We start from the raw sequence: 170928 nt of genomic DNA on the forward strand, positions 1-170928 counted from the left end.
CAGCGCGATAGAGCGCTTGGCGGGCGGGTAGTTGTTCAGGAGCAGACTTTGCGACAGCGGGATCAGCGGCCCGGCAACAATCCCCTGGATCACGCGGAAGAAGATCAGCATGGTCAGACTGCTGGACATCCCACATGCCCAGGAGGCCAGCACGAAGGCGATGGTTGACCAGAGGAACAGTTTCACTTCCCCGACGCGCTTTGCCAGCCAGCCGGTGATCGGAATGGAGATGGCGTTCGCCACCCCGAACGAGGTGATCACCCAGGTCCCCTGGCTCAGGGATGAGCCAAGGTTTCCGGCGATAGTCGGGATCGCCACGTTCGCGATGGTGGAGTCCAGCACCTGCATGAATGTCGCCAGCGAAAGCGCAATGGTCATGATGACCAGCTGCGCCCCTTCCAACGGTTTTTGCGGTTTTTGCTGTTGCATAACGCTCACCTTCGGATTAACCGGCGTTCGCCTTCACGATCTCATCGATCAGCTTATTCACCGGCTCAAGGCTGATCTCGCGGGCATTACTTTCGTAGGCCGGGTTCGAACGTGCCTGGTTTGCCAGCATCTGGCCGTCGCGGTTCGAGGTGTCGACCGTGACCAGCGTGGAGAGGCCAATACGCAGCGGATGGTCCGCCAGCTGCTTCTCATCCAGCTCGATACGTACCGGCAGACGCTGAACCACTTTGATCCAGTTCCCGGTGGCGTTCTGTGCAGGCAGCAGGGAGAAGGCGCTGCCGGTCCCCATATCCAGCCCGACAACTTTGCCGGTGTACTTCACGTCGTCCCCGTAGATATCACTGACGACCGTCGCGGTCTGGCCGATACGCATATGCGCCAGCTGCGTCTCTTTGAAGTTAGCATCCACCCACAGGTTGGTTGCCGGCACCACCGCCATCAGCGGGGTAGAGGAGGTGATCTGCGCGCCAGGTTGTACGGAACGACGGGAAACGTAGCCGGTCATCGGGCTGACGATTTTGGTTCGCTCCAGCGCCAGCCAGGCGTTGCGCACTTCGGTCGCCGCCTGTTTCACCGCCGGTTGTTGATCGAGGGTGGTATTCAACACCATCGCCTGGTTGGCGTTGAATTGCTGAATAGCGACGTCCAGCTGGGCCTGGGCGCTGGCAACCGCGTCTCGGGCGTGTTGCAGCTCTTCGCGGCCAATCAGGTTAGCACTGCCCAGGGGAACACGACGATTAAGATCGCTCTGAGCCTGCGCCAGGGCGGTTTTCTGCACGTCGATACTGGCCTGCAGTTGTTTGCTGTTGATCATTTGCTGACGGGTCTGACGCACGCTTGACGCCAGCTCAGTCTGCGCTTTTTCAAACGCCTGCTGGGCATCGGTCGGATCCAGCGTCACCAGCACGTCGCCTTTTTGCACAAAGTCGGTATTGTCAGCCCAGACTTTCGTCACGCTGCCCGACACCTGCGCCATAATCTGAACCTGGTTCCCTGCCACATACGCGTCATCCGTCTCTTCACTATGACGCAGTACTAAAAACCAATAGATCCCATATGCCACGGCAATGATAATAAAGAGCAAAGTCAGCAGCAGAAGGGCGCGCTTGCGTTTGCCTTTCTTGTTGACCGGTTGCTGCGGGGTAGTGTTCTCCGCATTTGCGCTCATGTTTTTCTCCACGATCTTATTATTTCACATCGGCTGAGCCGACCTGTTATCAGAAAGGCCAGCAGTATGACGTGCTGGCCTGTCGGTTTTCTTATTTAATCTGGATTTTTGGAGCGTGTCGTCGCGTTAGCGCAGCGCCTCAAGAACAGCGCCATCTTCATCCATCTGATCCAGACGGGTGAGCAGCTTGCGGGTGATATGCTCGAGCTGATCTTTCTCGGCGTTACTTAAAGACGACCAGAGTTGATGCAGGCAGTTGTGCTGAGGTGGAAGCACCTCACGCAGGAATTCGTGACCTTTCTCGGTCAGTTGCAGATGCAGGCAACGGCGGTCGTTGTCGCTTTCGCGGCGTTCAATCCAGCCACGTTTTTCCAGCTCATCGGCAATACGGGTGGCATTAGTACGGGACGAACCCAGCGCGCAGCTCAGTTCTGAAGGCTGAATGCTGTGATTTTCCTGAGACTCCAGCGTAATCAACGCCATAAACAACGTCTCGTTAATCCCTTGAGCTTTCAGCATTTTATTGCGATTTTCCAGCAGCTTACCCTGCATGTGCATGCAGAGGCGCGTTAACAGGATCTCCTGATAAGGGAAATCTGCATAGCGACTGGCGCGAAACTTAAGCATTTGTTCAATGGGCGTAAACGAACTATCCATTTGGGCATAACCTCATTAATTACAGCCGATATAGTAACGACAGTGACAAATAATGTAAATGAATTATTTGTGCGGCTAAAATCCACAAGACAAATTTCACCGTCATCAAGAGCCGGGTTGATCCGTGACCCGGTAAGCACAGAAAAGAGGGGATGGCACTGGCAAAACGGGGATGGGTCTTCGGGCATACGCTATTCATGCGGTACTCTAATATGTTACCCACACAAAAATTTCCGGTATAAATGATTCCGTACCTTAACAGACTGAGGGGCTCCTTAACACCCTGAGAAGCCCCAACTTATGTAAACGTTACTGAATGGCTTCCTGAAGGTGGTAGCCGCGCCACCACACCAGCAGGTTAAGCACCGCCATCACTGCCCCTACCGCACACACGCCCGCCCAGCCGCCATGCTGCCACGCCGAGGCCGAGATGAGCGACCCGGCGGCACCACCAATAAAGTAGCTGGTCATGTACCCGGCCGTCAGGCGGTTACGGGCGTCCGGCTTGACGCGGTAAATCACGGTCTGGTTGGTGATATGCACCCCCTGGACGGTGAGGTCGAGCACCAGAATGCCGACAATCAGCGCCAGCACTGAGACATGCCCGTACCAGATCGCCGCCCAGGAGAGCAGCAGCATCACCAGCCCGACGGTGGTGGTCAGGTGAGATTTGCCTTTATCCGCCAGACCACCCGCAGGACGTGCGCCCAGCGCGCCCGCAGCGCCCGCCAGACCAAACAGGCCAATCATCCCTTCGGAATAGTTAAACGGCGGCGAGGCCAGCAGGAAGGCCATTGAGGTCCAGAGAATGCTGAAGTTCGCGAAGGTGAAGCAGCCCAGCAGCGCCCGGGTGCGCAGCAGTTTGTCCTTAATGAAGAGGCTGAACACGGAGCCCAGCAGCTGCGGATAGTTGAGATGGGTTTCTGACTTCACCTTCGGCAGGCCGCGCCACAGCGCCAGCGCCATCACCACCATCAGCACCGAGGCCACCCAGTAAACGGTGCGCCAGCCGCCGATGCCCGCCAGCAATCCGGCAACCGTACGCGCCAGTAAAATCCCCAGCAGCAGGCCGCTCATGATGGTGCCAACCACTTTGCCGCGCTTTTCCGGCGAGGCGAGGGTGGCGGCGAGCGGGACCAGGATCTGCGCTACAACCGAGAACAGCCCGGTCAGTGCCGTACCGAGGATCATCATGCTCAGCGACTGGCTGGAGGCGGTGATCAGCATCCCGCCTGCGGCCAGCAGCGTCATAGAGACAATCATCGCCCGACGTTCGAACATATCTCCCAGCGGCACAAGGAACAGCAGGCCAACCGCATACCCCAGCTGAGCGGCGGTGACGATAAAGCCGGCCGAGCTTGCGGTGAGCGAGAAGTTGCGGGCGATGGTTTCCAGAAGCGGTTGAGCGTAATAGTTGCTGGCCACAGTCAGACCGGTTGCCACTGACATCAGCAGGATAAGTGCGGGGCTAAGCCCTTGAGTTGTTTTTGTCATTTGGTTTCGAAATCATTAGTTAAGTGATTATTTTTTCGTAAACCATAATAACGGATGAATGAAGGAGGCGGGGAGTTGTTGAGTGATGGATTGTGCGGTTTGTCCCCTCACCCTAACCCTCTCCCCATAGGGGAGAGGGAACAGTCCGGCGCGGGGTTTTAGATTGTGCTCGATCTGCTTTACACCCTCTCCCCTATGGGGAGAGGGCTGGGGTGAGGGGAAACGCGAGCACTTACTTCTGCGCAGCCAGCGCCTCATTTACCCATGCATCAAACTGCTGCTGGTGGGCTTTGATCCAGCCGTCGACGTGACCCTGAACATCGGCTTCAGAGGATTTGCCCGCATGCATCATCGCGTTCTGCGCGTTGATATCCGCCAGCGGCAATTTCATTACCGAGAACAGCTTCGCCGCCGCCGGGTTTTTCTCAGCCCAGGCTTTGTTGGCCACGATGTGCATGGTGTTCACCGGGAAGCCGTAGTTCATGCCGTTCGGCAGTTTGGTGTCGATATCCTTCTGCTCGCCCGGCAGGGAGGAGAACGGCACCTGCAGCCAGACCACATCTTTACCCGGCTTCAGCACGTCGCTCACCCAGTACGGCGTCCAGGTGTAATAGATGACCGGTTTGCCCTCTTTGAAGCGGGCGATGGTGTCGGCCATCATCGCGGAGTAGTTGCCGTGGCTCACATCCACCGTTTTCGCCAGGTCGAAGGCTTTATTCTGGTGATTAATCACCGCTTCGCAGCCCCAGCCCGGCGAGCAGCCCATCATGTCGGCTTTGCCATCGCCGTTGGTATCGAACAGTTTGGCAATCTTCGGATCTTTCAGCTGTTCAATATTGGTGATGTGGTACTGGTCGGCGGTTTTCTTGTCGATCAGGTAGCCCTGGGCCGCACCGGTGACAAAGGTCCCTTCGCGGTAGAACTTTTTGTCGCCGCCCGCAGCGCTGTACATATCGTCATGCAGCGGCTGCCAGTTGACGGCGGTAAAGGTGGCATCACCAGAGGCAATCGAGGTATAGCCCACGTTGTAATCCACTTCGCTTGGCTTATTGACCGTATAGCCCAGCTTCTCCAGCGCCCGGCTGACCAGCCCGGTCTGGAACGACTCTTCGGAGATGGTGCTCTGTACCGGTTGCACGGTAATGCCTTTGCCCGGCAGATCGGCAGCAAACACGCTGGTGGAGGCAAGGGTGGCAAACGCTGTGGCAAAAATTACGCTATGTCGCATCGTTGTTCCTTATTTTATGAATGGGCGGGTGATTAACCCGACTGGGCCGGTGGTGTACCAGCGACGGTTGCCGCGACTGCGTGAATCACGACCGACAGCCTGAGTCAGGCGGTCAAGGATAATGGCGAGGATCACGATCCCGACGCCGCCGACGGTTGCCAGCCCCATATCGAGACGGCCAATGCCGCGCAGCACCATCTGACCGAGACCGCCCACGGCGATCATCGAGGCGATCACCACCATCGACAGGGCCAGCATCAGGGTCTGGTTCACACCCGCCATAATGGTGGGCATCGCCAGCGGGAGCTGAACTTTAAACAGCATCTGGCGCGGGCTGGCGCCAAACGAGCGTGAGGCCTCGATAAGGTCCGCCGGCACCTGGTTGATGCCAAGAATGGTCAGACGCACAATCGGCGGCAGGGCGAAGATGATGGTCACCACCACGCCCGGCACGTTACCGATGCCGAACAGCATCACGATAGGCACCAGGTAGACAAACGCCGGGGTGGTCTGCATCGCATCCAGCAGCGGGCGAATAATTTTCGCCGCCCGCGGACTGCGCGCCAGCCAGATCCCCATCGGCAGGCCGATCACCACGCAGAAGAGCAGGGCGGTCAGCACCAGCGCCAGGGTGATCATCGCCTGGGACCACGCCCCGATCGCGCCGATCAGGATCAACGAGATTAATGTCGCCACGCCCATCCCCGCGCTGCCAAACTGCCAGGCAATCAGCGAGAAGAGGACGATAGCCACTGGAGCAGGCATCCCCAGCATCAGCTGCTGGAAGCCGTTGAGGATGTAATCCACCGGGACGCGAATGCCCTGGAACACCGGACGGAAATGGGTCACCACCCAGTCGATCCCCTCGGTCACCCAGCTGTCGAGCGGGATCAGGGTCTTATGGAACGGATCCATAATATTGAAATGTTCCGGCGCGGGGGCTGGGGCGCTGGTCAGCCAGTCGGCCCCGCCGCCGTCAGTGGGTGCGGGCGTGGAAGAACCCCACGCGTCTGCGGATTGCGCCGCGCTGTCCGCCGCTTCTGTGGTACCCCACGGGTTAGATTGATCAGCCATTGTTTGCCCCCTCGCGATCTAAAGCCTGCAGCAACATGCGTTTTGAGATGATGCCGACGTACTGTTGTTCCTCTCCGACCACCGGTACCGCGCACGGTGCCTGGCCTACGTGGGAGAGCAACTCGCTGAGCGGCGTTTCGGCGTCCACGGCAAGCGGTGCGTCGATTAACGCCGCATCGATTCCCAGATTTTCGCCGAGGGCGGTTTTCAGGGAGTCGATGGAGACAACGCCGACAAATTTATTGCCGCGTTCAACCAGATAGCCGTATTCACGGTCTTCGTCCTGCAGCAGCTTCAGCGCCGAGCGTGGGCCGAAACCTGGCGTTTTACGGATAATGCCGTTAGGCGTTCTGCGGGCAATATCTTTGGCGCTGAACACCTGGCTAATATCCACGCCGCGGAAGAAGGTGCGCACATAATCATTCGCCGGATTATTGAGAATTTCATCCGGGGTGCCCACCTGAACCACTTCGCCGTTTTGCATAATGGCAATACGATCGCCAATTCGCATGGCTTCATCGAGGTCATGGGAAATAAAGACAATGGTACGCTGATGCCGGGACTGCAGTTTTACCAGCTCATCCTGCATCTCGGTACGAATTAATGGATCGAGCGCCGAGAAGGCTTCATCCATTAATAATATATCGGGATTGATCGCTAATGCGCGGGCTAATCCCACACGCTGACGCATGCCGCCGGAGAGTTCATCCGGATAAGCATGAGCGTAATTTTCCAGCCCTACCTGACGCAGCGCATCCAGGGCTTTTTCCTGGCGCTCGCTGGCGGGAATACCCGCTAATTCCATACCGAAGGCGGTGTTATTTAGCACCGTCATATGCGGCATCAGAGCGAATGACTGAAACACCATCGCGATCTTTTTTCTGCGCACCTCGCGGAGCTCGGCGTCCGATATTCTGGCGATATCCACGCCGTCAATCAGCACCTGTCCGCGGGTGGGTTCAATCAGGCGATTGAGAAGGCGAACCATAGTGGATTTACCCGAACCGGATAACCCCATGATGACGAAAATCTCGCCTTCTTCAATGGCCAGACTGGCGTCTTTAACGCCAAGCGACAGCCCGGTTTTTTCCAGAATTTGTTCTTTTGACAGACCTTTTTCAATATATTTGAAAGCCCTCTGCGGGTGCTCGCCAAATACTTTATAGAGATTTTTCACTTCTAATTTAATTGCCATGCAATAGAGAATGTCCCGTTATTTATTTAAGTCGATAGAATTACCAGTGAAATAATAAGCAGGCCATACCCTAACATACTCAGAATCTGAGACAACCCTTGCGCCGCGTGTGGCACGAATTTTGCCGCGGTTTGCATGCGGATAATATCGCTGAATTTCCCATGAGATAAGGGCTGAGCGGGAAATGAATTTTTTTGAGATTTTTATGACGCAGCCGGGGAATTTCGCCTGGATCACAAGGATTCAGGCGAATATGACCGCAGAATTACAGCGTAGAACACAGAGAAATATTTGTCAGGCAATAACCTAATATATCGTAAATTAACGATCGTTATATTTCGCTTAAAAATCCCAGTCTTCGTCTTCAGTTTCTACCGCTTTGCCCATCACATACGACGAACCCGACCCCGAGAAAAAGTCGTGGTTTTCGTCGGCATTCGGCGAGAGCGCGGCAAGGATCGCCGGGTTCACCTGGGCCATTTCCGGCGGGAACAGCGCCTCGTAACCGAGGTTCATCAGCGCCTTGTTGGCGTTGTAGCAGAGGAACGCCTTCACGTCCTCCTCCCAGCCGGTTCCGGCGTACAGTTCGTCGGTATAGCTCAGCTCGTTGTCGTACAGATCCATCAGCAGATCCAGCGCAAAACCCTTTAACCGCTCGCGCTCGGACTCGCTGACTTTCTCCAGTCCTTTCTGATACTTATAGCCAATATAGTAGCCATGTACCGCTTCATCACGGATGATCAGCCGAATCAGATCCGCGGTGTTGGTTAGCTTGCCCCGGCTGGACCAGTACATCGGCAGCCAGAAGCCGGAATAGAAGAGGAACGACTCCAGAAACACGCTGGCAATTTTCTTCTTCAGCGGCTCATCGGCGCGATAATGTTCCAGCACCCGCTGGGCTTTACGTTGCAGAGAGTCGCTCTCTTCGCTCCAGCGGTACGCGGCGTCCACGTCTTTGGTCTGACAGAGGGTCGAGAAAATAGAGCTGTAGGAGCGGGCATGCACCGCCTCCATAAAGCTGATGTTCGACATGACCGCCTCTTCGTGGGGCGTCAGCGCGTCGGCGATAAGCGCAGGCGCGCCCACCGTATTCTGCACCGTGTCGAGCAGCGTCAGGCCGGTAAAAACGCGGATGGTGAGCTGCTGCTCGGCGTGGCTTAGCGTCTCCCACGCCGGAACGTCGTTCGACAGCGGCACCTTTTCCGGCAGCCAGAAGTTGCTGGTCAGGCGGTTCCACACCTCCAGATCTTTATCATCTTCAATTTTGTTCCAGTTAACGGCGTGCACCCGTGACAGTTTCATGCTCTCTCCTTACAGCGCGCAGGACACGCAGCCTTCTGTTTCGGTGCCTTCCAGCGCAAGCTGGCGCAGGCGAATGTAATACAAAGTCTTGATCCCTTTCTTCCAGGCGTAGATCTGCGCTTTGTTGATGTCGCGGGTGGTGGCGGTATCCGGGAAGAAGAGCGTCAGCGACAGCCCCTGATCGACATGTTTTGTCGCCTCGGCGTAGGTATCGATAATCTTCTCCGGGCCGATGTCATAGGCGTCCTGATACAGGGCCAGATTCTCGTTGGTCATAAAGGGGGCAGGGTAGTAGACGCGCCCGGTTTTGCCCTCTTTGCGGATCTCAATCTTCGACACAATGGGGTGAATGCTCGAGGTGGCATGATTGATGTAGGAGATCGACCCGGTCGGCGGCACCGCCTGCAGATTCTGGTTATAGATGCCGTAGCGCATCACGTCGTCGCGCAGTTGCTGCCACATCGCCCGCGTCGGCAGGCTGACCCCGGCGCGGGCAAACAGCGCGCGCACTTTTTCCGTTTTCGGCTGCCAGTCGTCGCGAAGGTACTGGGTAAAGTACTCTCCGCTGGCATAGCGGGACTGCTCAAAGCCCGCAAACCGCTGCCCCTTTTCCCGCGCCAGCATCATCGAGGTATTCAGGGCGTGCCAGGTGATGGTGTAGAAGTAGAGGTTGGTGAAGTCCAGCCCCTCGGGGCTGCCGTAGGCAATGCCCTCCCGGGCCAGATAGCCGTGCAGGTTCATCTGCCCGAGGCCGATGGCGTGGGAGGCGGCATTCCCGGCCTCCACCGACGGCACGCTGCGAATGTGACTCATGTCCGATACCGCCGACAGGCCGCGCACCGCGGTTTCGACGGTGCGGCCAAAGTCCGGCGAGTCCATGGTGTGGGCGATATTCAGCGAGCCCAGATTGCAGGAGATATCATGCCCGGTGCGGGCGTAGTCCAGATTCTCGTCATAGGTCGAGGGGCTGTTGACCTGCAAAATCTCCGAGCACAGGTTGCTCATGTTGATGCGCCCGGCTATGGGGTTGGCGCGATTCACCGTGTCCTCATACATGATGTAGGGATAGCCGGACTCAAACTGGATCTCGGCCAGCCGCTGGAAGAAGTCGCGGGCATTCAGGTATTTTTTACGGATCCGCGGATCCGCCACCATCTCGTCGTACAGCTCGCTCACCGCCACATCGCCAAACGGCTTGCCGTAGATGCGCTCTACGTCATAAGGCGAGAACAGCGCCATCTCGGCGTTCTCTTTTGCCAGCCGGAAGGTGATATCCGGGATCACTACCCCCAGAGAAAGGGTTTTGATGCGGATTTTTTCGTCGGCGTTTTCGCGTTTGGTATCGAGGAAGCGCAGGATATCCGGGTGATGGGCATGGAGATAAACCGCTCCCGCCCCCTGACGCGCCCCGAGCTGGTTGGCGTAGGAGAAAGCATCTTCCAGCATCTTCATCACCGGGATCACCCCGGAGGACTGGTTCTCGATGCGCTTGATGGGCGCGCCCGCTTCCCGCAGGTTCGAGAGTAAAAAGGCCACCCCGCCGCCGCGCTTGGAGAGTTGCAGGGCGGAGTTCACCGCCCGGCCAATCGACTCCATGTTGTCTTCAATGCGCAGCAGGAAGCAGGAGACCAGCTCCCCGCGCTGCGCCTTGCCGCAGTTGAGGAAGGTGGGCGTGGCGGGCTGAAAACGCCCGGCGAGGATCTCGTCCGTCAGCTGGCGGGCCAGGGTTTCATCCCCCTGAGCCAGGGTCAGGGCGACCATCACCACCCGATCCTCGAAGCTCTCGAGATAGCGCTTCCCGTCGAAGGTTTTCAGCGTATAGCTGGTGTAAAACTTCCACGCGCCGAGGAAGGTCTGGAAACGAAAACCGCTGGCGTGGGCGTGGTCAAAAAGACCCAGCACAAAGCTGCTGTCGAAGCGCGCCAGCACGCGGGGGTCGTAGTAGCCCTCGCTGACCAGGTAGTCAAGACGCGCCTGCGTGCTGGCGAAGGTCACGCTGTTGGGGCGCACGTGGGCGTTAAAAAAGGCGTCCACCGCCTCACCGTCTTTGCTGAACTGGATCTTCCCGTCAGCATCATACAGGTTCAGCATGGCGTTCAGGGCATGGAAATCCTGCGAGCCCTGCATCACGCGTTCTGCGGTTGTCGTTGCCAAAATTCGTTCACTCCTTTACGCACGTTGTCGACGTCCTGCTCCGTCCCCATCAGCTCAAAGCGATAGAGGTACGGCACGCCGCACTTTTGTGAGATGACATCCCCGGCGCGGCAGAAGGCATCGCCGAAATTACGGTTGCCGGCGGCGATCACCCCGCGGATAAGCGCCCGGTTATGCGGGTCGTTGAGAAAGCGGATCGCCTGGCGCGGTACCGCCCCGGCCGTACCGCCGCCGCCATAGCTCGGCACCACCAGAATAAAAGGCTCGTCCACCTGGATCCGCTCCCGCTCGTTCAGCGGAATACGCACGGCGGGCAGCCCGAGGCGCCCGATAAAGCGGTGCGTGTTTTCCGAGCTGCTGGAGAAGTAGACGAGCAGGCTCATGCCCGGACGGCCTGCGCAGGCTGTTGCAGACGATTAATCAGGTCCGGACGAAACCCCGACCAGCTGGTCTCCCCGGCGATTACTACGGGAAGCTGGCGGAACCCCAGGTTACGCAGCGTCTCTGCCGCGTCCGGCTCCAGGTCTACATTCACCATTTCGAAGCTCACACCGCGGCTCTCCATGGCGCGTTTGGTGGCATGGCACTGGACACAGTCGTTACGAGTGTAAATAATAATGCGCATGATTCGTATTTCCATCTAGAATAGGTGTCCGACGCGATTCAACGCGTCACCAGGAGTCTGTCTTGCTAAAAGGAATACTAGATGTAGTTATCTAAAGTTTCAACCACACAAGATATGGGAAAATCAGATAGGTTTGCTGCCGGTGATGAGCTCAACGGGAGAGGGATTGCTATGGGCTTAAAAAAGAAAAACCCCAACACCGCAGGGCATTGGGGTCACAGGGGACAGGTCAGAGACGGGCGTTACTTACGCAGGGCGAGCAGCGCGCCGATGAAGATGCTGACCGCCGCAACGGTACCTACTGCACACATCGGGCGTTCACGGATAAAGGTGTTAGCGCAGCCGATGGCATCGCAGGCGGCCTGCTTGCCGGTAGAGCGGCCCTGGAGGCGCGCACGGGTTTCTCGCAGCAGCGATTTGGCCTTACGTCTGGCGTCGTCCGCTTCGCCCTTCGCATCCGATCCCCAGGATTTCAAAACGCTTTCCAGCGAATCCGCTAATTTCCTCACATCGTCTTGGATATCCTGAACATTGTCATCAACGTCATTTCGGTTTGATCGGCTAAACATAAAGTTCTCCCTTGAATTTGCGGTAATTAACAGTTTAGACCACCTTTTTAATATCTGAAGCCGGTCACGGCTTATCAGGCCGTTTATGGATTTTTCTGAAAGCACTGCTAATGCTGAATACGGTAAGGTTGCCCGGCAGGAAATGATAACGAGGAAAGAATATGTATTTACGACCCGATGAGGTTGCGCGCGAACTGGAAAAAGCGGGATTTACCGTGGATGTGGTAACACAAAAAGCATACGGTTATCGTCGCGGCGATAATTATGTTTATGTGAACCGTGAAGCCCGCATGGGGCGCACTGCGCTGATCATTCATCCGACGTTGAAAGAGAGAAGTCTTTCCTTCGCGGAGCCTGCTTCAGAGATGAAAACCAGCGACCATTACCAGCAGTTCCCGCTCTATTTAGGGGGCAATAATCAGGAACATTATGGTATTCCGCATGGATTCAGTTCCCGCATGGCGCTGGAACGCTTTCTTAAAGGCCTGTTTGGCGACTCGCAATAACGACGCGACTGGCTTTCGCCAGTCGCCGTGCCTTACGCCTTGACCTGATGGTACTGGCTCACTTTAAACAGACGTCGGCAGTAATCGAGGAAATAGCCGTACACCGCGCCCATCATCATCGACACCACAATATTTGAGCTTACCGCAGCGGCGATCTGGTGCCAGTCTGCCCCCACCGTTAATAAAATCGCGACATATACCGGTGACTGAAAAGTGACGTACGCCACCACGTCGGCCAGATTTTTCATCCAGCCGGTGGATGAGTAGCGGCGGGCAAAACGCATCACTGCATCACGGTAGAAACCGTACGGCCATGCAATAAGAATGTTCACCGGGACGGCCACCAGGCGCGAGGAAAGTGATTGCTCGAAGGTCATTCCGGAGAGGAATATTTCAATCAGCATGTTCACCACCGAACAGTAGACCACCATTGCAAATGTGTCCGCTACAGCGTGGCGCAGGCGAGACTGCCGTGAGAACATGTTCTGACTCCTGAAGATGATACGATGAAGAGGCTAAAGCGCTGCTGAATAGTGCTTTAGTTTGCTTTATTTTTCGTGTATAGCGTATCTCTCTACATTAAAACTCTCAATTAGCGATAAATTTTTATTTACTGGCGTTTTTTCCGTAAAATTCTCTAAACGAACCGGTTTTAACAGCACTGCGTTATTTTCTTTTTGTTTTTCATTTTTTGTGTTAATAAACAATTAGTTAAGTTTTATTTTTATCGCGCACCGCATGACCTGCCTTCCGGTGAGCAGAATTCGGCGATTTTGTTGCGGGTTATGTTGCTAAATGGATGTTATCCAGCGTAATGCTCTGGATTTGGTTGATGTTTTCTATGCAGTTTATATGAATGGGTATTCATTGTGGGTGAGAGGGGAACTGCCTCAGGCGGCGGTTATATCACAGTAAAAATAAATAATGCTTAAACGCTTATTCTGAATAAATCATACAAAGTGAAAATAATCGTCATTATATATTGTTAATTCCCCCACCTTTGACCTGTATTATATTTTCGTGCGGTTTCGTCTGGATGTTCATAAACAAATGAATTACCATGGCCGGGAATTGATTATTTAAACGACTTTGAAAAGGTTTTCATATTATATGACTTCGACATTACAGAATCTTAATAATATTCGTACACTCCGTGCGATGGCGCGTGAATTCTCACTGGACATACTGGAAGATATGCTGGAAAAGCTGCGCATTGTCACAGAAGAAAAACGTAATGAACAGTCTGAACTGGAGCAGGAGCGTGCCGAACAGCAGCAGAAAATTAGCGCCCTGCTGGAAATGATGAAAGCCGACGGTATTTCTGCTGAAGACCTGTTGGGCTCTGAGCTGCTGAACACCAGCGCGCAGCCTAAAAAACGTAAACCGCGTGCCGCAAAATATCGCTATACCGATGCCGACGGCAGCGAAAAAACCTGGACCGGCCAGGGTCGTACGCCGAAGCCAATCGCCACTGCACTGGCAGAGGGAAAATCGCTGGATGATTTCCTGATTTAATCCGTGCAGACCGGGCGGCGTTATTCCGCCCGGTAGCGGCTGCTCTCAGCAGACGCCAAAATCGCCATCTTCTTTATACAGCGTCACATCCGCTGCCTTCAGGGTGTATTTATCCCCGTCTTCGTTGCTTGCCTGCACCGCCACAATCTGATCTTCATGCACTTCGATCACTTTAAGTTTTGGTCCGCCCATACGCGGCTGAACCAGATCGCCAACAGAAAACATAGTTACCTCCTTATGATGGATGAGCTCCGAGCTTAGCCCAGGCGCAGGCCGCGGTACAGGGTTGCAGGGGGAATACCCCTTAATCGTCTGCCTAAACCTGTGTAAAGAGGGTAAAAGAGGGTAAAACTTCGCGCCAGCGCTGGCAGCCGTGCGTAGACTCGCTACGCTTAAAGAGAAAATCTCTTTTTTTACAATGACCTGACTGCTTGTATGGAGAATTTATGGGTTTCTGGCGTATCGTAATTACTATCCTGCTTCCCCCGCTTGGCGTCCTGCTGGGCAAAGGGTTTGGCTGGGCGTTTATCCTCAACGTCATCCTGACGCTGCTGGGCTACATCCCCGGTCTTATCCACGCGTTCTGGGTGCAGAGCCGCGGCTAATCCCGCCACAGCAAATCGCTGTAGATCCCGGTCAACACCCCCTGGGGCGCAAACTGCTGTTTGATCCAGCGGGTGACCAGGCCGGTTGCCGCATGCTGCGTGGCGAGCAGCATGCGCGAGTCCTGGCGCGGGTTATTGATGCGCCGCGTCACCAGCAGCCCTGCGTCTACGGCCTCTCTGGCCATATGCTCCGGTAAAAAACCGATCCCTTCCCCCAGGATCTGGCACTGGCACTTGGTATTAAAATCCGGGACCAGGATCGCCTCCTGGCCGTGCAGCAGCCAGCCCACTTTCTTGTTAATGGTGTGCGCCGTGTCCTCGACCATGATGTTGGGATACAGACGCAGCTGGCTCTCGGCCAGCGGCTCCGGGGCCAGCGCCAGGGGATGATCCGGGGCGATGGCGAACACCCAGCGAATAGCGCCAATCTCGGTGTAATCGATCCCGCCGCCATCCAGCAGGGTATCCGGCGCGCCAATGGCGATATTCGCCTGGTTATTGATGATCGAATCCCAGACCCCGTTATACACCTCGGTGGTCACCGTAATCTGGCAGGTGGGAAACTGTTTCTTCAGCACCTGCAGCAGGCGGGCGGTGTGGCGCGGGGTGTAGAGCAGCTGGTTAATGCAGATCCGCACCCGCGTTTCGATCCCCTGAGAGATGGTATCTATCCCGCGCTTGATGGCGTGGAAATCGTTCAGCAGATCTACCGCTTTGCGGTAGAAGTAGAAGCCCGACTCGGTGAGCTCGATGCTGCGGGTGTTGCGCACAAACAGCACCACGTCGAGGCCGGTCTCCATGCGCTTGATGGTGTAGCTGATGGCCGAGGTGGTCACCCCCAGTTCGGTGGCGGCCTTGCTGAAGCTACCAAAGCGTGCCGCAGTGGTGAACGCCAGCAGGTTCTCTTCGGTAAAGATGGAATTCATATTATCGCTCCCGGCACCCATCAGTTTTGAACATATTTTAACAAAGTAGTTACAACGCATTTGAAGCCGATCACAGTTCTGCCAAATAGCTGAGAGCCGCGTCGGACAAGGTCTGCGTAAACATAAGCAGAATGCAGCCTGCGAGGCTAAATAGCGGCAAAACATAAGGAAAAGATTGCACAGACGCACATTTTGACCTGACTGTTAAATTTATCTCAACAATGAATTGCCTGTCGATGAATCATTTTTAAGCGGATTCTTTTCTGACCAGGCCGTTGCTATGCTCAGTCCATCAGAAAGGAAAACCAGGAGTGTGGAAATGTCCAACAATGAACTCGTTACCGAATTTCTGTTAGCTGCCGAACAGGGTAATGCCGACGCGTTAAAAGCCTGTCTGGAGAAAGGGGTGGATATTAACGCCACCAACCGGCAGAAAAGAACCGCCGTTATTATCGCCAGCCTGAATAAACACTATTCCTGCGTGGAGCTGCTGATTGCCGCCGGCGCCAATATCGACCAGCAGGATCAGACCTGTTTCAACCCGTTTCTGATTAGCTGCCTCACCAACGATCTCACCCTGCTGCGCCTGGTGCTGCCGGCCAAACCGGACCTCGACAGGCTGACCCGTTTTGGCGGCGTGGGGATCACCCCGGCCAGCGAGAAAGGCCATCTGGAGGTGGTGCAGGAGCTGCTGGCCCACACCGACATCAACGTCAACCACACCAACTTTGTTGGCTGGACGCCGCTGCTGGAGGCCATAGTGCTAAACGACGGCGGCCCTCGCCAGCAGGCGATTATTAAGCTGCTGCTCGACCACGGCGCCAACCCGCACATGACCGATAAATACGGCAAATCCCCCCTCGAACTGGCGCGGGAAAAAGGCTTCAGCGACATTGCCGACCTGCTGATCGCCGCCGGCGCGTAAACCCTGTGGCCAGTCGTTTCGCGCTGGCCTGAAATAAAAATAGCCTTTCCCCATCATGCCTTCCGGCGTGATGTGGCCCCCTTTTGCCCGCATTCAGGAGGACGTAATGCCCACTAAAATCGTCATAAAAAAGAACACATATTTTGATTCTGTTTCGCTGATGTCGGTTTCCACCAAAGCCAATAAACTGCCCGGCGTCGAGCAGGCTTTCGTGGCGATGGCCACCGAAATGAATAAAGGCGTCTTAAAAAATCTCGGCCTGCTGACGCCGGAATTAGAGGACGCTAAAAACGGCGACTTGATGATCGTCATTAAAGGCGAGGCCGCGAACGACGAAACCCTGGCCGCCATCGAGGCGCTGTTCACCCGCAAAGAGAGCGCAGGCTCACACGAATCGCGCTACGCCACGCTCGCCAGCGCTAAAACCCATCGTCCGGAGAGTAATCTGGCGGTGATCTCGGTCAACGGCACCTTCGCCGCCCGCGAGGCGCGTCAGGCGCTGGAGAACGATCTTAACGTGATGCTGTTCTCGGATAACGTCTCCCTCGACGACGAACTGGCGCTGAAACAACTGGCTCACGAGAAAGGGCTGCTGATGATGGGGCCGGACTGCGGCACCGCCATTATTAACGGTGCCGGGCTGTGCTTCGCCAACGCGGTGCGCCGCGGCCCGATTGGGATTGTGGGTGCCTCCGGCACCGGTAGCCAGGAGCTGAGCGCACGCATCCACGAGTTCGGCGGCGGCATCTCCCAGCTGATAGGCACTGGCGGTCGCGATCTCAGCGAAAAGATCGGCGGCCTGATGATGCTCGACGCCATCGCGATGCTGGAGGCGGACGACGCCACCCAGGTCATCGCACTCATCTCCAAACCCCCTGCGCCTGCGGTGGCCGAGAAAGTGCTGGCCCGCGCCCGCGCCTGCCGCAAACCGGTCATTGTTTGTTTCCTCGGCCGCAACCAACCCCCGGCCGATGAAGAGGGGCTGCAGTTTGCCCGCGGCACCAAAGAGGCGGCGCTGAAAGCGGTTCTGCTCACCGGGATCAAAAAAGAGTCGCTGGATCTGCATCCGCTCAACTGGCCGCTGATCGAAGAGGTGCGCGCCCGCCTGACCCCGCAGCAGAAGTACATTCGCGGCCTGTTCTGCGGCGGCACCCTGTGCGACGAAGCGATGTTCGCCGCGCTGGAAAAATACGATGACGTCTACAGCAACATCCAGCCGGATCCGGCCAGGCGCCTTGCGGATATCAACGTCAGCCAGGCCCACACCTTCCTCGATTTTGGCGATGACGACTTCACCAACGGCAAGCCGCACCCGATGATCGACCCGACCAACCGCATCAGCCGCCTGCTGCAGGAGGCGCGGGATCCAGAAGTGGGCGTGATCGTGATGGATTTCGTCCTCGGTTTCGGATCCCACGAGGTTCCGGTAGGGGTGATGATCGAGGCGATCAAGGAGGCGCAGGCGATCGCCAAAGCCGATAACCGCCCGCTGGAGATCCTCGGCTACGTGCTCGGCACCGACCAGGATACCCCGTCCCTGAGCCAGCAGTGCCAGCTCCTGACCGACGCAGGCGTGATCTGGGCCAGCAGCAGCACCAACACCGGATTACTGGCACGTGAATTTGTCTTCAAAGGAGAGAAAGCCTGATGACCACCTTATTTAACCAGCCGCTGAACGTCATTAACGTGGGTATCGCGATGTTCAGCGACGATCTGAAGAAGCAGCACGTTCCGGTTACCCATCTCGACTGGACCCCGCCGGGGCAGGGCAATATGCAGGTGGTGGAAGCCCTGGATCAGCTGGCGGATAAACCGCTGGCGGAAAAAATTGCCGCCGCCAACAAACTCGCCCTGGAGCGCATTATTCATTCCCACCCGGTGCTGGTGGGCTTCGATCAGGCGATCAACGTTGTGCCGGGCATGACCCGCACCACCATCCTGCACGCCGGTCCGCCGGTGGCCTGGGAGAACATGTGCGGCGCGATGAAGGGCGCGGTGACCGGGGCGCTGGTGTTTGAAGGGCTGGCAACCGATCTGGATGACGCGGCGCGGCTGGCGGCCTCCGGGAAGATCACCTTCTCGCCGTGCCACGAGCACGACTGCGTGGGCTCGATGGCGGGGGTCACTTCGGCGTCGATGTTTATGCATATCGTCGAGAACAAAACCTACGGCAACCGCGCCTTCACCAACCTCAGCGAGCAGATGGCGAAGATCCTGCGCATGGGGGCCAACGATCAGAGCGTCATCGACCGTCTGAACTGGATGCGCGACGTGCTCGGCCCGATGCTGCGCGATGCGATGAAAATCATCGGCGAAATCGACCTGCGCCTGATGCTGGCTCAGGCCCTGCACATGGGCGACGAGTGCCACAACCGCAACAACGCGGGCACCACGCTGCTGATTCAGGCCCTGACGCCGGGGCTGATCCAGGCTGGCTACCCGGTGGAGCAGCAGCGCCAGGTGTTTGAGTTTGTCGCCAGCAGCGACTACTTCTCCGGCCCGACGTGGATGGCAATGTGTAAAGCCGCGCTGGATGCCGCCCACGGCATCGAGTACAGCACCGTGGTCACCACCATGGCGCGTAACGGCTACGAGTTTGGCCTGCGCGTCTCCGGCATGCCGGGGCAGTGGTTCACCGGCCCGGCGCAGCAGGTGATTGGCCCGATGTTCGCGGGCTACAAGCCGGAGGACTCCGGCCTGGATATCGGCGACAGCGCCATCACCGAAACCTACGGCATCGGCGGCTTTGCCATGGCGACGGCCCCGGCGATTGTGGCCCTGGTCGGCGGCACGGTGGAAGAAGCCATCGACTTCTCCCGCCAGATGCGCGAAATCACCCTGGGCGAAAACCCGAACGTCACCATTCCGCTGCTCTCGTTTATGGGTATTCCTACCGCCATCGACATCACCAGAGTCGCGGGCAGCGGCATCCTGCCGGTGATCAACACCGCCATCGCCCACAAAGATGCGGGCATCGGCATGATTGGGGCGGGCATCGTTCACCCGCCGTTTAGCTGTTTTGAAAAGGCGCTGTTGACCTTCCGCGATCGCTACTTCTTATAAGGTAAGCATCCATGAAAAGCATGAAACTGGAGTGGAAAAGAGGTGACTGGGCGGCGTACTTCGGGTTGATGACCAACAACCTGACGAACCTGCTGACCATGATGGGGCTGCTCATTTTTGTCGTCGGCATCCCGAAAGAGATTGTTTATGGACGTATTGCGCCGGCCTTCGGGCTGGCGGTACTGGTGGCGAGCATCTGCTATGCGTGGTTTGGCCTGCAGATGGCGCGCCAGACCGGGCGTAGCGACGTCACCGCGCTGCCGTCGGGGCCCAGCGCGCCGTCGATTTTCACCGTCACCTTTCTGGTGCTGATGCCGGTCTATCAGCAGACCGGCGACGCCGACTTTGCCATCCAGATTGGCCTGGTGTGGTGCTTTGTGGAGGCGATGATCCTCGCGGGCGGTTCGTTTTTAGGGGAAACCATCCGCAAGATGATCCCGCGTACCGTGCTGCTGTCGTGCCTGTCCGGTCTGGGCCTGCTGCTGCTGGCGATGAACCCGATGCTGCAGGCGTTCGAAGCGCCGACGGTCTCCTTCATCGTGCTGCTGCTGATCTTCATCAACTGGTTTGGCAAAAAGCCGATCTTCGCCCGCATCCCTACCGGCCTGCTGCTGCTGATCGCCGGTACCGCCCTGGCGTGGATCTCCGGCCTGCAAAGCCCGGAAGCGATTAAGGCCTCGATGTCCTCCTTCGGCTTTAACCCGCCGGAAGTGCATATCGACAGCTTTATGCAGGGTCTGCCGCACGCGCTGCCGTACCTGGCCTCTGCCGTTCCGCTGGGGCTGGCGAACTACATCTTTGACCTCGAGAACATCGAGAGCGCCCACGCGGCGGGGGACGAGTACCCGACCCGCAAGGTGATGCTGGCTAACGGTCTCTCCTCGATGCTCGGCTGCCTGATGGGCAACCCGTTCCCGGTGACGGTCTACGTCGGCCACGCGGGCTGGAAAGCGATGGGGGCAAGCATTGGTTACACCCTGGCGTCCGGCGTCACCATGTTTATCGTGCCGCTATTCGGGCTGGGGGCCTTTATGCTCGCCATCATCCCGATGACCGCCATCGTGCCGATTCTGGTCTTTATCGGCGTGGTCACCGCCAACCAGGTGGTGAGGGAAACGCCCAAAGTGGAGGTGCCCGTCATCTTTATCTGTCTGTTCCCGTGGATCGCCAACTGGGCGCTGACCATGATGAACAGCGTGATGGGGGCGGCGGGAACCAGCGCGGCGAAGATCGGCACCGACGTCCTGCACAGCAAAGGGATTTACTACGAAGGGCTGATGCATCTGGGGAACGGCGCGCCGCTCGCCAGCATGCTGTGGGGCTGTATCGCCATCTTCGCCATCGTCAACAAACCGCTGCGCGGAGCCGTTGCCGCCGCCGTCGGCGCGCTGCTGGCGCTGTTCGGGGTGATCCACGCCCCGGTAGTGGGCTTCGCGGAAGGCAGCTCGCTGACCTTTGTGCTGGCCTACCTGATGATGAGCGGCATGTTTGTGGTGAAGCATGTCCTGGATAGCCGGGAAGAGGCGCGAGCCGCTACGCCGATCTCTGAAGCCTGATTTGTCCCCTTACCATCTCCCTCTCCCCTATGGGGAGAGGGCCGGGGTGAGGGGCCCAGACCGCACTTTTCCCAAAGGAAAACACATGAAAGAACTCATGGTCGTTGCCATCGGCGGCAACAGCATTATCAAAGATAACGCCAGCCAGTCGATTGAACATCAGGCCCAGGCGGTAAAAGCGGTCGCGGAGTCGGTGCTGGAGATGCTGGCCTCGGACTATGACATCGTCCTCACCCACGGCAACGGCCCCCAGGTGGGGCTGGATCTGCGCCGGGCCGAGATTGCGCACGAGCGGGAAGGGCTGCCGCTCACCCCGCTGGCAAACTGCGTGGCCGATACCCAGGGCGGCATCGGCTATCTGATCCAGCAGGCGCTGAATAACCGTCTTGCCGCCCGCGGCGAGCAAAAGGCGGTGACGGTGGTCACGCAGGTGGAGGTGGATAAAAACGACCCCGGCTTTACCCATCCCACCAAACCCATTGGGGCGTTCTTCAGCGAGGCCCAGCGGGACGAGCTGCAACTGGCGCATCCCGACTGGCACTTCGTCGAGGATTCCGGGCGCGGCTACCGCCGGGTGGTGGCCTCGCCGCAGCCGGTACGCATTGTCGAAGCCGATGCCATCAAGGCCCTGACGCAAAAAGGCTTTGTGGTGATCGGTGCGGGCGGTGGCGGCATTCCGGTGGTGCGCACTGCCGGGGGCGACTACCAGAGCGTGGACGCGGTGATCGACAAAGATCTCTCCACCGCACTGCTGGCCCGGGAGATCCGCGCCGACGTGCTGGTGATCACCACCGGGGTGGAGAAAGTGTGCATTAACTTCGGCAAGCCGAACCAGCAGGCGCTGGAGACGGTCAACGTGGCGCAGATGACGCGCTACAGGGAAGAGGGCCACTTCCCGGCGGGCAGCATGCTGCCGAAAATTGATGCCAGCCTGGAATTCCTGCGCCACGGCGGCAAGCGGGTGATCATCACCTCGCCGGACTGCCTGCCCGCCGCGCTGCGCGGGGAAACCGGGACACACATCGTGGCCTAACCCCGGCGGGCTTCCAGCCCGTCGGGTACGAATACTTGAGTAAAAGGAAGAGACAATGACAGAGAATAAAAGCCGCCGGGAGTTTCTCAGCCAGAGCGGCAAAATCGCCACCGCAGCCACCGCCTGCGCGTTGTTTGGCGCGACCGGCTCCGTCGCGTATGCTGCTGACACAGCCAAACCGACCTGCGAGACCGGCAAACCGATGAACATCACCGCGACTCACTACTATCTGGACAACGTGCTGCTGGAGGCCGGGTTTAACTTCGACGGCAACGTAGCCGTCAGCACCCGTACCGAGCTGAAAACGCTGGAGATCAAGGACGGAAAGATCGCCGCGCTGCTCGACAATAAAAGCCACGCCGACGCCACCCTGCCGCACTACGATGCCGGCGGCAAACTGCTGCTTCCGGCGATGCGCGACATGCACATCCATCTGGATAAAACCTTCTACGGCGGCCCGTGGCGTTCGCTCAATCGTCCGGCGGGGACCACCATTCAGGACATGATCCGCCTGGAGCAAAAGCTGCTCCCGGAGTTACAGCCCCACACCCAGGAGCGGACGGAAAAGCTGATCGACCTCATCCAGTCGAAGGGCTCCACCATCGCCCGCAGCCACTGCAATATCGAACCGGTCTCCGGGCTGAAAAATCTGGAAAATTTACAGGCGGTTCTGGCGCGGCGACGCGCAGGTTTCGACTGCGAGATCGTGGCCTTCCCGCAGCACGGTTTACTGCTCTCTAATTCTGAAAAGCTGATGCGCGAGGCAATGCAGGCCGGGGCGCACTACGTCGGCGGCCTGGATCCGACCAGCGTCGACGGGGCGATGGAGAAATCCCTCGACACCATGTTCCAGATTGCGCTGGATTACGACAAAGGGGTGGACATTCACCTGCACGAAACCAGCCCGGCGGGCGTGGCGGCGGTGAACTACATGGTGCAGACCGTGGAGAAAACCCCGGCGTTGAAGGGCAAGCTGACCATCAGCCACGCCTTTGCCCTGGCGACGATGAACGAGCAGCAGGTGGATGAGATCGCCACCCGCATGGCGGCGCAGCAGGTGACTATCGCCTCCACGGTGCCGATTGGCACCCTGCATATGCCGCTCAAACAGCTGCGTGATAAGGGCGTATTTGTCATGACCGGCACCGACAGCGTGATCGACCACTGGTCGCCGTATGGACTCGGCGACATGCTGGAAAAAGCCAACCTTTACGCCCAGCTCTACATCCGCCCGAACGAGCAGACGCTGTCGCGCGCATTAGGTATCGCCACCGGCGACGTGCTGCCGCTGAACGACAACGGCGAGCGCGTGTGGCCGAAAGCGCAGGATGCCGCCAGCTTTGTGCTGGTGGATGCCTCCTGCTCCGCCGAAGCGGTGGCGCGCATCTCCCCGCGCACCGCCACCTTCCATAACGGGAACCTGGTGTGGGGTACGGTGGGTTGAGGACTCGGACGATCCCCTCTCCCTTGAGGGAGAGGGTTAGGGTGAGGGGGAACATACTGGCACCTGTGGTGGTTCCGTTCACTTTACCTTCCTTGCTACTCTGAAATGACCGAACCGGTGAACGTGCCATGGCGGCTCAATCGCCGCCGCCCTGGCAACCCGGGCTCCCGGCAAGAAAATCGTCGCTACGCGATACCTTCGGCTTATTCCTTCCGGCTTCGGGTCGGGCGCGATCCTGCATCCATGCAGGTCACGCCCTCTCGGCGCATCCATGCGCCTCGTCCCGGCCTTCAGGAAACGCCTCAGCGATTTACAGCCGGACCAGGGCGTGGCTGTAACATATTAATTTCCATTAATTACGTCATCGCGGCAGCCTTTGTAGGCCGGGCAAGCGAAGCGCCCCCGGCAACCACAAGCGACTCAATACCCCACCTTATAGACCCGCCCGCTCTGCACCCCTTCGACGCTGCGGCGATAGGCGAGCGCCACGCTAGCAGCGGGCACGCTTTCGAAGCCCGGGAAGAAACCATCATAGGCTTCAGCGGATTCGGTCAGTACCGTCGGGCTAATCAGGTTGATGCGGATCCCGCGCGGCAGCTCGCAGGCGGCGGCGCGGACAAACCCTTCCAGCGCGGCGTTCACCGTGGTGGCGTTCACCCCCTGGGCAATAGGCTCGTGGGCAACGATGCCGCTGATTAAGGTGATCGACCCGCCTTCGTTCAGATAGTGCTGGCCGGTGAGCGCCAGCCGCACCTGGCCCAGCAGCTTGTCCTGTAGCCCCTGGTTAAACTCGCCATCGGTCATGGTAGAGAGTGGGCCAAAATGCAGCCCGCCGCTGGCGGAGACAATGGCATCCACCGGACCGATCTTTTCGAACAGCGCCTGGACGCTGGCCTGGGAGGTGATATCCACCTGCTCGTCGCCTTTAGTGCGACCCACGCGAATGACTTCATGACGACGACTCAACTCCTCTGTGACTGCGCGACCCACCGTACCGCTGGCACCAATAATGACGATTTTCATAGCCGACTCCTTCATGTTGTGAGTCCTCATTGTTTAACAAACCTGCAGCCGGATAAACTGGGCTAAAGTTAGAACATCACTAACCAGAGGTTTGTAATATGGATAAGTTTCGCGGCATGGAGACCTTTATCGCGGTAGTGGAGAGCGGCAGCTTTACCGGTGCCGCTGCGCGGCTGTCGGTTTCGGCGGTGATGGTGGGCAAGTCCATCGCCCAGCTGGAGAGCCAGCTCGGTACCCGTCTGCTGGAGCGCAACACGCGCCGCCAGAGCCTGACCGATGCCGGGCGCGTCTACTTTGACGAGGCGAAGCGGGCGCTGGAGCAGGTTGCTATCGCCGAAAGTGCGGTGGAGCGCTTACGCACGGCGCCTGCGGGCACGCTGCGGGTGACCGCGCCCACGTCGTTCGGTGGATGCGTGATCGCCCCGCTGACCGCCACTTTTTTGCAGCGCTTCCCGGAGGTGCGTGTCGAGCTGGATCTGACGAACCGGATGGTGGATCTGGTGGAGGAGGGGGTAGACCTGGCGATCCGCATTGGCGACATCCATAACGACGATCTGGTGGCGAAATATCTCTGCCCGTACCGGATGGTGATCTGCGCTGCGCCGGACTATTTAGCCCGCCACGGCACGCCGCAAACGCCGATTGATCTGGTGGATCACCTCTGTCTGTCCCACACCGTCTGGACCGCGCGCAACGAGTGGCGACTGCCGGGCGTGGAAGGGGAGGTGCGCTGGAAGCGCGACGCGATTTTGCGCTGTAACGACGGATATGGGCTGCGAATGGCGGCGATTGCCGGGGCAGGGTTATTGTTACAACCGGAGGTGCTGGTGGCGGACGAGCTGGCGAGTGGTCGGCTGATTCGTGTTTTAGAAAATTACACACCACAGCCCCGACCGGTGCATCTTTTATGGCGTCAGGATTTACGCCCGTTGCCGAAGTTGACCCAATTTATCGCCCACATCATGAAGCATGCACAGACTGTCCCCTCTCCCTTCCAGGGAGAGGGTTAGGGTGAGGGTTAAAAACGGTAACCCACGCCCAGGTTCCAGCCGTTGATCCCGTAATCATCGCCCAGGTCGGCCGTGGTGCCTTCGTAACCAACGTGGATTGCCAGCTCAGGCGTCGGGTTAAACTGCACGCCCGCACCGTAGGCAAACGAGGTGGATTTCTCATCGATGCCGTCGCGCTGGGTGTAGTTGTCACCGCCGTTTACCCAGGTGGTATGGCCGTCGGCTTTCACGCGAGCCACACCGCCCAGCGCGTACAGGGAAACGAAATCATTAATGCGATACGCCGGGCCTGCCAGCAGGGAGTAATATTTCACTTCGACGTGGTTTTTAACGGAGTCAGAGAACAGATAATAATGCTCGTCCTGATCCCCGCTCATATAGGTAAATGCACCCATCAGGCTGAGCGGGGAATCCCACTCGTAGCGATATTGAACGTTCACACCGCGGATATTTTTAAAGTCTTCCACTTTACTCTGCGCATAACCCACAGAGACCGTGTGATTATCTGCCAGCGCAGCGCCACTTGTCAGACTTGCCGCAACCCATACCGCCAGAGTTATTTTTTTCACTTTCCGTAATCCTTGTCGCCATTTTTTGTGTGTTTTATTGGATATATTCTTCCGTGAGGCCGAAGATATTCCACTGCAAATAAAGCGATAAAATTGTTGGATTTTTTAGCGGGTGATGAAATAGGGAATAATCTTAAAGGCCGGAATAGTCCTGGAATTTGCCTCCCCTATTTTGGTAGGGCAATATAACTATTCATCATATTTAAGGTTGATGATGATTTTCTCTGCGGGTATTTCAACGATCATTTCGCAACCTGTCCATAGTGCATTGCCATTGGTCATATTATTTTGCATATAATAATCCCGCATCGTAACTAACAAGAGCCTCAGTTGGTAACTGACTAACTTATCCGGAATGAACCAGTTTTCGTTATCCTGTTGATCAACATAATCATATTCATACTCACATGACTCCCCATCCAGGGCTAATTTTGCGCGTACAATGATTTTCTTCGCATCAGCAGGACCGGCATCAACTAATGTTTGCGCTATTTTATTATGCAAATGGTCTAATTCTTCCATTTATTTTCCATTAATTTAATTTAGTGCGAACATATTAGCTGTTAATCCGCACAGGTAAAGTCTATCCTGGCTGGTCATATTAATTAGGGCAAAGTCCGGTCGGCGCTTTAAGTGGGCCGCACGCATCGTAACCGTAAACCTTATAGCCTTTACTTTTCATGCAGCCTGAGATTTTATCATTCCTGGCAACGATCTCCTGAAGCGTTTGCTCCGGGCGAGCGCTGCCGCCGTTCCAGCTGCCATCATCGAGATTGGCGTATTTGGGTACACCACAGCTGTAGAGATCTTTTTTACGCTGTTCATTATCGGTGTAACCGCCGGGAGCTGGCTTCTGAAAAGTTTGCGCATAGCGAACATATTGGTAGTCGGTTGAGTCCATATTGCCGACAACACAGCCGCTGAGCATGAAACAGAACAAGATTGGGAAGGTTTTCATTTGCGTCGCCTTAAGATAAGAAGCTCAAATATATCAGGTGGTTAATTGCATTTCCCGGTTGGCGCTTTCGCGGCTTCTCATGGTCTTAACGAATGCTAAAAATCCAGAACACCATCCCCACTGGTATACCTAAGAAACTGATTTTTAGGATAGTCATAATTTCTTTTTTTCCGAAAGGAAAGGGCTTCTCAAAGTCCCAAATCAACCAGCCTTTCAGAAGATAAGAAAACGTTCCAATCATCATCAAAGCAATGCACATTAAAAAGCATATGCCCAAAAGTACCCAGATGGATTTTCTGGATTTATTTAGCTGCATGTTCACAACCTGATTCTTTTATCTGCAACGCATCTCCGGTGACGCCTGAAATATACCTATCCCCGCCGGAAGGGGCGGGGTGATTAACAATGCTCTCTTCCCTGAGCTTTTTACCGGTGATAAAAAAACCAGATAACCACACCCGCAGGCAGTCCCAGCCAGGTTAGCTCAAGACATATCAGCACGTCCCGGAAAGAGAAGGGAAAACCCTCCTTCACATTCCACGCTAACGCTGCGCCAACCAAACGGCCAAGGAGCGTCAGGATAAACACGGCCAGACCTATCGCACAGCACAGGTAAACAAGGTTAATAAATGATTTAGTGCTGTTTTTCATTCTTACTATCGCTCTCTTTCAGCTTGTCTGAAACCATACCCGACATTGCAGAGTCCCCTGCGTTACCCAGTATTGAAGGTAACGGGTGTTGTGGTACAGGCTTGGTGATTGTCCAGACGCCTGTTGGAACCCACTCGTACTGTTTTGATACCGGATTGAAGATTTTATCAAACGGCACTTTGATCAAGTTCCCTGTAGCAAAACCTGCAGAGGCACCCGCTTTACTCAGTAAAGCCGCGAGCATAGGATCGTCGCCATTGATTTTAGCCTGATAGTAACCACCTGCTGCGTTCCATGTCACGGTTGGGTTGTAGCCTTTACCCGCAGTGATCGCCCCGATAATGCCGGACCCAATGAGATCGGCAAGTTTGACTTCACCCGTTGTCTTGTACTGAATACCCGCGCCTAAACCGACACCCACGCCCACAGCGATAAGCTGCTCTTTGCTGTTGTTTACGGCGTTGGTCAGAATTGCCCGACCGCCCATGACGATCACCGGCCAGGAGGTAGGATCCATAACCACAGACAGAACGCGATCTCCCGTGGTGATATTGTCCTGCAGGAATTTCAGGTCCGCGCCGTTCAGATAATTCACCAGTGCTGCCGCCGTCGGATCTTTGAGTTTTTCATCCAGGCGGAACTGGCCCGGCTGCGGATCGTTGGCCACGTTAGTCGAGGCCTGGATCAGCTCCTGCCAGGTGACACAGGTCACTCCTCCGCCAGTACAGGCGTCCACAAGTTCTTTACTTTTCTCATTACTGATTGCCAGGTACTTCTCAACCACTTTCATGCAGTCACCGCCGGAGGCTTTACACTCCAGCAGCTCTTTATCCAACTGGCGAGCTTCCGCCGTACTCAAATAGTTATTCTCAACCGTCGTTTTACCCGCCTGCGCTCCCGCCACAGCAGAGGCAGAGCTGTCGCCCACCAGCCCGCCGGACAAGCCCGCCGCCAGCGTTGCCAGCGCAGAGACCGTCTGCTTCTCGGTTTCGTCCAGCTCGTCGGCAGATTTGCCGTACATCTCGGTGGCGATCATCCCCACCAGCTCGCCCGTGGCGGCACCGGCGGCTCCCGCCAGCGCGTCCTGACCCTGGGCGGCGGCCAGCGCGGCGTTGACCACCGCGTGGGCCGCGACTTTGCCCGCGTCGTTCAGACCGCTATAGTGACCAATCACCTCCGCCACGTACGGCGCGGCACCGCCCGCGAGGGCCGCACTGAGATCGCTCCCGGCCAGCCCCTGAACCGCCGCCGTCGCCGCCTGGATCGCCTGCTGATACTGCCCGCCGGTGCCAAAGCCGGAGGCGCTGAGCGCGTCGTTATAGGTGGTCTGATAGATCTGGCCGTTGATGTCTTCAAGAGTCGCGGTTTTGCCCGGATTGGCTTTTTCCCACGCCGCTTTCGCCTCCTGCAGATCCTGGGCGTTGACGTTTTTCAGCTTCTCTTTCGCCGCGTTGGTGGCGCGGATGCTCCCCTCGGTGCGGGCAATATCCGCCACCTGATTGCCAATCTCGCCGATGAGCTGCGCCTGCTGGAGTCGCTCCTGCTCTTTCTCTTTATCGAAGATAGGGGAGAGCGTCTGGTTGGCGTGCTCCACGTCGCGGCTGAGCTGATTCACATCCTGAACCTGACGATCCTGATTGCGGATAATCAGGGTGCCGTCAGATACCGCCGCGTGGGTGGTGCTGCTGTCGTGCCCGTCGCGGTTAGCGCCCACCAGCAGGCCGTTAGCCATATTCCCGGCAAACTGGCTGCCGATGCTCCCCCCGGTGCTCATGCCCGCGCTCTGGTGTTCCACTTCGAAATCGGCGCGGTTCTCAATATCGCTAAAGCCAATGGTGCCGGTATCGAGACGGTTTTTATCGGCGGTCGCCGTGGAGCCAATCACCGCCCCGTTGAGTTGGGTATGTTCGCTCACGGTCACGTCGTAGCCGCCTTTCCCGGCGAAGATCCCGGTCTGTTCCACGACAGAGTCGTAGTTGCTGTGCATCTTGTCGCGGCTGAGGTTGACGCTGGCCGAGCCGGTCATAGAGCCGATGCTGAAGCTGCCCCCCGCGCTGGCGTTCTGCTGTTTTGAATCGTAGCGATCGCTGTCCTGCTCGGAGGTGAGCGTCAGGTTGCGGCCGATGTCCGCTTTCACCGTCTCGCCGCTCACCTGCGCGCCGGTCAGGGTGGCGTCGCGTCCGGTGAGGATATTCACCTGGCGGCCCGCGTCCACGGTGGTTTCGCTGTGGGTGGTGCCGTTGCCGCTCTCATTGCCTTTGCCACGGTTGACGCTGGCGGAGATGTTCAGGCCAAAGCCGCCGGAGCCCACGCCGATGCCGACCCCCACGCTGCCGCCCTTGCTCTCGTTTTTGCCGTCCAGCAGCTGGGTGTTTTGCGCCGAGCGCAGATAGAGATCGCGGTTGGCGGCGAGAGTCAGGTCGTTGCCCGCTTTCAACTGGCTGCCTTCCACGGTCAGATCCCCGTCCACGCCGCGCTCGCCGCTGCCTGTGGCGATCACGCTGAGATCGCGCCCGGCGTTCAGGGTGCTGCCCTGCGCGGTGTTCTGCTCGCTTGTCTGGGTCGATTTCGACGACTGGCTGCCGTAAGAGAGGCTGATACCCACGGTGTTGGTGTTGCCAGCGTCCGCGCCCTGGGCCTGATCCATCCGTGCGGCCTGCGCGGCCTGCACGCCGGAGAGCGCCGCCTTCACGCCCTGCAACGCCTGCAGACGGCCGCTGCCGGAGGATTTCGCCTGCTGGGAGGCCTCGACGGCGCTGTTCAGCGCGCTGCCGACGGTGCCGGAGAGCGCCAGGGTCAGGCCGGAGGTTTTCTGTTCCACCTCGTGAGTTTGCTGGCTGCGGTTGTTCACCGCCGTAATATCGACATTTTTGCCGCTGAGGGTCATATCCTGACCGGCCACCAGATCCGAGCCGCTCACCGTCAGGCGATCCCCCGCCTGCAGGGTCAGATCGCCGTTGACGCTGCCTACGGTGCTGCCCGCCTGGGTCGCGTCCGCCCCGGTGTCGGTGGTTTTGATGCTCTGGGTGCCGACGCTAAAGCCGATCCCGCCCGAGCTCAGCAGCCCCGATTTTTTCTCCTGCTTCTGATGCAGTTCGTTATTGCGTTCGGCCTGGGTCTCTACGCTCAGGTTGTTGCCTGCCAGCAGGGCGACATCGCCGGTACCGGCCACGTTGCTGCCGCGCACGGTGAGATCGTTTCCGGCGGTGAGGTTTACCCTGTCGCCGTTCAGCTCGCTGCTCTGCACCGTCTGACGCGCGATCTGGTCGCGGGTGGTGGTGGTGGTTTTCGACAGGAAGCCGTTACCGCCCACCACTTTGTGCCGCTCGTCCAGCTCCTGGGTATTCTCACCCGCCGCGAGGGTCAGGTTATTCCCGGCGCTGACGTTCAGCGCCTGCCCGGCGGAGAGGGCAGCGGCGCGGGCGTTGAGGTCGTTGCCCGCCGCCAGGGTCACGTCGCCTTTGCCGGTCACTTCGCTGCCGACGGTTTGGGTCTGCCCCTGCTTCAGGCTGTTGTCGGCATCCCACACCAGGTTATCGCGGCTGGCGGTCTGCACCGTGCTGAGGTTCATGTCGCGCCCGGCCACCAGCTGGGCGTTACCGTTCTCGCCGCTGGCGATCACCTGCGCGCCGGTCAGGTTAATATCCCGCCCGGACTGCAGCGCCAGTTTGCCGTCGTCACCCTGGACGTAAATGCCCGACACGCTGTCGATGGTGGTGCGGGCGAAGCTGTTCTCACCGTTGACGCTGGACGCGCTGGTGGTGGTGCTGGTGAGGTTGATGTCGCGCCCGGCGCTCGCCAGCAGGCTGCTGTCGCCCACCATCGCGCCGCCGAGGTTGTTGATATCGGTGCGGGCGTTGAGGTTAACGTCCGCCCCCTGAATGGTGCCGGTCTGGTTGGTGATGTTGTCGGCGTCGATCTGCAGCACTTTGCGCCCGGCAATCGTCCCACGGTTAAAGAGGTCGCCGTTGAGCTTGATCGAGACGTTGTTCCCGGCAATCAGCGCCCCGGAGCCGTCAATATCGCCCGCTTTCACTTTGGCGTAGACCTGCGGCACCAGCACGTTCTCCATCGAACCGTCCGGCATTTTCACCCGGGTGTTCACCAGCCAGACGATATCCCCGGTCAGCAGCGCCATCTGCGCTGGCGTCAGCGCCACGCCGATCTTCAGGTCGTACTGCTTGCCGAAGGTGATGCCGCGATCCATCAGGGCCTTGTACTGCTCTTCGTCATTGTTGTAGCCGTCCAGATAGCGCTGGCCGGTGATGCCGATCACCTGCTCGCGGATCAGGCGCTGCTCGTAGTAGCCATCCCCCAGCCGTTTCTGGGTCATGTCGCCATCGGTGGTAAAGGCGTCCTGCATATAGTCGCTGCCGAGCCACTGGCGCTCGTTGGTGAAGCGCGGATCGGTCTCCACCAGATACGGCACCTCCGCCGACGGGTTCACCTTAAACAGGCTGTTGTCCGGCAGGGTGGTATTCGGGCCGATAATGCGGATCGCGCCGTCGGCCGGGGTCACTTCAAACTGCTGACCGGCAGGCGGCGTCACCGGCTCGCCCGGCGAGACGGTCTGCTGCGGCGCAGGGGTAACGCCCGCGGCCTGACCAATCGCCACGTCCGTACCCGGCAGTACCAGCGGGGTGATGCTGAGGTTGCTGCCCTCGACACTGCCGTTGCTGACCAGCTGGCCCGGCTTCAGGGAGATGCTCTGAATGGTGGTCGGCGGAGTATAGGCGGTGCGATCGCGCCCCTGCTCATCGTCGCCTTTGTGACGAATGCGGTAGTAGTGGGTGACGGTGCCCTCATCGGTGGTAAAGCGCTGGCCGGTCACGTCATCGTTCTGCACGCTGCCCAACTGGTCAATCGCCAGGGTGCCGCCGGCGATCACCTGGCTCTTGTCGTTAAACAGCTTGTCGCCGGTCAGGAGCAGGTTGCCCCCGGCGAGGATCTTCGCCGGGTCGCTCTCTTTGATGCGCGTTTCGTCAATCGTGCGGGTGTAGTCGTACTGGTTGAAATTGTCGTTGCCGTGGCCGGAGCGCTCCGGGGTGTTGAGGTTTTTCAGGCCGTCAGACGAGTTGTCATCCACCCAGACGCCGTTCTCCGTCGAGCTCCAGCGGTTGGTTGACCCGGAGTGCTGATAATCCGTCAGCTCCTCCTCGGAGACCCGCACCACCTCGGTGGAGAAGCGATCGTTGATGTTGTTGATCTGCCCGGCGGCAATCGCCATATCCCCGGCAGATTCGATGGTCGAGCTGTGGTTATTGATCGTGCCCGCGCGGCCGGTGACGGCGCCGTTGTCGTCCAGCGCGCCGCCGATGCTCATGCTGCCCGCGCTGTAGATCAGGGCGTGGTCGGCGTTGTTCAGGGTCTGCACGCCCAGGCTCACGTGCTCGCGTCCGGCCAGCGTTGCGGCGGTGCCGTTTTCGGCGAGGTTGTTAAAGGTATCCACATTGATCCCCACCGCATCGCCGTAGATCCGCCCGGTGCCGGTGTTGGTCAGGGTGTTGGCGTTGATGCGGGTGGCGATCCCGTCGATCAGGCCCCGGTTAACCAGGGTGCCTGCGGTATTCAGGGTGGTGCTTCCGGCGTTGATTTCACCGCTGGCGAGGTTATTCAGGTTCTCGCTCTGCACGTTAAGGGCGCTGCCCGCCATCAGCTGGCCGCTGTTGGTGAGATCGCCGTCGATGGTGAAGCTCAGGTTGCCGTTGGCAAGGGTGGTGCCACTGTTGTTCACGCCGCTGGTGCTGTGAAGGGTCATATCCCCCAGCGACAGCAGCTGGCCGCTGGCGTCCAGCGACGCCGCCTCCACGCTCAGGTTCTCACCCGCCTTGAGGGTACCCCCGGCGTTGATCAGCTTCAGCCCGTCACCGCTCAGGCTCAGGGTTTCGCCTGACGCCAGCGCCCCGGCGCTGTTGTTCAGCACGCCGCGGGTGTGAATGTTCAGCGCGTGATTAGCCAGGATGCTGCCGCTCTGGTTATCCAGCGTGTCGGTGTTGAGGGTCAGGCTCTGCCCCTCCAGCCCCTGATTGCTACCGAGGGTGGTGTGGTTAACAAAGTTCAGGGCATTCAGGGTCACGCTTTTGCCGCTGCGGATAAGCCCGGAGACGTTATCCACGGTTCCCCGGGCGCTGTCGAGGAGCAGATCGCCCACCGACTGGATTTGCCCGCCGCCGTTTTGCAGGTTGGTGGTGTGCAGGTCGGTATCGGTCTCGCCAATGATGCGCCCGCCGTTGCGGTTATCGAGTTCGGTGGCCGCGATATCCGCCGCGCCGCTCGCCGCCAGGGTGCCCGCCTGGTTATCGAGCCTGTCCGCCGAGAGGTTCAGCGCCCCCAGGCTGTTGAGGGTGCCAGAGGCATTATCCAGCGAGCCGGTGGTGACGTTGATCCCATCGCCCTGCAGCACGCCGCGCGCGTTGATGAGCTGCGAGGTGCCCAGCGACAGGCTGTCTGTCGCCGCCAGCTGCCCGGCGGCGTTATTCAGCGTGCCGCCGTTGAAACTGAGGCTGTCGCCGGAGAAGGTGGTGCCGTGGCGGTTGTCCAGCAGGCCGCCGGACAGGGTCATGGCCCCGACCGATTTCAGCGCGCCGCCGTCGTTGCTCAGGGCGTCGAAGCTGGCGCTTAAGCTCTGGTTAGCGCCGATCTGACCGTCGGTGTTGTCGATGTTCCCGGCGCGCAGGCTAAAGTCGCCGTCGCTCGCCAGGAAACCGCTCTGGTTATTCAGGGCACCGCTCTCCACGCTCAGCCCGCCCTGAGAGAGCAGGGAGCCGGAACGGTTATCAAACTCGCCGCCGTTGAGGGCCAGGGTTGCGCCGTCGGCGACAATCACCCCCTGCTGGTTGTTCAGGCTCCCGGCGCTGATGCGCTGGGTTTTCGCCGCCTCGATGCGGCCTCTGGCGTTGTTGACGGCCTGCTGGCTGGTAATCTCACCGTCACCCGCCGCGGCGGAGATCAGCCCCTGCTGGTTGTTGAGCGTGTCGGCGTTGAGACGGGTAGTGCCCGCCACCGCCACGATCTGCCCGGCGGTGTTGTCGAGCGTCGCCGCCTTCAGCTGCACGCCGTTTGCTGCGCCAATCTGCCCCTGCTGGTTATCGAGATTGCCCGGCAGATCCACCCGCAGGGCGTCGCTGCCGCGCTGGACGATTTTGCCCTTCTGGTTGTTGAGGTCGTGAGCGCTGACGTTAATCGTCTCCGCGCTCAGGCTACCGCCGCTGTTGTTGAGCAACTTCCCGCTGCGGATAGTCAGTTCGCTGGCGTTCACCTTCGCGCTGGCGGTGTTCACATCCCCCGCGCCGCCGTCCAGCAGCAGGCGTTTGCCCTGGGCCTGGCCGCCGCTGACGTCCACTCCCTGACCGCTGGCGCTGAGATTGCCTCCCGCCAGGGTTTGCCCGTGCGCGCTCAGCTGGCCGCTGGTGCTCAGCTCCAGATCGCCCGCATCGGCGAAGGTGCCGTCGCTCTTCACCCCGGCGGCGAGCACGCTCTGCTGGCTGCCGGTGAGGCTGGCCGCGTTCGCCCGGACGTTACTGGCGGCGGTGATTACGCCGCTGTTGTTGAGTTCGCCTGCGGTTTGCAGGCTGGCGCTCTCTGCCGCCCGCACGGTGCCGCTGTTCTCGATGCGCCCGTCGGCGGAGATGGTCACGCTGCCCGCCTGAGCGCCGATGGCTCCGGCGTTACGCACCCCGACGCCGCGCTCGGTGCCCACCATGCGGATCTTGCCCGCATACATGCCGCCGAGGCTGGCCACGTCCACCGCCAGCTGCGGGCGGGTGGCCGGATCGTCGCTGCCTTTTTCGATGACCTCGTGGGCGGCATCTACCTTGTTGCGCCCGGTAGTCACCTTCAGGTCGTTGGCCCACAGTCCGGCATTCACCTTCACCGAGCGGGCGATGATGTCGGTGTAGTCCGCGCCGGAGGTATCCATCCCCGCGCCGTCGACCACCACTTCGCCGCGCTCGACGTTAAACCCGGTCAGCGCGCCGTCTTTCATCTGCGGCTGGCCGGTGGTGAGGGTGGCGCGGTTGGCGTTAATAAAGCCGCAGCCGCTACAGGTGATGCCCGACGGGTTGGCGATCACCACCTGGGCTTTTTTACCCGCCACTTCGATCATGCCGTTCAGCTTGCTCGGGTCGCGGGAGCTCACCTCGTTGAGGATCACCTTGGCTTCGCCTTTCGCCAGCCACGGGTTGCCCGCCACCATGCCGCCGAGGTTGGTCTGCACGTTTTTATGCGAGTTGTTGAGGATCGCCCCTTTCTGATCTACGTCGAACTGGGTGTAGTTGTTGCGCGACACCCCGGCGCTGGACGGGGTCTGGATATTGACCTGCGGCGTGCCGTTGGCGCTGTTAATTACCATCGGCTGCTGGTTTTTGGGCGCACCGGCGTCGGCCACGATATTGGCCTGCGCCGTCTGCACCGCCCCCATCGCCAGCCACAGGCTGAAGCTCAGGGCGCTCACCTTGCCGATAAGCTGGCTGTGGGTATGACCGATGCCGGAAGAACGGGACGAACCGGCGCGGCCGGAGCGGGCAATATCTGCCACCACCATCAGCATGCCGCGCGCTTTGTTAAAGACAATTCGGTACAGGTTCTTATTCATGGTTCGTTCCTTTAAACGCTTCCGGCAGGCGCACAGCTAGCGGGTGATTCTGTTGCCACTCTCTGGCATGTTGAGGGCTGACGTGACTGCCGTGGAACAGCATCACGCGCTTGCCACGCTCCGCGCCCCGGTGATACAGGGCACGACAGACGTGGTCGGGGAAGATGTCGCGGCGCATCAGGTTATACATCGCGGCGGTGTGGCCGAAGGGGGCGATCCAGTCGCAGAACCAGATCCGATCCCCGCTGTCCCAGTCCGCTTCTTTCATTTCGATAGCGGGGCGGGTGAGGTAGCGGGCTTCCGCCTCCTCGTTCAGCCAGGCCCAGCTGAGGAAAAAGATCGGCCGGCCGTTTTCGCTCACCAGCACGTACTGGCGGCGCTTGATGATCGGCAGCAGCAGGGTGGGCAGGGCGTGCAGGGGCGCATCCCGGTGCATCGGGGAGTGCATCCACAGCCAGACGGTAGCGCCCAGCACCTCGGCCTCGCTCTCTTCTCCGCCGAGGATCAGCGGCGCTTTGATATCCAGATTGCCGACGCGCATCACCAGCTCCAGTTGAGGTTAAAGCCGAGCGTCAGATCGCTGGTTTCAAAGCCGTCCGGCTTAGAGAACGGCGTGCCGGCGAACAGGTCGTAGCCGGTGTTAAAGGCATTGCCGCGCAGGCCCGCCACGCCGCCCGCCAGGTGTCTACCCACCTGCAGATCGGAGCTGTAACCGCCCACTTCGCCGTAGTCGGCACCCAGGTAGAACTCCTGGTTCGGCAGCGGCGTGCGCCAGGCGATATCGTTACGCACGTACCAGCCGTGGCTGGCGCTCAGGGTGCGCTCGCCGTCAAAACCGCGCACCGTCCAGCGGTTGCCGATGGCGAACTGATCCTGCGGCGTCAGCGGCGTGTTGCTGATCTGGCGCAGGTACTGCACGTTATAGCGGAAGTTTTGCGTGCCGATGGCAAACGGCAGGTCGAGCTGGGCGCTCAACAGGGTAATTTTGCTGAGCGCCGTGGCATCGCCCCAGTACTCTTCCGGTGCAGGCTGTGCGCCGAACCAGCGGGTGCCGCGCTGATAGCTGATGCCCGCGTCCAGGGTCGCCTGGCCGATGTAGTGGCGATGATCCAGCCCGATGCGCCAGGCCGCGGTCTGACGGCGCTGGACGCCCACTTCGGTATCGTCGATATAGTTGCGGGTTTCTCGCGCCAGCACGTCCCAGGTAAAGGTGGTCTTTTGCGAGCCGCTGCGGTGCAGCACCCGGCTGAGCTGAACGTCGAGATTTTTACTTTTACCGCTGTAGCGATAGTCCTCGTTCAGGCCGGCGACGGTCTGGTGGTAGTCGTAGTCGCTGCCGGTGACGCCCAGCAGCCAGTAGCCAAAGGGCACCGAGTAGTGGGCGGTGACGTTTTTGCTGCCTTTGCCGCCCTTGTCATTCAGATCGTGGCTGGCGGAGACATAGAGCAGATCGCTCAGGGAGAAGGGGTTATCCAGCGACAGGGTCACGCCGCCCTGGTAACGCCCGGTGGTTTCGGTTCCGGCGTCGTCCAGCGACAGGCCGATGCGCCACATTTTGCTCTGCTTACGGGTGATGACCACATCGGTCTCGCCCGGGTTTTCGCCAGGCACCAGCTCCATATTGGCCTCGACCGTCGGCAGGCGCTGCAGGTTTTCCAGCCCCTGTTCAATATCGCGCAGATCCAGCAGCTCCCCTTCATGCGCCGGGAAGGCGCTGTACAGCTGGATATAGTCGTCGCTCTCTGGCGTCAGTTTTACCTGGCGGACGGTGCCCGGCACGATGGCAAGCTTCAGGGTGCCGCTTTTCAGATCCTGAGACGGGGCCAGCACGCGGGTGGTGATCCAGCCGTGGTCGACGATGCGGTTCTGCATCGTGCTCATCAGCAGATTAATCCCTTTGCCGCCCAGACAGCGCCCCCGGGCCTGATCCGCGATACGCTGCAGCGGCACCCAGTGGGGCAGGGCCTCCTGACCGCTCAGCTCGACGCGGTTGATCGGGAAGCAGGGGGTTTCGGTCAGAAAGGCAATTCTGCCAAAGCCGGAGGCGGGCTCAGAAAGACGCACGTCCGGCACCGGCGGGGTTAATTGCTGCTCCAGGGCTCTCTGGCGCTGTTGCTGAATAATGAATTGATTATCCGGCGGCGCGGCATGGGCAGGGAGAATTAAAGGCAGGCCAGCGGCTGTCGCTATTATTATGGCGATATTGTGTCGGGCGATCATCGGCGAATCCGTGCTGTGTAAGCAAAGTGAATACAATGTGAATTTGTGTAAAATTGTTTAAGTATTAGGGCGGGAATGAAAGGGGGATTAATCCTAAAGCCCGGAATTATCCGAGTTTGAGGCTCCTTAAATCTGGTAGGTTCAGGCGTGGAGAATATATAACGCAGGTTTCTCGTGGATATCGGGAAATATCCACGGGAAACTTAAGTGAAATTTATGGCTATTTCTGAATGCGGTCGACGCGAACCACCGGAGGCGAAGATTTTTTGTCCAGGCTGCCGTTAATGCTGATCATATTATCGGGCTGGACCTTGCGGCCATCAAATACCGCCTGGGGAATAATGGTATCAATGGTGCCGGTTTTATCGCGGAATTTAAATTTGTCGCCGCCGGAGCCGTCAATAAGATTACCGCGCAGGGAAATGGTTGCCCCGTCGTGCATCTCTTTTGCCTGCTCTACGGTCATGGTTCGGGCATCCTCGGTGCCGCGGTAACCGTCATCCAGCGCGTGCGGTGGAGGAGGGGCAGTATCTTTCTTCAGTCCACCGTTATCATCGGCATAGGCTGCCGGAATTATTAGACAACACAATAAGGGTGCGACGGATAATTTCATACGACCTCCTTGGTTTAGCCTGCTTGACAGATTAAGCCTGGTTGCTATTTTTTATTTTGCAAACAGGAACTGTCTTAATCAAATTTATCGATAAAAATCATCTGGCTGCATAATATTAATTAACGAGACGGTGAGGTGATATATGGCAAAAGCAAAAGAAAATCCCCCCGCTTTGCCCGGCGTGAAACAAAGCCATGCCGCCCTGCAGTTTGAATACGATGCCCACCGCTTCGGTTTTGTTCTGTTATTACTCATTATTGCCGCTGCGCTGCTGGGGCTTTTTTCCGGCGGCTATTTTAGCGAGGCGACAAAAAGCAGCGCTGAAAATAGCCTGCAGGTGGAATATCAGCGTTTTGGCCGATTGCAAACCCCCGTCGAGTTAAAAATTACCGTTCCGGGCGCGGATCCTGCCCCGCTGACGCTGCGCATTGGCGGCGACTATATGGCGCGTATTCAGACCGATAATATCTGGCCGCAGCCCGACGCAATGTACATCGAGGGCGGGGAGATGGTGCTGGTTTATCAGAAGCCGCGCCGGGATTTTACCGTCTGGCTTTACACCACGCCGCATCGCCCCGGTAAAACCAATACCTCTGTGACGGTCAATAATCAACCGGCTCTCTCTTTCTGGCAATTTATCTATCCCTAAGGCAACAGTATGGAAATGATACTCAGGGCGGTGGCGATTTATCTGATTTTGCTGGTGGTATTTAAAATTGCCGGGAGACGGGCGCTGCTGCAAATGACCAGCTTCGATCTTATTCTGTTGTTAATTATCAGCGAAGCCACCCAGCAGGCGCTGCTGGGAGACGATTTTTCCGTCACCGGCGCCATGCTCACCATTATTACGCTGGTGGTGGTGGATATGCTTTTCGGCATGGTGAAAAAATATATTTCCGGTGCGGAATCGGTGCTCGATGGCTCCCCGGTTATTCTGGTGGTTCACGGTGAATTGCAAAACGAAAAATTAAAAAAGGTCGATGTTTCCTGCGACGATATTCTGGTCTCTGCCCGTCAGAATCATGGCATAACGGAACTGAAAAAAATTAAATACGCCATACTTGAACGTAATGGTCATATTTCGATTGTTCCTGAAGAGAGTGCATCATGAAAGACAATATCTGGAACCAGGCTAAAACCACCAAGGAGCTCACAAGCCAGGTTGCCACCGTTCTGATCGACCTGGGCTGGCTGCTTACCACGGCGGAGTCCTGCACCGGCGGCAATCTGGCTTCGGCGCTGTGCGCAGAAGAGGATACCGCCTCGTTCTTTGGTACCGGCGTGGTCACCTTTAACAATGAAGCCAAGCACAAGGTGCTGGGCGTCAGTAACGCCACCCTTGAAAAATACACCGCCGTCAGCAGCCAGACGGTGGGCGAGATGGCCGAAGGGGCGCTGAAGCTTGCCGACGCCGATATCAGCATTGCCATCAGCGGTTATGCCGGACCGGACGGCGGTGAGGATGGTACTCCGGCAGGCACCGTCTGGTTTGGCTGGTGTTTTCACGGCGAAGTCACCACCGCCGTACAGCACTTCACCGGCGAGTGTGAAGACGTAATTGAGAAAGCGGTTCGCTATGCGCTTTCCGAACTGTTGCGGCAGATCCCGCACTGGAAAAAGCAACTGCATTAAGGAGAGCGTGATGAGCGTTGTGGTGATCACCGGAGCGACGGCTGGCGTAGGCAAAGCTACGGCGCTGCGATTTGCAGAGGCGGGTTATGACGTGGGGATTATCGCCCGCGATGACCACAGCCTGGAGGTGGCGCGGGGCGAAATCGAACATTACGGCGTAAAGTGCCACGCGGTAAACGCCGATGTGGCGGACGCGTCGGCTATTATGGCGGCGGCGAACGAATTCGAGCAGCAGCTCGGGGCGATCGACGTGTGGGTCAATAACGCCATGTGCGGGGTACTGGCGCCGTTTCGCACCATGAACGACGACGAGTTTCGTCGGGTCACGGACGTTACCTATCTCGGCTACGTCAACGGCACCCGGGCGGCGCTGGCGGTAATGACCCCGCGGGATACCGGGCAGATTATCCAGGTCGGCTCCGCGCTGGCCTACCGCTCGATTCCGCTCCAGTCGGCCTACTGCGGGGCAAAAGCGGCAATTCGCGGCTTTACCGACGCCGTGCGCACAGAGCTTATCCACGAGAGGATAAACATTCAGCTATCGATGGTGCAGATGCCGGGGCTCAACACGCCGCAGTTTAACTGGGCGCGGAATAAGTTTGCCTTCGCCATGCGCCCGGTCGCGCCGGTCTACGAACCGGAGGTGGCCGCCGAGGCGATTTTCAACGTCACCCGGCGTCCGGTGCGGGAGCTATGGGTTGGGCGCAGCACCGTGCAGGCGATTATCGGCCAGTTCCTGTTCCCCGGTTTTCTCGACCGGCTGATGGTGAAAAAGGCGTGGGAAGGGCAGATGACCAGCGAGCTCAATCCTCCCGGGCGGCAGGATGACCTTTCCGCCCCGGTTAGCGGTATGCATCAGGTGCACGGACGGTTCTCCAGCGAGGCCAGAACCCGCGCCACGGCCATCACCTCCGGCGTGCCGGGGAAAGTGCTGCTGGGTAGCGCCGCGCTGGCGGGGCTGCTGCTGGTCGGCAGGCTTATTACACGGCGGAAATAAATTTGTTCTCTCCTGGTGGGTAAATATTGGCGCGGTCGGCTCCCTCTCCTCTTTGGGGAGAGGGCTGGGGTGAGGGGAACATGCGGATGAGGTGGTGGTTCCGTTCACCTTAGGTTCCTGCCGGTGTGAAATGCCGGGGGCGCTTCGCTTGCCCGGCCTACAAGGTCTAAAGTTTTGTAGGCCGGGTGCGGCCTGATGCCCTCACCCCGGCCCTCTCCCACTGGGAGAGGGTGCAAACACTAAAAACGGCAACTTGAGTTGCCGTTTTGCATTTACCTCCGCCACCCGGCGTTTTATTGCGCGCAATGCCGCTATGCTTAATGATACCCCTCGGTATCCGTCACCTTGCCGCGAAACACGTAATAGCTCCAGGCGGTGTAGACCAGAATCAGCGGGATAATCAGCAGCGTTCCCACCAGCATAAACAGCTGGCTGGACGGCGGTGCGGCGGCGTCCCAGATGGTGATGCGCGGCGGAATAATATTCGGCCACAGGCTGATGCCCAGCCCGCTAAAGCCGAGGAAGATCAGCCCGAGCGTCAGAATAAACGGCCGGGTATGGCTGTGCGGGTTGCGGGTGAGTCGCCAGATCCACAGCCCGAAGAGCCCCACCAGCAGCGGCACCGGCAGGAAGTAAAAGAAGTTTGGCAACGTGAACCAGCGGTCGGCCACGAACTGCCAGCCGAGCGGCGTCCAGATGCTCACCACCGCCACCACGCCCAGCAGCGCCAGCAGCACGCGGCGGGTCAGATCGCGCATATGGTTCTGCAGCGCCCCTTCGCTTTTCATGATGAGCCAGGTCGTGCCCAGCAGGGTGTAGGCCACCATCAGCCCCAGGCCGCAAAAGAGATTAAACGGCGTCAGCCAGTCCAGCGCCGAACCGGCAAAGCGGCGGCCTTCGACGTCAAAGCCGTTAATCATCGCCCCGACCACAATCCCCTGGCTGAAGGTCGCCAGCAGCGAGCCGCCAGCGAAGGAGTAATCCCAGAAGGCGCGGTGCGACGGCGTGGCCTTAAAACGAAACTCGAACGCCACCCCGCGGAAGATCAGGCCGATCAGCATGGCGGTCAGGGGGATCGTCAGGGCATCGATGATCACCGCATAGGCCAGCGGGAAGGCGCCAAACAGCCCTGCGCCCCCCAGCACCAGCCAGGTTTCGTTTCCGTCCCATACCGGAGCGACGCTGTTGACCATCACGTCGCGGGCCTCCGGGTCGCGCTCAAAGTAGAAGAGCATGCCGATACCCAAATCGAAACCATCCATAATGATGTACATCAGGGTGGCGAAAACGATGATCGCAAACCAGATGACTGAGATATCGACGCCCATTACAGTTTCTCCTCTTCCGGTACCGGTTCTGCCGCCGAGAGCGGACGTGCCGGTCTGCCGTCGGTCTTCACTGAGAGGTTGTCGACAGGCTGCGGTCCCTTTTTAATCAACCGCACCAGATAGACGAGCCCCACGCCGAACACCGAGCAGTAGACAACGATAAACGCCAGCAGGCTGATGCTCATTTGTAACGTGCTGTGCAGCGACACCGCGTCAATGGTGCGCAGATAGCCATATACCACCCACGGCTGGCGGCCCACTTCGGTAGTGATCCAGCCCGCCAGGATCGCCAGCACGCCAGCAGGCCCCATGCTGAGGGCAAACCAGTGGAACGGTCGGGAGTGGTACAGTCGGCGACGGCGGCGCAGCCACAGGCTGGTGACCCCCATCAGGATCATCAGCAGCCCCAGGCCCACCATCACGCGGAACGACCAGAAGACGATGAGCGAGTTGGGCCGCTCATCTTTCGGGAAATCCTTCAGGGCCGGAACCTGCTTGTCCAGGCTGTGAGTGAGGATCAGGCTGCCAAGCGCCGGGATCTCCAGCCCGTACTTCGTGCGCTCCTCCTCCATATCCGGCACGCCAAACAGCAGCAGCGGCGTAGCCTCGCCGGGCGGATTTTCCCAGTGGCCCTCGATGGCGGCAATTTTAGCCGGCTGGTGTTCGAGGGTGTTCAGGCCATGCATATCCCCGACAAAGGCCTGGATCGGCGCGACCAGCAGCGCCATCCACAGCGCCATCGAGAACATCTTGCGCACCGCCGGGGTGTCATTGCCGCGCAGCAGGTGCCACGCCCCGGAGGCACCGACAAACAGGGCGCTGCTGAGGAAAGCGGCGATAGACATGTGGATCAGGCGATACGGGAAGGAGGGGTTAAAGATGATGGCGAACCAGTCTTCCGGGATCACCTGACCGTTCTCAATGCTGAAGCCCTGCGGGGTGTGCATCCAGCTGTTGGAGGCGAGGATCCAGAAGGTGGACATCAAGGTGCCCAGCGCCACCATGCAGGTGGCAAAAAAGTGCAGGCCGGGCCCGACCTTGTTCCAGCCAAACAGCATCACGCCGAGGAATCCCGCTTCAAGGAAGAAGGCGGTGAGCACTTCATAGGTGAGCAGCGGGCCGGTGATGCTCCCGGCAAACTGGGAGAAGCCGCTCCAGTTGGTACCAAACTGATAGGCCATCACCAGGCCGGAGACCACGCCCATCCCGAAGTTAACGGCAAAGATTTTTAACCAGAAGTGGTACAGCGAGCGCCAGACGTCGTTTTTGGTCCTCAGCCACATCCCCTCCAGCACCACCAGATAACTGGCAAGGCCGATGGTTAACGCCGGAAAGATAATGTGAAATGAGACTGTGAAGGCGAACTGAAGCCTGGCGAGATGAAACGCATCGAGTTCCAGCATCGTTATCCCCTGTCAGCGAAATGCCCCGTAAGAAACGGGGCATCGTGGTACTGCTTATCGGGCAGGGTTACGGTTTTTTCTTTCCGGCACCCAGCTCAGCGCCAGTGAGTGGATCGGCTTTCGGATCCGACTCGGTGCGTTTCGCCATCGCTTTGAGCAGAGCAGTCTGCTCCTTCGAGAGCTTGACCTGAGCACTGCCGTCTCCACCGTCAACGGCGGGTTGCGGATCGGCAACGTACTCAAAGTTTTCATCGCTATTCCAGCTGCCGCGAAGATCGTCACCTGCAGACATATTGTAGTAGGTGGTCGCATATTGTTCGATTGGCGGCAGTTTCCCCGGTGGGAAATTGTTGCGAATCGATTGCAATGCTTTCTCAAACGAGAGCTGGTGCGCGGCTTCACGGGTCATCAGGAACGCGAGGGCATCTTTTACCCCGACATCGTCGGTGACGTTGATCAGGCGTTCGTAGATGATCTTAGCGCGCGCTTCCGCCGCGATATTCGAGCGTAAATCGGCTGTGGCTTCCCCAATGGTGTCGACGTAAGCTGCGGTCCAGGGTACGCCAGCGGAGTTGGTCAGCGATGGCCCGCCCCCGTACAGCAGGGAGGTAATGTGGCTGTCGTTGCCGTTGGCCGTCAGCGAGCGGTACAGTTCCGCTTCGCTTTCCGTCCCCTCGGCCAGCTCGCCTTTGGCGCCTTTATTCAGCATGCCGACCAGCGTGCCGATGATCTCAAGGTGGCTGAGCTCTTCGGTGGCGATATCCATCAGCATCTCTCTGCGGCCCGGATCGTCATCGCCCAGCCCCTGTGTGAAGTAACGGCAGGCGGCGGCCAGCTCGCCCTGAGGGCCGCCAAACTGCTCAAGCAGCAGGTTTGCCAGGCCTGGATTAGGCTCGGCAACGCGGACGGTGTACTGCAACTGCTTTACGTGTCGAAACATAGGCTCACTCCTGAGTTATTTTTTTGCTTCCACGCCGTCTGCATCTGAACGCAGCAGGAACTGTTCAGTAGTGTCAGGGATATGCTGGATCAGCCAGTCGGCCATGCGCTGCTCTTCCGCGAGGATGGATTCGATGGCAGGGATCGACGCCACGTCCCCGGCTTTTCTCGCCGCGGCCAGCAGGGAGGTGTAGCAGGCAATTTCGAACTGCTCGAAAACGTAGCCGCTGATAGAGCCTTTCACAATTTCATCGGACGTCATCATGCCGCCCATCGACTGACCGAACGCCATCATTTTGCTCATGGAGTCTTTAATAACCGAGCGGGAAATATCGTTACGGTCGAGGATCTCTTCCAGCAGGGTAATCTGATGTTTGGTTTCAGAAATATGTTGCTCAATTCGGGCGCGTACATCAGGGTAATTATCGATGCGGCTCGCCATTGATTCGAGCATAGATTCGGCTTGCTTTTCCATGGCGTGAGCATCGCGTAGCCAGTCATGGTAGTGTTCTACGTGATTCATATTTTCTTCCTCGGGTTCGGTTAATTCAGACTTACTTTTCTGCTTTCTGGTTAATATTACCGACAGCCAGATCGGTGAGTTTAAGATCGGTGGATTTCTCTTCTTCCAGCGTCTCGGCTAATAATTTCACTGCCTGGGTATAGCCTAATTGCTCTGCCAGGGTGGCGAGCGTGCCGTAACTGGCAATTTCGTAGTGTTCGACTTTTTGCGCCGCTGCGATCAAGGCCGCATCGCGCACTTCGTTTTTCTCTGTGCTTTCAATGACTTCATTGGCTTCTTCGATTAAGCCTTCCATCGCCACACACTTCATTCTTTTCAGTTTAAGGTTTGGCGTTTTTTCCACTACCTGATCGATACGTTCAATCTGGCCGTGGGTCTCTTCCAGGTGCGCTTTAAACGCAGCGCTTAATTCAGGGCTGGACGCTTCGCGGGACAATTTAGCCAGCGCGCGGGTAAGCTGTTTTTCTGCACTGTAGGTATCGGATAGTAAATGAATAAAAACATCCTCTATACTTTTCATATTCATAAATTTTCTCCAGTGACGTAAAAATTCTGCGAGCCCGCGGACTCGCAGATTTCCGATTAAAGTGAAGAACAGGCTTTAATAATGAGATTAATTAAGAGTTGTCAGACTTACGTCCGCCGCCATGGCTGTGCTGACCACCCTTTTTACCTGCTTCGGAAGCACGCTGCGGATCGTTTTTGAAATTACCGCCGCTCTGCGGTCCGCTTTTCTTACCCGTATCTGAGGCTCTTTCACGATCCTGCGAAGAATTACCTGAACCACGTTGCTCTGCCATATTATGTTTCCTCGTTTACATCATTTATGTCAGTTAAGATACGTTGGTATTCGTATCCGTTGTCGTTCAGGATTAAATTTAGCCCCTATTTTCGAAGAGTCAAACTGGCTTTTTTAAATAATATCCTTTTCATTTTAAGATTTAACTGAAAATAACGCTTCGTTTGTTTTATAAATATTTACCGCCAAGGTGATGTAAACAAACGACCTTCCGACACTTCTGCTTTTTCGCTTTTTTTATGTTTCGCTGAAACGGGCGAGTCCAGGCGTGACGGGGCTCTTTACGCAAGTTTACAAATGGGTCATCGAGCGTATAGTGCATATTAATTAGATGTACTTGGGAATAATCTTAATTGGTTTTTTATATATTATTAGTCGCCCTGTTGATTGGCTGAAAAATAATCATGCGAAGCGGCGGTGTATATTATGTATGGATTACAGTCACTCATGAAAATGCTACTTCTAAGAGAGTAAACGAAGGGGGAGGAAATAATGGGCCCGCTCACGGATGTGCCACAACGCTACGCCACAGACTGCGCCTTTTTCTTCGCCAGCATCTCTGCACCGGACCGCCTGATTGCCCCATGGCGCTGCGCCTGGAGGGTCAAAAGCCCTTGTAGGCCGGGTAAGGCGCAGCCGCCACCCGGCAATGGCTGGCACAAGGTTACAACCTGAACGTCCCTTCCATGGTGATAACGCAGCTGCCGCCCACGCGTACAACGGCCTTTCCGGATGAGGCATCAAACCCTGAACGGAGCACGCTGGCCCGGCCCATATCCACCCCCTGGTTGACCGCAAGAGAGAGCGTGGTTTTATCCTGATGCAGTGCCAGCAGAGCGGTTACCGCTGCGGTGGCGCTGCCGGTCGCCGGATCTTCCGTCATCCGGGGCGTGAACATCCGCGCCTGAATATCGCCCTGTTCACCGGCATCCTTATCCAGGGTATAGGCATAAATCGAGACTGCGCCATCAAGCGGCAGTATCGCGCGAAATCCCTGTAAATTCGGCACGCAGCGGCGAAGCGCATCCCGTGTCGCAAGCTCGGCCACCAGAAACGGCAGGCCAACCGACGCGACAACCGGGTTATGAACTTCGGTGCGGATATCCTCTGCCGTTAACGACAGGCAGGCGGCGACCTGTTCCGGGCGGACTTCTGAGCGACAGGATAAGGCTTCCGGCACAAGTAACTCCGCGCCCGTCACCGTGCCGTTCTCTTTTAACAGCCTGACGGGAACCAGACCCGCAATCTCCTCGAACAGCAGCGTGTCAGGCAGCGACGGATCACAGGTTGCCAGCACATAAGCCGTACCGACGTTAGGATGGCCCGCGAAAGGAATTTCACGCGAGGGGGTAAAAATCCGCACCCGCGCCGTGTGGGCAGCATCCTCCGGCGGCAGCACAAAGGTCGTTTCGCTGTAGCCAAACTCCACGGCGATCCGCTGCATTTGCTCTGTGCTCAGATCTTCTGCATCTAAAACAACCGCGACGGGATTGCCCAGGAAGGGTTGATCGGTAAATACATCAGCAACGGCATAGCGTCTTTTCATTAGTCAGCCTCAGTCAAACCAGGTCGGGCGATCGCTGGTGGCGATCGCCATACTCACTTCCAGCTCTTCCGCCACAATTCTCGTCAGCGATAAATCGGGCAGTTCATTAATGTCAAAGAACCCGATGCCGGTGGTTTCGTGATTTACCGCCAGGCTGCCGCCGGTCTCTTCACACAAAAAGATGAGCTTGTAGACATGCCATGGCAGGGGCGGATGGCCATGCAGATTGCGGTCCCAGACGCCGAGCAGTTTGGTGGCCTTAACCTCAAGCCCCGTCTCTTCGGCAACCTCCCGGCAGACGGCGGTGGAAGGGGTGTCGCCCACATCCGCCCAGCCGCCGGGCAGGCTCCACAGGCCGTCTTCCGCTTCCCGGACCATCAGCAGCTTGCCGTCACGCAGAATAAAGGCGCGGACATCCGTTTTCGGGGTGGCGTAACCGGACTCGGTGACGTGATGCAGCGTCTCGCCGTCGATCTTAAAGCGCGTCCCGACAAGCTCGGTAGCGATCTGGCGCAGCGCCTCATAGCGCTCCTGGTCAAACACATCTCTGGAATAGGTCAATCCGGTCTGGGCAATGGCGTTCAGTTTCTGAAACAGGGTGTTGATATCGTTATCTTTCAGCGCTTCTGGCATTGTTTTTTACCTGGGTTATGCAGAGGACATCTCACCATATCAGCTAACCCCGTGTTTCAAAAACGCAGATATCAGAACGGACTGGCATTATGAACGTGAACAGCCTTCCCGCTCACCGGATGCGCAAACCGAAGCTCGCTGGCGTGCAGCATCAGGCGCGGCGTGTTTTCTGTACCGGGCATCAGCAAACCGCCGTACAGATCGCAGCCTAAAATCGGGTGGCCCAGCTCCCGGCAGTGAATGCGCAGCTGGTGGGTGCGCCCGGTCTCAGGCGTCAATTCCACCCGCGTCACCGGCACGCCTCCCTGATGATAAAAACGCTCAGTGACCCGATAGCGGGAGCGGGCCGGCTTGCCGTGAAGGGCGCAAATCGACATCAAGGGGAACAGCGCCGGATCTTTGGCAATCGGCGCGTCTATCACCCCTTCGTCGTCAGGCAGATGCCCGCAGAGCAGGGCGGTGTAAATTTTCGTCACGCTGCGCTGGCTGAACTGCTGGCAGAGGGCGGCGTTGATCGCCTTGTTGCGGGCAATCACCATCAGCCCGGAGGTGCCAAAATCGAGGCGATGCACCAGAGTGCAGCCGGGGAAGATCTGTACCAGCCGGTGATGCACCGAATCGAGGTTTTGCGGGTTTTTGCCCGACAGGCTGAGCAGCCCGCTGGGCTTATTGATCAGCACCAGATGCTCGTCCTGCCAGAGTGTTTCTATTTCCTCATGGCAGGGCGGGGCAATAAAATTATCGATAATCACAGGCATCAGGCTGACCGCAGAAACAAAGGGGAGACGGATGATACCCCATTACGTATGCGATTTAATCTGTGACCTGTTGTCGAGCTGTCTGATGGCAGGCACAAGGCTGGCGGCCACGGTGGCAAGAACCACCGCACAGGCCGCAACCAGCAGCACCCTGCTGGTGCCGTACTGCTGCGCCAGCGGCCCGGCGATCAGCTCCCCGAAGGGGATCGCCACAAACGAACCCACCGCATCGTAGGCATACACGCGTGCCAGCTTGTCCTGCGGAATGTGGGTTTGCAGGGAGTGGGCCCAGGCGACGCCAAAGAGGCCAAACGTCACCCCGGCGATAAAGAACGCGGCAATCAGCCAGGGCGTGGAAGGGAGCTGGCTCAGCATGAAAATGGGCAGGGCGCAGAACGACACCAGCAGCACGCCGATGAACAGATCCCGGCGCGGACGCCAGCGCAGGGCAAGCGACGATCCCACGATCAGACCAATGCTCTGGGCCGCAACAATAATCCCCCAGTGCGCCCGGCCAAAAGAGGTATCCGCGATCACCGGCCCGAGCACCATCATCACCCCGCTAAAGGCGGCGTTGATAATGGTGAACTGCACGACAATCGACCACACCCACGCCCGGCTGATGAACTCCTTCCAGCCCTCTTTTAAATCCTGAAGCATGTTGCTTTGAGGGGAATGAGCCTCGATAGCGGTGACGCGGATCAGCAGGTAGAGCGGCGCAGCGGCGGCGAACCCCAGCGCATCAATGGCAAGCCCCCAGCCCGGCCCGACGGAGCCGATCAGCACCCCGCCCAGCGACGCGCCGATCACCGTCCCGCTGTAAACACCGAGCTGAATAAAGGCGTTGGCTTCCCGCAGGCTCTTGCCGGGAACCGTCTGGGGCACAAGGGCGGAGGAGGCTGGCAGGGTGATACCGGCGGCGGCGCCGTTTACCGCGCCGAGGAGGGTCAGACTCATAACCGTGGCGGAACCGTCCAGCACCGACCAGGCCACAACCGCCTGCGAGAGGGCGGCCACCAACGAAGACGAGACCAGCACCCGGCTGCGGGAATAGCGGTCCGCTAATACGCCGCCCAGTAGCAGAAACAGGACGTTAAAAATGGAGCGGGACGCCACGACGATCCCTAAATCAGAGGCCGAGCCGCCGATATCCAGTACCGCAAACGCCAGCGCGATAGGGGCGATACCGTTGCCGAGTACGGTGAGAAAACGAGCCGCAAAAAGATGGCGAAAGGCGGAATAGTGAAAAGCACGCGCGCGTTTATTATCGGTTTTCATGGTGTTAATGGCTGCGGAATGAGGGGAAGTACTATAAATGACCTGAATGGCAAAAACACCTGCCTGCATTTCCCCTCATCGCCGCCTGCTTAACTACGCGTGTCCACCGTGGTCTTCTCTTCCGCTTTTTGCGTGCTGCTGGAGTAGATAAACCACAGCGCAAGTCCCAGACAGACCACGGCCCCCAGGCGGCTCATCGAAAAAGGGATAGCCGCATTGCCCAGCCAGCCAAAATTGTCGATCAGCATGCTCATGGTCAGCTGGCCGAAGATCACCGCCACCGTGGCGACGGCGGTCCCGATCCGCTGCACGGCCAGCACCATAATCACGATATAGGGCACGCCGAGCAGGGCGCCAAGCAACTGCCATTTCGGCACGTCCATCAGCGTGACGGCATGCGGGGTTTCAAAGAAGACGATCAGCAGGGCGGTGATAAGCGCGCCGACGGAAAAGGTCAGGAATGCGCTTTTGAACACGCCCACTTTGCTGCCCAGCTGTCCGTTGATGGCGGCCTGAACGCTCAGCGTGGCGCCGCCAATCACCGCCAGAATAATCATGATAAATGTCATAGTGTTACCCCTGTGCAACCAGAACCAGCGCAGCAATAATAAATATCAGCGCGATGATGCGTCTGGTGTCAATTTTTCGGTGTGGCGTGCCCAGCAGGCCATAGTGGTCGATGATCAGGCTTTTAAACACCTGGCCTGCCAGGATGCCAATCATGGTCATGGCGATCCCGATCGCAGGCGTCGCCACGGTGAGAATAACCACGTAGATTGGCCCGAGGACGCCGCCCAGCAGCTGCCATGCAGGCTGTGCGAAAAACGACGGGCTGTTACGGGGGCTGAAAAACAGCATCAGCAGAAACGTCAGGGCGGCACCGACGCCGAAAATGCTGAACGTTGCCCACAGATCGCCCACTTCACTTCCCAATGGCCCCAGTAAGCCCGCCTCGACGGACAGGCCCATCCCTCCGGCAATAACCAGTAAAATCAATAGATGTCGCATAGTGACTCTTCTCTTGTATCCAGGCCGGGAAGCGTACCCCTGAACATCCGTGAGAAAAATGCCATAATGCACTAAACACTTGTGCAGGAAATGCATCAATGCCAGACACCGCCAATATCAGCATCCGCTGGCTGCTTATCTTTAAAGAGGTCTATGAGTCCCTGAACTTTTCAGTAGTGGCGCGCCGGAAGGGGATGGCCGCGTCGCAGGTTTCGCGGGTTATCCATCAGCTTGAGGACGCGCTCGGCCAGCAGCTTTTCTACCGCAACACGCGGGCGATCATCCCCACCGAAAACGGCCATCTCTTTATCCGCTATGCCCGCCTGATGCTCGGCAATCTTGAAGACGCGCGGCGGGAGCTGGATGAGCGCAAGCAGGAGCCGTCCGGTTTGCTGCGCATCAACGCCCCGGTATTTTTCGGCCAGCGGCATATCGCCCCCGGGCTGGCGGGCCTGGCGGAGCGTTATCCCCGGCTCAGCATTGAGCTGACGCTGACGGACGACTATATCGATCCCCATCGGGATGCCGCCGACCTGATCTTTCGCATCGGCATGCTGACCGACTCCTCTTTTCACGCCCGGGTGTTCGGGCCGCAGTTTTATCACCTCGCCGCCGCGCCTGCGTACCTGCGCAAATACGGTGCGCCTGAGGCGCCGGATGACATTACCCGTCATAAATGCCTTGTCTATCGCGGTTCGTCCGGTCCAAACCGCTGGCTGCTGCGCGAGCCCGGCGGGGAGTGGGTTCACTATCCCGTGTCGCCGCTGTTGTCATCGAATAACGCGGAAACCCTGCTGACCTCGGCGCTGGGCGGGATGGGGATCGTGCTGTTCCCGGACTGGCTCATCGGCGACCGGTTCAGGAGCGGGGAGCTGGTGAAACTGTTGCCGGGCCACGAGGCCGCTATCAATACCGAGCCGCAGAACATCTCGGCGATCTACCCCAATGCGCGGCACCCGCCGTTAAATGTGCGGGCGGTGATTGATTACTACGTGGAATTTTTCGGCACGCCGCTGTACTGGCAATCTGCGGTGAAGAAGTAAAGGCGCGCGGGCGCTTCTAATGAATTCCTATTATTGCTCTAAATCACCCTGCTAATAAGACTGTAACTACGCTAATTATCTTTCAGGGTGATTCACATGTTTGTGTCATGGTGGTTAATCGTTCCGGTCCTTGCAGGCGTCGCCATCCTCTTCCTGATGGTTTCCCGACTCACTAATGAGGTGGATAAGCTTGAAACGGCGCTGGAAGAGAGCCGCGGACAGCTGAAGTCCGCCGGTCAGCACGCCGAGGAGTGCAAGCTGGCGAACCTGCGCATGACGGAAAATTTGATACAGGTGAAAGGGTATACGCAGAACCTGGCGGGCAGCAGCGCCTCTGAACAGGAAAGGCTGCTGTATGAGATGAACTGCGCGCTTAATCTGGCGACGAATCATATTGTTCATCACCCTGATTTTATCGAACCATCCTTTAAAGCAGGGGCACCCCGGGTGCAGAAGCCTGGCGAAACCTTGCCGTTGATGTTTCGGTGATATCCCAGGCGGGATGGGGCACGGTCGGCTCCCTCTCCTCTTTGGGGAGAGGGCTGGGGTGAGGGGAACATGCTGCACTGGAGGTTATTCCGTGCCGGATGCGGCAACGCCCGGCGGCGCTGCGCTTGCCGGGCCTACAGGGTCAAAGTCAGGGTTTTGTAGGCCGGGTAAGGCGTAGCCGCCACCCGGCGGTGCTGCAGCGGTGTGGCCTGATGCCCTCCCGTGGGTAAATATTGGCACGGTCGGCTCCCTCTCCTCTTTGGGGAGAGGGCTGGGGTGAGGGGAGCATGCTGCACTGGAGGTTATTCCGTGCCGGATGCGTCAACGCCCGGCGGCGCTGCGCTTGCCGGGCCTACCAGGTCAAAGGCGGGGTTTCGTAGGCCGGGTAAGGCGAAGCCGCCACCCGGCGATACCGCGGATTGCCCGGCGGCTCGATGCTTGCCGGTCCTGGAAGGTCAAAGGCGGCGCCCCGCTTCCCCAAATGTACAAATGGTTACTTGCGCTTCGTTTACTGCTTATTCATGGCCGTGATACGTTATACGGTAACAATAAGCCACGGTGACGCACACCTTTTGCGTCCGAAAGTAAAACCTCATGCACTCCTCTGCTCGATATTCATTAGCGTCCTCGCAGGCCAGGCTTGCCGCCCGGGTAGTTTTTGGGCTCGGTACAATCATTTTCCTTATGCTCCTCGCCGCGCTGATGGTGCAATTCTTTGCCCCATCTTCGCGCTGGCCTTCGCTGTTGAGCAGCAACGCCGCCGCGCTGACGCTGTTAGCCGTCGCGTGGTATCACACCCAGCGAATTTGCCAGTGGCGCGCGGATATTGTCGACCCGCCGAACCCTGAGAACGCGCTGGAAGACACACCCCCGCCGTCGTGGCTTTATCAGCGCCTCGGTGTCCTGCTAACCAGCGACGGACCTGTACTCGTCATGATGGCCGCCATTGTGATGTTTATCGTGCTGGCAGGGTGGGGCAGTCATTACGTCGCGCTGGATGACGGCAGGCTGCGCTGGATTGCGGTGGGGGTGATTGCCGCTGCGATATTCATCACCCTGGTCGCTGAACGTCATCTGGCAGCCACATCCCGCGAGGCCTGGCCGGAAGCACAGGCTATCGCGCCGGTGCTGCGCCTGGTGATGGCGGTGCAGTGCCTCTCGTTACCGGCGTTCGTTTTCCCGACGCTCAACACGGCGCTGCTGATTAATCTGCCCGCGGTTCTGGTGCTGCTGGTGGCGCTGGAGTTTTTGCTGCGCGGCATGTTCTCGCTGTTTATGCCTCCCAGAGCCGAAGGGGCTGAACCCCTTTATCTGGCTAAAAGCCAGCTTGCCGCACAGCTTGTCTGGCCCCCGCGCCCGCTGCTGTTTTTACAGCACGAGATCCATCAGCGTTTCGGCATCGACCTGCGCCAGCTCTGGGCGCTCAGGGTGCTGAAGCGGGCGTTTATTCCGGTGATGATAGTCATGGCGATCTGCGGCTGGCTGCTGACCGGCTTCCAGCAGGTTGCCACGACCCAACGCGGGATCTACGAACGCTTTGGTAAGCCGGTAGCCGTATTACCCGCCGGGCTGCATTACGGCCTGCCGTGGCCTTTTGGCCGGGTGATGCTGACCGAGAACGGTCAGGTGCATGAGCTGGCCGCCGGAGAAGAGCCGGATACCGCCGCCGAGCCGCTGACCAGCGCCGAAGGTAACGCCCCGCAAAGCGCGGACCGGCTCTGGGATGCGATCCACAGCTTTGATAAAGCCCAGATCATCGCCAGCCAGAGTGATGACCAGCAAAGCCTGCAGATCATCAACAGCGACGTGCGGTTTATGTGGCGCATCGGCTTAAGCGATGACGCCGCGCTGGCCGCCACCTATCGCAGCAACGATCTGCCCGCGCTTATCCGCAGCACCGCCAGCCAGGTGCTGGTGCATCAGTTTTCCTCCATGACGCTGGAACAGCTCCTTGGCGAGCAGCGCAACCTGCTGGCCAGCCAGATTAACCGGGCGGTGCAGCAAAAACTCAACGCCCTGCACAGCGGCGTGGAGCTGCTCTCCACCGTGGTCGAAGCCATTCACCCGCCGGCCGGGGCCGCCGATGCGTTTCACGGCGTGCAGGCGGCACAAATTTCCGCTCAGGCGCTGGTGTCACGCGAGCGCGGGCATGCCGCAGACCTGGCGGCCAGTGCGCAAATCGAGGCGACCACCCGCCAGAATCAGGCGCAGATGAACGCCGCCGATGCCGTCAGCACGGCGCAGGCCACGGCGGTGCGTTTTGCGGCACAAAAGCAGGCCGCCGCGCAATCCGGCCAGGTGTTTATCGACGAATTATGGTTTAGCCAGCTGCGCCAGACGCTCGGCCACAGCCCGCAGCTGATTATCGACAGCCGCATTGGTGCGGCCACGCCACCGACCATCGACCTGCGCGACTTTCCCTCATTGAACGACGCAGCCCGCCGCGATGCGCCTGCAAAACCGACCCAGGAGCCTTCCCGTTGAGCCATTCACATCATCACGGTTGCAGCCACGGCTGTAGCCACAGCCATCACGCTGATACGCCTGCAACGGGCGGCTGGAAGCGCCTTGCCGGAGCCGGTTTGCTGGTGCTGCTGCTTATTGCGGCGGCCAGTCTGGTCCAGGTCCGCTCGGGGGAGTCGCTGATTATCACCCGCTTTGGCAACCCGGTGCGCGTGCTGCTCAACCCGGGCCTGGCGTGGCGTCTGCCCGCGCCGTTTGAAATGGCCACAGCCGTGGATTTACGCATGCGCACCACTTCGAGCGGCCTGCAGGATGTCGGCACGCGCGACGGGCTGCGCATTATCGTCCAGTCTTACGCTATCTGGCAGGTCGATAACACGCCGGAACATGTGCAGCGCTTCCTGCGGGCAGTACAGAACCAGCCCGACGAGGCGGCCCGGCAGATCCGGGCTTATTTGGGATCGGCCCTGGAGACCACCGCCAGCGGTTTTTCCCTGTCGCAGCTGGTGAATACCGACGGTAAACAGGTGCAGCTCGGCCAGTTTGAATCCCATCTGCAGGACCAGATCGGCCAGCCGCTGCTGGAAAGCTACGGAATTCGCCTGGTGCAGGTGGGCACCGAACGCCTGACGCTCCCGGCGGTTACGCTGAGCGCCACCGTGGATCGGATGCGCGCCGAGCGTGAAACCATCGCCACCGAGCGCACCGCCGAAGGCAAACGTGCCGCGGCAGAGATCCGCTCGGCGGCGGAGCGCGATGCGCGCATTCTGCAGGCCCAGGCCCAGGTTCAGGCCGCCGGGATTGAAGCGCAGTCTCAGGCGCAGGCGGCGGACATTTACGGCAAGGCTTACGCCAGCTCGCCAGAGCTTTACAGCCTGTTACGCCAGCTCGATGCCCTGAGCGGAGTGGTGAACTCCAGTACCCGGCTGGTGTTGCGCACCGATGCCGCGCCGTTCCATCTGTTAGTGGATGGCCCGAAACTGGATAAAACCCATGAGTGAGATGCCAACGCCTGCCGGGCCCTGGACGCAATCCATCCGGCTCGCCTTTTATGCCCTGCTCGGGTTGACGCTTCTGGCCGCCGCAAGCTGGCTGTTTTCGAATATCCGCCAGGTGCCCGCTGACAGCCGCGCCGTGGTGCTGCATTTTGGCGCTCTGCAGCGTGTCGCCGAACCCGGCTTACTGCTGAGCTGGCCGAAGCCGGTTGACGAGGTGGTGATGGTCCCGGCCCCCGATCGCGTGATTGAGCATCGCGTTAGCGCCCTGTTGCGCTCCCCCGAGGCGCTGCATGCGGATATGCGTGATGACAACAACAGCGATGCGTTAGCCGGTTCGGGCTATTTACTGACCGGGGATGCGGGGGTGGTGCAGCTGGATATCAGCGTGTTTTACCGCGTCAACAATCCTGAGCAGTATGTGTTGCAGGGGGAACATGTGATCCCCGCCCTCGACCGGCTGGTGGAGCGCGCGGCGGTGGCGGTCTGCGCCGGGCGCGATCTCGATACCATCCTGGTGGCACGCCCGGAAATGGTCAGCAACGAGACCAACCTCGCCGGGCAGCGTGAACGCCTGCGTAGCGACGTGCAGCGTAATATCGAGCAAAATCTGCAGCGCCTCGCCCAGGCGGGCAGTTCACCCGGCATTACCCTGGAGCGCGTCACCGTGCAGTCAACGCTGCCTGCCACCACGGTCGCCGCGTTTAATGCGGTACTCACCGCCAGCCAGAAGGCGTCTCAGGCGATAGCCACCGCCAGTACCGATGCGTCCGTCATCCGGCAAAAAGCCACGCAGCAGGCCGACCAGACGCGCCAGGCCGCCCAGGCGCAGGCGCGAGAAAAGGTCGCCAAAGCCGAGGCCGACACCGCGATGATCACCCGATTAGCCAACGCGCCGCACGACCCGGATCTGCTGGCGCGCGTGTATCGTGAACGCATGGCGGCGATCCTCGCCCAGGCCGCCTCCGTCATTACCGTTTCACCGCAGGATGATGCAAACCTGATCCTGCAGGCGGCCGGGCAAAAGGAACCCTCTTCAAAATGAGCATTGATTCTCTCACGCCGGGTAGTGCGTTAAGCCATCAGGAACAGCGCAACATCGCCCGTCAGCTGGTTCTGGCCCTGTTTGCCAGCGGCACCTTAATTCTCGGCCTGCTGTGGCGCGGGCTGGCGCCGGAACAGATTGCCGTCGCGGATGTGCTGCTGGGGGCCGCCTCGTTGATGGTCGGCATTCCGCTGCTGCGCCACGCCTTTTACAGCCTGCGTCATCCCAGCCTGCACGGCATCACCGATCAGCTGGTGGCGCTGGCCCTGTTGGGCTCGTGGGCGACCGGGGATCTGCTCACCGCCGCGGTGCTGCCGCTGATCATGACCGTCGGGCATATTCTTGAAGAGCGCAGCGTGATGGGTTCGCAGGAGGCGATTGAGGCGCTCAGCAAGCTCACCCGCAGCCGCGCCCGGCGCGTTGATGCCGACGGTAATTTGCAGGATATCGACAATCAGGAGCTGGTGGCGGGGGATATCGTCGAGGTGCGGGCGGGGGACCGTTTGCCCGCCGATGGTCGCGTGCTGGACGGGCAGGCGAGCCTCGACACCGCGCCGATCACCGGGGAATCCGTGCCGCTGGAGGTGAAACCGGGTATGGAGGTCTACGGCGGGGCGATCAGCCTCGACGGGCGGTTGCGCATCGAAGTGACGCGCACCGGTGAAACCTCCACCCTCGGGCGCGTTATCGCCCTGATGCAGAGCGCGGAGCAGGCCAGCCCGCCGATCACCCGCCTGCTGGAACGTCACGCAGCGCGCTACCTGCTGCTGGTGTTGCTGATCGCCGCCAGCACCTGGTTTTTGACCCAGGATAACCAGGCGATGCTCGCCGTGCTGGTTGCTGCCTGCCCCTGCGCGCTGGTGCTCTCGGCGCCTGCGACCTCTGTCGCCGGTCTGACCGTCGCCGCGCGCCACGGTATTTTGATTCGCGGCGCGGCGTTCCTCGAAGAGCTCGCCGAACTCAACGCGGTGATTATCGACAAAACCGGCACGCTCACCCACGGCAAACTGCAGCTTCATGCCCTGCGCCCGCAGGCGGGTGAGTCGCCGGAAGTGCTGGCGGCGCTGGCGGCCAGTCTCGGAGCCACCAGCAGCCACCCGGTCAGCCGGGCGCTGGTTAGCATTGCGCCACAAAGCGCCTGGCCGCCGCTTGAAAACGTGCGCGAGCATCAGGGGCTGGGCGTCTCCGCCACGACAGCGGCGGGGGAGGCCTGTCTCGGCAGGCCTGAATTATTAACCACCCGGGCCGCGGATATCCCACCGGAACCGATCCACGACGGGCCAATCGTGGGCCTGGCGCTGGCGGGGCGTTTTCTGGGCTGGATTTTGCTTGCCGACAGTCTGCGCGACGAGGCGCCCGACGCAATGGCGCAGCTGCGCGACCTGGGGCTTCAGCAGCAGCTGTTGCTGACAGGCGATCGCGAGACGGTGGCGCAGCGCATCGCCAGCAGCGTTGGCATTGAGCAGGTGATTGCCGGGGCGTTGCCCGCTGACAAACTGCATCAGGTGAGAGTCCAGATCGACAACGGCTTTCGCCCGATGGTGGTCGGGGATGGCATCAACGATTCGCTGGCGATAAAAGCGGGCGTGGTCGGCGTAGCGATGGGGGCGGGCGGGTCGGATATCGCCATGGCATCGGCGGATATCGTGCTGATTGGCGGCGACCTGCGTCGCCTCGGCACCTGCGTGCGCTTAAGCCGCCGCTGTCGCCGCACCCTGCAAATCAACGTGATGATAGGCCTCGGCTGGACGCTGGTTATCGTCGTCGCCGCCGCCTTTGGCTGGTTAGGCGCCTCCGGCGCGGTGATCGCCGCGATTTTGCATAATATGAGTACCCTGCTGGTGCTGGGGAATGCGGGACGTTTGTTACGGTTTGAGGAAAGGCTCTAGCTTGGGTGCGGTCTGTTTGCCGGGCGGCGCTTCGCTTGCCCGGCCTACAAGGGCGTGCAGTTTCGTAGGCCGGGTAAGGCGCAGCCGCCACCCGGCGAATGAAGCTGCCGGTTAAATAATCTGTTCATCATTTTGTTATTTAAATTGGTTATGAAGGCGCTTATTTTTATATTTGCGCAATTAATCTATTGTTGTAAATTTATTGAGTGAATGCCTTTATCTCGACAATATCTGATTCTGCTTATCTAAATCATATTTTAATAACAGGCTTGGGTTTATTATTTAAAATAAACTTACCGTTTATTAAAGGATGCTCGACTATGGTAGGGAAACCGAAGCGGTTCAGCAGTAGGCCATCTAAATCGATATTTATTATATATAACTCATAACAAAAACATTATTCCTGATGTTCATTCATTTACAGGAACAGAGGAATTAAGCGAGCCTTCGCTGGACAGAGACTATTATTACAAAATGGAGCTGATGGAATGACGGAGACGAAGACCAGACCCTACGCACCGCGTGTGATTTCTGAGGGCGATATTCCGGTACATAAAAGTCTGGGAGAAGTTGCGCAGACGCGAAGTGTCGGGGTACCGCGCCCGATGCCGGGTATTGTGATTCTGGTTCACGGGGTGAACGACGTGGGTGAAGCCTACCAGAACCAGGAGAAGGGAATTCTTCAGGGACTGGGGAAACGGCTTAACCGGCAGGATTTTTATCCCCATGAATGGAAAGACTACCGAATCGCCGACCCCGGTCGCTCGCCCATCATCCCGTTTTACTGGGGATATAAACCGGTGACATTTGACGACTACCGGGCAGACCAGAAGCGCTACCGGGAAGAGGTCGGCAAGCTGAGTGACAAAGCCCATCTGCCCTATGATGCTTACCAGGAACATAACCCGAAGAATAAAGCGGCGCTGGGTAATGACGGACAAGGGCCGTTTAAGTACCAGAACGATAACTTCAAAAATGTGCTCGATATGCACTTTGCCAAAAATGGCGGGACCTTTGCTAATGCCACCACCACTATCCCGGATATGTTAGGGCCGGGTGCGGGTGGCTTTGGTGTGGCAGCAGCGGGATTTGCTTCTCTGCACTTGAATGGAGGGGACTTTACGCATCCTGTTTATGAAAACCCGCACCGCATTTATCAGTTTTTTGCCGCTCAGCGGCTGGCGGATTTGATTATTCAGATCAGGGTAGAAGATATAACTAAGAATGATGTGATTAATGTGGTTGCTCATAGCTAGGGAACGATCATCACTATGCTGGCAAATATGTTGGTCAAGCAAGCCGGATATGCACCGGTAAACTGTGTCATTCTTAACCATTCCCCGTATTCCCTGGAATCGCGTGTGGCTGAAAATATTCAGCCTGGATATCAACAGACCAACGCCGCAAGACAGAACACCTTCAAAAACTTCTGCAACCTGATGTATACGCAATGGAAAGGGGGTGGAAATATATCGGAGAGTGACATACTGGCGCTTGAAGCCTCCTGTACCCTGCGTAAACCTTCCGATAACCCGCTGCGAACCGATGACCGATATTGCCGGAGCAATGACGGCAAGGTGTACAACTATTTTTGCCCGAACGACGGCGTCGTATCGCTGGAGAATGTGCAGGGGTTTGGCTGGCGGGGCATCCCTCAGAAAATAGCCCGTGATATTCCTAATCTGTATCAGCGAGTCTTTTACCAGCACGGTGAGGTGGGAAAAGCCCCGGACGCAAACCCCTTTAAGTTACCGCCGCAAAAGGAGGGGGATGCAGAATATGCATTCCTGACGAACAGCAGTTACAACTTTCGTGATGTGGTCATTAACGGCGAGGAATTACCGGAGCCGTTTATGTTTAAACTCCAGGGGCAGGATAACCGTCCTGATAACGATCCGAAGACGAGTGACGAACCCTATACCTATTATATCGATCCGGAAAGCCCGGACGCTTACATCTCCTATTCCGCCAAAGCCAGCGCTATTAAGCGCACGGACTGTGCAATGTATATGCTCAACAGCTATCAGCGTATCAACTGGAAACCGGGGCATGTCTTAACGCGCGATGAACTTGAGATTGAAAGTATTGCCCGGAAACACAGAGTCATTGAAGGAAAAGTTACGGGTTCGAAAGAGTACCCGGTGCTGTCTGTTACCTGGTTAAAAACCCGTGAAGAGCTGGAAAAAGAGTGGCAGAAAACGGATCCGGTAGGGTACAGCCAGCACTCTTCCATTGTGATGAGCGAATTTGCGCCGTCTCAGGCGATGGCCTTTGACCTGGCGATTGGGCAGTGCAAATCGTTTGACTATAAGGCCGGGAAATTCTGGGAAGAGTTGTTACATCTGGCGGACTGGCGAGATCCATTGAATAAAAATAGTGAAGTGAAAGAGTACTTTCGGACAGGTAGGTTACCAATAGGTACCACTAAAAACTATATGAATAGACCTGATGAAGTGCTGCCTCAAGGTAATTATGGCGTAGAGAATGATTATGCTGGTATCCGACCTAATGTTCGTAACCCGAAGTATGTCGATATGGGCGTTTTCAAAACAGAAGACTTCCAGGAAAGGAAGTTATTGCAGTGGGAAATGCCAAAACCTAAAAGTGACAGCCAGTTGGCTTAAGGATTAAGCATGAAAGGAATATGTGCTGTTCTCGCAGTGATGACTATTCTACTGACTGCGAAGGGTATCGCGAAAGAGCCGCCGACTCAGGTGGTTTATCGGTTCGATAACCATCGCTATCTGGAACTCAAAGGCTGGGATTGTCAGGGAGAGCTCTGGTATGCCGATACAAAGCGTGGCATTCATTCACAGCCTTACTTTCAGTTTTATCGAATATTCACCCGCAAATTTATTCATCCTTCAGAACGTTATATTTCTATCCCAAACTGGGAAGTGGATGGTTTCCTTGTTTCGAAAGATTATGGCGAAACCTGGAGGGCGGTTGGCTTTGCTCCAGGGCATAATGAACCAAATGGTGATGATTACGCTCCCGCCGAAGACGTATTATCATTTACCGTTGTCAACGATCAGGGATTTTTGCAGACCAAACATCGGCTCTATATGTCGTCAAAGCCGTTTGATGATCCACGCGTTGTCTCCGGTGGTCCAGGTATCACATACACCCTTGAAGATGGAACCGTCCAGTCAATAAGCCCAGACTTTCCCGGTTGGAAATGGGGAATGGTGTACTTCACAAAGGGATGGCTTGAAGGAAAAGTGGTAAGCCATGAACAAAACTATCAGGACCTACCCAATAAAGTTCCAGAAGTGAAGGGCTATACGGGCTGGAATCGGATGCGCTGTGACATGGATGCGGGGCGATAAGTGATGAAAGGACTATGTATAGTTTTCGCAGTGGCCACTATTTTACTGACTGCGAATAGCTTCGCGAAAGAGCCGCCTACACAAGTGGTTTATCGGTTTGATGATCACCGTTACCTGGAGCTTAAGGGCTGGGGTTGTGAAGGGGAACTCTGGTATACCGATACAAAGCGGGGCATTCATTCACAGCCTTACTTTCAGTTTTATCGAATATTCACCCGCAAATTTATCCATCCTTCAGAACGTTATATTTCTATCCCAAACTGGGAGGTAGATGGATTCCTTGTTTCAAAAGATTATGGTCAAACATGGAGGGCGGTTGGCTTTGCTCCCGGACATAATGAACCGAACGGGGATAACAGAGCGCCTGCCGAAGATGCCGTGTCCTTTACCGTTGTCAACGATCAGGGATTTTTGCAGACCAAACATCGGCTCTATATGTCGTCAAAGCCGTTTGATGATCCACGCGTTGTCTCCGGTGGTCCAGGTATCACATACACCCTTGAAGATGGAACCGTCCAGTCAATAAGCCCAGACTTTCCCGGTTGGAAATGGGGAATGGTGTACTTCACAAAGGGATGGCTTGAAGGAAAAGTGGTAAGCCATGAACAAAACTATCAGGGCCTACCCGACAAAGTACCTGAAGTTAAAGGCTACACAGGCTGGGATCGGATGCGCTGTGACATGGATGCGGGGCGATAAGTGATGAAAGGACTATGTATAGTTTTCGCAGTGGCCACTATTTTACTGACTGCGAATAGTTTGGCGAAAGAGCCACCTACGCAGGTGGTTTATCGGTTTGATGATCATCGTTACCTGGAGCTTAAGGGGTGGGGTTGTGAAGGGGAACTCTGGTATACCGATACAAAGCGGGGCATTCATTCACAGCCTTACTTTCAGTTTTATCGAATATTCACCCGTAAATTTATCCATCCTTCAGAACGTTATATTTCTATCCCAAACTGGGAGGTAGATGGATTCCTTGTTTCGAAAGATTATGGCGAAACCTGGAGGGCGGTTGGCTTTGCTCCCGGACATAATGAACCGAACGGGGATAACAGAGCGCCTGCCGAAGATGCCGTATCTTTTACCGTTGTCAACGATCAGGGCTTTTTGCAGACCAAACATCGGCTCTATATGTCGTCAAAGCCGTTTGAAGATCCGCGTATTCTGCCTGGTGGACCTGGGATTAAATATACCGTCGATGACGGTATGGGAAATAATGTACACGGGAAACTGGAACCCCAATCTCCTGGCTGGTCCTGGGGGATGATCTACATGACTAAGCAAGGGCTTGAAGGCAGTTCGCAACAACTTAAAACGAACTGGCAGGATTTACCCGATACAGTCCCCGAAGTGAAAAACTATACCGGCTGGGATCGTATGCGCTGTGACATGGATGTGGGGCGATAAGAGATGAAAGGAATCTTTATCGTCGTCGCGATGGATATCGCCGAAGTAATCCCTCGTTACATGAACAGTAAAGGTCACTTCATTACCGTGGCGCTGTTGGCAAATTTAGAGACGGCACAGTCCACTGCAGGGATCTACAACCCAGGCTAGTGGCCTAAGGCCGGGTAAGGCGTAGCCGCCACCCGGCGGTCGCCACGGTGCTGCCTGATGCCCTCACCCCGGCCCTCTCCCACAGGGAGAGGGAGCAAACACTAAAAACGGCAACCAGGTTGCCGTTTTGCATTTACCTCCGCTACCGCTCCCTTAACGCCTCTTTCGCACGGTTAAACGGCTTGATCATATAATCCATCACCGATTTCTCGCCGGTCTTGATATCCACCGTGGCGATCATCCCCGGCACAATCGAGAAGTGCCTGCCCGCCTTGTTCACCAGATAATCCTGGCTGGTGCGGATAAACACCCGGTAGTAGAACACTTCCGGCTTGGCTTCATCCTGAATGGTGTCCGGGGAGATGGTCTCCACCACGCCGTCCAGCCCGCCGTAGATGGCGTAGTCGTAGGCGGTGATCTTCACCAGCGCCTTCTGGCCGGGGTGGATAAAGGCGATATCGCGCGGCGACAGGCGGGTTTCGATCAGCAGGTGGTCGTCCACCGGCACTATCTCCATCACCTCGCCGTTCGGCGGGATCACGCCGCCGATGGTGGTCACCTTGATGTTCTTCACGATGCCGCGCACCGGGGAGGTCATCGTCAGGCGGGTCACCGAGTCTTCACGGCCTTTCAGCACCGCCGAGAGCATGTCCACTTCGGCGTTCGATTTGGACAGCGCCTCCCGGGCCTGAACGTAATACTGCGAGCGCAGGTCGGTGAGTTTCAGCTCCAGGTCGCTCTTCTGGCGCTGCAGACGCAGGGCCTCGACGTGGCTGGCGGCACCCGTTTTCACTAAACGCTGGGTGATAGCCAGCTCGGCATTCACCAGCTCCAGCGCCTGGCGCAGTTCGCGACGGGAGTCTTCTAACTGCTCGCGTCGGGAGTTGTAGAGCCGGGTTTCAGCCGCGATCAGATCGGGCCATTTCTTCAGCTCCGGCGGGAAGGTCAGGGGGAGATCGTTCACCTCCGCATGCAGACGGGCGCTGGAGGCCAGCGACGCGCGGTAGCGGGCGGCGCTTTCGCCGACGTTGGATTCAGAGCGGGTCGGGTCGAGGCGCGCCAGCACCTGACCGGCCTGCACCTGGTCGCCTTCGTGCACCTTCAGCTCGGCGAGGATCCCGCCATCGAGGGACTGCAACACCTGCTCGCGGGAGCTGGGGATCACCTTGCCGGTGCCGGTGGAGACCTCATCCAGAATGCTGAACCACGCCCACACCCCGGCGGCGACAAACAGCAGCAGGCTGAATAACACAATGCTTCTTGCCCCGGTATAGCCGCTCTCGGAGCCGAGGGCGTTATCCAGGTCGTCCATCGCCGCAACGTCACGCTGATTGGTTTTCATTTTTCCACTCCCGGCCATTCGCCTGCTGTTGCTGCTGCATCCGGCTGTTGCTCAGCGCCTGCGCCTTCGGCGCGTCCATCACCAGCATTCCCTCTTTCAGCACCACCACGCGATCCACCAGCTCCAGCATCGGCACGCGGTGGGTGGCGACGATCAGGGTGCGGTTGCCCAGCCACTGGCCCAGACGCTGGATAAATTCCCGTTCGGTGTGTTCATCCAGCGAGGCGGTCGGTTCGTCGAGCAGGACGACGTTGGGATCGCGCAGGAACATACGCGCCAGCAAAATCGACTGGCGCTGGCCGCCGGAGAGCCCGACGCCGTTCTCCATAATCGGGTGATCCAGCCCCTTCGCCAGCTTCTGCACGAAGCTGGCCGCGCCGCACATCTCCAGCACGGCAAAGATCTCCTCGTCGGTGGCGCGCGGCATGCCGAGGGTAATGTTCTCGCGTAGGGTGCCGTAAAACAGCCGCGCGTTCTGGCTCATCAGGCCGACGTTGCGGCGCACGTCCGCCATGTCGAGATGGGGCAGGCTGAGGTTGTCGAGCCGCAGCTCGCCGCCGATCAGATCCATCCCGCCGACCATCGCCTGCAACAGGGTTGATTTGCCCGCGCCGTTACGGCCCAAAATCGCCACGTGCTCGCCGGGTTTGATCTCCAGACGGTTGATGCGCAGCGCCGGGGTTTGCACCTCACCGGCGTAGGCAAACTGCGCCTGATCGAAGAAGTAGTGGCCGCGCAGCACGTCCTGGCGGATCGGCGTCTCTTCGCGCTGGTTCTCGGTGGGGAGCTGCATAATGTTGTCCAGCCCCTCTTTGGCAGCCTTCACCTGCTGCCAGCGGGCCAGCACGCCGCAGAGGGTCGCCATCGGGGCGATCATCCGCGAGGCCAGCATCGAGGCGGCCACCACCGCACCGGTGGTCATTTCGCCTTCGATCACCATCGGGGCACCCACCACAATCACCGCGGTGTAGACCAGGCTCTGAATGGTCATCCCCCAGCTTATTAAGCCCTGGGTCAGCTCGCGGGTCTTGAGGCCCGACTCGGCGGTGATCTGAATGTAGCTGTTCCACTGTTGCAGGAAGCGGTTCTCCGCCTGCATCAGCTTGATGTCCTCCAGCCCCTGCACGCTCTCCACCAGCACGGCGTTGCGCAGGGTCGATTCATGGGCCGACTGCTTCGCCAGCGCCGCGAGCTTTTTCTGCAGCAGCAGGCCCGGAAGCACCATCAGCACCGCCGCCACCGGGGCGATCCACGCCAGGGACGGGGCGATGATCGCCAGCACAATCACGAACAGGAAGAAGAAGGGCAGGTCGACAATGGTGGAGATGGTCGAGGAGGTGACCATCTCGCGGATCTGCTCCAGCTCGCGCAGCTGGGAGATAAAGCTGCCGGTGGAGCGGGGCACCGCGCTGTTGCGCAGGCGCAGGGCGTGGCCGAACACCCGGTCAGAGACGCGCATGTCGGCGCGTTTGCCCAGCAGATCCATAATGTGGGAGCGGGCAATACGCAAAATAAAACCGAACAGGGTGGCGATCAGCACCCCGATGGTCAGCACGTACAGGGTGGGGTAGGACTGGGCCGGGATCACCCGGTCATAGACCTGCATCGAAAAGAGAATACCCGCCAGCGACAGCAGGTTGATGAACAGCGCCGCCAGCATCACGTAGGTGTACGGGCGCAGGTCGCGCATCACCAGCCGGTAGAGCCAGTCCGGACGGTACTTTGAGATATAGGCATCCACGCGGCTGTCTTTCAGCGCCGCCAGCGGACGCAGGGCCACCACCTGGTGAATGGCCGGTAACATCTTCGCCAGCGAGATGCGGTTGGTCTGCGCCTTGCCGTCGAAGAAGCAGACATCCAGCATATCTTCGCCGTCGAAGTGCTCAATGACGCCGATCTTGCCGTCATCCAGCTCCACCACCACCGGCAGACGCCAGCTGTTGATCGACTCCTGGCCGTTGGTCAGCAGCTGAAAGGAGAGCCCTGCCTCGCGAGCCAGCCCGGTCAGCGCCGGGATTTTGCTTTTACCCTGCAGCCAGGGGGCACCGGCCACCAGCGCACCGGGGGAGCAGGCCACCCGGTAGCGGGTGGCGACATAGCCAAACGCCTGCGCCCAGTGCTCCAGCGCCTCTTGCGTCAGTGTGTCCTCGTAAAGGATATCGTCTCGGATCATGGCTGGATCTCCACTGACTGAATGGTGTGGTTTTCAAGGCCGAACGCATTGCGCATCCGCCCGGTGTTATACAGGCAGTTGATCTGCAGCTGGCGGAGCTGCCCGGCGGTTTGCCACTGGGTAAAGCGGGCCTGGTAGACCTCCTGCTCGGCGTTCAGCACGTCCAGCAGGGGGCGGGAGCCCAGATCCAGATACTGCTGCTGATAGAGCTCGCGGGTGCGCTGGCTGAGCGTCTCCTGGCGGGACTGGATCTGCAGGGTGCTCATCAGGCTCATCACCTGGCTTTTGGACTCCAGCAGCTTTTGCCGCACGTCCAGCCGGGTGCGCTGAATATTGGACTGCGCCGCCTCCACCGCGTGGCTGGCGGCATTGCGTCGCGCGTTCAGGCCGCCGCCCTGGTAGATAGGCATCTCGACGTTTACCGAGACGTTGTACTGGGTTTTGTCCAGCGTGTCGTGGCCGGGGTAGCGGTTGTTCATGTAGTGACGCACCTGCGGCTCAAGGGAGACGGTGGGGGTCATCTGGGCGTTGGCGTAATCCAGGTTCGCCTGCGCCACGTTGGCCTGCGCCCAGGAGGCGAGCACCGCAGGCACCAGCCGGTCGTCCGGCTCTTTGATGTCGCAGCTGCGGGTGAGTTTTTCCGGGAAGGCGTTGCTGACCCCGTTCAGGTTGCTCCAGCCGAGGTTGCTCATCAGCGTCGCGCGGGCGCTGTCGAGGTTGGCCTGATACTGCATCAGCTGCGAGTGCGCCCCTTCGATACGGGCGTCGGTCTGTACTACGTCCGAGAGGGAGGTCGCCCCTTCATCGTTACGCTGGCGGGTCAGGCTGCCGATAGCCCCCAGCGCCTCAAGCTGCTCCTGAGCGGTCTCCACCATCTGCTGCCACATCTGCACCTGCACCAGCGCGGTGGCGGTGTCCCGGGCGATGGTGTCGATGCTCAGCAGAACGTTGGCCTGCTGCTGGACCACGCCCGCGTCTTCGGCGCGCACCTGGCTTGCGACCTTGCCGAAGTCATAGAGCATCTGGGAGAGGGAGACCACCACGGAAGGAGTAAAGCCGGTATCGCTGGAGTTGTTGCTGTAGCCGTTGTCTAACCCGGCGCTGATCTGCGGGTAATATTTCGATTTGGCGACATCCACCTGCTGGATCTGTTCGTAAAGTTTGCCCACCGCTTCGCGAATGGTGGGATGCCAGTTAACGGCGCGGGTCACCGCATCGCCCAGCGTTAAGGTACCGGGTGCGGCCTGGCTGGTCGGGAGGGCGACCCGTCCGTCCAGGGCGGGTAGCTCCCGATCTTCATTTAATTGCCCAAAGCTGATGACCGCAGGCGAGTCGGCGGCCAGGACCTGCGCAGACAACAGGCAGCACCCAAGCCACCAGCAAGGTACTTTGTTCATGGCATTATCCCTAAAAAAACTGAACAACTTTATAATGTTAAGCCCGGGCGACAGGCGCCCGGGTCTTGTTATTAGCGCTATCCGGTGATGATATGATTCTGGTTAACCAGCTCCTCGTAGGTTGTCTGAACGTTATCCAGTGTTACAAGTGTAGTATTCGTGTAAGTATTTGCCGCTCCGTCTCTGTCGACGGAGATCACGGTATTGCCATTGCTGTTGGTGACGTGCAAATAGTTACCCAGCGTCGCGTTATCACCGTTCCAGCCCACCAGCAGATCGCTGATATCGATCTTGTCTCCCTGTGTCAGTGAGAAGTTGGTCCAGTGGTCGTTGCCGCCGTTGCCTGCCGTACCGTTCCCCGCCGTGTTGTTCAGCACTTCGTAAATCAGCGTGTCGCCATAGGCGCTGCCGGTGAAGGTATCGTTATGCTCCGAGCTGACAAATTTCGGTGCCATGTTGATGGTCAGGGTGGCGGTATCGGAGGTGCCGTTATCGCCGGTCAGTTTGTAGGTAAAGGTCTCCTTGCTCGTCATTGATGCCAGCGACACGCCGCTGTTCAGGGCGTAGGTGTAGTTGCCGTCCACCCCAATGGTCAGCACGCCGTAATGCCCCTGAACGGTGGCGGTGGCGGTGGCCGTGGTGTACGGATCCAGCGTTGTGGTGGTGCCGTTATAGCCGGTAATGCTCAGACGGCTGTCCACCGAATGCACCTGATCCAGCACGCCCAGCGAATCGGTACCGTCGAAGATATTGCCGGTGACGGTGTGGCCCGCGGTGGTGAGCTCATTGTTCAGGTACAGGGTGGTACCGGTGACGTAAGGGGTGATGGAGATCTGGCCAACCCCCAGCGGACCCATAGACCCGGTAAAGCTCAGGGTGTAGGTCCCGGCGTTCAGATCCAGATCCGGGAGGTTGATGGTGGCTGTGCCCCCCAGCAGCAGACCGCCGTTGAAGGAACCGCTTCGGGTCACCCCTGCCCCGGTAATGGTCCAGGTCACATTCAGGCCGCCCAGCGACAACAGGGAGGCGACGTTAAAGTGGAGGACGACGTCATGCAGGGCGGTGTTGGCCGCCACCTCAAACGTGCCGCTGCCCCGGCCTGAAGTAGAGGCCAGCAGGGCCGCGTTCCAGGTGGCAACACCCACAGTATCATCGCGATAGGCGGCGACCTGCGGCGTGGCATCCACCACCATCTCACGGCTGACGTCGTTGACCGCATCCAGCGCCACCGGCGTCGGGGTGATGTTGAGTGAAGCGGTGTCCTTATCGCCGTTCGGTGCCGTCACGGTATAGACGAAGGTGTCCGGCGTGCTGATGAGGTCCGCGCCCACCCCGGCACGCAGGGTGTAGGTATATTTCCCGTCGGCGTCGATCAGCAGGGTGCCATACTGTCCGTCAATGCGGGTGGTACCGGTGGCGTTCACGTCCACGCCGTTCACCTGCGTCACATGGGTGCCTGCCGGAACAATGTCACTCTGCAACACGTCCCCGGTGGTGGCGGCAGTGGTGCTGGTCACGGCATAAACGTGGTCCTCAAGCACGTTCAGACGATAGCCGGTCAGGGCGGTGATCCCCGAGACGGTGTTCAACAGGAAGATGTAATCCCCGGCCGGCAGGGTCAGGGTCAGCGGCGCGGAGGAGCCGCCCAGCAGCGGCGCGCGCAGCCAGCCTGCTTCGGTACGCATCCGCTCGTAGCTCTGGGTCGCCGGGTTGAACTTGTAGATATAGAGGTCAAACACCGAGGCCAGAGCAACCCCACCCACCGTACTCTGAATGGTCATGGTGCGGGTGGTGCCCTCCGCCACGCTGTACTTCACGCTCTCGCTGCGATCGTCCAGCAGGTTGAGGTTCAGCACGTTACCCAGGTTGACGCCCACTACGGTAAAGCCGCCCTGGCTCGATGGACCGTAGTCGATGGCGTGGACTTCGGTGCCGAAGGTCAGGGAGGCGGTATCGTCCACCGCTGTCACGCTGTTGCGCACCGTGTTTTCACCCAGGGTGATCACCAGGCGGGCGTCGTCCGTCGCTCCTTTCCCGGCGATGTTGTAGGTGAAGGTGTCGGTCCGGCCCAGCACCGAGGCGCTGGTGTTGGTCAGGGTGTAGGTGTAGCTCCCGTCAGCGTGCAGGGTCAGGGTGCCGTAGAGCCCGTTGATGGTGGTGCCCGCCGCGCCCGCCGCCACGTTGACGGTAACGCCGCTGGCGTTGGTGATGCTGGTGACCACCGTGCCGTTCGGCGCGCTGTCGCTCCCGCTTACCGGATCGGTATCGGTGATGACGTTACCGCTTGTCACCAGCGAGCCGCTCAGGGTGCCTGCCGTAGTCTGGACCACGTCCACGTCGAGGCTGGTGTAGGACCCGGTCGCCAACAGGTTGGAGTTGTAGCTCAGGACGCGGTACTGCCCGCCCTGCATCCCGGTGAGGTTCAGCGTCACGCCACTGGCCCCGAGCGTCAGCAGGTTAGCGAACTGCGGCAGGCCGGTATCCACTTCGGTGGTCCAGGTGGTGCCGTTCCAGCGCTGGACAATGATCTCCATGGTGTTGAGCAGGGAGAGCACGATGCCGGTGGCGCTGGCGTTGATCTCCATATCCGCGCTACCGCCGGTTGGCACGGTGAAGGTCACCTGAGCAGAGTTATCCCCCAGCAGCGACAGCACGTTGCCGACGCCGCCCACCAGCTGCACACCGTAGTCGCTGTACTGGGCGGTGCTGGTGGTGGCGTTGGTGGTCAGGGCCAGACCCACCACGTTGTCACTGGCCGACAGCGGCAGGTTTGGCGCAATCACCGTCCCGGTTGCGGAGGTGTTGCCCGCCGCATCGGTAGCGGAAAGGGTGATCCGCTCCCCTTCGGACTGCTTGTCGAGGAAGGTGTAGCTCCAGCCGCCCTGGGCGTTGGCGGTGGTGGTGACCACGCTGTTATCGCTCAGCAGCAGGGTGATGGTGCTGCCCGCTTCGGCAGTCCCGCTCAGAACGCTGCCGTCGGCGTTGAAGGTTCCCTGCGGCGTGCCCGGCGCAACGGTATCCACAATCACCGTGCTCAGCGGCGTGACCGGACTGGTGCCGACCGCATTGCCCGCGGTGGCGGTAAAGGCGTGGGAGCCATTACCCAGCGGCACGGTTGGGGTGTAGGTCCAGACCCCGGCCGCGTTGGTGGTCACCGTGGCTAACAGCACGTTGTTGTCGTACAGGGTGATGGTGGAGAGCGGCTGCGCGGTCCCGGTCAGCGTTGGGGTGGTGTCGTCGGTGCTCTGGCCGTTAAGCAGATTGCCGATGATGCTGCCCACGTTGTCGTTGACGCTGGTGATGACCGGCGCCGTTGGGATCACCGAGTACGGCATCCGCAGATCCACCGTCAGGCCCGCGTTACCGGCCCGGTCGGTGGCGAAGACGTGCAGCAGCTCGGCGTTAACCTGCGGCGTGGTAAGCGCGATGCTGAAGCGCCCGCTCGCGTCGGCCACGCCGCTTCCCAGCACGGTGACGTTGTCGGTGCCGAGAATGGTGACGGTGCTGCCCGCCTCGGCGGTGCCGTTAACCCGGCCACCGCTCTCCAGCACGCTGAAGCCGCCCGGTGCACCCGGGGCGATGGTGTCGACGGTGATCGCCGTCACCGGTGACGCCGCGCTCAGGTTGCCCGCCGCGTCGGTGGCGGTGGCGGTGAAGTTATGCACCCCGTCGGTGAGGGTGGTGGTGGTCTGCGGCAGGGTCCACTGACCCTGGGCGTTGGCCGTCACCTCGCCCACCAGGGTGGTGCCGTCGTAAATGCGCACCACGCTGTTCGCTTCGGCGGTGCCGTTGAGGGTCAGACGGGTGTCGTTGGTCGGATTGCCGTTGAGCACCGGCCCCTGGATGGTGCCCACGTCGTCCACCACTGAGGTGATGACCGGCGCGGTCGGGGCGGTGGCATCGACGTTAACCGTAAAGCCTGCGGTTGGCAGGCTGACGTTGCCCACCGCGTCGGTGGCGGTCACCGTCAGGCTGTGCAGGCCGTCGGCCAGCGGATTCGCCGGGGTAAAGCTCCAGGCGCTGTTGGCGTCGGCCACCACGCTGCCGAGCAGCAGGGCCCCGTCGTAAATGCTCACCGTCGAGCCCGCTTCCGCCGTGCCGCTGAGGGTCGGTTTCGCGTCGTTGGTCAACTGGCCGCTGGTGAGCGTGGTTACGGTGCCGACGTCATCCACGACCGATACCAGCACCGGCACCGCTGGCGGCAGGGTATCCACCGTCAGGCTGAAGGTGCTGGACGGATCGCTGACGTTGCCCGCCGCATCCGTCGCCACCGCCGTGAAGTTGTGGGTGGCGTTGGTGAGCGGCGTGGTCAGCGGGATCGTCCAGTTGCCGCTGGCATCGGCGGTAGCGGTGCCCAACAGTATGTCGCCTTCAAAGACCTGCACCCGGGCATTCGCTTCGCTGGTCCCGGTGAGCACCGGCAGGGAGTCGTCGGTGCGCTGGCCGCTAATCAGCGATCCGGTCACGGTGCCGACGTCATCCTGCGCCAGGGTAATGACCGGCGCGAGCGGTTTGACGGTATCGACAATCAGGGTGAAGCCCGCCGAGGCTTCGCTCAGGTTGCCTGCCGCGTCGGTGGCGCTGGCGGTGAAGGTGTGGCTGCCGTTGCCGAGGGCGTTCTCAGGGGTAAAGGTCCAGTCCCCTGCGGCGCTGGCCTGCACGGTGCCAAGCAATACGCCGTTGTCATAGAGGGTCACCGTGGCGCTGGCGGCCGCGCGGCCCGTCAGGGTTGGGGTCGCATCGTCCGTCACCTGGCCGGAGACGGTGATTGGCGTCTGGATGCTGCCCACGTTATCGGCCGCCGCCACGATGGTCGGAGCCGTCGGGGCGGTGGTATCCACCGTCAGGGTGAAGGCCGCGCTGGCAGGCCCGGTGTTGCCCGCCGGATCGGTGGCGGTCAGGGTGACGCTGCGCAGCCCCTCGGCGAGGGCGGTGTCCGGGGTGAAGGTCCAGCTTCCCGAGGCGTTAACCACCGCGGTGCCGATCGCCTGGCCGTCAACCAGAATGCTCACGATGGAGCCCGCTTCGCCGGTGCCGTTGAAGGTTGGGCGGGTGTCGTTGGTGACGCCGCCGTTGTTCACCGGGCCGGTGACGGTCCCGACGTCATCCACGACGGTGGCCAGAACCGGTGCCAGCGGGGCGACGGTATCCACGTTCAGGGAGAAGGCCGGGGAGGTGCCCGACAGGTTGCCTGCGGCATCGGTGGCGCTGATGCGCAGCTCGTGCGGGCCCTGGGTCAGATCGCTGGTCGGGGTAAAGCGCCAGTTGCCGGTGCCGTCCACCAGCACGGTGCCGATCTCCTGGCCGTTATCCAGAATGTGCACGGTGCTGCCCGCCACGCCGGTACCGATCAGCTCCGGACGGGCGTCGTTGGTGAGCTGGCCGCTGACCAGCACCCCGGTGTTGCCCGCCACGTCGTCGTTAACGCTCACCAGCACAGGCGTTGCCGGTGGCGTCATGTCGACGGTCAGGGTGTAGGCCCCGGACGCGGTGCTGACGTTGCCCGCCACGTCGGTGGCGATAGCGGTGAAGCTGTGCAAGCCTTCGGCCAGCACCACCGTTGGGGTGAAGCTCCAGATCCCGCTGTCGTTGGCGACCACGGTGCCGAGCAGACGGGTGCCTTCATAAATGGACACGCTGCTGCCCGCTTCCGCGCTGCCGGAGATGGTTGGGGTGTTGTCGTTGGTGACGCCGCCGCTGGCCACGTTGCCGGTCACCGGCCCGACGTCATCGTTAGCCCCGGTGATGACCGGGGTCGCCGTCACGGTATCCACCACCAGCGAGAACGGTGCAGAAGGCGGGCTCTGGTTGCCCGCCGGATCGGTGGCGGTGATGAGCAGGGTATAGGTGCCATCGTCCAGCGCTGCTGGCGGCGTAAAGCTCCACGCCCCGGTGGCGCTCACCGGTACGGTGCCAAGGACGGTGTCACCAGAATAGATGGTGATCACGTCGCCCGGCGTCGCGGTGCCGTTCAGGGTTGGCTGGTTGTCGTTGGTCGGCGTGCCGCTGACCACTGACCCGGTGACGGTGCCGACGTTATCCACCAGACTGCCGAGGGTCGGTGCCGCAGGCGGGGTGAGGTCGATATTCACCGTCGCTCCCGGCGACTGGCCGCTGGTTTCTGCGCCCACGGTGGCGGTGACGCTGAAGCTGTGGTTGCCTTCAGCCAGGGCCGTGGTAATCGGGAACGACCAGGCTCCGGTGGTGGCGTCGGCGCTGACGGTCCCCAGCGGCGTGGTGCTGCCGTCGAGATAGACGCTGACCAGGCTGCCCGGGATCGCCGTACCGGTCAGGGTTGGCGTGGCGTCGTTGGAGCTGAGGCCCTTCACGTTAACCCCGCCGCCGGTGCCGTTGTCATCCACAATGGCGTCGATAACCGGCACGTCCGGCAGGGCTGGCGTGGCCGGAACCTCATAGGACCCCGGCAGGCTGGTGTTGCCCGCCACGTCGCTGGCGGTCAGGCTCAGGGTGACCGCGTCGCTTTGCGGCGGGGTCAGGGCGATGGAGAACTGCCCCTGATCGTTGGTGACGCCGGTGCCCAGCACCGCGCCGCCCGGGCCGGTCACCGTGATGGTGGAGCCCGCTTCGGCGGTACCGTTCAGCGGCGTACCGCCGGAGACAATCCCGGTCACCACCGGCACGCCCGGTGCCTGGGTATCAATAATCACGTTCACCGGCGTGCTCTGGCTGGTGTTGCCCGCCGCATCGCTCGCCACCAGGGTCAAGGTGTGCGGGTTATCGGTGAGCGGCGTACCGGCCGGAACCGGCAGCGTCCACTGGCCCTGGGCGTTGGTCTGTACCTCGCCGATCAGCGTGTTGTCGGCATAGACGCTGATGGTGCTGAGCGGCTCGCCGGTACCGCTCAGGGTTGGCGTGCTGCTGTTGGCGTAGAGCTGCCCGCCCGCCAGGGTGCTGTCAGAGATGTCGAGCAGCTGCGGGATAGCCGGCGGTACGGTGTCGAGGGTAAAGGCGAAGTCACTCCCCGCCTCGCTGCGGTTCCCGGCGGCATCCAGCGCCGCCACGGTCAGGGTGGTTGGGCCATCTCTCAGCGCCGTCGAGGTGATGGTCCAGGTGCCGCCGCTCACCAGGCCGCGTCCCACCTCAATGCCGTTGCTGTAAAGAATGACCGTGGTGCCGTTCTCCCCGGTGCCGGTCACGGTCGGGGTGTTGTCGTTGCTGCTGCCGTTCGCCGTGACGTTGCCGGTAACCGGACCGACGTTGTCATTGACGCTGCTGATAACCGGGATATCCGGCACCTGGCTGTCGACGGTGACGGTCATGGCGCCCGACACCGGCGATTCGTTGCCTGCCGGATCGGTGGCGGTGAGGGTGAAGCTGTGGGAACCCTCGCTCAGCGGCAGATCCGGACGCCATGTCCAGTTGCCGTTGATGTCGACCACCACTTCGCCCACCGCGAGGTTACCGGTTGTGGTCTGGTCATAGATGGTGATGACGTCGTCCGGCGTGCCGGTGCCGCTCAGCACCGGACGGGTGTCGTTGGTGGCACCGTTGTTATCAACCGGGCCGGTAATATCGCTGACGTTATCCGTGACCACCGGCAGTTCCGGCGCATCCGGGGCCTCGGTATCGATGGTGATGCTTATCGGCTGGGATGGCGCACTCTGGTTGCCCGCGCCGTCGCTGTTGGTGACGGTCAGGCTGAGATCGTAGGTGCCGTTCGGCAGCCCGTCCGGCGGCGTCCAGGTCCAGGTCCCGCCCGGCTGGACGGTGGTTTGGCCGATAGGATCGGTGCCGTTGTAAATGGTAACGATATCGCCCTCGTTCCCGGTGCCGCTCAGGGTTGGGGTGGTATCGCGGGTGCTGCCTCCGCCGGTAAGGGTGGTTTCGCCGCCGCCGTCAGGGTTGACGGTGATCGCCGGGATGTCCGGCGTGGCAGGCGGCACGTTATCAATCACCAGGTTGAAGGTGCCGGAGGTGGCGGTGTTGCCCGCCGCATCGGTCACCGTCGCGGTCAGGGCGTGGGTGCCGTTCCCCAGCGGGGTGGCGAGCTGAATGCTCCATGCCCCGGTGGCGCTGGTGGTGGCGGTGCCGAGCAGCGTGGTGCCTTCGTAGAGGTTAATCTGCGAATTCGCCGGGCCGGTACCGCGAATCAGCGGCTGGGTTTCGTCGGTCGGCTGATCGCTGACCACGTCGCCGGTCACGGTGCCGGTGGTGTCTTCCGCCAGGGTGATAACCGGGGCGACAGGCGGCACGGTATCGATGGTGATGTTAAAGGCCACGGACGGCTCACCGGTGTTGCCCGCGGCGTCCTTCGCCACCACGGTGATGACCCGCAGCCCCTCGCCGAGAGGATCCTCAGGCGTAAAGGTCCATTCGCCTCCCGCCCCCACCTGGGTGGTACCCACTTCCACGCCATCCACCCGGATGCTGAGGGTGGTGCCCGCCTCCCCGGTACCGCTCAGGGTTGGCTGGGTGTCGTTGGTGGCGGTGTTGTTACCGATCGCCACCGGGGTGCCGGAGAGATCGTTGATCGCCTGGGTGATGACCGGCGCGTCCGGGGCGGTGGCGTCAACCACGATGCTCCAGCTGTTGGACGGCGCGCTGTTGTTGCCCGCGGCGTCCGCCGACTGCGCGGTCAGGACGTGGCCACCGTCAGGCAGCGGTGCCGTGAGCTGGATCTCCCAGGTACCGCCCGCGCTGACCTGGGTGGTGCCAATCAGTTCCGTGCCGCTGTAGAGCAGGATGGTGGCGTTGGCAACGCCGGTCCCACGCACCAGCGGCGTGTTGTCGTTGGTGGTCTGCCCGTCGTTAACGGTGCCGGTGAAGTCGGTCACGTTGTCCACCACGTCGGTAATCACCGGAACGGCCGGCGGCGTGGTGTCCGGCGCGGTTACCTGACCTTCCGCGCCGGTATTCCCGGCGATATCGGTCGCCGTTACCGTCAGCAGTTCGCCGTTCAGTTTCGGCGTGGTGAGGGTGAGGGAGAAGCTACCGTCGTCATTGACTACCCCGGTACCCACTACGGTGTCGCCGTCACGCACGGTGATGGTGCTGCCCACTTCGCCCCGGCCGGTAAGGGTGTTGCCGTTATTGAGGATAGTGAAGCTGTCCGGTGCCCCCGGGGCGATGGTGTCAACGGTGATGGAGATCACCGGCGACGCCGGGCTGATGTTGCCCGCCGGGTCGGTGGCGGTGGCGGTGAAGTTATGCACCCCGTCGGTGAGGGTGGTGGTGGTCTGGGTCAGGGTCCACTGGCCCTCGCCGTTGGCGATGGTCTCGCCCACCAGCGTGTCGCCGTCGTAAATGCGCACGATGGCACCCGCTTCGGCGGTGCCGTTGAGGGTCGGACGGGTGTCGTTGGTCGGAGCGCCGCTGAGGACTGGCCCCTGTACCGAGCCGGTGTCATCCACAATCGAGACGATGGCTGGGGCAACCGGGGCGGTGGCATCCACGTTGATCACAAATCCGCCGGTCGGCGGGCTGACGTTGCCTGCCGCATCGGTGGTGGTCACCGTCAGGGTATGTTCCCCGTCGCCCAGCGGGCTGAGCGGGGTAAAGATCCAGGCGTTGTCGGCCCCGACAAGGGCGGTGCCCAGCAGGGTGGTGCCGTCATACACGCTCACCGTCGACCCGGCTTCCGCCGTGCCGCGCAGGGTCGGGTTAGCGTCGTTGGTCAGCTGGCCGTTATCGAGCACTACGGTGGTGCCGACGTCATCGGTGACCGACACCAGAACAGGGGCCTCTGGCGTCGCGGTATCCACCGTCAGGGTGAAGGTGGCAGACGGATCGCTGGCGTTGCCTGCCGCATCGATCGCCACCGCCGTGAAGGTATGCTGGTCATCGCTGAGCGCTTCGGTGAGCGGGATGGACCAGTTGCCGCTGGCATCGGCCACGCCTTCGGCGAGCAGGGTATCGCCTTCAAAGATCTGCACCCGGGCGTTCGGTTCGCTGGTGCCGGTGAGCACCGGCAGGTTGTCGTTGGTGCTGCTGCCGCTGGTCAGGGAGCCGGTCACCGGGCCGACGTCGTCCTGGGCCAGCGCGATGGTTGGCGCAACCGGCTTCAGGGTATCGACAATCAGGGTGAAGCCCGGCGAGAGCTCGCTGAGGTTGCCCGCCGCGTCGGTGGCGCGGGTGGTAAAGGTGTGGCTGCCGCTGCTGAGGGCCTCGGCTGGGGTGTACGTCCAGTCGCCCGCTTCGTTAGCCTGCACGGTATCTAGCGCAACGCCATTGTCGTAGATCGTGACCGTGGCGTTGGCTTCGGCGCGGCCGGTCAGGGTCGGCGTGGTGTCGTCGGTGGCCTGGCCGGAGGTGGCGATCGGCGTCTGGATGGGGCCGACGTTATCGCTGATAGAGGTCAGGGTCGGTGCCGCAGGGGCAACGGTGTCCACCGTCAGGATAAACGGCTCGCTGGCCTCACCGGTGTTCCCGGCGGTGTCGGTGGCGGTGAAGCGGATGCTGCGGGTGCCTTCCCCGAGTGGTGCTTCAGGGGTGAAGGTCCAGCTGCCCGCGGCGTTCACCACCGCGGTGCCGATCTCCTGCTCGTCGACAATGATATGGATGGTGGCACCCACTTCGCCGCTGCCGGTGAAGGTTGGGCGGGCGTCGTTGGTGGTATCGCCGCTCGCCAGGGTGCTGGTGGCGGCGCCGACATCATCCACGGCGGTGAGCAGGACCGGTGCCAGCGGGGCGGCGGTATCGATGTTTATGCTAAAGACCGGCGAGGTGCCCGAGACGTTGCCTGCCGCATCGGTGGCGCTGACGCGCAGGTCGTGTGGCCCCGGCGCCAGATCGCTGGCAGGGGTAAAGCTCCAGTTGCCGGTAGAGCTCACCAGCGCGGTGCCGATCTCCAGACCGTTATCCAGAATATGCACGGTGCTGCCCGCCACGCCGGTACCGGTCAGTTCCGGGCGGGTGTCGTTGGTGACCTGGCCGTTGGTCAGCAGGCCGGTACTGCCCTCCACGTCATCGCTAATGCTGACGATCGCCGGGGTGGCCGGTGGGGTCATGTCGACGGTGAGGGTGTAGGTTCCTGATACCGGGGTGACATTGCCCGCGCTGTCGGTGGCGACCGCGGTAAAGACGTGCTGACCTTCCGCCAGCACGCTGGTGGGGGTGAAGGTCCAGGTGCCCTGGGCGCTGGCGGTGACGGTGCCAAGCAGCTTAATGCCATCGTAGATCACCACGCTGCTGCCCGCCTCTGCGGTGCCGGTCAGGGTTGGGGTGTTGTCGTTGGTGCTGCCGCCGTCGGCCACGTTGCCGCTGACCGGATCGACGTTGTCGTTAGCGCCGGTGATCAGCACTTCGCCCGCGGTGGTGTCCACGACCAGCGAGAACGGCGCCGAGCGCGGGCTCTCGTTACCCGCCGGATCGGTGGCGGTGAGGGTCAGGCTGTAGGTGTCGTCGTCCAGCGGCTGGGCGAGGGTGATGCTCCAGGCTCCGGTGTTGCCCACCGTTGCCGTACCGAGCACGGTATCCCCCGAGTAGAGAGTAATGACATCCCCCGGGGTCGCCGTGCCGTTGAAGGTCGGCAGATCATCGTCAGTCGCTCTGCCGCTGACGATAGCGCCCGAAACGGTGCCGACGTCGTCAATGACGGTGCCAAACGCCGGAGCGGTTGGCGCAGTAAGATCGATATTGACCGTGGCCCCCGGCGACTGGCCGCTGGTTTCCGCACCAACGGTGGCGGTGACGGTGAAGCTGTGGTTGCCTGCGCTCAGGGCGGTTTCAATCGGGAATGTCCAGGCCCCGGTTTCGGCGTCGGCGGTGACGGTGCCCAGCGGCGTAGTGCTGCCGTCGAGGTAGATGGTCACCAGGCTGCCCGCAATGGCGGTACCGGTGAGGGTTGGGGTGGTGTCGTTGGAGCTTCCGCCCTTGACGTTAACGTCACCGGCGGTGCCGTTGTCATCCAGGATCTCGTTAATGACCGGAACCGCAGGCAGTGGTGGTGTGGCGGGCACATCAAAGTCCACCGGAGCGCTGACGTTGCCCGCCGGATCGCTGGCGGTCACGCTCAGGGTCACCGCGTCGCTTTGCGGCGGGGTCAGGGCGACGGAGAATTCCCCCTGTTCGTTAGCGACGCCGGTGCCCAGCACCACGCCGCCCGGGCCGGTTACCGTCACGGTGGAGCCCGCTTCGGCGGTGCCGTTCAGCGGGGTGCCGCCGGAGACGATGCCGGTGACCACCGGATCGGCCGGTGGCAGCGTATCCACCACCACGCTGACCGGGGTGCTTTCGCTGGTGTTGCCCGCCGCGTCGCTCGCCACCACGGTGATGGTGTGGTTGTCATTCGCCAGCACGGTGCCCTCAGGCAGCGGCAGCGTCCACTGACCCTCGGCGTTGGCCTGGACCTGGCCCACGGAATTGCCGTCGATAAAGACGGTGATGGTGCTCAGAGGCTCACCGCTGCCGCTCAGGGTTGGGGTGGCGTTGTTCACGTACAGGGTGCCGTCGGCGAGGGTGCTGTTGGAGATCTCCAGCAGCTGCGGGATCCCCGGCGGTACGGTGTCGACGGTGAAGGCAAAATCACTGCCCTGACCGCTGACGTTGCCGGCGGCATCCACCGCCGCCACGGTCAGGGTGGTCGGGCCATCTTTCAGTTCCGGGGTGGTGATGCTCCAGCTGCCGTTGGTGACCAGGCCACGCCCGACCTCCACGCCGTTGCTGTAAAGGATCACGGTGGTGCCGTTTTCGCCGGTGCCGGTCACGGTCGGGGTATTGCCGTTACTGCTGCTCCCCGCCGGGATGTTGCCGGTGACAGGGCCAACGTTGTCATCCACGCTGCCGATAGTCGGGATCGCCGGGATCTGGCTGTCGACGGTCACGGTGACGGTATTAGAGACCACCGAGACGTTACCCGCCTCGTCGGTGGCGGTGACGGTAAAGCTGTGCTGCCCCTGGGCCAGTTCATCGGCAGGACGCCAGCTCCAGTTGCCGTTGACGTCGACCACCGCTTCGCCCACCTTGACGTTGCCCGCCGCGGTCTGGTCATAGATGCTGATGATGTCGTCCGGGGTGCCGGTGCCGCTGATCACCGGGCGGGTGTCGTTGGTCGCGCCGTTGTTGCCCACCGGGCCGGTGATTTCGCTGACGTTATCGGTGATGACCGGGGCGTCAGGCTGGTCCGGGGCCTCGGTATCAATGGTGATGCTCACCGACTGCGACGGGGCGCTCTCGTTGCCCGCGCCGTCTTTGTTGGTCACGGTCAGGCTGAGATCGTAGGTGCCATTCGGCAGCCCGTCCGGCGGGGTCCAGGTCCAGGTGCCGTCCGGCTGCACGGTGGTTTCGCCAATAGGGGTGGTGCCGTTGTAGATGGTGACGACATCCCCTTCAGTGCCGGTACCGCTCAGGGTTGGGGTGGTGTCGCGGGTGCTGCCGCCGGGGGAGAGAGGCTGCTGCTCGCCGCCGTCAGGGTTGACGGTGATCGTCGGCAACGCCGGGGTGCCCGGGGCCAGGGTATCCACCACCAGGTTAAAGCTCTCCGAGGTGGAGGTATTGCCCACCGCATCGGTGACGGTGGCGACGATCGCGTGGGTGCCATTTACCAGCGGAGTGGCCAGCTGCAGGCTCCAGACGCCGTCGCCATTGGTGGTAACGGTGCCGAGCAGGGTGGTGCCTTCATAGAGGCTGATCTGCGAGTTTGCCGGGCCGGTGCCGTGGATCACCGGACGGGTTTCGTCGGTCGGCACGTTGTTGGTCACATCGCCCTGCACGCTGCCGGTGTTATCTTCCACCCGGGTAATGACCGGCACCTCAGGGGCGGTGGTATCCACGGTTAACGTAAAGGCACCGGATTCGGCGCTGCTGTTACCGGCGGCATCTTTCGCCACCACCGTGATGTCGTGCGGACCATCCTCAAGGGCGGTGGCAGGGGTGAAGCTCCACTCGCCGCCGTTGCCTACCTGCGCGGTGCCGACCTCCACGCCGTCCACGCGAATGCTGATGGTTGACCCGGCCTCACCGGTGCCGTACAGGGTTGGGCGGTTGTCGTTGGTGGTGCTGTTGTTGGTAATCACGCCAGCGGAGTCAGGCAGATCGTTAATCACCTGGGTAATGGCCGGGGCGTCCGGCGCGGTGGCATCGACAATGATGCTCCAGGTGTTGGACGGCTGGCTGTGGTTGTTGTAACGGTCAACCGCTTCCGCCCGCAGGACGTAGCCGCCGTCGTCGACCAGCAGCAGCTCGGTAGACCAGTTGCCCTCGGCGTCCACTTCGGCGAAACCAACCTGATCCTCGCCGCTGTAGATGTAAATGGTGGTGCCCGGTTCACCGGTGCCGCTGATGACCGGATGGGTGTCGTTGGTGACCTGTCCGTCGAGAACCACACCGGTGATGTCATCCTCGTTATCCACTACGCTTGTGATAACCGGGGCCTCAGGCGGGGTGACGTCCGGGGCGGTCACGTTGGCCTGCGGCCCGGTATTGCCCGCCGCATCGGTGGCGGTGACCGCCAGCTCTTCGCCGTTCAGTCTTGGGGTGGAGAGGATGATATCGAAGTTACCGTCGGCATCAGCCACGCCTCTGCCGATCACGTCATCGCCGTCGCGAATGGTGACGGTGCTGCCCGCTTCGGCCCTGCCGGTGACGCTGGAGCCGTCCCCGGAGATTGCAAGGTCGGTCGGGGCGAGAGGCGGGGTAACATCGCCCACCACTACGTTAGCGGGCTGGCTCGCGTTCCCGGCGGCATCGGTGGCCACCACGTTGAGGGTATTCCCCTCGGTTTGCGCTTCGCTGAGCTCAACCCGGAATTCGCCGTTGGCATCGGTCAGGCCGGTGCCAATGGTCTCCCCGGAACCGTTGGTGATGGTGATGGTGCTGCCTGGCTCGGCGTTACCGATGACCTCGGTGCCGCCAGGGATCAGGCTGATGGTCGGCAGGGCCGGAGGCGTGCGGTCGATGGTGAAGGCGAACGGCTCGGAGGCGGCGCTGGTGTTGCCCGCCAGATCGGTCTCCGTCAGGGTGATGGCGTGCGGCCCGTCGGCAAGCGGGTTATCCGGCGTGAAGCTCCATTTGCCGTCCTCGCCCACGATGGCCTGGCCTACCAGCTGACCGTTGTCATAAATCCTGATGGTGCTGCCCGCCTCGCCGGTGCCGTTGAGGGAAGGGCGGTTGGCGTCGGTACTCTGCCCGGCGGTAAGTTGCCCCTGCACGCTGCCGGTGGTGTCATTCACCGTCACGCCAGATGGCGCATTCGGCGCGACGGTATCAACGGTAAGGCTGAAGGCCGGGGAGGCCGGTCCGGTGTTGCCCGCGCCGTCGGTGGCCCGGGTGGTAATCTGATGCGCCCCGTCGCTAAGTGCGGTGGCCGGGGTAAACGTCCAGCTGCCGTCGGTGTTCACCTGCGCGGTGCCGATGGCGTTGCCGTTGTCGTAAATCGTGATGGTGGAACCCGGTTCGCCGCTGCCGCTAAAGGTCGGGCGGGCGTCATCGGTGGTCTGGCCGCTGGTGAGCGATCCGGTTACGCTGCCCACGTCATCCGTCACGCTGGCAACGACCGGCGCTGCAGGAGGGGTGGTGTCTGCGGCGGTCACCGGGGTGCCCGGGCCGACGTTGCCTGCCCCGTCGGTCGGCGTGACGGTGACGGTCTCGCCGTTGGTGTAAGGCTTGCCGAGATCGACGGTGAATTCACCGTTGCCGTTGGTCTGGCCACGGCCGATGACGTTGCCGTTGGCATCGGTCACGGTGATGATGCTGTTGGCTTCGGCACTCCCGCTAAGTTTAGTGCCGTCTGCTGAGAATCTGAGGTTGCCTGCCGCGCCCGGAGGGGTAGTGTCGTTCGGGTCGGTGCCCGGCAGGGTTGGGTTACCGCCATTGCCGTTGCCGTTGTCACCGCCACCACCGTTGTTATTGCCGCCGTCACTGTCGCTCCCACCGCCGCCGCCGCCGCCGCCGCCACCTGCGGCCAGGGCAATACCCCCTGCGACCGCCACCCCGCCCAGCGCCCACGGCCAGATCGCCGCGCCTTCGCTTGTTGATGCGGTAGTGCCCGCCAGCAGGGCGTCAATGGAAGCAATCGACTGGTAACTTTCCCCTGCCATCGGGTCGGCAATCCACCACAGCGCGCCGTTATTCTCTTCCAGCACCAGCTGGCTGATGCCCTGATCGCCGCTGACATAGAAATTTTTGACGGTAATGGTTTCGCCATCGACCAGCTTAATAATCAGGTCGTTACCGTTGCGGTTGTACTCGAGAATGTCGGCCCGTTCGGCGTTAATTTTCACGATGGAGGAGTCGTTCAGTGTCACCTGAGACCCGTCGGTTACCGTCTCCACGTGCGTCAGTTTGGAGATGACAGTGATTTTACTCATGTGTGTTACTCCCGGCAGTGTGCAGTGAAATGGCGCGCATTTTTAGCCATTTCTTTTCAGCAGATTGAGCTCCACCCGAAGGGAAAGTGTTTATTTAAAACAGTGACCCAGGGTAATTATTTAAAAGTGATTACGGGCTGCCGATATAGCGATGGTGGCAGCGGTATATAGCCCTAGCTTCTTAATGGGTAATTCGGTTGGGTATATATTTTTGGTGGTAAAATCCTTGTTTTAAATAATGGCGAGAATTCATGATTGACTAACTTTGATATAGCCAGAAAGTACCAGAAGCGCAAATTAAGCCGGGATGAATAAGTGTTTAGCAGGATTGAAAATGTTATTTTTTTACAAAGGGGTAAAGAAGGGGTCAGGCGCGGTGCGGGTTCGCTGGGCGTCTGAACCAAGGCGTGACGGCGGTTTTATTCTGGAAATTTAATAAGATGGGAATGTTATGCATGATGAAATAACCTTGGTGAATATTTCATTGTGGCTGAATTAATAATTAAGCGGTAATGAACTTGATAGTCAGTATGATATATTTTGGAGGGGTAAATTACAGGGGTTGAAATAATAAAGTGTTGTGCTATTTAGATGAGGGTATAAGTTAAGGCAACCAGGGTATTTAGTAGCAATGATATTATTGTGATAAATGTCAGGATATTTATTGATTTAATGGGGGGATATATTTTTAATGTCGTGCGCGGTGTATTGCCCGGCGGCGCTGCAGTGCGGCCTGATGCCCCTCACCCTAACCCTCTCCCCGCAGGGGAGAGGGGATCGTCCGTACTAGCCGGTAATAATGTGATTCTGATTCACCAGTTCCTCATAGGTGGTCTGGACGTCGTCCAGCGTCACCAGCGTGGCCGGAGCATAGCTGGTGCCCGTCCCATCCCGGTCGATGCTGATCACCGTGTTGCCATCGCTGCTGTTGACCTGGAGATATTCCCCCAGCGTGCCGCGATCGCCATTCCACCCCACCAGCAGCTGGCTGATGTCGATTTTATCGCCCTCCGCCAGCGAGAAGTTGCTGACGTGATCGCCGCCGTTGTCGCTGAGCACGTTGTAAATCAGCGTTTCACCCGTGGGCTCTGCGTTCAGGGCAAACGCCGTGGCGGTCGTCGTGGTGGTCGGCGGATTTGGGGCCGCCGGATCAACGTCTATCGTCCAGGTCTCGGAGATCAGGCTGTGATTGCCCCGGCGGTCAACGGCATCGGCGGTCAGGGAGTGGATCCCATCGGTCAGACTGGCGGGCACCTGGAACGACCAGTTGCCCGACGAATCCACCTCCGTCATCCCGATCTGAATGGCCTCGCTGTAGACAAAAATTTTGGTGCCGATCTCACCTGTGCCGGAGATCAGCGGCGTGCGGTCGTCGGTTAAGGTCCCGCTCACCACGGTACCGGTTATGTCCGGCACGTTATCCGCCACGTTGGTGATGATTGGTGTGGCCGGTGGCGTGATGTCATCGGCTTCAACCGTGCTCGGATCGCTTGTGTTGCCCGCGTGATCGGTGGCGGTCAGGCTCATGATCTCGCCGTTCAGCTTGGCGACAGGCAGCGTGAAGGAGAAGCTCCCCGTTTCGCTAACCACCACTTCGCCGAGTTTATTGGTGCCTTCCATGATCACCACGGTGCTGCCCGCTTCCGCAGTGCCGGTGAGCGCCAGGCCATCGTCGGAAACATCCAGTCCGGCAGGCGGGGCCGGCGGCGTGGAGTCATTAGCCGTGGCCTGAGCAGGTGGACTCTGGTTATTGGCGGTGTCGAAGGCGTAGACCGTCAGCACTTCGCCGTTGAGCTGGTTAGGGGAGATGTTGACGCTGAACTTGCCGTCGGCCTCCACGGTGCCGGTACCAATCTCCTGGCCGGTGGCGTCGCGAATCGAGATGCGGGCGTTGGCTTCCGCTTCACCGCTCACGCTGTCGCCCGTTTCGGCGACGACAAGGGCGGTCGGCGCCGCCGGGGCGGTGGTATCCGGTACGATCAGCGGGGCCTCAGGGCCTTCGTTACCCGCCCGGTCGGTGGCAACGGCGCTCAGCGTTTCGCCGTTGGTCTGCGGGGTAGTCAGGGTCAGCGTGAACGCTCCGTTGACGTCGGCGGTGGCGGTGCCGAGGCTTTCGCCCAGGTTATTGGTGACCGTGACCGTCGAGTTGGGCTCGGCGCTGCCGGTGAGGATGGTGCCGGTGGCATTGATCGCGAGGCCACTCGGCGCGGCCGGTGGCGTGCGGTCAACGGTAAATTCAAACGGCGCGGAGGTGGGGCTCAGGTTGCCCGCGACATCCGTCTCCGTCAGGGTGAAGCTGTGCTCCCCTTCAATCAGCGGCTCAACAGGGGTGTAGCTCCAGGAGCCGTTGTCCGGGACGATGATCTCCGCCAGCAGCAGCTCGTTATGGTAGAGGGTAATGGTGCTGCCGGGATCGCCCGTGCCGCTCAGCACCGGCTGGGTGGCATCGGTAAAGCCGCCGGAGGTGACGAACCCCTGGATGTTGCCCACGCTGTCCATCACCTGCAGCACCGGCGCATCTGGCGCAATGGTATCGATGGTGAGGATAAAGTCCTCGGAGTCCGGTCCAGTATTGCCTGCCGGGTCGGTGGCGCTGGCGGTGATCTGATGCAGACCTTCAGCCAGATCGGAGGCAGGTGTAAACGTCCAGCTGCCGTCGCTGTTCACCACCGTGCTGCCGATGTTTTTGCCGTTGTCATAGAGTGTGATGGTCGAACCGGCCTCGCCGCTGCCGCTAAAGACCGGGCGCGGATCGTCGGTGGTCGCGCCGCTGTTCAGCGCTCCGGTGATGCTGCCGACGTCATCGTCAGCAATGATGATCATTGGCGCATCCGGGGCCGTGGTGTCCGCCGCGGTAATGCTGGTTGGCGGGCTGACGTTGCCGGAGCCGTCGGTGGCTTTCGCCGTCAGGGTTTCGCCGTTGGTGTAAGGCGTACCCAGCTCGACGGTGAACTCGCCGTTGCCGTTGGTTTTGGCTTTACCCACCACGTTACCGCTGGCATCGGTGATGGTCACCGTGCTGTTGGCTTCGGCGCTGCCGAGAAGCTGGGTGTTACCGTTGGCGAAGTGCAGGTTGGTCGGCGCGCCGGGTGGCGTGGTATCCAGCACGGCCGGACCCGGATCGATTCGATCGCTACCACCGCCGCCACCGCCGCCGCCACCTCCGCCTGCTGCCAGGGCAATACCGCCCGCTGCGGCCACGCCGCCCAGCACCCACGGCCAGATTGGCGTATCACTTGATGAGTTGCTGACGTTACCCGCAATCAGCGCATCGGTGGAGGGGATCGACTGGTAACGCTCTACCGCCAGCGGATCGTCAATCCACCACAGCGCGCCGTTTTCATCCAGCACCAGCTTGTGGTTGTTGACGTAGTAGTTCTTCAGGGTCACGGTTTCGCCGTTGGTCATTCTGACCAGAAGATCGTTATTGCTGCGGGAATAACTGGCAATATCACCCCTGCCAGCCTGGAGCTTAATGACGGAATCTTCGCCCAGAACGATCTGGTTGCCTTCTGCCACGGTTTCTTGATGCGTCAGTCTGGAGATGACAGTGAATTTACTCATTTGTATTACTCCCACCAGAGTGTAATGACATGCTGTGTGTATAAATTCGTTTTTGGTCAGCAGAATTTAAGCGTCCCGAAGGAGACACTATTTGTTAGAAATAGTGACCTGCTGTAATGTTTTTTGTGCTGCCGGACAGGTTTGTCATCCCTGTTATTAATATTGTTAGCGTCTCATTATTGCTTTAAAAGGATATAGACAGAAAGGACTAAAAGCGCAAATGACGAAGCGGTGAAATAAAGGATAGCCGATCGTTCACCTTTTATGTAGCACAGTTAAGAAGGCGATTTACAGAGGGTGATAAGTCCGCAGGCCTTTCCGGGCGTGGCTTTGCGGTGATTATCTCATAGAAATTTCAGGTTATGGAGATTGCGGTCGATCACAATTTATCGCGATAAAATTGCCGTTTTTATTAATTAAATGCGGAGCAGGGCAGTATTATGTGCATTATATTTATAAAGGCCGGGTGATTCTTATTTGCGGTGTTGACATCTTTTTCAGGTTAGCTAATAGAGTTGCCGCTGAGATTTGTAATACTACAAAAGTATGATTTTTCTTCCTGTAAATAACGTATTTTGTGGGGCGCTCTACGACGTTCGTATTATTTTATCTCTTGCCGCACTTTGTGGTCAGGCAGTATAGAGTAAATATACGGTTTTCGCCGGGTCAATTATTAATAAATATTATCGAATAAAGTGAATATCAGGCCGCGCTGTCATAAGGCGCGGGACGGTTTCGCCTGGATATCAATGGCAATGGCGATGCGATCGTCAACCACCAGCGCAAAGCGATCCATCTTATAGGCCGAACGTGAGATAGCGGTGGTGGCGTGCAGAGCGATCGCCTCACCCGGCAGGGGATCGAGCGTGGCTTCCAGGATCACCGGACGGCTGAGATCCCGCACGGTCAGCGTGCCGAACGCGCGGTAGTGATCTTCTTTGAGCTTCACCACCCGGGTGCTGGAAAAGGTGATGGTCGGATAACGCGCGGCGTCAAAAAACATGTTGCTCTTCAGCTGCCAGGTGAGCAGGTTGTTGGAGGCCTTAAGCGTGGCGACCGGAACCGTCACCTGGATACGATCGTCAAATTCGTTGTCCGGGTTAAGCGTCACCGTCCCCGTCACGCCATTGAGATTCGCCCACGACGGGATCCCGCCGAACGCGCGCCACGACAGTTTGATGGCGGTCTTCTGGGTGTCGATGGTGTATACCAGGGGAGCCGCGTAGAGCGACGGGCAAACGAGCGTGACGACCAGCAGAATAACGAGGCGCAGCATAGGGGCTCTCCCTTTCACAGATAAAAGTTAACGCATCAGGTGGCAGGTTTATTCGGTGTAAGGGGTTGCCCTGCGTGAGATAAGCGTAGAAAGGCGCAAGCGCGTCGGCAAGGGTTTTCAGGGCATTGTCATTTATGCGTTTGTGGTGAGGTCACAGTTCTGGAAAGTTTTTCAACATCTGCCTCTCCCAGTGGATTGAGGGATCCCCACAAAAAAAAGTGGCACGGTCTGCCCCCTCTCCATTCAGGGAGAGGGCCGGGGTGAGGGGGAACATGCGACTCCGTTGTTGGTTCCGTTCACTTTACGTTCTTTGCCTCTCTGTCACACCTGAACCGGTGAACGTGCCAGGGGGGCTCGCCGCCTCCCCCCTGGCTACCCCGGCTCCCGGCAAAGAAAATCGCCGCTTCGCGATGCCTTCGGCTTATTCCCGCAGGCTTAGGGTCGGGCGTGATCCTACATCCCTGTAGGTCACGCCCTCTCGGCGCATCCATGCGCCTCGCCCCGGCCTACGGTCAACGCCTCAGCGATTTTCAGCCGGACCAGGGAGTCGCTGTAAATCATTTATTAGTCTGTAATTATTTCATTGCGTTAAGCATAAGAAAATTACTGGGGATTCCTCAGCCCCATGGAAGATGACCGGGGTGAGGGGATTAGGCCACATTGCATCGCCGGGTGGCGGCTACGCCTTACCCGGCCTACGAAACCAGACCTGTAGGCCGGGCAAGCGAAGCGCCCCCGGCATTTCACCGCGTCAAATCTCCTTAAACGCCAGCTCCAGCCTTGCCATCAGCGGTTTAAACAGGTAGCTCAGGAAAGTGCGCTCTCCGGTTTTTATCGTCACGCTGGCGGGCATCCCGGCTTTGATCTTGTGATCGCGCAGCAGGCGCACCCCTTCCGGGGAGACCTGCACTTCGGCCAGATAGTAGGGCTGCTGGGTCACTTTATCGGTCAGGCGGTCGGCCGAGACCGTCAGCACCCGTGCCGGCACCGTCGGCAGCAGGGCGTGGTTCAGGGCCGGGAACATCACGTCGACGGTCAACCCGGGGGCCATTTTATCAATCGCCTGCACCGGGATTTTGGCGTCGATCTGCAGCGGCTGTCCGGCGGCGACGATATCCATCAGGTGTTCGCCCGGCTGGATCACCCCGCCCACGGTGCTGACTTTGACGTCGAGCACCACCCCGTCAATCGGGGAGCGGATCACGGTGTTATCCAGCTCATGACGGGTGGACTGCAGCTCGTCCTCCAGCATCGCCACCTCTTTTTGCTTCAGGGTTAATTCTGACTCCACCTCCCGCAGGTACTGGTGCTGCACCTGGTAGGCTTTGATCCGCAGTTCGTTCTGCTGGGATTTCAGTTTGGCGATGTTGAGAATATCCTCCGACACGGTACTGGAGATCTCCGCCGCCTCGCGCTCCAGCACCATCAGCTGCGCTTTCGGGTAGTAGTTCTTCTCGCTGAGCGCCCGGATGGCCCCCAGCTCTTTATTGATGAGCGTGAACTGATGCTCGCGGTAGCCTTTAATTTTATTCAGGTTCTCCGTCTGCCCAACCAGACCGTCGAGGGACTCGTCGATCATCGACAGCTCGTCCTGAATGTTCTTGCGCCGCGTCTCGAAAAGTTTGGCCTGCAGCTGCTGGCTCTCGGCCAGGCGTTTATTCCCGGCAAAGTTTTTCAGCAGCCCGTCGCTGAAGGTAATGGTGTCGTCGCCGTTGCGCTCCGCCAGCAGACGGTCCTCGCTGGTTTTCGCCGAAATATACTGGGCGCTTAACGCGCTGTAGCGCATGTCCAGTTGCAGGGTGTCGAGGCGCATCAGAACCTGGTTCTTTTTCACCACTTCGCCCTCTTTCATATAGATGTCGGTCACCCGACCGCCGCTGAGATGCTGAATGGTTTTGCGGTTGCTGGAGACCGTCACCGTGCCGTCGGCCACCACCCCGGCATCGAGCGGGGCTTTTACCGCCCAGAGCAGAAAGCCGCCGACCGCAATGATTATTACCGCAAGACCGCGAATCAACGGCGGCCAGATATTGATATCGACAATCTCGGCGTCTGGCATTGCTGAGCTCTTGTTATCGTTTTTCATGATAATGCCTCACGGGGTGGTTGTTGGGTCTCTGGCTGGCCTTCTGCGGCGGGGGCGACGGGAACCGATTTGAGCATGTTGGCCTGGCGCAGGTTGGCAAAGACCTGTTCGCGCGGGCCGAATGCCTGGACGGCACCTTCATTAATCAGCAGCACTTTATTCACCACCCCGAGCAGGGTCGGGCGATGGGAGATCAGCACCACCGTTTGCCCCCGTTCGCGCAGGACGGTAATCGCTTTGATTAAGGCCATCTCCCCGGCGTCATCGAGGTTGGCGTTGGGCTCATCAAGAACGATAAAGGCCGGGTTGTTGTACACCGCCCGCGCCAGACCGATGCGCTGACGCTGCCCGCCGGAGAGCTGATGGCCGCTGGCGCCAAGCGGGGTGTCGTAGCCCTGCGGCAGACGTAAAATCATCTCGTGGACCCCGGCAAGCTGGGCGGCTGCGACAATCAGTTCGCTGTCGGCGGGCCCAAAGCGGGCGATGTTCTGGGCGATGCTGCCGTCAAACAGCTCCACGTCCTGCGGCAGATAGCCCATCGACGGGCCAAGCAGGTTTTTATCCCACTGGCAGATGTCGGCCCCGTCGAGCCGCACTTTGCCGCTTAGCGGGTGCCACACGCCTACCAGCAGTTTCGCCAGCGAGCTTTTGCCGGAGGCGGACGGCCCGATGATCCCCAGCACTTCGCCCTGTTCCAGCTGGAACGAGACGTTACGCAGGGTGGCGATTTTCTGCCCCGGAGGGGCGGCAAAGATCCCTTCGACGCTGATGATGCCTTTCGGCGTCGGCAGGGTGAGGTTCGCTTTGGGGGCCGGGTACTCCTCCAGCAGCTTCGTCAGCTGTTTCCACGCGCTGCGAAACTGCACAAACTGCTTCCAGCTGCCGATGATCTGCTCCACCGGGCTCAGCACGCGACCGAGGATAATCGAGGCGGCAATCATCAGCCCGGGGGTGATCTCACCTGCGATGACCAGCAGAGCCCCTGCGCCCAGCGAGATGGACTGCAGCAGCACGCGGACAAACCGGCTCAGGCTGCTGTAAACCGCAGATTTATCGGCAATGCGCGTCTGGAGCACCATCACTTTGCTGTGTCCCTCCAGCCAGTGGTTTTTCAGGGTGGCGAGCATCCCCATGGCTTCGATGGTGTCGGAGTTCTGCAGCTGCTTATTGAGGATGATCGAATTGCTGACGCTTAACATATGCGCCTGCTGAATCGGCGTTTTGGTGGAGAGTTCCGTTAAGACAGTCAGGCAGAGCAAAATAAGGATCCCGCCCAGCGATAAATAGCCCAGCAGCGGATGCACCAGGAACGCCACCAGTAAATAGAACGGCGTCCAGGGAATATCGAGCAGGGCAAATAAGCTGTTGCCGGAGAGGATCTGGCGAATCTGGGCCAGCTCGTTCAGCGCCTGCGCCGGGTTATTATCCCCCGTCGCAATTTTGCGCTTAAAGGCGGCATTAAAGACCAGCTGGTTTAATTTGACGTCCAGCCGGTTGCCGAGCCGGGTCATTACGCTGGAACGGGCGAACTCAATCATCCCGATAACCACGTATAACCCGACGATTAGCAGGGTTAACATCAGCAGGGTGGTGGTGTTCTGGCTGGCCAGAACCCGGTCGTACACCTGGAGCATATAAATTGCCGGCGCCAGCATAAGCATATTTATGACGCTGCCAAAAAACAGCAGGGTAATAAATGCAGGCCTGGTTCCCCTCAGGGCATTTTTCAGTTCTGTTGACTTATACTGGCGCGGCATAGGGCACTCCTTATTACATCAATGAGGTCTTGTTATGGGTTTACGCTGTGCGTTAACTGAACTGGAAGTCCGTTGCCGTTATCGCACTCACCGTGGTGTTCATTAAGGTGATCCGCTCCCCGCTGGCGAAGTTCAGGACCGTCGACGTACCGCTGGCCGTTACCGAGATGCTGTTCAGGTAATTGCCCGCCGTCAGGCCTCTTCCCGCCAGGTTAATGAAGTCCTGGCCCCCTGCGGCGTTGCTGTCGAAGTCGGTGATCACGTCCTGCCCGAAGCTGGCGCCAAAGGCAAAGACGTCGTTGCCGCCGTTACCGGTCAGGGTGTCGTTCCCGCCACCGCCGTTGATCCGGTCTACGCCGGTGCCGCCGGTGATGGTGTTCGCCTGGGCGTTACCGGTGGCGTTGAAGCCGCCGATGCCGGTAAAGGAGAGCACTTCCACGTTTTCCGCCAGGGTGTAGGTCGTCAGGGTGGTTCTCACGGCATCGTTGCCGCCGTTTGCCCCCTCAACGACCGTATCGCCCGCGTTGTCCACGGTGTAGGTGTCGTTCCCCAGGCCGCCGGTCATGGCGTCGGCACCCTGGCCGCCGTCAATGCCGTCGTTACCGTTACCGCCAATCAGGGTGTCGTTCCCGGCCAGGCCGAACAGCGTGTCGTCGCCATCCATCCCGTTCAGGGTGTCGTTCCCTCTGCCGCCCGTCATGGTGTTGGCCAGCGCGTTACCGGTGCCGTTGAAGTTGCCTGTCCCGGTGTAGGTCAGGTTTTCCAGGTTATTGCCCATCACGTAGCTGGCGGCGGTCACGTTGACGCTGTCGGTCCCTTCGTTGACGCCCTCGATAATCACGTCACCCGCATTATCCACGTAGTAGGTGTCGTTCCCGACGCCGCCGGTCATCTGGTCGGCACCCGCGCCGCCGTCCAGGGCGTCGTTGCCGGTGCCGCCGATCAGCACGTCGTCGCCCGCCAGCCCGAACAGGGTGTCGTTGCCCGCGCCGCCGTCGATGTAGTCGCTGCCCGCGGTACCGAACAGGGTGTTCGCGCCGTTGGTGCCGACCAGCATGTTGCCGACCGCCTGGGTTGGGGCGGAGGTGAGGGTGACGGACGGGTTGCCTTCATCGTCGGTGACGGTGACGATCACCCGCAGCCGCTGCTCCACCATCGCCTGGGTTGGGGTGTAGGTGGCGGCGGTTGCCCCGGCAATGTTGACGAAGCCCAGACCGAGACTCACCTGCCACTGGTAGCGGAAGTTGTTGCCGTTGGTCAGGCCGTCGCCATCGGTAATGCCCGACACGTCAGCCGTCAGGGCCAGGGTGCGGGTTGGGGTCAGGTCGCTGATCACCGGCACGCCCTGGGTCGGTTGATCGCGAGGGCCTACTGCGCTTGTCACCGCCGATACCAGGGATTCCGCATCGCCCATCCGGTCGGTGAAGCTGGCGGTGACCCGCAGCTGCCGTCCGGCCAGACCGTTGCCCACCCGGAACTCGGTGCCGGTGGCCTGGTCGCGCCACTCTCCGTTAATCAGCGCCTGCCAGGTGTAGGTGATGGGGAGGTTGTCCGCCAGACCGTTGGCATCCAGCAGGTCCACGGTGTTGACCCGCAGCAGATCGCCCACGCCCGGCGCCTGGCTGCTGATGTTGACGTTACCGGTGGCTTTTTCCGCGGCCACTTTCAGCTTCACGCCATCGCCAAACGCCAGCTGCTCGATATTAAGCAGGCGGTCGGTGCCGTCACCCAGCGGCAGGTTGGCTGAAACGGTGGCATGGTTGACCGTCAGGCTGCCGTCGACGTTGCGGGTAAAGTTGTAGTTACCGTTTACGTCGCGGTAGAGCGCCACGTCGGTTTCGCCCTTGTTGCCGTCATAGAGGATCTCACGCACGATATGCAGCTGGCCCGGATTAAGGGTCCCATTCAGCATCTCGGCCTTGAGCTCGTTCATGCTGTCGACGCTTTTAATCACTTTGGTCGGATCCAGTTTGTCTCTGACTTCGATCCGCACGTTCAGCCAGGCGTCGCCATCGATGATGTCATCACCCGCTTTACCCATGATGCGGTCGCTGCCGCCGCCGCCAAGCAGGATGTCCGCCCCGTTGTCCGGGTTCAGCACCACGCCATCCACGGCCCCGTTGATGAGAGTGCTGCCGACCACCTTATCCAGCCCGTTGATGCGGGCGACACCTTCCAGGGTGAGGTTGTTGGAGAGCGGGGTACCCTGCACCGGCGCGGTACCCACAGGCTGGTCGGTGCCGGTGAGCACGTCGTCAAACTTCCAGCCGGAGAGGCCTTCCACCAGGTCGAAGCGATCGCGCAGGATAAACTCCTGCTGGTTAACGAAGATCGGGATGCCGAGATCCGAGTTGGCCCCCACCACGTCGCCCTTGTGGATCGCCCAGTCGAAGCCCGCCATGCCGTTGTTACGCTGGATGCCGGCACCCTGCACCATGATGTCGTCGCCCGCTTCGCCGTCGTAGTCGGTGTCGTTGCCCTGACCGTTCAGCACGTCGTGGCCGACGATGGTGCTGTTAAAGAACAGCTCGGAGTTTTCGCCCGTCAGGGAGTCAAAGCCGTCGCCGCCTTCGATCCAGTCATCGCCTTCGTTGCCCAGCAGCGCGTCGCCGCCGGAACCGCCGAGGATGAAGTCATTATCCAGCCCGCCGAACACCTCCTGCGCATCTTCGCCGACGACAATAAAGTCCTGACCGCTGCCGCCGAAGCTCAGGTCGTTACCGTTGCCCGAGAAGATGACGTCGTTCCCGGCATCGCCGTGCAGGAAGTCAGCGCCGCCCACAGGTGTCCCGGTGTCGGTGATGATGTCGTCCCCGTCGCCGCCGTGAACGGTATCGGCTTCGTCGCCGCCGTCGAGACGGTCGTTGCCACCGTCGCCCCACAGACTGTCGATGCCCAGGCCGCCGATTAAGGTGTCGTTCCCGGCGGAGCCGCCGAGCACCACGTGGCCGGGACCGGAGTATTTGAGGTAGGCCCCGTCCGCTTTGCCGTCGCCGTCAACATCCGCCCCGGCCGCTTTACGTATCACCAGCGGGGTGAGCAGATCCTTGAGCGCGTTACCCCATTTTGGATCGGCGCCGAGCTGCACTCCGGTGTTCACCTCCAGGACATGATCCGGGGTCATGAACAGTCTGGCGTGAACGTGGGACGAGCCTTCGTCGCCGAGGTCGCTGTTACGCATCACCAGCGCGGCAAACGAGTTGGCCTCCAGCTGGTTGAGCATGTTCAGCCCCTGAGTACGGCTCAGGTAGTAGAAGCGGTCGCCGTCCTGCAGCATCTCCATCTGCGTCTCAAAGACGAAGTTGAAGGTGGAGCCGAGCATGCCGCCGAACTCCATTTTCCGTTCCGCCAGGCCGCCAATCCAGAAGTCGACCATGTTCAGGCCGGACTCTTTGGTCGCCCACGCCCCGGTGCTGTTAAAGAAATCAAAAGCATCGGCGCGGGTGGCGTCGTCTGCCGGGCCAAAAAGCAGGAACTCAACCGCAGCCCGTTTTTCGGCGATGGTCGTGGCATTGAGGATCAGCTGATGCTGGCCGTAGGCGGCCATAAAGTTGAGGATCGAGGCGGTGTTTTTCAGGTTCGCGGCGAAATCTGCCCAGCTCTCATAGGGTTTCAGCTCGCTGTTGCCGGTGAGGGTGAAGAACTGTTCCCGGGCCTGGTTGAGGGTCGGCATGAAGGTGTCGCGGCCGCGGGCGATGTTCAGTGCCCCGAGGTCCAGCGGCAGACCGACCAGGTTGTTACGCAGCGCCCCGGTCAGGAACTCGTCGATCTCGTTCCCCACCTGACGGGTCATGCCGCGCACGATGGCCCCGATGGCCGCCTGATTATCCAGCGAGCCGTTGTTATCGAAGGCCAGCGGGTTGAGGAAGGCCTGGATCAGCCCGAGGTCGTCGCTCTGCATGTCAAAGGTGGTGCGATCCACGGTCTCGGTGAGCATCGAGTGGCCGAAGCGGTACACCACGTGGGCGAACTCCGCGAAGATCGCCGGGTTGATGTCGGCGGTGTTCGAGAAGACGAACGGGTCGACCGCCGGCTGCACGGTACGGGCGAACTCTTCGAACACCAGGTGCTGGTATTCCATCTCGGTGGTGAAGCGACCGGCCTGGAACAGGTATTCGCCGTTCCACACCAGGGTGCTGGTATCCGCCGGGATCTCGGTGATCTGATGGTTTGGCATCAGCCACTGGTTGATCACGCTGATATCGCCTGACCCGAGAATAGTGGCTTTGTACTGCTCCACCAGGCGGTTATGTTCGTCGTGGAACACCGAGTGGACGGCGGTCAGGCCGATGTTCTCGTTGCCGCGACCGTCGCCGGTGATGAAGTGGCGATCGAGCAGCTCGTTATCGTAGGTACCCGCTTCCGGTGCGCCGCCAATAACATCATTGGTATCGGCCAGCAGGTTGCCGTTGGCGTCCAGTTTTGGCACCGCGGTATGGGCAATATCATCGAGGAAGGCGTGGCCGGTACGCAGCGTGTCCGGCGGCAGGCGTCCGCCGTCGGCCTCCACCAGCCCGTGAGCGGTAACGATCTGCACCTTGCCGTTGGCGCTGAGCATCAGGTTGCCGTAGCGGTCGGTAGCCAGCAGCGGCACGTTGAAGATATCCGCATCGGTCAGCTGAATGCCGAGGAACTGCAGGGCATGCGCTTTGACTTCACCCCAGGTAGCCATCCCGTGTACGCCATCCAGCAGATGACCGGTTGGCTCCGGTTTGCCATCGATGAAGGTGTATTCGCGCAGGAAGATCTGGTGCGACGGATGGGAGGTGTAGGTCTGGTTCTGGTCGATCCACGGGGTGGTGGTGTTCACGGTGTTGTGGGTGGCGTCCACCTTCGCCCGGGTGAGGAGCATGAAGTTGGTCGGGGAGCCGGGGACATACAGCGGATCGTCAGGCATCAGCGGGATAAACACGATCCCGTTGCCCTCTTTGGGGATCAGATCCAGACCGTGGTCGAAGAACTGGCCGAAGAAGGTCATCCAGCCGTTAAAGGCCGGGGAGAGGCCAACGTCCGGGGAGAGGTTAGGGATCGACAGGCTGCCGTTCTCGCTGGTGCCGCCGCCGGGGGCGTCTTTCAGCCCTTCCGCCGCCTCGACCGCCGCCGGGTTACTGGCGGTCTGGTCGGAGATAATATTACTGATGGTACGCGGGTCGGAGTCCGTCACCATGCTGTTCGGGCCGGAGGCGGTCAGGTATTTAGCCAGCTCGGGGTCGTTTTTAATCGCCTCCAGATCCAGCGGCACCAGCCTTGGCATATTCTGGTCGGCTGAGCCGTACATCTCCTGACCGGGGATCAGGTTGTTCCAGGAGCCGTCGACGGTACGTATGCCGTAGGGGAGAAGCGGGTCGCCCACCGCATCACGCAGCGCGTCGCCGTCGATCGTCCCGTCGGCTTTGGTGGCCGATTCGGAGATCTTGATCTGCTTCAGAATAAATTCGAGGTCATGCAGCGTGACAGTAAAATCATATTGTTCGGCCATAAATAATTACCTCAAGCTTGGATCGCTATCATCATTCGTTTTCGCTGTTTAAAAATTGTGCGAAAAGAATGCGCCGGGTCGTACGGGATTGATTTTTATGTTTGCGATGGCATTAATGTGCTCCGTGTTAAGTCGTTAATGACAATACGCTTTCGCCCAATATTTCTGGGTGGTCGGGAAAGAATTTTGGGTAAGTTTATTTATCCCTCCCGCGGAGAGATAAATAAAATCACTAACGGACTCGGCGCTTCGAATATGCAGACATATTCAAAGGGTTAGGGTCACAGAGATGACAATGTTTTAGCGCGGCTTAACGGATGTGTAAAAGTGTTATCACATGTTACAGTCCCGCTATGGAGATAACTATGGAATGTCTTTATCTTCCGACAATAATACTTTTTTATGAGCGCCTGAAAGTTTGTTTATTATTTTTCTACCCCGTTGTTGCCGTTGTTAAATTTATTTATGAGGCGGCACAGGGGCATTTACATTGCTTCGCCTGCTTATTAAAAAAGCTGTCATGCCCGGCGCGACAACGGGCGTGCGGGTGCGCACCGTTGAAACCGGTTGCGCGGAGTTGTACATCTTTATTCTTGCTGTCTATATTTCAGAAATTCTTTTTTTATTCGGCTTTAAAAAACCTGGGGTTATTTAGCGTGCAAATTTATTTTGAATTTTTCGGTTGGGAAACAATATTACTCTGCGAAGTAATATTTGAACGCCTGGTCAAGTTTAATAATCTTTAAATGGCGAGGGCGATATTTAAAAAGAGTAATATCTGCAATTGAGAATTATTCCGATATTATACCATTGGCAATATTCCTGGGCCCAGCGCTATATAAGTCGATGTCTGCACTACAGTTATCCCCGCCGCCTGCGTAACCCATAACACCTGGCACAAACGCCTGTGGTATGATAAAGAACTCCTTAACTCAACTTCTTACGATGTAACGTCTATGACTCTTTCCAGCGAAAAACAGACAGAAATCTCCTCTGAGACCATTGGGCGCACCTTGCGTCGCCGCCCGCTGGCGCGCAAAAAATTGTCCGAGATGGTGGAAGAAGAGCTGGAGCAGATGATCCGCCGCCGCGAGTTCGCCGAAGGGGAGCAGCTGCCTTCCGAACGCGAACTGATGGCCTTTTTCAACGTCGGGCGGCCTTCGGTGCGCGAGGCGCTGGCGGCGTTAAAGCGTAAAGGGCTGGTGCAGATCCAGAACGGCGAGCGCGCCCGTATTTCGCGTCCGTCTGCGGATACCATCATCAGCGAACTCTCCGGTATGGCGAAAGATTTTCTCGCCCATCCGGGCGGGATTGCCCACTTTGAGCAGCTGCGCCTGTTCTTTGAATCCAGCCTGGTGCGCCACGCCGCCCAGCATGCCAGCGATGAACAGATTGCCCTGCTGGAAAAAGCGCTGGAGCTGAACAGCCAGTCGCTGGATGACAATGCCCTGTTTATCCGCTCCGACGTGGAGTTTCACCGCGTGCTGGCGGAGATCCCCAACAATCCTATTTTTATGTCGATCCACGTGGCGCTGATCGACTGGCTGATCGCCGCCCGTCCTGCCGTACCTGAGCAGGCGCTGCACGAGCACAATAACACCAGCTATCAACAACATATCGCCATCTTTAACGCCATCCGCAGCCGCGATCCCGATGCCGCTGAACAGGCGTTACAGGCCCACCTCACCAGCGTTTTCGCCACCTGGCACGCCTTCGAGCAGGGCAAAAAGCGCCGCAAATAACCTCGATCGTTTAGTGAAGTAGATCGCGTTCCGCGCATTTCGATCGCGCTGTTTTTAATCTGTCTGGTATAACAGGTATAAAGGTCTACCGTTAAAACGTCATCACAACACATTCGAGGTATCTATGTCCGTCACGCTTAAAGGGGTCATGCCCGCACTGCTTACCCCCTTCGATCGCCAGCAGAAGCTGGATACGCAAAGCCTGCGCCAGCTGGTACGGTTCAACATCGCTCAGGGGATAGACGGCCTGTATGTCGGGGGCTCCACCGGCGAAGCCTTTGTGCAGAACAGCGCCGAACGTCAGGAAGTGCTGGAGATCGTCGCCGAAGAGGCCAAAGGCAAAGTGACCCTGATTGCCCATGTCGGCACCGTCAGCACCCATGAGAGCCAGCAGCTGGCCCAGGCCGCCAGCCGCTTTGGCTATGACGCCGTCTCTGCCGTCACGCCGTTCTACTATCCGTTCAGCTTTGAAGAGCATTGCGATCACTACCGGGGAATTATTGATTCGGCGGATGGATTGCCGATGGTGGTGTACAACATTCCGGCCCTGAGCGGGGTCAAACTCTCGCTCGATCAGATCAACACCCTGGTGACCCTGCCGGGCGTCGGCGCGCTGAAACAGACTTCCGGCGATCTTTTCCAGATGGAACAGATCCGCCGGGCGCATCCGGATCTGGTGCTGTACAACGGTTACGATGAGATCTTCGCCTCCGGCCTGCTGGCGGGCGCGGACGGCGGCATCGGCAGCACCTATAACATCATGGGCTGGCGCTATCAGGGGATCGTCAGGGCGCTGAAGGAGGGGGATATCGCCACCGCCAGCGCACTGCAGACAAAATGTAACGAGGTCATCGATCTGCTGATCAAAGTGGGCGTGTTCCGTGGCCTGAAAACGGTGCTGCACTATATGGATGTGATTGATGTTCCGCTGTGCCGCAAGCCGTTTGCCCCTGTGGATGAGAAGTACCTGCCTGAGCTGCGGGCGTTAGCGCAGCTGCTCCAGCAGGAACAAGAACAACAATAAGACAACGCCGGATGCCGGGCATACCCGGCATCACTGAAGCTGTATCCTACAAACAGCGTATGGGTTTACCCATTGCGGAGACTGACATGAATACAATGACACAAAATGTCCCGTGGTATCGTTGCCTTAACCGTCAGCAGTGGCGCGCGTTTTCTGCCGCCTGGGTCGGTTATGTTCTTGATGGTTTTGATTTTGTCCTCATCGCCCTTGTTTTAACCGATATAAAAACCGAATTCGGCCTGACCACCCTGCACGCCGCAAGTCTGATCTCCGCCGCCTTTATCTCCCGCTGGTTCGGCGGCCTGGTACTGGGCGCGATGGGGGATCGCTACGGTCGTCGTCTGGCGATGGTCAGCAGCATTGTTCTCTTTTCCGTCGGGACGCTGGCCTGCGGTCTGGCCCAGGGCTACACCACCATGTTTATCGCCCGGCTGGTGATCGGCATGGGGATGGCGGGGGAGTATGGCTCCAGCGCCACCTATGTCATTGAAAGCTGGCCTAAACACCTGCGTAATAAAGCCAGCGGTTTCCTGATCTCGGGCTTCTCCGTCGGCGCGGTAGTGGCGGCGCAGGTTTACAGCCTGGTGGTGCCGGAGTGGGGCTGGCGGGCGCTGTTCTTCATCGGCATTCTGCCAATCGTCTTTGCCCTCTGGCTGCGAAAAAATATCCCGGAAGCGGAAGACTGGAAAGAGAAGCAGCAGGGCAATACGCCGGTGAAAACCATGGTGGATATTCTCTATCGCGGCGAACACCGGTTTATCAACATCGCCATGACCCTGGTGGCCGCCGTTTCGCTGTGGTTCTGCTTCGCAGGCCAGCTGGAGAGCGCCGCGATTGTGGCCATTCTCGGCCTGCTGTGCGCGGGGATCTTTATCAGCTTTATGGTGCAAAGCAGCGGCAAGCGCTGGCCGACCGGCGTCACCCTGATGGTGGTGGTGCTGTTTGCCTTCTTATACTCCTGGCCGATTCAGGCCCTGCTGCCGACGTATCTGAAAACCGACCTGGCTTACGACCCCGCAACCGTTGCCCAGGTGCTGTTCTTCAGCGGCTTTGGCGCGGCGGCTGGCTGCTGCGCCGGGGGCTTCCTTGGCGACTGGCTGGGCACGCGCAAAGCCTATGTCTGTAGCCTGCTGGCCTCCCAGTTGCTGATCGTTCCGGTCTTCACCATTGGCGGCAGCAGCGTCTGGGTGCTGGGCCTGCTGCTCTTCTTCCAGCAGATGCTTGGCCAGGGTATCTCCGGGATCCTGCCTAAACTGATCGGTGGCTACTTTGATACCGAACAGCGCGCGGCGGGGCTCGGGTTTACCTACAACGTCGGCGCGCTCGGCGGCGCACTGGCCCCGGTTCTGGGGGCGTTTATCGCCCAGCGCCTGGATCTGGGCACCGCGCTCTGCTCGCTGTCGTTTGGCCTGACGTTCGTCGTCATCCTGCTGATTGGCTTTGATATGCCGTCCCGCGTTCAGCGCTGGCTGCACCCTGAAGCCCTGCGTACCCACGATGCCATCGACGGTAAACCGTTCAGCGGCGCCATTATCGCTGGCGACAAAGCCAGCCAGCTTGCCAGACACAAAGGCTGAATTTTAAACGGAGGAGTTATGTCGTTTCTTGATGAACTGGATGCAAATGTTAAGGCCCGGGGCGGGCTGATCGTCTCGTGTCAGCCGGTACCGCACAGCCCGCTGGATAAGCCGGAGATTGTCGCGGCGATGGCGCTGGCGGCAGAGCAGGCGGGTGCCGTGGGGCTGCGCATCGAAGGGATTGAAAACCTGCGGGCGGTACGCGCCGTGGTGAGCGTGCCGGTTATCGGCATCGTGAAGCGCGATCTGACCGACACCCCGGTGCGCATTACGCCGTGGCTGGAGGATGTGGATGCGCTGGCCGAGGCGGGGGCCAGCATCATTGCCTTTGACGGTACGCAGCGCCCGCGCCCTGTACCGGTTGAGGCCCTGCTGGCGCGCATCCGGCACCATCAGCTGATCGCGATGGCAGACTGCGCCTCAGAGCAGGACGGGCTGTATTGCCGCCAGTTGGGGGTTGAGCTGATTGGCACTACGCTTTCGGGCTACACCTCAGACGTCACCCCCGTTGAGCCGGATCTGGCGCTGGTTTCTACCCTGAGTCAGGCCGGTTGCCGGGTGGTGGCCGAAGGGCGCTACAACGCACCGGCGCTGGCGGCGCAGGCCATTGAGCACGGGGCATGGGCCGTGACGGTCGGCTCTGCCATCACCCGGCTGGAGCATATCTGCCAGTGGTATCGCGATGCCCTGCAGGGAGCGACAAAATGATTACGCTGGCGATGGATATCGGCGGGACCAAACTCGCCGCGGCGCTGGTGGACAGCGAGCTGAATATTATTGAGCGCCGGGAGATCCCCACTCCCGCCAGCAAAACCCCGGATGCGCTGGAAGCGGCGCTGAGCGAACTGGTGACGCCGCTTTACCCGCGGGCGCAGCACTTCGCTGTCGCCTCGACCGGGATTATTCAGGAGGGCGTGCTCACCTCGATTAACCCGGCAAACCTCGGCGGGCTGTCGCATTTCCCGCTGGTGAAATATCTGTCGGCTCTGACCGGGCTTCCCGGCGTAGCCCTGAACGATGCCCAGGCTGCGGCGCTGGCTGAGTATCAGCACATGCCGCACGCCGTCCGCGATATGGTGTTTATCACCGTGTCGACCGGCGTGGGGGGCGGGGTTGTCCATAACGGCAAACTGGTGACCGGCTCCGGCGGGCTGACCGGGCACTGCGGCCACACCCTGGCCGACCCGAACGGGCCGCGCTGCGGCTGCGGGCGGATCGGCTGCGTGGAAGCCATCGCCTCGGGCCGGGGCATTGCCGCGGCGGCAGAAGGAGAGCTTTGCGGGCTGGATGCGAAAGCCATTTTTGCCCATGCCGCAGAGGGGCATGCCCAGGCGGTGGCGCTGATTGCGCGCTCTGCCCGTACGCTGGCGCGGTTAATTGCCGATCTGAAAGCCCTGACCGACTGTCAGCGGGTGGTGATTGGCGGCAGTATTGGCCTCGCCGACGGCTATCTGTCGCAGGTGCAGCACTACCTGGCGCAGGAGCCAGGCGTTTATCAGACCGAACTCTGTTCAGCCCGCCATCGCGGCGACGCGGGGCTGCTGGGCGCGGCATTGTGGGCAAAAGGAGCGTGGCAATGATTTTGGGGGATATCAACCGCATGCAGGCTGCCGGTCTGTCGGCGGTGTTCTGTCAGGCGATCGACCAGGCGCTGAGCGCGGGGCTGGCGCAGCTGGCGCCGGGCAGCTATCCGCTGCAGGGTGAAGAGATGTGGGTGAATGTGATGCAGTTTGCGACCCAGCGCGCAGAGGAAAAGCGCGCGGAACTGCACCGCGCGTATATCGATATTCAGATCCTGCTGGAGGGGGAAGAGCACATCTATTTCGGCCTGGCGGGAAGCGACCGGGACTGCGATGAGTGGCACGAGGAGGAGGACTATCAGCTCTGCGACCGCATTGAAAATCAGCAGTCCGTGACGTTGAAACCGGGGATGTTTGCCATTTTTATGCCGGGCGAACCCCATAAGCCGGGCTGTTTTACCACTCACCCCGGGACGGTCAAAAAAGCGGTGATCAAATTACATCATCGGGCGCTGACTGACCTTCACAGCACGCTTTAACCGCCTCATACAATAATCTGACGCCCGCAGACAGCTGTTTGCGGTGCGGACAGATCATATTCAGCGGCACGCTTTCCCCCTCATACCCCTTCATCAAGATCTGCAGCCGACCGGCGCGGAGATCTTCTGCGACGTCCAGCCTGGATTTATAGGCCACGCCCGCCCCGGCGACCGCCAGGCGGCGGATGACCTCGGCATCATCGCTCATCATGGTGCCGCTGACGCTCACGCTGTGGGCTTCGCCGTCGCGGTAAAAGGTCCAGCGATCGTGCAGGCGACCGCGCAGGACAAAGGTGAGGGCGTTGACCTGGCTTAACTCATCGGGGTGCGAGGGCTCACCGTGGCGGGCGACCCACTCGGGAGAGGCCACCAGCACGCGGCGGTTATCCGGCGCGACCGGGAGCGAAATGTACGATGCATCTTCCGGCGTGCCGTAGCGAAAGGCGATATCAACCGGATCTTTAAACACGTCGGCCACCTGGTCGGAGAAAAAGATGCGCAGCCGCAATGCCGGATAGCGCTGGTCGAACGCCTGAAACACCGGCAGCAGAAGATGGCGGCCCAGATCCGACGGGACGGCAATCTGCAGCGTGCCGGAGATCTCCTCTTCGGGCGCGCGAATTTTTTGCATTCCGGCGTGCATTGCGTCCAGTATCTGGCGCGCGTAGGGGAGCCAGGCTTCGCCCTCCGGCGTCAGGCGCAGGCTGCGGGTGGAGCGCGCAAAGAGCCGGATGCCGAGAGACGACTCCAGCCGTTTGATAGCGGAGCTGACCTGCGCCGGCTGGACGCCCGCTTCACGCGCCGCATCGCTGAAGCTGCTCAGGGCCGAGACCCGCACGAACAGTAACAAATCTTCAAGCCGAAACATTTTCATCTCCCGAGTATAAGTCTTGTCTCCGCGAGGCTATTTTTCCCGTCACAGCTTCGCTTTACCATCAAATTATTGCGACTCACACGATAAAACGCCGGAGAGATTATGAAAGCCATTGCCATTACCCGTTCCGCCCCTGACAACATCGCGTACCTGCAGGATATCGAAGTGCCGCAGCCGGTGGCGACAGGTCACGATCTGCTGATTGAAGTAAAAGCCATCTCCGTTAACCCGGTGGATACCAAGGTCCGCGCCGGGTTTAGCGGCGATACCCCACGGGTGCTCGGCTGGGATGCGGTAGGGGTTGTTGCCGCGGTGGGCGAAGCGGTGACACTTTTCACCCCGGGGGATGAAGTCTGGTACGCCGGGGCGCTGGGACGGCCGGGCAGCAACAGCGAGTTCCAGCTGGTGGACGAGCGTATTGTGGCTCTCAAGCCCAAAACCCTGGATAACGCTGCTGCCGCGGCGATGCCGTTAACCGCCATCACCGCGTGGGAAATGCTCTTCGATCGCCTGGGCGTTCAGGAGCAGGGTAACGAAGGCGATACCCTGCTGATCGTCGGTGCCGCAGGCGGGGTGGGGTCGATCCTGGTACAGCTGGCGCGTAAGCTGACGAAAATGACCGTCGTAGGTACGGCGTCACGTCCCGAAAGCCAGAAATGGGTGCAGGAGGCGGGGGCGCATCATGTTATCGATCACAGCAAACCGCTGTCGGAAGCCCTCGCCGCCGCAGGGATCAAAGAGGTGACCCACGTCGCCAGCCTTAACCACACCGCGACGCACTACGCGGAGATCATTAAGGCCCTGGCACCGCAGGGGAAACTGGCGCTGATTGACGATCCCGAGACGCTTGACGCCCGCCCGCTAAAGGCGAAAAGCATCTCCCTGCACTGGGAATTTATGTTCACCCGCTCCATGTTTGAGACCGCCGATATGGTTGCTCAGCACCAGCTGCTGACCCGGGTTGCCGGGCTGATTGACGATAAAATTATCACCACGACGCTGGGTGAACACTACGGGGCGATTTCGGCGGAAAATCTGCAGAAAGCCCATGCTCAGTTAGAGACCGGGCGTGCGGTCGGGAAGATTGTGCTGGAAGGGTTCTGACGCAGACGCCGCCGGCACACTTACATATCCAGACGCAGATCCGCTGACCGGCTGCGCGAGCAGCAAAGGGCAATCTGCTGTGTGCTGGCCGATTTTTCAGCCGCCGACTGAACGGTGTCGCGGTGGTCAATAATCCCCTCCAGCACCGGGGTCAGGCAGGCCCCGCAAATCCCCATCTCGCAGGAGAGGGGAACGTCGATGCCGTTCTCCTGAAGGACCTGGGCGATGGTTTGATGCGGGGGCACTGGCCACCGTTCACCGGATGACGCGAGGGTCACCCAGAAGGTCTCTCCCGCCTGCGCGTCGGCAGGCGTTGCGAGGGGCTGGAAGGCTTCGCTGTGGATCAGCGTCTCCGGCCAGCCCTGTTCCAGCGCGGCGTGACGTGCATGCGCCATAAAGCCAGCGGGTCCACAGAGGTAAATCGGGGTCCCGGATGTTGATTCTGCCAGCGCGGCGGACAGGTGATGGCGGGCGCTGCTCCCCTCACTCGAACAGTGAATCACTACACTCCCGATGTTGAACGCCTGCTGCAGCTCCCTGACAAACGCCCCGTGATGACGGGTTTTCAGATAATAGTGCAGGGTAAAGGGCACCCCCTGCGCCTCCAGCTGTAATGCCATGGCATACAGCGGCGTTATGCCAATCCCGGCCGCCAGCAGCATCACCCGTTCTGCCGACAGTAAAGGGAACAGATTTCGCGGGCGGGAGATAGCCAGCCTCTGGCCGGGGCGCAACTGCTGGTGAATATAGCGGGACCCGCCGCGGGAGCCGCTCTCCAGCGCCACGCAAATCAGATACCCCTCCTGCTCGCGCTGCGCTCCGGTGAGGGAATACTGGCGGATAAGCCCGCAGGGCAGATGCACATCGATATGCGCGCCGGGCTGCCAGACGGGGAGCGGCAAACCGTTTTCGGCCACCAGCCTGACGGCGAGGCTGTGGCTCCCCTGGCGCCAGAGGCCGTCCACAACAACATCGAGTAGTTCGCTCATGATGGTGCTCCTTCAGACAAGGAAAAAGTCGCCGAAACCCATTTTCTTAAGACCACGGCGGTAGGCGATGGAGCTGCGGTCGGCGGGAATGTGGGCCTCAAGGGTTAAATCCAGCGGCAATCTTTCCGGACGCTGCGTCTCCACCATCAGGCGATCCTCCTCAAAGATGCGCAGATTGAAGGCGTGCACCTCTTCCACCGGCACGTGCAGATCGAAATTACGCGCGATGGGCGCAAACATGCGGGTGATCCGCGAGGAGACCGGCGAGGCGGCGTTCATGATCACCAGCCGATCATCGCCGGGGAAATGGATGGTCAGGGTGGCGGTGAAGGGCAGATGCATTTCAAAATGGCGTAACCACTGGAACCCCTCCGGCGCCCGAAAACCGGCGCTCGGGGGATAGTTGCTCACCGAACTCCAGTAATCGGCACTGAAGCCTGACGGTGTCTCCTGGGTGCTGTAGGTCGGCACGACCTGATTATCCGGATCGGCAAAGGTGTCGGTATGGATCCACGCGAAGTGGGCCACATCAAGAAACCCTTCGACCTGACGACCGGCAAAACCCTTGACCTCAAACCCCGGGCAGTTGATTTGCTGAAAGCCTTCATCGTGCCAGTGCGGCATGACCGGCAGCGGCACAGGATCCTGCGGATCGAAGTCCAGGCAGGTCCAGATCAGGCCGTAGCGCTCCTCCACCGCAAATGCGGTGAGATGAAGCTTAGCCGGCACCGGCTGGTCAGGGCTGGAGGGGATGCGGTTGCAGCGGCCCTCTTCGCCGAAGCGCAGCCCGTGATAGGGGCAGACGATCCCCTCTTCATCGTGAAAACCGAGCGTCAGCGGTACGCCGCGATGGGGACAGACATCGCGGGCCACCACCACCTGGCCTTTAATGCGGTAGATCACCAGCTGCTCATCCAGCAGGGTGGCTTTTACCGGCGCGGGGCCGATATCGCAGGCGCGGGCGACCGGGTGCCAGCATTTCGCCAGACGCAGCCAGTCGTCAGGCTCAAAGGTGCAATGGGCGGGGAGCGTGGGTTGCGTTCTGTTCATGGCGTCTTTTCCTGCTCACACAAATAATTGTTTAATTGTTGTGAGTTTATTGTTGCCATATTAGGGTGTTGACATCCATCGCCATTAATTCAGCTATGCGTTGCAAAAAAGAGAACAGGCCAGAATGAGTCCATTTTCGCGTTTTGCTGTCTATTTTACCGAAGTGGCCCGCAGCGGTAGCCTGCGCCGGGCGGCGGAAAAACTGCATATTTCCGCCTCGGCGATTAACCGGCAAATTTTGCAGGCCGAGGAGGCGTTCGGTACGCCGCTGTTTGAGCGTCTGCCCGAAGGGCTGCGTATGACCACGGCTGGCGAGCTGCTGTATGAAAATCTGCTGCGCTGGCAAAAGGAGTTTCAGCTTACGCGGCAGAAATTTGACGAGTTGCAGGGGCTGAAGCGCGGCACCGTCAGCGTCGGCATGGTGCAGGCCCTGGCGGAAGGATGTTTTGCCGCCGCGCTGGCGGAGATTATTGGCAGCTGGCACTGGCTGGAGCTGAACCTGCAGGTGGCGGACAGCCATACCGTCAGCCAGCGGGTGCGGCAGGCGGATCTCGATTTTGGTCTGATCCTCGATCCCGAAGGCCAGGCCGGACTGAGCGTGCTGGCATTTGCCGAGCTGGAGATGGGGGTGGTGATGCGCCCGGATCATCCCCGGGCTCATGCTGCGATGCTCTCACTGGGGGAATTAAGCGACGAGCGGCATATCATTGCCGGGGCACCGCTCATCGTGCATGAGCGGGTGTCGATGCTCTATCGCCATTATGATTTTTCCCCGGCAAATAGCGTGCGCTGCAACGACATCCGGCTGATTAAATCGCTGCTGTTGAAAGGCAGCGGCGTTACCGTCCTTAGCCGACTGGATGTTCTGGATGAGGTGAAGGAGGGGCGTCTGGCATTTATACCGCTGCGTAATAAGCTGCTGCGGCCGCTGACGCTGGCCCTGTGCACGGCCCCCTCGCGCCAGCTTTCCCGCCCGGCGCAGATGGCTATCCAGAAGCTGACCGGGGTTATGGAGATGATGCAGGCTGCGCCCTAACCGGTGTTGTCCACAAAAGCCCGAACAGCCGCCGCGTTTAGCCCAACGGCCCGCCCTGAATGGTTTCACACAGGCCATTGATGATCCGCTCTCCGGTCTCAGCCTTCAGCTCCTGATACCACGCTTCTGTCAGCGCCCTGTCTTTACCGTGGGTGACATCGCACCGTTTGCGCGCCTTCAGCACCAGGTCGCGGACCCGGTCCCGGCGTAGCGTTTCATACTGGCCTAACACCTGTGAAATGTCCTGGCTCTGGCGGAACAGATCCCCCAGCACCACCGCATCCTCCATTGCCGCGCAGCCGCCCTGGCCGATATCCGGTGTGGTGCTGTGCCCCGCATCCCCCAGCAGCGCTACTTTCCCGCGCACCAGTTTATCGAAGGGTTCGATATCATGGATCTCGATCCGGTTTGTGGTCTGCGGGTCGAGAGTGGCGATCAGCTTTTGCACCTGCGGCGCCCATCCGCTGAAGTAGCGGCTAAGGTCAGCGCGCAGGGTACTGCGATCTTCCGGGAGGCCCAGCGGTAGCGGAACGTCGAAGAAAAAGTAAAAGCGGCCGCCGGAGACCGGCATCAGCGAGACGCGTTTTCCCTCGCCGACAAAGGTGGTCCATTGATTGCCGGGGGCGATGGTTTCATCAATATCCACCAGCCCATTCCAGTTGACGTAGCCCGCGTAGCGGCGCGGCGGGGTGTAGCCGAGCACATACGGGCGCAGCGCGGAATGGCTACCGTCGGCGGCAATCAGGAAATCCCCCTGTGCCGTTGAGCCATCGGTGAACCAGATGCTGACGCCGTCGGCATTCTCTTCGCAGCGGGTCACGCGTTTACCGAACTGCACGGCATCGCGTCCCCAGAAGTCGAGCATCTCGCGCTGCAATTCTGCACGGGATATCGGGCTGGGACGTCCGCCGGTGCGCTCCACCAGCGGGGCAAGGCTGAACTGCGTGAGGGTCTCTGCCCGACGATGTTCTTTATAGGCCAGAAAATGCATCGGGCCGCCGTAGCTGTCGATAATTTCGCCCATGCCCAGGTGGCGCATGCATTTTACGCCATTCGGCCAGATGGAGATGGCGGCGCCCACCGGTTTGATCTCTTTTACGGCCTCAAAGACCTCGCACTCGATACCCGCATTTTTCAGCGCCACCGCCGCGCTCAGACCGCCAATTCCGCCCCCAATCACCAGTGCTTTCATATTCTTCTCCTCTTTTGCGTTTAATAGCCTTGAGCAATTTGCGTACCACAATGACGATCGAAGGCATCTGGCGCTTTCCGGCGTCTCTTACGGCGGCATTTGCACAAAAGGAGGGCGTAATGGAGTGAATGTTGCTCTTTTGTGAATCAATAGTTTCCTGAAAGCTAATTAAGAATCTAATGTTTCATGGCGCTGGCGCGGTTCAGACCGCTGGTTATTGACTGAGGAAGCGATTAATTAACTGATATTAAAGGTGTAAACCCAGTAATGACAAAAAGTGAGCAAATCTGGCCTGGTTTATGCAATTGCCACTGCACGCTTATTCGCAACGGGATGAAGACTATGTCAGAGGAAAAGAACGGTGGCTTACTGTACGGCCTTGAGCAGCAGATCCCGCCGGTTCCGGCTATTTTCAGCGCGCTACAGCATGTGCTTGCCGGGCTGGTGGGAATTATTACGCCGCCGCTGATTATCGGGGCTGCATTAGGGTTAGAGCAGTGGCTGCCTTATTTAATCAGCATGTCCCTGCTGGCATCGGGTATCGGCACCTTTTTACAATCTAACCGCCTGTGGGGCGTTGGCGCCGGCATGATCTGTATGCAGGGCACCAGCTTTGCTTTTCTCGGGGTGGCGATCGCGGGCGGCATGTGGGTAAAGGGGCAGGGGGGCACGCCGCAGGATATTATGGCTATGCTGTTTGGCGTCAATTTCGTTGCCGCACTGGTTCCCTGTATCGTCAGCCGCTTTATCGAACCCCTGAAGCGAATTTTTACCCCGATTATTACCGGTAGCGTTATTGCGCTGATTGGCATGAGCCTGATTAAGGTCAGCATCGTCAACTGGAGCGGCGGGGAGCATGCAAAAGAGTTCGCCAGTATGGGCAATATCACGCTCGGCGCCGTAACGCTGGGCACCATCGTCCTGCTCAGCTGCATGAAAAACCGCTGGCTGCGACTTTCGTCGGTGGTGATTGGCATTGCCGTCGGCTGCCTGGCGGCCGCCCTGAGCGGAAGTTTCCAGCTTAAGCCCGTTGGCGACATCTGGTTCCGCCTGCCGCAGCTCTTCCCGTTTGGCTTTGAGTTTAACGGCGCGATCTTTTTGCCCATTGCGCTGGTATCGCTGGTCTGCATTCTGGAAGCCGTCGGCGATCTGACGGCCAACAGCCTGATTTCACAGCAGTCCATCGACGATCGTGCCTTTCGTACGCGTCTGAAAGGCGGCATTCTGGCGGACGGGATCAGCTGTATGGTGGCGGCGATGCTCTGCGCTTTTCCGAACACCACCTTTGCGCAGAACAACGGCGTGATCCAGATGACCGGCGTTGCCAGCCGCTACGTTGGCCGCTATATCGGTGGGATCCTGATTTTGCTGGGGTTGTTCCCACCCTTTGGCGAGCTTCTTCGTCAGATCCCGGCGCCGGTACTGGGCGGCGCGACGATGGTGATGTTTGGTTGCGTGGTCGCGGCGGGGATCCGCATCGTGACCCAGAAACCGCTGACCCGCCGCGATATGCTGATTGTCGGTCTGGCATTTGGCTTTGGGCTGGGTATCGAAGCCGTGCCTGAATTTCTGGCCCATTTCCCGCCGGTGGTTGAGAACCTGTTCGGCTCAGCGGCCACCAGCGGTGGTCTGGTAGCGATTATCCTCAATCTGATTATCCCGGAAGAGACATCAACCGCCGCGGCGGTAACAAGGAGCGCTGATGATCACGCTGAATCACTTTAACCGCCTGAGCGTCGCAGAGGCCACTTCCCTGCTGGCTCCCTGCGTCGCCGTTCCCGGCTGGGCGACGGCGCTGGCTGAGGGGCGCCCCTGGCGCTCCCGTGAGGCAATGCTGCATGCCGCGCAGCAGCTGATGGCCTCCTGGGGAGAAGTTGAGCTGAACCAGGCCCTGAGCGCCCATCCGCGCATCGGCGAAAAGCCCACGGGTGAGCAGCAGCACGCGGCGCTGTCGCGTCAGGAACAGGCCAGCGTAAACGATGGCGATGCCGCCCTGGCCCGGGCCCTCAGGGAGGGCAATGCCCGCTACGAGGCGCGATTTGGGCGGGTCTTTCTGATCCGCGCGAAAGGGCGCAGCGGGGAGGATATTCTACAGGCGCTGTCGCGCCGTTTAGACAACAGCGACAGTGCAGAGGTGCAGGATGCGTTAGCGCAGCTGCGCGAAATTACGTTATTACGACTGGAAGGAGCCATTGGCGAATGAGTACCTTAAGCACCCATATTCTGGATATCTCTACCGGCCGACCGGCGCAGGGGGTGAAGGTGACGCTGGAGCGGGAAGGCGCGCAGATTGCCGCAGGCGTGACGGACGAGAACGGGCGAATCGGCGAGCTCGGCGCCGGGCAACTGGCGGCAGGGCGCTACCGCCTGACGGCGGCGACTGGAGAGTGGTTTGCCGCCGGTGGCCGGGAGACGATCTTTCTGAGCGCGCAGATTGATTTTGCCATCCGGGAGACGGCGGGCGATCGCTACCATCTGCCGTTTTTGATTGCCCCTGGCGGCTGGTCTACCTATCGCGGAAGTTAACCCAGTCTTTTACCGGCGTCATGTCAGACGCCGGTACCCTCGTTACTCCCTCTCTGCTTCCCCCCAGACGCATTTGCCGTTCACCCAGGTCTCGCTGATATTGCGCTCATCCCCCAGGGTCATCAACACGAACAGCTGCTCATAGATATCTTTGCAGCGTCCGCTGCGTAAGCGTTGCAGCGGCGTGACTGCCGGGTCGATGACCACAAAATCGGCCTCTTTACCCGGCTGGAAATTACCAATCCTGTCATCAAGACGCAGGGCGTGCGCACCGCCGAGGGTGGCATGGTAGAAGGCTTCGCTGGCGCGCAGGCGATAGCTTTGCAGCTGGCCCACTTTATAAGCCTCCCCCAGCGTTCGCAGCATGCTGAACGTGGTGCCTGCGCCAACGTCGCTGCCGATCCCCATTCGCACCTTTTTCTGCCAGCAGGTGGGCAAACGGAACAGCCCGCTGCCGAGAAACAGGTTAGAGGTGGGGCAAAAGGCCACGGCGGAACCGGTATCGTGCAGGCATTGCCACTCTGCGTCCGCCAGATGGATGCCGTGGGCAAAAACGCTGCGCTCGCCGGTCAGTTGGTAGTGGTGGTAGACATCAAGATAGTGTTCATGCTCCGGCCACAGGCTTTTTACCCATGCGACTTCGCTGAGGTTTTCGCTCAGATGGGTATGCAGCCAGGTGTCGGGGAACTCCTCCCGCAGCTGTTGCACCGCAGCCAGCAGCGCTGGCGTGGAGGTGGGGGCGAAGCGGGGGGTAATGGCGTAACCAAGGCGCCCGCGCTGATGCCAGCGCTGAATCAACTCCCGGGTTTGCCGGTAGCTCTGCTCCGCGCTTTCGCTGAGATAGTCCGGTGCATGACGGTCCATCATCACCTTACCGGCAAGCAGGCGCATATTCAGCTTCAGCGCTTCGCTGAAAAGGGCGTCCACCGATTCAGGATGCAGGGTACAAAATACCAGCGCGGTGGTGGTGCCATGGCTCAGGAGCTGGCTGATAAAGAACTGTGCGATCTCCGTGGCGTAACCGGCGTCGGAAAACTGACCCTCCACCGGAAACGTATAGGTCGTGAGCCACTCCAGCAGCTGCTCGCCAAAAGCACCAATCATTTCGGTTTGCGGATAGTGGACGTGGGCATCGACAAAACCGGGGAGTAACAGTTTCCCGCTCAGATCGCGATAGCCTTTCAGTGGCTGCAGGTACTGCTCCCCCTCCAGCCAGGGGAGGAGCGCCACAATGCACCCGTCCCGGATAAAAAGTAAGCCATCCTCCACGTAGCGTGCGTGACGGGCGATATCGTCAGGGCAATCGGCAACGGTACCGATGTCGAAAAAGGCGCCGCGAAGGGCGATATGGTAGTCCATCAGTCTCTGCCTTGTGGCTAAACGAAAGGGTAAACAGAGCGAGCAAAATTGATGCCAGTTTATCCGGAAGGAGGGCGCGCCGCGGCGGAGTGCCGCGGCGAGGCTGAATTACTCTTTCTGGGCAAGGGCGCCAAAACGGGCAGGCGCAGCGGCGCGCTCCTCCCGCGCTATCCATCGGTAGGCGGCAGCGCTCACAAAGACGCCGATAAACCAGCTAAAGTTAGCCACTTCATGCAGGGCCGGAATAAAGCTGATGACCAGACCAATGGCGACGGAGGGAACCAGCGCGGCGATGGCCTTTGGGTTGAAGCCGTTGCGATACCAGTATTTTCCTTTTGGCGTATCGTCGAACAGGTCGTTAACTGAAACCTGACCGCGCTTAATCACGTAGAAATCCACCAGCAGAATGCCGAACAGCGGGCCGATAAACGCCCCCAGCACGTCGAGGGTGTAGTGGATAAGCTCCGGGGAGTTAAACAGGTTCCATGGCGTCAGCAGGACCGAGCCGACGGCGGCAATCATTCCGCCGGTGCGGAAGCTGATCTTCTGCGGCGAACAGTTTGAGAAATCGAACGCCGGGGAGACAAAGTTCGCCACGATATTGATCCCGATGGTGGCGGTGATCATGGTCAGCAGGCCGATGGCGACGGCCAGGTCGTTGCCTACGCGGCTGACGGTTTCAATCGGATCGGTAATCATCCGGCCAAACAGGGACTGAGTACCGGAGACAATAACCACCGTAACGACAGAGAACAGCAGGAAGTTGAACGGCAGACCCCAGCGGTTGCCGCGGCGGATCTCGCCCATGCTTTTGCCGTAGCGCGAGAAGTCGCCAAAGTTGAGCAGCGGGCCGGAGAAGTAGGAGACCACCAGCGCGATGGCCGTGATCATCTGCCAGGTTTGCTCCCCGGTGGTGAGGGATTTACTGGCGAGGGTAAAGGAGATCCCGTCGAGCCCGGTTTTGTATACAATCCAGCCCGCCAGCGCCAGCATCACCACATAAACCGCCGGTCCGGCAATATCAATAAAGCGTTTAATCGCGCTCATTCCGTGCCAGAACACCATCGCCTGCAGCAGCCACATGGTAGCAAAGCAGAGCCAGCCGAGATGGGACAGACCCAGGAAGCTGGCTGAGGTAAGCGCCGACAGCGATGGCCAGAATTTCAGTAATACCAGCATCAGCGCATTGGCCGCCAGCCAGGTCTGGATGCCATACCACGCGAAGGCGATAAGCCCGCGGATCACCGCCGGGATGTTAGCGCCAAAGACGCCAAACGCCTGGCGGGAGATCACCGCATAGGGAACGCCCGCCATCTGGCTGGGCTTCGCCACGAGGTTAGCGCACAGCTGGACGATACAAATTCCCACCAGCAGGCACAGCAGAACCTGCCAGCTCGCCAGGCCGAGGGTAAAGAAGCTCGCGGCCACCACGTAGCCTCCCATGCTGTGCACATCTGACATCCAGAACGAAAAGATGTTGTACCAGCTCCAGTTTTGATCGCGTGTCGGGGCCAGATCTTCATTGCAGAGCCGTGGGCTGTAACCCGCGTGAGGATCGGCGTCATTAACCTGATGCGTGTTTTGTCTGTTTGGCATGAAATCTGCTCCTGTAAGTGAAACCCGTTTTAAGTGGCTTACTGAGGCGTTGCAGGATCCAGGCCAGAAATCGTTCATTTTGTATACAATAATTTAATCGTATGTATACAAGATGCTATCTAAAAGTAAAAGCTGGGGTAATGAATGAGCAACCAACATCGTCTGCAGGCCGCGCCAGAGCTGCATGATAAGGACGAATCCATCTACCAGGCGCTGATGACGGCCATTGTCGAGCATCTGCTCCCCCCGGGAAGCAGACTGCCGGAAGAGGCGCTGTCGGAGGTATTTGGCGTAAGCCGGACGGGGATCAGAAAAGTGCTTCAGCGACTCGCAACGGTGCAAATGGTCACGCTGGCACCCAAACGTGGTGCACAGGTCGCCAGCCCGACGGTTGAAGAGGCGCAGGCGATCTTTCGTACCCGTACCCTGCTGGAGGTCGCGAATTTGCCTGATGTGCTGGCCCGCTGCCAGCCAACCCACCTGGCAGGGCTGGAGGCGATTGTCCGCCAGGAGCAGCAGGCCCATGAACGCTACGACGGTCCGGCGGCGCTCCGCTACTCCGCCGGGTTTCATATTCAGCTGCAGGCGATCTCCGGCAATCAGGTGCTCACGGAAATGGTGACCCATCTGAGTCAGCGCTCCTCCTTAGTGATTGCGACCTGGGGATCGCCATGGCGTCAGGGCTGCCGCTGCAACGATCACGACCGGCTTATTCAGCTGCTGCGGGAGAAAGCGCTACAGCCCCTCAGCGATGCATTGACGCACCATTTTGAACATATCGCCGCCAGCCTCTGTTTTGAGCGCTCTGGCGTCACTCTGCCTGATTTCGCCCGGCTGTTTGCCGGTTTTAAGGAGCAATAATGGCCGCTATTTGTATACAAGTGATCAATCCCAATACCAGCCCGGGCATGACGGAAACCATCGGCGCTGCCGCGAGAGCGGTTGCCGCGCCGGGCACCCGGATACTGGCGGTCTGTCCCGAAGACGGGGTGGCATCCATTGAGGGCCATTTTGATGAAGCTATCGCCGCGGTCGGCGTGCTGGAGCAGATCAAAGCCGGTCGGGAGCAGGGTGTGGATGGCCACGTGATTGCCTGCTTTGGCGATCCCGGCCTGCTGGCGGCGCGCGAACTGGCGCAGGGGCCGGTGATAGGCATTGCCGAAGCGGCAATGCATCTGGCGACCCTGGTGGCGACCCGTTTTTCAATTGTGACCACGCTGCCGAGAACCTTGATTATCGCCCGCCATCTTCTGCGTCAGTACGGCTTTGAACACCACTGTGCCGCTCTTCACGCCATCGATCTCCCGGTTCTGGCGCTGGAGGATGGCAGCGGGCTGGCGCAGGAGAAAGTGCGCGCCCGCTGTATCCAGGCGCTGAAGGAGGATGGCTGCGGGGCGATTGTGCTGGGCTGTGGCGGAATGGCGACGCTGGCCCAGGCGTTGACCCGTGAACTGCGCGTGCCGGTGATCGACGGCGTCAGCGCGGCGGTAAAGATGGTGGAGTCGCTGGTGGCGCTCGGGCTGTCCACCAGCAAGCAGGGCGATTTAGCTTTTCCGGAGGCCAAGACGTTAAGCGGCAAATTTCAGACATTAAATTCATTCTGACGAGAAGAGGTGGGAGATGGCATTTTTGGCAGACGATTACCCGCGCGACCTGCGCGGTTACGCAGGGGAGCCGCCGCACGCGCAGTGGCCGAACAACGCACGGATTGCCGTGCAGTTTGTGCTTAATTATGAAGAAGGCTCCGAAAACCATGTGCTGCACGGCGATGCCGGTTCAGAACAGTTTTTGTCCGATATTATCGGTGCCGCCAGCTACCCTGACCGGCATATGTCGATGGATTCATTATATGAGTATGGCAGCCGCGCCGGTTTCTGGCGCATCCACCGGGAGTTCAGCCGTCGTGGATTGCCGCTAACGGTGTTCGGTGTGGCAATGGCGCTGGCGCGTCATCCGGATGTGGTGGAGGCGATCAAAGCGGCCAATTATGACGTGGTCAGCCACGGCTGGCGCTGGATCCATTACCAGAACATGCCCATTGAGCAGGAGCGCGAGCATCTGAATAAAGCGGTGCAGGTCTTCACCGATCTCTTTGGCAAGCCCCCCACAGGCTGGTACACCGGCCGCGACAGCCCCAATACCCGCCAGCTGGTGGTGGAGCACGGCGGCTTTGATTACGACAGCGATTATTATGGCGATGATTTGCCGTTCTGGAGCGAGGTGGCGTGCAGTGACGGCACGCGCAAACCGCATCTGATTGTGCCTTACACGCTTGATGCGAACGACATGCGGTTTGCCACCGCCCAGGGCTTTAATACCGCCGAGCAGTTTTACACATACCTGAAAGACAGCTTTGATGTGCTGTATGAGGAGGGCGAGTCTGCGCCGAAAATGATGTCCATTGGGATGCACTGCCGCCTGCTTGGACGGCCGGGCCGCTTTCGGGCGCTACAGCGCTTTCTTGATTATGTGCAGCAGCATGACAACGTCTGGATCTGTACCCGTCAGCAGATTGCCGATCGCTGGCGTGACTTTCATCCCTACCAGGCGTCACAAAATCAATAGCCCTGTCTTCACCCTCTCCCGTCCAGGAAGAGGGTATTTCCAGCACATTAGATCATCAGGCTTACCTGGGCGGCGACAATTCGCCAGCCAGAGGGAAAGCGTACCCACGTCTGCTGCTGACGGCCAATACGCTCGCTGCCCTCGCGGGTAAACTCGGTGCTGCACACCGCGTAATCCTCGCCGAAGGTGGTGATGGTGGTATGCCGCAGCTCGCGCTGCAGGCCAACGGCAGGGCGGGCGGCACGAAACGCGCGGATTTCGTCGATACCGTACAGGTTTTCCCCGGCCCCCAGCCTTACCGTGCGGGCGTCGTGCCAGAAAAGTTCATCCAGCACGGCAATATCATTGCTGACCAGCGCCTCTTCGTAGCGATAAAACGCCGCCGTCACCTCGGCAAGCACCTGCGGGCGGTTAATCTCTTCTCCGGTCATCATGCTGCCACCTCCGCCGGGCTGGCATCGGTGATACCCATCTCTTCCAGTACCCGGGCCACGCGCAGGCAGGCCTGCTCGTTAAACGGCGCGGCAATTAACTGCAGGCCAATCGGCTGCCCGCCCGCCGTGCGAAGCGGAACCGTGGTGACCGGCAAACCGATAAAGGAGATGGGCTGCGTCAGCATTCCCATACTGGCGCGGATCGGCAGGGGCTGGCCGTTGATCTCCATGGTCTGCGCCCCGACAGGCGTAGCGGCACAGGGGGTAGCGGGGGCGATCAGCACCTCAGCATGGGCGAACAGGGCGTTAAACGCCTGCCGGGCATGGTTGCGAAAGCGCTGGGCCTGGATATACCAGCTGGCGGGGATCATCGCTCCCGCCAGCAGGCGCTCGCGGGAGTTGGGCTCAAAACGCTCCGGCTCGCGGCGTAGCGCTGGAAGATACTGATTTCCCCCCTCGGAGGCGCTGATAATAAAGGCTGCGGAGCGGGCCAGCTCCGCTTCCGGGAAAATGAGCTCCTCCTGAACGCCCAGCGCCCGGGCGACGCGGGCGACAGCCGCACGGGCGTCGTTATCGCACCAGGTGGAGAAATAGCCGCCAAGCGTGGCGCAGCGCAGGCCCTCCAGCCCACGGCAGAGCCGGTTCGCCGTGGGCTCGCTGGCCCTGTCGGCCTGAAAACTGTCCGCGGGATCCTGGCCCTGCAGCACATCGTATACCGTCGAGAGATCGCTGACACGGCGGGCAAACGGGCCGATGTGGTCAAGGCTGGCGACAAAGGGGTGGCTGCCGGCGCGGGACAAACGACCGAAGGTCGGCTTCAGGCCAAAGATGCCGCACAGCGAAGCCGGAACGCGTATCGATCCGTTGGTATCGCTACCCAGCGAGAAGTGGACCAGCCCGGCCGCTACCGCAGCTGCCGACCCGCCGGAAGAGCCGCCAGCGATCCGGGAAAGATCGTGCGGATTGCGCGTGGCCCCGTAGTGGCTGTTTTCGGTGGTGAAACCGTAGGCGTAGGCATCCATGTTCAGCATCCCGGACAGCAGCGCTCCCGCGCTTTGCAGCTGACGCACCGCCCGGCTGTCGGCGACGGCGGGGGGGCGTTTGCTGAACAATTCTGCTCCGGCAAGGGTGGTGTGTCCGGCGACATCGAACAGATTTTTTACCGCAAAGGGAACAGCCGCCAGCGCGGGCAGGGGGCGCTTGTCCCGGCGCAGGCTATCAATCTGCTCCGCCTCAGCCAGCATCCGCTTTTCGCTGATGTGGGTCCAGGCGTTGATATGCGGATTGACGCGGGCGATATTCTCCAGGGTGTGGCGGGCAATCTCCACGGCGCTCAGCTCGCCGCAGGTTAACGCACGCCGTATCTCTTCGATCGTCATCTCAGGTAGCTTCATGCTTTATAGACTCCGGCGATTTCGACGCGGTCGTCGAGGGAAAAAGCCAGCAACGGCTCAGCCATCGCCGCAATGCGGGTAAACTGCACGCTGAGCTCGGCGCGACGCGCGTCGTCCAGCTCCAGTGCCAGCAAGTGTTCCATTTGGGCGAGATAAGCATCCCATTCGGTTTGTGGTGTCGTCATGTTGAACTCCTAATATCCGGCTGCGGAGCCGTTGCTGCGCGGATCGCTGGCTCCCTCTAAAAGACCATCAGGGTGGCGGACAATCGCCCCTGCATGGCCCATGGCTTCGCTGAAATCTGCCAGCACGTCAACCTCATGCCCCAGCTGTCGCAGATGGGCGATGCTCTCTGCGCTGAAGCGCCCTTCCAGCTTGAGTGAATCGGATGTCTGTCCCCAGGTGCGTCCCAGCAGCCAGCGTGGGCGGGAGATACTCTCCTGCAGCGGCATATTTTGCATGACGTAGCGGGTGAAGAGAGCAGCCTGGGTTTGCGGCTGTCCGTCGCCTCCCATTGAGCCATATACCATCACCCGGCCATCGTTCAGGCGTGCCGCGGCGGGGTTTAACGTGTGAAACGGCTGTTTGCCCGGGGCCAGCGCCAGAAGATGCGCCGGGTCGAGGCTGAACGAGGCTCCGCGGTTTTGCCAGACCAGCCCGGTGTCCGGCAGGACCACGCCGCTGCCAAATTCATGGTAAAGGCTCTGAATAAAGGAGACCGCCAGACCGTTTTTATCGATAACGCCCATCCACACGGTATCGCCCGGTCCTTTGCCTGCTCCCCAGGGGGCCGCGCGTTGATCGTCTATTTTCTCTGCCAGCGGCTGCAGCGCCGCAGGGGTAAGCAGACTCTGGATATCAACATCAAGATGACGTGGGTCGGTGATGTGGGCGTCGCGCAGGCCAAAGGCCAGCTTGGTGGCTTCAACAATGCGGTGGATGGTCAGCGCATCGTCAGCATCGGCCATCCCGAGACGATCGGTTATCCCGAGGATCGCCAGGGAGACCAGCCCCTGGGTCGGCGGCGCCAGATTCCACAGTTCGCCGTGCTGATGATCGAGCCTGAGCGGAAGCGGGCGGCGGGCACGATGCTGATGCAGATCGCTGAGGGTAACCGGCATGCCGCACCTTTCCATGCCGCGGGCCAGATGCCCGGCCAGCGGCCCGCGGTAGAAACTGTCTAATCCTTCCTCCGTTAACCGGCGCAGGGTGTTTGCCAGCGCCGGTTGCAAAAAGCGGCTACCCGCCTCGGGTGGCTGTCCGTTGACCAGAAAGGTATCGGCGAATCCGGGCTGGTGGCGCAGTTCGTCCAGTTTGCTTGCGGTGGCCCTGGCCTGAGAGGCGGTAACCGGAATGCCGTGAGTGGCGTAGCCGATAGCATCCTCAAGAAGGCGGGTCAGGGGCAGGTGGCTCCGGCAGAGATCGTGGGAAATCGAGAGTGCTTCTTCCCAGCCGCTGACGGTACCGGCCACGGTAAGCGCAGCCTGCGGGCCGCGATGGGGAATGTGCGCCATCCCCTCATAGGCCTGCGGGGTTGCCCGCGCCCCCGCCGCACCGCTGGCATCGATGGCGATGGGATCGCCATCAGGAGGGACGATCAGCCAGAAACCATCGCCCCCCAGGCCGTTCATGTGCGGATACACCACCGCAATGGTTGATGCGGCGGCGACCATTGCCTCAATGGCACTGCCTCCTTCACGCAGAATCGCCAGCGCGCTTTGGCTGGCCAGGTGATGGGGAGTAACTGCCATCCCCTGGGTGGCAACATGACTTTGCATGGCGTGTCCTCTGATAACCGTTTATGTGCGAAGCGTTGCAAAAGCTGTTCCATTTTTGAACGTAAAGTTTCATTCGCTGCAGGATAAGGGCATTTTGCGGAACTGGCATGCATTATGAAGGGGGTTAACGGTATAGTGCAGTGAAACAAAAGTTACAGAGGCCTTATGCAACAGCTTGATGAACGCCTGAAAGAGCAGTATGCGTCTTTATCGCCACAGGAGCAGCGGGTGGCGGACTTTATCTTCGATCATTTTGACGATCTCATCAGCTATAACAGCGCCGAACTGGCGCAGCTGAGCGGCGTCTCTAAAGCGACGGTCAGCCGCCTGTTTAAGCGACTGGGCTATGAAAAATATAAAGAGATGCGGGATGAACTGCGGACCCTGCGCCAGAGCGGAATGCCGATTACCGACAATCGCGACGCGGTGCAGGGCAACACGCTGCTGGCAAGACATTATAAACAGGAAATGGCAAATTTGACCCAGTGGGTCAACGCGCTGGATGTGCAGCAGTTTGCCGGTGCGCTTCAGGCTATGGTCGCCGCCCGGCGCATCTTTATTGTCGGCATGCGCAACTCCTGGCCTGCGGCGCTGCATCTGCGTCAGCAGCTCCTGCAGGCGCGGGGACAGGTGCTGGTGTTGCCTCAGCCGGGGCAGAGCCTGAGTGAAGAGCTGGTTGATTTAACCGCTGAGGATCTGGTGGTGGTGATGGCGTTCCGCCGTCGTCCGCGCATTATCCGCCCGCTGTTACAGCAGCTACAGAGCAAGGGTATTCCGGTCCTGCTGATGTGCGAGCCGCAGGCACATGGCCTCTTTCCGCTTGCGCGCTGGCAGCTTTGCGCCCCGCTGGATAGCGTATCGGCTTACGATAGCTACGCCTCGGTCAATAGCTTGATCAATCTGCTGGCGAACGCCTTCCTGCATGAAATTCTCGATAAAGGCCGACCGCGGATCCACGACATCGCCACGCTTTACCAGCAACTGGATGAACTCGAACACCGATAATGGGGCGCCAGCATGGTGCCTTGCATCTTGTTGGTGCGAAAATAGTGCGAGGAATGCCTGCGGTCTTTCCTCCTTTTTGGTCGCTTCCCTCTGTTCTCACTGCATTTAATCCCATTGATACCCCTTGCGTCAGGTTGAATTCTTTTTGGCACATTAGTTGCAAAACTGATTCATAAGAATCTTTTGTTTCATGCTAACGTAAAGGGGAACCCTCATGAAGAAATTGCTTATTGCCCTGGTTGGGGCTGCCAGCCTGTTAACCCACCTTTCGGCGGCACAGGCTGACCAGCTGCAGGATATTGAAAAACGCGGTGTGATCCGCATTGCGGTACCGCAGGATTTCCCGCCGTTTGGATCGGTGGGTACTGATCTTCAACCGCAGGGCTATGACATTGATACGGCCCGCTATCTGGCTAAGGCGATGAAACTCAAACTACAGCTGGTGCCGGTGACCAGCGCCAACCGGGTGCCCTATCTGCAAACCGATAAAGTCGACCTGGTGATTTCAAGCCTGGGTAAAAACGCCGAACGCGAAAAGGTGATTGATTTTAGCCGCGCCTACGCGCCGTTTTTCCTGGGGGTGTTCGGTCCTGCCGGGGCAGAGCTGAAAGATCCGGCGGCGCTCAGCGGCAAAAGCGTTGGCGTGACGCGCGGCGCGGTGGAGGACATGGTGCTGAGCAGCGTAGCGCCGAAAGAGGCGCAGATTAAGCGCTATGAAGACAACAACACCACGCTGTCGGCCTATCTTTCCGGCCAGGTGCAGTACGTGGCGACCGGTAATCTGGTGGTCGCGGCCATTTCCCGGCAGAACGCCGACAAAGCCCCGGTGCCGAGCTTTATGCTCAAGGACTCACCCTGCTTTATCGGCCTGAAAAAGAACGAACCAGCGCTCAAGGCGAAGGTGGATGCGCTGATTGAACAGGGAGTGAAAGACGGCACCCTTAACGCGCTGTCTGAGAAGTGGCTGAAAGCCCCGCTGCCTGCCAGCCTCGGCGTATAAGGCTGGTGCATGACGGAGCAACTTGATTTTTCTGCGCTCTGGCCTCTGTGGCCGGAGCTGCTGGCGGGACTGTGGGTCACCGTTCAGCTGACCGTACTGGCGACAGCTGGCGGTCTGCTGACAGGGATTGTCGGCGCTGCCATTCGTAGCGGGCCCCCCACGTGGCTAAGCCGGATTTGGGGCGGGTATGTGGAGATGATCCGCAACACGCCATTTGTGGTTCAGCTCTTTTTTATCGTCTTTGGCTTGCCGAATCTGGGCCTGAAGATGACCGCCGGCGAAGCCGCGCTGCTGGCGATGATCGTGAACCTCGGGGCTTACAGTACCGAAATTGTCCGCGCCGGTATTCAGGTGACGCCAAAAGGGCAGTGGGAGGCGGGGCGTGTACTGGGGCTGAGCCGGATGCAGACGTTTATCCAGATTGTTCTGCCGCCTGCGTTACAGCGCATTTATCCCGCCCTGGTCAGCCAGTGCATTATCGTGATGCTTGGATCGTCGGTAGTGTCACAGGTCTCTTATGAAGAGCTGACCTTCGCTGCCAACCTGATTCAGTCGCGCACATTCCTCAGTTTTGAGGTTTATCTGGTCACGACGGGCATTTATCTGGTGCTGTCGATAACGATGCGTCAGCTGCTGATGGCGGCGGGGCGAAAATGGCTGGGGGTACAGGCATGATGACAACCTTTACCGACTGGGACATTGTCCGCAATTTACTGCTGGCCGGGCGCTGGACGGTGCTGCTCTCTCTGGTGGCCTTTGCGGGCGGCGGGCTGGTCACATTGCCGCTTTTACTGCTGCGTCTGACCGGAGGACGTCAGCTGAAACGCCTGATCCGCGGCTATGTTGAGCTGTTTCAGGGGACGCCGCTGCTCATGCAGTTGTTCCTCGCCTTTTTCGGCGTTGCGCTGTTTGGTATTGACGTTTCAGCCTGGACCGCAGCGTCAATGGCGCTGACGTTTTACACCAGCGCCTTTCTGCTTGATATCTGGTTTGGCAGCATTCGTGCCCTGCCAAAAGGGCAGTGGGAAGCGTCCCGCTGCCTGGGCCTGAGCTTTGGTCAGACGCTTTGTCGGGTGGTTGCGCCCCAGGCGATGCGCATCGCTATCGCCCCAACGGTAGGTTTTGCCGTTCAGGTGATCAAGGGAACGGCGCTGGCGTCAATCATCGGTTTTATCGAACTGACGAAGGCCGGGACGATGCTGACCAATGTTACGTATCAGCCGTTTAAAGTCTTTGCGCTGGTGGCGCTGGGCTACTTCATTCTGTGTTACCCGCTGTCCCGCTACAGCCGCTATCTGGAGAATAAATTCAATGCCTCTCATCACCATTAACCAGATGCAGAAGTATTACGGCGATAACCACGTGCTCAAGGGCGTCGATCTGGATATCGATATGGGTGAAGTTATCTCGATTATTGGCCGCAGCGGGTCAGGTAAAAGCACGCTGCTGCGCTGCATCAACGGCCTGGAGGGTTATCAGGACGGCAGTATCAAGCTCGGCGGGATGACCATTACCGACCGCGATTCCCAGGCGCGGGAAATCAGCCGTTCAATTGGGATGGTATTCCAGAACTTCAACCTGTTCCCGCATATGACGGCGCTGGAGAACGTGATGCTGGCCCCGCGTCGGGTGCTAAAAAAAAGCGCCGCCGAGTGCCGTGACCTGGCCCGACGTATGCTGGAGAAGGTCGGTCTCGGTGACCGGCTGGATTACTATCCCTCCAGCCTTTCCGGTGGCCAGCAGCAGCGGGTGGCGATTGCCCGCGCCCTGGCAATGTCGCCAAAAGTTTTACTCTGTGACGAGATCACCTCAGCGCTGGATCCTGAGCTCGTGGGCGAAGTACTCAAGGTGCTGGAGCAGCTGGCGGCGGAGGGTATGACCCTGATTCTCGTGACCCATGAAATGAATTTTGCCCGCGAAGTGGGCGACCGCGTGGTGTTTATGCATCAGGGGCGCGTCTGGGAGCAGGGTGACAGCAAAACGCTGTTCGCCAGTCCGCAGACCAGCGAACTGAAGCAGTTTATCTCCTCCGTGCGCGGTCTCAATTAATTTAAGGATTTTCAGATGGATATCTCTCAGTTTTCGCAAATCAACCCGCCGTCGCGGCTGCTAATGGGCCCTGGCCCAATTAATGCCGATCCTCGTGTACTGCGTGCCATGTCAAGCCAGCTTATCGGTCAGTATGATCCGGCGATGACGCACTATATGAACGAGGTGATGGCGCTTTACCGTGGCGTATTTCGCACTGAAAACCGCTGGACGATGCTGGTGGACGGCACCTCGCGGGCGGGGATTGAAGCGATCCTGATTTCAGCGATCCGTCCCGGGGATAAAGTGCTGGTGCCAGTGTTTGGCCGCTTCGGCCATCTGTTATGCGAAATTGCCCGCCGCTGCCGGGCGGAGGTGCACACCATCGATGTCCCATGGGGAGAGGTCTTTACCCCGGACCAGATTGAAGACGCGATCAAACGGGTGCGTCCGCGTCTGCTACTGACGGTGCAGGGAGATACCTCCACCACCATGCTGCAGCCGCTGGCGGAGCTGGGAGAAATTTGCCGTCGTTACGATGTGCTGTTTTACACCGATGCCACCGCTTCGCTGGGCGGCAACCCGCTGGAAACCGATGCCTGGCAGCTGGATGCCGTTTCAGCCGGGATGCAGAAGTGCCTTGGCGGTCCGTCGGGTACCTCGCCCATTACGCTCAGCGCACGCATGGAGGAGGTTATTCGCCGCCGCAAATGCGTTGAAGAAGGTATTCGTACCGATGCGCATCTCGATGGTGTTGATGAGATGGTGTACTCCAACTATTTCGATCTTGGGATGATCATGGATTACTGGGGGCCGGAGCGACTCAATCACCATACTGAAGCCACGTCGGCGCTGTTTGCCGCCCGGGAATGTGCGCGTCTGATCCTTCAGGAAGGCCTGGATAACGGTATTGCCCGTCATAAGCAGCACGGTGATGCGCTGGTGAAAGGTATTCAGGGAATGGGGCTGGAGACGTTCGGCGACCTCAAACATAAGATGAATAACGTGCTTGGCGTGGTGATCCCTCAAGGTATCAACGGGGATCAGGTGCGCAAACTGATGCTCGACGATTTCGGTATTGAGATCGGTACGTCGTTCGGACCGCTTCACGGTAAGGTGTGGCGTATTGGCACCATGGGCTATAACGCGCGTAAAGCGTGCGTAATGACGACCCTCAGCGCGCTGGAATCAGTGTTGAACTATCTCAGGTTCCCGACAACCCAGGGCGCCGCGATGCAGGCTGCATGGGATCACTACTGTACTGAGAGCGGGCAATGAGTAAACCAATACGCCAGCAGGCGGAGTGGCAGCAGGCTGCCGCGAGAGTGATGGAGCGTGCCGACGTGCTGGCCGCCATCAGCGAGACGCCAGGGGCATTGACGCGTGTCTATTTATCGCCTCAACACCTTCAGGCCAATCAGCAGGTCGCGCTGTGGATGAGTCAGGCCGGAATGACCGTCTGGCAGGACAGCGTGGGCAATATTTGTGGACGTTACGAAGGTCAGCAGGAGGGCGCGCCGGCCATTCTGCTGGGCTCCCATCTTGATACCGTGCGCAATGCCGGGCGTTACGACGGTATGCTGGGCGTACTCACGGCGATCGAGGTGGTCCACAATCTGCATCAGCAGGGGCGGCATCTGGAGAAAGCTATAGAGATTGTCGGCTTTTGCGATGAAGAGGGAACGCGATTCGGCATTACGCTGCTCGGCAGTCGGGGGCTGACCGGTACCTGGCCTGAAGGCTGGCTGGCGCAGACAGATGCGCAGGGTATTAGCGTGGCGCAGGCGATGGTGCAGGCAGGGTTGGATCCGGCGCGCATCAGCCATGCTGCACGTCGCGCAGAGGAGTTTGCCGCTTATCTCGAACTGCATATCGAGCAGGGCCCTTGTCTGGAGCAGGAAGATCTGGCCCTGGGCGTCGTCGAGGCGATTAACGGTGCGCGTCGCCTGAACTGCTGCTTTACCGGTGAGGCTGGACACGCGGGGACGGTACCGATGAGTCATCGTAAAGATGCGCTGGCCGCCGCCGCCGAATGGATGATGCGCATTGAGACCATGACCGGCGAAAGGGGCGGGAATCTGGTTGCTACGGTGGGCACGCTGCGCCTCGCACCGGGTGCGGTAAACGTCATCCCCGGTGACGTGTCGCTCACGCTCGACATTCGCGGGCCAGCTAACGAGCCGCTTGATTCGCTGTTGAATGCGCTACTGGCTGAGGCGCAGCTGATTGCTGCCCGGCGCCAGTTACAATTTAGCGCCGAGACGTTTTATCGTATTTCCGCTACCGCCTGCGACAGCCGTATACAGCAGGTACTCTGCAATGCTGTGCATGAAGTGCAGGGACGTTCACTGACCTTGCCAAGCGGCGCCGGGCACGACGCCATTGCTATTGCCGGGCGTTGGCCGGTGGGAATGCTCTTTGTGCGCTGTAAAGGGGGAGTCAGTCACCATCCCGCAGAGTCGGTTAACGCTGAAGATGTGGCGCTGGCGCTGGATGCTTTTTCACGTGCGGTCTTTGCGTTAGAGGGGCTGGAATAAGCCTGGTGTCTTGATTTTCCTGGATACAAAAAAGCCCGCAGGCTTGCGCCGGGCGGGCTTTCAGGACTTCGTATCAGGCTCTGGTAACCGTTAACAAAGAATTTTGGTGCTGGCGGAGTCTGCTATTGATCTTTAATTTATTGATTTTTATCGTTAATTTTTATTTTCTTTGTTGGGCGTATACCTAAACGTATACCAATTGCTGATGTTAATCCCCAAAAATTAGAGCATGAATTTCACAACAACTGTCCAGGCTATCTCTTAAAGCCAAAAAATACTTTTTATCTGGATTATGGTTCACAGTGTTCACTCACAGTTTTTGTCTAATAAAATCAGTGTTTTGTTTTGTTACCTCTTTGTGAAGAGTGAACAGTAAAGTCTACATTAATGTACTAAATGAATAAAAAAGCCCGGCGAAGGCCAGGCTGATTGCTTCTATTTTTCTCCAATATCCCCACATTTGGGAAGCCAGTCAGAATTGCTTTCCTCCCTGAGGGCCAGGTTAGTCTGCATTCCCTGATTGGTCCGCCGCTTCTCGTACTGCAGCCCATATTCCTTGAGCATTAACGGCAACCCCTTGCCAAACATGGTCAGACTGAGCGTATTTTTATAGCCGTTGGCCTCCATGTAGACCAGATAGGCATGGTAAAGATATGTACGAGGCTGACGTGGGACAATGTTAGCGTTACCCATAAACATGCCCGTGGTATCAGGCAGGGCTTCAAGGTAGCCGCAAAAATCAAACGCTGAATCAGCATCACGTTTGATGGTGAGCGCTTCAGCAGAGTTCTGCTGCGACTGAAGTAATGTCCTGGCGCTCATTGGGTCGCTGAAACGCAGCATAAGCTGGCGAACAATCACCGCCAGCTCGCCGGCAATTTTCTCTTTGAGCTGAGTATCGCGTTCCTCCGGGGCTATCTGGTCGGGGAAATGCAGGATCACTCTTCGACGTGAAACTCCACCACTACGATCCGTGAAACGCATCGGATTATTGTTCACAGCCAGGATGACCGCCGGGATGTGGGTTGAATAGGCGTTCTGGTATTTGGGATCAACGGATACCGCATCGCCGCCAGTGATGGCTTTTAGTCCGGCCCCGTCACCGCTCCACTTTTCCTGGTCGGGAAGTCGAATCAGTGAAAAACCTATTAACGCAGCTCGCTCTCTTGGCGACTCAAGCATTTCAATGGTTGCCGAGGTAGCGTTATCTTCACCTGCCAGCATGGTTGCTATTTCAGCAAGAATACTCTTTCCACTTCCGCCAGGGCCAGTGACCTCCAGAAACAGCTGCCAGTCATAACGGTTAGCCAGCACCATAAACAATGCAGCCAGAATAATGTCCCGCTTTTCAGGTTTAAAACCTGCGGCACGATCCAGCCAGCGCCAGAATGCCGGGGCATGGGTTTCCAGTGCCTCGCCGTCAACGGGCTGCGTGTAATCCACCTCGCACAGTGTACGTAACCAGTGCTTTTTATTGTGCGGGCTGAACAATCCTGTCCGGGTATCGAGCACACCGTTGCGGAAACCGATCAACTGCCGCGCCGGATTCTGCTGTTGCGGAACGATCAGTTTGAGGGTTTCCACGAGAGACGCAATTTTCGCGGATGAAAAAGGTGCGTCGAGGCGCCGAAACAGCGCAGCGACATCACGGGCAAAATCGGCGTAATAGATAACTTTCCAGGCCCCCGCCTCATAGCGTGAAAGGAGCTGCCCGTTCGGGTCTACTGCCAGTGAGTTTTTATAATGCTCCACTACCCTCTGCGCTTTTTCGCTGACACTCAGAGCGGTAAATTCAGCTTCGCTCATTGTGTCGAAAGGGCTGGCAACAGCTGGTTTTATTGCTTCATAAATTGCGAGCCGGGTGGCTTCTTCGCCGTTTTGCGTGAATGCATCGTTCCAGTCACCAAACACAGGCGGGAGCGCCATTGTGCAATTGCAGGCCCCGGTAACAGCTGCGCCCCTTGTTTGCCCCGCACCGTTGAGATCGCGGTCAGCAGCAATAATTATCTGGTGCGTTGGGTACTCACTGCAGGCAATGCTCGCCAGGGAAAGGAAATTGACGGACGAAAAGGCCACCATGACAGCATCGCCAGTCAGATGGTTGATAGTAAGTGCAGTGGCATAGCCTTCCGCTATCCAGAGTCGTTTGGCTGCTTTGGCAGTACCTTCAACCAGGTAAAAGGCATTCTTAACCTGACCGCCTTTAAGGAAGCATTTGCCCCCATCAGCGTTGATTAACTGCAGATTTACCAGCTCTCCCTCTGCATACAATGGAACGATAAGATCTCCCGCACGGAACGTCGTACCACCGACTTTATGCATGGCGGTTAATTCCCGGCAAGGCAGTGCAGAAAATCCTTTACCCGTCAGATAAGCATTGCCTGTGGTCTGACGTGATTTCTCCAACAAACGGGCAGCCAGCGCGGCTGCGGCTTTTTTCCCGTCCTCTTTTTCAGGAGAACCAGATTCAGGCATTCCCTGAGATACTGGCGGCAGATTCCCGGTAATGACGTTTATTCTGTCTGCCGCTTCACTGATGCCTACATCCAGTACTTTACTTACAAGCGCCAGGCCATCACCTGCCCCGCATTGGTTACAGAACCATGTTCCCCGTCCTTCCTGGTCATCAAATCGAAAGCGGTCTTTCCCGGCACAGACCGGACAGGGCTGGTGTCGATTTTTCAGTACGGTTACACCCAGTGCGGGTAAAATTATTGACCAGTGACCACGAGCTGCTTTCTCTGCCTGGCTAACTTTCATTCCTGACATTGTGCGGCCCTCCTTAGTGCAACGCTGGTTTATTGAGGTGACGGGAGCAAAGTTCATCCATTACCGTCATTCCAAGCAGTGAGAGAACCGGACAGGCCTTAAGAGGCCCCGACTCCATCAGATCCGAAAGCAACGCGCAGGCAATTTCCAGTCCTCTTTGCTGCCCATGCTGGCGCAGATAGAACCCTTCAAGCTCGCGGGCTATGGCATCTTCTAGTTCAGCGAGCGTCAGACCGGAATAACGTTCCTGCTGACAGCTGATAGTCAGCCAGGCACAGGCTACGGCACGGCGATACAGAGCGGCACGAAGTGCCAGATGCGATTCACAGGATTTCATCAGGCCACCTCCGCATTCATCAGGTCGTCATGGCAGCGTTGCACCACTCCATCCAGTTGCTCTGTCATCAGATAGATGAGGGAAACCAGTTGTTCGCACTGGGCACCTGCTGGCTTTTCATAACAGTCCTGAAGGGCTGCCATGCCAGTGACATATTCACCCACATTGCGTAAATGTTTCAGCCTTACAACATCGTCGTAAGAGATTTCAAACTGGTTCATAGCGTCACCTCCCCGGCAGGCAGGCGTGCCGAAAGGGAGAGCACATAATCACGGACCAGCGAAAGGCGCGCGGAACGCTCATCGTAGGCGACAGTGCGAAGCATACAAATGCGGGGTTGAGTGTCAGCACGGCGGATTGCGGCAAACACAAAGACATATTGCGGATATGACGGGGTGAGGATTGTAGCCATGATGGCAGCCTCCAATAAGTAGCGGTTATTGCTACCACCGGAAACGCCAATTTCACTGGTGGCAGCCCGAACGGGGTTGGCGTAACCGGCCTTATTGGAAACCGGCCAGCCCGAAGGCTGCCCCGCCCGGACTGCCATTATCTTGAAAGAACTACGGTGTACACACAAACACCACAGCCCGGAAAATGGGTGTGCCTGAGCTACGACGTAAAAAAAGACGCAAGGCGCGTCAGTTGTCGCCAATAAGTTACACGGAACGCCAATTCCGGCTGCCGATTTTGCGACAGCGGAAAAACTATACCTGGAAATGACGGTAGTAAGCAAGCCAGAAAAAAGGGATTTAATGTATTCAGGTATCATCATGCATCACATCCCCGCCCACGGGCACTGATACGGTCCGCCATCCATGCGCTGACCTCAGACTGTGCCCAGGCAACATTTTTACCGCCAAGCGGGATCTGCTTCGGAAACGCATCGCGACTGATCAGGTCGTAAATGGTCGAACGGGACAACCCGCATAAGTGCATCACCTCAGGCAGGCGTAAAAATCGTTCATGCTGGTTCGGTACAGGAAATAATGGCGCAGCCGGAGCTGGCGCAGACACAGAAATATTACGCATTTATCTACCCTCTTTAATTTCCACAACAGACCTTATGAATTTATCCGGGTTCAGGTAGTTCCTTATTATGTGTATATAAACCGCCTGCGCACGCATTATTTATTTAGCGTCACATATTGATTTTATGGAATTTAAAACCCGATCAAACCATATAAAGCGACATAATAAACACTATGCCTGCGGGCTATAAATACAGGAGCATTAATAGGAACTACCATTCATCCAGGGTTTACTAACTTATGAGTCACTGCACCTGATAGTGCTGACCCCACCGCCAATACAGCAAGGCAGTACAACTTCTACACGAGGCCTTGCATTGCAGGCCCCAATTTCCGGGCATATTTTTGAATCGCATCCAACTTATAAACATTGGGCCTGCATAAAAACCTTGATATTAAATAATTTCACCTTAAATCTTAAAATATATCCGCATGAATCCATAAAGAACCGGACAGTTCTAGTTTTATAAAAATCAGTATGAAATGCAACACCTTGGTCAGAGGCGAAAATGTTATTTCCCGGCAATAACAGGCAGTCTATTTCAGCGCCTGTCGAATACTACTGAATAAGGGTGAATAGTGGTGAGGAGCAAAAATCAAATAGCCATGAGGAATAAAAAACCATCCATTATGAAAAAATACCATAGATAACCTTATCCCCATGTGAACAGTTATGAACAGTCGATGAATACTGCCCCGTCAACCATTCACCATCTAACTTACTGTATTATCTATTTTTTTTACCTAAGTGAATAGTAGTGAACAGTTAATGTAAGTCTGAAACTGACTCAGTTAAACGAGGCCTTTCCTGGCTAGCCAAAAGAGGTCTTTGTCTTGTCGCTCGCACAATGGCGTTCAATGGCGGCTTTGTATGCATCACAGCACAATTGACACCAACACAAACAACAAGGTGCTGACATGACTATCCCAGACCAGAGCAATAAATCGACTGCTGATATTTCTATCCCTGCTGCGACACAACATGCGTTTGAAAAAGTGAATGCTGCCAAATCAGCCTGGACGGAAGCCCGTCGCAAACAAACTGATGCTGCCGCGATGCTCGCAACGATCCGTAAACGCCGTGTAGAAACGGAAACGGAGGCAAAGGCGCAAAATGAAGAATGGCGTCAGATGTTTCATGAAAACCAGGGACAGGTAACGCCGAAAATGAAAAAACTAAGGGCTGAGATTGCCCTGGGGCGTGAAACACTCGACGAGTTTGATGATCTGCTTGCGGCCCATGCCGGAGAGAATGAGTATCTCCCATGGAAAACGGCGGAACTGGCCCGTGGTTACATTCAGGCACATGATAATCTTATCGAAACCCATGTTAACCAGCTTTGGCATGATTTTATGAAGCAGCATGGTCAAACCCTTATCCAGCTTTTAAGCCTTCTCAAAGTGACAAAAGGGAGAAGCGCCAGCTCTGTAATCGGTGTTGTCCATTCTGTGAATGATCCTGAAACGCTATTGCGGGATTTCATTACTTCTTCAATCACTAACCCGGCGTTGAAACAGAATGCCTCTCTGCAGAGTGACCCTTTCCTTAATAAAGTTGGTGTACTTGCAGAAAATACTGCCTATCAGGATATACAAAATGCCCCAAGCCCGGCGGCGCAAATCCGCATACAAAAACAGCGTGAAAAAGCGAAGAAGGGGCAAAGCTGATGGACACCACAATTACCCCTCAGGAAGCGCTGCATCACTACCGGGAAGCTTCTCAGAGCTGGCTATCCCTTCGTAATGAGCAAAGTACAGCCCAACTACGGCTGCAGGCATTGTTGCTGTCTGCAGATAAGCCTTCCAATTATGCCTGGCAGGTGGAAACTCTAAGAGAGAAGCTAGAAGTGCTTGAATGGCAGATCAGCTGTGCGGCAAATGATGGCCTCTACGCGCAGAGAAGTGTCGTGGATGCCTGTGTTGATAATGCCTTGGGTGACTTTATGGCAAATTCGGGCAAGGCGCTGACCTCAGCACTGGCACCTTATCTGAACGGCCCCTTTGGCCTTGATGTTGCTGCACGTGTGCTGCGTTCGGCGCTGGCGCATCATTCGGAACTCAATGCTCCAGAACTGCTTGAGTCCTGCCGTGAAATCCTTGATGAATCAGGCTTATCGCCTGATGCATCAATGCGCATGGATGCATCGAAGAGATTCACTCCGGCGAAGCATAAAACTTTTCAGGACAGGCTAAAGTGCCTGAAACTTGCGGAGGAAGCCTATGGCTTTACAGTGTCCTGAGTGCGGCGCAATCTCACATGCCCGTTCAAGCTTTTATGAGGCCCCATCCATAAAGCGGACCTACTATCAGTGTAAAAACCTGGAGTGCTCATGCACATTCACCGCACTGGAGAGCGTGGACACGATTATTGCCCGGCCTAACAAGGTTGAGACCAAGGATGAAACCGCAAGCGAGCAATCAGAGAAGCCAGCTCATACGCTCGGAAAATATGGTGCGGCGTCCAGACTATCTAACCGCCAGCAAATCCCTGTCTGACGACTGAGGCAATCCTCGAACCGGCTTATATGCCGGTTTTTATGTGCTAACTATTCGGCTTCTACGTTGAAGCTAAGAGTGCATGTCTATGCTGCATGAAAACGCATGAGGCTCATGCATCAATTTTAGTCTCAGCCCCCATGATTCACGGGCTTTGGGGACAAATTGGCAGTGCATGAAAACATATGCGTTAAGTGAAGCGGGCAGGCGGGCGGGGCAGCGCACGTTGTGTATGGTAAAAGTAACTTTTAACTTTCAATGAGTACCTTATTGAAAGAATCTTTTATCACGTTAAAGCGATAACAATGATTTTAAGCATCGAGTGTGTTGTAAGTATCATTGTCGGGTAAAAATGTTGCAAGCCATTGAAATAAGTATATATTGCAGCTAATGAGGAAAATCAAACATGCAAGGACCTACTCATGGATGCACTTCATGTCGCGCTTGAAAATCTGATTAGAGATGATGGTCAAACACTAAATAGTTATTTTAGTGAAGTTAAAATTAATTCATTGATTGAAAATACAAATGCAACTTGTCATTTTCATTGTCTTAATCTTGATGGAAATGGACGCCCTCGGGTAGATGCATTGATCCAATTCTTGAACGACAAAGTAGTAGATTATGCTATTCCAAGGAAAAAAATTAATGAGGCAGTGCAATATTTTAACGAAAATCAATCAACAGCGAAAATAACAAAATTAGCAAGCCAAGCAAAAAGATTATTTACTAGACTTGCAAATAGTGGAGAAGGCGGTGAATTTATTCTTTTTTTATTTGCTGAGCAATTTCTTAGATTTCCACAGATTATGTGCAAAATGAGTCTGAAAACAAGTTCTCAAATGCATTACCATGGTGCAGATGGAATCCATATTGGCGTAGATAAAGATAATAAAAAATTATGTTTATACTGGGGCGAGTCTAAACTCTATTCCAATCTGAGCAAAGGCATTTCTGAGTGTATGGATAGTATAGCTCCATTACTTCAAAGTTCTATGGGAACAGAAGGCGCTGAGACACGTGATATGCAGTTGCTTGAGTCGCACTTAAACGTTGATGATATAGAATTAGAGCAAGCGTTGAAAAGATTCTTAGATCCTGATAGTCCGGATTTTAATAAATTAGAATATAGAGGAATATGCTTAGTTGGGTTTGATCTTAAAGATTACCCACAAGGACCTAGTTCAATTGATATCAGTAAACTAGTTGCTTTGATTAATACTAAAGTCGGGAAATGGTCAACTAGTGTGCAAGGTGGCATAGTTAATAAAAAACTTGATCGCTTTGCTATGCACGTTTTTATTCTTCCTTTTCCTTCAGTAAAAGCATTTAGATCTAGTTTAATTAGAGCATTGGAGAGTTGAAATGTCGTTGCGAGATTTATCAGGGTGGTTGATTAAGAATCAAGGATTCTTAAGAAAATATCAGGCATTAGTTGCTAACTCAATAAAAGATCAATTTCCAGAGTTAAAATCAGATTTAATGCCACAAATTAGTTCTGAGGATGTCGGCTATCTTTTAACATGTGCTAGTTCTTTAGCTTTCTCGAATGATGAGAAATGCCAAGATGCAGCCCTAAGAATTGCACAGTATTGCTTATTAAATGAAAAAAGTGAAGCAAGGAAAGATAGTGCTGCATTAATTCTTGATTCATTATCTAATAATCCAGCAATACAACTTGCAGAAAATAGGGGTTATCTTAATCCTGATTTCGAAGAAAGATTACCTTTAAAGGCTCAATTAGAACTAACTAAAAGAAAAATTCTTTATACAATTGAGATAGATGCTGATAAGCATATTTATGCTAATAGGTTTCAATCAGAGTTTTGGGATGCGGTACAAGAAAACTCATGGGTTAGTGTCTCCGCTCCTACCTCTGTAGGAAAATCATTTATCCTCGAATCTTGGGTAGAGCAGTTTGTAAAAAATAATCAGAATTGCTTGGTTATTTATATCGTACCAACAAGGGCATTAATATCAGAAGTATATTCTGAATTGCAAAAACGTTTAGATCCTAATCTAACGAATACGGTTAACATTCAGACACTACCATTGAGTAATGTATACCAGAGCGAAAAGTCTAATGTCTTCATATTTACACAAGAAAGGCTAAATTTATTCTATAATCATTTTTCACAAATCCCAAAAATAGACGTCTTAGTTGTGGACGAAGCACACAAGATAGGTGATGGTGGAAGAGGCGTTATTCTTCAACATGTAATTGAACTAACTTGTCTAAATAACCCTGATTCAAAAGTTATCTTTGCAAGTCCTTTTACCTTAAATCCTGAAATATTGCTTAATGATGCTCCAATATTAAAAAATAAAAGAACTATAAAAAGTGACTATGTAACTGTTAATCAAAATTTGATATGGGTAGAACAAAAACCACGCAAGACCAAAGATTGGTTGATGTATTATTTTGCAAACGGTGAAAAACGTGAATTAGGGAACTTTTCTTTAGAAAATGCACCATCTCCTGAAAGTAAAAGATTGCCTTTTGTAGCTCTTTGTTTAGGTAAGGGGACTTCTGGTAACGTAGTTTACGTAAATGGAGCCGCTGAAGCGGAATCTACTTCCAAGCTAATATCTGCATGTATAGAAAATGAGACAGAGGATGAAGAGATTTTAGCTCTAGTTGAGCTTAGTGAGACAATTATACATAAAAATTTCGCTTTAAATCGTACTCTAAAAAAGAGAGTCGCTTTTCATTATGGCAACATGCCTTTAATAATAAAGGGCGAGATTGAACGATTGTTTAGTAAAGGTAAAATTGATTTTTTAATTTGTACCTCAACTTTAGTTGAGGGCGTTAACATGGCCTGTAAAAATATTTTTATAAGAGGCCCTAAAAAGGGTAATTCAACCCCAATGCGAGAAGAGGATTTTTGGAATCTTGCTGGCAGAGCTGGTCGTTGGGGAAAAGAATTTCAGGGTAATGTCATCTGCATCGATAGCGATAATGAAAAAATTTGGAATGGAGAGCCTCCAAAAACTAAAAAAAATATATTTATAACTCGCGCCACTGATGCGATTTCACATGACATGGATGAGTTGGTGTCCTATATTTTCTCAGAGCATCACTTTGGTATGTCTGAGCGGAATCCTAATCTCCAAAGTCTATTTAGCTATTTATGTTCATCATTTTATTTTTATAATGGCTTGGATAATAACCCTTACATGGAAAAGTATAATATAAAAAATATCAATATCTTAAATGAAGTAATATTTGATGTTTTTGATTCTTTAACTTTCCCACATGAATTGGTTGTGAGGCATCCTGGTATAAGTCCGCTATTAATGCAAAACCTTTGGGATAGATTTTCACGGGATACAAACAAACCAGTGGAGAGATTATTGCTTTCTGAGCCTGGTAGTAATGATGCGTTAGATTCATATGTATCCGCATTCTCTAGAATTAGTGATACTCTGAGCAAGAAGCTAGGTTATAATTCAAAAGGAGCTTATGTACAGGCCTTATTAGTTTCCAAATGGATAAAAGGTTATCCCCTAGCAAGATTAATCTCGGATAGAATAAGATATAACAAAAAGAGAAATGTTGTTTTCAAAGAAGCAACTTTAATACGAGGGGTTATGAAGGATGTTGAAGAGATCGCTCGCTATCAAGCTCCAAGACTTTTAGGATGTTATAATGATTTATTGAAAAGCTTTTATCTTGCGATAGATCGCACGGACTTAGCAAAGGATGTTGAAGATATCGGTGTATATTTAGAACTTGGTGTAAGTTTAAAAACTCAGATTTCACTAATAGGGCTTGGGTTTTCAAGAACTGCTGCGGTAATGATTTCTGAGCTTATTCCTAATGATAGTTTAGATGAAGAAGAATGTATTAATTGGATTAAGGACAATAAAATTGATATGGAAGAACTGCCGCAATTAGTTCAAAACGAATTACGTAATATATTTCGTGCATTTTGGGTTGAATAGCCTCATTTAGAGACTTTTTTTAACAAATCATTGAGAAGTTTTTGAGTTTTATCATTCTTGTTAATAACAAAAACTTCTCTTTTATTATACTGGTCAGACTATTCCGGAATAGGCTTTGCTTACTTCACTATGCTCTGCGCCGCAACGCCTCAAAATAACAAGACCATGTTGCAATAACGCTTCACTTCGCTCAGGTTCAAACCATTTTCCGTTAAATTTACCTCCGTGAAAAAGATTGTTTCTTACACGGCGGATTAACAAAAACACAAATTTTGCTAAATCTTTTTCTTGCGGTAAAGAATCATCCCAAACTAAAGAGTCATCTTTTATAATTTGTTTTTTAGGTGGGTGCTCTTTAAAGTAAGTGATAGCAGCAATCAGCTCTGGATCAGTTGTGTTATTTATGGTTTCAGAAACTTGCTTTGCATACTCATCCCAGTTCGCTTTAGCATCTTTTATTTTATGATGAAGTCCACATGCCTTAAGGCAATATTCATAACGTGAAAACTCTTTAAAGAATTCATAACATAAATTATCTAGATTATTCTCCATGAACTATATCTCTATGTATAATGAGTTAACTAATATTGATTGCGCTCGGACACTTTTTGGCCCCACCAATTCATAAGTTCTTTCCGTTGCTCAAGGTAAGTTGAACGATTATAAGCTCTGCGCACTTCATTTTTATCACTATGCGCAAGAGCAGCCTCAATTACATCTGCATTAAAACCCGCTTCATTTAATGCGGTGCTGGCAATTGAACGCAATCCATGAGCAACCAATCTACCACCAAATCCAATCCGTTTTAAAGCAGCATTTGCCGTCTGGCTATTCATTGGTTGCTTTGGGTCATTCCGACTAGGGAAAACATGTTCACGATGGGCGCTGATTAGCTTCATCACATCAAGAATCTCTGATGCCTGAGGAGATAGAGGGACTATGTGTTCCCGCTTAGCCTTCATTCGTTCAGCTGGAATAGTCCACAGCTTTGCATCGAGATCGATCTCGGCCCAACGAGCACCAGAGGCCTCAGAAGGGCGCACAAGCGTTAGGAGTTGCCATTCAATCAGGCAGCGAGTCGAAACAGACAGATTCGACATCACTAGAGAACGCATGAGTATTGGCAATTCTTCGGGTCGTAGGGTTGGCATGTTCTGTTTCTTGGGTTTCTCAAATGCCATACCAATACCAGATGCAGGGTTGGCATCAATCAGACCAGTGTTTACGGCATAAATCATTATCTCGTTAATGCGCTGCACCAGTCGACGTACAGTCTCTAGCGCCCCACGTGCTTTAATTGGCTCAAGCGCTTCAACCAGTGTTCGGGCTTTAATTTGCTGGACAGGGATCTCCCCAATGGCTGGGAAAACATCTTTTTCCAGTGAGCGCCATATATCTTTTGCGTAATCATGGGTAACACTTTTGCTTTTAAGCTGGAACCAGTTAGCGGAGACCGTTGAAAAAACACTGTCCAGCGCGATTTGCTGCTGTTCCTCAGCAACTTCGGCCTGAATTTGTGGATCGATTCCGTTGGCTAATAAGGCAAGGTAATCCGCTCTTAACCCTCGGGCATCAGCAAGTGAAAGAGCAGGGAAGGCACCGAGCCCCATCATTGTTCGCTGCTTTGTTGCCGGACGTTGATAACGGAAACGCCAAAGCTTTTTCCCACTGGTTTTCACTATCAGGAAAAGCCCATCGCCATCATGCAGCGTTAGATCCTTCTCTAACGCTTTTGTGCGCAGAACTTCGGTGTTGGTCAGGGGGCGTGTTGTCCGTGCCACTGTGGCCGCTCCTTCATGAATTGGTATACGCTTTTAGGTATACATCCTACCGTATACCTAAGCGTATACCAATAATCACCGGATTTAGCCGGTTGTTCTCGTACAACTACAGACAAAAAAAAGCCCGCAGGGCTTGTGCCATGCGGGCTTTCTGTACATCACCGGACACATCCGGATCATTATTTGGTGGAGCTGGCGGGAGTTGAACCCGCGTCCGAAATTTCTACATCCTCGGTACTACATGCTTAGTCAGTCTTTACATTCGCACGCCAGCTGCGGAATGACACGCCACTAACGAACTAGCCTGATTAGTTTTAACGCTTCAACCCCAGGCAGGATTTCCACGCGATCTCTTTTGGGTTTGACCTCTCTTTGATCCCCGTCTTAAGAGCGGAAGCTAGGGAGAGAGGGCTCTTAGCAGGTTATTAAGCTGCTAAAGCGTAGTTTTCGTCGTTTGCGACTATTTTTTTGCGGCTTTTTACGAGGCAAACCGCCCCTCGGCATGCACCTTGGGTTTCGCAAATCCCGTCGAATCCAGAATCAGCCCCAATAGTGTTACAGCAAGTATACCAGAATTCGCGGCCCGGATACCAGTCCGGAACGCTAACTTATTGAATCGCTCAATAAGTATCCGAAAATTAACGGCCTGCGTGCTTCATGATGCGCGCTTTATCCACCTGCCATTCGCGATCTTTAGCATCGTTACGCTTGTCGTGCTGCTTCTTACCTTTCGCCACGCCGATTTTCACTTTGCACCAGGCGTTCTTCCAGTACAGCGACAGGGCGAGGACAGTGTAACCTTCGCGGTTGATACGCCCGAAGAGCGAATCCAGCTCACGCTTGTTCAGCAGTAGCTTACGGGTGCGGGTCGGATCGCAGACGTAGTGAGAGGAAGCGACGGTCAGCGGCTGAAAGTTTGCGCCGAACAGAAAAGCTTCGCCGTCTTTGAAGATCACGTAGCTGTCACCGATGTTGGCTTTACCCGCACGCAGCGATTTAACTTCCCAGCCCTGCAGCGCAAGGCCAGCTTCGAATTCTTCTTCAATGAAATACTCGTGGCGGGCACGCTTGTTGAGCGCAATGGTTGCCGAGCCTGGTTTATGTGCTTTTTTCTTCGTCATAAGTGTCGTAAAGCCGTAGGTAATCTGATGTCAAAAAGTCACCTCATTGCGTCCTGTGAGGTCTAACGCGCTATATTAGCACGAGATGAGGCTCAGCGTTTTTTTAACAGGTGATAAATGTTATTATTTATAGGTTGTTTGATCAGGAAAAATGCTATGCCTCAGATTAGTCGTACTGCGCTTGTCCCATACAGTGTGGAACAGATGTACCAGTTAGTGAATGACGTTCAGTCATATCCGCAGTTTATTCCGGGTTGTACCGGGAGCCGCGTGCTGGAATCAGGCCCGACGCAAATGACGGCGGCGGTGGATGTTTCCAAAGCCGGGATCAGCAAAACCTTCACCACCCGGAATACGCTGACCGATAACCAGAGTATTCTGATGCATCTGGTGGATGGCCCCTTCAAGAAACTGATGGGTGGATGGAAGTTTGTTCCGCTGAGCGCCGATGCCTGCCGGATCGAATTCCATCTCGACTTCGAGTTTACCAACGCCCTTATCGAGTTGGCGTTTGGTCGCATCTTCAAAGAACTTGCCGCCAATATGGTTCAGGCGTTCACCGTGCGCGCCAAAGAGGTCTACAGTGCAGCCTGAGATCGTGGTGGAAGTGGCCTACGCGCTGCCGGAAAAACAGTATCTGCAGCGCGTCACGCTGGAAGAAGGGGCGACCGTTGAAGAGGCGATCCGGGCTTCTGGCCTGCTGACATTACGTAACGATATCGATCTGGCGAAAAACAAGGTCGGGATTTACAGCCGTCCGGTCAAGCTGGCCGATACGGTTAAGGACGGCGACCGGGTAGAGATTTACCGACCGTTGATTGCCGACCCGAAAGAACTGCGTCGCCAGCGTGCGGAGAAAGCTGCTAAATAAGCGGGGTTTCCCGGTGGCGCTGCGCTTACCGGGGCTACAGGCAGCGCGAGAAAACAAAAAAGGTGCTCATTGAGCACCTTTTTGCATTTCTGAAACCTTACTCTTTGGTGAGCGCCGGTTTGTTGTCGATGTTGGTCAGCACGCCGCTGCTGTTGAAAGTCAGCGTCAGCGTCTGCTGCGACACATCTTCATGACCTGGCTTCTGGCGGAAGACGTAGAACCAGGTGTTAGTGCCGAACGGATCGGACATCATCGGTGTGCCCAGAGCATAGGCAACCTGCTGCTGCGTCATACCGACACGGATTTTAGACACATCGTTAGGAGCGAGATAGTTCCCCTGGTTGATGTCAGGGCGGTAAACCACTTTTTCCAGAGTGGAGCAGCCTGCGGTCATCATCAGAAGAACCGCAGCGGCAGCGGTCAGCGTTTTACAGCGCATAGTGATTTGATTCCTTTTCGGGCCCGGGCAATACGCGACGGCTCATATGTAATATGCCGATGATAATAGACCTTTCACCACATTAAAACCTCTGGCGTCCGGTCTGTCGGCGTTTTTATTGTTCTGTATGACCCTGAGATACCGAAAAAGTTTAGGCTGCCAGCAGTTCTTTCGCGTTTGCCAGGGTATTGCGGGTGACTTCACTGCCGCCCAGCAGACGCGCCAACTCCTGCAGGCGGGCACGTTTGTCCAGCGGCTGCATGTGCGTTTCGGTCATCTCGCCGTCGGTCTCTTTGCTGACGAAGAAATGATGATGCCCGCAGCCGGCAACCTGCGGCAGGTGGGTAACGCACATCACCTGGGTGGACTCGCCAAGCTGACGAAGCAGTTTACCTACCACCGCCGCGGTCGGGCCGCTGATACCGACATCCACTTCATCGAAGATCAGCGCCGGGGTTTCCATTTTCTTCGCGGTGATCACCTGAATCGCCAGGGCGATACGCGACAGCTCACCACCAGACGCGACCCGGGAGATAGCCTGCAGCGGCTGACCGGGGTTAGTGGTCACGCGGAATTCAACGCGGTCCGCGCCGTCAGCCGTCAGGTGGTTAGCTTCGAAATTGACATCGATGGTGAAAACGCCGTGCGGCATCGACAGCAGATGCATGCTCTCGGTAATGTGCTGGCTGAGTTCCTGCGCATAGCGCTGACGAACGTTGTGCAGCTGCGTAGCCGTTTCCAGAGCCTGCTGATGATGCACGCTGACCGCCAGAGAGAGGGTCTCCAGCGAGTCGGCCTGATCGTCAAGCTGATGCTGCTCATCCAGCAGGGACTGGTGGAAGCCAGGCAGCTCCTCGGGTGAAACGTGGTGCTTACGCGCAAGGGAGATCTGGCGCGAAATGCGCTGTTCCAGCTCAAACAGGCGGTTGGGATCGAGATCCAGACGCTCGCAATAGTGGCGCAGCTCGTCACTCGCTTCGGAGATCTGAATCGCCGCCTCTTCCAGCATATCGAGCATGCCGGAGACTTTACTGTCCATGCCTGCCAGTTCGGTGACTAACTGACGCACGCTATAAAGCTGGCTTTGCAGATTCACCTCTTCGCCGTCGGCCAGTAAGTTCAGCGCCTGCTGGCTGGTGGAGAGCAACTGGCCGCTATTGGCAAGGCGCTTGTACTCTTCGTCAATCTGCTCAAACTCACCCGCCTGCGGGCTGAATTCGTTCAGCTCTTTCAGTTGATACGCCAGCAGCTCGGCACGGGCCGCACGCTCCTGGCTCTGCTGTTGATGCAGCGCCAGTTCGCGGCAGCTCTGGTGCCACTGACGGTAGTGATCAGCCATCAGCTGCGTCAGCGCAGACTCACCGGCATAGCCGTCGAGCAGGGATTTCTGCTGTTCAGGTTTAATCAACTGCTGATGGGCGTGCTGGCCGTGGATCTGGATTAACAGCTGACCCAGCTCGCGCAGCTGGGACAACGGCACCGCAGTACCGTTGATAAAGCCACGGGAGCGGCCGTCGCTGCTGAGGACACGGCGAAGTAAGCACTCACGCCCATCTTCAAGCTGGTTCTGCTCGAGCCAGCGCAGGGCGGCGGGGGTGTCCTTGAGGGAAAAACGGGCGCAGAGATCGGCGCGGCTGGCACCTGCGCGCACCATGTTGCCATCAGCACGACCGCCGAGGCAGAGCCCAAGCGCGTCAATCGCAATAGATTTACCGGCCCCGGTCTCCCCGGTGATAGCCGTCATCCCGCTGTTGAAATCAATTTCGAGCTCACGAACGATGGCGAAGTTGCTGATGGTCAGTTGTGCCAGCATAAACGTTTTCCTGTATGAAAAACCATGACTGTGTTTGTGTACAGTATAATCTGGTTTTTTATACAGTAAAGTGCTGGATGCTATTTCAGAACAATTTTTTCGACCAGCCGAGCTTGGAGCTTAATGTGTTGAAATAGCTGTAGTCTTTCGGGTGGATGAGATTCAGGTGGTAGTCACAGCGGCGGATCAGCACGTCTTCGCCTTCCTGAATCGGCAGCGCGATTTGGCTGTCGCAGCTGATCTCAAGGTCGTTGCGGCGGTGCGAAAAACGCAGGCGAATGGTGCTGCTGCTGTTTATCACCAGCGGGCGGGCCGAAAGGGTGTGCGGGAACATCGGCACCAGCGTAATAGCATCCAGGGATGGCGTCAGGATTGGCCCGCCCGCCGAGAGGGAGTAGGCGGTGGACCCGGTCGGGGTCGAGATAATCAGCCCGTCGGAGCGCTGCGAGAAGGCAAAGATTTCGTCGATATAGACTTCAAACTCAATCATATGCGCCACTTTCCCCGGATGCAGCACCACTTCGTTAATGGCGGTGCTGATCCGTTTCTGGCAGTCCTGCTGGCACACCTGGGCCTCCAGCAAAAAGCGCTTTTCGCTGATGTAGTGGCCTTCCAGCACGTCGGCGAGCTGCTGCTGGGCGTTATCCGGGTCGAGGTCGGTTAAAAAGCCCAGGTTGCCACGGTTGATGCCAATGACTTTAATATCGTAACGGGCGAGGGTGCGCGCGGCGCCCAGCATATTTCCGTCGCCACCGACCACCACCGCCAGGTCGGCCTGTTGGCCAATTTCCGCCAGCGTACCGGTTTTGACGTTTTTTAACTGCAATTCCTGGGCAATTTGCTGTTCAACAATCACGTCATAGTTTTTCGCGCACAGCCAGCGATAGAGCATTTCATGTGTCGTCAACGCAGTAGGGTGACGTGGATGACCGACAATCCCAATACACTTGAAATGGTTGCTCATTTTCTGAAGGTCCTTGTGCGAATGAATGATGACAATGTGGCTTGTTCCCTTGAATCCCGGAAACTGATCCCCATAATAAGCGAAGTTAGCGAGTTGAATGCAGAAAAACGCGGAGAAATTCATGAGTAGTAAAGAACAGAAAACGCCTGAGGGGCAAGCCCCGGAAGAAATTATCACGGAGCAGCACGAAGAGGTTGAGGCTGTAGAGCCTGAGGCTGGTGCTGAGCAGGTGGATCCGCGCGATGAAAAAATTGCGAATCTGGAAGCTCAGGTAACTGAAGCCCAGAACCGCGAGCGCGATGGCATCCTGCGTATCAAAGCCGAAATGGAAAACCTGCGTCGTCGTACCGAGCTGGACGTTGAAAAGGCGCATAAATTTGCGCTGGAAAAATTTGTCAACGAACTGCTGCCGGTCATCGATAGCCTGGATCGCGCGCTGGAAGTTGCGGATAAAGCGAACCCGGATATGGCTCCGATGGTGGAAGGGATTGAGCTGACGCTGAAATCCATGCTCGACGTAGTGAAGAAGTTTGGCGTGGAAGTGGTCGCCGATACCAACGTGCCGATGGATCCTAACGTGCATCAGGCGATTGCGATGGTTGAGTCTGAAGACGTTGCTGCCGGTAACGTGCTGATGGTGATGCAGAAAGGCTATACCCTGAACGGCCGTACCATTCGCGCGGCGATGGTCTCCGTGGCGAAAGCTAAGGCGTAATTTGCCTCCCGTAGTGCCGGGTGGCGGCGTCGCCTGCCCGGCATTACGTTTTACTCCGCGATGCTCTCCCTGAGCGGTTTGACCGGCACGACCTTCACCTGCTTAATCATATTGTCCTGTACGTCCAGGATATCAATATCATACTGACCAATCCGCACCCGCGTGCCTGCCGCCGGGATCTCCTCCAGCGCTTCCAGAATCATGCCGTTAATGGTCCGGGCTTCCTCTTCCGGCATCTGCCAGTTAAAGGCTTTATTGAGTTCACGAACGTTCGCGCTGCCGTCAATCAGCACCGAGCCGTCGTTTTGCGGCGTGACTTCTTCGGCAAGGGTAGGGGACATGGAGGTGGTAAAGTCGCCGACAATCTCCTCCAGAATATCCTCTACCGTCACCAGTCCCTGGATATCGCCATACTCATCCACCACCAGGCCCACTTTCTTTTTATTACGCTGGAATTTGATCAACTGGGTGCTGAGCGGAGTGCCTTCCGGGATGTAGTAGATTTCATCCGCCGCGCGCAGCATCACCTCTTTGGTGAACTCTTTTTTCTCGGTCATCAGACGATAAGCTTCACGCACGCGCAGCATGCTGATGGTGTCGTCCAGTGAATCCCGGTACAGCACGATGCGGCCGTGCGGGGAGTGGGTCAGCTGGCGGACAATGGCTTTCCAGTCGTCGTTGATGTCGATACCGACGATCTCATTGCGCGGCACCATAATGTCATCCACGCTGACCTTCTCCAGGTCCAGCACCGACAGCAACATATCCTGATTGCGGCGGGAGATTTGCGAGCGCGACTCGTGCACGATGGTGCGCAGCTCATCTTTGCTCAGCGCGCTGCTGACCACCACATCCGCTTTGATACCCACCATGCGCATCAGCACGCGCGTCACGCCGTTTAACAGCCACACCAGCGGCATCATCAGGATCAGTAACGGCGCCAGCAGGAAGCTGCTGGGATAGGCGACCTTCTCAGGATAGAGGGCAGCGATGGTCTTCGGTAACACTTCGGCAAAGACCAGCACCACGAACGTCAGCACCCCGGTGGCGATAGCGACCCCGGCGTTACCGTACAGGCGCATGCCGACAATGGTGCCCAGCGCGGAGGCGAGAATGTTGACCAGGTTGTTGCCGATGAGCACCAGGCTTATCAGGCGGTCCGGTTTACGCAGCAGTTTTTCTACACGACGCGCAGCGCGGTTACCCTGTTTGGCGCGATGACGTAACCGGTAACGGTTGAGCGTCATCATGCCGGTCTCCGAGCCGGAGAAATAGGCGGAGATAACTACCATCACGATCAGAGTAACGATCAGTGTGGTAGTGGATATGTGTTCCAGGGGGAACTCCTTTGTTGCTTAGCCGGCGAGTTGCTGGATGACGCGGCTACCAAAATAGGCCAGGGTCAGGATGCCTGCTCCCGCCACGTTGAACCAGACCACGCGGCGACCGCGCCAGCCTTCATGATAATGGCCCCATAACAGGACAATATAGACAAACCACGCGATGATGGAGAGCACGGCCTTGTCGATATTCTCCATGCTGAAGAGATTGTGCATATAAAACAGGCCAGTACTCAGGGTCAGCGTCAGCAGGACCACCCCGACCTGAGTGATGTGAAACATCTTGCGTTCGATGGTCATCAGCGGCGGCATTTCGTTACTGAAGGCCAGCCTTTTATTTTTCAGCTGGTAGTCAATCCAGGCCAGCTGGAGGGCATACAGCGCGGCAATGATCAGCGTGGCATAGGAGAACAGCGACAGGCCAATATGCACCATCATGCCCGGCGTTGTCTCAAGATGGGTGATGAACTCGTTCGGCACGAAGGTGGCAAAGGCCAGATTGATCAGCGCAAAGGCGTAGACAATCGGCAGCAGCAGCCAGCCGCGGTTTTTCGAGGCCACGATGGTCATCACCGTACAGATCATCAGGCTGACCAGCGAGCCGACGTTCAGCAGGCTCAGATTCTGCCCGCTGCCGTCGCCCGGCAGAATGCGCGCTTCGAGGGCAAAAGCGTGGCTTATCAACGCGATGACCGCCGACAAAATAGCCATTCGCCGCCAGCCGCTGTTTTTTTGCAGCAGGCCAGGAATGATCAGCGCGAGGCTGACAGAGTACGCGACGAGGGCGATCAGAGCGAAAACAGGCATATAGGTGTCGACAGTTGTCCTGATAAGAAAGAGGTGCAGTATAACGTTACGTGAGGCGTGCTCCAACCGTTGCATAACAACAAAGGCGCCTTCATGTTATACTCCGGCAAAATTCTGTGTACGTGTCGCGCCAGCGACCTAACGTTTCTACCCCAGGCGAGAGACAATGTTTGATAATTTAACCGATCGTTTGTCGCGCACGCTGCGCAACATCAGCGGCCGTGGACGCCTTACCGAAGACAACATCAAAGAGACGCTGCGCGAAGTGCGCATGGCGCTGCTTGAAGCAGACGTCGCGCTGCCGGTCGTCCGTGATTTCATCAACCGCGTAAAAGAGAAAGCGGTTGGTCATGAAGTTAACAAGAGCCTGACCCCGGGTCAGGAGTTCGTCAAAATCGTCCGTAACGAACTGGTTTCGGCGATGGGCGAAGAGAACCAGAGCCTGAACCTCGCGGCGCAACCGCCAGCGGTGGTGCTGATGGCGGGCCTGCAGGGTGCGGGTAAAACCACCAGCGTCGGTAAGCTGGGTAAATTCCTGCGCGAAAAGCACAAGAAGAAAGTGCTGGTCGTCTCTGCCGACGTTTATCGCCCGGCGGCGATCAAACAGCTGGAAACCCTGGCCGAACAGGTTGGCGTGGAGTTCTTCCCGTCCGACGTCGGACAGAAACCGATCGACATCGTTAATGCGGCGCTGAAAGAGGCGAAGCTGAAGTTCTTCGACGTGCTGCTGGTGGATACCGCCGGTCGTCTGCACGTTGACGAAGCGATGATGGACGAAATCAAACAGGTGCATGCCGCGATCAATCCGGTAGAAACCCTGTTTGTTGTCGACGCCATGACCGGTCAAGATGCGGCGAACACAGCCAAAGCGTTCAATGAAGCGCTGCCGTTAACCGGCGTGGTGCTGACCAAAGTGGACGGCGACGCCCGCGGCGGTGCGGCGCTCTCTATTCGTCATATCACCGGCAAGCCAATTAAGTTCCTCGGCGTCGGTGAGAAGACCGAAGCGCTGGAGCCGTTCCACCCGGATCGTATTGCCTCCCGTATCCTCGGCATGGGCGACGTGCTGTCGCTGATCGAAGATATCGAGAGCAAAGTCGACCGTGCGCAGGCCGAGAAGCTGGCCTCCAAGCTGAAAAAAGGCGACGGCTTCGATCTGACTGACTTCCTGGAGCAGCTGCGCCAGATGAAAAACATGGGCGGTATGGCGAGCCTGATGGGCAAGCTGCCGGGCATGGGGCAAATTCCGGATAACGTGAAAGCGCAGATGGACGACAAGGTTCTGGTGCGGATGGAGGCGATTATCAACTCCATGACGCTGAAAGAGCGCGCGAAGCCAGAAATCATTAAAGGCTCCCGTAAACGCCGTATCGCGGCGGGTTGTGGGATGCAGGTCCAGGACGTTAACCGCCTTCTGAAACAGTTCGACGACATGCAGCGCATGATGAAGAAAATGAAGAAGGGCGGGATGGCCAAAATGATGCGCGGCATGAAGGGCATGATGCCACCAGGCTTCCCTGGTCGCTAATTGGCCTGGCTTGTTTGCCATTTTGGCACCGGGGTGTGCTCGCCATCCTCACGTACAGCGTGTACGCTCCGGTGGCTGCGCGCACGCTGGCACCAAACTGGCTGCACCGCCGACGGCCTTATTACGGTGGATTAGCAACTGCTGATTGCATTTTCCCCAAAAATCAGTAAAATTTTCGGGCTTTTAATATGACGCCGGGCTCCTTCCCTCGATGGGGCCCGGTGTTTTATTCACACAAGAGGATGTTATGGTAACTATTCGTTTAGCACGTCACGGCGCGAAAAAGCGTCCGTTCTACCAGGTTGTTGTTACTGACAGCCGTAATGCACGCAACGGTCGCTTCATCGAGCGCGTTGGTTTCTTCAACCCACTGGCCGCTGGCGCAGAAGAAGAAACCCGTCTGGATCTGGATCGTATCGCTCACTGGGTTGGCCAGGGCGCTACCGTTTCCGATCGCGTTGCTACGCTGATCAAAGCAGCAAACAAAGCAGCTTAATCTGTCACGGTGGTCATGATGAGCAAAAAAGCACCTGTTGAACCGATTGTATTGGGCAAAATGGGTTCTTGCTACGGTATCCGTGGTTGGCTCAGAGTGTTTTCCTCCACCGAAGACGCCGAAAGCATTTTTGACTATCAGCCCTGGTTTATCCAGAAGGCGGGTCAGTGGCAGGAAGTCGAGCTGGAAAGCTGGCGTCACCACAATCAGGACATCGTTATCAAGCTGAAAGGCGTTGACGATCGCGATGCCGCGAATGCGCTGACTAATTGTGAAATTGTCGTGGATTCGTCGCAACTGCCTGAGCTGGATGATGGTTACTACTGGAAAGACCTTATCGGTTGCCAGGTGGTCACCACTGAAGGTTACGGTCTGGGAAAAGTCATCGATATGATGGAAACCGGATCGAATGACGTTCTCGTCATTAAGGCAAACCTGAAAGATGCGTTTGGCATCAAGGAGCGGCTGGTTCCGTTCCTCGATGGGCAGGTTATCAAGAAAGTCGATCTCGCTACTCGTACTATCGAAGTAGATTGGGATCCTGGTTTTTAAATTCTCCTGAAAACGGTAAAAGACGGCGCTATGGGGATTGGCTTGTGTTTATAGGTATCGTTAGCCTGTTTCCTGAAATGTTCCGCGCGATTACTGATTACGGGGTAACTGGCCGGGCAGTAAAAAATGGCCTGCTGAGCATCGAGAGCTGGAGTCCACGTGACTTCACTCATGACCGGCACCGTACCGTGGACGAACGTCCTTACGGCGGCGGACCGGGGATGCTCATGATGGTTCAACCCTTACGGGATGCCATCGCAGCAGCAAAAGCCGCGGCAGGTGAAGGCGCAAAGGTGATTTATCTGTCACCTCAGGGACGCAAGCTTGATCAAGCGGGCGTCAGCGAACTGGCAACGAATCAGAAACTGATTCTGGTGTGTGGTCGCTACGAAGGGATAGATGAGCGCGTAATTCAAACCGAGATTGACGAAGAATGGTCTATCGGCGATTACGTTCTCAGCGGTGGTGAGTTACCGGCAATGACGCTGATTGACTCGGTTTCCCGGTTCATTCCGGGCGTTCTGGGCCATGAAGCTTCAGCAACAGAAGACTCTTTTGCTGATGGATTGCTGGACTGTCCACACTATACCCGTCCTGAAGTGTTAGAAGGGATGGAAGTACCGCCGGTATTGCTGTCGGGAAACCATGCTGAGATTCGTCGCTGGCGTCTGAAGCAGTCGCTGGGCCGTACCTGGCTTAGAAGACCTGAACTTCTGGAAAACCTGGCTCTGACTGAAGAGCAAGCAAAGTTGCTGGCCGAGTTCAAAACTGAACACGCGCACCAGCAGCAGAAACATGATGGGATGGCCTGAGGCCCCCGAATATCAGTTTACCCAGGATAAGAGATTAAATTATGAGCAACATTATTAAGCAACTTGAACAAGAGCAGATGAAGCAGGACGTACCTTCCTTCCGTCCGGGTGATACCGTGGAAGTGAAAGTATGGGTTGTTGAAGGTTCCAAAAAACGTCTGCAGGCATTTGAGGGCGTGGTTATCGCTATCCGTAACCGCGGTCTGCACTCTGCATTCACTGTTCGTAAAATTTCCAACGGCGAAGGCGTTGAGCGTGTCTTCCAGACTCACTCTCCGGTAGTTGACAGCATTGCTGTTAAACGTCGTGGTGCTGTACGTAAAGCTAAACTGTACTACCTGCGTGAGCGTACTGGTAAGTCTGCTCGTATCAAAGAGCGTCTGAACTAAGATTCGCTTGTGCGACATCCTGTAAAAAGGGCTGGCCGAAAGGCCGGCCCTTTTTTTATCTCTGTGTGCCTTGCACGTTAACGTCTTCGTCATAAATCGTTTACAATGCCCCTGCTTCAACGGAGGGTAAGTGACGACTAAACAGCATCAGGCAACATGGCAACGTATCGCGGCAGGCCTCGCGTTATTTGCGATCCTGATGATCGTCTTTGCGCCGCTCGTCTCTGTCTCGTTGCAAAAAGATCCCATGAGCGCGATGCTCGGCATGCATCATGAGATGACGATGATGACTGAGCACCATGCCCCCTCCGAAACCATGCCGGTCGACCACGCCGAAGCCTGTGGTTACTGCGTGCTGTTGGCCCATGTTCCGGGGGTGATGCTGGCGCTGGTGATGCTGCTGTGCGCGGTATTACTCAGACAGCAACTGACGCCACCGCGTCCTGCCGTCCGCCACTGGCATTACTTCCCCTGGCTCTGCCCCGATACGCGAGCCCCTCCGCGCCTGTCTGCTTATTCCATTTAAAAAAACGTGCACCCCGGTGTACCGATAACTTTTTGCCTAAAAAAGGGAAAGCATGACTACCTGCACTTCGCGCGCTGCATGGGGCAACCTGCTGCGTCGTCTTCACTTCTATATTGGTCTGTTTGTCGGGCCATTTATCTTTATCGCCGCGCTCTCCGGTACGCTGTATGTCGCCACACCGCAGCTGGAAAATGCGCTTTATCATCATGCCCTGTTCAGCGAGGCCCAGGGGACAGCGCGCCCTCTTGCGGAGCAGATCGCTGTCGCGGAAAAAGTGACTGGCGGAGAGCTGCGCCTGCATGCGGTTCGCCCGGGTCTGGCCGATGGCGACACCACCCGGGTGATGTATGCCGACCCGGCGCTGAAGGCCTCAGAGAACCGGGCCATCTTTATCGATCCGGTCAGTCTTGAGGTTCGGGGAGATATGACCGTCTACGGCACCAGCGGTATTTTGCCGTTCCGCCAGACAATCGATTATTTGCATCAGTCGTTGATGCTGGGTGACGTGGGGCGTCTCTACAGCGAGCTGGCCGCGTCGTGGATGTGGATTGCCGCGCTGGGCGGGATCGCGCTGTGGTTTTATACCCGCCCAAAACGACGCATAAATAACCGCTTCCAGAACCGCCGTCGTCTGCACGTCACCCTCGGCTGGTGTCTGCTGCTGGGCATGCTGCTGTTCTCGGCGACCGGCCTGACCTGGTCCCAGTGGGCGGGCGGTAACGTGGATAAGCTGCGGGCAGAGATGAACTGGCTCACACCGCAGGTGAAAACGCAGCTGCACGGCCCGGTGGAAATCGCCGATCCGCATGCCGATCATCACGGTCATCACATGTCGATGCCCATGCCGGAGATGAAGCCCGATCCGGCGCTCTACGACAGCGTGCTACAGGCGGCGAATGCGGCGGGTATCAAGGCCACGAAGCTGGAGATCCGCCCGGCGAAGAGTGATGCGACGGCGTGGACGGTGACGGAGATCGATCGTCGCTGGCCGACGCAGGTGGATGCGGTGGCCGTTGACCCCGCGACCCTGGCGGTCATCGATCATACCCGTTTTGCGGATTACCCGCTGATGGCCAAACTGACCCGCTGGGGGGTGGATTTCCATATGGGCGTGCTGTTTGGTCTGCCTAACCAGCTGGTGTTGATCGCCTTTGGCGTCGCGCTGTGCGTGATGATTGTGTGGGGATACCGGATGTGGTGGATGCGCAGGCCCCGTCAGACGGCAACCGATCCCGCGCAGACTCTGTGTCAGAGCTGGCTGGCGTTGCCGCTGTGGGGGCGGTGCGTCTCTGTCGGTATCGCCGTATTACTGGGGCTGGCGATGCCAGTCATGGGATGCAGCCTGGCGCTGTTTATCGTTATTGACTGGCTGCGCTGGAGGGCGGCATCAGGATTAGCCCTGGCCGGAACGCCAGAGTAATGACTCAGGGCGTGCCGATCACCACCGCAACGCGACGGTTTTCAGCACGTCCCTGGGCAGTTTTGTTGTCCGCAACGGGGTACTGTTTACCTAAGCCCTGGGTCGTCAGATTGCTGCGGGGAATACCTGCACCCTGAGCCCAGGCATCGGCAACCACATTGGCGCGCTTCAGGGAGAGGTCTTTGTTGTAGCTCTCTTCGCCGTAGTTGTCCGTATGTCCGTCCATCCGGGCGTGCGTCAGGCCCGTGGCCGCAAGACGCGATGCCATGCTTTTAATCTGCTGTTCGCTCTCCGGGCGCAGCTGATACTCGTTTTTACCAAACAGGATCTTCGCAGAGAGGCCAAGCGACCAGTCGCCGTTAGTCTCGTTAAAGCCGTATGATTTCATGGCGGCGATCTGTTCAGCGGTAAATTTGCCCTGCGGCGCCTGGCATCCCGCCAGCAGCATTGATGCCATCAACAGCGGTGCGGCGTATCGCCTTAACATAATGTGTTCCCTTCTATGCAGTGTTTTTAGAACGCTGATGCTTCACCAGATACATATTTCGGTCAGCTTGATCCAGTAAGGTTTCAACGGAGTGATGCTCCCAGCTCAGCGCGAAGCCAATGCTGAGCGACATTCTGGTGCTGAGGCCGTTTTGCAGGTCATAAGACGGGCTGAACTGTTGCGTCAGCGCGGCGCAGAGGCGCAGGACCTCGTGTTCCGAATGGATGCCATACAGAATAATGGCGAATTCATCCCCGCCCAGACGATAGGGCTGATGACGCTCGCCGCTAAACTCGACCATGCGGCGGGCCACTTCAATCAGTACACAGTCCCCGGCGGCGTGCCCCCAGGTATCGTTAATCAGCTTAAAGTCATCACCATCCAGGAAGAGCAGGGCGGAATTGGTCCGCGCTAAGGAGTCATTCATCAGCGCCGTGATGCTGGTACGGAAAGCCGCCCGATTCGCCAGACCGGTGAGCGGATCGTGCATGGCGGTGCGCAGCAGTTGGGCATTTTTGGCCTGCAGCTTTAACTGCCACTCCTCCATTTCATCCAGCAGACTGTTGAAGTCCTGACCGAAGCGATGAAATTCATCGATGCGCTCCTCGGATACCCGGCGGGAGAAGTTACGGTTTGACCGGACGTCGTGCACCACCTCGGTTATGTTTTGCAGGGCGGTGACAACGCCGTTATGCAGGGTGCGGGTGATGATTAACGCCACCATGGCCGCAAACAGGATGCAGCCGGTTAACACCGCCAGGGAAGTCCAAAGGAAGTGGCTGATCAGGCTGTCACGCGCGGTAAGGTGTAACTCACCAATCGGCAGGTTATTGTGCCAGACGCGCTGGCGGATGGGCTGAGGGAATAACCACTGGCTGACCAGTTTACTGAGGGGATCGGCCCGATCGTTCGGCCCCATCGTCCATGTAGCAAAAGGATGATCGTAGCGGTCCAGCAGTACCGCAGAAGAAAACTGCCCCTGTTTGCCGAGTGTGGCCAGCGCTTCGTTGGCGGCGGTCGTATCATTAAACACCAGCGTCGCCTCCAGGCTGCGACTCACTGTGGCGCTGGTTAATTCAAGGTTTCGTTGTGCGTACTGTTTCAGTGATACCACCGAAGCGATGCACAATAATAACCAGACCAGCGTCATCGTAATGAGGACGCTAATTATACTGATGCGCCTCAGAGTCCTTTTGAACGTCAGACGAGGCGCTGATGTAAATTCCTTATTCATCCTTCGTATTCCGTGCAAGCATTAACACATCAGGATTGACTCTGACTCCGCTGCGCGACAGCACATCCAGATTTACGGAAAATCTGACTTGTGTATTATCAAATATCAGGCAAAAAGCACTGCCAATAACGCATTGCGAATTTTGCTCGGCAATTAACAGCAACGGCCTGGAATTGAAGGCGGTGCTTAATTCAAGTTGGGCGGTCGGAGACTCACTGCCAAAATAGAGCGCATTGCAACCTGCTCCCAGTGCTTCCTGATCGCTATGAATAATCACGGGAATGTAGGGCAGCGCGTCCGGGCCCTGAGCACTGAGGGCGTCAACGTGGCTGGAAGAGGCAAAAATGCACAGGGTTGGCTGACCAGAGAGGGCAGGCCAACGGGTATAACTGACGATCCCGGAGACAATTGAGCGTACCGATTTATCCGTTCTGGATAATGTTCCGCCAATAGCCTGTTCGCAGGATAATAACAGCATCAGCACCAGGGCTACCCGGCACCAGGAAATGAGAAGAAAGTTACCCACCAGAATCCGCCATACCACTCTGGAAATATTTGCCCTTGAGTTTCGGCGCAAGAATACCATTTTTTACGTGGGCAGTCATTACGCCGAAATTCTGTTCAGTGACTTAAGTAAAATCTGGCGTTTTATTTTACAGAGTGCGTGTTGGCGATATTAATTTAAGCGACTGGCTTTTGTTCCTTCATCCATTCCCTGCTGCCAGGCGGTTCGAAGTTGAGTGGCGTTATCCGCAGTATCACAGCTGGCGGGGAATATTTTCCCAGCTAATCCCCAGGCGTAAACGAAATTCTCCTGACATATTTTCTCACGCCCCTCTTTATAACCGCTGAGATAGGCAGAGCGATCCACCTTAGGGTCATTAAAATTCGCGGCAAGCGACTCACTGGATTTAGCGGCCACGCCATTCATGGCGTCTTCTTTACCGGCATCATACCAGTCGGTACCCGTCCATGTCGGCTGATGAGTGTAAGGATCGATTTGACAGGCGGTTAGCAGCAGACCCAGAAGCGGGATAACAATCAGGCGCATAAGGCATTCTCCTTTTCCATTGAGCATAGCCTGGCGTAAAGAATGCAGACTGTAATTTTTACGTTACGGATTAATCGGATGTTTTTTGCTTAAAACTGCATATTGTAAAGTATTATTTACGGATTTTGGATTGAAATCTTTACTTGTTATGGTATCGTTGGGCTTCCTCAGTGAGGAAACAACTATCGCAAACGAGCTTCCAGGATCGCAATCATGCAAAAAGACGCGCTGAATAACGTACACATTACCGATGAACATGTTTTGATCACTCCGGATCAACTGAAGGCGGAATTCCCGCTGAGCGTTGAGCAAGAGGCGCAAATCGCGCACTCCCGCCAGACCATTTCCGACATTATTGCCGGGCGCGATCCGCGTCTGCTGGTGGTATGTGGTCCGTGCTCTATTCATGATCCAGAAGCCGCCATCGAATATGCGCATCGTTTTAAAGCCCTGGCCGAGGAGGTCAGCGATAGCCTCTACCTGGTCATGCGCGTCTATTTTGAAAAACCTCGTACCACCGTCGGCTGGAAAGGGTTGATTAACGATCCGCACATGGATGGCTCGTTTGATGTGGAAGCCGGTCTGAAGATTGCGCGTAATCTTCTGGTTGAGCTGGTTAACATGGGGCTGCCGCTGGCAACAGAAGCGCTGGATCCAAACAGCCCACAATACCTGGGCGACCTGTTCAGTTGGTCAGCAATCGGTGCGCGTACCACTGAATCGCAGACGCACCGCGAAATGGCATCAGGCCTCTCTATGCCGGTCGGTTTCAAAAACGGTACCGACGGCAGCCTGGCGACAGCCATTAATGCCATGCGCGCCGCTGCCATGCCGCACCGTTTTGTCGGCATCAACCAGGCAGGCCAGGTTTGCCTGCTGCAGACCCAGGGCAACCCGGATGGGCACGTTATCCTGCGCGGCGGTAAAGCACCAAACTACAGCCCGGCAGATGTTGCTCAGTGTGAAAAAGAGATGGAACAGGCAGGACTGCGCCCGGCGCTGATGGTAGATTGCAGTCATGGTAATTCCAATAAAGATTACCGTCGTCAGCCTGCTGTGGCGGAATCCGTCGTTGCGCAGATTAAAGATGGCAACCGTTCGATTATTGGCCTGATGATTGAAAGCAACATCCATGAAGGCAATCAGTCATCTGAGCAGCCACGCAGCGCCATGCAGCACGGGGTATCCGTGACCGATGCCTGCATCAGCTGGGAAACCACCGATGCGCTGCTGCGTGAGATCCACAAAGATTTGAACGGCCAGCTGGCGACGCGTCTGGCTTAAGAGGTTAGTTATGGTTGCTGAATTGACTGCCCTGCGCGATCAAATTGACGAGGTAGACAAGGCGCTGCTGGATTTGCTGGCACGCCGCATGGCGCTGGTCGCCGAGGTGGGTGAAGTCAAAAGTAAATACGGCTTGCCGATTTACGTGCCGGAGCGTGAAGCCTCCATGCTGGCTTCACGCCGTAAAGAGGCCCAGGCGCTGGGCGTCTCGCCGGATCTGATTGAAGATGTGCTGCGTCGCGTGATGCGTGAGTCGTACTCCAGCGAAAACGACAAGGGATTTAAAACCCTCTGTCCAACGCTGCGCCCGGTGGTCATTGTCGGTGGCGGCGGGCAGATGGGGCGTCTGTTCGAGAAGATGCTGACGCTTTCCGGCTATCAGGTGCGCATCCTTGAAAAAGAGGACTGGCCTCAGGCGGAAGCGATGGTTGCCGATGCCGGTATGGTTATTGTCAGCGTACCGATTCACGTTACTGAAGAGATTATTGCCAGACTGCCACCGCTGCCGGAAGACTGTATTCTGGTCGACCTGGCCTCGGTAAAAAATGGTCCGCTGCAGGCGATGCTGGCCGCGCATAATGGCCCGGTGCTGGGCCTGCACCCGATGTTCGGCCCGGACAGCGGCAGCCTGGCGAAGCAGGTTGTGGTCTACTGCGATGGTCGTCAGCCAGAAGCCTACCAGTGGTTCCTTGAGCAGATTCAGGTATGGGGCGCGCGACTGCACCGTATCAGCGCCGTCGAGCACGATCAGAACATGGCCTTCATCCAGGCGCTGCGTCACTTCGCGACCTTCGCGTATGGCCTGCATCTGGCGGAAGAGAACGTGCAGCTTGAGCAACTGCTGTCGCTGTCGTCCCCTATTTATCGCCTTGAACTGGCGATGGTCGGGCGGCTGTTTGCCCAGGATCCACAGCTGTACGCGGATATTATTATGTCCTCGGGCAACAACCTGGCGCTGATTAAACGCTACTACCAGCGTTTTGGCGAGGCGATCACTCTGCTCGAGCAGGGCGATAAGCAGGCCTTTATCGACAGTTTCCGTAAGGTCGAGCACTGGTTTGGCGATTACGCCCAACGCTTCCAGAGCGAAAGCCGCATCCTGCTGCGACAGGCGAATGACAGTCGCCAGTAATCCGATGATGTATATACTGAAAGCCAGCACTGCTGGCTTTTTTCATTTTGGGGATTTGTCATGGCTGAACCACAGGTACTGTTTGACTACACGGGGCATCTACCGGAATGCCCGACCTGGAGCGATGCAGAAAACGCGCTCTACTGGGCGGATATTCTTGAAGGCGAGATCCACCGCTATCATTTGCCGACAGGTGAACACAGCGTTCTATCCTTTCACGAAGAGGTGGGCTGTTTTGCCCTGCGCGAAGGAGGGGGCTTTATTGTCGCCATGCGCAACGCCATCTGGCTGACGGATAAGCACGGGCTGCTGCAGCGAAAAGTGTGTGATAACCCATCGAACCCGCAGCTGGCGCGCTTTAATGACGGGGGAACCGATCACTTTGGCCGCTTCTACGCGGGCACGTTCTGGGCGCCGGGGGATTACAACGGCGCCTTGCTGATGCGCATCGACAATGACCTCACGCCTGAGGTTATCCAGTGTGATATCCACGGTCATAACGGCCTGGCATTCAGCGATGACCGACGCTGGATGTACACCTCAGACACGCCCAACGCGGTTATCTACCGTACGCCGCTGGATGAGCAGGGCGAACCGGGTAAACGGGAAGTCTTTCGCCGATTCCAGCCGGGAGAGGGGATACCCGACGGCGCAGCGGTGGATGTGGAGGGGTGTTACTGGAGTGCGCTGTTTGACGGCTGGCGCATCGCGCGTTTTTCACCGCAGGGCGAGCAGCTGGAAGAGTATCGTTTGCCGGTGCGCTACCCGACGATGGTCTGTTTCGGTGGTGAAGATATGCAAACGCTGTTTATCACCACCACCCGCGAGAATATGGATCCGCAGGAAGTGGCGGAATATCCTCTTTCCGGTGCCATTTTCACCCTGCCCGTCAGCGTGGCAGGGGTGAAAAAGGGGCCGTTTATTACGCGTTAAGCCGGATCGACCGGTACGACGTTTTCGCTCGGATAGCAGCCAAGCACCTTCATTGAACGGGTAATGTCACCCAGTTCGCGCAGGGCTTTCTGCAGGGATGCAGATTCCAGGTTGGCCTGAATATCGAGATAGAACATCTCTTCCCACGGGTTGCCATGGATAGGGCGCGATTCCAGCTTGGTCATAATCAGATTGTGATTACGCAGCACCAGCAGGGCCTCAACCAGCGCACCGGCCTGCTGACCCGTTGCCATCAAGAGGGTGGTTTTCGCCGGCACCTGATCGGAAACGTTGATCGCCTTACGTGCCAGAACGATGAAACGGGTAATGTTCTGCGTCTGATTGGCCAGGTTACGTTCCAGCACCTGTAACCCATACAGCGCGCCGCCCGCTTCGCTGCCCAGTGCGGCCACGGCAGGGGAATTGGCCTGAGCGACCTTTTCCATGGCTGCCGAGGTGCTCTCGGTATATTCAATTTTCCAGCCCGGATAGCGGTTCAGGAACTGGCTACACTGCTGGAAGGGCTGCGGGTGGCTGTAAACCGTTTTGATTTTGTCGAGGTCGGTCGTCCCGGAGACCAGCACGCAGTGGTCGATAGGGATCGTCAGTTCGCCGACCAATGACAGGGTGGTGTGCTGAAGTAAATCGTAAACATCGTTGATCGCCCCGGAGCTGGTGTTTTCAATCGGTACGACAGCGTAGTCCGCCTGGCCGGTTTCCACCTGATTGAAAATATCGGCGAACTTCGCGCAGCCGCTCTCAATAAACTCTTCGAAATGGCGGGCAGCATACTGTCGTGCCGCGAGGTGGGAATAGGAACCTTTTGGCCCCAGGAAGGCAATACGCGCCGAGTGCGGATTGGTTTTGTTCAGATGCTGCTGCAGCAGCGCCTGCTGGGTCAGGACGGAATCTTCGATAATCAGCTGGAACAGGCGGGTGATGTAGTGCGCATCCAGATGGTGCGTTTTGCCAAGGTTAATCAGGCGTTCCAGCAGGTCGCGTTCACGGTCGATATCACGTACCGGGCGATGTGATGCCAGCTTTGCTTTACCTACCTCGACGGCAAGCGCACGGCGTTCAGCCAGCAGCGAAAGCAGTTTTTCATCCAGTGAGCTGATCTTATCTCGCAGATCCAGTAACGGGTTTTCCGATGTCATAGCGTTGCCTTTGTCATTTATCGTTATCAATAAAAAAGGCCCCCCGGTGTGGGAGGCCTTATTGTTCGTCTTCGCATTCTTTATCACACGACGAAACGCCTCCCAATCAGGGGAAGGTAAAAAAGAATGCGAAGAAGAACGGCTTAACGGTCATGGATGATTCCTTCAGAAGACAGACTTAAAGTACCTGTACTGTTTTCACCCTGTCAATAAAAAACGCGCCCGAAGGCGCGTTGGCGATAGACTCAATGTAAGGGATTACTCATCTTCAACTTCTTCTGCGAAGCTGGCGTCTTTCACCGATGTTGTGGCGCGACGGGCTTCACCTTTGTGTTGCACTTTATTGAGCTGCCGTTCCAGCTTGTTGATCAAATCGTTGATGGCGGTGTACATATCCTCATGTTTCGCGCTGGCGACCAGATGGCCGTTTGGAGTATTGATAGTTGCGTCAGCGATGAAACCCTGTGGCTCCTTAGAGAGAATGATATGCGGGTTAATCAGGTGTGTTTGCCATTTATCCAGTTTGGCGAGACGGTCTGCGACGTGCTGGCGGATTGCCGGAGTAATTTCCATTTGTTTACTGGTAATGTTCATTGTCATAAATTTTACCTCTTGTCTTTCCCGTCTTGGTGATTCCAGCATACCGTTCCTAATGTCAAAATGTGTGATGTAAATCACATTTTAATGTCACTTTTTGTCAACGGATTCTTTTTGTGAGGCAGGACAGGAAGAAGTAAGATTTACCTTGTCGAAGGAAGAAATTGCGGCCATAGTTGATAGGATTGGTGCGGGCTAAACCGCTTCAGCTTAGTGCGAAAACGGATAAAAAAACGGCAGCCACTGGGCTGCCGTTTTGCATCTTACTGAATGATCAAGAGCTGCTGCTGTTAGCGGCAATAATCTTCGCCACTTTTTCAGCCTGAGATGTCATCTGCAGCTCGCGATAGGCGTTTTCCATCAGCTTCAGGCCATCACGTGTTGCCTGAGTATCCGGATAATCACGCAGCATGCCTTCAACACGGTTCACGACGGCAACGTATGCGCCACGACGGGTATAGTATTCCGCCACAGAATATTCGTATTTCGCCAGACGGTCTTTCAGGAACACCAGACGCTTGCTGGCATCCGTTACGTACTGACTGTTCGGATAGCCGCGAACCAGCTTGGAGAAGTCATTGAACGCATCGCGCGCATGCTGAGGGTCACGGTCGGAACGATCGACGCCGAAGAAGCCCTGTAGCGCACTGTCGTCCAGCGCCATATTGGTCAGCCCGCGCATGTACATCACGTAGTCGATATTCGGATGGGTCGGATTCAGACGCATGAAGCGATCAATCGTCGCCTGGGCCAGTGGCAGATCGGCATTTTTATAGTAGGCGTAGATCAGATCCAACTGTACCTGCTGGGAATACGGGCCAAATGGATAGCGATTATCCAGCGCTTCCAGTTGCGTTATCGCCTGTTTCCAGTTACCGTCCTGCAGCTTTTGCTGAGCAGTCGCATAGATTTCATTCGGCGGATTGTCAGGGACCTGTTCATTCGAACCGGAGCAGCCTACCAAAGCCAGGCTCAACGTGGCCGCTGCCACCAGATATTTCATGCGCGTCATGACGTTTTGACTTTCCTCAAATGTTTGTCCGGGAGAATCTCTTTCCTGCTCCCGATTAAGACCAGCTACAATAGCACACTATATTAAACGGCAAAGCCGTAAAACCCAACGTTAAACGAAGAAGCAGTCTATGGCACAACGAGTAGAACTCACCGCAACAGTCTCCGAAAAACAGCTCGGACAACGCTTAGATCAGGCTTTGGCCGAAATGTTCCCTGATTATTCGCGTTCACGCATAAAAGAATGGATCCTTGACCAGCGCGTGATGGTAAATGGCAAGATCTGGGACAAGCCAAAAGAGAAAGTGTTGGGTGGGGAAGTGGTCGCCATCAATGCTGATATCGAAGAAGAAGTCCGTTTTGAGCCGCAGGATATCCCGCTGAATATCGTCTACGAAGACGACGACATCCTGGTCATCAACAAGCCGCGCGACTTTGTCGTACACCCTGGCGCAGGTAATCCTGACGGCACGGTACTGAATGCGCTGCTGCACTACTATCCGCCGATCGCTGACGTACCGCGTGCGGGGATCGTTCACCGTCTGGATAAAGACACCACCGGCCTGATGGTCGTGGCGAAGACCATTCCGGCGCAGACGCGTCTGGTGGAGTCCCTGCAGCTGCGTGAAATCACCCGCGAGTACGAAGCGGTGGCCATTGGTCACATGACCTCGGGCGGGACGGTTGAGCAGCCTATCAGCCGCCATCCGACCAAGCGTACCCATATGTCTGTCCACCCAATGGGTAAACCGGCAGTGACGCACTACCGCATCATGGAGCATTTCCGCATTCATACGCGCCTGCGTCTGCGCCTGGAAACGGGACGTACTCACCAGATCCGTGTTCATATGTCGCATATCACCCATCCGCTGGTGGGCGATCAGCTTTATGGTGGCCGTCCGCGTCCGCCGAAAGGCGCATCCGAAGAGTTCATCGCCATGCTGCGTAAATTCGACCGTCAGGCTCTGCATGCCACCATGCTGCGTCTCTATCATCCGATCACCGGTATCGAGATGGAGTGGCACGCGCCGATCCCACAGGATATGGTGGAACTTATCGACGCTATGCGTGCCGATTTTGAAGAACATAAGGATGACGTGGACTGGTTATGACCAAATTGATTGTCCCGGAGTGGCCCGCGCCAGAGGGCGTGGCAGCCTGTAGTTCAACCCGCATCGGGGGCGTGAGTGAGGGAGCCTGGGGATCATTAAACCTGGGCGCTCACTGTGGCGATAATCTTGAGCATGTTGAAGAGAATCGCAAACGCATGTTTGCTGCGGGCCAGTTGCCGTCGAAACCGGTCTGGCTTGAACAGGTGCATGGTACCGCTGTGCTCCGGCTCAGCGGAGAACCCTACGCTTCGAAACGTGCTGATGCCTCGTACAGCAATACTCCGGGCACAGTTTGTGCCGTCATGACCGCCGACTGCCTGCCGGTGCTCTTCTGCAACCGTGCGGGCACCGAAGTTGCCGCAGCCCATGCTGGCTGGCGCGGATTGTGCGCTGGCGTACTGGAAGAGACTGTCGCCTGCTTCGCTGACAGTGCGGATAACATCATCGCCTGGCTTGGCCCGGCCATTGGGCCACAAGCCTTTGAGGTGGGCCCGGAAGTGCGCGAGGCCTTTATGGCGCACGACCCGCAGGCGGAAAATGCTTTTTGCGCGGCGGGAGATAAATACATGGCGGATATTTATCAGCTTGCCCGCCAGCGCCTGACGAACCTTGGTATCAGCCAGATCTATGGCGGCGATCGCTGCACTTTCACCGAAAAGGATGATTTCTTTTCCTATCGTCGCGACAAGACGACCGGGCGTATGGCAAGTTTCATTTGGCTGATATAACCTATAGAATCAAGACGATCCGGCACGCGCCGTTTTCTTTTCGCATAATTCAGGTCATTCACCTTGAATAATTGAGGGATGACCTCATTTAATCTCCAGTAGCAATTTTGACCTGTTATGGGAGGAGTTATGCGTCTGGATCGTCTTACTAATAAATTCCAGCTTGCTCTCGCCGATGCCCAGTCTCTCGCACTGGGGCACGACAATCAGTTTATCGAACCACTTCATTTAATGAGCGCCTTGCTTAATCAGGAAGGGGGATCGGTACGTCCTTTACTGACATCTGCCGGTGTTAATGCGGGGCAGTTACGCACAGCCATCGATCAGGCTCTGAGCCGTTTACCGCAGGTAGAGGGCACTGGCGGAGATGTACAACCGTCTCAGGATCTGGTTCGCGTACTGAATCTTTGCGACAAACTGGCGCAAAAACGCGGCGACAACTTTATTTCATCAGAACTCTTTGTTCTGGCGGCGCTTGAATCACGTGGCACCTTGACCGACCTGCTGAAAACGGCGGGTGCAACCACCGCCAACGTGACCCAGGCGATTGCACATATGCGCGGAGGTGAGAGCGTGAACGATCAGGGTGCCGAAGACCAGCGTCAGGCATTGAAGAAATATACCGTCGACCTGACTGAGCGTGCCGAACAGGGCAAGCTTGACCCGGTCATCGGGCGTGATGAAGAGATCCGCCGTACGATTCAGGTCCTGCAGCGCCGTACCAAAAATAACCCGGTGCTTATTGGTGAACCGGGCGTCGGTAAAACCGCCATTGTCGAAGGGCTGGCCCAGCGTATCGTCAACGGTGAAGTCCCCGAAGGTTTGAAAGGCCGCCGTGTACTCGCGCTGGATATGGGCGCGCTGGTGGCAGGTGCTAAATATCGGGGTGAGTTTGAAGAACGCTTGAAAGGCGTCCTCAACGATCTGGCGAAACAGGAAGGCAACGTCATCCTGTTCATCGATGAACTGCACACGATGGTTGGGGCAGGTAAAGCCGACGGCGCTATGGATGCCGGGAACATGCTGAAGCCGGCGCTCGCACGTGGTGAACTGCACTGCGTCGGGGCCACCACGCTTGATGAATATCGTCAGTACATCGAAAAGGATGCCGCTCTTGAACGTCGCTTCCAGAAAGTGTTTGTGGCTGAGCCTTCAGTGGAAGATACCATCGCCATTCTGCGTGGTCTGAAAGAGCGCTATGAGCTGCACCACCATGTGCAGATCACCGACCCGGCCATCGTGGCGGCTGCAACTTTGTCGCATCGTTATATTGCCGATCGACAGCTGCCTGACAAAGCGATCGACCTGATCGATGAAGCAGCTTCCAGTATTCGTATGCAGATTGACTCCAAGCCGGAAGAGCTGGACCGACTCGATCGCCGTATCATCCAGCTGAAGCTTGAACAACAGGCGCTGAAGAAAGAGTCTGATGAAGCGAGTAAAAAGCGCCTGGATATGCTTAATGAAGAGCTGGACGATAAAGAGCGCCAGTATTCAGTGTTAGAAGAAGAGTGGAAAGCCGAAAAAGCCTCCCTCTCCGGTACCCAGACCATTAAAGCCGAGCTGGAGCAGGCAAAGATCGCCATCGAGCAGGCACGTCGCGTGGGCGATCTGGCGCAAATGTCCGAGCTGCAGTACGGCAAAATTCCGGAACTGGAAAAACAGCTGGCAGCAGCAACTCAGGCTGAAGGTAAAACCATGCGTCTGTTACGCAATAAAGTGACGGATGCTGAAATCGCTGAAGTACTGGCGCGCTGGACAGGGATCCCGGTAGCCAGAATGATGGAGAGCGAGCGCGACAAATTACTGCGCATGGAAGAAGACCTTCATCATCGCGTGATTGGTCAGGATGAAGCGGTTGAAGCGGTATCGAACGCTATTCGCCGTAGCCGTGCGGGGTTGTCGGATCCTAACCGTCCGATTGGTTCCTTCCTGTTCCTGGGGCCGACCGGTGTGGGTAAAACAGAACTCTGTAAGGCGCTGGCGAACTTTATGTTCGACAGTGATGATGCGATGGTGCGTATCGACATGTCTGAGTTTATGGAGAAACACTCTGTGTCGCGTCTCGTGGGGGCACCTCCAGGATATGTCGGTTATGAAGAAGGTGGGTATCTGACAGAAGCGGTTCGCCGTCGCCCGTACTCCGTCATCCTGCTGGACGAAGTTGAAAAGGCCCATCCGGATGTTTTCAACATTCTGCTGCAGGTGCTGGATGATGGTCGCCTGACGGACGGGCAGGGCAGAACGGTCGATTTCCGTAACACAGTGGTTATTATGACCTCGAACCTGGGTTCCGATCTGATTCAGGAACGCTTCGGTGAACTGGATTACGGTCATATGAAGGATCTGGTGCTGGGGGTGGTAAGCCACAGCTTCCGTCCTGAGTTCATCAACCGTATCGATGAAGTCGTGGTCTTCCATCCGCTGGGTGAAAAACACATTGCTTCTATTGCTCGTATTCAGCTGCAGCGTTTGTATAAACGTCTGGAAGAGCGTGGATATGAAATGCAGATTGCGGATGATGCGCTGCAACTGCTGAGTGCGAATGGGTACGATCCTGTTTACGGGGCGCGTCCTTTAAAACGCGCTATCCAGCAGCAGATAGAAAACCCGCTGGCGCAGCAAATTCTTTCAGGGAAGCTGCTTCCGGGCAAAACCATTCAACTGGTGAAGAAAGACGACCAGATTGTGGCAGTGCAGTAAGTCACAAAACGACAAAAACGAGCCCTGCGGGGCTCGTTTTTGTTTAAAAACCAGGCAAGAATAGCAATCCGGAAACGGATTTGCCTGGAAAGTGAGCGGTTAGAAAATAATTTTCACTTTACACTTGCCAGCCAGGAATAACTGCCTATAATGCGCCTCCACTGACACGGAACAACGGCAAACAAGCCGCCGGGTCAGCAGAGAAAAGCGTGAAACAAACGCTTGACTCTGAAGCGGGAAAGCGTAATATACACACCCCGCGCCGCAGCGAAAAAGCGAAGCGGCATTGCTCTTTAACAATTTATCAGACAATCTGTGTGGGCACTCAAAGTGACATGGATTCTTAATGTCTA

143 protein-coding genes, 1 other RNA gene, 1 pseudogene and 1 other annotated feature (1 of these 146 cut by a window edge) are annotated in these 170928 nt (G+C 57.7%); of the genes and pseudogenes, 68 read left to right on the forward strand and 77 right to left on the reverse strand.

Features of this window, described 5'->3' with window-relative positions:
* From emrB to ACOYA6_RS16880, 12 genes are all read right to left on the reverse strand, one after another.
* A protein-coding gene (gene emrB / locus ACOYA6_RS16825) for a multidrug efflux MFS transporter permease subunit EmrB (RefSeq protein WP_039029992.1) crosses the window boundary here: on the reverse strand, positions 1-429 show its 5' end (the start). The gene continues 1119 nt to the left of window position 1, outside the view; the window shows 429 of its 1548 coding nt (coding positions 1-429); the start codon lies at positions 427-429; its stop codon lies off the left edge, out of view.
* A 16-nt stretch (positions 430-445) separates the two neighbouring features.
* Complete coding sequence (gene emrA, locus ACOYA6_RS16830) at positions 446-1618, reverse strand: multidrug efflux MFS transporter periplasmic adaptor subunit EmrA (protein WP_138370584.1); 1173 nt, start codon at positions 1616-1618, stop codon at positions 446-448.
* Between the two features lie 126 nt (positions 1619-1744).
* Positions 1745-2275: a transcriptional repressor MprA gene (mprA, locus tag ACOYA6_RS16835; protein ID WP_039029994.1), complete on the reverse strand. Its 531-nt coding sequence runs from the start codon at positions 2273-2275 to the stop codon at positions 1745-1747.
* A 309-nt stretch (positions 2276-2584) separates the two neighbouring features.
* Positions 2585-3769, reverse strand: coding sequence for an MFS transporter (locus tag ACOYA6_RS16840; RefSeq protein ID WP_039029995.1), 1185 nt, complete (start codon positions 3767-3769; stop codon positions 2585-2587).
* Positions 3770-4001: 232 nt separating this feature from the next.
* A complete protein-coding gene (proX, locus tag ACOYA6_RS16845; protein ID WP_039029996.1) occupies positions 4002-4997 on the reverse strand; it encodes a glycine betaine/L-proline ABC transporter substrate-binding protein ProX in 996 nt (331 codons plus the stop codon).
* Positions 4998-5006: 9 nt separating this feature from the next.
* Positions 5007-6071: a glycine betaine/L-proline ABC transporter permease ProW gene (gene proW, locus ACOYA6_RS16850; protein ID WP_039029997.1), complete on the reverse strand. Its 1065-nt coding sequence runs from the start codon at positions 6069-6071 to the stop codon at positions 5007-5009.
* Positions 6064-7266 carry a glycine betaine/L-proline ABC transporter ATP-binding protein ProV gene (gene proV / locus ACOYA6_RS16855; protein ID WP_223074778.1) on the reverse strand — a complete coding sequence of 401 codons (1203 nt, stop codon included), beginning with the start codon at positions 7264-7266 and terminating at the stop codon, positions 6064-6066. The genes proW and proV overlap by 8 nt, the downstream gene beginning before the upstream one ends.
* A 342-nt stretch (positions 7267-7608) precedes the next feature.
* A complete protein-coding gene (nrdF, locus tag ACOYA6_RS16860; protein WP_039029999.1) occupies positions 7609-8568 on the reverse strand; it encodes a class 1b ribonucleoside-diphosphate reductase subunit beta in 960 nt (319 codons plus the stop codon).
* A gap of 9 nt (positions 8569-8577) precedes the next feature.
* Positions 8578-10722 carry a class 1b ribonucleoside-diphosphate reductase subunit alpha gene (nrdE, locus tag ACOYA6_RS16865; RefSeq protein WP_422655041.1) on the reverse strand — a complete coding sequence of 715 codons (2145 nt, stop codon included), beginning with the start codon at positions 10720-10722 and terminating at the stop codon, positions 8578-8580.
* A complete protein-coding gene (nrdI, locus tag ACOYA6_RS16870; RefSeq protein ID WP_039030001.1) occupies positions 10695-11105 on the reverse strand; it encodes a class Ib ribonucleoside-diphosphate reductase assembly flavoprotein NrdI in 411 nt (136 codons plus the stop codon). The genes nrdE and nrdI overlap by 28 nt, the downstream gene beginning before the upstream one ends.
* Positions 11102-11362 (reverse strand): glutaredoxin-like protein NrdH, encoded by a 261-nt coding sequence (gene nrdH, locus ACOYA6_RS16875; protein WP_138370589.1) that lies wholly within the window; start codon positions 11360-11362, stop codon positions 11102-11104. Before nrdH ends, nrdI begins: the two co-directional genes overlap by 4 nt.
* 227 nt (positions 11363-11589) lie before the next feature.
* Positions 11590-11916 carry a DUF883 family protein gene (locus ACOYA6_RS16880; protein WP_039030003.1) on the reverse strand — a complete coding sequence of 109 codons (327 nt, stop codon included), beginning with the start codon at positions 11914-11916 and terminating at the stop codon, positions 11590-11592.
* A 161-nt stretch (positions 11917-12077) separates the two neighbouring features.
* Here ACOYA6_RS16880 and ACOYA6_RS16885 point away from each other — a divergent pair, with 161 nt between their 5' ends.
* The gene (locus ACOYA6_RS16885) at positions 12078-12422 is read left to right on the forward strand and encodes a DUF2002 family protein (RefSeq protein ID WP_039030004.1); all 345 of its coding nucleotides are present in this window, start codon (positions 12078-12080) and stop codon (positions 12420-12422) included.
* A 32-nt stretch (positions 12423-12454) separates the two neighbouring features.
* Here the strand turns inward: ACOYA6_RS16885 and alaE are convergent, their stop codons facing one another.
* Positions 12455-12904: an L-alanine exporter AlaE gene (gene alaE, locus ACOYA6_RS16890; RefSeq protein ID WP_039030005.1), complete on the reverse strand. Its 450-nt coding sequence runs from the start codon at positions 12902-12904 to the stop codon at positions 12455-12457.
* Between the two features lie 628 nt (positions 12905-13532).
* Here alaE and stpA point away from each other — a divergent pair.
* Positions 13533-13937, forward strand: a complete 405-nt coding sequence (stpA, locus tag ACOYA6_RS16895; protein WP_422655042.1) for a DNA-binding protein StpA — start codon at positions 13533-13535, stop codon at positions 13935-13937.
* Between the two features lie 45 nt (positions 13938-13982).
* On the opposite strand, the gene ACOYA6_RS16900 is transcribed toward stpA, so the two are convergent.
* On the reverse strand, positions 13983-14162 hold the full coding sequence (locus tag ACOYA6_RS16900) for a hypothetical protein (protein ID WP_039030007.1): 180 nt from the start codon (positions 14160-14162) through the stop codon (positions 13983-13985).
* Positions 14163-14383: 221 nt separating this feature from the next.
* On the opposite strand from ACOYA6_RS16900, the gene ACOYA6_RS16905 reads away from it, so the two are divergent.
* Positions 14384-14542 (forward strand): YqaE/Pmp3 family membrane protein, encoded by a 159-nt coding sequence (locus tag ACOYA6_RS16905; protein WP_039030008.1) that lies wholly within the window; start codon positions 14384-14386, stop codon positions 14540-14542.
* Here ACOYA6_RS16905 and ACOYA6_RS16910 read toward each other — a convergent pair.
* Positions 14539-15468, reverse strand: a complete 930-nt coding sequence (locus tag ACOYA6_RS16910) for a LysR substrate-binding domain-containing protein (RefSeq protein WP_422655043.1) — start codon at positions 15466-15468, stop codon at positions 14539-14541. The genes ACOYA6_RS16905 and ACOYA6_RS16910 overlap by 4 nt on opposite strands.
* A gap of 319 nt (positions 15469-15787) precedes the next feature.
* On the opposite strand from ACOYA6_RS16910, the gene ACOYA6_RS16915 reads away from it, so the two are divergent.
* From ACOYA6_RS16915 to ACOYA6_RS16940, 6 genes are all read left to right on the forward strand, one after another.
* Complete coding sequence (locus tag ACOYA6_RS16915; RefSeq protein WP_422655044.1) at positions 15788-16393, forward strand: ankyrin repeat domain-containing protein; 606 nt, start codon at positions 15788-15790, stop codon at positions 16391-16393.
* 106 nt (positions 16394-16499) lie between these two features.
* Positions 16500-18041, forward strand: a complete 1542-nt coding sequence (gene fdrA / locus ACOYA6_RS16920; RefSeq protein WP_422655045.1) for an acyl-CoA synthetase FdrA — start codon at positions 16500-16502, stop codon at positions 18039-18041.
* Positions 18041-19456 carry a YlbE family protein gene (locus ACOYA6_RS16925; protein WP_422655046.1) on the forward strand — a complete coding sequence of 472 codons (1416 nt, stop codon included), beginning with the start codon at positions 18041-18043 and terminating at the stop codon, positions 19454-19456. The genes fdrA and ACOYA6_RS16925 overlap by 1 nt, the downstream gene beginning before the upstream one ends.
* Positions 19457-19467: 11 nt before the next feature.
* Entirely contained in the window at positions 19468-21012 is a 1545-nt protein-coding gene (locus ACOYA6_RS16930; protein WP_138370594.1) for a xanthine permease, read from the forward strand.
* Between the two features lie 85 nt (positions 21013-21097).
* A complete protein-coding gene (locus ACOYA6_RS16935) occupies positions 21098-22045 on the forward strand; it encodes a carbamate kinase family protein (protein WP_039030014.1) in 948 nt (315 codons plus the stop codon).
* 55 nt (positions 22046-22100) lie between these two features.
* Positions 22101-23489 carry an amidohydrolase family protein gene (locus ACOYA6_RS16940; protein ID WP_422655047.1) on the forward strand — a complete coding sequence of 463 codons (1389 nt, stop codon included), beginning with the start codon at positions 22101-22103 and terminating at the stop codon, positions 23487-23489.
* Positions 23490-23909: 420 nt separating this feature from the next.
* Here ACOYA6_RS16940 and ACOYA6_RS16945 read toward each other — a convergent pair whose 3' ends face one another.
* The gene (locus tag ACOYA6_RS16945; protein WP_138370596.1) at positions 23910-24512 is read right to left on the reverse strand and encodes a short chain dehydrogenase; all 603 of its coding nucleotides are present in this window, start codon (positions 24510-24512) and stop codon (positions 23910-23912) included.
* A 98-nt stretch (positions 24513-24610) separates the two neighbouring features.
* On the opposite strand from ACOYA6_RS16945, the gene ACOYA6_RS16950 reads away from it, so the two are divergent.
* Positions 24611-25522: a LysR substrate-binding domain-containing protein gene (locus ACOYA6_RS16950; RefSeq protein ID WP_422655048.1), complete on the forward strand. Its 912-nt coding sequence runs from the start codon at positions 24611-24613 to the stop codon at positions 25520-25522.
* Between the two features lie 8 nt (positions 25523-25530).
* On the opposite strand, the gene ACOYA6_RS16955 is transcribed toward ACOYA6_RS16950, so the two are convergent.
* The 8 genes from ACOYA6_RS16955 to ACOYA6_RS16990 form a co-directional block, all read right to left on the reverse strand.
* The gene (locus tag ACOYA6_RS16955) at positions 25531-26091 is read right to left on the reverse strand and encodes an Ail/Lom family outer membrane beta-barrel protein (protein WP_422655049.1); all 561 of its coding nucleotides are present in this window, start codon (positions 26089-26091) and stop codon (positions 25531-25533) included.
* Positions 26092-26280: 189 nt separating this feature from the next.
* Positions 26281-26613 carry a hypothetical protein gene (locus ACOYA6_RS16960; protein WP_422655050.1) on the reverse strand — a complete coding sequence of 111 codons (333 nt, stop codon included), beginning with the start codon at positions 26611-26613 and terminating at the stop codon, positions 26281-26283.
* A 79-nt stretch (positions 26614-26692) separates the two neighbouring features.
* Positions 26693-27049, reverse strand: a complete 357-nt coding sequence (locus ACOYA6_RS16965) for a hypothetical protein (RefSeq protein WP_422655051.1) — start codon at positions 27047-27049, stop codon at positions 26693-26695.
* A gap of 85 nt (positions 27050-27134) precedes the next feature.
* Entirely contained in the window at positions 27135-27365 is a 231-nt protein-coding gene (locus tag ACOYA6_RS16970) for a hypothetical protein (protein ID WP_422655052.1), read from the reverse strand.
* A gap of 318 nt (positions 27366-27683) precedes the next feature.
* Positions 27684-36293: a two-partner secretion domain-containing protein gene (locus ACOYA6_RS16975; RefSeq protein ID WP_422655053.1), complete on the reverse strand. Its 8610-nt coding sequence runs from the start codon at positions 36291-36293 to the stop codon at positions 27684-27686.
* Complete coding sequence (locus ACOYA6_RS16980) at positions 36286-36834, reverse strand: toxin-activating lysine-acyltransferase (RefSeq protein WP_039030020.1); 549 nt, start codon at positions 36832-36834, stop codon at positions 36286-36288. Before ACOYA6_RS16980 ends, ACOYA6_RS16975 begins: the two co-directional genes overlap by 8 nt.
* Positions 36834-38513, reverse strand: a complete 1680-nt coding sequence (locus ACOYA6_RS16985) for a ShlB/FhaC/HecB family hemolysin secretion/activation protein (protein WP_422655054.1) — start codon at positions 38511-38513, stop codon at positions 36834-36836. The genes ACOYA6_RS16980 and ACOYA6_RS16985 overlap by 1 nt, the downstream gene beginning before the upstream one ends.
* A gap of 220 nt (positions 38514-38733) precedes the next feature.
* On the reverse strand, positions 38734-39126 hold the full coding sequence (locus tag ACOYA6_RS16990) for a YdeI family stress tolerance OB fold protein (RefSeq protein ID WP_039030022.1): 393 nt from the start codon (positions 39124-39126) through the stop codon (positions 38734-38736).
* 142 nt (positions 39127-39268) lie between these two features.
* On the opposite strand from ACOYA6_RS16990, the gene ACOYA6_RS16995 reads away from it, so the two are divergent.
* Genes ACOYA6_RS16995 through ACOYA6_RS17010 form a run of 4 tightly spaced genes read left to right on the forward strand, consistent with a single transcriptional unit; the run spans position 39269 to position 41755 of the window.
* The gene (locus ACOYA6_RS16995) at positions 39269-39775 is read left to right on the forward strand and encodes a hypothetical protein (protein ID WP_422655055.1); all 507 of its coding nucleotides are present in this window, start codon (positions 39269-39271) and stop codon (positions 39773-39775) included.
* 9 nt (positions 39776-39784) lie between these two features.
* A complete protein-coding gene (locus tag ACOYA6_RS17000; protein WP_138370602.1) occupies positions 39785-40237 on the forward strand; it encodes a DUF421 domain-containing protein in 453 nt (150 codons plus the stop codon).
* Entirely contained in the window at positions 40234-40758 is a 525-nt protein-coding gene (locus ACOYA6_RS17005; RefSeq protein ID WP_039030025.1) for a 2-oxo-tetronate isomerase, read from the forward strand. The genes ACOYA6_RS17000 and ACOYA6_RS17005 overlap by 4 nt, the downstream gene beginning before the upstream one ends.
* Positions 40759-40768: 10 nt before the next feature.
* Positions 40769-41755, forward strand: a complete 987-nt coding sequence (locus ACOYA6_RS17010; protein WP_422655056.1) for an SDR family oxidoreductase — start codon at positions 40769-40771, stop codon at positions 41753-41755.
* A 317-nt stretch (positions 41756-42072) separates the two neighbouring features.
* Here the strand turns inward: ACOYA6_RS17010 and cydB are convergent, their stop codons facing one another.
* From cydB to ACOYA6_RS17070, 12 genes are all read right to left on the reverse strand, one after another.
* The gene (cydB, locus tag ACOYA6_RS17015) at positions 42073-43083 is read right to left on the reverse strand and encodes a cytochrome d ubiquinol oxidase subunit II (RefSeq protein ID WP_039030027.1); all 1011 of its coding nucleotides are present in this window, start codon (positions 43081-43083) and stop codon (positions 42073-42075) included.
* Positions 43083-44486 carry a cytochrome ubiquinol oxidase subunit I gene (locus ACOYA6_RS17020; protein ID WP_039030028.1) on the reverse strand — a complete coding sequence of 468 codons (1404 nt, stop codon included), beginning with the start codon at positions 44484-44486 and terminating at the stop codon, positions 43083-43085. The genes cydB and ACOYA6_RS17020 overlap by 1 nt, the downstream gene beginning before the upstream one ends.
* Before the next feature lie 67 nt (positions 44487-44553).
* The gene (locus ACOYA6_RS17025) at positions 44554-45426 is read right to left on the reverse strand and encodes a manganese catalase family protein (RefSeq protein WP_138370603.1); all 873 of its coding nucleotides are present in this window, start codon (positions 45424-45426) and stop codon (positions 44554-44556) included.
* A gap of 15 nt (positions 45427-45441) precedes the next feature.
* On the reverse strand, positions 45442-45948 hold the full coding sequence (locus ACOYA6_RS17030; RefSeq protein ID WP_039030030.1) for a ferritin-like domain-containing protein: 507 nt from the start codon (positions 45946-45948) through the stop codon (positions 45442-45444).
* Between the two features lie 31 nt (positions 45949-45979).
* Positions 45980-46474: a YciE/YciF ferroxidase family protein gene (locus ACOYA6_RS17035; protein WP_039030031.1), complete on the reverse strand. Its 495-nt coding sequence runs from the start codon at positions 46472-46474 to the stop codon at positions 45980-45982.
* 91 nt (positions 46475-46565) lie between these two features.
* Positions 46566-46748, reverse strand: a complete 183-nt coding sequence (locus ACOYA6_RS17040) for a con-10 family general stress protein (protein WP_039030032.1) — start codon at positions 46746-46748, stop codon at positions 46566-46568.
* Positions 46749-47411: 663 nt separating this feature from the next.
* Positions 47412-48293 carry a PhzF family phenazine biosynthesis protein gene (locus ACOYA6_RS17045; protein WP_223074795.1) on the reverse strand — a complete coding sequence of 294 codons (882 nt, stop codon included), beginning with the start codon at positions 48291-48293 and terminating at the stop codon, positions 47412-47414.
* Positions 48294-48302: 9 nt separating this feature from the next.
* Complete coding sequence (locus ACOYA6_RS17050; RefSeq protein WP_052246184.1) at positions 48303-48926, reverse strand: NUDIX hydrolase; 624 nt, start codon at positions 48924-48926, stop codon at positions 48303-48305.
* A 71-nt stretch (positions 48927-48997) separates the two neighbouring features.
* Positions 48998-49684, reverse strand: coding sequence for an RluA family pseudouridine synthase (locus ACOYA6_RS17055; RefSeq protein ID WP_422655057.1), 687 nt, complete (start codon positions 49682-49684; stop codon positions 48998-49000).
* Positions 49685-49726: 42 nt separating this feature from the next.
* Positions 49727-50962, reverse strand: a complete 1236-nt coding sequence (locus tag ACOYA6_RS17060; protein WP_422655058.1) for an MFS transporter — start codon at positions 50960-50962, stop codon at positions 49727-49729.
* Positions 50963-51051: 89 nt separating this feature from the next.
* Positions 51052-51531 carry a DMT family transporter gene (locus ACOYA6_RS17065; RefSeq protein ID WP_422655059.1) on the reverse strand — a complete coding sequence of 160 codons (480 nt, stop codon included), beginning with the start codon at positions 51529-51531 and terminating at the stop codon, positions 51052-51054.
* A gap of 4 nt (positions 51532-51535) precedes the next feature.
* The gene (locus ACOYA6_RS17070; RefSeq protein ID WP_138371043.1) at positions 51536-51970 is read right to left on the reverse strand and encodes a DMT family transporter; all 435 of its coding nucleotides are present in this window, start codon (positions 51968-51970) and stop codon (positions 51536-51538) included.
* 98 nt (positions 51971-52068) lie between these two features.
* On the opposite strand from ACOYA6_RS17070, the gene ACOYA6_RS17075 reads away from it, so the two are divergent.
* From ACOYA6_RS17075 to ACOYA6_RS17125, 11 genes and pseudogenes are all read left to right on the forward strand, one after another.
* A complete protein-coding gene (locus ACOYA6_RS17075; protein WP_422655060.1) occupies positions 52069-53013 on the forward strand; it encodes a LysR family transcriptional regulator in 945 nt (314 codons plus the stop codon).
* Between the two features lie 96 nt (positions 53014-53109).
* Positions 53110-53502 (forward strand): hypothetical protein, encoded by a 393-nt coding sequence (locus tag ACOYA6_RS17080; RefSeq protein ID WP_138371041.1) that lies wholly within the window; start codon positions 53110-53112, stop codon positions 53500-53502.
* Between the two features lie 684 nt (positions 53503-54186).
* Positions 54187-55986, forward strand: coding sequence for a protease modulator HflK (hflK, locus tag ACOYA6_RS17085; protein ID WP_422655061.1), 1800 nt, complete (start codon positions 54187-54189; stop codon positions 55984-55986).
* Positions 55983-56966, forward strand: a complete 984-nt coding sequence (gene hflC / locus ACOYA6_RS17090) for a protease modulator HflC (RefSeq protein WP_139563474.1) — start codon at positions 55983-55985, stop codon at positions 56964-56966. The genes hflK and hflC overlap by 4 nt, the downstream gene beginning before the upstream one ends.
* On the forward strand, positions 56959-58005 hold the full coding sequence (locus tag ACOYA6_RS17095; RefSeq protein WP_422655062.1) for an SPFH domain-containing protein: 1047 nt from the start codon (positions 56959-56961) through the stop codon (positions 58003-58005). The genes hflC and ACOYA6_RS17095 overlap by 8 nt, the downstream gene beginning before the upstream one ends.
* Positions 58002-59894, forward strand: a complete 1893-nt coding sequence (locus ACOYA6_RS17100) for a heavy metal translocating P-type ATPase (protein ID WP_422655063.1) — start codon at positions 58002-58004, stop codon at positions 59892-59894. Before ACOYA6_RS17095 ends, ACOYA6_RS17100 begins: the two co-directional genes overlap by 4 nt.
* 488 nt (positions 59895-60382) lie before the next feature.
* A pseudogene (locus ACOYA6_RS17105) lies at positions 60383-62518 on the forward strand (T6SS effector phospholipase Tle3 domain-containing protein).
* Between the two features lie 9 nt (positions 62519-62527).
* Positions 62528-63223 carry a T6SS immunity protein Tli3 family protein gene (locus tag ACOYA6_RS17110; protein ID WP_422655064.1) on the forward strand — a complete coding sequence of 232 codons (696 nt, stop codon included), beginning with the start codon at positions 62528-62530 and terminating at the stop codon, positions 63221-63223.
* Positions 63224-63226: 3 nt separating this feature from the next.
* Entirely contained in the window at positions 63227-63922 is a 696-nt protein-coding gene (locus tag ACOYA6_RS17115) for a T6SS immunity protein Tli3 family protein (protein ID WP_422655108.1), read from the forward strand.
* 3 nt (positions 63923-63925) lie between these two features.
* Positions 63926-64633: a T6SS immunity protein Tli3 family protein gene (locus ACOYA6_RS17120; protein ID WP_422655065.1), complete on the forward strand. Its 708-nt coding sequence runs from the start codon at positions 63926-63928 to the stop codon at positions 64631-64633.
* 3 nt (positions 64634-64636) lie between these two features.
* Positions 64637-64783, forward strand: coding sequence for a hypothetical protein (locus ACOYA6_RS17125; protein WP_176556475.1), 147 nt, complete (start codon positions 64637-64639; stop codon positions 64781-64783).
* 142 nt (positions 64784-64925) lie between these two features.
* On the opposite strand, the gene ACOYA6_RS17130 is transcribed toward ACOYA6_RS17125, so the two are convergent.
* From ACOYA6_RS17130 to ACOYA6_RS17170, 9 genes are all read right to left on the reverse strand, one after another.
* A complete protein-coding gene (locus ACOYA6_RS17130) occupies positions 64926-66095 on the reverse strand; it encodes a beta-barrel domain-containing protein (protein ID WP_422655109.1) in 1170 nt (389 codons plus the stop codon).
* Between the two features lie 10 nt (positions 66096-66105).
* Positions 66106-68298 (reverse strand): type I secretion system permease/ATPase, encoded by a 2193-nt coding sequence (locus ACOYA6_RS17135; RefSeq protein ID WP_039030047.1) that lies wholly within the window; start codon positions 68296-68298, stop codon positions 66106-66108.
* Positions 68295-69695, reverse strand: coding sequence for a TolC family outer membrane protein (locus ACOYA6_RS17140; RefSeq protein ID WP_422655066.1), 1401 nt, complete (start codon positions 69693-69695; stop codon positions 68295-68297). The genes ACOYA6_RS17135 and ACOYA6_RS17140 overlap by 4 nt, the downstream gene beginning before the upstream one ends.
* Positions 69696-69772: 77 nt before the next feature.
* A complete protein-coding gene (locus ACOYA6_RS17145; protein WP_422655067.1) occupies positions 69773-85960 on the reverse strand; it encodes a BapA/Bap/LapF family large adhesin in 16188 nt (5395 codons plus the stop codon).
* Positions 85961-86746: 786 nt separating this feature from the next.
* The gene (locus tag ACOYA6_RS17150; RefSeq protein ID WP_422655068.1) at positions 86747-89524 is read right to left on the reverse strand and encodes an Ig-like domain-containing protein; all 2778 of its coding nucleotides are present in this window, start codon (positions 89522-89524) and stop codon (positions 86747-86749) included.
* 715 nt (positions 89525-90239) lie between these two features.
* Positions 90240-90800, reverse strand: coding sequence for a YceI family protein (locus ACOYA6_RS17155; protein ID WP_422655069.1), 561 nt, complete (start codon positions 90798-90800; stop codon positions 90240-90242).
* A gap of 751 nt (positions 90801-91551) precedes the next feature.
* A complete protein-coding gene (locus ACOYA6_RS17160) occupies positions 91552-92886 on the reverse strand; it encodes an HlyD family type I secretion periplasmic adaptor subunit (protein WP_422655070.1) in 1335 nt (444 codons plus the stop codon).
* Positions 92883-94643 carry a type I secretion system permease/ATPase gene (locus tag ACOYA6_RS17165; protein ID WP_052246187.1) on the reverse strand — a complete coding sequence of 587 codons (1761 nt, stop codon included), beginning with the start codon at positions 94641-94643 and terminating at the stop codon, positions 92883-92885. Before ACOYA6_RS17165 ends, ACOYA6_RS17160 begins: the two co-directional genes overlap by 4 nt.
* A gap of 52 nt (positions 94644-94695) precedes the next feature.
* Complete coding sequence (locus ACOYA6_RS17170; protein WP_422655071.1) at positions 94696-100122, reverse strand: peroxidase family protein; 5427 nt, start codon at positions 100120-100122, stop codon at positions 94696-94698.
* A 490-nt stretch (positions 100123-100612) separates the two neighbouring features.
* Between ACOYA6_RS17170 and ACOYA6_RS17175 the strand changes: the two genes are divergently transcribed.
* From ACOYA6_RS17175 to nanQ, 7 genes are all read left to right on the forward strand, one after another.
* On the forward strand, positions 100613-100777 hold the full coding sequence (locus tag ACOYA6_RS17175) for a hypothetical protein (RefSeq protein ID WP_422655072.1): 165 nt from the start codon (positions 100613-100615) through the stop codon (positions 100775-100777).
* 301 nt (positions 100778-101078) lie between these two features.
* Entirely contained in the window at positions 101079-101864 is a 786-nt protein-coding gene (gene nanR / locus ACOYA6_RS17180) for a transcriptional regulator NanR (protein WP_138371028.1), read from the forward strand.
* A 124-nt stretch (positions 101865-101988) separates the two neighbouring features.
* On the forward strand, positions 101989-102888 hold the full coding sequence (gene nanA / locus ACOYA6_RS17185) for an N-acetylneuraminate lyase (RefSeq protein ID WP_422655073.1): 900 nt from the start codon (positions 101989-101991) through the stop codon (positions 102886-102888).
* A gap of 86 nt (positions 102889-102974) precedes the next feature.
* The gene (locus ACOYA6_RS17190) at positions 102975-104465 is read left to right on the forward strand and encodes an MFS transporter (protein WP_039030056.1); all 1491 of its coding nucleotides are present in this window, start codon (positions 102975-102977) and stop codon (positions 104463-104465) included.
* Between the two features lie 18 nt (positions 104466-104483).
* Positions 104484-105173, forward strand: coding sequence for an N-acetylmannosamine-6-phosphate 2-epimerase (locus ACOYA6_RS17195; protein ID WP_422655074.1), 690 nt, complete (start codon positions 104484-104486; stop codon positions 105171-105173).
* Positions 105170-106045 (forward strand): N-acetylmannosamine kinase, encoded by an 876-nt coding sequence (nanK, locus tag ACOYA6_RS17200; RefSeq protein WP_422655075.1) that lies wholly within the window; start codon positions 105170-105172, stop codon positions 106043-106045. Before ACOYA6_RS17195 ends, nanK begins: the two co-directional genes overlap by 4 nt.
* Positions 106042-106524, forward strand: coding sequence for an N-acetylneuraminate anomerase (gene nanQ, locus ACOYA6_RS17205; protein WP_422655076.1), 483 nt, complete (start codon positions 106042-106044; stop codon positions 106522-106524). The genes nanK and nanQ overlap by 4 nt, the downstream gene beginning before the upstream one ends.
* On the opposite strand, the gene ACOYA6_RS17210 is transcribed toward nanQ, so the two are convergent.
* Positions 106478-107392 (reverse strand): LysR family transcriptional regulator, encoded by a 915-nt coding sequence (locus ACOYA6_RS17210; RefSeq protein WP_422655077.1) that lies wholly within the window; start codon positions 107390-107392, stop codon positions 106478-106480. The genes nanQ and ACOYA6_RS17210 overlap by 47 nt on opposite strands.
* 108 nt (positions 107393-107500) lie before the next feature.
* Here ACOYA6_RS17210 and ACOYA6_RS17215 point away from each other — a divergent pair, with 108 nt between their 5' ends.
* The gene (locus ACOYA6_RS17215; protein WP_422655078.1) at positions 107501-108502 is read left to right on the forward strand and encodes a zinc-binding alcohol dehydrogenase family protein; all 1002 of its coding nucleotides are present in this window, start codon (positions 107501-107503) and stop codon (positions 108500-108502) included.
* A 20-nt stretch (positions 108503-108522) separates the two neighbouring features.
* Here the strand turns inward: ACOYA6_RS17215 and ACOYA6_RS17220 are convergent, their stop codons facing one another.
* Positions 108523-109491 carry a PDR/VanB family oxidoreductase gene (locus ACOYA6_RS17220; protein WP_138371021.1) on the reverse strand — a complete coding sequence of 323 codons (969 nt, stop codon included), beginning with the start codon at positions 109489-109491 and terminating at the stop codon, positions 108523-108525.
* Between the two features lie 12 nt (positions 109492-109503).
* Positions 109504-110541: a molybdenum cofactor-independent xanthine hydroxylase subunit HpxD gene (gene hpxD, locus ACOYA6_RS17225; RefSeq protein ID WP_422655079.1), complete on the reverse strand. Its 1038-nt coding sequence runs from the start codon at positions 110539-110541 to the stop codon at positions 109504-109506.
* A gap of 124 nt (positions 110542-110665) precedes the next feature.
* Here hpxD and hpxR point away from each other — a divergent pair, with 124 nt between their 5' ends.
* The gene (gene hpxR / locus ACOYA6_RS17230) at positions 110666-111577 is read left to right on the forward strand and encodes a LysR family hpxDE operon transcriptional regulator HpxR (protein WP_422655080.1); all 912 of its coding nucleotides are present in this window, start codon (positions 110666-110668) and stop codon (positions 111575-111577) included.
* Between the two features lie 37 nt (positions 111578-111614).
* Here hpxR and hpxO read toward each other — a convergent pair whose 3' ends face one another.
* Positions 111615-112769: an FAD-dependent urate hydroxylase HpxO gene (gene hpxO / locus ACOYA6_RS17235; protein WP_422655081.1), complete on the reverse strand. Its 1155-nt coding sequence runs from the start codon at positions 112767-112769 to the stop codon at positions 111615-111617.
* 342 nt (positions 112770-113111) lie between these two features.
* Here hpxO and ACOYA6_RS17240 point away from each other — a divergent pair, with 342 nt between their 5' ends.
* From ACOYA6_RS17240 to uraH, 3 genes are read left to right on the forward strand one after another with little or no spacing between them, the layout of a single operon-like run.
* Positions 113112-114494 carry a nucleobase:cation symporter-2 family protein gene (locus ACOYA6_RS17240; protein WP_422655082.1) on the forward strand — a complete coding sequence of 461 codons (1383 nt, stop codon included), beginning with the start codon at positions 113112-113114 and terminating at the stop codon, positions 114492-114494.
* The gene (uraD, locus tag ACOYA6_RS17245; protein WP_422655083.1) at positions 114472-114972 is read left to right on the forward strand and encodes a 2-oxo-4-hydroxy-4-carboxy-5-ureidoimidazoline decarboxylase; all 501 of its coding nucleotides are present in this window, start codon (positions 114472-114474) and stop codon (positions 114970-114972) included. Before ACOYA6_RS17240 ends, uraD begins: the two co-directional genes overlap by 23 nt.
* The gene (gene uraH / locus ACOYA6_RS17250) at positions 114969-115295 is read left to right on the forward strand and encodes a hydroxyisourate hydrolase (RefSeq protein WP_039030068.1); all 327 of its coding nucleotides are present in this window, start codon (positions 114969-114971) and stop codon (positions 115293-115295) included. The genes uraD and uraH overlap by 4 nt, the downstream gene beginning before the upstream one ends.
* 42 nt (positions 115296-115337) lie before the next feature.
* Here the strand turns inward: uraH and guaD are convergent, their stop codons facing one another.
* Positions 115338-116657 (reverse strand): guanine deaminase, encoded by a 1320-nt coding sequence (guaD, locus tag ACOYA6_RS17255; protein WP_422655110.1) that lies wholly within the window; start codon positions 116655-116657, stop codon positions 115338-115340.
* Positions 116658-116762: 105 nt separating this feature from the next.
* The gene (locus tag ACOYA6_RS17260) at positions 116763-118250 is read right to left on the reverse strand and encodes an NCS1 family nucleobase:cation symporter-1 (protein ID WP_422655084.1); all 1488 of its coding nucleotides are present in this window, start codon (positions 118248-118250) and stop codon (positions 116763-116765) included.
* 144 nt (positions 118251-118394) lie between these two features.
* Here ACOYA6_RS17260 and ACOYA6_RS17265 point away from each other — a divergent pair, with 144 nt between their 5' ends.
* From ACOYA6_RS17265 to puuE, 3 genes are read left to right on the forward strand one after another with little or no spacing between them, the layout of a single operon-like run.
* Positions 118395-119111, forward strand: coding sequence for a GntR family transcriptional regulator (locus ACOYA6_RS17265; protein WP_422655085.1), 717 nt, complete (start codon positions 118395-118397; stop codon positions 119109-119111).
* Positions 119111-119854 carry an allantoin racemase gene (gene hpxA, locus ACOYA6_RS17270; RefSeq protein ID WP_422655086.1) on the forward strand — a complete coding sequence of 248 codons (744 nt, stop codon included), beginning with the start codon at positions 119111-119113 and terminating at the stop codon, positions 119852-119854. The genes ACOYA6_RS17265 and hpxA overlap by 1 nt, the downstream gene beginning before the upstream one ends.
* A gap of 16 nt (positions 119855-119870) precedes the next feature.
* Entirely contained in the window at positions 119871-120815 is a 945-nt protein-coding gene (puuE, locus tag ACOYA6_RS17275) for an allantoinase PuuE (RefSeq protein WP_138371012.1), read from the forward strand.
* A 47-nt stretch (positions 120816-120862) separates the two neighbouring features.
* On the opposite strand, the gene hpxZ is transcribed toward puuE, so the two are convergent.
* The 4 genes from hpxZ to hpxW are packed head-to-tail and all read right to left on the reverse strand — an operon-like array spanning position 120863 to position 124421.
* Positions 120863-121249 carry an oxalurate catabolism protein HpxZ gene (gene hpxZ, locus ACOYA6_RS17280; protein ID WP_422655087.1) on the reverse strand — a complete coding sequence of 129 codons (387 nt, stop codon included), beginning with the start codon at positions 121247-121249 and terminating at the stop codon, positions 120863-120865.
* Entirely contained in the window at positions 121246-122643 is a 1398-nt protein-coding gene (locus ACOYA6_RS17285) for an AtzE family amidohydrolase (protein ID WP_422655088.1), read from the reverse strand. The genes hpxZ and ACOYA6_RS17285 overlap by 4 nt, the downstream gene beginning before the upstream one ends.
* Positions 122640-122828, reverse strand: a complete 189-nt coding sequence (gene hpxX / locus ACOYA6_RS17290; protein ID WP_422655089.1) for an oxalurate catabolism protein HpxX — start codon at positions 122826-122828, stop codon at positions 122640-122642. The genes ACOYA6_RS17285 and hpxX overlap by 4 nt, the downstream gene beginning before the upstream one ends.
* 9 nt (positions 122829-122837) lie before the next feature.
* Positions 122838-124421 (reverse strand): oxamate amidohydrolase, encoded by a 1584-nt coding sequence (gene hpxW / locus ACOYA6_RS17295; RefSeq protein ID WP_422655090.1) that lies wholly within the window; start codon positions 124419-124421, stop codon positions 122838-122840.
* Between the two features lie 165 nt (positions 124422-124586).
* Between hpxW and hpxU the strand changes: the two genes are divergently transcribed.
* The 7 genes from hpxU to hpxK all read left to right on the forward strand — a co-directional run bounded on the left by hpxU (position 124587) and on the right by hpxK (position 130991).
* Positions 124587-125426 (forward strand): MurR/RpiR family transcriptional regulator HpxU, encoded by an 840-nt coding sequence (gene hpxU / locus ACOYA6_RS17300; RefSeq protein WP_223074822.1) that lies wholly within the window; start codon positions 124587-124589, stop codon positions 125424-125426.
* A 214-nt stretch (positions 125427-125640) separates the two neighbouring features.
* Entirely contained in the window at positions 125641-126426 is a 786-nt protein-coding gene (locus ACOYA6_RS17305; RefSeq protein ID WP_039030079.1) for a transporter substrate-binding domain-containing protein, read from the forward strand.
* A 9-nt stretch (positions 126427-126435) separates the two neighbouring features.
* A complete protein-coding gene (locus tag ACOYA6_RS17310; protein WP_139563443.1) occupies positions 126436-127101 on the forward strand; it encodes an amino acid ABC transporter permease in 666 nt (221 codons plus the stop codon).
* On the forward strand, positions 127101-127757 hold the full coding sequence (locus ACOYA6_RS17315; RefSeq protein ID WP_422655111.1) for an amino acid ABC transporter permease: 657 nt from the start codon (positions 127101-127103) through the stop codon (positions 127755-127757). The genes ACOYA6_RS17310 and ACOYA6_RS17315 overlap by 1 nt, the downstream gene beginning before the upstream one ends.
* Positions 127738-128475: an amino acid ABC transporter ATP-binding protein gene (locus ACOYA6_RS17320; protein ID WP_039030081.1), complete on the forward strand. Its 738-nt coding sequence runs from the start codon at positions 127738-127740 to the stop codon at positions 128473-128475. Before ACOYA6_RS17315 ends, ACOYA6_RS17320 begins: the two co-directional genes overlap by 20 nt.
* Positions 128476-128490: 15 nt before the next feature.
* The gene (locus ACOYA6_RS17325; protein WP_422655091.1) at positions 128491-129732 is read left to right on the forward strand and encodes a pyridoxal-phosphate-dependent aminotransferase family protein; all 1242 of its coding nucleotides are present in this window, start codon (positions 128491-128493) and stop codon (positions 129730-129732) included.
* Complete coding sequence (hpxK, locus tag ACOYA6_RS17330) at positions 129729-130991, forward strand: allantoate amidohydrolase (RefSeq protein WP_422655092.1); 1263 nt, start codon at positions 129729-129731, stop codon at positions 130989-130991. Before ACOYA6_RS17325 ends, hpxK begins: the two co-directional genes overlap by 4 nt.
* A 435-nt stretch (positions 130992-131426) precedes the next feature.
* On the opposite strand, the gene ACOYA6_RS17335 is transcribed toward hpxK, so the two are convergent.
* Genes ACOYA6_RS17335 through ACOYA6_RS17355 form a run of 5 tightly spaced genes read right to left on the reverse strand, consistent with a single transcriptional unit; the run spans position 131427 to position 135129 of the window.
* Positions 131427-133760, reverse strand: a complete 2334-nt coding sequence (locus tag ACOYA6_RS17335; RefSeq protein WP_422655093.1) for a primase-helicase zinc-binding domain-containing protein — start codon at positions 133758-133760, stop codon at positions 131427-131429.
* 13 nt (positions 133761-133773) lie between these two features.
* Positions 133774-134097, reverse strand: a complete 324-nt coding sequence (locus ACOYA6_RS17340) for a DUF5375 family protein (protein ID WP_422655094.1) — start codon at positions 134095-134097, stop codon at positions 133774-133776.
* Positions 134097-134318: a hypothetical protein gene (locus ACOYA6_RS17345; protein ID WP_001071227.1), complete on the reverse strand. Its 222-nt coding sequence runs from the start codon at positions 134316-134318 to the stop codon at positions 134097-134099. The genes ACOYA6_RS17340 and ACOYA6_RS17345 overlap by 1 nt, the downstream gene beginning before the upstream one ends.
* Positions 134315-134872, reverse strand: coding sequence for a host cell division inhibitor Icd-like protein (locus tag ACOYA6_RS17350; protein WP_422655095.1), 558 nt, complete (start codon positions 134870-134872; stop codon positions 134315-134317). The genes ACOYA6_RS17345 and ACOYA6_RS17350 overlap by 4 nt, the downstream gene beginning before the upstream one ends.
* A complete protein-coding gene (locus ACOYA6_RS17355) occupies positions 134869-135129 on the reverse strand; it encodes a helix-turn-helix transcriptional regulator (protein ID WP_001619168.1) in 261 nt (86 codons plus the stop codon). The genes ACOYA6_RS17350 and ACOYA6_RS17355 overlap by 4 nt, the downstream gene beginning before the upstream one ends.
* Positions 135130-136046: 917 nt before the next feature.
* Between ACOYA6_RS17355 and ACOYA6_RS17360 the strand changes: the two genes are divergently transcribed.
* The 5 genes from ACOYA6_RS17360 (at position 136047) to ACOYA6_RS17380 (ending at position 141572) form a co-directional block, all read left to right on the forward strand.
* Positions 136047-136796, forward strand: coding sequence for a phage polarity suppression protein (locus tag ACOYA6_RS17360; RefSeq protein WP_422655096.1), 750 nt, complete (start codon positions 136047-136049; stop codon positions 136794-136796).
* Positions 136796-137368, forward strand: a complete 573-nt coding sequence (locus ACOYA6_RS17365) for a phage polarity suppression protein (protein ID WP_422655097.1) — start codon at positions 136796-136798, stop codon at positions 137366-137368. The genes ACOYA6_RS17360 and ACOYA6_RS17365 overlap by 1 nt, the downstream gene beginning before the upstream one ends.
* A complete protein-coding gene (locus ACOYA6_RS17370) occupies positions 137349-137624 on the forward strand; it encodes an Ogr/Delta-like zinc finger protein (protein WP_422655098.1) in 276 nt (91 codons plus the stop codon). Before ACOYA6_RS17365 ends, ACOYA6_RS17370 begins: the two co-directional genes overlap by 20 nt.
* A 422-nt stretch (positions 137625-138046) precedes the next feature.
* Positions 138047-138988, forward strand: a complete 942-nt coding sequence (locus ACOYA6_RS17375) for a HamA C-terminal domain-containing protein (protein WP_422655099.1) — start codon at positions 138047-138049, stop codon at positions 138986-138988.
* A 1-nt stretch (position 138989) separates the two neighbouring features.
* Positions 138990-141572 (forward strand): DEAD/DEAH box helicase, encoded by a 2583-nt coding sequence (locus tag ACOYA6_RS17380; protein ID WP_422655100.1) that lies wholly within the window; start codon positions 138990-138992, stop codon positions 141570-141572.
* A gap of 93 nt (positions 141573-141665) precedes the next feature.
* Here the strand turns inward: ACOYA6_RS17380 and ACOYA6_RS17385 are convergent, their stop codons facing one another.
* From ACOYA6_RS17385 to smpB, 4 genes are all read right to left on the reverse strand, one after another.
* A complete protein-coding gene (locus ACOYA6_RS17385) occupies positions 141666-142124 on the reverse strand; it encodes a hypothetical protein (protein WP_422655101.1) in 459 nt (152 codons plus the stop codon).
* A 29-nt stretch (positions 142125-142153) separates the two neighbouring features.
* Entirely contained in the window at positions 142154-143353 is a 1200-nt protein-coding gene (locus ACOYA6_RS17390; protein WP_422655102.1) for an integrase domain-containing protein, read from the reverse strand.
* A gap of 184 nt (positions 143354-143537) precedes the next feature.
* Positions 143538-143901: a transfer-messenger RNA gene (ssrA, locus tag ACOYA6_RS17395) on the reverse strand.
* 90 nt (positions 143902-143991) lie between these two features.
* Positions 143992-144474: an SsrA-binding protein SmpB gene (gene smpB / locus ACOYA6_RS17400; protein ID WP_039030084.1), complete on the reverse strand. Its 483-nt coding sequence runs from the start codon at positions 144472-144474 to the stop codon at positions 143992-143994.
* Positions 144475-144630: 156 nt separating this feature from the next.
* Here smpB and ACOYA6_RS17405 point away from each other — a divergent pair, with 156 nt between their 5' ends.
* Positions 144631-145068 carry a type II toxin-antitoxin system RatA family toxin gene (locus ACOYA6_RS17405; protein ID WP_039030085.1) on the forward strand — a complete coding sequence of 146 codons (438 nt, stop codon included), beginning with the start codon at positions 144631-144633 and terminating at the stop codon, positions 145066-145068.
* A complete protein-coding gene (locus tag ACOYA6_RS17410) occupies positions 145058-145345 on the forward strand; it encodes an RnfH family protein (RefSeq protein ID WP_039030086.1) in 288 nt (95 codons plus the stop codon). Before ACOYA6_RS17405 ends, ACOYA6_RS17410 begins: the two co-directional genes overlap by 11 nt.
* Before the next feature lie 97 nt (positions 145346-145442).
* On the opposite strand, the gene bamE is transcribed toward ACOYA6_RS17410, so the two are convergent.
* The 3 genes from bamE to nadK form a co-directional block, all read right to left on the reverse strand.
* Complete coding sequence (gene bamE, locus ACOYA6_RS17415; protein ID WP_039030087.1) at positions 145443-145784, reverse strand: outer membrane protein assembly factor BamE; 342 nt, start codon at positions 145782-145784, stop codon at positions 145443-145445.
* A gap of 151 nt (positions 145785-145935) precedes the next feature.
* Entirely contained in the window at positions 145936-147597 is a 1662-nt protein-coding gene (gene recN / locus ACOYA6_RS17420) for a DNA repair protein RecN (protein ID WP_039030088.1), read from the reverse strand.
* A gap of 85 nt (positions 147598-147682) precedes the next feature.
* Positions 147683-148561 (reverse strand): NAD(+) kinase, encoded by an 879-nt coding sequence (gene nadK / locus ACOYA6_RS17425; protein ID WP_039030089.1) that lies wholly within the window; start codon positions 148559-148561, stop codon positions 147683-147685.
* Between the two features lie 121 nt (positions 148562-148682).
* On the opposite strand from nadK, the gene grpE reads away from it, so the two are divergent.
* Entirely contained in the window at positions 148683-149276 is a 594-nt protein-coding gene (gene grpE, locus ACOYA6_RS17430; protein ID WP_072036665.1) for a nucleotide exchange factor GrpE, read from the forward strand.
* A 50-nt stretch (positions 149277-149326) separates the two neighbouring features.
* Here grpE and ACOYA6_RS17435 read toward each other — a convergent pair whose 3' ends face one another.
* Together ACOYA6_RS17435 and ACOYA6_RS17440 are read right to left on the reverse strand one after the other, a co-directional pair.
* Complete coding sequence (locus ACOYA6_RS17435; protein ID WP_039030091.1) at positions 149327-150613, reverse strand: HlyC/CorC family transporter; 1287 nt, start codon at positions 150611-150613, stop codon at positions 149327-149329.
* An 18-nt stretch (positions 150614-150631) separates the two neighbouring features.
* The gene (locus tag ACOYA6_RS17440) at positions 150632-151423 is read right to left on the reverse strand and encodes a cytochrome C assembly family protein (RefSeq protein WP_039030092.1); all 792 of its coding nucleotides are present in this window, start codon (positions 151421-151423) and stop codon (positions 150632-150634) included.
* 166 nt (positions 151424-151589) lie between these two features.
* On the opposite strand from ACOYA6_RS17440, the gene ffh reads away from it, so the two are divergent.
* From ffh to ACOYA6_RS17475, 7 genes are all read left to right on the forward strand, one after another.
* Positions 151590-152951: a signal recognition particle protein gene (gene ffh, locus ACOYA6_RS17445; RefSeq protein ID WP_039030093.1), complete on the forward strand. Its 1362-nt coding sequence runs from the start codon at positions 151590-151592 to the stop codon at positions 152949-152951.
* Positions 152952-153198: 247 nt separating this feature from the next.
* The gene (gene rpsP / locus ACOYA6_RS17450) at positions 153199-153447 is read left to right on the forward strand and encodes a 30S ribosomal protein S16 (protein ID WP_003863133.1); all 249 of its coding nucleotides are present in this window, start codon (positions 153199-153201) and stop codon (positions 153445-153447) included.
* Between the two features lie 15 nt (positions 153448-153462).
* On the forward strand, positions 153463-153999 hold the full coding sequence (rimM, locus tag ACOYA6_RS17455) for a ribosome maturation factor RimM (protein ID WP_375540641.1): 537 nt from the start codon (positions 153463-153465) through the stop codon (positions 153997-153999).
* Positions 154000-154043: 44 nt separating this feature from the next.
* Positions 154044-154811, forward strand: coding sequence for a tRNA (guanosine(37)-N1)-methyltransferase TrmD (trmD, locus tag ACOYA6_RS17460; RefSeq protein ID WP_039030094.1), 768 nt, complete (start codon positions 154044-154046; stop codon positions 154809-154811).
* Between the two features lie 41 nt (positions 154812-154852).
* On the forward strand, positions 154853-155200 hold the full coding sequence (gene rplS, locus ACOYA6_RS17465; protein ID WP_002914145.1) for a 50S ribosomal protein L19: 348 nt from the start codon (positions 154853-154855) through the stop codon (positions 155198-155200).
* A 130-nt stretch (positions 155201-155330) separates the two neighbouring features.
* A complete protein-coding gene (locus tag ACOYA6_RS17470; protein ID WP_422655103.1) occupies positions 155331-155726 on the forward strand; it encodes a DUF2946 domain-containing protein in 396 nt (131 codons plus the stop codon).
* Positions 155727-155778: 52 nt separating this feature from the next.
* Positions 155779-157146: a PepSY-associated TM helix domain-containing protein gene (locus ACOYA6_RS17475; RefSeq protein WP_422655104.1), complete on the forward strand. Its 1368-nt coding sequence runs from the start codon at positions 155779-155781 to the stop codon at positions 157144-157146.
* 4 nt (positions 157147-157150) lie between these two features.
* Here the strand turns inward: ACOYA6_RS17475 and ACOYA6_RS17480 are convergent, their stop codons facing one another.
* From ACOYA6_RS17480 to ACOYA6_RS17495, 4 genes are all read right to left on the reverse strand, one after another.
* Positions 157151-157633, reverse strand: coding sequence for an OmpA family protein (locus tag ACOYA6_RS17480; RefSeq protein ID WP_139563395.1), 483 nt, complete (start codon positions 157631-157633; stop codon positions 157151-157153).
* 13 nt (positions 157634-157646) lie between these two features.
* Entirely contained in the window at positions 157647-158867 is a 1221-nt protein-coding gene (gene dgcN, locus ACOYA6_RS17485; protein ID WP_138370990.1) for a diguanylate cyclase DgcN/YfiN, read from the reverse strand.
* Positions 158860-159345 (reverse strand): regulatory sequestration protein YfiR, encoded by a 486-nt coding sequence (gene yfiR / locus ACOYA6_RS17490; RefSeq protein ID WP_422655112.1) that lies wholly within the window; start codon positions 159343-159345, stop codon positions 158860-158862. The genes dgcN and yfiR overlap by 8 nt, the downstream gene beginning before the upstream one ends.
* 198 nt (positions 159346-159543) lie before the next feature.
* A complete protein-coding gene (locus tag ACOYA6_RS17495; protein WP_039030099.1) occupies positions 159544-159918 on the reverse strand; it encodes a DUF2799 domain-containing protein in 375 nt (124 codons plus the stop codon).
* A 213-nt stretch (positions 159919-160131) separates the two neighbouring features.
* Here ACOYA6_RS17495 and aroF point away from each other — a divergent pair, with 213 nt between their 5' ends.
* The 3 genes from aroF to ACOYA6_RS17510 are packed head-to-tail and all read left to right on the forward strand — an operon-like array spanning position 160132 to position 163267.
* Complete coding sequence (gene aroF, locus ACOYA6_RS17500) at positions 160132-161202, forward strand: 3-deoxy-7-phosphoheptulonate synthase AroF (RefSeq protein WP_039030100.1); 1071 nt, start codon at positions 160132-160134, stop codon at positions 161200-161202.
* A 10-nt stretch (positions 161203-161212) separates the two neighbouring features.
* The gene (tyrA, locus tag ACOYA6_RS17505) at positions 161213-162334 is read left to right on the forward strand and encodes a bifunctional chorismate mutase/prephenate dehydrogenase (RefSeq protein WP_139563391.1); all 1122 of its coding nucleotides are present in this window, start codon (positions 161213-161215) and stop codon (positions 162332-162334) included.
* 60 nt (positions 162335-162394) lie between these two features.
* Complete coding sequence (locus ACOYA6_RS17510) at positions 162395-163267, forward strand: SMP-30/gluconolactonase/LRE family protein (RefSeq protein WP_422655105.1); 873 nt, start codon at positions 162395-162397, stop codon at positions 163265-163267.
* Here ACOYA6_RS17510 and pheA read toward each other — a convergent pair.
* The 4 genes from pheA to bamD all read right to left on the reverse strand — a co-directional run bounded on the left by pheA (position 163264) and on the right by bamD (position 166033).
* Positions 163264-164424 carry a bifunctional chorismate mutase/prephenate dehydratase gene (gene pheA / locus ACOYA6_RS17515; RefSeq protein WP_039030103.1) on the reverse strand — a complete coding sequence of 387 codons (1161 nt, stop codon included), beginning with the start codon at positions 164422-164424 and terminating at the stop codon, positions 163264-163266. The two genes, ACOYA6_RS17510 and pheA, sit on opposite strands and share 4 nt — an antisense overlap.
* Positions 164425-164453: 29 nt before the next feature.
* Positions 164454-164579 (reverse strand) — a sequence feature (Phe leader region).
* On the reverse strand, positions 164531-164578 hold the full coding sequence (locus tag ACOYA6_RS17520) for a hypothetical protein (RefSeq protein WP_193767862.1): 48 nt from the start codon (positions 164576-164578) through the stop codon (positions 164531-164533). Its footprint overlaps the feature before it by 48 nt.
* A 103-nt stretch (positions 164580-164682) precedes the next feature.
* A complete protein-coding gene (gene raiA / locus ACOYA6_RS17525) occupies positions 164683-165024 on the reverse strand; it encodes a ribosome-associated translation inhibitor RaiA (RefSeq protein WP_032613238.1) in 342 nt (113 codons plus the stop codon).
* A gap of 271 nt (positions 165025-165295) precedes the next feature.
* Positions 165296-166033, reverse strand: coding sequence for an outer membrane protein assembly factor BamD (bamD, locus tag ACOYA6_RS17530; protein WP_039030104.1), 738 nt, complete (start codon positions 166031-166033; stop codon positions 165296-165298).
* A gap of 130 nt (positions 166034-166163) precedes the next feature.
* Between bamD and rluD the strand changes: the two genes are divergently transcribed.
* The 3 genes from rluD to clpB all read left to right on the forward strand — a co-directional run bounded on the left by rluD (position 166164) and on the right by clpB (position 170575).
* Positions 166164-167144, forward strand: a complete 981-nt coding sequence (gene rluD, locus ACOYA6_RS17535) for a 23S rRNA pseudouridine(1911/1915/1917) synthase RluD (protein WP_039030105.1) — start codon at positions 166164-166166, stop codon at positions 167142-167144.
* Positions 167141-167872, forward strand: coding sequence for a purine nucleoside phosphorylase YfiH (gene yfiH / locus ACOYA6_RS17540; RefSeq protein WP_223074830.1), 732 nt, complete (start codon positions 167141-167143; stop codon positions 167870-167872). The genes rluD and yfiH overlap by 4 nt, the downstream gene beginning before the upstream one ends.
* Before the next feature lie 129 nt (positions 167873-168001).
* Positions 168002-170575, forward strand: coding sequence for an ATP-dependent chaperone ClpB (gene clpB, locus ACOYA6_RS17545; RefSeq protein WP_422655106.1), 2574 nt, complete (start codon positions 168002-168004; stop codon positions 170573-170575).
* The last annotated feature ends 353 nt before the right edge of the window (positions 170576-170928 follow it).

Source organism: Leclercia barmai (assembly GCF_049312895.1).
In the GTDB taxonomy this organism is placed as follows: domain Bacteria; phylum Pseudomonadota; class Gammaproteobacteria; order Enterobacterales; family Enterobacteriaceae; genus Enterobacter; species Enterobacter barmai.

Excerpts from the sequence above, each read along its gene's own strand:
- emrA (WP_138370584.1), bottom strand. The coding sequence starts at position 1,618 with ATGAGCGCAAATGCGGAGAACACTACCCCGCAGCAACCGGTCAACAAG.
- mprA (WP_039029994.1), bottom strand. The coding sequence starts at position 2,275 with ATGGATAGTTCGTTTACGCCCATTGAACAAATGCTTAAGTTTCGCGCC.
- ACOYA6_RS16840 (WP_039029995.1), bottom strand. The coding sequence starts at position 3,769 with ATGACAAAAACAACTCAAGGGCTTAGCCCCGCACTTATCCTGCTGATG.
- proX (WP_039029996.1), bottom strand. The coding sequence starts at position 4,997 with ATGCGACATAGCGTAATTTTTGCCACAGCGTTTGCCACCCTTGCCTCC.
- proW (WP_039029997.1), bottom strand. The coding sequence starts at position 6,071 with ATGGCTGATCAATCTAACCCGTGGGGTACCACAGAAGCGGCGGACAGC.
- proV (WP_223074778.1), bottom strand. The coding sequence starts at position 7,266 with ATGGCAATTAAATTAGAAGTGAAAAATCTCTATAAAGTATTTGGCGAG.
- nrdF (WP_039029999.1), bottom strand. The coding sequence starts at position 8,568 with ATGAAACTGTCACGGGTGCACGCCGTTAACTGGAACAAAATTGAAGAT.
- nrdI (WP_039030001.1), bottom strand. The coding sequence starts at position 11,105 with ATGAGCCTGCTCGTCTACTTCTCCAGCAGCTCGGAAAACACGCACCGC.
- nrdH (WP_138370589.1), bottom strand. The coding sequence starts at position 11,362 with ATGGAAATACGAATCATGCGCATTATTATTTACACTCGTAACGACTGT.
- ACOYA6_RS16880 (WP_039030003.1), bottom strand. The coding sequence starts at position 11,916 with ATGTTTAGCCGATCAAACCGAAATGACGTTGATGACAATGTTCAGGAT.
- ACOYA6_RS16885 (WP_039030004.1), top strand. The coding sequence starts at position 12,078 with ATGTATTTACGACCCGATGAGGTTGCGCGCGAACTGGAAAAAGCGGGA.
- alaE (WP_039030005.1), bottom strand. The coding sequence starts at position 12,904 with ATGTTCTCACGGCAGTCTCGCCTGCGCCACGCTGTAGCGGACACATTT.
- stpA (WP_422655042.1), top strand. The coding sequence starts at position 13,533 with ATGACTTCGACATTACAGAATCTTAATAATATTCGTACACTCCGTGCG.
- ACOYA6_RS16900 (WP_039030007.1), bottom strand. The coding sequence starts at position 14,162 with ATGTTTTCTGTTGGCGATCTGGTTCAGCCGCGTATGGGCGGACCAAAA.
- ACOYA6_RS16905 (WP_039030008.1), top strand. The coding sequence starts at position 14,384 with ATGGGTTTCTGGCGTATCGTAATTACTATCCTGCTTCCCCCGCTTGGC.
- ACOYA6_RS16910 (WP_422655043.1), bottom strand. The coding sequence starts at position 15,468 with ATGAATTCCATCTTTACCGAAGAGAACCTGCTGGCGTTCACCACTGCG.
- ACOYA6_RS16915 (WP_422655044.1), top strand. The coding sequence starts at position 15,788 with ATGTCCAACAATGAACTCGTTACCGAATTTCTGTTAGCTGCCGAACAG.
- fdrA (WP_422655045.1), top strand. The coding sequence starts at position 16,500 with ATGCCCACTAAAATCGTCATAAAAAAGAACACATATTTTGATTCTGTT.
- ACOYA6_RS16925 (WP_422655046.1), top strand. The coding sequence starts at position 18,041 with ATGACCACCTTATTTAACCAGCCGCTGAACGTCATTAACGTGGGTATC.
- ACOYA6_RS16930 (WP_138370594.1), top strand. The coding sequence starts at position 19,468 with ATGAAAAGCATGAAACTGGAGTGGAAAAGAGGTGACTGGGCGGCGTAC.
- ACOYA6_RS16935 (WP_039030014.1), top strand. The coding sequence starts at position 21,098 with ATGAAAGAACTCATGGTCGTTGCCATCGGCGGCAACAGCATTATCAAA.
- ACOYA6_RS16940 (WP_422655047.1), top strand. The coding sequence starts at position 22,101 with ATGACAGAGAATAAAAGCCGCCGGGAGTTTCTCAGCCAGAGCGGCAAA.
- ACOYA6_RS16945 (WP_138370596.1), bottom strand. The coding sequence starts at position 24,512 with ATGAAAATCGTCATTATTGGTGCCAGCGGTACGGTGGGTCGCGCAGTC.
- ACOYA6_RS16950 (WP_422655048.1), top strand. The coding sequence starts at position 24,611 with ATGGATAAGTTTCGCGGCATGGAGACCTTTATCGCGGTAGTGGAGAGC.
- ACOYA6_RS16960 (WP_422655050.1), bottom strand. The coding sequence starts at position 26,613 with ATGGAAGAATTAGACCATTTGCATAATAAAATAGCGCAAACATTAGTT.
- ACOYA6_RS16965 (WP_422655051.1), bottom strand. The coding sequence starts at position 27,049 with ATGAAAACCTTCCCAATCTTGTTCTGTTTCATGCTCAGCGGCTGTGTT.
- ACOYA6_RS16970 (WP_422655052.1), bottom strand. The coding sequence starts at position 27,365 with ATGCAGCTAAATAAATCCAGAAAATCCATCTGGGTACTTTTGGGCATA.
- ACOYA6_RS16975 (WP_422655053.1), bottom strand. The coding sequence starts at position 36,293 with ATGAATAAGAACCTGTACCGAATTGTCTTTAACAAAGCGCGCGGCATG.
- ACOYA6_RS16980 (WP_039030020.1), bottom strand. The coding sequence starts at position 36,834 with ATGCGCGTCGGCAATCTGGATATCAAAGCGCCGCTGATCCTCGGCGGA.
- ACOYA6_RS16985 (WP_422655054.1), bottom strand. The coding sequence starts at position 38,513 with ATGATCGCCCGACACAATATCGCCATAATAATAGCGACAGCCGCTGGC.
- ACOYA6_RS16990 (WP_039030022.1), bottom strand. The coding sequence starts at position 39,126 with ATGAAATTATCCGTCGCACCCTTATTGTGTTGTCTAATAATTCCGGCA.
- ACOYA6_RS16995 (WP_422655055.1), top strand. The coding sequence starts at position 39,269 with ATGGCAAAAGCAAAAGAAAATCCCCCCGCTTTGCCCGGCGTGAAACAA.
- ACOYA6_RS17000 (WP_138370602.1), top strand. The coding sequence starts at position 39,785 with ATGGAAATGATACTCAGGGCGGTGGCGATTTATCTGATTTTGCTGGTG.
- ACOYA6_RS17005 (WP_039030025.1), top strand. The coding sequence starts at position 40,234 with ATGAAAGACAATATCTGGAACCAGGCTAAAACCACCAAGGAGCTCACA.
- ACOYA6_RS17010 (WP_422655056.1), top strand. The coding sequence starts at position 40,769 with ATGAGCGTTGTGGTGATCACCGGAGCGACGGCTGGCGTAGGCAAAGCT.
- cydB (WP_039030027.1), bottom strand. The coding sequence starts at position 43,083 with ATGGGCGTCGATATCTCAGTCATCTGGTTTGCGATCATCGTTTTCGCC.
- ACOYA6_RS17020 (WP_039030028.1), bottom strand. The coding sequence starts at position 44,486 with ATGCTGGAACTCGATGCGTTTCATCTCGCCAGGCTTCAGTTCGCCTTC.
- ACOYA6_RS17025 (WP_138370603.1), bottom strand. The coding sequence starts at position 45,426 with ATGTTTCGACACGTAAAGCAGTTGCAGTACACCGTCCGCGTTGCCGAG.
- ACOYA6_RS17030 (WP_039030030.1), bottom strand. The coding sequence starts at position 45,948 with ATGAATCACGTAGAACACTACCATGACTGGCTACGCGATGCTCACGCC.
- ACOYA6_RS17035 (WP_039030031.1), bottom strand. The coding sequence starts at position 46,474 with ATGAATATGAAAAGTATAGAGGATGTTTTTATTCATTTACTATCCGAT.
- ACOYA6_RS17040 (WP_039030032.1), bottom strand. The coding sequence starts at position 46,748 with ATGGCAGAGCAACGTGGTTCAGGTAATTCTTCGCAGGATCGTGAAAGA.
- ACOYA6_RS17045 (WP_223074795.1), bottom strand. The coding sequence starts at position 48,293 with ATGAAAAGACGCTATGCCGTTGCTGATGTATTTACCGATCAACCCTTC.
- ACOYA6_RS17050 (WP_052246184.1), bottom strand. The coding sequence starts at position 48,926 with ATGCCAGAAGCGCTGAAAGATAACGATATCAACACCCTGTTTCAGAAA.
- ACOYA6_RS17055 (WP_422655057.1), bottom strand. The coding sequence starts at position 49,684 with ATGCCTGTGATTATCGATAATTTTATTGCCCCGCCCTGCCATGAGGAA.
- ACOYA6_RS17060 (WP_422655058.1), bottom strand. The coding sequence starts at position 50,962 with ATGAAAACCGATAATAAACGCGCGCGTGCTTTTCACTATTCCGCCTTT.
- ACOYA6_RS17065 (WP_422655059.1), bottom strand. The coding sequence starts at position 51,531 with ATGACATTTATCATGATTATTCTGGCGGTGATTGGCGGCGCCACGCTG.
- ACOYA6_RS17070 (WP_138371043.1), bottom strand. The coding sequence starts at position 51,970 with ATGCGACATCTATTGATTTTACTGGTTATTGCCGGAGGGATGGGCCTG.
- ACOYA6_RS17075 (WP_422655060.1), top strand. The coding sequence starts at position 52,069 with ATGCCAGACACCGCCAATATCAGCATCCGCTGGCTGCTTATCTTTAAA.
- ACOYA6_RS17080 (WP_138371041.1), top strand. The coding sequence starts at position 53,110 with ATGTTTGTGTCATGGTGGTTAATCGTTCCGGTCCTTGCAGGCGTCGCC.
- hflK (WP_422655061.1), top strand. The coding sequence starts at position 54,187 with ATGCTCCTCGCCGCGCTGATGGTGCAATTCTTTGCCCCATCTTCGCGC.
- ACOYA6_RS17095 (WP_422655062.1), top strand. The coding sequence starts at position 56,959 with ATGAGTGAGATGCCAACGCCTGCCGGGCCCTGGACGCAATCCATCCGG.
- ACOYA6_RS17100 (WP_422655063.1), top strand. The coding sequence starts at position 58,002 with ATGAGCATTGATTCTCTCACGCCGGGTAGTGCGTTAAGCCATCAGGAA.
- ACOYA6_RS17110 (WP_422655064.1), top strand. The coding sequence starts at position 62,528 with ATGAAAGGAATATGTGCTGTTCTCGCAGTGATGACTATTCTACTGACT.
- ACOYA6_RS17115 (WP_422655108.1), top strand. The coding sequence starts at position 63,227 with ATGAAAGGACTATGTATAGTTTTCGCAGTGGCCACTATTTTACTGACT.
- ACOYA6_RS17120 (WP_422655065.1), top strand. The coding sequence starts at position 63,926 with ATGAAAGGACTATGTATAGTTTTCGCAGTGGCCACTATTTTACTGACT.
- ACOYA6_RS17125 (WP_176556475.1), top strand. The coding sequence starts at position 64,637 with ATGAAAGGAATCTTTATCGTCGTCGCGATGGATATCGCCGAAGTAATC.
- ACOYA6_RS17130 (WP_422655109.1), bottom strand. The coding sequence starts at position 66,095 with ATGGACGACCTGGATAACGCCCTCGGCTCCGAGAGCGGCTATACCGGG.
- ACOYA6_RS17135 (WP_039030047.1), bottom strand. The coding sequence starts at position 68,298 with ATGATCCGAGACGATATCCTTTACGAGGACACACTGACGCAAGAGGCG.
- ACOYA6_RS17140 (WP_422655066.1), bottom strand. The coding sequence starts at position 69,695 with ATGAACAAAGTACCTTGCTGGTGGCTTGGGTGCTGCCTGTTGTCTGCG.
- ACOYA6_RS17145 (WP_422655067.1), bottom strand. The coding sequence starts at position 85,960 with ATGAGTAAAATCACTGTCATCTCCAAACTGACGCACGTGGAGACGGTA.
- ACOYA6_RS17150 (WP_422655068.1), bottom strand. The coding sequence starts at position 89,524 with ATGAGTAAATTCACTGTCATCTCCAGACTGACGCATCAAGAAACCGTG.
- ACOYA6_RS17155 (WP_422655069.1), bottom strand. The coding sequence starts at position 90,800 with ATGCTGCGCCTCGTTATTCTGCTGGTCGTCACGCTCGTTTGCCCGTCG.
- ACOYA6_RS17160 (WP_422655070.1), bottom strand. The coding sequence starts at position 92,886 with ATGAAAAACGATAACAAGAGCTCAGCAATGCCAGACGCCGAGATTGTC.
- ACOYA6_RS17165 (WP_052246187.1), bottom strand. The coding sequence starts at position 94,643 with ATGCCGCGCCAGTATAAGTCAACAGAACTGAAAAATGCCCTGAGGGGA.
- ACOYA6_RS17170 (WP_422655071.1), bottom strand. The coding sequence starts at position 100,122 with ATGGCCGAACAATATGATTTTACTGTCACGCTGCATGACCTCGAATTT.
- nanR (WP_138371028.1), top strand. The coding sequence starts at position 101,079 with ATGACTCTTTCCAGCGAAAAACAGACAGAAATCTCCTCTGAGACCATT.
- nanA (WP_422655073.1), top strand. The coding sequence starts at position 101,989 with ATGTCCGTCACGCTTAAAGGGGTCATGCCCGCACTGCTTACCCCCTTC.
- ACOYA6_RS17190 (WP_039030056.1), top strand. The coding sequence starts at position 102,975 with ATGAATACAATGACACAAAATGTCCCGTGGTATCGTTGCCTTAACCGT.
- ACOYA6_RS17195 (WP_422655074.1), top strand. The coding sequence starts at position 104,484 with ATGTCGTTTCTTGATGAACTGGATGCAAATGTTAAGGCCCGGGGCGGG.
- nanK (WP_422655075.1), top strand. The coding sequence starts at position 105,170 with ATGATTACGCTGGCGATGGATATCGGCGGGACCAAACTCGCCGCGGCG.
- nanQ (WP_422655076.1), top strand. The coding sequence starts at position 106,042 with ATGATTTTGGGGGATATCAACCGCATGCAGGCTGCCGGTCTGTCGGCG.
- ACOYA6_RS17210 (WP_422655077.1), bottom strand. The coding sequence starts at position 107,392 with ATGTTTCGGCTTGAAGATTTGTTACTGTTCGTGCGGGTCTCGGCCCTG.
- ACOYA6_RS17215 (WP_422655078.1), top strand. The coding sequence starts at position 107,501 with ATGAAAGCCATTGCCATTACCCGTTCCGCCCCTGACAACATCGCGTAC.
- ACOYA6_RS17220 (WP_138371021.1), bottom strand. The coding sequence starts at position 109,491 with ATGAGCGAACTACTCGATGTTGTTGTGGACGGCCTCTGGCGCCAGGGG.
- hpxD (WP_422655079.1), bottom strand. The coding sequence starts at position 110,541 with ATGAACAGAACGCAACCCACGCTCCCCGCCCATTGCACCTTTGAGCCT.
- hpxR (WP_422655080.1), top strand. The coding sequence starts at position 110,666 with ATGAGTCCATTTTCGCGTTTTGCTGTCTATTTTACCGAAGTGGCCCGC.
- hpxO (WP_422655081.1), bottom strand. The coding sequence starts at position 112,769 with ATGAAAGCACTGGTGATTGGGGGCGGAATTGGCGGTCTGAGCGCGGCG.
- ACOYA6_RS17240 (WP_422655082.1), top strand. The coding sequence starts at position 113,112 with ATGTCAGAGGAAAAGAACGGTGGCTTACTGTACGGCCTTGAGCAGCAG.
- uraD (WP_422655083.1), top strand. The coding sequence starts at position 114,472 with ATGATCACGCTGAATCACTTTAACCGCCTGAGCGTCGCAGAGGCCACT.
- uraH (WP_039030068.1), top strand. The coding sequence starts at position 114,969 with ATGAGTACCTTAAGCACCCATATTCTGGATATCTCTACCGGCCGACCG.
- ACOYA6_RS17260 (WP_422655084.1), bottom strand. The coding sequence starts at position 118,250 with ATGCCAAACAGACAAAACACGCATCAGGTTAATGACGCCGATCCTCAC.
- ACOYA6_RS17265 (WP_422655085.1), top strand. The coding sequence starts at position 118,395 with ATGAGCAACCAACATCGTCTGCAGGCCGCGCCAGAGCTGCATGATAAG.
- hpxA (WP_422655086.1), top strand. The coding sequence starts at position 119,111 with ATGGCCGCTATTTGTATACAAGTGATCAATCCCAATACCAGCCCGGGC.
- puuE (WP_138371012.1), top strand. The coding sequence starts at position 119,871 with ATGGCATTTTTGGCAGACGATTACCCGCGCGACCTGCGCGGTTACGCA.
- hpxZ (WP_422655087.1), bottom strand. The coding sequence starts at position 121,249 with ATGATGACCGGAGAAGAGATTAACCGCCCGCAGGTGCTTGCCGAGGTG.
- ACOYA6_RS17285 (WP_422655088.1), bottom strand. The coding sequence starts at position 122,643 with ATGAAGCTACCTGAGATGACGATCGAAGAGATACGGCGTGCGTTAACC.
- hpxX (WP_422655089.1), bottom strand. The coding sequence starts at position 122,828 with ATGACGACACCACAAACCGAATGGGATGCTTATCTCGCCCAAATGGAA.
- hpxW (WP_422655090.1), bottom strand. The coding sequence starts at position 124,421 with ATGCAAAGTCATGTTGCCACCCAGGGGATGGCAGTTACTCCCCATCAC.
- hpxU (WP_223074822.1), top strand. The coding sequence starts at position 124,587 with ATGCAACAGCTTGATGAACGCCTGAAAGAGCAGTATGCGTCTTTATCG.
- ACOYA6_RS17305 (WP_039030079.1), top strand. The coding sequence starts at position 125,641 with ATGAAGAAATTGCTTATTGCCCTGGTTGGGGCTGCCAGCCTGTTAACC.
- ACOYA6_RS17310 (WP_139563443.1), top strand. The coding sequence starts at position 126,436 with ATGACGGAGCAACTTGATTTTTCTGCGCTCTGGCCTCTGTGGCCGGAG.
- ACOYA6_RS17315 (WP_422655111.1), top strand. The coding sequence starts at position 127,101 with ATGACAACCTTTACCGACTGGGACATTGTCCGCAATTTACTGCTGGCC.
- ACOYA6_RS17320 (WP_039030081.1), top strand. The coding sequence starts at position 127,738 with ATGCCTCTCATCACCATTAACCAGATGCAGAAGTATTACGGCGATAAC.
- ACOYA6_RS17325 (WP_422655091.1), top strand. The coding sequence starts at position 128,491 with ATGGATATCTCTCAGTTTTCGCAAATCAACCCGCCGTCGCGGCTGCTA.
- hpxK (WP_422655092.1), top strand. The coding sequence starts at position 129,729 with ATGAGTAAACCAATACGCCAGCAGGCGGAGTGGCAGCAGGCTGCCGCG.
- ACOYA6_RS17335 (WP_422655093.1), bottom strand. The coding sequence starts at position 133,760 with ATGTCAGGAATGAAAGTTAGCCAGGCAGAGAAAGCAGCTCGTGGTCAC.
- ACOYA6_RS17340 (WP_422655094.1), bottom strand. The coding sequence starts at position 134,097 with ATGAAATCCTGTGAATCGCATCTGGCACTTCGTGCCGCTCTGTATCGC.
- ACOYA6_RS17345 (WP_001071227.1), bottom strand. The coding sequence starts at position 134,318 with ATGAACCAGTTTGAAATCTCTTACGACGATGTTGTAAGGCTGAAACAT.
- ACOYA6_RS17350 (WP_422655095.1), bottom strand. The coding sequence starts at position 134,872 with ATGATGATACCTGAATACATTAAATCCCTTTTTTCTGGCTTGCTTACT.
- ACOYA6_RS17355 (WP_001619168.1), bottom strand. The coding sequence starts at position 135,129 with ATGCGTAATATTTCTGTGTCTGCGCCAGCTCCGGCTGCGCCATTATTT.
- ACOYA6_RS17360 (WP_422655096.1), top strand. The coding sequence starts at position 136,047 with ATGACTATCCCAGACCAGAGCAATAAATCGACTGCTGATATTTCTATC.
- ACOYA6_RS17365 (WP_422655097.1), top strand. The coding sequence starts at position 136,796 with ATGGACACCACAATTACCCCTCAGGAAGCGCTGCATCACTACCGGGAA.
- ACOYA6_RS17370 (WP_422655098.1), top strand. The coding sequence starts at position 137,349 with ATGGCTTTACAGTGTCCTGAGTGCGGCGCAATCTCACATGCCCGTTCA.
- ACOYA6_RS17375 (WP_422655099.1), top strand. The coding sequence starts at position 138,047 with ATGGATGCACTTCATGTCGCGCTTGAAAATCTGATTAGAGATGATGGT.
- ACOYA6_RS17380 (WP_422655100.1), top strand. The coding sequence starts at position 138,990 with ATGTCGTTGCGAGATTTATCAGGGTGGTTGATTAAGAATCAAGGATTC.
- ACOYA6_RS17385 (WP_422655101.1), bottom strand. The coding sequence starts at position 142,124 with ATGGAGAATAATCTAGATAATTTATGTTATGAATTCTTTAAAGAGTTT.
- smpB (WP_039030084.1), bottom strand. The coding sequence starts at position 144,474 with ATGACGAAGAAAAAAGCACATAAACCAGGCTCGGCAACCATTGCGCTC.
- ACOYA6_RS17405 (WP_039030085.1), top strand. The coding sequence starts at position 144,631 with ATGCCTCAGATTAGTCGTACTGCGCTTGTCCCATACAGTGTGGAACAG.
- bamE (WP_039030087.1), bottom strand. The coding sequence starts at position 145,784 with ATGCGCTGTAAAACGCTGACCGCTGCCGCTGCGGTTCTTCTGATGATG.
- recN (WP_039030088.1), bottom strand. The coding sequence starts at position 147,597 with ATGCTGGCACAACTGACCATCAGCAACTTCGCCATCGTTCGTGAGCTC.
- nadK (WP_039030089.1), bottom strand. The coding sequence starts at position 148,561 with ATGAGCAACCATTTCAAGTGTATTGGGATTGTCGGTCATCCACGTCAC.
- grpE (WP_072036665.1), top strand. The coding sequence starts at position 148,683 with ATGAGTAGTAAAGAACAGAAAACGCCTGAGGGGCAAGCCCCGGAAGAA.
- ACOYA6_RS17440 (WP_039030092.1), bottom strand. The coding sequence starts at position 151,423 with ATGCCTGTTTTCGCTCTGATCGCCCTCGTCGCGTACTCTGTCAGCCTC.
- ffh (WP_039030093.1), top strand. The coding sequence starts at position 151,590 with ATGTTTGATAATTTAACCGATCGTTTGTCGCGCACGCTGCGCAACATC.
- rpsP (WP_003863133.1), top strand. The coding sequence starts at position 153,199 with ATGGTAACTATTCGTTTAGCACGTCACGGCGCGAAAAAGCGTCCGTTC.
- rimM (WP_375540641.1), top strand. The coding sequence starts at position 153,463 with ATGATGAGCAAAAAAGCACCTGTTGAACCGATTGTATTGGGCAAAATG.
- rplS (WP_002914145.1), top strand. The coding sequence starts at position 154,853 with ATGAGCAACATTATTAAGCAACTTGAACAAGAGCAGATGAAGCAGGAC.
- ACOYA6_RS17475 (WP_422655104.1), top strand. The coding sequence starts at position 155,779 with ATGACTACCTGCACTTCGCGCGCTGCATGGGGCAACCTGCTGCGTCGT.
- ACOYA6_RS17480 (WP_139563395.1), bottom strand. The coding sequence starts at position 157,633 with ATGTTAAGGCGATACGCCGCACCGCTGTTGATGGCATCAATGCTGCTG.
- dgcN (WP_138370990.1), bottom strand. The coding sequence starts at position 158,867 with ATGAATAAGGAATTTACATCAGCGCCTCGTCTGACGTTCAAAAGGACT.
- yfiR (WP_422655112.1), bottom strand. The coding sequence starts at position 159,345 with ATGCTGTTATTATCCTGCGAACAGGCTATTGGCGGAACATTATCCAGA.
- ACOYA6_RS17495 (WP_039030099.1), bottom strand. The coding sequence starts at position 159,918 with ATGCGCCTGATTGTTATCCCGCTTCTGGGTCTGCTGCTAACCGCCTGT.
- aroF (WP_039030100.1), top strand. The coding sequence starts at position 160,132 with ATGCAAAAAGACGCGCTGAATAACGTACACATTACCGATGAACATGTT.
- tyrA (WP_139563391.1), top strand. The coding sequence starts at position 161,213 with ATGGTTGCTGAATTGACTGCCCTGCGCGATCAAATTGACGAGGTAGAC.
- ACOYA6_RS17510 (WP_422655105.1), top strand. The coding sequence starts at position 162,395 with ATGGCTGAACCACAGGTACTGTTTGACTACACGGGGCATCTACCGGAA.
- pheA (WP_039030103.1), bottom strand. The coding sequence starts at position 164,424 with ATGACATCGGAAAACCCGTTACTGGATCTGCGAGATAAGATCAGCTCA.
- raiA (WP_032613238.1), bottom strand. The coding sequence starts at position 165,024 with ATGACAATGAACATTACCAGTAAACAAATGGAAATTACTCCGGCAATC.
- bamD (WP_039030104.1), bottom strand. The coding sequence starts at position 166,033 with ATGACGCGCATGAAATATCTGGTGGCAGCGGCCACGTTGAGCCTGGCT.
- rluD (WP_039030105.1), top strand. The coding sequence starts at position 166,164 with ATGGCACAACGAGTAGAACTCACCGCAACAGTCTCCGAAAAACAGCTC.
- yfiH (WP_223074830.1), top strand. The coding sequence starts at position 167,141 with ATGACCAAATTGATTGTCCCGGAGTGGCCCGCGCCAGAGGGCGTGGCA.
- clpB (WP_422655106.1), top strand. The coding sequence starts at position 168,002 with ATGCGTCTGGATCGTCTTACTAATAAATTCCAGCTTGCTCTCGCCGAT.